The sequence below is a fragment of the Pseudomonas sp. HPB0071 genome, assembly GCF_000478505.2.
GTDB classification, from domain to species: domain Bacteria; phylum Pseudomonadota; class Gammaproteobacteria; order Pseudomonadales; family Pseudomonadaceae; genus Chryseomonas; species Chryseomonas luteola.
On record NZ_KI517367.1, the window covers coordinates 984,280 to 1,208,989 of the forward strand.

Genomic DNA, 224,710 nt, shown 5'->3' on the forward strand with positions numbered 1-224,710 from the left:
TCGGCCTTACCTACCGCTTACCTGATTGACTCAAAAAGCCCTTTCGCTTGGCTTAGACCTCTGTAGAATGCCGCCGCCCAAACCTTGGCTCTGTTCTTGCTAAACGGGGAAAAGCCTGACCGAGCGGACAGGTTTGGAGCGTTTATTACTATCTCTAGGAGCAGACAATGAGCCGCGCCCTTTCTTCCGTTGTATTAGCCAGCGGCCTGTTGTTAACAGGAAATGCTATGGCTGATGGCATGTTACATTGGCAGGACAATAGCCTTACCTACCTATACGGGCAAAATTACAAGGTTGATCCTGATACCCAGCAAACGATCACCTTTGAACATGCCAGTGACTGGTCATGGGGCGATATCTGGTTTTTTGTCGATAACAGCTGGTACAACGGTGTCGGGCGCGCCAACGCCAATGGCCATCACAGTTACTATGGCGAATTCAGCCCTCGCTTCTCGCTGGGTAAGCTGACGGGTACCAAATTAGAGCTTGGCCCGATCACTGATGTGCTGCTGGCCACTACCTATGAGTTTGGTGAAGGTGATGTCGATAGCTACCTGATCGGCCCTGGTTTCGATCTGAAGGTGCCCGGCTTCAATTTCTTTACTCTGAACTTCTACTATCGCAAGCCTGAAGGTAGCCGGGTTCGCTCAGGCGCCTGGCAGGTTACGCCCGCATGGTCCATTACTTTGCCGGCGGGGACTTCAGATATCCTGTTTGACGGCTACATCGACTGGGTCGTCAATAATAGAAACGATAACAAAACTCCTAGTCGCAGCTATCACGCCAATTTCCACTTCAACCCACAGATCAAATATGACCTTGGCAAGGCGATGGGCTACGAAGCCAAGCATATGTATGTAGGGGTGGAGTACGATTACTGGTCTGACAAATACGGCATCAAAGACAGCCACGCTTTTCGCACGGACCAGAATACTTTTAGCGTAATAGCCAAATATCATTTCTAAGAGCTTAGGCGCAGCGCCTATTTGATGCGCTGCGTCTGCTTATGCTACTCATTTTATCAAGCGCCGTTCTCGAAACACGGCACTCCTGAAGCCCTGACTGGCTTCGTTAATACCATTGCCCAGTGGGTTGGCTTGCTCAAGGCCAACGTACATTACTGCTTCACACGTTAGACTTCATATGGCTCTGCTGGCCAATATCCTTGAGCTCTGGCAGTACACTTAACACGCCTACGTTTGAAGAAGATCCTGCTGAAGCATTGGCTCGCTACATTCAAGCCAAAATGACGCTTTCTCGGCGTATCTTCTAGCCTCGTGTATTTTTGCCGTGGAAATTGTTGGTGACGGTACTTACCTGTATGAATATTTCGATCAGGACTACCGGTACTGGTTTAGGCAGCGGGCAGCTGTCTTTGAAGCATGGATCAAACACGGCAAAATGGATCCCGTTGACCCTGTACATCTTATTTTCGTGTTACGGGGCAGCACTTAGCACTATGCTGACTTTTCCAGCCGACTCTGCTATGTGACAGGACGCAACCAATTGACTGACCAGGATTTCGAGGCAGCGCCCCATACGTTGACTCTTATCATATTCAAGGGCTGTAGCCTTCAGCTGCCGGCTCGCATATGAGCGAAACACTATTAGTTGAAGCGGTCTTTCAGGAAGAGATCCGCAAGAGTCGCTTTCAGGCTTTTGCTGCGCCTATTTCAAGTGCTGCCGATGCGCAGACTTTTATTGACCGGGTCAGCGACCCTGGCGCTACTCACAATTGTTGGGCCTGGAAGCTTGGCCAACAATATCGCTTCAACGACGACGGCGAGCCTGGCGGGACTGCCGGCCGCCCCATCCTAACGGCCATCGAAGGACAGAACTGTGACCGTGTGGTTGTAGTGGTAACACGCTGGTTCGGTGGCATAAAGCTGGGGACAGGTGGATTAGTGCGCGCATATGGAGGCTGTGCTGCCAAATGCCTTCAACAGGCTGAGTGTGTGGAGTTGGTACCTCGAGTTCTGGTGGCCTGCCACTGCACTTATTCTGAGCTTCCCCTGCTCGAATCCAGACTACATGAGTTTGATGCTCTTCTAGACGACAAAGCATTCGGTGCCTCGGGTGTCGATATTCGCCTGGCTTTGCCGGAAGAGCGTCTTTCTCCTCTAGAGCGCTTTCTGGCAGATGTTAGCCGGGGCCGCATAGCGTTGCACCGTATCCAGGAATAAGACTACCCAAGCGAAGCGTATAGCTTCGCTCTTCACCGCTTCGAACGGCACAAGAATTGCTGCCTTATGGTGCGCAGGAGAGAGACCCTGCTCTGCAAGCGTGCAATTGAGGCTTGCGGGCTCGTCTTCTCTGCCATTTAACATCTGCACCTAACATCAAAGCATGTAAATCACGTCAGGCAAAATGCGCCATTTCAGTGCGCCGACCTTGAATACTGACTGCTTTTGGTGCCGTTATTCATTCTTGTGTAACTGCCAATCATGAACGAACTGCAAAGCGCCGTAAGCATTCTGATCCACGGATCCAACACATTATTCATTCTGGTAGGCGCTGTCATGGTTCTGGCCATGCATGCTGGTTTTGCCTTTTTAGAAGTAGGCACGGTTCGCCAGAAAAACCAGGTAAATGCGCTATCAAAAATACTGGCTGACTTCGCCATTTCTACCCTGGCTTATTTTTTTATCGGGTATTGGATTGCCTATGGCGTCAACTTCTTTGGCCCGGCTGAAGCGCTAATGGCCGATAACGGCTACGCCTTGGTGAAGTTTTTCTTTCTGCTGACATTTGCAGCCGCTATTCCGGCGATTATTTCTGGCGGTATTGCTGAGCGGGCACGGTTTGCACCACAGCTCTGCGCAACGGCTCTAATCGTGGCTTTTATCTATCCGTTTTTTGAGGGAATCGTCTGGAATAACAACCACGGCGTACAAGCATGGCTTGAAGCCTCTTTTGGCGCGAAGTTTCATGACTTTGCCGGATCGGTTGTGGTGCACGCCGTTGGGGGTTGGCTTGCATTGGGAGCCGTCCTGTTACTCGGCCGCCGTAACGGTCGTTATCGCGATGGGCGGCTGGTGGCGTTCCCTCCCTCCAATATTCCTTTCCTCGCACTTGGCTCATGGATTCTGATTATTGGCTGGTTTGGCTTTAATGTCATGAGCGCTCAGACACTGGACGGCGTGAGCGGTCTGGTTGCCGTAAATTCGTTGATGGCCATGGTAGGCGGTGTCGTGGCGTCGCTTATTTTTGGCCGAAACGATCCGGGCTTTCTACATAACGGCCCACTGGCTGGACTGGTCGCGGTTTGTGCCGGTTCGGATTTAATGCATCCTATTGGTGCATTGGCAACAGGTCTGGTTGCTGGGGGGCTCTTCGTATGGGCATTCACTGCCACCCAAGTGAAATGGAAAATCGATGACGTTCTGGGTGTCTGGCCTTTGCACGGCTTATGCGGCGTCTGGGGTGGTATCGCATGTGGCATCTTCGGGCAACCCATGCTGGAAGGCCGTGGAGGCGTAAGCCTTGTCAGCCAGCTGATTGGCACATGTATGGGCGTAGCGATTGCACTGGCAGGCGGACTAATCGTTTATGGCGTCATCAAGAAAGTGCTTGGTCTGCGTCTGACGCAAGAGGAAGAGTATTACGGAGCGGACTTATCCATCCACAGGATTTCTGCTACCAATCCAGAATAAGTGCTTGATTTCAAAGCGTGTATAGGATTAGCAGGCGCGTTGAGAGGCTCGACTTGCTCACACTTAACGTGGATGGGGCTGTGGATAAGCCAAGGATACATGTGCCAAACGCATACGTTGCGCGGCCTAGGGAAAATTGATCACTTTTTGATCACTCCATGACGGATTGCTCCTTTATCTTGCTCCCTTATAGATTTTCAGCCCTACCCTACTGCTAATGGCCTACAGGCCTTCCCTTGCCTAGCCGTTTATTAGGAGTCTAGTAATCCCAATTGTTACCAAGAATATGGCAGGCCGAAAATAAGGTGCATTGAATTTTCAAGTTGCCACTTTCTGAACGATGCATGGAGCGGGCAAGCATTACCAAGCCCGCCCTCAGGATCAGAGACCGATGATTGTCAGCATAATAAAGGTCAGGAACAGTACAAAGTGAGTCATGCCTTCAATTGCATTGGTCTCACCGTCATTGAGATTGATGGCAGCAATGATGAGGGTGACACCCATCATGACCGTCTGCACTGGGGTCATAGCCATTTGCATAGGCTGCCCAGTATAAAGTGCAATGGCCTCAACAACCGGCACCGTTAGAATAACGGTGGAAAGCGATGCTCCCAACGCGATGTTGATAACAGACTGCATGCGGTTGGCCATAGCTGCACGCAAGGCAGTAAGAATCTCTGGACTGGCCGAGATAACGGCAACCACCAAGGCAGACACCATAGGCGGAACCGGCAGCCCTTCAAGACCAGCGTCCAGTGATTTTGACATGACTTCGGCCAATGCGCCTGTCACTACCACGCCTACAATCAGCAGACCAACCGATAACCCTGTATTCGCTGGCGCTTCGTGCTCTACGACAGTTGAGTCACCAGCAGGCTTCTTTTTCTTCTTTTCTGGATAGTTGTAGCTGAAGAAGTAACTATGGGGACCAGTCTGCATCCGCAGAAACAGGGCATACATCAAGACCATTACGATAATGGTAAAGCCGGAGTAGACATGCCAGCGCTCGACCGGAATGAATTCCGGCACCAGCATGGAGATACTCACTGCGGTCAGGATCATTACCCCATAACTACGGCTGGAATCATCATTGTAGCGCTGCTCGCCATGCTTGAGCCCTCCAAGAAGAGCGGCCAAGCCGATCAGTCCATTGATATCGAGAATAACAGCTGCGTAGATCGTATCTCGCGCCAGGGTCGGCGAGTGATCGTGCCCCATCATAATGGCTAGGATGATCACTTCTACCAGCACCGCCGAAAGCGTCAGGATCATCGTACCGTAGGGATCACCCACTTTTTCAGCAAGCACCTCTGCATGGTGAGCAACACGCATGGCAGCGCAGATGATGGCTGCGATCAGGGCCACCGCCCCGACCAAGGCAATCGTCTGGCCGCTTCCTACCAATTGATGCTCGAAGACATAGGCCAGCACGCCGGCCGCAATGGCGATCAGCAGGAATGCTTCGCCCCTCAATGTTGAAACCATGTAAGTCGTATCCTTTGAAAGACTCGCCTCATGCGGCGAAAGGCCAGCCAATTGACGGCATAGGGTTACGACATGTTTCAGCGCGTGATTTCGCCATCGGCCTGCAAAAAATCATTGCACTCCGCTAAAACGCTCTCGTGCCACAGGGACTCTTTCAGAAAACGACTGGCAACCTGTAGGTGAGATCGAGCTGCTAGTTGAGGATTTCTATCTGAACGCTTTTCCTGCTCGCCTCTTTCCACAATAAACAACACAGAGGTAAGCCGGGAGGCTGCCAGACTGCAAGGCGTCGGCCTGACACTCTGCACGGGCATTGATAGCGCTTTGCCTGCTTCAATACTCCGCTCAGGCAGTAAAGACCTGCGCAGCGCCGGTGGGCATGACATAATTCCGGGCAAATCGCTGTTAATGAGTAATCCCACCATGTACGACTGGCTCAATGCCCTCCCCAAAGCCGAACTTCATCTTCATCTGGAGGGCACGCTCGAGCCCGAGCTCATGTTCAAGCTGGCTGAGCGCCATGGCATCCAGCTGCCTTTCGAGAATGTCGAGGCGCTGCGCAAAGCCTACTCCTTCAACAACCTTCAGGAATTCCTGGACCTGTATTACCAGGGCGCGAATGTTCTGCGCACTGAAGAAGACTTTTACGACCTGACGTGGACCTATCTGCTCAAGTGCAAGGAACAAAACGTCATTCATACCGAGCCGTTCTTCGACCCGCAAACGCATACAGACCGTGGTATTCCGTTCGAAGTAGTCCTGCGCGGTATCCAGCAGGCGCTCAAGGATGGCGAGCAGAAGCTGGGTGTAACCAGCGGCTTGATCCTGAGCTTCCTGCGTCACCTGTCTGAAGACGAAGCCCAGAAGACATTGGATCAGGCGCTTCCCTTCCGTGACGCCTTTATTGCGGTTGGCCTGGACAGCTCTGAGATGGGTCATCCGCCAAGCAAGTTCAAACGTGTTTTCGACCGCGCGCGCAGCGAAGGCTTTGTTGCTGTGGCACATGCTGGCGAGGAAGGCCCGCCCGAGTACATCTGGGAGGCTCTGGATCTGCTGAATGTGGTCCGTATCGACCATGGCGTCCGTGCAGCCGAAGATGAGCGCCTGCTGCACCGCCTGATTGACCAGCAGATTCCGCTGACGGTCTGCCCGCTGTCCAACACCAAGCTGTGCGTGTTTGATGACATGAGCCAGCACAACATTCTCAAACTACTTGAGCGTGGCCTGAAAGTGACCGTGAACTCTGACGATCCAGCCTATTTCGGCGGCTACGTGACCGAAAACTTCATGGCACTGTACGAAAGCCTGGGCATGACTCAGGATCAGGCCAAACGCCTGGCCCAGAACAGCCTGGACGCCCGCCTGGTCTGACAGGTACTACCGGTCGCTCTCGTGCGGCCGGTTTTCATTGTGCTATCCGTAATCGCCATCGAGAACTTCAATGCCTTTGAATGCCGCTGAAACGACCCAGTATCAACAGTTCGCCGAGCGCCTGGCCGATGCCGCCGCCGTGGCTATCAAGCCGTATTTCCGCTCGCAGCTTCAGGTAGATGACAAAGGCGGTCGCCTATTCGACCCCGTCACGCTGGCCGACAAGGCCGCCGAGCGCGCCATGCGTGAGTTGATCCTGAGCGAATTTCCAGAACACAACATTCTGGGTGAAGAAGAAGATGCTGTTACCGGAAGCAGTTCGCTGACTTGGGTGCTGGACCCTATCGATGGCACGCGCGCCTTCATTACCGGGCTACCGCTTTGGGGTACCTTGATCGCCCTGAACGATGGCTCTCGCCCCGTCATCGGCATAATGAATCAGCCGTTCACAGGCGAGCGCTTTGTCGGCACACCAGAAGGCGCCTGGCTCAATGGCGCCCCGCTAAAGACCCGCGCCTGTGCCAGCCTCTCCAAGGCCCGTGTGATGTGTACAAGCCCCCAGATCCTTGATACACCAGAGCGTCTGGCAGCGTTTGAACGCATTGCCGAACAGGCCCAGCTGGTTCGCTTCGGTGGTGACTGTTACGCCTATTGCATGCTGGCGTCGGGCTTTGTGGATGTCATTATCGAGGCGAGTCTACAACCCTATGATGTCCAGGCGCTGATTCCGATCATCGAAGGCGCTGGCGGTGTCATGACCAGTTGGAATGGTGGCGACGCGCAGAATGGCGGTGCAATCATCGCCTGTTGTGACAAGACGCTGCATGCCGAACTCATTCAGCAGCTTGCTCCCTACGCCTAATTTCTATCTATCGGCCTTGCCAGGGGGCTTTTTCCAGAAGCTTCTGGCAATGCAGCCGGATCAGATCCCTCAATTGCGTCACGGCGCTCGATAGTTGGGCGCGGTGTGGACAGAGCAGGTTAAGCGGCGTTACTTCGCCATGCCACTCCGGTAACGCTAGCTCCAGTAGCCCCGCTTCGACATCACTCGCGACATCCAGCCACGACTTATAAACAAGCCCCTGTCCGGCCACGGCCCAGCGTCGAATGACATCGGCATCATCACTTATGCGGTCTCCCTGAACGGTGACCGTTACCTGTCGCTTGCCATCATCGAATACCCATCGATCATGAGCTCTGGAGCCACGCATATAGCAGAGGCAATTATGCTGACGCAGTTCATCCGGCTGCTGAGGATGGCCTCGTCGTTGAAAGTATGCAGGCGACGCACACAATACACGTCGATTGAGCGGAGCGAGGGGCAAGGCCACCAGGGAAGAATCTTCAGGTGCGCCATACCGGATGGCAATGTCCACAGACTCACGAAACAAATCATTCAGGTGATCGGACAGGAGCAATCGAAAGCTTACCTCAGGATACAGCGCCTGAAATTCGTCCAGCCATTCTAGTAGATGATTGCGACCCAGATCCGAAGGTGCCGACAGATGCAGCACACCCCTGATCCCAGCCTTGCCGCTTTCCAGCAGGCGCTGCCCTTCCTCAAGGCTCTGCAAGGCTTGTCGGGCGTGCTCCAGATACATCTGCCCTTCAGAGGTTAGCCGAAGGCTTCGGGTCGAGCGCGCCAGAAGCCTGGTATCAAGCGCATCCTCTAGACGCTTCAGCGCCGCGCTCGCTACCGCTGCCGATAGACCTAATTCTCGCGCAGCGGCGGAAAGACTGGCGCATTCCACAGTCCTAACAAACAGTTGCAAGTCAGCCAGACGGATCATTTTCAAGATTTTATTGAAAGAGCCTTGCTTTATAACGGCTTTTATCATCCAACGAAAGAGAACACTATTACTGCATTTCACAGGAGAAATACGATGACTACTCCCCTGACACTGGTTGCTACCCTGGTTGCCAAAGAGGGTTCCGAAGCTGAACTGGAACAAGCCCTACGTGGCCTGCAGCCGCAGAGCCGCGCAGAAGATGCCTGCATCCAATATGACTTCCATCGTGATGCCGAGCAGCCACGCACGTTTCACATGATCGAACAATGGCGTGACGAAGCGTCCCTGGCCCAGCACGAGGCAACACCACACTTCCAGGCCGCATTACCGGTTATCGAGCGTACCGCTGAGAAATTCAGTGTGACCAAGATGTACCGTATTTCCTGAGGAAAACAGCATGAAAGTCGTTGCACATTACAAGTGCCTGCCTGTCGACAACCCGGATAGTCTGCAGGACATCGAACTTCCCGAGCCAACCCCAGGCCCGCGTGATCTGCTGGTTGAAGTCAAAGCTGTCTCGGTGAACCCGGTAGACACCAAGGTTCGCCAGGGTTACGTACCCCATGCCGATGAATCGCAACCGCGTATTCTGGGCTGGGACGCGACTGGCATCGTCAAATCGGTAGGCCGCGATGTTACCCTGTTCAAGCCGGGCGATAAGGTTTGGTATGCCGGATCACTGGTACGTCCGGGCAGCAATAGCGAGTTTCAGCTGGTTGACGAGCGCATCGTAGGCCGCATGCCTGAATCGCTGGCGTTTGCTCAGGCGGCTGCATTGCCGTTGACATCCATTACCGCGTGGGAACTGCTGTTTGACCGCCTGGGTGTCACACGTGACAAGGCCGATCGTGGCGAAACCCTGCTGATCGTAGGCGCTGCAGGCGGCGTGGGCTCGATCATGACGCAACTGGCTCGCCAGTTGACCGGGCTAACGGTCATCGGTACGGCTTCTCGTCCTGAAACGCAGGCCTGGGTAACCGAACTCGGCGCGCATCATGTGATCGATCACAGCAAACCGCTCAGCGAAGAGCTCAAACGCATCGGCATTCCGCAGGTTACCTATGTCGCGAGCCTGACCCAGACCGATCGTCATTATGAGCAGATCATCGAGTCTCTGATGCCTCAGGGCAAACTCGGCCTGATTGACGACCCCGAGTCGCTGGACGCCGTACCGCTCAAGCGCAAGAGCCTGTCTCTGCACTGGGAGCTGATGTATACCCGCTCGCTGTACGAGACGCCGGACATGCAGGAGCAGCATAACCTGCTCAACGAGGTGGCTCAGCTGATCGATAGCGGTGTATTACGCACGACGTTCGGTGAGCACTATGGAAAGATCAACGCCGAGAACCTGCGTCGCGCCCATGCCCTGCTGGAAAGCGGCAAGGCCAAGGGCAAGATCGTATTGGAAGGCTTCTGATCGCCAGCAGCTCGGTAGTGAAAAGCTGCCGGGCTGCTTTCAGAGAGCTATCAAGCGTCAGGCCAATGGCATGGCAGTGAACCTCGTCACACGCTACCCTGTCCACTGTGGATATCAGCTTTCGCTTCGTGCGAATGATGGGGACACGGATGCGGACATTTCATCCATTTCGCTTGGCTGGTCTGTATGCCCTGATCGGGATTGCGTGGGTAGGGATCACTGACTACCTTCTGGATCATGCGTCATTCAACGCCAGTACGCTTAGCGCCCTGCAAACGACCAAAGGCATTCTGTTTGTCTGTGGCATTGCCGTCCTGCTCTACTTCTATGTTCGTCGAGAACAGCACGCGCGCCAACAGCTGATTGATGAGTTACAGCGGTACGTAGAGCAACTGCAACAAACATTAAATACCACTGCTCAGGCTGCCGATGATCCCTCCCTGCCCCAGCCTGTTGCTCAGACGCACGCTGAAACACATCATTATCAGGACATAATTGATCATCTCCCGATTGTGGCCTTTCTGGTCGATATAGATGGGCATTGGCGCTTTCTCAGCTCTGCCTGGGAGCGGATGACCAACAAACCCATCGCTCAGACGATAGGCGTTTCGGTTTTCCAGTGTTTCCATAGCCAGGAAAGCCAGCCCATCCGCCAGATGCTCAATGAGTTTCGTGATGGTACGCGACAAGACTGCTCTGCCACGCTGCGCCTGTGTCAGGCAGATGGCTCGCATCGCTGGGTCTCGTTCAGGATTCACAAGGTCATCGATAATGGTCTTCAAGGAACCCTCACTGATATCCATCATCAATTCCAGGCCGACGCCTTACAGCGCGCCCGCAATGCCGTGCTCGACGAACTCCTGCTGGCGCATTCCAAACGCAGCATCCTCACGGGTATTGCTAAGCGTCTGGAGGATATATTCCCTGAAATGCGCGTTATCATTCAGCTAGCGGATTATTCTCAAAACAAACTCCGCGTCAGCGCAGCACCAAGCCTGCCGGATGCGTATATCAATGCAATGGAAGACTCGCCTATTGCTCCAGAATCAGGCACCTGTGGCGCAGCGGTCTATCGTAACGGACTGGTCATCAGCCAGGACATCGAGCACGACCCGAACTGGGAAGGTTTGCGCGAGGCTGCCCGACAGGCCGATATCCGCTCCGGCTGGTCCTTACCGATTCGTGATGAGACCGAAAGTGCTGTTGGGGTATTTGGCATCTATTACCACACGCTCACTTCACCCGAGCAGGCCACCATTGCGCTGGTCAACGAATTTACCCGCCTGGCCGCACTGGCCATCCGGCAACAGCGTCATACTCAAGAGCGGGACGAGATTGAACACCGCTTCCGCGCCACGTTCGAACATGCGGCCATCGAAATCGCTCTGGTAGGGCTTGATTACAAGTGGATGCGTGCCAATCGATACCTGTGCCAGATGGTGGGATATTCGCACGATGAATTAAGGAACCTGACGGTTCATGATGTTACCTATTCCGAGGATTTGCCTTCCGGTACCGAGCGGATTCGCGAACTGCTCGCCGGAACAATGGATAGCTATGAGCTTGAAAAACGCTATGTGCGTCGGGATGGCCAAGTCATCTGGGTCGATCTGAACGTTACCCTGATTCGAGGCACGCAGGGCGAGCCTCACTACTTCATTGCGGTCATCGAGGATATAACGCTGCGCAAGATTCAGGAAGAGTCGCTGCGTCAGGCGGCGGCTCTTTTCGAAAACAGCCGTGACAGTATTGTGGTGCTTGATCAGCGACGCCGTATCCTCATGGCTAACCCAACCTTTCAAGCCTTGTGCGCTCGCTCCATCATGGAGTTGCAGGGTCAGAAACTGCCGCTGCCGCTCAGTGGCCGCCAGGATCATCACTTCTATCGCACCCTATGGCGCACGTTACTGAAGGAAGGCCACTGGGAAGGCGAGGTCTTATGGCGCCGCCCCAACGGCATGAACTTCCCCGGCTGGCTCAACATCAGCCAGATTAGCCAGCGGGACCAGCGTCAGTTCGTCATGGTGCTGAGCGATACCAGCCAACTTAAGGAAAGCGAAGCACGGCTGGCCCATTTGGCCCATTTCGATCCACTAACTGATCTGCCCAACCGCCTGCTCGCCCGGACCCGACTGGATCATGCCTTGAAACGGCTGCAGGGAGAGGGTCAACTGGCCGTGCTGCTGCTTGATCTCGACCATTTTCGTACCGTTAACGAAAGTTATGGCCATCCCGCAGGGGATGATTTGATCAACGCAGTAGCCAATACCCTCAGATCCGGCCTGAGACCCGAGGATACGCTGGCCCGCATTGGAGGAGATGAGTTTCTGGTCATCCTTGAGCAATTCGAACGGCTCGATGAAGTGGCGACGCTGGCGCAAACGCTGCGCCAGCTGTTAGAAGCCCCGCTACGTCTGGAAGATGGCGAGGAGGTCTTTCTTAGCTTGAGCCTGGGTATCAGTGTCTACCCCAGCGATGGTAGCACTGCCGACGAGCTGATTCGCAATGCAGACGCGGCCATGCACTTGGCTAAGAACCAGGGCCGCGACACCTATCGCTTCTATACACAGGCGTTGACAGAGCAGGCTCGTCGGCGGTTAAGCTTGGAATCGCGCCTGCGCGTAGCGTTGCAACGCTGCGATTTTGTCTTGTATTACCAACCCCTGATTGATGTCGCAACGGGCCAACCCATTGGCGCAGAGGCGTTGGTGCGCTGGCGTGACCCGGAATTTGGAATGATCTCCCCAGCCGATTTTATTCCTCTGGCCGAGGAAACCGGGCTGATCGTCCCTCTGGGCTTCTGGATTCTAGAGCAAGCCTGCCACCAAATTCGAGAGTGGCTCGACAAGGGTATTGAACTCGACATCATCGCGGTCAATTTGTCTCCAAGGCAGTTTGCCCAAGCCGATCTGGCTGAGCGCATTACCAGAGCCCTGAATAGACAACATCTGCCTGCCAATAAGCTGGAGCTGGAAATCACAGAGGGAACGCTGATGGAAAATGTCGAGATGGCATTGACCAGCCTTGCGGCTCTAAAAACGCTTGGGGTGCGCATTGCAGTCGATGACTTTGGCACTGGCTACTCGTCGCTTGCCTACCTGCGCCGTTTCCCACTGGATAAACTCAAGATCGACCAGAGCTTCATGCGCGATATCCGTACCGATAATGGCGAACATGGCAATCAGGCCATTGCGTCCGCCATTATTGCCTTGGGGCACAGCCTGCACTTGGACGTTCTGGCAGAAGGTGTTGAAACCGACGAACAGCTTGAAGTGATCCGTAAACTCGGCTGTCAGCAATGCCAGGGGTATCTGTTCAGCCCTCCGCTTCCACCGGAAGCGTTCGAGAAATGGTATTACGATTACCACCGGTCACTAACTTGACCCACGTCACGCTTCTGTAACCTAAGTAATGTCTACACTAAGCGCCCACCGACAACCGAGGGAAGGGGGAATACGCAATGAAAATTGAAGTCCGCCCGTTGACGCGCTCGCCTCAAAGTAGTTGGCAAGTTCGTCTGGATGATCAAGCCATCACCTTTAGAACCGAGGACGAAGCGCGTACATACGTCGATAAGCTCAATGCTCGATTGAAAGCCCCTCATAAGCTGCCGGAAAGCCTTCCGGCCTGATCGGATCAGTGGGGTGCTGGCCTTGTACGTGTTGTCAGCCAGGCCAGCACCGCTGCTGCCACGCCACAGATCGCAATGATTGCCGCCATTGGCCGTGCCGTACCGTCATGCAGCATTCCTACCGCCGCGGACGATAAGGCCGCGATGGAAAACTGCAGGCATCCCAACAGTGCAGACGCACTGCCTGCGTTGCTCCCCTGACCAGCCATTGCGCATGCCGAAGCGTTGGGAATGATGCCGCCTAACGAGGCGATGCAGCAGAACAGCGGCACACAGATCCACCACAACATGGCGGGCTGAAAGGCCGCGATGGCGAGCAGCACAAGGCTTGCCGCACCGTAAAACCGCGTGACTCTTGTCAGCAGCCAGGATGGGCCGTGCCGGCTCAAAAGGCGCGCATTAATCTGACTAAATAAGATGAATCCTGCCGCATTGCTACCAAACACCCAGCCGAAATGCTCTGCCGGTACACCGTACAGGTTGATGAACACAAACGGAGAGCCTGCGATATACGCAAACATGCCTGCCATGGAGATGCCGCCGATAAGCGCAAACCCCATGAAGTTCCTGTCACTCAACATTTGCCAGTATTGCCGCAGCGCGTTGCGCAACAATGGACGCGGTGCCTCGGGCGGCAGGGTTTCTGGTAGCCAGCGCGCAACCGCGCTGCCACATAGCAGGGCAAAGACCACCAAACTGATGAAAATGGCTTGCCAGCCAACATGATTGAGGAGGAAGCCTCCGCCAATTGGCGCGAGGATCGGCGCAACCCCGGTCACCAGAACGATCTGGGAAAACGCCTTGGCAGCATGAATCGGATCGCACAAGTCACGCACTACGGCACGCGAAATCACCATGCCTGCGCAACCGCCTAATGCCTGAACAAAACGCGCTGCAATCAGCCATTCCAGCGTAGGCGCCATGGCACAAGCCAATGAGGCAAGGGTGAACAGAACGATACCCGTGAGTAGCGGTATACGCCGGCCGAACCGGTCTGCCAGCGGTCCGTAGAACAGTTGTCCAATGGACAAGCCTGCGAAATACGCCGAAAGGCTCAACTGGACGTGTTCCACATCCGTTGAAAAGGCTTTTGCCAGTGACGGGAAAGACGGCAGGTACATATCGATGGCAAACGGCGCAAATGCGCTGAGCGCACCCAGCATTAACAAAATGCGAAATGTCATTGAGGAGATCCGGAGGGGGCCAGCGGCCCAAAAGCGATGAACTGCCATGCTGTTACATACAACAATGTTTGTAAATACACGGCCAACCGTTAAACTATCGTTTTAATCCTTGATTTTCATACGAACCTTATGCGCAGAACCAAAGAAGAAGCCGAGCAGACCCGACGCGACATTATTGAGGCCGCTGAACAGCTCTTTCTCGCCAATGGCGTGGCGCATACTAGCCTTGAGATGATAGCTCGTGAATGCGGAGTCACACGTGGCGCTGTGTATTGGCACTTCCAGAACAAGGCACATCTGTTCCATGAGATGCTCAACGAGGTTCGTACCCCCATGGAAGTGCTTAATCAGCAACTCTGCGGTTGTCAGGGACGAGATCCGATTATTTCCTTGAAAGATGTCTGTGTGAACGGCATGCACCGGCTGACTCAGGATGAGCGCAGTCGCCGGGTCATGACCATTCTGCTGCATCGCTGTGAATTTACCGACGAGTTGCGGGAGGCCGAGGAGCGCAATAACGCCTTTATTTCACAGTTCATAGGTTTATGCGAGCAGCTATGGAAGCATCAGGAAAAGCGGCTGCAACCGGGCGTCACGCCTCGCATGGCTGCCTTTGCCGTGCATTCGATGTTCATTGGCCTGATCAGCGACTGGCTGCGCGACCCCGGCCTGTTTGACCCGGTCAAGGATTCGACCGCAATGTTCGATATCCTCTTCCGGGGCCTGGTGCGGGACTGGGATCAGGCGATTTCAGCGGAATAACCTTCTTCGCGAATCGCCTCCAGCAGCGGCTCGGGAGCTTCGCGACTGTCTACCGTGACTTTGCCGGTTGGCAGATCCACGTCGACCCTGGCCGATGCGTCCAATGCGGTGATCGCCTGGGTAACCGCCTTGACGCAGTGGCCACAGCTCATGCCTTGTACATTAAAGGTATGCATGGTGTATCTCCTGACGGGAAAATTTCATTCTCAACCTTCCCACGAGGTCAAGGTCAAGTTCGACAGCTTCTGTTAGCACGGTAAGTCACCTATTATTGCGAAAGGTCGCCTTGCCCTTTCGGAAGAACGGCCTATCACCACTACACCGTGCGGATAGGGACTCGCTCATGGCTACACTGCCGCGTTATTCGAATGCACAGATTCTTTTGCATTGGCTGACGGCCCCTCTGGTCATCCTCATCATTTCCCTTCCCTACTTCGAAGATTTTTTCAGTGGGCTACTGGGCAGCGGAGCCGATGTCTTCACCCTGCATAAATCGCTGGGCATTACCGTTCTGGCTCTGACCGTGATTCGTCTGATGATTCGCTTCAAACATGGCTCACCAGCCCTGTTGCCGCCGAATGCCGTGCTTCAGCAGAAACTGGCCAAGCTGGGGCATGCGGTGCTGTATGCGCTGCTTTTTCTCATGCCCATCACAGGGCTTATCTTCAGCGCTCGCCCTGTCAATTACTTCTGGTTGTTCAGCTTTGGCCCTCTGCCCTTGCCTGAAGCGCTTCGCAGTGCAGCCAAGCAGGTTCATGTCACCGTGCAGTATGCGTTTATCCTGTTGATCCTAGGACATGCCAGCATGGCGATCTGGCACTACGTGGCGCGTCGGGACCGGGTATTGCCCGGCATGTTGCCCCTGATCAAGGATTGATCGGCAGGGCTTGACCTTAACACGAGGTCAAGGTTGATCCTCTATCCTATGATGAGGAGATTAACCATGACCGAATTCGATCTACCCGTACACGGCATGACATGCGCGGCCTGCGCCGGCCGGGTGGAGCGTGCGCTCAGAAAAGTTGAAGGTGTGGAAAACGCCAGCGTCAATCTGGCCAATGAGCGTGTCCGGGTCCACGCACCAGAGGGATCGCTTCCTATCTTGCAGCAAGCCATTACGCGCGCAGGATATAGCGTTCCTACCGAGTCGCTCGAACTTGATATCACCGGCATGACCTGCGCCAGTTGCGTCAACCGGGTCGAGCGCGCGCTACGCAAGGTTCCGGGCGTCAATACCGTAAGCGTGAACCTGGCCTCCGAACAGGCCCATGTCGAGCTGATACCGGGAACAGATTCGAGCCTGCTCCTGGCCGCCATCGGCAAGGCGGGGTATGAGGCCCGACTTGCCACCACCCATGATGACAAAACGGCTGGGCAGCGTTTGGCCCGGGAACGCGGTGCCCTGATACTCGCTTTGTTATTGGCCCTTCCCCTCATTGTGCCGATGCTGCTGCAACCACTAGGTATCCACGCCATGCTGCCACCTTGGGTGCAGTTTACACTGGCAACACCCGTTCAGTTCCTGCTGGGTGCTCGCTTTTATGTGGCTGCATGGAAAGCTGTGCGGGCCCGCTCCGGCAATATGGATTTGTTGGTTGCCCTTGGCACCAGCGCAGCCTACGGCCTTAGCCTATACCAGTGGTGGAGCGTCCCGTCCAACAGCATGCCGCACCTGTATTTCGAGGCGGCTGCCGTAGTTATCGCCCTGGTCCGCCTGGGCAAATATCTGGAAAGCCGCGCCAAGCAGCAGACCGGTGATGCCATCCGTGCCTTGCAAGCCTTGCGACCGGAACGGGCTTTTAGGTTATCCAACGACGGACTGGAGCAGGAGGTCAGTCTGGCGGAGCTCAAGATAGACGATCGGGTACGTATCCGCCCCGGTGAACGGATACCCGTCGATGGTCTCGTGGAGTCTGGAGACAGCTACGCCGATGAAGCCTTGATCAGTGGAGAAAGCCGTCCAGTGGGCAAAGGACCAGGTGATCGTGTCACGGGAGGCTCCATCAATGGCGAGGGTGTGCTGACGGTTCGTGTGACCGCATTAGGCAATGAAAGCGTTCTGTCGCGTATCATTCGGCTGGTAGAGGACGCCCAGGCCGCCAAGGCGCCCATTCAACGCCTGGTCGATCGCGTCAGCGAGGTGTTCGTCCCCGTCGTGCTGGGTATCGCGTTGTTGACGCTGGTTGGCTGGCTGCTGACAGGCGCAGGTTGGGAAACATCGCTCATCAATGCCGTCGCCGTTCTGGTGATTGCCTGCCCCTGCGCCCTGGGGTTGGCCACGCCTACGGCCATTATGGCCGGAACAGGCGTCGCGGCACGCTACGGCATTTTGATCAAGGATGCGCAGACGCTGGAAATAGCCCACGCCGTGGATACCGTCGCATTTGACAAGACCGGTACATTGACCTCGGGGCAGCCTCGCCTGATTCATTTGGCGACAGATACCGTAAGTGAGAAAGAGGCACTTGCCCTGTCGGCCCGCCTGCAACGCGGTAGCGAACACCCTTTGGCTCAGGCCGTTCTCACTGCCTGCGAGCAGAACCTGCTGGACGCACCTGCTGCGCAGAATATCCGCGCCCTGCCGGGGCGCGGCATTCAGGGCCAGATCGACCACCGGCAGTTGGCGTTGGCTAACGGGCGATTGCTCCATGAGCTGGGGCTTGATAAAGGTCCGCTTATCGCTCAGGCCAACGCCTGGGAAGAAGAAGGTCGCACGCTTTCCTGGCTGATTGAGCAGCAGCCCGAACCAAAGGTACTGGCCCTTCTAGCCTTTGGAGATGAGCTCAAGCCGGGAGCGGGTCATGCGATTGCCACGCTTGAAAGGCATCATATCAGCAGCCATCTGATCACAGGTGATACCGAAGGCAGCGCAAGGGTTGTTGCACGGCAGACCGGTATTCGAGACGTTCATGCCCAAGTGCTGCCAGCCGATAAGGCCGCGGTCGTACAACAGCTCAGGTCGCAAGGTCGCTGTGTGGCGATGGTGGGTGACGGGATCAACGACGCACCCGCCCTGGCGGCCGCCGATGTGGGTATCGCCATGGGCAGCGGGACGGATGTGGCCATGCATGCCGCCGGGATTACCCTGTTGCGTGGCGACCCGGCATTGGTGCAGGGGGCGCTGGATATCTGCCGTCGTACGTATCGCAAGATTCGCCAGAACCTGTTCTGGGCCTTTATTTACAACGTCATTGGTATTCCGCTGGCGGCGTTTGGCCTGCTTGACCCGGTCTTCGCCGGGGCTGCTATGGCCTTTTCCAGCGTGAGCGTTGTCAGTAACGCTTTACTGCTCAAACGTTGGCAACCAGAGAAGATGAGTCAGTCATGAACATCAGCCAAGCCGCCCGTGCAAGCGGGCTTACCCCCAAGATGCTCCGGTACTACGAAAACATCGGGTTGCTGGACCCAGCCGGGCGCAGCGCCAGTGGTTATCGACAGTACCGCACCAGTGATCTGGAGACGCTGGCCTTTATCAAGCGCTCGAGAGACCTGGGATTTTCGCTTGAGGAAATCGGCAGGCTCCTGGGACTCTGGCGTGATCGACACCGCTCCAGCGCCGAGGTCAAGGCCCTGGCCAGCGCCCATGTGGATGAACTGAGCCGCAAGATCGCTGAACTGGCGAGCCTGCGTGACACTCTTCAACAGCTGGTGGATCAGTGCCCGGGCAACGAACATCCTGAATGCGCCATTCTGGACTCGCTGGGCAAAGCGTCCTGTCGACATTGCAGTTCTTGAGCGGTACCGGGACCAGCACTGAAGGCATGGCGCTCTTTTCGCTTCGTGCCGCCAATGTTCGTTGAGCCTCATCCTAAACACCGGCCTGCAAAAGGCCTGAGGCGGGCTCGATAGGGTATTGAGTGGAACTAACGAAATCTCCAGCGTTCAGGTCATTACGCCTAGTTACATTGGAGGAGCAACGCGAATGTACGGAAGATTCAGTGTATCGGACATTCCGATTCATGAACCTATTATCATGGGCGCCATCGGCTTCATTATTCTGGTGGCCCTCTCCTCTGTGGGTGCACTCACCTATTTTCGCAAGTGGCGCTGGCTGTGGTCGGAGTGGCTGACCTCGGTCGATCACAAGCGAATTGGCGTGATGTACATCATCGTCGCCATGGTAATGCTGCTTCGGGGGTTCTCGGATGCAATCATGATGCGCGCCCAGCAGGCCATTGCGGCGGGCGGCGCAGAGGGCTACCTGCCCCCGCATCACTATGACCAGATCTTTACCGCCCATGGCGTGATCATGATTTTTTTCGTAGCTATGCCATTGGTGGTCGGCCTGATGAACGTGGTAGTACCGCTGCAGATCGGCGCACGTGACGTGGCCTTCCCGTTCCTCAACTCGCTCAGCTTCTGGCTGTTCGTTGTCGGGGCAGTACTGGTCAACCTGTCGCTCGGCCTGGGCGAGTTCGCCAAGACGGGTTGGGTGGCCTACCCGCCGCTTTCCGGGATCAAGTACAGCCCTGGCGTTGGCGTGGACTATTACATCTGGAGCTTACAGATCTCAGGCCTCGGCACGCTCCTGACCGGTCTCAATTTCTTCGTCACGATCCTGAAGATGCGTACCACCGGCATGACGTTGATGAAAATGCCGATCTTTACCTGGACGGCCTTTTGTACCAGCGTGCTGATTCTGGCCGCCTTCCCGATCCTGACCGTAACCCTGGGGCTACTGAGTCTGGACCGCTACCTGGGAATGCACTTCTTCACCAATGAACTGGGCGGCAACGCCATGATGTACGTGAACCTCATCTGGGCCTGGGGCCATCCCGAGGTGTACATCCTGATCCTGCCGGCGTTCGGCGTGTTCTCCGAAGTGACCGCGACGTTTACCCGCAAGCGTCTGTTCAGCTACAACATGATGATCTGGGCTACGGTGGCAATCACAGTGCTCTCGTTCCTCGTGTGGCTGCACCACTTCTTCACGATGGGCTCAGGAGCTAACGTCAACGCATTCTTTGGCATTGCCACCAGCATCATTGCCATTCCAACCGGCGTAAAGATCTTTACCTGGCTCTTCACCATGTACAAGGGGCGGATTCAGTTCACTACCCCGATGCTGTGGACCGTTGCCTTCATCGTAACCTTTACCATCGGTGGCATGACCGGCGTGCTGCTGGCCGTCCCGGGGGCTGATTTCGTCCTGCACAACAGCCTGTTCCTGGTAGCGCACTTCCACAACGTAATAATTGGCGGCGCCTTGTTTGGCTACTTTGCCGGCATCACCTACTGGTTTCCCAAAATGTTTGGCTTCACCCTGAACGAAAGGCTTGGCCGCTATGCCTTGTTTTTCTGGGTGGTCGGCTTCTACCTGGCCTTCATGCCGCTTTATGTGCTGGGCTTCATGGGCATGACGCGCCGCCTCAACCATTATGCCAACCCAGACTGGCACCCCTGGCTGATCGTGGCAGCGATCGGTGCTCTGACCATCCTGTGTGGCATCATCTGCCAGATAGCGCAGCTGCTCGTCAGCATTCACCAGCGCGCCCACAATAAGGACCTGACCGGCGATCCGTGGGATGCCCGTACGCTCGAATGGTCCACAGCCTCGCCTCCAGCTCCGTATAACTTTGCCGAGCTGCCGGAAGTCCATGGCATTGATGCCTATCTGGACATGAAAGAGCATGGCGTCAGGGAAAAGCACCAGGCGGATTACAAGGATATCCACATGCCGAGCAACACCGGCGCCGGGCTGATCATCGCCGGATTCAGCTTTGTGCTGGGCTTTGGTCTGATCTGGTACATCTGGTGGATGGCCATTCTGGGATTTATCGGCATGATTGCCACTGCCATCCTGCATAGCTTCAAGGACGATCACGGCTATTACATCAAGGCTGCAGATGTGGCCCGCATGGAGGAAGCGCACAAGGCGCAGCGGGAGCAGTGTACGGGGGTGAGTCAGGAGGATGCGGCATCGCCCAAGGCGTATACGATGGTTTAAGCGGCCCGCCTGCTGAGTGGAAGTTCTCCGTTCAGCAGGCAGTCGGGCTCACTGGAGTCGGGACGCGAAGAAGCGCCTTACTCTTTCACGTTCATGTAGTCACGTGCCCAGACACGGTACTCATCAAGCGTGGAATACTTCGTCGAGAGTTCGGAAGCACTCAGGTCGGAAGCATGGATGCCGCGCTGTTCACGCAGGCAGTCGTAGGTGGCCTTGATAGCGGCGAAATAGGCCGCATGGCCATTTAGAACGATACGCACGCCCAGGCTGGCCAGACGCTCGAAATCACGCAGTTCAGGATTGCCATAGGCAACCAGCATCAGCGGCACGCTCAGGTGCTGCGAAATCTGCTCCAGATGATCGAAGTCCTTGATACCCACCATGCAGATACCATCGGCGCCTGCATCCTGATAAGCACGGGCGCGCTCGATAGTTTTCTCAACGCTCAAGACACCGGCATTGGTCCGGGCAAACACGCTTAGTGCCGGATCGATACGGGCCGCCAGTGCCGCCTGGATTTTACCGATAGCTTCGTCCAGCGGAATCAGGTCGGTGGACTTGCGACCATACTGGGCAGGCAGCAGGGTGTCTTCAATAGTCAAGGCTGCCACACCGGCGCGCTCAAGCTCGACGATGGTACGCATGACGTTCAGGGCATTACCGTAGCCATGATCGGCGTCGGCAATGATGGGCAGTGTCGCAACACGACCGATACGGGTCGCCTGCTCAACGAATTCGCTTAAGGTAATGAGGGAAAAGTCAGGTGCAGCCAGAACCTGGAGCGATGCGACAGATCCACCCAGGATACCCATTTCGAAGCCTAGATCGGCCGCGATGCGGGCAGACATCGGATCGAATACCGAACCAACGTCATAGCACTTATTGGATTCAAGCAATGCACGAAACTGCTTTCGCAACTCATGCTGCGAAGGTGTGGCCATAAGACCTCCATTGGACAGGGCTGATGGATTCGAAGCCGATGACACACGAGCGCACCATCTATGCTTCTATGACAGCTGTACGGGAGAAGATTGCTCCATGGCAGCTGTCACTCCTCGGGATGCACCATCATACACCCTACTAAGGTCTAATCGCCTATCGGCTTAACACCTGCACGCTGATGAGCACGCGTATAGGGGTTCGCACCGTTGGCCAGCTTGGTTGCGACATCTTCCATGAAATGCTGGGTTGGTGCATTGAGCCCATAGAGCACCAGCAAGGGGGCCAGCAGGCTGGCAATGACAGCCAGGTTTGATTTCACCACGACCGCTCGATCACGCATGAGCCAGAGAAAGACACCACTGGCTGCAAAGCCGATCGGCACCCCGGTAACCACTTCGGAAACCGAGTGAAACCCCAACTTGATTCGGGTGACCGCAATCGCGAGGGCGAAGAGCGCCCCGGCTCCGGCACAGACCCAGCGCACGACAGACCGGGCCTTGGCTGCCAACAGCCAGAACAGAACCGGTATGACACTGCAGGCCAGCATGGAGTGTCCACTAAAGCCGGTGAAGTCGTAGGCACGGATGCCAATACCCCAGCCAAAGAAAGCCATCTTGGAAATTGCTACCAGCAGGCATGCCCCACCAAATAACGACAGCCAGAGCAATGCCGTACGGCGTGAAGCGCCAAGCCACAGCCATAGAGCAATAATGAATGCGCACGGCAACATGACCGAGGAATCACCTAAATTGGTAATGGTTGTCAAAGCCTGCATCGCTCAATCCCTTAATTACAAAAACAATCCTCAGACACCTTAGGATAACGGCATGTCGGCGCAAGTAATCACCGGATTGCCAAGGTGTGTATTCCTGCAAATAACCGACAATGCGTTACGGTAAAGACGAGACCTGCATCAATTCGTAATGCAGCGAGCAGGTGTCTCAGTGGTTATTCGTGAGCGTACCAATGATCTTGTCGACAACACCTTCCTGCTGGAGCTGTCCGAAGGCGGTGCGGGTGCTTTCCACGACAGCATCATCCGTTGCCACGCTATAAGCCATGTACAGTTCCGCCTCAATGGTACCTAGCGCTGCAACCTGTTCCAGTTCGGTACAGTCAAAATGCTTTCGGGCGCACTCGTGGGCGGCGCTGCTTTCCGTCAGCGGTGCCAGCTGCACCTGTCCATTGATGAGCTTTTGAAAGTTCTCTTCAACCCCAGCCGATATCACCAACCGGGAAAACCCATGGTGCAGTAGATACTGATGCCGGAAATCATCACGCATCACACCTACGCTGTATTGCCGCGCATCCTCCAGGCTCTGCGGATCAATATCCGTACGGGACTTCAGCTTGTAAAAGTAATATTGCATGCTCGTTACATGCCCTACCCATTTGAATAAGGGTTCACGCTGCGGTGTCCGGGCAACCAGATAGATAAGAACGTTTGGCTGGTTAGTCGCGATATCGTAGGCCCTTGCCCAAGGGTAAAGACCAATCCTGTAGTCCGTCTGCCCGGCCCGACTCAGCGTGAGCTCAACGACCTCTGTTGCCGCTCCTCCAATACGCCCATTTTGGACTGTAATGAACTGGCTTTCTTCAGTAACCACCTGAATCGGCTCGGCCATGACATGAGTAACAACCATCCCCGCCAGCAGTGCTATCCATTTTCCAATTTTCATAACGTCTCCCTGAATGTGGCGCTCACCACCCGATTACGACCATCCCCTTTCGCCTGGTACAAGGATCGATCAGCCAGTTCGAGCAGCTCATGAAAGGTACTGGAAATGCCTGCTTCGAACGTGGCCAGGCCGATGCTCAGGGTGACGATGGGTGCGACAGACGATTCGTCATGAGGAATAGCCAAGTCACAGACAGCCTGACGCAATCGCTCTGCCAAGAGGTACGCCGCAGCCTTGTCTGTAGCCGGCAGCAGAACAGCGAACTCTTCCCCACCCAGGCGCGCGACCAGATCACCCGCCCGCGCAATGCTGGCCTTCATGGCCGCCGTCACCAGGCGCAGACACTCATCCCCCTGGGCATGGCCATAGGTGTCGTTGTAGCGCTTGAAGTAGTCGATATCGCACATCAGCACGGACAGGGGTTGGCCCGAACGCTGAGCACGGCTGAACTCAACGTCCTTGACCTCATCGAAATACCGCCGGTTGGGCAACCCCGTCAGCGGGTCGCTCCGCGAAAGTGCTTTCAACTGAGCATTGGCTTCCCGCAACGCCTCCTGGGTTTGCATGATGTCGCCCAGCTGCACGCGATGCCGGGTGCTGTGCAACAGCATTTGCGCCGTCATGGCCAACAAAGCGTGCTCATCGGGTTGCCAGACGTCGATAACCTGCTTGCGAATGAACACCAGAAAACCCAGCTGCTCATCGCCAGCGCCTACCGGGACAAATGCAGTGGCTTCGGCATTCAATAATTGGAAGGCGGCAGCACCATACGCTGACAGCACATCGGTAAGCGCCTTGCCGGAAGTGAACGTAACCGGCTCGCCCTGATCAAGAAGAACCTCCAGATGCGCCAGCTGCGCTGCGGTGATCTGGTTTTCCGGGACGGCGTGGGTTTCACAGCACCAATGCATGGCCAGACGAAAATAAGCACTCGACTCCTCACGGATATACCAAAGGGCATAACAGGCCCCCAGGCGCTGGGCCACTTCGCTCAGGCAGGACTGCTGATACAGCTCCAGCCGCTCATACGGCGCACGGATAAGCCGATTGGACAATAACAGCACCATGTGCTGCGCCTCGGTCAGGCGTTGCAACTCCGCCGTACGGGCCTGTACGCGCTCGGCCAACTGATCCCGGTGCGCGGCCAGCTCCTTTTCGTACACATGTTGCCGCCCCAGATACCCGGACAGGTTGTTCTGTAGCTGATTGATCCCCTGTACCAACAGGGTCAATTCGTCCTCGCGCCTGGCAGAACGAAAAAGCCGTAAGGGAAGGTGAAGCCGCTCGGGGCTCAACTCAGCCAAGTGAAGCGCAATACGCCGGATATGTACCGTGACCAGACGGCTGAACATAAGAATGATCAGGCCGGCCAGCAGCATGGATTGCAGGAGCTGGAACCCGACGATTGATACCACGACCGATTTCAGTTCAGACCAAAGCAGGTCTTCATTGCCATAGAGTCTCAGCTCCCCAACAGTCTCCCTGCTCCCGGCGTACGGTGAAAAGACCAGAGGAACCTGGCGCATCGGAGCCAGGTTTGACTCGATCCATCCGGTCCGGGAGCGCACCTGAACGATCGGCGTTTGCTGAGCGGAAAACACGGTCAGCTGCACGCGCGCCACCGACGCGATATGAACGGCGCTGTCCAGATGCGCCTCGACCGACTCCTGATCCATGTCCCAGATGGCCTTGGTCAGGGTGCGCTGGTAGACCTGCTCGATCAGCCCCAACTCAATGTCCATTTGATGAACATTCTCGTGCCACACCGCCCAGGTACGAACCCCAACGGTGATCAGCGTGAAAAAAAAAACAGAACCCCAGCGTGACAACTACCAGACGCCAGCCCAGCGAGTGTCGTCCCTGCTGCCAGTGCTCCGGCAGCTCTGCATGAGTATTATCGGCATCTACAGCCATTTCTTTTTCAATGCCTCATAGATACCGTTACGCTTGATCTGCTCGAACCCTTCTCGGGCTCGGGCGACCACTTCATCGGGCGTCCGGGCGCTGAAAGCCATATATAGCCCTTCGTTGCGTCCGATATCGGTCAGTGGATAAACCTGAGTCACGGTGTCATCAAACGGTTCACCTGCCTGCCGCGCCAGATACTTGGCCATAACGGCATTGGCGACCCACAGGTCCACCCGTCCACGCTTGAGCTTCTGGTAGTTTTGCGCGTAGGTATTGCTGGATTGCAGGTTCAGTCCCACGGAAAAGCCGCGGGACTGCAAATACTGTTCGCCTACATCACCATGTACCGTAGCGATCTGATAGCGCCTGGCATCCTCAAGTGCATTAAGAGAAATATTCCGCGTACGGTCACTGAATAGCCCCCATTGAGCTGGAGCAATGACGCCAACCCATTTGAATAGCCCATCCCGCTGGGGTGTACGGGCAATCGAATAAATCAGGACATTTTCATCGTGCAGCGCCGTCTCGTAGGCGCGGGCCCAGGGCATTGACTGAAAGGCCCCGTCGAGTCCGGCCTGGGCCAATACAGCCTCTACAACTTCTGTACTAAAGCCGGTCAGCTTGCCGGAAATGGTCATGTTGTAAGGCGGCAGCTCTTCCGTCACGACGCGCAGCGCTACCTCGCGGGCCTGAACAGGTTGCAGACCGCCCATGAGAAGCGTCAGAAAAAACAGTGCGGTCTTGATCTGGCTCATTGCCTGGTCCCAGAAGCCCAGAGGCTAGTTTCGTGTTAACTGTGAGAGGGTATCGCTCGAGTGATACAAATCTTTATTCGTCTCGGACGGAGCGTGCCTGTACGGATTTGAAAGCGTGAATCGGATTGCCCACCGCGGCCTGGAAGCCGACAATCATCCAAACCCTGACGAGATGAGATCCCCGCCATGCTCGACATCGACCTCTGCTGGAATGCCGTCTGTACCCGCGATACGGCCCATGACGGCCGATTCGTGTTTGCGGTCCAGACCACTGGCATCTATTGCCGCCCCTCCTGCCCTGCCCGTCGCCCTCGTCAGGAGCGTGTGACGTTCTACACAACGCCACGCGAGGCAGAAGCAGCCGGGTATCGCGCCTGTAAACGCTGTCAGCCGGACCGGGAAAGCCCCGTTAAGCAGCAGGACGCCTTGATTCAGGCAGCATGTGCCCTGCTCGACCAGGCCGAGCAGCCACTCTCCCTGGATCAACTGGCCTCGCGCATTGGGCTTTCACCCTCGCATCTGGCCCGGTTGTTCAAACAGCGTACCGGGCTTACACCCCGCGCCTGGGCTGAAGCCCGTCGCCAGCAACGCCTGCAGGCCAACCTGCCTCGGGCAGATACAGTTCTGGAAGCGGCCCTTGCAAGTGGGTATGGGAGCAGCCGCGCCGTTTATGAACAGCCCAACGCCCTGGCGCTGGCGCAACGTCGGCGCAAGGGTGCGGGAGAACACATCCGTTATGGCATTGCTGTCTGTTCACTTGGGCTGGTATTAGCCGCCAAGACCTCCCGTGGTCTCTGCGCCGTATTGTTTGGGGACGAGGCATCAGCGCTTGAACGGGAATTGGCCGAGCGCTTTGCCGCCGCCCATTGCGAGCATGACGACGCCGCCCTGGCCGATGAGCTTGCCCATGTCCATGCTCAGCTCGATAAGCCGACCCAGGTGCATGCCCTGCCGCTGGATATGCAGGGTAGTGCCTTTCAGCAACGGGTCTGGCAGGCCCTCATGCAGATCCCACCCGGCGAGACCCGGCGCTACGGGGAGCTTGCTGTAGAACTGGACAGTCATCCACGCGCCATTGCCCGCGCCTGTGCCAGTAACACCCTGGGCCTGCTGGTGCCCTGTCATCGCGTCATCGGCGCCAGCGGAGCGTTGACCGGTTATCGCTGGGGCGTTGCGCGCAAGGAGACGCTACTCAAGCGCGAAGCCGAAATGATTGAAACGAGTAAGGCGCCGCCGCGGTCCATCTAGGTACAGGTCCTTCAAGGAGATCGTTATGCATAACCTGCACCGTTACGCCATTCACTACCGCTTTAATGGCGAGCCGCTCGAAGAACAGATGGAGAGTTTTGAACCCATCACTCAGGAGCAGGCCATCATGCAGCTACTGATCAAGCATGTCCCCGAGCCCACCGGTGTGGTGGATGCCCCTTGGGAGCTGCATGCTCAGCCCAGCATCGAGCGACGTGCCGTTGAGGTTGGGCTAAGTGATGTCTGTATTCAGGAAGTGGCCTGAGGCGCTGTATTGCGCCTCATAACCAGGCGCGCTATACCGCCTCGGAAGGCTCGCCGGCCTTCATTTGGGATTGCAGGTAATTTTCCAGCCCCAGCTTGTCAATCAGGCGCAGCTGTTGCTCCAGCCAATAGGCGTGGTCTTCTTCGGTGTCTTCAAGCTGTGCCACCAGGATTTCACGACTGACGAAATCACCCACACTGTTACACAGCGCAACGCCTTGGGCCAGTGCCTCACGCACTTCGTATTCCAGCGCCAGATCGCTGCGCAGCATGTCCGGCACTGTATGGCCTACATTGATGTCCTTGGGGCGCATGTCCGGCTGCCCTTCCAAAAAGAGGATACGACGCAGCAGGGCATCTGCATGTTGGGTTTCCTCTTCCATTTCATGGTTGATGCGCTCGTAAAGGCGCAGATACCCCCAGTCTTCATACATACGGGAATGGATGAAGTACTGATCGCGTGCGGCCAGCTCACCACGGAGCAGGTCCTTTAGATAATCAATGACTTGCGTATGACCTTTCATGGTTACTACCTAATAAAATGATCGCACCGGGCCGAACATCAGGCTCAGCTCAGCCATGGCGGGGGTGGAGGCTCATCGCTGGACGACGGTGCCTCGGCCTCTTTACGAGCCGCTTGGCGACGTGCCTCTTCGCGACGGGCATCTTCGATTTCGCGCATGACGGATGAAACATCGGTCTGCCCCTCGGGTTCAGCATAGATGCCCGTAAGCGGGGTGTGCGGGTATAGCTCGCCCTTCTGATAAAGCGCCCACATTTCCGGTGCATACCGGGTCTGCTTCAGCTCAGGCGCAAAACGCCCAAAATACTGGGCCATGTTTTCCACATCACGGGCGAGCATACGGAAGGCATGGTTGTTGCCCGCCGCATCGATTGCCTGAGGGAGGTCAATGATCATCGGCCCATCGGTCGCCAATAACACGTTGAACTCGGACAAGTCGCCGTGTACCAGTCCGGCACACAGCATAAGCACCACTTGCCGGATCATCAGCTCATGATATTCACGGGCCTCGTCGGGCGTCAGGGTCACGTCATTCAAACGCGGAGCGGCATCCCCCCGCTCGTCCGTCACCAGATCCATCAGCAGGACGCCGTCCAGGAAGTCATGCGGTTTCGGTACGCGAACGCCGGCGCCAGCCAGCCGGTACAGGGCGGCAACCTCGGCATTCTGCCAGGCTTCCTCCCGTTCCTTTCTGCCGTATTTAGTGCTCTTGGCCATGGCGCGTGCCTGACGGCTATTACGCACCTTGCGACCCTCCTGATACTCGGACGCCTGACGAAAGCTGCGCTTGTTTGCTTCCTTGTAGACCTTGGCGCAACGGATCTCGTCGCCGCACCGAACTACATATACGGAGGCCTCCTTGCCGCTCATCAGCGGGCGCAGCACCTCATCAATCAGGCCGTCCTCGACCAGAGATTCCATGCGCTTGGGTGTTTTCATCTGTTTGTACGTTGATCACTTCTGGCCATACCTACATAACGTTATACGTCATGACGCACGGCTCAGCAAAAATCACTCGCACAAACGGCACCCTCTAGTCCGCACATAAGTTCATTTCATGGTGCTTGAAAAACCGATAGAACCGCTTGAGATCACCCTGGGCCTCCTCTAGCTCCATCGGCCTGAAGCGCACTTCATGGTGGGCGGGGCATTGCGCCAGCCGGCAGAGATCCAGCGGATGCACAAAGCCGAGGACCGGATATCCCCCCATGGTCTGACAGTCTGCCATGAGCACAATGGGCTGGCCTTCCGGCGGAACCTGCACCGCTCCGGCCAGAACCCCCAGAGACCACTGACGGACTGGCGCTGCAAGCGGTGCATCGCCCTGTAGACGAATCCCCATGCGATCGGCCTGAGGACTGATTCGCCAGGATGAACCAAAGAACCGATCCCGCTGCTCGACCGCAAAGGCTTCTCCATCGCCCCCGACGACCAGACGCAACACCGGAGACTCGCGGTAGTCGGGAATGAAGCGGCTCGCCGCACCCAGTGCCTTGTCGAAAGCCTCAAGCCCAGGGCTGCAAACCAGAATGTCATCAGCCTGCAACGCTTGACCATCGCCATTCAGGCCGCCCAGACCTTCGCGACAATGTGTGGCCACGCTACCCAGCACGGCCTTACCCCTGAAGCCACCCACTACGCCCAGGTAAGCGCGTTGCCCGGCCTGGGCAAATCCCAATTGCAGCCGCTGCCCGGCCTTCATGCAGAAGCGCGACCAGGCAGGAACCGTCTGTCCATCTACCGTCGCGCCCAGCGGCGCCCCGGTCAGTGCCAGCCAGGTATCGACCTGAGCTTCCAGCTCTACACCACCCAGGGCAATTTCCAGGACCGGACTGCCATAGGGATTCTCGAGTAGATGATTGGCCCAGGCCGCCGCCTGACGGTCCATCGGACCTGATGTGGATACGCCCAGATGACGCCACCCATAACGACCGACGTCCTGCAGCAGGCTCAGCGGCCCCGGTTTTATGACTTTCAACCCTTTCATACCTGACCTCCCGCGGCGCGATAGGCGGCCTCGTCAACCGCAACGAACCGAACCCGATCGCCCACAGCAAGCGGACATGGCAGCTCGGCCTGTGCGTCAAAGAGCGGCCAGGCACTTAGTCCAAGGATATGCCAGCCCGCGGGTGACGCCTGGGGATAGATGGCGGTCATGCGCTCGGCAATCGCCACGCTGCCAGCCTCCACCCGAGGCCGTGGTGAGGCCAGTCGAGGCAGGACAATTCGCTCATCCAACTCGCCCATATAGGCAAAACCGGGCGCAAAGCCGATGGCACCGACCAGATAATCGCGTCCGCTATGCAAAGCAATCAATTCCGCGACCGTCAGCGAGCAGGCCTTGGCCACCGGCTCCAGGTCCGGCCCGCAGTACCAGACGGGCACTTCATGCCGGCGTGAAGAGCTCTGCACGGCTTCCGGCTCCTTGCGCCAACGCTCGACGATCGCCGTGACGCGAGCCTGAATGTCCGTCAGGTCGTAGCGCAGCAAGTCATAGTGAATGAGCAACGTATTCCAGCCCGGCACCAAATCGATCACACCGTCGCCCAGTGTGTGTTCAATCAGATCGGCCAGACGGGCAATACGTCCGGGGAGATCGGGCGTGGGTGTATCCGCCAGGGTCAACATCAGCGCCTCGGCGCCGTAGGGCTCAATCCGGATCATGCCGCATCCAGAGCCGCCCGCAGGCGACGTAACACAGCGAGTGACTCGGCGTTGTCTCCATGGACACACAGGCTGTCTGCCGTCAGGCACATGGGTTGGCCATCGAAACCGGGAAAGGCATCCCCGCGGGAAATAGCGATCGCCTGGGACAGAATACGTTCAGGATCATGATGGACCGAGCCCGTTTCCCGGCGAGGCGCCAATTGCCCGTCGGGCATGTAGGCGCGGTCGGCGAAGGCCTCACGCAGCAAGGGTACGCCGACTTTCTCCGCCAGCTGCTGCTCACGGGTGTTGTCCGTCTTGGCGAGCACCATAAGCGGTAGCCCCTCACGAAACTGCAAACAGGCCTCGAGCACGGCATTGAGCAAGGTATCGTTACGCACCAGATCGTTATACAGGGCACCGTGAGGTTTCACATATTGCACGGTCGTTCCTGCTGCGCGGCAGAAGGCATCCAGTGCACCGATTTGATAGAGCACCAGCGCCTTCACCTCCTCCGGCGAGCACACCATATGCCGGCGGCCAAAGCCGACCAGATCCGGATAGGCCGGATGAGCACCGATTCGAGCACCATGTCTTACGGCCAGGGCCACGGTTTTCTGCATCGTCAGCGGGTCCGAAGCATGGAAGCCACACGCGAGATTGGCCTGGTCCACCAGTGGCATGGCATGAGCATCGTCGCCCATCGTCCAGACCCCGAAGCTTTCGCCCATATCGCAATTCAGAAGGATACGCGTGCTCATATCAGGATTCCCTTGATGCGGAAAAACCAGTCTTTGAGGAAATCATGCCGGCTGTCCAACAAAACTTTCCGGCCCCCGGCGATAAGGCTTTGTTGCTTCAGGCCGGTAATGCCTGTTCAGGTCCCACCTGCGCACAGAAGCCGCCGACCACCTGCTGGCTGAGCGCCACAATGGCCTCGTTCAACGTCAGTCCCACGCCCGTATGCCAACTGGCATACACGGCAAACGGCGGCGGTGCCTCGAAAGGCAGAAGCGCCAGGGCCCCGTGCTTCAGCGCCTCGCTAACGAGGGCCGGGGGCAATGCACCAATGCCAAATCCGTCCCTGATCAACTGGATGATGGCCGCCGCCGAGTTGACGCAGGAGACCCGGGGCGTTGAAATCCCGTGCTGATGCAGAAAGTTAAGCAGGTCCTGATGGGGACGCGAATTACGCGAGAAGGTAATCAACCGCTCGCGGGCCAGCTCATCCAGACTCGTGTACGCGCGGTTGAGCGGCGAGTCGGTTGCAACCACCCAGCGGATGGGATAACTGGCCAGCTTCAGGTTACGCACGCTTTCGGCGCGCAAGAGATCGGTCTGGAATACCAGATCAAGCTGTCCCTTGAGCAGCTGGTCGCTCAAGTTGAGCGCCGTATCGGCCAGCAGCTCGATTTCCACGTTTGGATGGGCGTCGGTTACACAGGTGAACAAGGCGCTCAGCCAGCTGTGAATAACCGTGTCCATGGCGCCGATGCGTATCCGTCCGCTCAGCCGGGTTTCCTGCCCAAGCACTTTGCGCAGGTCGTGCCAGGTATCGATCATCCGCTCGGCATAACCCAAGACCTTCTGGCCATCGGCTGTCAGCGTGACGCCTCGCGGATCGCGCAGGAACAGCTGGACACCCAGCTCGCCTTCAAGCACGGCGATACGGCTGGAAATTGCCGCCTGGGTGCTGGACAGTTTTTCGGCTGTCAACCGAAAGCTGCCCAGACGCGCCACCCAGACAAATGTTTCGAGAAAGCGAAGGTTCATGCTGGCTTACCATCCCCGTGGAGCATTTCACTCTACCCCCTTTGAACGACCTCTCACCACTGGCCGTCAGTCGCCTCGCCCCTGAAAGGCCACGCTTTTTATCAATCAGCGGTGAACACTTTTATTTGTTGGACGTTCTTCACTATCCATACAAAAAATGGGGACGCTTCGCCTTGAGCGAGCCACTGCAGGTTTCTGGTATCGCAGATCGATACCTTTGGCGCGATCGCGCCCGTTGCAGTCATAACAAGAACTGACGCCGGCTCGGGCGGCGTAAACATCAAAGGAGGCGCTCCCGATCGCCTCCACACAGCCGTCAAACCCACCTGCCTGGGCATAACCGGCGAGGGAGACTCCCTATGCAAACCACAGTCAACCTGTGGCCACTGATCGGTGTGCTGGTCATCGTCATCGGCTTTGTGCTGCGCTTCAATCCCATGCTGGTCGTGGCCCTGGCAGCCCTGGCGACCGGTTTTGCGGCATCCATGCCGTTCGAGACCATTCTTGCCACTATCGGCGCCGGGTTCGTCAAGACACGTGCCCTGCCCCTCATCATCCTCCTGCCGCTTGCCGTAATCGGTCTTCTCGAGCGACATGGCCTGCGTGAACATGCCCAGAACTGGATTGCCAAGATCCGCACCGCCACGGTGGGCCGGCTCCTGATCTTTTACCTGTTTGTACGGGAGCTGACGGCTGCGCTGGGTCTGACCAGCCTTGGAGGGCATCCGCAGATGGTGCGCCCTTTGCTCGCGCCCATGGCCGAAGGGGCTGCGGAAAACCGCTACGGCAAGCTGCCTGAGAAAATCCGCTACAAACTGCTCGCCTTGTGCGCTGCTACCGATAATGTCGGCCTGTTTTTTGGCGAGGACATCTTTGTCGCCTTTGGTGCCATCGCCCTGATGCATACCTTCCTGCTCGGCTCCAATATCGATGTTGAGCCGCTGCACATTGCGGTCTGGGGCATTCCTACCGCCATCTGTGCATTCATCATCCATGCCATTCGCCTCAAGCGCTTCAATAGCCAACTGGAGCGCGAGCTGGGCGGAAAACGTCCGGACGCCGACCATACGCCTATCGGCCGTCAGGAGTGATGCCATGATCCTCCCGATTCAATACCTTTACTGGCTGGCCGGCATCATCCTGGCAATCACGGCAATCATGACCTTTGCCGATCGCGCTCATCCCAAGCGCTGGACGACAGGTTTTTTCTGGGCGCTGTTCAGCCTTGTCTTTTTGGTAGGCGATCTATTGCCGCCCGCCTGGGTAGGCGTAGGCGTGCTGGTCATGGCCGTCATTGCAGGCACAGGTGGCGTCGGACTGGGCAAGCATGGGGAATTGCCTGCTGAAAAACGCCAAACCAGTGCGCTGCGCCTCAAGAACAAACTGTTCATTCCCGCCCTGGCCATTCCACTGGTCACCGTTATCGGCTCGGTAGTGGTCAAAGACGTGCAGATCGGTGGCCTTCCACTGCTGGACCCTAAAAATACGACCTTTGTCTCCCTGGGTGTCGGCTGTCTGGTTTCCCTGGCCCTCGCCTGCTGGCTGACGCGCGATACGCCCATGCAATCCATGCGCGAATCACGCCGCCTGACCGAGGCCCTGGGCTGGGCCCTGGTACTGCCGCAAATGCTCGCCATGCTGGGGCTCCTGTTCAACGATGCGGGCGTTGGCAAGGCTGTCGCCCACCTCACCACCTCCTATATCAATATGGATTTCCGCTTCGTGGCGGTGGCCGTGTATGTCGTGGGGATGGCGCTGTTTACCATCATTATGGGTAACGGCTTTGCGGCTTTCCCGGTGATGACAGGCGGTGTGGGCGTTCCGGTTCTGATCGGGCAGTACGATGCCAACCCGGCGGTGATGGCGGCCATAGGCATGTTCTCAGGCTACTGCGGCACGCTGATGACACCCATGGCAGCCAACTACAACATCGTGCCAGCCGCCCTGCTGAATCTGCCGGACAAGAATAGTGTCATCAAGGCACAAATCCCCACCGCCTTGAGTCTATTGGCAGTTAATATCATGCTGCTATATATCCTGATGTGAGGACCACCATGACTACCATCCTGTTGACCGGATTCGAACCGTTCGAGAACGAGCTCGTGAATCCTTCCTGGGAGGCCGTGCGCCAACTGGATGGTTTGAATCTGGGCGATGCCTACATCATCACGCGCCAGCTGCCGTGCGTCTTTGGTGCTGCCTTGGTCTCGCTGGATCACATGCTGGCAGCTCATCGGCCCGCCCTGGTGATTGGTGTAGGCCAGGCCGGGGGGCGTACGGACCTGACCCTCGAGCGCATAGCCATCAACGTGAACGATGCTCGTATTCCCGACAATAATGGTCAACAACCCATCGATACACCTGTAGTGCCAGGCGGTCCGGCGGCCTATTTCTCGACGCTACCTATTAAAGCCATTGTACGGGCACTCAGGGATGCCGGTATTCCTGCCTCGGTATCGCAGACGGCTGGCACATTTGTCTGCAACCATGTGTTTTATGGACTGATGCACCGGCTCGCCGGCACGAATGTGCGCGGCGGCTTCATCCATATCCCTTATCTGCCCGAACAAGCGGCCCGGCATCCAGGCCAGCCCTCCATGGCACTCGAGACCCTGGTAGCGGGCCTTGGAATAGCCGTGAAGGCGGCTATGATGACGCCCAACGACCTCAAGGAAACCGGCGGACAACTGAACTAGCTGTTTACCGTTACGCGGAACAACGGCTGTGCAGTGCAAGGCTCAAAAGGACAGTCCTTCACCGATCCCACGCAGGCCTCACCAGTTCCAGGCCGTGGTTTCCCTTGTAACCCGCCCGCTCCGGGGATGACCAGCCTGCCAGTAGGGTGTCATCCAGCGAATAAACCTCAACGCCCAGAGGGCGGCAGACGGACAGCGGGTCTTGCGCGTCCGGCCCCCACAGCGCAACGGACAGATCACCACCTGGGCAGGTCGACAGAGCGCACAGCACGTCGATCTCCGTGAAAAACTCCAGGTAGTCTCCTTGCTTCGCCGGGCAGGCCTTCATGAAGTACATGTCCTCATCGTTAAGCCCGGTCACCTGAAAAATGTTTAGCACATCATGTACGTCGAACTCGGTCAGCCCGTAGGGCAATACCGCGCGGGTCAGGTTCGAATGGCAGTGATGATGGAAATCTTCTCCGGTCAGGAGCTTGTTGACGTAAGGATCGCAGCGGGTACCCAGCAGGTCATGAATGCGTCCGCCATGTTCGTCGATGCCATAACTAGCCAGGGTGTCGTCCGTGATGGTGACCATTGGCCGCAGAAAGGGCAGGTTCGACCACAGTCGATCATAGATAGACACATGAGCGCCCTGTAGCTGACGGGTACGGGCTGCCCATAGCCGCTCCCGTGGATCATGGGCATTCCAGATATTGAAGTCGCCCACTTGCGGCCCTACAGGCGTCGTCACTCGAAAGACATGCCCGGCCGGCACCCGCCACGCACGACCGGTACGGATCGGAACGTCAAAGGACTCAATAAGCGTCCGCTTGTCCTTGCCCTCCCGAATACGGTCATAGAAGGCCGTATCCACCGACAGGGCCGAACCATGACTTGCTTGATAGGCAGCAGGGTAATGCTTGTACATGTCAGCTCCTTTCCCAAAGAAAAATCACTACACAGGTAATGCCATGCCGATGGCGCACCCTCAACACTAGCCCTACCGCCCCTGCCCGGCCAGTACTGTTTTCTCAGCCATGAAACATGATGATCGGTAAGCCTTTACACTAGGGGTTCTGCTGACTGGAGCCCTTATGTCCACCCTGCTTGCCGATTGGCGCTACCGTCCAATGCATCGTCGTGTCTGGCTGCTGGCCGGCCCGATGATTCTGTCCAACCTGACCGTACCCCTCGTGACCCTGCTAGATAGCGCCATCGCCGGTCATCTGCCGGATGTACATGATCTGGGCGCCGTGGCGGTGGGGGGAAGCCTCTACACTACAATGGTCGCGGTGCTGGGCTTCCTACGCATGGGAACGACCGGCTTCGCTGCGCAAGCCAGCGGCCGTAAGGATGGCAGTGCGCTTCGGCAAATTCTGTTGCAAGGTCTGTTGCTGGCCTGTGTGCTGGCGCTGGGGTTGATCGGCCTTTCACTGCTAGGCCTTCCTCTGCTGCTGAACAGCATGACCTCCTCGGCAGCGTTGAGCGAAGCCACCGAGCGCTTTTTCCAGATTCGCCTGTTGGGTCTGCCTGCCGCCCTGTCGAGCTATGCCCTGATCGGCTGGCTGCTGGGCACCCAGAATGCGCGTGCGCCGCTGGCGATGCTGCTGACCACCAACATCGTCAATCTGCTGCTCGACGTATTGTTCGTGTTCGGCTTTGGCTGGGGCATTCGCGGTATTGCAGCAGCAACCGCCCTGGCTGAGTGGTTCGGCGTGGGGCTTGGCCTATGGCTGGCGCGCCAGACACTGCATCACATGGCAGGCGCGGTTCGCATCGCGCGACTCAAGCGCTGGTCCACCTGGCGCCCCCTGCTGGCGGTTAACCGCGATATCTTTATCCGCTCGCTGGCCTTGCAAGGCGTCTTCTTTCTGATCACATTTCAGGGCGCACGTCTAGGTAATGCCACGGTGGCCGCTAACGCCCTTCTCTTCAATGGCCTGATGGTGACCGCATTCGCCCTGGATGGACTTGCCCATGCGGTGGAAGCGTTGGCAGGGCACGCCATTGGGGCTCGTGATCGCAAGGCCCTCCGGCAAACCTTGGTCATTGCCGCCGGCTGGTCGCTGCTGGCCAGTCTCTTATTTGCCCTGGGGTTTGCCTTGTTCGGTGCACGCTTCATCGACTTGCAAAGCGATCTTCCCGCGGTACGTGAAGCGGCTTATACATACCTTCCGTATCTGGCCGCACTGCCAGTCATTGCCATGAGCAGTTACCTGCTGGATGGGCTGTTCATCGGAGCAACCCGAGCCCGGGAAATGCGCAATGCGATGGTCATTGCCGTCCTGCTCGCCATTCCGCTAGGCATTGCGCTCAAAGACCTGGGCAACCATGGGCTGTGGTTGTCGTTTCTGGGCTTCATGGCCTTGAGAGGTATCGTCCAGAGCTTTCAGGCCTGGCAGATGACCAGACGCAACGCCTGGATACCTGATCAGCACTATCAAGACCCTTCTTGATGCCTAGCAAAGGTTGGCACAGGTAGCCCGGCGGAGAGACGACAGCCGGGCTTCGCCCCTCGCCTCCTATACGCCGCCTATCTCCCTTGGCAACACCGCGCGTTTCCAAGGGTCATATCAAGCGGAACGCCTTCTAAAACAATGTTATCGCACCTACCTGTCACAGGATTCACCATGCACGCTGCGCCTGCACACCCTCGTGAAGCCGAGCGCCAAAAAGCGCTGGAGTCGCTTGAAATACTGGATACTCCGGCGGATGCCTATATGAATGCCCTGGTGCGGATCGCGCGGGACCTGTTCAAGGTCGACCGAGTGCTGATCAGCTTGATCGACCGTGAACAACAATGCATCAAGGCCCAGTGCGGATCACCCTTCAGCGCTACAGCACGCAGTGTTGCCTTTTGTGCCCATGCCCTGCTCGATACCCATCGCCCGCTGATCGTACCGGACGCCTTGAGCGATGAGCGTTTTGCATCCAACCCACTAGTGATCGAGCCCCCGTACATACGGTTTTATGCCGGGCATCCCCTCGTAGCGCCATCAGGTCTGCCCATTGGCACCTTGTGCCTGATGCATTCCGAGCCCAAGCAGCTGACGGCTCAGGAGCGTGACCGCCTGAGGGACCTTGCCCAAATGGCTGACGGCTACTTGAAACTACGCAGCCTTTCAGAGCAGACCCGCTACCTGCGCACCGTTATCTCACGCGAACGCCGCAGGGCGATGCTCGATCCGCTGACACAATTATGGAATCGTGCGGCGCTGGAGCACTTCTATCCGGTCGAGCAAGCTGCCGCACGGCGCAACAACGAGCGAATCGGCGCATTGTTCATCGACCTGGATCACTTCAAGGCAGTCAACGATCAGCATGGCCATGCCGCAGGTGATCAGGTGCTTGTCGAAACCGCCCACCGGATCGCCACCACGCTTCGCCCCCATGACCTGTTACTCAGACTGGGAGGTGAAGAGTTTGCCGTGATTACCCGCATCGACAAGGCGGAGCAGCTGGATGGCATCGCGGAACGCATACGCTTTGCCATTGCCGATACTCCCTTTTTGACCGTCAACGGCCCTGTTACGGTTACTACCAGTATTGGCGGTACAGATGGGGATGCGGATGAGCCTGCCGAGTCACTGTTGAAACGCGCTGATGCAGCTCTTTATCAGGCCAAGCACGAGGGCCGTAATCGAGTCGTGATGGCGTCTGAATCAGGTTCCCAAGGAACCTGACGGGCATTTATCGGCCCAAACAAGAGACCCCGTATCCACTGGAGGACGCCTGTATGCCTGAAGCTGATGACTATCCCAAGGACGATACCCAGCCTGAAACCCTGGATGACACGACGCCGGAACACAGCAAGAAAGAGAACGTCGACAAGATCAAATATGACTCTGACGACATCATTCCTCCTGGCGTCTGGTAATTCACCTCTGAACGGGTAAGCCTGGGCTCCCCTCTCGGCTTACCCGGCGAATGCACCACTTCTTTCAACATCGCTGACATGAGGTATGATGCGCGTCATCATCATTCACCCTTACGTCGGAATGTCATGTAATGCGCAAGTCAGGGTATCTGCTAGGCGTTATCGCTTCGCTGCATGCAGGCCTTTCCCAAGCCGTAGACGGCTATAAGGATTTGCACTTTGGTGATAGCAAGCAAACGGTACTGGAAAGCAAGATCTGCACCCTGACACCGCGTACTGCACCTATCGAGGGGCTGGAGTATTACAGCTGCCCCGATCTTAAGCTGGGCAAGGATAGCCTTGAGGCTGGGCTGTTCTTTATCGACAACCGCTTCTTGCGCCTTTCGATTGTCACGCCAGTTGAAAAGAGCTTTCTCATTGCTCAAGGCCTGACCGAGAAATATGGGCCACCCTCCTCGCAATCGCCGTCCGATCACTTCATCAAACTGGAAAGTCAGCCCAACAGTCATGCGTTCATGGCGTTCGATAACAATACGGTGTTCTACAGGTTTTCCACCAACGCAGACATGAAGCGGCAGGCACTTCTGATCTACACCTCACCCGATTACGAGAAAATCCTCGTCAAACAGCAGCTCAAGGGCATCAATCCAGACCTCTAGATTGCCAGTGAGCACTCCAGCGTGCAGATGTCCAGCCTCAAATGCTGATTTGGCGATCTGCCAGACAGAACAGCGAAATCTTTTCAAAGCGCCACGGAACAATAGCACATCGCCATTGTCAGACCTCGTCGCTGGAGTGGTGATTGTTCCATAAACACGTTTTTATCTTGTTATAAAACCCGTTCTTTATTCAGGGTTTTATTGGCGTATTTAATTTTGCCAATAACAATAAGCGTGTGCAGGTCTGGCCAGACTTTAAAGCAAATCCCGATTGTCGGAATTATTTTTTTAGACTTTTCACTATACGTTTCACATTCTAATTTATGATGGCTTTACGATCTCGCGTTGTTATTAAAGCGGCCAAGCCTGACCAAGGAAGCGGAACTCCTCAGGCACAGGGACGAGCAGTTGGATCCCAACTTACCACCTCTAAAAAATCGTCTTAGTTTCAACCTTTGAATCAAGGATAGTTCAATGAATAACCGAAATGTGTGGGTCGATTATGCCAAAGCCATTGGCATAATCCTGGTTGTCTATGGCCATGTGCTCCGCGGGCTTTTAAATGCCGGCATCATCAAGACCGATGTCGAGACGCACATGCTTGTGGACAGCATCATCTATAGCTTTCACATGCCGTTGTTCTTCTTCCTGTCTGGCCTGTTTTTCTTCAAATCGCTAACGAGTCGCGGCGGCAAGGGTGTATTCGTCAACAAGCTGGACACGGTTGTCTACCCTTTCCTTATCTGGTCAATCCTGCAGGGCGTGATTGAAGCCTTTCTCTCTCGCTATACCAATGGCGATGTGACGCTGGGTGAGGTGTTCTCCCTCTTGTGGCGGCCCAGAGCGCAGTTCTGGTTCCTGTATGCGCTGTTCTTTGTATTTGTTTTGTCCATCGTGCTGTACGGCAGCAAATCGAAGAAGGTTTTCCTACCCATTTTCCTGCTGTCCGCCGTGGCCTACGGGCTCCAGCAATACGCGCCGCGCCAGATGCTGGTCGACTTTCTGATCCAGAACTTCGTGTTTTTCGCCTTTGGCGTCTGGTTTACCAATATTGCTGCTGCCATCGAAGCGCAGCCAGGTCGCATAGCAGCCTTTACGCTTCTGGTTACAGCGGGACTGGAGTATCAGTTCCATATCATCTCGCATCACACTTATACCGACCGCGGATGGATGTCGCTGATGGTGGCGCTATCGGCCATTCTGCTGGTTACGAGCCTGTCCATGCTGCTGGCCCGCAAACCTGTTCAGTGGTTCATTACCATCGGCACGCTGTCCATGCCGATCTATCTCATGCACATCCTGGCCGGGAGCGGCGTACGCGTTATCCTGAGCAAGTTCCTGCATGTCGATAACGTCTATCTGCATATTTTTGCAGCATGCCTTGTTGGCATTGTCGTACCGATTATTGCTGCCAAAATCATGCTGAAACTGCACATGGACTATATGTTCCAGGCACCAAAGTTAAACTTCCTAAAAAAGCACCCAAAGCAGCCGAGTAACGATACACCCCCGGTTGCTTCTTAAAGCGTTAACTAAAAGCCCCGCCAACTATATTGGCGGGGCTTTTTTATTATCCAAACACTTACCATTATCCAGCAGTATTAATTCCCTAAAACAAAAACAGTGAGTGGATACTTAATGCCTTCAGATCTGGATACTTTATTAAAAGAACTGGAAACCTTTGGGGAAATTAACGATAGCCGTACACATGAGCGGCCAAGTCGCATGCTGAACATCACACGTGATACGGGTGAGTTTCTTTATGTCATGGTTCAGGCTACTAATGCCAAGCGTGTCTTGGAAATCGGGACCTCCAATGGCTACTCCACTTTATGGCTGGCAAAAGCAGCTCATACAGTGGGCGGAACCATTCGCACCGTGGAGCTTTCCGAAGCCAAAATCGAGCTGGCACGGCAGAACTTCAAGCGCTCCGGGCTCGAGGCGCTGATAACACAGCTTCACAGTGACGGCGGTGCCATCCTGGCTGCACAGGACAAGTACTCACTGGACCTTGTATTTCTTGATTCCGAGCGCTGCCAGTATTGTGGCTGGTGGCCTGACCTCAGAAGAGTCCTGCGCCCGGGCGGCCTTCTGATCGTGGACAATGCCTTGTCCCATGCCGATGAAATGGCGGCCTTCAAGGCTCTGGTTGAGAGCGATCCGGACTTTTCGACTTGCCTTGTGCCGGTAGGCAAAGGTGAGTTTCTGGCAACCCGTCGGCCTTGAACCTGCCCTGCCGGGAGCACTGCGCTCCCGTGCAGAGGTTACGCCGTCAGATTGTCCCTTTGCCAGATGAGTACGGTGTCGACTGGTGAGCGGAGGTACTTTGCTCAAGGGACAGAACCTCGAAAGTTACAGTACCCGGCGGGTTTGTGGCCGAGACACCAGAGTAATGCCCGGAGAGGTTATGCGGCTCAATAGCCTTACCGTTGAAGCGTTGGGTTGCGATTGTATAGCGCTGACCGGAGCGCCCAAGGCGCTGACTCCAGTGTGGATTTTGGGAAACCCCATCTCCGGTATCGGATTCTTTGGCTGTCTGCAGTAAGTCACGGGTATCCATCACATCACCGCTCGTAGAGCCGACCGGGGTTTCAACAGAAGCATCGCGATCTGCTGCCAGGGCGGTGTAGCTTACGGTATTGATTACTGCAAACGCTGCCATTTTCTGAAAGAGATTCATAATGCTGTCCTCGCTGGCCATGAATGAGCAAGCAGGGGTCAGAGTAGAAAAAGAGCCCTTAACAGCGTCTGAATTGCGGCTTAATACAGGCTGAACAAAGCCTGCATTAGCGAGAGAAGAGAACTGGCCAACGGTAAATGACCATTGGCCAGTCGGTCATCAGGCGTCCTGATGGTAACGGGTAACGCGCTCGACTTCTTCTTTGGAGCCGAGGAAGACGGCTACACGCTGATGCAGGCCTTCCGGTTGCACTTCCAGAATACGCTGGTAACCATTGGTGGCCGCACCGCCTGCCTGCTCGACCAGCATGGCCATCGGGTTGGCTTCGTACATCAGACGCAGCTTGCCGGGCTTTTCCGGTTCGCGAGCATCACGTGGGTACATGAAGATACCGCCACGGGTGAGAATACGATGCACATCGGCCACCATAGAGGCGATCCAGCGCATATTGTAGTTCTTCTCCAGCGGGCCTTCCTTGCCAGCCAGCAGCTCGCTTACGTAACGCTGTACCGGCGGCTCCCAGTGACGCTGGTTGGACATGTTGATAGCGAACTCGGCAGTTGTCTCAGGAATGGAGATGTTTTCGTGTGTCAATACGAAGCTGCCCAGCTCACGGTCCAGGGTAAAGCCTTTGACGCCATCACCCAGGGTCAGAATGAACATGGTCTGGGGGCCATAGATGGCATAGCCTGCAGCGACCTGCTCAGTGCCCTTTTGCATGAAGGCTTCTTCAGTGGTATCACCGTAGGTGGCACCTCCATGATCCTTACGCAGAACGGAGAAGATAGTGCCAACCGACACGTTCACGTCAATGTTGGAGGAGCCGTCTAGCGGATCGAACATCAGCAGATAAGCACCCTTGGGGTACTCACCGGGGATCTGGTGAACCTGGTCCATCTCTTCGGACGCCATGCCCGCCAGGGTGCCGCCCCACTCGTTGGCTTCAAGCAGGATTTCGTTGGACAGGACGTCCAGCTTCTTCTGAACTTCGCCCTGAACGTTTTCAGTGCCCATGCTGCCCAGTACGCCACCTAGCGCACCCTTGGATACCTCATAGCTGATTCGCTTGCAGGCACGGCCTACGACTTCGATCAGAAAACGCAGATCGGCTGGGGTTTTATGACTACGGGTCTGTTCGATCAGATAGCGGCTCAGCGTAATACGGGACATGTGAGGCTCCGGTAGAAAAGGTTCGCGCAGTGTAGCGCGGATGCTCAAGCTCCGTCTCAAGCGAAGCGGCCTACAAGCCCCACCCAACGTTCTGATTGTTCGAGAGACAAGGTCTGCACGCCGCTAGGGACGCAGCAACTCCACGGCTATGCTAACACCGCGGCCGAGCGCTAGGCTTTCGGCGCTGGAGTAGACTGCATGACCGGCTTCCAGTTCAGGTCGTGCACTATCTAGAATGAGCGACCAGTGATGGCCGTCACGAGATAGCGCTAACCGACACGTCTGAGGATGGTTAAGCGGCTGGAAACAGAGCCATAACCGCTCTGCCCTGAGGTGCCCGGCACCGTTCATGGGCGAGAGCACCAGTGCCAATGGTGCAGATTCGGGCCTATTCCAACCCGCCTCGTCCAGGGGTTCACCCTCTGCATCGAGCCATTGCACGCTAACCCAGTCACCGTGAGCGGGACGCCCGATGAAGTGCTCGGCTTGCAACGCCTTGTATTGACGACGCAGCGCAGCCAGCCGGGCGACAAAATCGATCTGGCGTTTGCCGGTTGGGCTGCTGGCAAGTGCCCAGTCCAACCATGACAGCGGATTATCCTGAACATAGGCATTGTTGTTGCCATGCTGAGTGCGACCGAATTCGTCGCCAGCCGTCAACATCGGCGTGCCACCTGCCAGCAGCAGCGTTGCCAGCAGGGCACGCTGATCAGCTGCACGCTGCTCATTGATGTGGGGATCGTCGGTCGGGCCCTCGGCACCGTTGTTCCAGCTGTGATTGTCTTGAGTCCCGTCGCGATTTTCTTCGCCATTGGCTTCATTATGCTTATGTGCATAAGTCACAAGGTCTGCCAGCGTGAGCCCATCATGAGCCGTCACAAAGTTGATGCTGGCGTCGATGTTCCGGCCGTGCCGGTCATACAGATCGGCGCTTCCTGACAATCGGGTCGCCAGTGCGCCACGCATGCCGTCGTCGCCCCGCCAGAACTTGCGAACATCGTCGCGAAAATCATCATTCCATTCAGCCCAAGGGCTGCGGAACTGCCCGACCTGATAGCCGCCCGGGCCAATATCCCAAGGCTCGGCGATCAGCTTGACCTGTTTTAGGATCGGATCTTGGGCAATGGCCAACATGAGTGGCGCGTCGACGCTAAAGCCGGTCTCAAGCCGCCCAAGTGCGGGCGCCAGATCGAAACGGAAACCGTCTATACCTGCCGCCTGCACCCAATAGCGCAGCGAGTCCATCGTCAGCCTCAGCCCTGGCTCGCGTTGCAATGCCAGGCAATTACCGCAACCTGCATCATTGATGTAAACCGAAGGATCGTCCGGATGCAGCCGGTAATAGCCTCGGTTATCCAGTCCTCGCATACAAAAGGTCGGACCCAGCTCGTCACCTTCACCGGTGTGGTTGAACACCACATCAAGGATGACCTCGAACCCTGCCGCATGCAGCGCTGCCACGGTTTCACGTAACTCAATAATGGCGTCACGTCCTGCCAGACGGGGGTCGACAGCCATCATGGTGACGGGGTTATAGCCCCAGTAATTGCCAAGCCCAAGCTTGGGCAGATGACGATCATCCGCCCAGGCCGCAATAGGGAGCAGCTCCAGCGTAGTCACGCCAAGCTTTTGCAGATACTCGATCACGGCAGGCTGCCGAAGCCCGGCCAGTTTGCCACGCATGGTTTTAGGAACTTTGGGATGCTGCATGGTCATGCCACGCACATGCAGCTCATAGATGAGGCTTTGGCTACCCTTGTAACGCGGGCCTTCCAGCTCAAGCGGTGTTAGCGGTGCCTGAACAATGGCCTTGGGAACATGAGCCGCGCTGTCGCGATGGTCCGGGCGATCATGGTGGTCTGGATCGAAGCCATAGACACTGGGATGCAGCACGAACGGGCGGTCCACTGCTTTGGCGTAAGGATCGACCAGTAGCTTATGAGGGTTGAAGTAAAGTCCTTGAGAAGGCTGATAGGCACCGTAAGCCCGCAGCCCATAACGCTGCCCCGCCTTACCTCCCGGAAAATGCCCGTGCCAGACACTGCCTGTCTTTTCGTGGAAGACGAGTCGATGGGTTTCATGCTCGCCCTTGGCATCGTACAGGCAGAGCTCTACCCGCTCGGCCTCTGGCGCCCACACGGCAAAGTTGATGCCATCGCCGACCAGTGTCGCGCCCAGTTCAGCAGGGTTTCCGGTTTCGAGATGAGTCACGTGGCGGGGCACAGAAAATCTCCGTAAAACAGAAAAAAGCCGGCACGCGAAAGGTGCCGGCTATTGAGACTTACAAGACTTGCCAGATATCCGTGGCGTATTCACGAATGGTTCGATCGGAGGAGAACCAACCCATACTGGCCGTGTTGAGTACCGCTGAGCGCCACCACTCGTCCGGCTGATTCCAACGCTCCTCGACGGCCACCTGAGCATCCCAATAGGCATCAAAATCAGCACAGACCAAGAAGCGGTCGTGCCAGGTCAGCACGTCCAGCAGCCCGTTATAGCGAGAGGGATCATCCGGTGAAAACTGCCCGCTGCGAATGGCCGAAAGCACGGCCGACAGCCGTGGCGAGCTGTTGATGATGTCCGAAGAGTTGCCCCCCATACGCTGGCGCTCTTCAACCTCGGCCGCCTTTAGGCCAAAGATGAACATATGTTCCTGACCGACAAACTCGCTCATTTCAACGTTAGCGCCGTCGAGCGTGCCAATGGTAAGTGCGCCGTTCAGGCCAAATTTCATATTGCTGGTGCCTGACGCCTCGAGACCCGCTGTGGAAATCTGCTCGGAAAGGTCGGCCGCCGGGATAATGACTTCAGCCAGGCTCACATTGTAGTTAGGCAGGAACACCACTTTGAGCAGGTCACGAATGGACGGGTCATTATTAACTACCTTGGCCACGTCGTTGGCCAGCTTGATGATGAGCTTGGCCTGGTGATAGCTGGCAGCTGCCTTGCCCGCGAAAATCTTTACACGAGGCGTCCATTGCCCGTTGGGGTTGTCCTTGATGGCCTGATACAGCGCAATGGTCTGTAGCAGGTTCATCAGCTGCCGCTTGTATTCATGGATGCGCTTGATCTGCACATCAAAGATGGCGTCGGTACTGAGGGAGACGTCCAGCGTCTTTTTCACCAGTTCGGCAAAACTGTTCTTGTTATGCAACCGCTGGTGGGCAAAACGCTCTCGAAAATTGGCATCGTTGGCATAGGGCTTGAGCCGGGGGAGCGCTTTTTCAGGATCGTGCTGGACATCCTCGCCCAATACATCCACCAGAAGATCGGTCAACGCAGGGTTGGCCTGATAGAGCCAGCGGCGGAAGGTAATGCCGTTGGTCTTGTTGTTGATTCGATCCGGGAAGAGCCGGTGCATGGAGCGGAAGACGGTCTTGCGCATCAGCTCGGTATGCAATCCGGACACGCCGTTGACCTTGTGCGAACCGATAAAGGCCAGGTTGCCCATACGTACCCGACGGCCGTGGCTTTCATCGATCAGGGACACGTAAGACAGCATGGAGCCATCTGTCTCGCCCCGCGCACGGAGCGAGTCGAGGAACTGGGCATTGATCATGTAGATGATCTGCATGTGGCGCGGCAGGAGGCGCTCCATCAGATAGACCGACCAGGTTTCCAATGCTTCTGGCAGAAGGGTGTGGTTGGTATAGGACAGCGTGTTGACGGTGGTGCTCCAGGCAGCGTCCCATGGCAGACCGTACACATCCACCAGCAAGCGCATCAACTCGGCTACGGCAATGGCTGGGTGAGTATCATTGAGCTGGATGGCCGCGTATTCGGGCAGGCTCATGATGTCGCCGTGCTGCTTGATATGGCGCCGGGTCAGATCTGCCAGCGAGGCGGCCACGAAGAAATACTCCTGCCGCAGGCGCAGCTCCTGCCCCGCCTCGGTGCTGTCGGCCGGATACAGAACCCGAGAGATGCTTTCAGCCCGGGCCTGATCGGCTACGGCTCCGACATGGTCACCTGCGTTGAAGGTGTCCAGCTTGATGTTTTCCAGCGGGCGGGAGCGCCACAGGCGCAGCGTATTGGCCCCTTCCCCACCCCACCCCATGATGGGCGTGTCATAGGCAACCGCACGAACTTTCTCACCCGGCGTCCAGACCTGGCGCAAGGAGTTGCCTTCATAGGGCGTGACATGACCGCCGAACCCGATCTCGTACACGACCTCGGCACGCTCGAATTCCCACGGATTACCAAAATCAAGCCAGTTCTCCGGCTGCTCGTGCTGGAAGCCATCAGCGATGACCTGACGGAACAGGCCGTGCTCGTAGCGAATACCATACCCATGAGAAGGAATACCCAGCGTCGCCATGCTTTCCATGAAGCATGCTGCCAGACGGCCCAGACCACCATTACCCAAGGCAGCGTCCGGCTCCAGTCCGCGGATACGCTCAAGGTCGACACCCAGGTCTGCCAGTGCGCGACGGGTTTCCTCCAGTATGCCCAGATTGGACAGGCTGTCGATCAGCAGGCGGCCAATGAGAAACTCCAGGGACAAGTAATAGACGCGCTTCTGGTTGGCCCGGTAAGCCTCACGCGTCCGACTCATCCAGCGATCGACGATATAGTCACGCGTCGCCAGGGCAGTCGCCATGAACCAGTCATGATCCAGGGCGTGCTCGGGGTCCTTGCCTACGTCATAGGTCAGCTTGGAAAGAATGTTTGAACGCAGAGCAGCAACTTCGTTGGGCGAGATAAAACGGGCTCTCGTCATCTAGTAACAACCTCGGCATAACGAACACTGATAGGCTGACCGGCAGGCGTGTCTGAAAGGCATTGGCGACACACATCGACCGGCCCATGATTAAGGGTGCATACCTATCTTTGTAGGTCGAAACGGCAAATAGGTCCAAGGAATCGACGACTTTTTTATGCGCCGACTCCCATTTCAGACCTCTTTATTACCACTGCCACGACACGCTGAGGCCTACAGACTGCTGGGCATCGTCTTCCCGGCTCTTGCGATAGGAATAGCTCGCACGCACTGCCACATCGTCGGTCAGCTGTTGGCTAACCCCTAGCGAAGCACGGTCCAACCGATCCGATGGCGTATAGCCCTGCAACGTATAGCTGAGTCCTGGCAGGTCAACCTGAGACATCGTAAGGTCCTGCGTACTGTCCTCGAATTCCTTTTCCCGAGCTACTTCTGCGAAAACCTGCGTTCTGGTGGTCAGCTCGAACTGCCCCTGCAGACCAGCGCCCAGGCGCCGCGAGCGGCGCTTTTGCTCGTCGATGTTCAGCGCCGTTGCTCGATCACTGTTTTCCGAATAACTGTCCACGGTAATTCGCGCGTAGTCGGCACTGATGAACGGCGACAGGTGCCAGGCGCTTTGTGGCTGGGCCAGATCAAAGCCCAGCCGTCCGCTTGCCGCCCACAGATGACCGTTGGTATCGCCTTTTTCGCTACGCTCAGTCGGCCCCAGGGCGAAGGTACGCTTGAGATCATGGTAATCCAGGTGTCCCCCGGTCAAGGCCAGGTCGGCCCACCAGTGATTCTGCTGATATTGCGCGAAGGCGGTAGCGAAATAACTGCGCAGGTCATAGCGAGAATCAGCAGCACCCACGTTTAGATCCTGCTTGTAAAACCCGGCGGCCACGCCCACACGCCAATAGTCATTCAGGCGGAAACTGCCTCCCAAGTCCAGGCTGTAGCCGTCGCCATCACCGCTCACGCTGCTGGACTGTCCATCAAAGTTCTGACGCAACCCGCCCGGCGATACGAAGGAATTCCATGTGCCTACTGGCTGCCAGTGATTGCGGTCACTCAGCCATTGCGAATACAGCTGCCCCTGATGGGCAGTCAGCGAACCGTAGGCCATTTCCGGCAGCAAGGTCAGCTCCCAGGGGGCCGCCAGAATTGAATAGGCATAGTCGGCGATCAGGCGCTGACCAGTAATCGTAGGGTGCACACGGTCGTTGTAGAGCAACCGGGTCGGATCAGGGTTGGCGCTGTCGAGGCCGTAAACAGCGTTCTGCTGCGTGCAGTCATCGAAACAGGTAGCCGTCAGGTTCTGGTCGGCCGCCAGGCCGTAACGGGCAGGATCGGCCAACACCTCACTTAGAAGTCGTGGCACATTCAATGGAATGATTTGCGCATCAATGGTGGAAAGCTGTGATACCAGCTGGTTGTTGAACACAGCACTGAGCTGGGACGCAGCCGCTTGCTGCGGGGTTCCGCTCAAGGCAGGCGTAAGGCCGATATCAGGCAGCAGCCAGACCATGATGTAGCGGGCACCGGCCTGCTGCAATGCGCTGGCACTGGCAGCCAGTTGATTGGCCGCTGTCTGGGCGGTTGCAGGCGATGTGACCACACCCTGCAGGAAGTCATTTCCCCCTCCCGTCAGGTAATACAATGCGTTGGAATCAAGGCCTTGGCCCTGATCCGCCAGATCGACCAGATAGCCATCCCGGCGGCGAAGCGTCAGGCCATTGGTGGCTACAACAGAGCCATTCTCCTCGGTAATCGACGCGAGAATCTGGTCGGTTCGATAACCGCCTACCGCCCAGTTGTTGCCGTCGGGAAGTCCCAACACGGAATTGATAAGCGATGTGGATGGCCCAAGCTCTTGGCTGGAAAAGCCTAGTCGGCCGCCCAGCAGCATGACGCTGGTAGGCCCGACTGGCTCACCACTCCCCGGTTGGTACGTGGGCCCTACCCGATTGGTAAAGCGCAGCGAGGAGCCTAACGGGCCATTCAAGTCGGGAAACTGTCCCGAGTCGCTCAGGCTATCGCCAAAGACGACCAGATGACTGTAAGGGTTGGGAGCGGCATGGGCGGCGCTGGCGAAGGAAATCGCAGCGCAGAGGGAGGCAAGAGCGAGACGACGGACTGACATGGCTTATCCTTGATCTTGTGGGTCAGTTCTGCTGTTTGGCAAGCGACCACAGCCTAGACCAGGATTCCGCCCTATGCAGCCCGTACGTTAACCGGCTGACTTACAAAAAGAGAAATAGCTCACGCACGTTCACTTATCGCTGGCATTTGCCGCAATAGACACTGGCGCGTTGCCCCAGCCGTATCTCACGTAGCCCTGAGCCGCAGTTCTTGCAAAACTCACCTGCCCGGCCATAGACAAACAGCTCCTGCTTGAAATAGCCCGGCTTGCCGTCGCCACCCACAAAATCCCGAAGGGTCGTGCCCCCGGACTCGATAGCCAGTGCCAGGATGCGTTTGATCTCCTGGGCTAACCGGTCGTAGCGCGCTCGGGAAATGCTGCCCGCCGCCCGACGCGGATCGATACCGGCCGCAAACAGGGCCTCCGTCGCGTAAATATTGCCAACGCCCACCACAACGGCGTTATCCATGATGAAGGGTTTTACCGCCATGGAGCGACCACGCGACATTTCGTAGAGACGCCGCCCGTCAAACGCCTCGGTCAGAGGCTCCGGCCCCAGCGACTTGAGCAGCACATGCTCCAGAGGCTCATGGGACCACAGCATGGCGCCAAAGCGGCGAGGGTCGGTATAGCGCAGCGACAATCCTGACTCGAGTTCGATATCCACATGCTCGTGCTTAACCGGCGGCGTCCCGACCGGCACCATTCGCAGGCTGCCGGACATGCCCAAATGAGCAATCAGCGTACCTGCCTCGGCACGAATCAACAGGTACTTGGCGCGCCGCTCGACCGCCTCGATCCTCTGGCCGGACAGGCGAACATCCAGGTCTTCCGGAATGGGCCAGCGCAGCCGGGCATCACGAATAATGACGCGGGATACACGCTGCCCCACCAGGTGTGGCGCTATTCCACGCCGGGTCGTTTCGACTTCAGGTAATTCAGGCATTCAGCCCTCGACAGAGAAACAATATGCTCTTAAAAATGGATGTGCCCAAGCCCCATTTCAAGGATGTTGTTCTTGAGCATATCGAAGTCATACTCGGAAAGACCGATGTAATCCAAAACCTGATTACTGACCAGATTCCACTCGGCGTCCTGAGCCTGATTGCCCAGCACGCGATAACAGCCACAGATATGCTCGGCCATTTTCAGAATGGCCAATAGGTTTTTCATCGGCACACTGCTGGCGTCACCGTCGACAAAAATCCGGTGGGCATTGTGATGATTGGAAATGGCCTCAGCGACATGGGCCGGCAAACGCCATGAGCGGGCCGTGTAATAACCGACGACCGCATGGTTGGTGTTGAAGTAATGGTTTTCCGTATCCACGACACGCCTTTCAGGCCCAACCCGCCCATAGGCCTCCTCCAGCACTTCCATATAATGAGGAAACCGCCCTAGCATCAGCGGTATGCCGCAGTTGTGAAAGAGCCCAAGAGCGTATGCCTCATCCGGAGCCTGATAGCCTGTCCGCTTGGCCAGTGTCAGGCAGGTTTCCGCCACATCCTGGGCGGTGTCCCAGAAGCGGTTGAGCGTCACGATCGTCTCATCACTCATCTCGCTCTTTATGGACTGCGCATTGATGAGATTGACGACGGAATTGATCCCCAGGAGGTTGACGGCCCGCTGGATAGACGTAATCCGGTTGGCCAGCCCGAAACAGGGTGCATTGACAAGCTTGAGCAGCGCACCTGCCAAGCCGGGGTCCTGGCTGATCAGCTGCGCAATCACCTTGAGACTAGGATCCGGGGCAAGCTGCTCAAGTTGTAGATCAACCATGACCTGCGGTTGAGGCGGGATGGTGATTCCCTGAAGCGCCTGGCGAATCTGCTCGGGTTGAAGCTCTAGCGACATGGATCAGATACCTGTGAATGACCTCACATTTTAGCCCACCCTACGCTCAGCAACCACTGATCACTGGAGGAACTTGCCTGCTTTCCCGGGTTCGACTCATACAGAAGCCGTGGAAACGCATCTCCACTTAATCCTAGATCACATAGCTTACGGAGGTTCCATGATGGCATCGTTAGAAGGCAAAAAAGTAGCAATCCTGGTAACTGACGGTTTCGAGCAGGCCGAGCTGACCGGTCCCAAGGAGGCCCTCGAGAAGGTAGGCGCCAAGACTCATATCATTTCTGCCAAGTCTGGCACCGTCCAGGGTTGGAACCACACCGACCCGGCGGACACATTCAATGTCGACCTGACGTTCGATGCTGCCAACATCGGCGACTATGACGCGGTGGTTTTACCAGGCGGCGTCGTCAACTCAGACACCATTCGCACCGATGAGCGTGCGCAGACTTTGGTCAAAGAGGCCAGCAGCAGCGGCAAGCCGATCGCCGTGATCTGCCATGGTGCCTGGCTGCTGATTTCCGCCGGTCTGGTGGATGGCAAGACCATGACTAGCTGGCCTTCGCTGACCGATGACCTGAAAAATGCCGGTGCCCAGTGGGTGGATAAGGAAGTCGTCGTGGACGGAAAACTGGTCAGCAGCCGCAAGCCTGATGACATTCCCGCGTTCAATCGCGAGCTGATCAACATGATCGCTGCCTGATCTCCAACCTGCCTGATCCATGGCCCGCGCTGTATCAGCCGGGCCATTTTTCATCCGTACGTCGTGTTTCTCTCTATCTTTGAGACTGATCTTCAAGCGCGAAGGCGCCGTGCCGCCCGGGCAGGTATACTTCGCCCCTTTTTCTTGGAGTCCCTCAAATGTCCTTGCCCAGCCTGCGACTGAAAGCCAATGCCGAGCGCCGTCTGCGCGCCGGGCACCTTTGGGTCTACAGTAACGAAATTGACGTGGCAGCCACTCCGCTGACCGCTTTCCAGGCCGGCGAACAAGCCGTTCTCGAAGCCGCTGGCGGCAAGCCGATCGGTATCGTTGCCCTGTCCCCACACAATCTGATCTGCGCGCGTCTGATCTCCCGCGATACCAAGCATGTACTGGACAAGTCCCTGCTTGTCCATCGCCTGAAAGTCGCCCTGAGCCTGCGTGAGCGCCTGTTCGATAAACCGTTCTATCGCCTCGTCTACGGCGACTCGGACCTGCTGCCTGGCCTGGTGGTGGATCGCTTTGGCGATGTTATCGTGGCTCAACTGGCATCGGCCACCATGGAGCGTCACAAGGATGATGTGCTGGCTGCACTGCTTCAGGTGCTCAAGCCAGCGGCCGTATTGTGGAAAAATGACTCTAGTGCTCGAGAAGCCGAGGGCCTGCCCCGCTATGTCGAGTCCGCCTACGGTGACGTACCGGAATGGGCTGCCCTGGAAGAAAACGGCGTGAAATTCGAAGCGCCTATCGTTGAGGGCCAGAAGACCGGCTGGTTCTATGACCATCGCATGAACCGTGCCCGCCTGGCACCTTATGTACAAGGCAAGCGCGTTCTGGACCTGTTCAGCTACATTGGTGGCTGGGGCGTGCAGGCCGCTGTATTCGGTGCCAGCGAAGTGATGTGCGTGGATGCCTCCGGCTTTGCCCTGGATGGTGTAGAGCGCAATGCGGCCTTGAACGGCGTTGCCGAAAAGATGGCCTGTGTAGAAGGCGACGTGTTCGAGGCCCTGAAGGAGCTGAAGGCTGCTGACGAGCGCTTCGACGTGATCGTGGCCGACCCGCCCGCCTTCATCAAGCGCAAGAAGGACGTGAAAAACGGCGAGGCCGCCTATCGTCGTCTCAACGAGCAGGCCATGCGCCTCTTGAACAAGGACGGCATTCTGGTCAGCGCCTCCTGCTCGATGCATCTTGTTGAAGAGAACCTGCAGGAAATCCTGCTCAGCAGTGCACGTCACCTGGATCGTCATATCCAGCTGATCGAGCGTGGTGCCCAGGGCCCTGATCATCCGGTCCACCTTGCCATCCCCGAGACCCGCTACATCAAGAGTCTGACCTGCCGTATCCTGCCCAGCTGATCCCACGCTCTGGCCGTCCGATTTTTACCGGACGGCCAGTCACCGATTCAGTCCGACCAGTGCCATCCACAACGGCACGGTTACGACAGCCAGAACGGTTGAAAGAAACACCGTTGAGCTGACGACACGGTTTTCCTCAAGCGTCCGGGCAAATGCCAATACGTTTACCCCGCTCGGGCAGGCGGCCATCAGCATCAGCACACTTCGTGCTGCACCGCTCAAGCCCGGCAGCCACAGGCATACCGTCCAGACCACGAAGGGAAAGACCAGCAGCTTTATTGCCGTCAACCCGACAACGGAAAGGCTCGGCCTTAGCCGGTAGCGTGAAAGGTTCACGCCCAGCACAATCAAGGCGCAAGGCAGACCGGCTTGTGCCAGCCAGGTCGCGATTTGCCATATCGGGCCCGGCAAAGTTAGCCCCGATACATTCACGGCAGCCCCCAGCAAAAGTCCGACGATCAACGGGTTTGCCAGACTCATCAGCAGCTCTGGGATGCTAACCTTTTCCGTGCCGCCAAAGGCCGTATAAAAGCTCTGCATGGCAAACAACGTCAGGCTATGCAACGCCAGAATAGCGAACACATAGACGAGATTTTCCTCCCCCATCAAATTGACGACCAGAGGAATACCGATCAGGACATTGTTCGAATAACTGGCCGTCAACCCGAACGCCGTAGGCTCACGCCAGCGCCAATGCACAAACAGATTGACCAGTAGAAACACCAGCAGGACCGGGCCGAAATATCCGAGCAGCAGTAAAGGTGACAAACCATGGCGCAAGTCTGCCTTGGCAATTCCCGTGAACAGCACAGCCGGCATGAACACCTTGAACGCCAGTTGGGTCAGCCCACCCATAGACTCTGGCGTCAACCACTGCCGCCACCCTAATACATAACCCAGCACAATCAGTCCGAATACGGGCATGATTGCGAGGACAACCACCATGTACGTCTACTCCTTGCCTTAACCATCGGGACGCCGGACTGAGGATTCAGACGCCATGAACATGCCTACCGATGCAAGCTAGGACAATCGCAGCGGATAGCTGGGCAGCAGAACATGCAGCACATTGACAGCCAAATGCAAGGCCACGGCCATACTCAGTCGCCGTCCACTCCGCTCGAATATCGCACCGTACCCCAGAGCCGCCACGGCAGCGACCAAGGCAAAACCGGCACTGAATGGCCAGTGCGCCACGCCAAACAAGACTGCCGTTACCAACAGACCTGCCCAGAGCCCAAACCGATCAATCAACCCGCGCTGCAGCAGGGCTCGAAACAGCAGCTCCTCCGCCAGTACCGCAACGCCCAGATTAAGAGAAAACCAGGTCCAGAACAGTGCTGGCCATTTGGGCTGGAAGGCCACTAATCTCATTCCTAACGCTAGGGGAGGCACTACGGCAAGGGTACCGACAGCAATCAGCACGCATGGCCTGACCTGCAGCATACGCCGCGTATCGTACGGAACCGCCTTGCCAAGCCACCAGGCCAGTAGCGTCACTCCCACCAGTGCCTTATCCCAGCTTAACCTTAGCCACACTGGCCCGGCGTCCGGGCTGTATTGCAGCGGCCCGCCGAGCACATGAGGAGAGAATCCCGGCGCGACATGAATGGCGAGCGCAACACTGGACGCCAATGCCCCAAACCATCATAGCCAGGACGGCAACCGCTCCTCGCTCAGCACCCAGCCGACATAAAGTGCTCCGGTCAACAACCCCGCTTCGTCAATATCGCCCAGCCCATAGCCCAGCGCCAGCAAAAGTCCGGGAAGCAACATTTGTAGATGAAACGGCATGGCTACTCCCAAACAGAAGATGACAACGTAACATCGTGCAGCATGCTAACCGAGCCTTTTGCCTGACCGAGCGGACAGGTCCGGCAAGTCGCGATAAACTGTGCGGCTGCTTCTGGATGGACCAGCACCATGACTATCGCTTTACCCGCACGTGCCTGCGGTATCGACTTTGGCACGTCGAACTCCACTGTCGGCTGGCTGCGCCCCGACTCGGATATCCTCATACCTTTAGAAGACGGCAAGGTGACGCTTCCCTCAGTCATTTTCTTCAATGTGGAAGAGCGCCGTCCCGTCTACGGCCGTCTGGCGCTTCATGAATACTTGGAAGGCTATGAAGGCCGCCTCATGCGCTCGCTCAAGAGCCTGCTCGGCTCCAAGCTGCTCAAGAGCGAAACCAGCATTCTAGGCAGTGCCCTACCTTTCAAGGACCTGCTTGGCCTGTTTCTCGGTACGCTGAAAAGCCGCGCCGAAGCCACGGCCGGACGTGAGTTCGACAGTGTCGTGTTGGGCCGCCCTGTTTACTTTGTGGACGATGATGAAACCGCCGACCGCGAAGCTCAGGACACATTGGTTGCCGTAGCGCAAAAGCTAGGCTTTAAGGACATTTCCTTTCAATTCGAGCCTATCGCGGCAGCATTCGACTACGAGCGAACACTGAATCAGGAAGAGCTGGTGCTGATCGTCGACATTGGCGGCGGTACGTCCGACTTTTCCCTGGTACGTCTGTCACCCGAGCGCCGGCAGCTGGCGGATCGCCAATCGGATATTCTCGCCACCGGCGGGGTACACATCGGTGGTACCGACTTTGACAAGCAGCTTAGCCTGCAGGGCGTCATGCCGCTTTTCGGCTATGGCAGCCTGATGAAAAGCCAGGCACTGATGCCTACCAGCCACTTCATCAACTTGGCGACCTGGCACACCATCAATACCGTATACAGTCAGAAGGCACAGCTTGCCCTCAAGGACATGCGCTACGACGCTCAGGACACGGCCGGGATGGATCGGCTGTTCAAGCTGATCGAGCAGCGCGCCGGGCATTGGCTCGCAATTCAGGTGGAAAACAGCAAGATAGAGCTGACCCATGCCGATCGGTTGAACCTGAACCTGTCGCATATCGAGAAGGACTTGTCTGCTGAACTGACCCGCCCATTGTTCGAGGAGTCGATCGCTCAGCTATTGGCGCGTATTCAGGCAAGCGTCAATCAACTGCTGGCCTCGGCAGGCGTTTCCCATGAGCAGATCAATACGGTCTTTTATACCGGCGGCTCGAGTGGTATTCCGGCGCTGCGCCACAGCATTGACCAATTGCTGCCCCAGGCACGCAAGGCAGAAGGCGATCAGTTCGGCAGCATCGGTAGCGGTCTTGCCATCGAGGCCTTCAAGCGCTACGGCTAGGCTATACAGCAACCTGACCTATCAAGGCAGTTGAACTCGACCCATCGAAACAGGCTCAACTGGAAATATTCCTCATGGGCCTGTCCGGGCGAGACGCCTCTATCTACAAGGAGACCACCATGCCGCTCAGTATCACCGAGCTTCCAGCGTTTACCGTCATGGGCCTGGAGTACACGGGCGATGGGCAGGGCGGCAGCATTGCACAGCTCTGGCATGACGTTACGCATCGGCTAGCCGAGCTGCAATTGCCTAGCGCCCCGCAACAGTGGTTCGGTCTGACACTCGGTCCGCCCCCGGGTGCGCTGCGCTATCTGGCCGGTATAAAGGTCGACGAGAACACACCCGTACCGGAAGGCATGCTCCGTTACACGGTGCCTGCGCAGAAATATCTGCAGTTCACCCACATCGGAACGACAGACACGCTCCCAGATACCTACGAGTATCTGTATGCCCGCGTCCTGCCTGAGCGTGGTCTGGAACCCAAGAAAGCCGTCAGCTTCGAGCGGTACGACGAGCACTTCAAGGGGCCGGATAACCCAGCCTCTGAAGTGAACCTGTACATCCCGATCTACTAGGCCTTCCAATCAGCCTGTCAGAACATCACCGGAGCCTGTGATGATCACGCCACCATGGGCGGTTGCGCTGCCCAGGTAAGCCAGCGGCTGGCCATTGACGAATACGGTAGCACTTCCTACCGCCACGGTATCACCGCAAGCGCTGGAGTCACCGACACGCAAGGCAGGTAGGGAGTTGATCAGAACGTCGGGGGAGCCAGTCACGGTCGGGTTGGGGCCGTGGCCCGTCATGGGGCAGGCGTTGACGTCGGAGAGACGAGCAGCGGGGTTGGCCATGTGCGCTTTCCTTGTGGACATGAAAGCGCACACTTTACCGCGGATCAAGAAAAAATACCGTGCCCGTGCACAGAAACCCAAGCGTCTTTTTTCTTAGCCGGTGGCCTGTTCCTTGATACTGGACAGGTAGGTTCCTGTCGGTGGACGCTCACTGAAATAATGATGGATACCGCCAAAAATGGATTGGGCTAACGCCTTCTGATGACGTGGATTCAGAAGCTTCTGGCTGTCCCGATCATTCGACATGAAGCCGGTTTCCACTAGAATCGACGGTATATCCGGCGACTTGAGCACGGCAAAACCGGCTTGCTCGACGCGTTTCAGATGCAGACCTGTGACATTGGATAGGCTGTTCAGGACACGGTCTCCCAGATCGAGACTCGACGAGATCGTGGCATTCATGGACATATCCAGCAGTACGCCCGCCAGGACCGGATCCTTGTTTTTCAGGATCTCATTGGCACCAATCAGGTCGACATCGTTTTCCTTGTTGGCCAGCCAGCGTGCCGTTGTCGAGGTCGCCCCATGTTCGGACAGGGCATATACCGAAGCTCCTGAAGCCGTGCGGCGCGGCGCAGCATCGGCATGCACGGAGATGAACATGTCTGCGTTGTACTTGCGCGCAACATCCACACGCTTGCGCAGCGGAACGAAGAAATCATCGTTACGTACCAGCTTGGCCTTGTAGCCCTTCTGCTGATTGATCATGCGCGCAAGATTTTGCGCAATGATCAAGGCGACATCCTTCTCGCGGTCCCCGCGTTGGCTCAGCGCGCCTGGGTCTTTGCCACCGTGACCGGCATCGACGACCACAATAATGTCGCGGCCTTTGCCAGCCCTTGTCACAACGGGGGCTGATGCGAGCATTGCCTCAGGCTCCGGTACAGGGATGCTCGGTACCTGGGCAGGCTTGAGATCCAGCACCAGACGATGCCCTGCATTCTCGGCAGGCCCGAGCAGGAAGCTATCCAGGGTAACCGGCTGGGAAAGTTCGAGGACGACACGGGTATCGGATGAGCCGAACGGGGCACTTCGAATGGAGCGCACCGGGGTATTCTTGAGCGGCACATTGTTGAGTGCGGCTACCTGTTGCGTATTGGCTAGATCCAGGATGATCCGGTCAGGCGCACTAAGTCTGAACGTCTTGAATCGGACAGGGCCGCTCAGATCGAAAACCAGGCGAAATTTATCCGAATCCAACCAGGCGCGTGCGCTGGTCAGACGCTGAGGAAGCGCCAGCACTGGAAAAGCAGCGGGTAGTGTCAGGCTGGCCAGGAGCAGGTTGAGCAAGCGGCGGCGATTCATGCGACCCTCTGACGTAGCAAGTAATATTTTGAAATATTATAACGATACCAATACGGCGCATGTTTAGATAGCGCGCACGACGTCCAAATCAGTATTTCTTCCTTTTAAATCGGAAGGATAGGCACTTTTTTTAATGTCATCTATAGATAGACCAACAAGCCGACAAGGGGTCATTTCAGCGCGTAAACGGCAGACAGGACTCTTCTTGAGCAGTAGGAGGAATCAGTGTGCTGACCAACCGGCATTTCGAGTGCCAGCTTGAATAACGAGCTCAGATCGGCAAGCTGTTGAGTCTGCTCGACATTTGGCCGTGCGCTGTCAAAGTCCGTCGGCTTTCAGCCGAAGCGCATGGTCGGTGTAGAGCACTACCGGATTGATGCCATGCCCTATCGCACCGGCCAGTTGATTGATGATATCGAGGTGATCAAGCGGATAATCGGAGCGGATGACTTTCCCCAAATGTGAACTGAATCGCCCAACGAATCCATCGTTTTGATCTGCTTCCAGCTCGAAGCAGCGAGACAGGCGCACACACATGCTATGGGTAGGGTCGAGCCGATTGGCACCTCGGTCCGTCAGCTCCGGCACCAGAATGCCGGACCAGGAGTAATAATGGACGTCATTGACGACAGGAGCACCTTCACCGCCCCAGGTAGCGGGAAGTCCTTGCGGGTATTTATCGTTGAATGCTGCCACGCCTTCGGTAGTAAGTGACTCATGACTGGCAATCGCGCTCTGGGGATAACCATTACTGCGATCCAGAAAGGCCATGAACTTGGCCATGCATTGAACATACTCGGAGGCCAGATGCGCCTTCAGGCTACTGGTACGCATGGAGAGCTGGAGCATATCGGCCAGCTCCGACCCATGATTGGGACCTGCTACAGAGGTGACTGACGCAACCCGCTCAGGACGAATGGCGGCTGCGTAGCGCGCGGTCAGGGCTCCTTGACTGTGACCGATCAGATTGACCCGCTCGGCCTTGCTGTCGCGCACGATATCCTCGATAAGCGCAAGCAGCTGTTCCCCCCGCACTTCGTTGCTATGAGCACCGGAAAGCCGTACCGGATAGACCTTGACCCCCATGGACTCCAACGCCGAAACGATGCCATACCAGTATGGATAGCCTGCAATTTCCACAAACCCCAGCAGACCATGGACCAACACTAGCGGATAGCGGGTCAGGTTTTGATGCTCGCTCATGCCACTCCCAGAATTACCCTCTGACCAGTCAACCGTTGGATCTCAATCATCACGGTTGTTTCTTCCTAGGGTACGCCTCTTTATTTGAGACCGTTTCGTTGAACATCACGAATTCAGTGAATTTCTGGGCAACGGCACGCTCAAAGAAGTGACCGGTCATCAACGACCTTATAGGAGAATCATATGTACAAGAAGACACTCGCCGTTGTTGCTCTCGCTGCCGTGGCCGCTGGTTGTAGCTCCGTCAAGGAAAACGTCGATACGGCCAAGGATCGTATTGAATACCGTGAACAACCACTGGTTCGCGACGTGAAGACAGGCATGACCAAAGAGCAGGTGCTGCAGATTGGTGGTACCCCATCCACCCAATACACACGCAAGGTCAAACCAGGCTCCTGCAATAACTACGTACTCAACAGAGACGGCAAGGAGCAGGTGTTTTCGGTAGGCTTTGACAGCGCGGGTCGCGTCGATAGCAAAGGTTTCGAAACATGCGAATCGGCCGATCATTACTGATTAGCCGCTCTACGCTTTCGGTAACGACCGCTTCCGGTCGTGTCATGTCTGATACGACCGGATGGCGCGTATGAACAACGCGACATTTCGTTTCTACGCACGCCTCAATAACTTTTTACCTCCGGCTCGCCGCCAGCGCAGCTTTACGCTCAGCTGCAACCCGAATTCCACCGTCAAGCACATGATCGAGGCTCTGGGCGTTCCGCATCCAGAAGTCGAATTCATTCTGGTGAATGGTAAATCCGTAGGGTTTGACTATCTGATACAACAGGATGATCGGATAGCAGTCTACCCGCCCTTTTATCGGCTGGAAGTAGAAGATGCTGTCCCCTTGCGCGATCGGCTAACGGCGTTTCGCTTCATTGCCGATGCCCATATGGGCGCGCTAGCGCGGCTGTTACGACTGGCTGGATTCGATACGCTGTATTATCCGGCCATTCATGACAATGAAATTGCCAATTACTGTGCGCGAGAACCTTATATTGTCCTGACCCGGGACCGCGAACTGCTCAAGCGAAGCCAGATTGTCTACGGCTGCTACGTCCGCTCAAACAAGCCTGAGGCACAGCTGCGCGAAGTATTCGAGCGCTACAACCTGGCTGACCATGCTGCGCCCTTCAGCCGGTGCCTGGTCTGTAACGATACCCTTCATTCCGTCGATAAGAGTGTCGTCCTCGATAGCCTGCCGCCACTCGTGCGGGAGCGTCATGATTATTTTTTGAAATGCTCGGGCTGTGATCGTGTCTATTGGGAAGGCACCCACTGGGAGAACCTGCAAGCCCAGCTGAAAAGCCTGCTTAAACCAACGTCCGATACCTGATCAAGGAATCCTCATGCGCCTGTTAACCCTTCTGGCTGCCGGCCTGTTTGCACTCGCGTCCAAGCCCGGACATGCCGATGATTGGAAAACAGCCTGGACAGCCCCCGTGCAGGCAGCCTACCCCAACGGTTCGCCCATCGCCCAGCCAAAGCTGGAAGGTATTATTTCGGCTAGTGGGGCTCAGGATCAAAGTATCCGGCAGATCATTCGACCTAGTGTATGGGGAAGCCAGGCACGCCTGCGATTCTCGAATACCTTTGGCAACAGGCCCATTACCTTGCGCAGTGTCTATATCGGGCAACCTTTAGGGGGCGCAGCTCTGGTACCGGGCAGTAATCGCCCGGTCAGCTTTGACGGCCAGAGCGAAATTCAGCTTCAACCTGGTGAGACTCGCTGGACGGATCCGGTCCCGCTACCCAAAGCACCTTCCCACACCCTGGCGGTAAGCTTTCATCTCGCTGGGAACAGCGGCCCGCTGAGCTGGCATGCTGCAGCGCTCGCAACCTCCTATTTCAGTGTTCGCGGCACCGACCACGCCGCCGAGGAGCAGGAAAGCGCCTGGCCCTTTACTACGACCTCGACGTTCTTGCTCGACGCGGTTGATATCCAGGCACCAGACGTTGCGCGAGTCATCGTAGCCTTGGGCGATTCCATTACCGACGGTACCGGCTCAACACCCAATGGATATGACAGCTGGCCAGACATCCTGAATCGTCGCCTCGCCCAGTTGGCACCGGGACAGTACTCGGTAGTGAATGCTGGCATTTCTGGCAACGAGGTCGCAGGCCCTCTGAATGAAAGCACCCGGCAAGGCTACGGTGGCGGTCCATCTATCATGGATCGTCTGGAACGGGATGTATTAAGCCTTTCTGGTGTAACAGACGTTATCTGGATGGAAGGTATCAATGATTTTTCACCGGGTACTGGTGCGTCCGTCGAGGTCGTCGAGACAGCCATGCGCAATGCGATTGAACGTATGCGCAAAGCGTTGCCCGGTGTACGCCTTCACGGCGCGACCCTGACCAGCAGCCTGGCGGCCAATCCTGCAGACCCGGCCTTTCAGGAGCAGGATCAGAAACGTATGGCACTTAATCGCTTCATAAAGGAAAGCGGTCTGTTTGACTCGATCATTGACTTTGATGCGGCCACGCTCGATCCCACTACGGGCGGCCTGCGTGCAGAGTTCATTCCCAGCAGCGCAGGCGGCCCTGGCGATGGACTGCATCCCAACCGGGCAGGTTATGTGGCGATGGCAAATGCTATTGATCCAAAGATATTTGGCCTGCACGCAAACAAATGACGCCTTCTTGACCCGTGAAAGCGCAAGCCAAGACATACCCCTTGTCGTGCGCTTTCCTCTTTGAACAAATGCGGAGTAGAATCGGGAGATTCCCTCGCCATTATCCCCGGCGGGTCTGTGAGCCCAAGCCAGTCACGCGGAGATCCCGCGCTATCCGACCGGCCCAGAGCACGGCACTCGGTCCACTTCCGTTTGCTTTGCGCTCCATCCGCGCTCACGATAGCCCTGAGCCTATTCAATGCTCGCGTGCCCTAAGCCTCCACTGCTACCTTTACAGCTATACGGTGGATACGCCGCAGTGTTTGAACAGATTACCGTGATAAGCAAAGCCGCCCCGGAGAGCAGCCTCCATGCCTGATTACCGCTCGAAAACCTCCACCCACGGCCGCAATATGGCTGGTGCCCGCGCACTTTGGCGTGCCACCGGCATGAAGGACGAAGACTTCAAGAAGCCGATCATTGCGATAGCCAACTCCTTTACCCAGTTCGTGCCAGGTCATGTTCACCTAAAGGACCTGGGCCAGCTGGTCGCCCGCGAGATAGAAAAAGCCGGTGGTGTTGCAAAGGAATTCAACACTATCGCTGTGGATGACGGCATCGCCATGGGTCACGATGGCATGCTCTATTCCCTGCCGTCCCGTGAGATCATCGCTGATGCCGTGGAGTACATGGTCAATGCTCACTGCGCCGACGCGCTGGTATGCATTTCCAACTGCGACAAGATCACCCCCGGCATGCTGATGGCGGCCCTGCGCCTGAACATTCCGGTCGTATTCGTCTCCGGCGGCCCAATGGAAGCCGGCAAGACCAAGCTGGCCAGCCACGGCCTGGATTTGGTCGACGCTATGGTCATCGCCGCGGATAGCACCGCCTCTGATGAAAAAGTAGCCGAGTATGAGCGCAGCGCTTGCCCAACCTGCGGCTCTTGCTCCGGCATGTTTACGGCCAACTCCATGAACTGTCTGACCGAGGCCCTGGGCCTGGCACTGCCGGGTAATGGCTCGCTGCTGGCAACCCATGCCGACCGCAAGGAGCTATTCCTGCAAGCTGGCCGTACGGCGGTCGAGCTGTGCAAGCGCTACTATCAGGAGAACGATGCCTCTGTACTGCCACGTAACATTGCGTCCTATCAGGCATTTGAAAACGCAATGACGCTGGATATCGCGATGGGTGGCTCCACCAATACCATCCTGCACCTTCTGGCAGCGGCTCAGGAAGCCGAGGTCGACTTCGACCTGCGCGCCATTGACGCCCTGTCCCGTAAAGTACCCCAGCTGTGCAAGGTGGCGCCGAACATCCAGAAATACCATATGGAAGATGTTCACCGTGCCGGCGGGATCATGAGCATTTTGGGTGCACTGGCTCGCGGCGGTTTGCTCAATACGGATCTGCCAACCGTGCACAGCAGAACCCTGGGCGAAGCCATCGAGAAGTGGGACATCACGCTTACTCAGGACGAAGCGGTCAAGACCTTTTTCCGCGCAGGTCCGGCCGGTATCCCCACGCAGGAAGCCTTCAGTCAGGCGACTCGCTGGGACACCCTGGATGACGACCGCGCCGAAGGCTGCATCCGTAGCGTCGAGCATGCCTACTCTCAGGAAGGCGGTCTTGCCGTGCTGTATGGCAATATCGCGCTGGACGGTTGCGTGGTGAAAACGGCGGGCGTGGATGAATCCATCCATGTTTTCGAAGGCTCGGCAAAGATTTTCGAAAGTCAGGATGCCGCGGTGAAGGGCATCCTGAACGACGAAGTGAAAGCCGGCGATATCGTTATCATCCGCTACGAAGGTCCCAAGGGCGGCCCGGGCATGCAGGAAATGCTCTACCCCACCAGCTACCTGAAGTCCAAGGGACTGGGCAAGCAGTGCGCCCTGCTCACCGACGGCCGTTTCTCGGGCGGCACGTCAGGACTTTCCATCGGCCATGCTTCGCCAGAAGCGGCGGCTGGTGGTGCGATCGGCTTGGTGAAAGATGGCGACAAGGTACTGATCGATATCCCCAATCGCAGCATCAACCTACTGGTTAACGATGAGGAGTTGTCTCACCGCCGCATTGAACAGGACAAAAAAGGTTGGAAGCCTGCCACGCCACGTGCGCGCCGCGTGAGCACGGCGCTCAAGGCGTATGCCCTCTTGGCCACCAGTGCCGACAAGGGTGCCGTCCGTAACAAGGCGATGCTGGAAGACTGATCTGGGATCGTGTTGAGCACGCCGCCTTCGGGCGGCGTTTTTGTGTCTGTTCCGCAAAAAGCGCAGCCTCTCCACTGGTCTGGTTGGGACTCTCTTACTCTTGGCAAAAAGCCTGTTTCAGGCAAGATGGCGTCGCCTGTAGAACGTCTCCCTTTCTGCTCGATGATAGCCCTCCGACAGCATGGTAAATCGTTACCTTCGTATCTCATGGATGATTATGAATTGAGCCATTGCCCAGAACGACTACGCTTTCTATAGAGTCCTGTTTTAGACGCACCGCTGCTGTGCCGCGCCCGCAAGACGTGGCAGATCAATCGATAGTTGGAAACTTCGAGTGAACGATATGCCGGACACCAATGCCGAGCTCAGGGTAAAAAAGGATGTCAACACCGCCCCCTCGCCTTCCTCCTCCGCTGCTGAACTTGAGGCACGCCTGCAGTTCGCGCTCGATGTAGCGGATCTGGGTGAATGGGAACTGGACGTCGCTAGCGGAACGCTGACCTGTCTGCTGAGAAACGGGCCGGATTTCGGTACGTCCATACAGCCGGACACATGGGCGCTCGAGGAGTTTTTCGAGCGTATCCACACGGATGACCAAAGGCGTGTACGCCGCGTCATCGAAACGGCAGCGAAACGTGCCGAGCATTGGCATTTCGACTGCAGGTTACTGCTGTCAGACGGCCGCACTCGCTGGATCAGCGTCAAAGGCAAGGTGCTAAGCGACGCTGACAGCCTCCGGCTACGGGGCATTGCGTCAGACATCAGTGATCTGAAACGCACCGAGGCCCTGGCCAACGGTCAGCAGCAGGCACTGGCACAGGCCGTCGCGGGAGCCCCGCTCAAGCAGATTCTCGATACCCTGACCCGCTCTGCGGAAGAGCAGGCAGGTGGCAACATCTGGGCATCGGTCATGCTCATGGACACCGATGGCCTGCACCTGCGCTTTGGCTCGGCCCCCTCGCTCCCCCAATCGTTCAATCAGGCCGTAGAACGCATACCCATTGGCCCCCTTGCCGGCTCCTGTGGAGCGGCCGCGTATACCGGCGCCTCGACTATCGTCAGCGATATAGAGAACGATCCGCGCTGGGTTGAAGCCAAGTCTGTGGTGCTCGGTTATGGTTTCCGCGCCTGTTGGTCTCACCCGATCCTGTCATCCTCTGGAAGAGTATTGGGAACCTTGGCCTATTATTGCAGAGACGCGCGCGAGCCGAGCGATTCGGAGCAGGAGTCCATGCGCCTGCTGGTCAATACTGCGGCGCTGGTTATCGAGCGCGACCGGGAAACCACGGAACGCAAAGCGGCAGAGTTGGCGCTTCAAGCCAGCGAGCAGCGCTTTCGCTCACTGGTAAATGCTACAGGTGCCATCGTGTGGACGGCTTCGCCTACCCTGGAAATTGTTTCTCCTCAGCCGGACTGGTGTGCCTTTACCGGCCAGACTCAGGAGGAAATGCAGGGGTTTGGCTGGATGAACGTGGTTCACCCGGACGATCAGGAGCCCACCGCTGCGCTGGGAGCCAAAATGCTGCAGGACCGCCAGCCGGTATATGCCCAGTACCGGCTGCGCCGGGCCGATGGTCAATATCGCCATGTCAGTGGTTATGCCGTTCCCATTCTTGATACGGAAGGTCAGCTTATCGAATGGGCAGGCAGCTATACGGATGTCACCGAGCAGAAGCTGGCCGAAAGTCGCCTGCACCAGCTGGCCAACCATGACATGCTGACAGGGCTGCCCAACCGGGCGTACCTGAACGAGCATTTGCAGGCTCTGATCAATTTCACGCCGCTTAACAACTGCCTTGCCATCATGCTGATCGACCTGGACCGCTTCAAGCAGGTCAACGACTCGATGGGACATGATGCCGGCGACACAATGCTGCGCGAAGTGGCGCAGCGATTGAGGGCAGCGGTACCTCAGGGTGATCTGGTGGCGCGCCTGGGTGGCGATGAGTTTGTCGTGGTGGCTCACGCCCCGGAAGGTGAAACCTCCGTTCAAGCGGTGGCTGACGCCATCATCCGAGCGGTTGCGGCTCCGATCGAAATCAATGGCAGCCGTGTTTTTTCCGGTGCGTCGGTAGGGATAGGACTCTACCCTGAGCACGGCCATACCAAGGAACAACTGGTCCAGCATGCAGATATTGCGATGTATCGTGCCAAGGCGGCAGGAGGCCATTGTTGCCGTATCTTCTCAGAAGAAATGAGTATCGAAGCCAAAAACCGCATGGTGCTGGAAACGGCGTTGTACCACGCCCTGGAGCAGAATCAGTTTTCGCTTTACTACCAGCCGCGTATTCGACTGCCTGAGGGCACTCCCCAGGGCGTTGAGGTCTTGATTCGCTGGCATCACCCGGAGCGGGGATGGATTTCTCCTGTGGATTTCATTCCGATTGCCGAAGAGATTGGCATGATAGACGAGCTGGGACTGTGGGTTCTGCAAAAGGCCTGTCAGGAAATTCACGATCTGTCCAGTCGACTTGGGCAGTCGCTGGAACTGTCCGTGAACCTTTCACCCCTCCAGCTCAAGTCACCACATTTGAAGGGCAGGATAGAAGCGATTCTGCACACAACCAAACTGAGACCCTGTCACCTGGAACTCGAGTTGACCGAGGGGGCTTTCATTGAAGACATGGACGCCTCCAATCAGGCGCTCAGAGCGCTGAAAGCTTTGGGTGTCAAACTGGCAGTAGACGACCTGGGAACCCGCTACTCCGGCCTGTCCTATCTTAGGCGTTTTCCTATTGATACCGTCAAACTCGACCGCACGCTTATTACCCATCCCGCCGAAGGGTTGGACCGCTACGTGTTCATCAAGGCCATTACCGACATGGCCCATGCCTTAAACCTTGTTGTCGTGGCGGAAGGTGTGGAAGACGAAGAGACGCTCGAACTGCTCAAGCGCGCGAGTTGCGACGAGGCGCAGGGGTATTTTCTGGCCGAGCCACTGCCTCTGGAAGGCTTGTTCGATTTTCTGTCAGCAGCGCAGCACTCCCTGGCCTAACCTTCACGGTTTTCTTCAGTAACCGTTTAGATGACCCGACCTGCAAAGTGCTAGAGTGGCATGCAGGTACGTTAGAGGGGATTGCTATGAAGTGGGCAATTCTGGCGGTTGCGGTCTCAAGCCTGGGCGGCGTCACCCATGCCCAGGCAGACACCATACTCAAATGCGTCGACAAGGCAGGCCAGATCACGTTTACACAAGGCCATTGCCCATCTGATCAATCCCTGGCCGACCGTATCGAAGTTGATAACCCTCCACCAAGAGGCAGTGGCCCGGTCACCCGTATGGCCGACCCGACGCCACTAGTAGTGGAAAAGCCCAACACTAAGCCTCGAGACGAGACGTCTCGGCCAAGCACTCGCACACCGTCAGATGCTGATCGTTATTACGATCTCGACGATGATGACTATGATGTCCCGCCACCGATCCGGCAGGACCGCTACTATCCCTATCCAGAGCCCTATTACGATTATGGTGGACACCGTCCGCCCTGGCATCATTATCCCAGGCCAACCCCACCAACGCCCCAGCCAGCCCCCGAGCCCGCACCGCGCCCCAGCGTAACAGAGCGTGGACGCGCCGCGATCGAGCAGAAAAAGGCGCAGGTAGAAGCACAGAAAGCCGAGCGCAGGCGTCTGCTGGATCAGCGCTAGGACTCATCCCTGGCGCTATTCCAACCCGTCTAGCCTTCCCGGCAGTCTTCCCGGCTGTTGGTTTTAAGCAGGCGATACAGGTAAACAAGCACAATCACTGCCAGAACTATTTTGGAGGCCGGATCCAAAAGCGTCGCAACACGCTCGTATTCGGCATTCAGCAGGTAACCCGCCAGTGTCAGCACCGTTGTCCAGATCAGAGAACCCGCCAGGGTATATCCGGCGAAGCGACGAAACGGCATATGGGCAATACCGGCCGGTACAGAAATCAGGGTACGGATTGCCGGTACCAGGCGGCCAAAGAAGACAGCCTTACTGCCATGCGACCTGAACCAGAGAGAGGCCTCACTGACGTCCTTGGCCGAAAGAGTCAGCCAGCGCCCGTAACGCTGCGCCAGCTTGCGCATGCGCGCCTCTCCCCATACCGCACCAGCGTAATACCACGGTAGCGCGCCCAGAAAGGACCCCAGCGTTCCCGCCAGCACCACGCCGATGAAATTCAGCTCCCCTCTCGCCGCTAGAAACCCTGCCAGCGGCATAATGACCTCCGATGGAATAGGCGGAAACACGTTTTCCAGAAACATGAGCAAAAGAATGCCCAGGTAACCCCCCTGTTGAATTAACCCTGTGATCGCGTCAAACACGCAAAAGCCCTCGGTAAAAGAAGAAGGTATGGGCAACCTGGCTGCTGGATCTGCATGGCATGACTGCTGAAGTGCTTGCCATGAAGCCCGGCGGGATTGGAGTAGTGAATGCCAAGCGCCTGTCATCAGAACAAGGCCTAAGACCCTGGATACTGGTAAAGTTAGGCCGTGGGACTTTCGTCTTTATTACTGAACGTTAACGCCATGCCCAAGGCGCATGGCAGCAACCTGCCCTATCGCCCGTCTTTTTTATGAGATGAAGACTGTGCGGCGCATCACCGGAACAGTACACTTGCCGCCTTTTGCGGAACCGCTACATGAGCCAGCCGGACGCCTCTCCCTCCCGCCATGAACTGGTCTACGGTCTCGACGATCGGCCTCGCCTGCCTATCGCCCTGCTCGCTGCGTTGCAGCATCTGCTGGCGATCATCGTGCCTATCGTCACTCCAGGCCTTCTAATTTGCCAGGCACTGGGTGTCTCACCACGGGATACCAACCTGATCGTGTCCATGTCCCTGGTGATTTCAGGCATTGCCACGTTCATCCAGTGTCGCCGTTTCGGCCCGTTCGGAGCAGGGCTACTAATCGTTCAGGGTACCAGCTTCAACTTTGTCGGCCCCTTGATCGCTGGCGGCGCGCTGATGGTTAAGCAAGGCACGCCGGTCGAAGCCGTAATGGCTGCCATTTTTGGCGTGGTCATGGCAGGCTCTTTCGTCGAGATGGGTATCTCCCGGATATTGCCTTTCGTGAAGCGCCTGATTACTCCGCTAGTAACCGGCATCGTGGTGCTGATGATTGGTCTTACCTTGATCAAGGTCGGACTCATCAGTATGGGCGGCGGCTTCTCAGCCATGAGCCAGGGCACCTTTGCCAACGGCGAGAATCTGCTGCTGTCCGGTGTGGTGCTGGCAATCATCGTCGTGCTCAACCGCGTTCGCGTGGTATGGGTGCGTAGCGCGGCCATCGTCATTGCGCTCCTGGTCGGCTACGGCCTGGCGGCCTATCTGGGACGTCTGGACTTTACCGGCATGCATGAAGCGCCTCTGTTCCAGGTGCCGGTTCCCCTGCATTTTGGGCTGGGTTTTTCCTGGGCACTGTTCGTTCCCATGCTGGTGATCTATCTCGTCACCTCCCTGGAAGCCATCGGTGACGTGACCGCAACCAGTAAAGTGTCCCGCCAGCCGGTAGAGGGTCCGGTCTGGATGGCTCGGATCAAGGGCGGTGTACTGGTCAATGGAGCCAATTCCTTGTTGGCCGGACTGTTCAACAGCTTTCCCAGCTCAATCTTTGCGCAAAACAACGGCGTGATCCAACTGACGGGTATCGCCAGCCGCCACGTCGGGCTGTGGATTGCCGTCTTTCTCGTTCTGCTCGGCCTGTTTCCAGCCGTTGCTGGCATTATTCAGGCCGTACCAGAGCCAGTATTGGGTGGCGCCGCACTGGTGATGTTTGGCGCCGTTGCAGCTTCGGGGATCAACATTCTGGCCGGCATTCAGTTGGACCGCCGTGCCCTGTTGATTATTGCCGTTTCCCTGGCACTGGGTCTGGGTGTGTCCCAGGTCCCTGAGTTTCTCGCCCACATGCCAGCAGCGCTACGTGATGTGCTGAATTCAGGTGTGGCCACAGGAGGGCTTTGCGCTCTGATCATGAACTGGTTCCTGCCAGACAGCACCACAGACATAGCACAGGAATAAAGGGCGCTTGTGATCGACGCCTGCACTGGGCGTCGATCACACTCATTCAACCCTTACACACTTTATCGGTCAAAGGTTATACAGACCCAGCCTGTGTACGGGAGAACCATGCCTGCCTCCAACCATCCGATTTTTCGCATTGGCGTTATCGCCGATACGCACAACCTCCTGCGTCCCGGCGCATTGAGTGCACTTGAAGGGAGCGACCATATCATCCATGCCGGTGATATCGGCAAGCCCGAAATCCTTGAGCGACTTCGGGAAATAGCTCCCCTTACCGTCGTCCGCGGCAATAACGACACGGACGACTGGGCCCAGACCCTACCTGAAACAGCTACGCTTCGTTTTGGCGAGGTCGATCTCTACGTGATCCACATCCTCCAGGATCTGGTGATTGATCCGGCGGCCGAAGGTATTCGCGTTGTAATCTGCGGGCATTCACATAAGCCAAAACGGGAGGAGCGCGAGGGCGTGCTCTACTTCAACCCAGGCAGCCCTGGCCCTCGCCGCTTCAAGCTGCCTGTCTCTCTGGGACGCCTGACCATACAGGGTACTGAGGTCAACGCCGAACTCATTACCCTGGAAGTCTAGTCAGGGCCTTCACAGCGAAGGCCTGGCCAGCGGCACCGGGCTGCGATGACGCTGCCCGGCACAGGCAAAGTAGATCACCCCACCAAGTGCCGAACCGGTAAACCAGCCGTAATCGTAAAACCAGGTCATGACACCCGTTGTCAACGCCATGAGCGTCAGCACGACAGGAATACCGAACGCAACGAAACCCGCCACGTTGTAGGCTGGGTAATAGTCGTCACAGTATAACCCGGCCAGATCAAGCTGCTGCTTTTTCACGATGAAGTAGTCCACCACCATGATGCCGGCGATGGGTCCCAGAAGACTGGAGTACCCCAGCAGCCAGTTCGAGTACACGCTCTCCAAGCTGACATCCGAGACAATCCAGCCTAGTTTCTTGAGCAGTTCATGGGCCATCAGCGCCAAGCCCACCAACCCAGTTATCAATACGGCTCGGGTCCGATTGATGAGCCGGGGCGCAAGATTCTGGAAATCATTCGTGGGCGAAACGATATTGGCAGCTGTATTGGTCGACAGCGTCGCAACTACGATCAAGGCCATGGCCAAGGCGACCCAAACAGGGCTCTGGATATGACCGATAAGCGAAACCGGATCAGACACCGTCTCGCCCACCAGGGCCGCCGAAGCGGCCGTCATTACCACGCCCAGGGAGGCAAACAGGAACATGGTGACCGGCAGGCCAATTACCTGCCCTATGATCTGATCCTTCTGGCTTCTGGCATAGCGACTGAAGTCTGGAATGTTCAGCGAGAGAGTCGCCCAGAAACCCACCATGGCAGTCAGGCCTGCCAGAAAATACTTGGTCACCCCCTCGCCTTCCGGTCGTTTGGCTGGCTGGGACAGGAGCTCCGTCATCGACACATGGGGCATCGCCCACATCAGAAGACCGACCCCGACAAGTAACAGGAGCGGCGCAGACAAGGTCTCCAGCCACTTGATTGACTCGGCGCCTCGAATGACCACCCATAGATTGGCCGTCCAGAACACCATGAAGCCAATGACCTCACCCGTACTGCCCAAGGCCTTCCAGCCCTCGAAAAGTGACCCGAGAAACAGGTGAATCGCCAAACCGCCAAACATTGTCTGGATGCCAAACCAGCCGCAGGCCACGACTGCTCGAATCAGGCAGGGCACGTTCGAGCCCAGAATACCAAAGGAGCTGCGCAGGAGGACCGGAAAAGGAATCCCGTACTTGGTGCCTGGAAATGCATTCAATGTCAGGGGAATCAGCACGATCAGGTTGGCCAGCAGAATGGTAACCAGCGCCTCGCCCACTGATAATCCAAAATAAGCCGTCAGTACGCCACCCAGGGTGTACGTGGGTACGCAGATGGCCATGCCCACCCACAGCGCTGCGATATGCCACTTATTCCAGGAACGCTCCGCTACCTGAGTAGGCGCCATGTCGTGGTTATAACGTGGGCTGTCCAGAACATCCGGGCCGGCATGAAGCTCATGAAGACCATCGCGCACAATCACTTCGGATCTGTTGTATGGCATGGCATGCTCTCCCTGTTTTCTCTCATAGGGGTGAGTAGGTCCTGCTAGCAGGCTGATCGCCCTTTCTCTCAATAAGCGTGCCGGAACCGTGATCGAAAACAGTCAGGGGAGCGGGCCTTGCGCTAAGTCCTTGATATCACACCTGGAATATTGGTTTGCCTAGCAAGGCAATGGCAGCTGATCACCGAAGCGAAGCGTCCTAACAGCGTTGTCAGGAATCAAACTGGTGCAGAAAAAAGGCAGTGTGATCGCTTGCAAGCGTTGCAAAAGCAACCAACTCATTGATTAAGTTCAGAAAAGCCAAGCCATAGCCTGTGCAACAATTTGGTGAGCGACGATCACCAAGGCAGCGCCGGATACCCTTTATTCCTGACAGCTACGTTAGGAATGCTCAAGGCTCCAGACCAATTCCTCGCAGGATAACCGCCGTCACCGTCTGTACAGCCTGCTCGAATTGCCGATCGCTCAAGGGCATATGGCCGTTGATTAAGTCGATCTGATAATTGAAATCTGCATAGTGCTGGGTCGAGGCCCAGAGCAGATAAGCCGGCTCTACCGGCAGGATACGTTTGTCATCCACCCACTGCTTGATCTTGGCCTGCTTGAGTCTGGCCCACTCCATCAGGTGTTCATCCAGAGCGGCCCCAGCAGCGGTGCACCATGCATGATTTCGTTGGCCCAGATCTTTGAGCCATAAGGGCGAGTACGGGAGTGGTTCATCTTGGCGCGGATATAGCTCGTCAGCACTACCCGGGGATCATCGAACTGCTCGAAACAGATGGCATCCTGTTTCCAGAGTTCCAGTAATCCGAGCACCACCTCACGGTACAGGTCATCCTTGGTCGAGAAGTAATAATGCAGGTTCGACCGCGGCAGCTCTGCTTCCTGGGCAATATCGCCCATGGAAGCAGCACCAAACCCTTTCTCGGCAAACACCTTTTCGGCAGCCAGCAATATCTTCTGCGTATTCCTGCGGCGGATCTCGATCTTGTGATTAGCCATGGCATTTCCGATACGAGCAGTAAACGCCAAGGCTACCCCAAGGTCTGTCGCGAACCTAGAGCGACTCAGGCGCCCTTTTCTTCATCCTTGAACTGATCTTCGATGTACGTGATCTTCGTCTTGCCATGGGGAGTCGGATTACCCTCCTCGTCCAGGTTGACAAAGACGATCTTGTCGATGGTCAGAATGCTCTTGCGGGTAATCTTGTTGCGGACTTCACAGCGCAGGGTAATGGAGCTGCGGCCAAATTCAGTAGCCGTGATCCCTAGCTCGATGATGTCACCGATACGCGATGCGCTGACAAAATTGATCTCGGAAATATATTTGGTGACGACCCGCTGGTTGCCCAACTGAACGATGGCATAAATCGCAGCCTCTTCGTCTATCCACTTCAGCAGGCTGCCGCCAAACAGAGTGTTGTTGGCGTTCAGATCCTCGGGCTTTACCCACTTGCGTGTATGGAAATTCATGTCGTCTCCTTGAGTAATAGCGGTCCACAAGCTTAACCCCTTCCGCCGGTTAGAGAAGCCACCAAAGCGGTCGTTCCTCTCTATGCAGTCAATTACTGATCATCATGAATCCGGTACACCTACAAAGCCTGGGGATTGCCCGCTATACTTCGAGCCCATGGCGATTTTCAAATCGCCACCCGCCATCCTACCGAGGGGCGCTGCAGCAGGGTTTCCCTGTCAGGCTCGGGGGAGCGTAGCCGCAGGCCTAGCCTGCACACGCATCAACGGCGCCCATTCGCATTTACAGCTGTCCTGCAGCGGCACGTTATCGCCGGGGCAGCCAACAACTTCGAACGAATGGAGAGCTTAATGAGCGCTGTTATCACGCCTGCCGGTTTCAACGACTACAAGGTTGCCGACATTTCCCTGGCTGACTGGGGCCGCCGCGAAATCATCATCGCCGAGTCCGAAATGCCAGCCCTGATGGCCCTGCGTCGCAAGTACGCCGGCGAGCAACCGCTCAAGGGTGCCAAGATCCTGGGCTGCATCCACATGACCATCCAGACTGCCGTGCTGATCGAAACACTGGTCGCGCTGGGCGCTGAAGTGCGTTGGTCCTCCTGCAACATCTTCTCTACCCAGGATCAGGCCGCAGCCGCCATTGCCGCTGCCGGTATTCCTGTCTTTGCCTGGAAAGGTGAAACCGAAGAAGAATACGAGTGGTGCATCGAGCAGACCATCCTGAAAGATGGCCAGCCTTGGGATGCCAACATGGTCCTGGACGATGGTGGCGACCTGACCCAGATCCTGCATGACAAGTACCCGCAGGCCCTGGAAAAAATTCACGGCGTTACTGAAGAAACCACTACTGGTGTACATCGCCTGCAGGACATGCTGAAGAAAGGCACCCTGAAGATCCCGGCGATCAACGTCAATGACTCCGTTACCAAGAGCAAGAACGACAACAAGTACGGCTGCCGTCACAGCCTGAACGACGCCATCAAGCGCGCTACCGACCACCTGCTCTCCGGCAAGCAGGCGCTGGTTGTCGGCTATGGCGACGTAGGCAAGGGTTCTGCTGCCTCCCTGCGCCAGGAAGGCATGATCGTAAAGGTGTCCGAGGTCGACCCGATCTGTGCCATGCAGGCCTGCATGGACGGCTATGAAGTCGTTTCGCCCTACAAGAATGGTCAGAACGATGGCACCGAAGCCTGCGTTGATGCCGACCTGCTGGGCAAGATCGACCTGATCGTCACCACAACCGGCAACGCCAACGTCTGCGACGCCAACATGCTGAAAAAGCTGAAGAAGCGCGCCGTGGTGTGCAACATCGGCCATTTCGACAATGAAATCGATACAGCCTTCATGCGCAAGAACTGGGGCTGGGAAGAAGTGAAGCCGCAGGTTCACAAGATTCACCGCACCGGTAAGGACATCGATCCGGCCAACGATGATTATTTGATCCTGCTGGCCGAAGGTCGCCTGGTCAACCTGGGCAACGCAACCGGCCACCCAAGCCGCATCATGGACGGCTCCTTTGCCAACCAGGTTCTGGCGCAGATGCACTTGTTCAACGAGAAGTTTGCCGACCTTCCTGTAGTCGAAAAGACCAAGAACGTCACGGTCATGGTTCTGCCCAAGAAGCTGGACGAAGAAGTGGCGCTGGAAATGGTCAAGGGCTTCGGCGGTGTCGTGACACGTCTGACCAAAGAACAGGCGGACTACATCGGCGTTGAGCAGGACGGCCCGTTCAAGCCGGAAACCTATCGCTACTAAGCGGTAGGCATCAATCGACACGGAGAAGGTCTTCCCCTTCTCCTCGGCAGTTCAGGACAACACCGCCCAAGCGGCGGTGTTTCTTGAGGAAGCGCCAATGCGCTCCAGGGATTACCCATGACTCGTACCACACCCAACGTCAGTTTCGAGTTCTTCCCGACGAAGACCGAAGCCGGCCACGAAAAATTGCTCAATACTGCTCGCCAGCTGGCCGGCTACTCCCCAGAATTCTTCTCCTGCACTTATGGTGCTGGCGGCTCGACCCGGGACCGTACCCTCAATACCGTTCTTCAGCTCGACAGCGAGATTCGGATTCCTACAGCGCCCCACCTCTCCTGCGTAGGCGACTCCAAGGCCGAATTACGGGACCTGCTGATTCGCTACCGTGAAGCGGGCATCACGCGTATTGTGGCACTGCGCGGTGATCTTCCTTCCGGCATGGGGATTTCCGGCGGCGAACTGCGTTACGCCAACGAGTTGGTCAGCTTTATCCGCGAAGAAACCGGCGATCATTTCCACATTGAAGTTGCCGCTTATCCGGAAGTTCATCCCCAGGCACGCAACTTCGAAGCCGATCTCGCCAATTTTGTTCGCAAAATCAAGGCTGGAGCCAACGGCGCGATCACACAATACTTTTTTAATGCCGACAGCTACTTTCATTTTGTCGACAGAGCGTGCAAGCTAGGCGCAGACGTACCCATCATTCCTGGCATCATGCCGATTACCAACTACAGCAGCCTGGCTCGCTTTTCCGAAGCCTGTGGCGCCGAAATCCCACGCTGGATTCGCAAGCAGTTGGAAGCGTATGCTGACGATGTCAAAAGCATTCAGGCGTTTGGCCAGGAAATCGTGACAGACATGTGTGAACGCTTGCTGGCCGGCGGAGCGCCTGCCCTGCACTTCTACACATTGAATCAGGCTGAACCCAGCCTGGCCATTTGGAATAACCTTGGCTTTAAAAGCTGAACATCATCGCCTGGAGCCATTTTCCAGCCTTCCACCCAGCGCAGGGCGGTAGCGTGTGGAGAAGACGAACACATTATTGTCGTCCGTTTCAGGCGAAACCGCGCCCCAACGTCGGCGGGACGCCGACTTAGTAGACAGGAACCCCGCATGTCCTTCACTTCCCTCGGTCTCTCCGAGGCCCTATCCCGCGCAGTAAACGACGCGGGTTATGTCAACCCGACTCCCGTTCAACAACGGGCCATTCCCGCTGTACTGCAAGGCCGTGACCTGATGGTTGCCGCCCAGACCGGTACTGGCAAGACGGGTGGATTCGCCCTCCCCGTTCTCGAGCGGCTCTTTCCGAACGGACAACCTGACGGCAAAAAAGCCGGTCCGCGCCAAGCCCGTGTGTTGGTATTGACGCCTACCCGGGAGCTGGCCGCCCAAGTGCATGATAGTTTCAAGATCTATGCACGCGACCTTCCCATGCGTAGCACCTGCATCTTTGGTGGTGTTGGCATGAAGCCCCAGGTCACTGCGCTCTCCAAGGGCCTTGACGTCCTGGTAGCGTGCCCTGGTCGTCTTCTGGACCTTGCCGGTCAGAATAACGTCGATCTGTCAGCCATCGAGATTCTCGTGCTGGACGAAGCTGACCGCATGCTCGACATGGGCTTCATTCACGACGTGAAGAAGGTTCTCGCCCTGCTTCCCAAAGAACGGCAGAACCTGCTGTTTTCGGCAACGTTCTCCAAAGACATTACCGATTTGGCCGACAAGCTCCTGCGTAATCCCGAGCGCATCCAGGTCACGCCGCCAAACACCACGGTCGAACGTATCGAGCAGCGTGTCTTCCGTATTGCCGCTGCCCAGAAACGCGCCTTGCTGGCTCATCTGATTACTCTTGGCGCCTGGGAACAAGTGCTGGTCTTCACACGGACCAAGCACGGTGCCAACCGCCTGGCCGAATACCTGAACAAGAACGGCCTTCCGGCTGCGCCTATCCATGGAAACAAGAGCCAGAACGCACGTACCAAAGCGCTGGCCGACTTCAAGGACAATTCCATTCGCGTGCTCGTAGCAACCGATATTGCCGCTCGCGGTCTGGACATCGACCAGCTTCCCCATGTCGTCAACTTCGAGTTGCCGAACGTGGAGGAAGATTACGTACACCGCATCGGCCGTACAGGTCGTGCCGGTCGTAGCGGCGAAGCCATATCCCTTGTGTCTCCCGACGAGGAGAAACTGCTGCGCGCCATCGAGCGCCTGACCAAGCAGAACATCCCTGACGGTGACATGCAGGGCTTTGACCCTGCCAGCGCACCGGTTGAGAAAGTGGAAGCGCGTGAGCCACGCGAGCCCCGCCGCCAGGCACGACAGCCACGTGCACCCCGCAAAGAGCAGCCTGCAAGAGCAGCGGAAGGTGAAGTTTCTGCTGAACACGCAGCACCACAGCACGAGGAGCGGCAGGCACGCCAGCCACGGCGTGGCCGCCAGCAGAACCAGAGTCAGGGTCAGGACCAGGCACGCGCCGGTAGAAACAAGCCACGCCAGGAGCGCAGCGGCGAGCGCCAGCCCCAGCAGACAACTCAGAGCCCCCAGAACCGCGATCCGGAAGAGTTTCTGGATGACGATTTCGATAACTTTGGTAACCGGGTCGATTATGTCAGCCCTTATCAAGGCAAGAATCGCCGTAATGGTGGTCCGCGTCGTCCAGGTCAAGGGCAACCGCCGCGTACCCATAGCCAAGGCGCAGCGACTTCAGGCGCTACGGCTCAAGCACGCCCGCCTCGTCCTAGACAAGGTGCGGCCAATGCCAGCAACGCGCCTGCAACCGATAGTCGTGGCCCAGCTCAGAACAAGCGTCGCAACAAGCCGGCCGGACAACGTCCCCGTCAGGAGAATCGTCCTTACCAGCCACGCGAACCCCGTGAGCCGCGTCCCGCTATGACAGAGGAGCGTGCACCCAACAAGCCGCAACCTCGCATTCTGCACAAGCCTTCTCGTGCAGACCGCATGCTGACGCCTGAGCAGCTGGATTCGCTCCAGGTTCGTCCAAAGGCTGAAAAGCCTGCCTTGCTGACACGTAATCGCTCGGCTGACTCTGACGCTTGATGCGTTTTCCCTCCAGCGCAGGCTGGAGGGAAAAATAGGCATAAAAAAAGCCGACTCAATCGAGTCGGCTTTTTCATGTCTGCCTTACTAGCGCTTTGATGTGATTGCGGGCGTCGCACTGACGTTGTTATCCGTCGTACGCTCCAACCAGCCACCGCCTAACGCCTTGTACAGCGTCACACTGCTGCTGAGCTGATTAAGGCGGTCTGCGAGCAGCTGCTCCTGAGCCGAATATAAGGATCGCTGCGCATCAAGCACAGTCAGGTAGTTATCGATGCCCTGACGGTAACGCTTCTCAGCCAGATCGTAATACTCCTGACTTGCCGTCACCAGATCACGCTGGGCCTGAAGCTGGTCATCATAGGTTCCCTGTGCAGCTAGAGAATCAGACACTTCCCGGAAGGCTGTCTGGATGGCTTTCTCATACGCAGCGATATTGATGTCCTTCTGGATCTTGGCCGCATCGAGGCTTGCCTTCAGACTACCGGCGGTAAAGATCGGGATATTGATGCTGGGTGCGAATGTCCAGTATCCCGAATGGGCATCAAACAAGCCAGAAAGCTCCCGGCTACCCGTTCCACCCTGGGCGGTCAGGCTGATGCTTGGGAAGAACGCTGCCCTGGCGGCTCCAATATTGGCATTGGCTGCCTTGAGGTTAAGCTCGGCCTGCAAAACATCCGGACGGCGCTGTAACAGCTGCGACGGCAAGCCAGCTGGCAGCTTGGCCAGCAGGTCATTGTCATCCAGGCTCTTGCCGGCCGGTAGATCGGTCGGCAAGGGCGCGCCCAACAGCAACCCCAGCGCATTGCGATCCTGCGCCTCCTGACGAGTGTACTGCGCAAGACTCGCCCGAGCGCCCTCCAGCGCCGTACGGGACTGACGTAGATCCAGACCGCTACCCACCCCATTATCCAGCAGACGCTTGGTCAGATCGAATGAGCGCTGATAAGCGTCCAATGTATCGCGGGTAAGCTGGAGCAATTTCTGATCGGTTTTCCAGGTGAAGTAGGCGTTGGCCACTTCGGAAATCAGGCTGATCTGGGTACTGCGCCGCGCCTCAACGGTTGCAAAATAACTTTGTAAGGCCTGCTCATTCAGACTGCGCAGCCGACCGAACAGATCCAGCTCATAGGCCGACATGCCAAGCGTTACCGTGTATTGGCTGTTGATCGAGCCGCTACGAGAGCTTCCCGCGCCAGCCTGACCAGTGTTTTGCAGCAACTCCTGGATCGCCGCTGCCGAGCTCATGTCTGCCGGCGTACGCGTCCGCGAACCATTGGCATTGACGCCAATGGTCGGGAACAGCTCTGCACGCTGGATACGATACTGCGCCTGATACAGGCGAACATTCAGAGCCGCCTGCCGCAGATCACGGTTGTTATCCAGAGCGACTTGAATTAGACGCTGCAATTGCGGATCGCTATAGAACTCACGCCAGCCAATATCGGCCGTGTATTCCGAACCACTGCTGGTTGGATTGCCTTTGTACGCCTCGCCTTGCGGCCAAGCGTTTTCCACAGGCGATGCAGGCCGCTCGTAGTCGGGAATCAGGGTGCAGCCCGAAAGCAGCACTGCACCTATTGCGATGGATAAAAGAGACTTCTTCATACTCAATGTCTTCCCTCGGCGCCTGATTCCTGATCACGTGAAGCCTTGTCCTTGAACAAACTGCTGACCACGACGTAGAACATGGGAATCCAGAAGATCGCCAAAACGGTTGCGGTTACCATCCCGCCAATCACGCCCGTACCAACCGCATGCTGACTACCGGAGCTGGCACCATTGGAGATGGCCAGCGGAACCACGCCCAAGATAAAGGCCATGGACGTCATGATAATCGGGCGTAGACGCATCCGTGCGGCTTCTACGGCGGCATCGACGATGTTCTTGCCGCCCTCGTGCAACTCCTTGGCAAACTCCACGATCAGAATCGCGTTCTTGGCTGACAAACCAATGGTGGTTAGCAGGCCCACCTGGAAGAACACGTCGTTTGCCAAACCTCGGAAGTAGGTAGCCAGGAGCGCACCGATCACGCCCAGCGGTACTACCAGAATGACCGCAATCGGGATCGACCAGCTCTCATATAGTGCTGCCAGGCAGAGGAAGACCACTACCAGGGACAAGGCATACAAGGCAGGTGCCTGCGAACCTGAAAGTCGCTCTTCGTACGACATGCCGGTCCAGGCAATACCAACGCCCTGCGGTAGCTCCTTGGCCATGTTCTCGATTTCGGTCATGGCATCGCCCGTACTGTAACCAGGCGCAGGAGAGCCCTGGATCTCGACAGACGAGATACCGTTATAACGCTCAAGCTTGGGTGAACCGTAGACCCACTCGCCATGGGCAAAGGCCGATACCGGCACCATCTCGCCATTGCTGTTACGTACGTACCACTTGCTCAGATCTTCCGGGTTCATCCGTGAATCGGCTTCGCCCTGTACATACACACGCTTTACGCGGCCTCTGTCGATGAAGTCATTGACGTAACTGGAGGCCCAGGCAATTGACAAGGTCTGGTTGATATCGGTCTGGGACAGACCTAGCGCACGGGCCTTTTCATCGTCGATGATCAGCTTGTACTGCGCTTCGTCATTCAAACCATTGGGGCGAGTCTGAGTCAGCTTCGGATTCTGTGCCGCCATGCCCAGCAATTGATTCCGCGCCTCCATCAACTTCTCATGGCCAAGGCCGGAGTTGTCCTGAAGATAGAAGTCGAAACCGGTAGCGTTACCCAGCTCAAGTACCGCTGGCGGAACGATGGCAAAGATCATGGCATCCTTGATCTGCGACAGATAACCCATGGCGCGTCCGGCTACAGCACTGGCGCGGTCCTTGGCATCCGGACGATCTTCCCAAGGCTTGAGCTGAACGAATGCAAGGCCGGAGCTCTGACCACGGCCGGCAAAGCTGAAGCCGTTGACCGTAAACATGGAGCTGACTGCCGACGGCTCGTTCTTCATCATCATTTCGCGCATCTGATCCAGCGCAACCTGGGTACGTGCCGCAGACGATCCGGTTGGTGTGGTTACCTGCACGAAAATTACGCCCTGGTCTTCCTCAGGCAGGAAGGATGATGCAATGCGGGTAAACATGAACGCCATGCCAGCCAGAATGACGACATATACCAGCAGGAACGGTACCTTGTGACGGATAACAGTAGCGACGCTGCGCTCATAACGGTTGACGCCACTGTCGAACTTGCGGTTGAACCAGCCAAAGAAGCCGCGCTTCTCGTGATGGTTCTTGTCGACCGGCTTGAGGATCGTGGCACACAGCGCTGGCGTCAGGATCAAAGCAACCAGCACCGATAGGGCCATAGCGGAAACAATGGTAATCGAGAACTGCCGGTAGATCACCCCGGTCGAGCCGCCAAAGAAGGCCATCGGCACGAATACCGCTGACAGCACCAGAGCGATACCCACCAGCGCGCCCTGGATCTGGTCCATGGACTTGCGGGTCGCTTCCTTGGGACTTAGCCCCTCTTCCGCCATGACCCGTTCGACGTTTTCCACCACAACGATGGCATCGTCCACGAGCAGACCAATCGCCAGCACCATCCCGAACATGGTCAGGATATTGATGGTAAAGCCTGACGCGAACAGGATACCGAACGTACCCAGTAAGACGACCGGAACTGCAATAGTCGGGATCAAAGTGGCTCGGAAGTTCTGCAGGAACAGATACATCACGAGGAATACCAGCAGAATCGCCTCGCCCAGTGTCTTGACCACCTCATGAATGGAGGCAGTTACTACAGGTGTAGTGTCGTACGGGTACACCACTTCCATGCCTTCAGGCATGAACGGCTTGAGTCGTTCAATGGTCGCACGAACGGCCTTGGACGTATCCAAAAGGTTAGCCCCAGTTGCCAGACGCAGCGCCATACCCGACGCAGGCTTGCCGTTGAACTGGGCGTCGATCGAATAATTTTCACCGCCCAGCTCGATACGTGCGACGTCACGCAGCCGCACCTGGGAACCATCGGGATTGACCTTCAGGAAAATGTTACCGAACTGCTCTGGGGTTTCCAGACGGGTACGGCCAATGATCGTAGCGGTGAGCTGCTGGTTTTCAACGGCAGGCAAACCGCCCAGCGAGCCCGAAGCCAACTGGACGTTCTGGCTCTGAATGGCATTGGAAACATCTCCGGGAATTAACTGATATTTATTCAGTTTGGCCGGATCCAGCCAAATACGCATGGCGTACTGCGAGCCGAAGACCTGGAAATCACCTACACCCGGGGTCCGCGCGATGGGGTCACGCATGTTGGATACGATGTAGTTGGACAGATCCTCACGAGTCAGGGAGTCGTTGTTTGACACCAGACCCACCACCAGCATGAAGTTACGCTGATACTTGGCCACCCGAAGGCCCTGCTGCTGCACCTCCTGAGGCAGAAGCGGTGTCGCCAGCTGCAGCTTGTTCTGTACCTGAACCTGCGCAATGTCCGGGTCCGTGCCTTGGTTAAAGGTCACGATAATGGTCATGCTGCCATCGGAGTTGGACTCCGAGGAGAGATAACGCAGGTTGTCGATCCCGTTCATCTGCTGCTCGATGACCTGGACGACTGTATCCTGAACGGTCTGTGCCGACGCGCCGGGATAGCTCACCTGGATCGAAACAGCCGGTGCCGCGATGTTTGGGTACTGGTTGATCGGTAGGTTAAGAATGGCGAGACCGCCCGCCAGCATGATCACCAGGGCAAGTACCCAGGCGAAAATGGGGCGGTCAATAAAGAATCTTGACATCGACAGCGGCTCCCTTATTGCTGCTTGTCGGCACTACCCTGCTGAGCAGGTTGTGCCGAATCGCCAGGCCCAGCCACATTGGTGGCCGGCTTGGTCGTAACCGAAGCACCCGGGCGAATACGCTGCAGGTTTTCCGTAATCAATTGGTCGCCCGCCTTCAGGCCATCGGAGATCAGCCAGTTGGTGCCGATCGTACGCTCGGTCTTCACGGTACGCTGCTCGACCTTGTTGTCCGGCGTAACAACCATCGCTACGGCGTTACCTCTCAGGTCGCGCGAGATGCCCTGCTGTGGCGCCAGGATAGCCGTCTGACGGACTCCTTCCTGCAGTTGCGCACGCACGAACATGCCTGGCAGCAACAAACGGTCAGGGTTGGGAAACTCTGCACGAATGGTAACCGAGCCGGTTCCCTGATCCACTGACACCTCAGAGAACTGCAGCTTGCCCAGATGCTTGTATTCGGAACCGTCTTCCAGCATCAGCTTCACCTGGGCGGCATCCTCACCCGCCCGCTTGATCAGACCGCTGTCCAGCTCACGTCGCAGACGCAGCATCTCGGTACTGGACTGCGTCACGTCCACATAAATGGGATCAAGCTGGTTGATGATGGCCAAGGCAGTCGCCTGATCAGCAGTAACCAGAGCACCTTCTGTCACCAGTGAACGACTGATCTGTCCCGAAATCGGCGCCGTCACCTTGGTATAGGCTAAATTAATCTCTGCAGTACGCAGATCAGCCTTGGCAGTCTCTACCTGGGCTTCGTTCTGCTTGAGAGTCGCCTGGGCGTCATCCGCTTCCTGGCGGCTAATCGCTTCGTCTTTTACCAAGGCAGCATAGCGCTGGGCCTTGAGCCGGTTGGACGCCATAGTCGCCTGCGCCTGTGCCAAAGTGGCCTTGGCTGCATTCAGGTTGGCCTGATAGGTGCGAGGATCGATCTGATAGAGCTGCTGGCCAGCCTTGACCTCAGAACCTTCCTTGAAGTAACGCTTCTGGAGAATACCACCGACCTGAGGTCTGACTTCCGCTACACGGAATGCCGAGGTCCGGCCAGGTAATTCAGTCGTCAGGGTAACCGGCTGTTCCTTGAGCGTAACCACACCCACTTCAACCGCTTGTGGCTGCTGTTGCTGAGCCTGCTGATCCTGATCCTGCTTACCGCATCCATTGAGCGTCAGCGTCGCCAGTAATAAAACCGGGACAAAATAAGCATGCGCCGACTTGATGTGCATATCGGAGTCCTTGAACAAAACCTTTGAATAGGGTGCTAGGCAACGCGACGCTATGCGGCCGCATCATTCTTGGCAGATTCTTGTGATCGCCCAATATACTTACGTACATGGTTGTTTGTAAACAGGAACAAGTCGCCTGCGGGGACTTATCCAAGCGATTGAAAAAACCATTTGGCATCTTGCTCCTGAGCTTTCAACAGACCCGCATTCGATGTGATGCGTTTCATGGTTAACAGGCTAGAGCACTGCTGAACTTGGTTATTTAGCCTAGACAGTGTGCAGAAGTTATGAAGATTTAAAGGCTATTATCACGTTTGTCAGACTAGGCCCATAAAAAAAGCGCAGCCCTTGCGGAACTGCGCTTTGTGTATCGAAATATTTAGTTACTGGCGTACACCTTCCAGTGACAGGGTCAACTCAACCTCTTGCGAAGCCGGACCCAGGTCACGTTGGATGTTGAAATCCTTGAGCTTGAGCTTGGTCGAGCCTTCAAATCCGGCGCGGTAGCCACCCCACGGGTCATTGCCCTGCCCCATCAGCTTGGCCTTGATCACGACAGGCTTGGTCACGCCGTTGAGCGTCAGATTGCCTTCGATGTCAGCTGCATTATCACCTGTCGGCGTCACCTTGGTGGACTCGAAGGTTGCCGTCGGATGCGCTGATACGTTCAGGAAGTCGGCGCTGCGTAAATGCTTGTCACGTTCGGCATGGTTGGTGTCGACGCTATCGGTCTTGATCGTAACCTTCACCTTGTCTGCAGACGGATTTTTTTCGTCATAGGTGAAATTGCCATCAAAATCCTTGAATGTCCCATAGAGCCAGCTATAACCCAGGTGCTGAATACGGAACTGGATAAAGGCATGCTGCCCTTCCTTGTCGATCTTGTAATCGGCGGCCATGGCGTGGCCGGCGGTCAACAGTGCAGTTCCCAATGCCAGAGCAGCGAAGCTTTTCTTCAACATCATGATGTCTCCCTTCTGAAATAGGTCACGTCATGCCCGGCGTCGGCCGAACATGCGTAACAATGTGGCATCGCGGTCGATAAAGTGGTGCTTGAGCGCGGCAAGTACATGCAGCCCGCTCAGAATGATCAACGTCCAGGCCAACCAGAGATGAATCGCCCCAGCCCAATCAGCCTGATCACGCAACCCACTGACGGTAGCCGGCACATTGAACCAGCCAAATACGTTGATCGGTTGGCCTTCAGCCGTCGAGATGAAATAACCGGCGACCATAACGCCCAGCATGAGTGCATACAGCGCCAGATGGCCAAACGTGGCAGCCAATTGAGTCGTTCGGCTTCCTTCGATGGCAGGCGGCCGGCTGACGAAACGCCAGACGATACGCATGAGCAGAGCAATCAGCAGAATGATGCCGATGCCCTTGTGAATCTCGGGTGCTCGGTGATACCAGGGACTGTAGTAATCAAGCCCCCGCATCCACAGTCCAAGCCAAAAGAGGGCAACGATGGCGATCGCCATCACCCAATGCAGGGTTACGCTGACAAGCCCATAGCGATGCGGATCGTTACGCCAATTCATCATGAATCTCCTTGTTCATGCTGCTAGCAAGCCTAGCGATAAACGTATCGAAATGAAGCGGAAAAAGTTGCTTTAATCGATCGTTTTATTAGATAGAACAAGATGATAACTCTGGCTGAACGGAAAACGTAGGTGCTAGAGGGGTAAGGCTAGAAGACCGCCCGGCAGGACGCCAGGCGGTGAAACATGTCGTAAATCAATGCATCCAGGAGAACATGCGAGAAAAGAAGCCCTTTTTCTCGTCAGTAGCTTTAGGTGCTGCGTCAGGCGCAAGGCTGGCAGGCTTGGCATCGGTAGGCTTGGTCTCAGGCGCAGCGGATTTGCCTGCTGCGAGATCTTCGACCTGTCGAGCGGCCCGCTGACCGCTGGCCAAGGCGCCTTCCAATGTCCCCGGATGCAGCGCATCGGTATGCTCGCCAGCAAAGACGACGCGCCCCTGAGGCTGCTCCCATACACGCCAGTAACGGCTGACCTGCCCCGGGCCATAGGCCAGATAGGAACCACCTACACCTGGGTCGGTGCTGTAGCGACGCACTTCGTAGCCGGAAAATGCACCGCGAGCCTTGGGATAAAAAGCGTTCAGACGGATCAGGACTTGATCTGCCAACTGGCGATCTCCGAACGCCTGCATCACGCGGGCATTATCACCGGACAGATTGATCAGCACGTTGGCGCCACCTTTCACGGCCGGCTCGATCCACAGCATGCCCAGCCCCTGATCACTATAGATTTCGCCAGACAGACGAGATTTGCTGTCCCAGACCGGCGTCTTGAACTTCAGAAGAATCTGGTCTCTCCATCCATAGTTCGTGCCTTTGAGCGCAGCCCGCTGTGCCTCGGCCAGTTCCGGCGTCATTTGGATCGAGCTTAAGGCACGCAGGGGCACTGCCATGACCACATAATCGGCATGGTACCCCGTAGGCCCTACCTTGACGGTCACGCCATCCTTGTCCTGCGAGATAGCCGACACCTTGGAGTTGGGCTTGAGCGTCTTGATCTGCTTGACAAATGCCTGGGCCAGCACGGTACTACCACCCGGCAGACGGGCCGCACGCAGATCGGCGTCACTGATATCCCGGTAGGCGCGGGTCTGCTGAGCCAGATACAACAGCGACAGGCGCGATGGCTCATCATAGCGGCTACGGATACGCTGATTGATCAGTTTGCGCGCCAATGGCGGTAGGTTCTGCTTATCCAGCCAGCTGGCCACGTTCGTCTGATCCAGTGCGAACAGGCCTTTTCCAGCGGTCGGCTTGAGCGGATCGCTGATTGATGCCGCAAGCTCATCCAGCGCCTTGTCGACGCGCTTGAGTGCAGCGCTCACGTCCGGCATTTTTTGAGCAAGATCTTCTGGCGAATAATACTGCCCATCGATTAGATAACCCGGCGTGCGCACATAGCTAGGTGCATCGACCGTCTTGATCTTGAAGGTATCCAGATAGCTATTGAGGGCCGGCTGAGCCTTGGCATTACCGATCCACTCACTGGTCGCCAGCGCTGAACGTCCGCCAACACTGGGCTTGGCTTCAAGTAGCGTCACCTGCCAACCGGCTTTTTGCAGCTCATAGGCCGAGGCCAGACCGGCCATGCCGGCGCCGATTACGATGGCCGACCGACCATTACCTTTGGCAACAGGCTGCTCCGATTCCTTTGCGGTCGGTTTTTCCGCATGCTTTTCAACATGCTTTTCCACCTTGCCTGCAGCCAGCGCAGATACGCTGAACAACCCATAAACAGCAAGCGCTCCGAGACGCGCTACACGTACCGACATCTTTCAGACTCCTCAGCCCCAACGGCGGTGCGCAGCATACGCCAGCGAAGCGGCATCCACTAGACGCGCCTTGCTACCGTTCGGAGCATTGCATAGGCTTGCCAGCCAAATGTGTTTGGAGGATGACCTTTATGGGCCTGAATGCCGAGTGGATGCAGCGTGACCTGGATGTGTTGTGGCATCCCTGCACCCAGATGAAAGACCATGAGCGCTTGCCAGTCATCCCGATCAAATCTGGTCGTGGTGTATGGCTGGAAGACTTTGAGGGCAACCGCTATCTTGATGCGGTCAGCTCGTGGTGGGTCAATGTATTTGGTCATGCCAACCCACGTATCAACCAGCGGATCAAGGATCAGGTCGACCAACTGGAGCATGTGATTCTGGCCGGCTTCAGCCACCAGCCTGTGATTGAGTTGTCCGAACGGCTGGTGCAGCTGACCCCAGCGGGCCTTGATCGCGTCTTCTATGCCGATAACGGATCGTCCTGCATCGAAGTTGCGTTGAAAATGAGCTATCACTACTGGCTCAACAGTGGAAAGCCAGAAAAGAACAAGTTTGTCACCTTGACCAACAGCTACCATGGCGAAACGGTAGCGGCCATGTCGGTAGGCGATGTTGCGCTTTTCACCGAAACCTATAAATCGCTCTTGCTGAATACCTTCAAGGTTCCCAGCCCCGACTGTTACCTGCGCCCGGAAGGCATGGATTGGGAAACGCATTCCCGCGCCATGTTTGCCCATATGGAGCAGACCCTGGCGGAGCATCATCAGGAAGTAGCCGCTGTCATCGTCGAGCCGCTGATTCAGGGTGCCGGTGGTATGCGCATGTACCATCCGGTTTACCTGAAGCTACTGCGTGAGGCCTGTGACCGCTATGGCGTGCATCTTATCCACGACGAGATCGCCGTCGGCTTTGGCCGTACCGGAACGATGTTTGCGTGCGAGCAGGCCGGTATCCGCCCGGATTTTCTGTGCCTGTCCAAGGCTCTTACAGGCGGCTATCTGCCTCTTGCAGCCTGCCTCACTACAGATGACATCTACCAGGCGTTCTATGATGAATACGATACCCTGCGTGCGTTCCTGCATTCCCACAGCTACACAGGCAACCCGCTGGCCTGCGCTGCAGCCCTGGCAACGTTGGATATCTTTGCAGAAGACAAGGTAATAGAGGCCAATCAGGCACTGGCTGCAAGGATGCAACAGGCCACCCGGCATCTGGTGGATCATCCCAATGTCGCCGAAGTGCGCCAGACCGGAATGGCGCTCGCCATCGAGATGGTTCAGGACAAAGCCACCAAGACACCATTCCCCTGGCAGGAACGACGTGGCCTCAAGGTATTCCAGCATGGACTTACCCGGGGAGCCCTGCTTCGTCCGCTGGGTAACGTGGTCTACTTCTTGCCGCCCTACATCATCACGCCAGAAGAGATTGATTTCCTGGCCGAGGTCGCCAGTGAAGGAATCGACATAGCCACCCGTGAAACCGTACAGGCTCCAGTGAGCGGCTTTCATCCGAATCATCGCGACCCGGGTTGATTCAGCCAAACAAAAAAGCCCCGCACAAGCGGGGCTTTCTCATGAAACCACAGGGTTTACCAGAGACTGGCTTACCAGAGGTTATCGCCCAGGCCATCCAGGTAGCGCTCGACATCCAGCGCAGCCATGCAGCCAGCGCCTGCCGAGGTAATCGCTTGGCGGTAGGTGTGGTCGGCGATATCACCAGCAGCAAACACACCCTCGATGCTGGTTGCCGTAGCATTGGACTCACGGCCGCCCTTGACCACTACATAGCCATCCTTCAGCTCAAGCTGACCTTCGAACAGCGAGGAGTTTGGCGTGTGGCCAATCGCAACGAACAGGCCGGCAACCTGGATTTCATCCATGCTGCCATCGTTGTTCTTCAGGCGAACACCAGTAACGCCCATATTGTCGCCCAGCACTTCGTCTACAGCTGCGTTGAGCTTCAGCTCGATCTTGCCTTCGGCCACACGGGACTTCAGCTTGTCCTGCAGAATCTTTTCAGCGCGGAACGTATCGCGGCGGTGGATCAGCGTGACTTTGCTGGCAATGTTGGCCAGGTAAAGCGCTTCTTCCACAGCAGTGTTACCACCGCCCACTACAGCCACTTCACGATTACGGTAGAAGAAACCGTCACAGGTAGCGCAGGCCGATACGCCCTTGCCCATGAAGCTCTCTTCGCTGGTCAGGCCCAGGTAACGGGCACTGGCGCCGGTTGCGATGATCAGTGCATCACAGGTATAGGTGCCACTGTCACCCGTGAGGGTGAAAGGCTTGTTGGCCAGATCCACACCGTTGATATGGTCGAACACGATCTCGGTTTCAAAGCGCTGGGCATGCTCACGCATCCGCTCCATCAGCGCAGGCCCTGTTAGATCGTGAGGGTCGCCCGGCCAGTTGTCTACCTCGGTCGTGGTAGTCAGCTGTCCGCCCATCTGCATGCCAGTAATCAGTAACGGCTTGAGGTTGGCGCGTGCAGCATAGACTGCCGCGGTGTAACCGGCAGGGCCGGAACCGAGAATGATGACTCGAGCATGACGAACTTCAGACATGTTTGTCTCCATGCCGCGCATAGGGCGTCGGCACACGTGCTAATAATAAAAAGGGCTGTCGAAGCACCAGGGGAAGGCTTACAAAGTCGACAGCCCGCGAACCGTGCGGGATTTCCCGCTTATTGTCCAGAACCTTGTCTGGATGACAGGCCCGTATAGGACCTGCCTGCCCAATAGTTACAGATTATGAGCGTTTTCAGCCAAGTAGTTAGCAACGCCCTCTGCGTCGGCCTTCATACCTTTCTGCCCCTTGCGCCAGCCAGCCGGGCAGACTTCGCCATGCTCTTCGGTGAACTGCAGTGCCTCAACCAGACGCACCATCTCATCCACTTCCCGGCCCAGCGGCAGGTTGTTGACCACCTGGTGTTGCACGACGCCTTCCTTGTCAATCAGGAAAGACGCTCGCAACGCCACGCCATCCGAATGCTCGATGCCATAGGCGCGAACTACTTCGTGCTTGACGTCAGCCACCATGGTGAACTCGACCGGGCCAATGCCGCCTTTCTCTACTGGCGTATTACGCCAGGCGTAGTGCGTGTAGGTAGAGTCAATGGACACACCAACGACCTCTACGCCCAGCTCACGGAATTTAGCGATGCGGTTATTGTGGGCAATGATTTCCGACGGGCAAACAAAGGTGAAATCCAGCGGCCAGAAGAACAGCACAACGTATTTGCCACGCAAAGTGGACAGCTGGAAGTTCTCGACGATAGTACCGTTAGCTAAAACAGCTGGAGCTGTAAAATCCGGGGCCTGCTTGTTTACCAGAACGCTCATTAGCCTCTCCTTAACGCGATAAGGCAGCAGCCTACGCGGCTTGCCGCTTTGGATAAAATGGCGAGTTTTAATCCAAATCATAGGCATAACCTATGCGGACCCGCCTGATGTCGGACACTATGGTACGCCACAACGCACAACCCTAGAATCACGTCACGGCTGTTTACAGGTCACTATTGGCATTCGACCGTAATAAGGCTTCATTATTGCGCTCTTACTCGCTACCGGAGTTTTGAATGAGCAAGCCTTTATCCGGCCCTTTGTATTTCAGTGAAGGCCTGAAACTGATCCTGCGGCCTGGCCTGCGTCGCTTTGTCGTACTGCCCCTGTCGATCAATCTTATCCTGTTCATCGCAACGATCAGCTTTGCGCTAAGCAAGTTCAATGGCTGGGTGCATCATCTGATGCCTTCCATTCCTTCATACTTAAGCTTTCTGGATTATGTACTGGTACCGTTGCTGTACGTTTTTTTCTTCGTACTCGTCCTGTTCATGATCTATTTCACGTTCACCATGGTGGCTAACATCATTGCGGCACCTTTCAACGGCTTTCTCTCTGAGAAGGTTGAGGTCGTGGTACGCGGCCAGGACGACTTCCCGCCGTTCAGCACGGGAGAGTTAGTTGCCATGATTCCCAGAACCATGGCGCGGGAATTCAAAAAACTGCGGTACTACCTACCCCGTGCACTGGGGTTATTGGTGCTCTCGTTCATTCCAGGGCTTAATCTGATTGCTCCACCGCTTTGGCTGCTGTTTGGCGTCTGGATGATGGCGGTGCAGTACATCGACTATCCAGCGGACAACCACAAGCTGGGCTTTACCGAAATGCTGGCCTGGTTACGTAGCAAGCGGACACGCTGCCTGGGATTTGGCGGAATTACGTACCTGGCCCTTCTGGTCCCGGTCGTGAACGTTCTGTTCATGCCTGCAGCAGTGGCCGGCGCGACGCTGTTCTGGGTCAGAGAGGGTGGCGCAAAGGCATTGCCTGCAGCGGGGGAGCCTCGGTAACTGCGCGGCTCGCCCCGCCGCCTTTGCGCTAGGGAAGCGCTTTCTCGATGGCCTGAACCAGATTGGGATCATCTGGCGCAGTTCGTGGGCTGAAACGAGCCAGAACCCGGCCATCGGGACCTACCAGGAATTTCTCGAAATTCCAGGTGATCTCTCCGGGAAACTCCGCACCTTCACCAGCCAACTGCCGGTACAGGGTATGACGTGTCGGGCCGTTTACCTCGATCTTGCTCGACAGGGGAAACGAAACGCCATAGTTCGTGCTACAGAATTGTTGAATATCCGCATCGCTTCCAGGCTCCTGGCCTGCGAATTGATTGCATGGAATGCCCAGGATGACCAACCCGCGGTCGCGGTAGGTCTGATACAGCGATTCCAGGCCCGCATATTGCGGGGTCAATCCGCATTTGGATGCCACATTAACCACCAACACCACCTTGCCTTTGTAAGGTGCCAGGGGGAGATCCTTCCCATCCAGCCCTTGCAAGGTGAGATCGTGGAACGCACTCATGATGTGCTCCTTGTGAATACAGTAGGCGTAAAAAAAGCGTCCGACCGGGCTGTTCCCTTTCGGACGCTCTCGCTTGGACATTCTAGTGTGGGTTCGTTCCCGCCACACCAGGATTTCCGTCGCGTTTTAGTGCTGATGACCACCTTCACCGTGTACGTGACCGTGAGCGACTTCTTCAGAAGAGGCATCACGCACGTTCACAACCTTGACCTTGAAGTTCAGGCGCTGGCCAGCCAGCGGGTGGTTGCCGTCAACGGTCACGTCATCGCCATCGATGTCGCGCACGGTAACGATCTGCATGCCGCCGTCTGGACCGGAAGCGTGGAATTGCATGCCCACTTCCAGCTCGTCCACACCTTCGAACATGCTGCGGTTCAGGGTAGCGACCAGCTCAGGGCTGTACTCGCCATACGCATCTTCAGGCTCGACGGCAACGTTGAGTTCATCGCCAGCCTGCTTGCCTTCGAGCGAACGCTCAAGGCCCGGAATGATGTTGCCTGCACCGTGCAGGTATACCAGCGGGGCGCCGCCAGCGGAACTGTCGATAACCTCACCGGCGTCGTTGGTCAGGGTATAGTCGATGGAGACCGCTTTGTTGGCCGCAATCTGCATGGTAAAAACCTTTGAATAAGATGAATGAAAGGTCAAGTGTACGCGGCAATCGCCCCGATTGCGACCCACCGCCATCAAAGCAGACGAGTGTCATTCTGGATTTTTATCAGGATGAAGAGGGTCATTGGGTAGTTTTATTGAGTTGTGGACACAGCCAGCACCTCCGCCACGACCCGCCCTGGCAAACCCGTGCCTGGGTAAACGACGAGGCGCAGCGCTTGAAGCATATCGGACAATCATTTCCATGCGGCTGGTGCGCCAAAAGCTGAATGGCATGAGGTCAATCCGGTTTAATCCTGCCGTGAGCGCTTATGAAGCATGTTTCCCGACGCTGGCTTGTTTTATGATTTGCCGCCTTTTTGCTGTTGGGAACGCTTGATGCTTCATTATCTACCTAGCCTGGTCCGTGGTCTTGTGGGCGGCCTGCTCCTAGCGGCCAACACCCTGTTCTGGTGCTGGCCACTGTTTGCCGTAACGCTACTCAAGCTGTGCCTGCCCTTCCCGACTGCACAACGGCTGTCCAGACGCCTCATGAATGCCATCCACGAGGCCTGGATCAGTGGCAATCATCTCTGGATTCGCCTGACGGGTCGCATCCACTGGGACGTCCGCGGGCTCGCCAGCCTCGATTACAAACACTCCTATCTGGTGACCAGTAACCATCAGAGCTGGGTTGATATCTTTGCGCTCCAGTACCTGATGAATCGCCATATCCGTCCGCTCAAGTTCTTCCTCAAACAAGAGCTTATCTGGGTGCCTGTCATTGGATTGTGCTGGTGGGCACTCGACTTTCCCTTCATGAAGCGCTACTCGAAAGCGTATCTGGCCCGCCATCCTGAAAAGCGTGGCAAGGACCTTGAGACTACACGTCGGGCCTGCGCGCGCTTTCGCGATACGGCGGTGGGAATCTTCAATTTTCTGGAAGGAACCCGTTTCACCCAAGCCAAACATGACGCCCAGCGCGCGCCGTATCGTCACTTGTTGAGCCCGCGTGCGGGCGGTATCGCCTTTGTGCTGGATGCGATGGGAGAGCAGCTGCATTCGCTGGTCAACGTTACCATCCACTATCCCAACGGAACGCCGAGCCTTTGGGATCTGCTCTCCGGCCGGATTGCAGCCATTGTCGTGCGTGTCGAAGAGATTGCCATCCCCGCAGCTTTTCTGGGCAAGAGCTACGACCTGGACAGCGAATACCGCGCAGCCTTCCAGGCCTGGGTTAACCAGCTTTGGACAGCCAAGGATGAACTGCTGGAGCGGCTACATCAGGAGTATCCGCCCAAGCATTACCTTCATGCAGGCAAGCGATAGTCTTCCTGCGTCATTAGGTCGATCCCGCATTCCAGGGTTTCGATCCAGTCCAGAAACGCCTTGATCACGGGCGGCGACGCAAAGGGCCGCCCGTGCTGAGGCACAATCATGGCAACATTCATTTCCCTGACCATGCCTGCCCATAGCCGGCAGGCCTTGTTGCAGGCCATGTAGCGTCGATGAAAGCACTCCATGCTGGGCATGTGAGCCTCGAAATTCTCGACCGGTGCCGCGTCATCCACGAGTGAGGCGCCCATATCGCCCGAAAAGAGAATTCGACTGACAGAATCGTATAGCTGGAAATTACCGACTGAATGCAGAAAGTGGGCGGGAACGGCCATGAGGGTGCATTGGCCCAGCCGGAAAGATTGGCCCCGATCAGGCAAGGGTATGATTCGCTCAAAGACCGACAGGTTGTGACTAATGGACAGATAACCGGCCGTCAAATGCGGCAGAAAGCGTGCCCACAGCTTCGAGCAGATGACCTGAGCCCGCGTATGCAGCAGCCATTTGTCCAGCGCCGCGATAATGTCGGGGTCCTGGTGCGATGCAAAGATATAGGTCAGATCCTGCAGCGGAATATGCCTGGACAGCTCCAGCGACAGCGGCGTATAGGTCAGATCACCGCCGGGATCCAATAGTAGATATTCATCATGATCGATGATGAGAAACTGGTTGGATTGCACTCCGTCTCCTGTAACCAGGCTATCGAAGCACAAACATTTATGGGAGCCGTTATCAAACAGCACAGTGGGATCGCGGCGCATAGGGACCTCGCGTAATAGCGCGGTGACTCTATGCGCACAAGCCGTTGCGCATGTTGACCTGAATCAATAGCGATCCCGCTGCGCCTGACGAACGAACGCCAGCAGTTCGGGATAAAAGTCAAAGAAGTCCTGCTCAAGCAACGCATAACGCGCTTCTACTTCCGCAAAGGCGCCCTCAAAGAGTACAGGCCGGGACAGTCGACTCGCCATACCATTGATGACCTGTTCGATGATCCTGAATTCCTGATAACTGCCTAGCCAGTCCTGAGCTGCCATACGCGGCGCGATCCTCGCCAGCCTTGGCGGCAAATCAGGCTCCGACAGCAGAATACGATAGAACCGCGCAATAAAAGCCTCTAATGGCTGGTCGGCGTAAGCAGTCCAATGCCGGCTGAGGCAGTGATCGAAAAAGACATCGACCAGGATACCGCTGACGCGCCGGCGCGCCTCGGGAAAGCGTGCACGGGCACGATCGATCAAGGGATGGCTGTCGGTAAAGGCATCAATACGGCGATGCAGGCGGATAGCCTGTTCGATAGCCAAGGGCCAGCGATTATCGAGAGGACCTTTGACGAAGTCACCGTAAAGACTTCCCAGCAGCTGTTCACGATCTGAACCGCCAAGATGAAGATGAGCGAGATAATTCATACCTGTCAGCTTACTACCTTGCCCCTGCGCCAGGGGCTTCTGCTAGGCTGGCAGTTCCGGCCAATAATCATAAGGACACCCCATGAGCCTAGCCCGTCGTGCCGCCTTTCTGGATTATGCCTCATTGGACCTGGGAGATCTGGATCCAGCTCCGTTGAAGGCAGTCTTCAGCGAATTCCACGTCTATCCGGCCACCGCGCCTGACGAGATTATCGAGCGCCTGCAGACGGTGGAGGTGGCTATCGTGAACAAGGTCAGCCTGACCGCTGACTGCCTTTCTGCATGCCCATCGCTCAAGCTGGTACTGGTCAGCGCCACCGGCACCAATAATGTGGATCTGGACGCAGCACGCCAATATGGGATAACCGTCTGCAATTGTCAGGGGTACGGCACGCCTTCCGTTGCACAACACACACTCGCGCTCCTGCTGGCCCTGGCCACGCGACTGTCGGATTATCAGCGCGATGTTCAGGCTGGACGTTGGCAGGAAGCCAAGCAGTTCTGCCTGCTCGACTATCCCATCATGGAGTTGGAAGGCAAGACGCTTGGCATCCTGGGTCACGGTGAGCTTGGCGGTGCAGTTGCTCGCCTGGCGGAAGCATTTGGCATGCGTATCCTGCTGGGTCAGTTGCCTGGACGGCCAGTGCGCGAAGGCTATATACCGCTGGAAGCGCTACTGCCCCAGGTAGACGCGTTGAGCCTGCATTGCCCCCTTACCGACGCCACGCGCAACCTGATCGATGCTCCGCAACTGGCTGCCATGAAGTCCACCGCTTTTCTGATCAATACGGCTCGAGGCGGTATCGTGAACGAACAGGCATTGGCCGACTGCCTGCGGAGCGGTCATCTGGGAGGCGCCGCCACGGACGTCCTCACCCAGGAGCCGCCAAAAGACGGAAATCCCCTGCTCGCCCACGACATTCCCAGGCTTATCGTGACGCCTCATAATGCATGGGGAAGCCGGGAGGCTCGCCAGCGGATCATCGGTCAGCTGACTGATAACGCAACCGCCTTTTTTGCGGGCGCGCCGACTCGCACGGTCTGCTAAGCTTCGCGCTTTTTTACCGAGGACGCCCATGGATCCACGCAGCGAAGTCCTGCTCCGTCAGCCCGAGCATTTTCAAGGCCGAACCTTGCTGGCAGGATTACCTGCAGATGATCTATTGAGCCACCTCCCGGAGGCACATGGCTGGACCTGGCATGCAGGCGATGAGGCCTATTTCCAGGCTCGCTTTCCCGGGAGAGTCGACTTCGGAACCTCTACACCTGCTCAGCCATACGATACCGCCGTACTATTCCTGCCCAAGTCCAGAGAGCTGACGGATTACCTGCTCAGCGTCTTGGCGGCCATGGTCCCTCAAGGGGCACTGTATGTGGTAGGCGAAAAGCGGGGTGGAATCGAGCGGGCTGCCAAACAGCTGGCTCTGCTGGGCGCCGCCAGCAAGCTGGACAATGCTCGGCACTGTCAGTTGTGGAAGGTCTCACATCCCGAGGCAGCCCCCGTCATGCTGCATGAGCGGGCCGAGCGCTTCGAGCTGGATGTTGCCGGTTCAATGCTTCATGTAGTCAGCCTGCCAGGTGTGTTCAGCCACGGGCGGCTCGACAAGGGGAGCGCCCTTCTGCTCGAACATCTCGATAATCTACCTGCTGGTGCGCTGCTGGATTTCGGATGCGGCGCAGGTGTAGTAGGTGCATCGCTCAAACAGCGCTATCCCCACAATGACCTTCATATGCTCGACGTGGATGCGTTTGCGGTAGAGAGTAGCCGCCTGACCTTGGCTGCCAACAGGCTGAACGGCACCGTATTGGCTGGCGACGGTATCGCTGCGGCGCCCATTGGGCTGGCCGCCATTATCAGCAACCCGCCGTTTCACCAGGGCGTACATACTCATTATCAAGCCAGCGAGACCCTGCTACGCGAAGCCGTCCATCACCTGCGCCCAGGCGGCGAGCTGCGTATTGTGGCCAACAGCTTTCTCAGGTATCCCCCACTGATCGAGCAACATCTGGGGCCCTGCAAGGTGTTGGCAGAGCGTGACGGCTTTCGTATCTACCAGGCCTTCCGCTGCTGATAGAGACAGCGTATCGCTCTTTTGAATTGCACCTGCCTGGATGTTTGGGCAGAATGCGCGCCGTCCTAGGGGAGTAGTCTCTGGCCATCAGCGCCAGGCGTCCGTCAACATACTTGGTCCTCGACCATGGCGTTCGCGACCTGCGGGTTTGACAAGACCTATGACATGCAGCCTTTACCCGGGGTGGGAAGGCATGCATGTCATTTGTCTAATTAATGCCCGCCCCTTTTGGAAACCTGATGGAATCCCTGTTAGTCCCTACGCTGGTCGTCGCCCTTGCAGAAATAGGTGACAAGACTCAGCTGCTTGCTCTGCTGCTGGCTGCCCGATTTCGTAAGCCCTGGCCTATCATCATGGGAATGGTGGCTTCGACGCTGGCCAACCACTTTGTTGCTGGCGCCGTTGGCAGCTGGGTCAGCCGCTTCTTCAGCGAGACGGCCCTGAGTTGGATTCTGGCGATTTCATTTGTAGCCGTCGCCCTCTGGACGCTGATCCCGGACAAGCTGGACGAAGATGAGGCATCAGGCCTTAAAAAGAGCTATGGACCTTTCCTGACAACGCTGGTGGCGTTCTTCCTGGCGGAAATGGGAGACAAGACACAAGTCGCCACGGTGATGCTGGCGGCCCAATACCCTCATTTCATTCTGGTCGTCATGGGCACGACACTGGGCATGCTTGTGGCCAACGTACCCGTTGTACTCGCAGGAAACTTTGCCGCTGACCGATTGCCATTGGTGTTGATCCGCCGACTTGCCGCTACAGCATTCGGCATTCTGGCTCTCGCGGCGGCTTATCACGCGCTTCAGCTAAGCGGTATGTTCTAATTATTCCTTTCTGAGCATAAAAAAGCCCCGGCTATCAGCAGCCGGGGCTTCTGGTTCTCGATAGCCGACCTGTCACGACTTACGGCTGGCCTCATAGAACGGCATGACCTTGGGAATGGCAGCCTCCAGATTGCTCATCCGCTTGTCATCGGACGGGTGGGTGCTGAGTATCTCTGGTGACTGGTTACCATTACTCAGCTTGGCCATCTTCTGCCAGAGCGTCACGGCGGCATTGGGGTTATAGCCCGAGCGCGCGGCCAGTTCGAGCCCGATGAGATCTGCCTCGTTCTCGTTGGAACGGCTGAACGGCAAAGTCAGACTAACCTGGGTAACCTGATCCGCCACCTGCATACCACCCTGACCAATACCCAGCAGCGCCCCGCCGATATTCTGACCCATCTCGATGGCATAGGCGCGGGACATCTGCTCGCGGCTGTGTTCACGCAGTGCATGGGCAATCTCATGCCCGATCACAGCGGCCAGCTCATCGTCCGTAGGCTTCAGTTGATCAAGCAGGCCGGTATAAACAAAGATTTTTCCACCCGGGCCGCAGTTGGCATTCACTTCATCATTCTGGAGCACGTTGACCTGCCAATCCCAGTTAGCTGCATCCGCCCGCAGCGCAGACGTATGAGCAATCAACTGCTTGGCTATTGCCTGTACTCGCTTGCCCTGAGCCGTATCGTTGGCCAGCTTGCCGGCGTTTTTCGCCTCGGTAACCGTCTTCTGGTACGACTGCGAGTACATCTGGTTGACCTGATCAGCCGACAACATGCTGAACATATACTGCTTACGCTCAACCCCAACAGCATTTCCGCTAGTGGTATTCACCGCCTGACATGCGCTGAGCAGTACTGAAAGCGAAAGACCGACGATGGGTAAAACACGACGCATGACACTCTCCTGATTGCGCGACTGCGCAGATGGTAGGTCGCGCCGCCAGTCTCGACAACTCCTACCGACCAAGCGACGAGTGACACGGCTAGCAGTTCGGCATTGCCAGCCCAACGCCTAAAGCGGCGTCAGGCATTCCGGCCCGTCTACCGAGGGATCATTCACAATACCGGCAAGCACTCTCTCACGTAGCGGCATTGAGGGCTTCAGCAGGATCTCATTCAGGACGCGCGGCTCTGTTGTGGGCGACAGCCAGGCGTCCCGTTCGGCCTCGGCCAGCACCAGCGGGCGACGGAGTCCTCCGGCGGGCTGAGTCAGCATGGCCACACTCAAATAGACCTGCCCCATGACCGGATAGGCCTCCCAGATGCCTGCAAAGAAAGCCAACGGCTCGCCATTGATCATCCAGAAGGCCCGCTTGCGCGAAGTCCCTCGCCATTCATAAAACCCATTGGCCAGCAACAGGCAGCGGCGCTGGGCAAATGCTTCACGAAACATAGGCTGATCCGCTACCGTTTCCGCCCGGGCATGGGTGGGCGTGCGTGAGAGATCCGTGAGCCAGGCGGGCGTCAGGCCCCAACGGCCACTGTCGACACGACACTCGCCCTCATGGTGCCGCATGAATAGCACCTGGGCATGGGGAGAGATGTTCCAGCGCGGCTGATAGCCCGCTGGAAAACCGGTCATCCGAGTTACCTCGGGAGGCCAGCGAAACAAGGCGTAGCGTCCAGACATACACAACCAGGCAAGAAAACAAACAGGTCGATTCGGTTCGCCTTTTCAGGCAAAGCCGACTACCGCTTCAGCACAATAACACGGCCGGCCCGCTGTCCGGGTCCTCATAAGGCAATGGCTGAGCAGCGTTGTAATCGGCAATCAGCTCGCGGGCGCGCGGAGCATCTGCGTCATGCACGGCAATTCCCAGAAGCCCAATAGCAGGCAACTCGCCAATGGCGCCTATCAAATGGCGCCCTGCCAAATGCGCGTCAATACCCTCACTGTCCAGCATGGCCAGCAGCATTTCTGCCTCCAGGAGATCTCGCGGCTCATAGATCCGGAGCATCATTCATCCTCTCGCCGACTTTCGAGAGACCATGTCATACCCTCTGTGTGTAAGATAAAAAAGATAGGTCTGCAACAGACGGGGCAATCCTCATAGTACGACTGATCGCCACCCGACAGGTCTACCACCGCCTCGGCAGGTTCTCCGCAGTAAGGACACTCATACGGTTGGCTTTCCAGCATAATGGGCTCCTAATAGGCTCCGGCACCGTGTTTTTGCGATGATTGGAATCGCCAGGGGCGACATTAACGCCGTATTCGGCTTGCATCTCTCGCTGCGCGCTCTACTATGGCCGCCACTTTGCGACACGTGTCGCCACTTGTTATTAAAAAGAGAACGATATGGGCGAGTTCGAAGCCATTCGACCCTTCAACGATACAGAAGTCCCTGCCGTCTTGGCCCGACTCATCAATGATGAGCAGTTTATCGACATCCTGACCCGCTACCGCTTCCCCAAACTGTCCAGCCCGTTTGGATGGCTGTTAAAGCCTATGCTGCGCCATCGGCTGCGTCAGGAAGTGTCCGGTATCACCAGCGTCAGCATGCTTCAGGACAAACTGGAGCCTTATGTCGATCGTACGATCGAGAAAGCCACCGATGGTGTGACTTATTCGGGCCTGGATAATCTACGTAGCGGCTGTGCCTACTTGTTCATGGCTAACCACCGTGACATCGTCATGGACCCGGCTTTTGTAAATTACGCCGTGTATCATGCCGGGCTGCCAACCCCGCGCATCGCCATTGGCGATAACCTCTTGCAGAAGCCCTTCGTCAGCGACCTCATGCGCTTGAACAAGAGCTTTATCGTCCACCGCTCCATCACCGGACGGCGTGAAAAGCTTGCGGCGTATCAGACGCTTTCGGCTTATATCAATTACTCCATTCGCCAGGATGGCCAGTCCGTCTGGATCGCCCAGGCCGAAGGCCGGGCCAAGGATGGAGACGACCGCACCGATTCAGCCATCCTCAAGATGTTTCACATGGGCTGCAAGGACGACTCCTTTGCCGATATGGTAAAGGCGTTGCACATCGTGCCTGTGTCGATCAGCTATGAGTACGATCCCTGCGATCTGGCCAAGGCCCGTGAACTCTATATTCGTGAAACCACCGGCACCTATGCCAAGGCGCCTGGCGAGGATGACGTCAGCATCGCCTTGGGCATCACGGGCTACAAGGGACGCGTGCATGTGGAGTTTGGCGAGATGCTGACCGGCGAATTCAGCGATGCCAAGCAGCTGGCAACCGAAATGGACCGCCGCATCCTGACCAATTATCGACTTTTCCCTGCCAACCACCTGGCCTATGAGCGCTGGGACGGCCGTGACGAATCGCTGACCGTACCCTCGGCAGAAAGCCTGTTCCCAGCAGACGAGCTGGCTGAAGCTCGGCAGAAGTGGCAGGAGCGACTCAATAACTGCCCTGCCGAATACCGCCTGCAGATGATCCGCCAATATGCCCAGCCTGTACTGAACAAGTATCGGCTCCTGGCAGGGCGACCACTGGATTAAGTTGGTTGAATCAAAAAAGCCCCGTTGCCGGGGCTTTTTCAGATAACAGGCTTACTGCCCGTTAAGAACCTGGGCGATGGTCTGGTCCTTGAAGACGCGGGTCAACGCATCGCTCAGCACATCGCTTACCAGCTTGGTATTGGTTGCCGTATTGGGTGCCATACCGAAACGCTGCTCCAGCGAGGCGCCATAGCGACCGCTGTAGCCACGCATGCTGTTACGTACATCTACCTTGAAGGTTGCGCCAATATTGGCCGAGGTAACGTACAGCTCCTTGGGCGACTGATACTTCAGCTCTGCCAAGGTCAGCGTCAGCTGGGGAGCATTGTAGGCGTTGGGCGTTGGCGTGAAGCCCAGCAAACGAACCGCTGATTCCGCTTCAGCCTGAAGCTTTGGAATGACATCGTTGCTCTGGACCGACACGGTACTGGTTTCAGGATACAAACCGCCCCGGGTTCCCAGCGAGAATGACGAGCGACCGTCCACGACACGTACCGAAACAGGCTGCCCGTGCCCGACCGCAGCGATTGGGGCTGTCAGTTTGGGTTGCGGACTCAATTGCTGTGGACTGCTGGCACAGCCGGCAATAGCCAGTCCGGCAACAGCGATCAGACCAAGCAACAAGCGATTGCGCATGCTCTACTCCATCTTCATGTGGGTCGTTGATGGCAGGCAGTATACCCAGCCCGTGAATGCCTGACAGCACTGTATGAGCCGCCGCAAGCGAAACGCTGCAAACAGCAGGGCGACGTGTTCAAATAAATCCATCACGCACACACAAGGCATACCATGTCCATAAGACGCGCAACGCCTACAGACATTCCCTTGCTGGTCGAGATTTGGGAACAGGCCGTCAGGGCAACCCATCACTTTCTACCTGAAGAGGACATCGACCTTTTCCGTCCGCTGGTCCGTGACAGTTACCTGCCCAGTCTGGAAACGTGGGTCAGCTTGTCCGATGACGATCAACCTGCAGGATTCATCGGTCTTACCCAAGCCAGCGTAGACATGCTTTTTGTTGATCCAGCCCGACATGGTCAAGGACATGGGAGGCGACTCTTGCGCCATGCGGCCGGGCTACACGGCCGACTAACGGTAGACGTCAACGAGCAGAACGATGAGGCCAAAGGCTTTTACCTGGCACAAGGGTTCACCGTGACAGGCCGCTCTGCCGTAGATAGCCTCGGCAAGCCTTACCCTATTCTGCATCTCAAGCAAAAGGCATGAAAAAGCCCGCGCCCTTATCAAGGAGGCGGGCTTTTCAGAACAGGTGATCAGGCGTGAGCGCCACGCACCGCATCCACGTACGGCTCAGCCTTGCGATGGGCACGGATCAGATCGATGAAGTCCTGACCCTCTGCATCACGAGCGTCCAGGTCATAACCTGCTTCAACGAAGAAACCAACGAAACGTTCAAAGTCGTCAGCTCTCAATCCACGGTATGCCTTTACCAGTTTATGCAGGGAAGGCGGCGTATCATCGGCCGGTTCGACTGCGAGAAACAGCTTGATCTTATCGTCGCTGATTTCCTCGCCGATTACCTGCTTTTTGTCCTTACGCATCGCAAAGTACCTGTGCGGAAAACGAGAGGGCCGCATATTACTCCGCCCCACCCCGTCACTCAACGCCCAAAATCATGCTCAGCCGAGCGGTCAGGACTCGAAGCGGGCCGCCATCCAGTCTCGATAGGCCTGGGTTCCCGGCTCGCCCTCACGCGGCGCCCAGGGACCATACTCGTTATCCTGCAAGGCGCGGAAAGGGCCTGCCTTGCATTCGAAGATAACAGTATCAGTCTCAAGCACTACCAGCGAATGATAGAGGCCTGGAGGAAAATCGACCCCCACACAATCACCACCCGCTTCAAGCAGACGCTGTCCGGTCAGCGCTCCCTCTTCATCAAAGAACAGGACACCAATACGTCCCTTGAGCACCAGCAGCGTTTCGGCCTTGGTCAGGTCCAGATGCCGGTGAGGCGCAATGTAGGTGTCTGGCTGCATGCCGATTGACAGGCGATGACAGGGCTCATCCATGGTATGAAAACCATGGTGGTAGCGCAGGCGAGGACTGTCTGCCGCCTGTTGGGTAAGCCCGGCGAACAGTACCTGATCGATGAACGCCGGACCCCGCATATCAGAGACCTTTTACCGCGTAGATACCGGGTGCGTTGCGCCAATAGCCCTTGTAGTCCATACCGTAGCCAAAAATGTAACGATCGATACAGGACAGCCCGGAATAAGTAGCTTTCAGGCCAGGAACGGCCTTGCGATCATGATCCTTATCGATCAGTACGGCCGTATGCACCGCCTTGGCACCGGCATGCTTGCAGAATTCGATGATGGCATTGAGCGTATGCCCTTCGTCGAGAATGTCATCGACGATCAATACATCACGGTCAATAAAGGAAATTTCCGGCTTGGCCTTCCAGAACAATTCACCGCCAGTTGTCTGATTGCGATAGCGGGTCGCATGCAGATAGGACATCTCCAGCGGGAAATTGAGCTTGGTTGCCAGCTTGCCGGCAAAGATCAAACCGCCATTCATCACGCAGAACATGACAGGATTACGGTCAGCCAGATCAGCCGTAATTGCCTCGGCCACCTTGCCAATGGCTGCCTCTACCTGGCTTTCATCGAACAGGCAGTCGGCCTCCGCCATGACATTACGGATATGATCGAGATCGGCGGACATAGGGGACTCTCCAGACATGGTACACACCTGCCTGCGGGGCAGGCTTGGGTAAAAGGCGGCAAAGTTACCGGGCTAACCGTCGGCGAGCAAGCCAATCGCGACAAAACATCTGCCCGAAAGGGACCCTAATGATTTAATCTAGCGTAATTTTGCCAGTACGCCGGAGACCATTCCCATGCCCATCCATGAAATTCGACATCCGCTGATCCGCCACAAGCTTGGATTAATGCGGCGGGCCGATATTAGCACCAAAAATTTTCGGGAATTGGCACAAGAAGTCAGCGCCCTGCTCACCTATGAAGCTACAAAGGATCTTCCTGTCGAAAATGTCGATATCGAAGGCTGGTGTGGCACCGTAGCGGTTGAGAAGATTTCTGGCAAGAAGGTAACAGTCGTACCGATCCTGCGCGCCGGCATCGGCATGCTTGACGGCGTCCTCAGCCTCATTCCCAGCGCCAAGGTCAGCGTGATCGGCCTGGCGCGCAATGAAGAAACGCTCGAAGCCCATACGTATCTGGAAAAGCTTGTCGGCGAACTCGATCGCCGTCTGGCCATGATCATCGATCCGATGCTGGCGACGGGCGGCTCCATGATTGCCACCATCGATATGCTCAAGAAAGCAGGCGCCAAAGAAATTCGTGCACTGGTCCTTGTAGCTGCGCCGGAAGGCATTGCTGCGGTCGAAAAGGCTCACCCCGATGTCAGCATCTATACCGCCTCCGTAGATCAGCGTCTGGATGAGCATGGCTACATCCTCCCTGGACTTGGTGATGCCGGTGACAAGATCTTCGGCACCAAGCAAAAGGACACCTGATAGTGCAGTCTCATAACGATCCGCTATGGCGACAGATTTTGTCTGGCGCACAAATGCTGTTTGTCGCCTTTGGCGCATTGGTCCTGATGCCGCTCATTACCGGCATGGATCCAAACGTTGCGCTCTTTACTGCCGGATTGGGCACGCTCTTGTTCCACCTCGTGACAGGCCGTCAAGTGCCGGTCTTCCTGGCGTCAAGCTTTGCGTTCATCGCTCCGATCATTGCGGCCAAGGCCGAGTTCGGTCTGCCTTCCGTGCTGGGTGGCGTGGTCGCGGCCGGTTTCGTTTATACCTTCCTGGGCCTGGCCGTTAAGCTCAAGGGGATTGGCTTCATCGACCGGCTCCTGCCCCCGGTCGTGATTGCACCAGTCATCATTTCCATTGGTCTTGGCATGTCCCCGGTGGCAGCCAATATGGCCATGGGCAAGGCTGGCGATGGCAGTGCGCAGCTGGTCCCCTATGCCACCGCCATGCTGGTCTCCATGCCTGCACTGATAACCACGCTGATTGTGGCTATCTACGGCCGTGGCATTTTCAAGCTGGTACCGATCCTGGCAGGCATCATCGTGGGTTACACCCTTGCGTTCCTGTTTGGCCTGGTGCATACCGATGCGATTGCTTCAGCCCCCTGGCTGGCCGTTCCCCATTTTGTCGCCCCCGAATTCCACTGGGGAGCGATCCTGTTCATGGTGCCGGTCGCCTTGGCGCCAGCCATCGAACATGTGGGCGGCGTTATTGCCGTGGGTGGCGTCACTGGCAACAACTACCTGAAAAAACCTGGCCTGCACCGTACCTTGCTGGGTGATGGTATCGCCACTTCATCGGCCGGCCTGTTTGGCGGACCGCCCAATACGACCTACGCCGAAGTAACCGGCGCGGTCATGCTGACCAAGAATTACAACCCCAAGATCATGCTGTGGGCGGCCGGCTTTGCCATTGCCCTCGCCTTCGTCGGTAAATTCGGTGCCGCCTTGCAGAGCATTCCGGTGCCGGTCATGGGCGGCATCCTATGCCTGCTGTTCGGTTCGATTGCCGTGGTCGGCCTCAATACCCTGATTCGTCATCAGGTCGATCTGTCCGAGGCACGCAACCTTGTAATCGTATCGGTGACCCTGGTCTTTGGGATCGGCGGCATCGTGATCGGTAATGGCGAGGTTGGTCTGAAGGGCATTTCGCTTTGCGGCATTGTAGCCATTGGGCTCAACCTGCTGCTACCGGGACACAATCACTGGCGTAAGGACGCACCGCCGCCGGATAGTCTTCTGTAAAAAAAAGCCCCGCTAGAGCGGGGCTTTTTATATTCAGATTCTAGACTCACACCGCACGGGGAACCCGCTCACACAGGGTGGTGAGCGCATCAACCCACGCGGGATGATCATTTAGACACGGCACCAGTACCAGCTCCTGACCACCGGCTTCTTCAAACTGCTCCTTGCCGCGCATGCCGATTTCTTCCAGCGTCTCGATACAGTCCGCGACAAACGCAGGACACATTACCAGAAGACGCTTCACTCCCTGGGCAGCCAGCTCATCGAGGCGTGCCTCGGTGTAAGGCTCGATCCACTTGGCGCGACCAAGGCGCGACTGGAACGAGAAGGACCACTGATCCGGCCTCAGGCCTGCCTCGCGGGCAAACCCTTCCGCTGTGCGGATACATTGCGCACGGTAGCAACTTTCCAACACCGTACCCTTGGCGTTCTGGCAGCAGTCAGCGCCCTTCAGGCAATGTGTACCGCTTGGGTCGGACTTGTGCAGATGCCGCTCAGGCAGACCATGAAAACTCATCAATATATGATCGAACGGCTGCTGGAGATAGGATTCGGTGCTCTTAACCAGCGCCTCCAGGTACTCAGGCTGGTCATAAAACGGCGGAAGCACATGCATCTTCAATTTCAGCCGCTGCTCCAGAATGACCTTGCGAGCCAGCTCCACAGCGGTAGTGACCGTGCTGTCGGCAAATTGAGGATAAAGCGGCGCAAAAGTAACTTCGGAAACGCCCTGCTTCGCCAACCGGGTCAATACCGACTCAATGGAGGGTTCGCCGTACCGCATCGCCAACTCCACCGGGCCATGGGTCCATTTGGCGCGCATGGCATCCTGCAGGCGACGGCTGAGCACAACCAGCGGAGAACCCTCTTCCCACCAGATGGACGAATAAGCATGGGCCGAGGCCGCCGGCCGCTTGGCCAGGATCAGGGAGACCAACAGGCGACGCGCGGGCCATGGCAGATCTACTACGTAGGGGTCCATCAGGAACTGGTTGAGATAGCGCCGTACATCAGGTACCGACGTCGACGCCGGGGAGCCCAGGTTGACGAGCAATAATGCGTGATCAGTCATGAATAGTCCTTAGCGCGCAGCAGGTCATTCAGTGCCGCGTCCAAATCGGTAAAGCGAAAGGTATAACCTGCATCCAGCAATCGCTGAGGCAAGGCTCTCTGCCCACCCAGCAGCAGACTCGACATCTCTCCCATCAGGCGCAAGGCAAAGGCGGGAACAGGTATTCGTGCGGGACGATGCAGTGCACGTCCTAGAGCCTGTGCAAAATCGGCATTACGTACCGGTTGTGGTGAACACAGATTATAAGGGCCACTGGCCGACTCCTGGTTCAGAAGAAAATCGATGGCCCCGATTTGATCTTTCAAATGAATCCAGGGCATCCATTGACGTCCGCTGCCCAGGCGCCCGCCCAGGCCCAGGCGAAACATAGGCAAAAGACGCTGCATAAAGCCATCATCCGCGGCCAGCACCAACCCTGTCCGAAGGGTGACGACACGAACCCCCAGAGCCTCTGCCTCATTAGCGACCTGCTCCCAGGCTACACATAGCTCGCTGGCAAAGTCATGACCAGGGACCGCATTATCCTCCTTGAGCGGCTTCTCTCCCCCATCGCCGTAATAGCCGACAGCAGATCCGGAAAGCAGCACCCTGGGCGGCTTTGGCTGCGCCCTCATCCAGTCCGCCAGGGATTCGGTCAGCGCAATCCGGCTTCGCCAGAGTTCAGCCTTGCGCGATGACGTCCAAGGCTTATCCGCTATAGGCGCGCCGGCCAGGTTGATAACCGCATCGACCGGCTCGCCGTTTATTTCGTCCAGACGGGCAATGGCACGCACCGAGGCGCCGCACTCACGGGCCACTTTGTCGGGCGAACGGCTCAACACGGTCAGGCTATGCCCTTTCGTCAGCCAGTCATGACACAACGCCCGGCCGATCAAGCCTGTACCGCCGGTCAGCACTATATGCATGTCGTCGTTCCTTCTTCATTTGGGGCCACATTAACGCGTCGCGCTGAAGACCTCTTCAGGTTTGTTTGTTAAGGTCATAGTGCAACTGGATCAGCTTTGTCACAGTCGTACTCGTAGAGCCTGCTTAATTGCAAAACGTTCGTCGACAGGTTCTGCCAAGACAAGCGAGGCCTTTCATGACAGCACCCATCGCCATCATCGGCGCCGGCATTGCCGGGCTTTCCGCCGCCCATGTCCTCAACGCGGCAGGACATGAGGTTCATCTGTTCGAAAAAAGCCGTGGAAGTGGAGGCCGTATGGCCAGCAAGCGGAGCGATTTCGGCTCGCTTGATCTGGGAGCCCAATACTTCACTGCCCGTGACCGCCGCTTCATCGATGCGGTCAGCCAATGGCGCATCCAAGGCTGCGTAGCGGAGTGGGACCCAGCTCTGTACCAGTACCGTTCGGGCGCGCTTACACCCTCTCAGGATGAACAGCCGCGCTGGGTCGGCATACCCCGTATGAGCGCCATTACCCGAGCCATGGTCGGGGATCTGCCGGTGTCCTTTGGCTGCCGGATTACCGAAGCATTCCGCGGCCCCCAACATTGGTCCCTGCAGGACGCCGACGGTCACAACCACGGCCCGTTCAGCCACGTTATCATCGCAACACCTGCACCCCAGGCAACACCACTCTTGGCTACTGCGCCAAAGCTTGCCGCAGTGGCGGCCGGTGTGGTGATGGATCCAACCTGGTCGGTTGCACTGGCCTTCAAGACGCCGCTTGATACGCCTGTTGAAGCCTGCTTCGTTCAGGAAGGTGAGCTGGACTGGTTTGCTCGCAACCGCTGCAAGCCAGGCCGAGAAACCGACTACGACACCTGGGTTCTCCATGGAACCAGCGCCTGGAGTCGGGAACACCTGGATGCATCCAAGGAACAGGTTATCGAACAGCTTCATGGTGCCTTTGCCGAACTCATCGGTTGCGCAGTACCCGAACCGGCCTTCACGCTGGCTCATCGCTGGCTTTACGCACGTCCGGCGCAAGGCCATCAATGGGGCGCGCTGGCTGACGCGGACCTGGGTATTTATGCGTGTGGAGACTGGTGTGGTACAGGCCGTGTAGAAGGTGCCTGGCTGAGCGGTTTTGATGCCGCCAGCCGTTTGCTTGATCATCTGGAATGACCTCATCCAGCGCCGCGCGAGGCTCGCGGCGCTCCGCAGCACACCTACCTTGCGTCTGATTTGTCGAATTATCACCGTCACCCCTGGTCAATAACGATATTGAACTTGTACAAGAATAATAGTTTGTATAAGTTTTGTACGTTCAATTTTGGAGGTGGCGCATGCCTTTTCGCCAATCGACGTCATTACCTCGTCCCAAGCTAGGAATCAGCGCCTGCCTGTTGGGCGAGCCGGTCCGCTACAACGGCGGACACAAGGAATCCCGCTTGTGCAGCCACACGTTTGCCGAGCATTTCGATTTTGTACAGGTATGCCCGGAAATGGCGATTGGCCTGGGTACGCCCCGTGAACCGATCCGTCTGGTTGGCACACCTGAACAAACGCGAGCCGTAGGTACAGTCAACCGAGAACTCGACGTAACGGATGCGCTGGCTAACTATGGCAAGAAAATGGCGACCGAGCTGGATGATCTATCCGGATTCATCTTCATGCAAAAATCGCCCTCCTGTGGAATGGAGCGCGTAAAGATCTATTCAGAACACGGCATGCCCAATCAGCCTGAAGGCCAGGGTGTATTTGCTCGTGTCTTCTGTGAGCTTCGCCCAGAGTTACCGGTTGAGGAAGCAGGTCGGCTGAATGACCCTGTGCTCCGGGAAAACTTCGTGACACGTGTGTTCGCCTATGCACAGTGGCAACAGCTGTTGCGCGAAGGCCTGACACGCAAAGCGATCCTCGGCTTTCATTCCCGCTATAAGTACCAGCTGATGGCCAATGCCCCCGAGCAGTTCAGAACACTGGGACGCATGCTGGGTGAAATCGGGCTACACGATCCACAGGAGCTGGGCCCTCACTACTTCAAGGGTGTAATGAGCGCACTCAAGCGTTGCGCTACCCGGGGAACCCACTGCAACGTCCTGTATCACCTGTTTGGTTATTTGAAGAATGCGCTGAGCCCGGCGGATAAAGAAGAAATGCAGCGCCTGATCGAGCAGTATCACAGCGGTATTGTTCCACTGGTGGTGCCCCTGACACTGCTCAAGCATCACTTCCGCCGCCATCCCCATGACTACGTGATCGAGCAATCCTACCTGCAACCGCACCCGGAAGATTTGAGCTTGAGAAATGCCATCTGACATGCAGTCCATACCCAGCAAGTCCCCAACAGAAATCGAAGGGGACGGTGACTATCAGGCCGCCTTGAATGAAGGCTGGCTTCCCATACGTGAAGTTGCCCGACGCACGGGGGTCAATGCCGTCACACTTCGAGCCTGGGAGCGACGCTACGGGCTGATCATTCCCAAGCGAACACCTAAAGGGCACCGCCTTTATGGTGAAAGCCATATCGAGCGCATCAAAAACATTCTGGCCTGGATCAACCGTGGCGTTGCTGTCGGCCAGGTCAAGGCACTGCTCAGTCAGCGCCCGCTTTCATCGCCCAATGACACCCCCTGGGTCGCGCTGCGCCAGGAAATGCTGGACGCTGTGCGTGAGCTGGCTGGGCGACGTCTGGATGAAGCTTATAACCGAACGGCAGCCCTTTACCCGCCCCGGGTGCTGTGCGAACAATTGCTGATGCCGCTGGTCGAGCATCTTGAACAGCACCGCAAGGCGCCTCTGATTGGCTCCCTGGAGCAATCCTTTTTTCTGTCCTGGCTGCGTAGCAAGCTTGGGGCACGGATTTACCACAATAATTATCAACTCAAAGGGCAGTCCGTTCTGCTGGTCAGTCTGGCTGAAACGCCAATGAATGCCGGACTCTGGCTCAGCGCCTGGCTATTGAGCAACGCCGACTTTCCAATTGAAACATTGGAATGGCCGCTTGCGCTGGATGCCTACGCACTGGCCGCCGAACGCATGTCGCCGCGCTGCCTTGTACTGTATTTAAATGCTCCGCTGGAATCACAGCAGATACAACAGCTGCGCAGGTTGGCTGAGACATGCCCTGCCCCCGTCATCATTGCCGGTCCGGCCGCCAAATTACTGGATGACGTCAGCAAAACCGCATTGAATGTGGCCTATGACCCTCTGGATGTCTTTAGCCGTCTTCAGGCATTGGGGTTGATGGCAGAACACGTATGACCCAACTCGTCTGGTTCCGTACCGATCTTCGAGTACGGGACAATACGGCATTGGCTGCAGCCTGCGCGGCCGGACCAGTGCTGGCCCTTTATCTGATTACACCTGAACAATGGCAGGAACACGACGACTCTCCTGCCAAGGTCGACTTCTGGCGCCGGAACCTGAAAGTCTTGGCCGAGACGCTGCATACGCTCAACATCCCCCTGTTGATTCGGCAAGTGGCTCGCTGGGCTGATGCGGCCGCTATTGTCGCCAAGCTAAGCCAACAACATGGCATTCAGACCGTCCATGCCAATGCAGAATATGGTGTCAACGAACAACGTCGTGATGAGGCAGTAAAGGCAGCGCTGAACCGTAATCGAATAGGCTTTCAGCGTCATCTGGATCAGCTGTTTTTCGAGCCTGGCTCAGTGCTTACGAAGAGTGGGGGCTACTTCAAAGTCTTTGGCCAGTTTCGTAAAACCTGCATCAATCTCCTACAACATAGCCTTCCACCGCTTATCCCGCCGCCCCGTATTCAGACTGTACGCTCTATCGAATCGGATCCCGTACCCAACCAGATCCCCTCCTATGCGGCAGTCTCGAGCGTGATACAGCAGCAATGGCCTGCGGGCGAAAATGAAGCGCATGCCAGACTGCGTCGCTTTGTCGATGAGCGCATGGAGGTATATCACGACGACCGGGACTTTCCTTCTCGCCCTGGTACCAGTGAGTTATCCGCTTATCTTGCAGCAGGCGTGCTCTCCCCTCGCCAATGTCTGCACGCGGTGTTGAGCGCCAACCGGGGCGAGCTGACGACCGGAGCGCCAGGCGCATCGACCTGGATCGACGAGCTACTATGGCGAGAGTTCTACAAGCACATTCTGGTAGGTTATCCCCATGTTTCGATGAGCAGAGCGTTTCACAGGCATACCGAGGCGCTACCCTGGCGGCGGGATACAGACGATCTTGACGCATGGAAATACGGCAAAACCGGTATTCCGATCATTGATGCAGCCATGCGTCAGATGCGTGAAACAGGCTGGATGCACAACCGGCTGCGCATGATCACTGCCATGTTTCTGAGCAAGAATCTGTTAATTGACTGGCGCGAAGGTGAACGCTGGTTCATGCAAAACCTGATCGATGGCGATCTGGCTGCCAATAATGGTGGATGGCAGTGGAGCGCCTCGACTGGCACTGACTCCGTGCCCTATTTCCGAATATTCAATACCTATTCGCAATCGGAGCGGTTTGATCCCAACGGACGCTTCATTCGTACCTGGGTTCCAGAGCTGGCCTCGCTCGATGACAAAGCTATTCATAACCCGTTCAAGCGGTGGCAGCGTGCCATCAAGGACTACCCAGCGCCTATCGTCGAAGTCAAGGAGAGCCGTGAACGCGCCTTGATGGCGTTCAGAAACCTGCCCAAGCCTGCCAAACGCCAGGCATGAAAAAGCCGGACTTTCAAGGTCCGGCTCTGGCGAAACGACTATGAATCAGATCGTGTGGCTGTAGAACAGCGCGTACGATTCGATACCGTCGTTAGGCTCCTTGATACCTGCGTTGGAGTAATGCGTCGCGCGAATGCCTACTCGCTGGGTTTCGCCGATCTTCACACCTGCGCCAATGCGGTCTTCAAAGTTGAAGGCTGAGCCCAGTTCCTTTTCACCGACACGAGTGCTTGAAAAGACAGACACACCGATACCGGCTTCGATAAAGGGTTTAACAGAACCGTTACCGAACTCGTATACGAATACCGGAGCAAAGGACAGAGAATGCTTGGCGGAAGAGTAATGGTCAGCGCCTTCCCAGTAGGTATAGCCAGCATCCCAGTAACCTGTCAGGCGTCCCGTGGATGTCTCCCACCAGCTCTTGTTCCAGTCGAAGCCCATTCCCAGACGATACGTCATATCGCCTTGGCCCGTTACACCTACTGCGCCGGACACCTCAGCCGCTTGAGCGGAAAGAATGGATCCGGCAGAAAGCGCGGCCACAATGGCCAGTGGAAGCAATTTTTTCATCTGAAAGTCCTTGTATTATTTTGTAACACGTACAAAGTTACATTATGGGAGACACTTCTCATCCTGAAAAGGTAGCAAACTAACTGATTTCAGAAAGGCAGCGTTTCCACTGACGCAACTTTGCCCCATAGGCTAGGCAACACCGTCGAAAACTGCTCGACATCCCCACTTGTCCAGAAACGGCATTCCAAAGGAGTGTCCGTTGCCATCTGGTCTTTTTCATGGATCAACGAGCTCAGTCGACGTGCAACCGCCGAGCCGGTGTCGATGAGAGTAATTTCAGCAGGCAGCAGTTCCCTTAGTAAAGGCTTCAGGAAGGGATAATGCGTACACCCCAGAATGATCGTGTCACAGCCAGCTGCCAGCAGTGGTGCTACATACTCTTTCAGCAACGCCCGGGTCACGGGGCCAGTCAGGTCTCCGATCTCTACCCGCTCCACTAGCCCCGGACAAGGCTGAGTGACGACCCTGACCGTACTGGCGAAGCGATCCAACAAGGCGGCAAATCGTGCGCTTTGAAGCGTCCCAGTGGTTGCCAGAACCCCCACCACACCCGACTTTGTCGCTGCAGCCGCCGGCTTCACCGCAGGCTCCATACCCACGATAGGCCACTGTGCATGACATTCGCGCAAGTCGTTTACAGCCGCTACGGTAGCTGTATTGCACGCCAACACCATTGCCTTGGCGCCTTTCTCGAGAAAGAACTCAGCTACCTGCTGGCAACGCTCACGAATGAAAGCCGGATCTTTTTCCCCGTAAGGAATATGAGCACAATCCGCTGCATATAACAGCGACTCACCCGGTAGAAGCCCATGAATTTCACGCAGGACGGACAATCCGCCTACGCCAGAATCAAAAACACCAATAGGTGCATTACTCGGCATGGCGTTTTCCACATACCTCACAAGCAGGGTCACGGCGCACTTTCAGCTCTCTGAAGCGTGACGTGAGCGCATCAATCAACAGCAGGCGCCCCACCAGAGGAGAGCCGAACGCTGCAAGCAGTTTCAAGGCTTCCAACGCCTGAAGGCTTCCTACCAGCCCTACCAAGGGCCCTACGACCCCAGCTTCACTACAGGTTAGCTCCGTCTCGCTACCATGACCGTAGAGGCAGTGATAACACGGACTGTCTTCACGTCTTGGGTCGAATACGCTGAGCTGCCCTTCAAGTCGAATGGCGGCACCACTTACCAAAGGCCGAGCCGCGGATACACATGCGGCATTCACGGCCTCTCGAGTGGAAAAATTATCGGAGCAGTCCAGCACGACGTCTACGCGTTCGACCGCTGCAGCCAGGGAGTCGGCATCCAAGGCAGTTCGGTAAGCGTTATAGGTAATTTCAGGATTGATCGCCTGCAGCCGATCCAGCGCCGAATCGACTTTGCTACGCCCTACCTGGGCCGTGTCATGGATGACCTGCCGCTGCAGATTGGTCATGTCGACCGTGTCGAAATCGGCAAGATGCAACTCACCCACACCCGCGGCGGCCAGATACAGCGCAACCGGGGAGCCCAGGCCACCAAGGCCTATGATCAGCGCCCTGCCCTGCTTGAGACGCAGCTGCCCTTCTATATCGATCTGAGGCAATAAAATCTGCCGGCTGTAGCGCAACAGCTCCGCATCGCTCAGCACGGCCGCTGCCCCAGTGTCACGCGCTCATGCCCACCCAGATCGCGACGGCTTTCAACCGATATGAAGCCCTGCTCAGTCAGTAGCGACCTGACCGCTGGAGCCTGATCGAACCCATGTTCCAGAAGCAGCCATCCACTGGGTAACAAATGTTCCGGGGCCTGCTGAACGATAAGGCGAATATCATCCAGACCATCGTCACCCGCAACCAATGCAGAGGCAGGCTCGTAGCGAACATCCCCTTTATCAAGGTGCGGATCATTGTGTGGAATATAGGGAGGATTGCTGACAATGACGTCAAACCGCTCTGCGGAAAGCGCAGCGAACCAATGACTTTGCTGAAAAGAGGCATTCGAAATGCCCAGTCGTGCCCGATTTCGCTCAGCGAGCACTACCGCGCCGTCTACACGATCCACCCCCATTACCTGCCACTGCGCACGCTCATGGGCCAGCGCCAGGGCGATGGCACCAGTACCTGTTCCCAGGTCAAGCACGCGTCTGCGTTCGGCATCTGTCAGAGCCAGCGCAGTTTCAACCAGAAGCTCCGTGTCAGGGCGCGGTATCAGGGTATCAGGCGAGACCTCGAGATCGAGCGACCAGAACCCTTGATGGCCCAGGATATAAGCTATCGGTTCCCCATCTCGACGACGCTCGATAAAGGTGCTGTAAAGATCCTTCGCTTCACGCGTCACAATACGTTCAGGCCAGGTACGCAGGAAGCTACGCGGCTTTCCCAGCGCAGCCGCCAACAGCAATTCGGCATCCAGGCGCTCGCTGGGTGAATCCGGCAGGCGCGCTTCCTTGAGCAATGCCCCGATAGTGGCCATATCAGTCCCCCAAGGCCGCCAGTTGGTCGGCCTGATATTCCTGCAGGAGAGGCTCGATGACCTGCTGCACCGCGCCCTCCATGACTTCACCCAGAGAGTACAAGGTCAGGTTGATACGGTGATCGGTCACACGGCCCTGTGGAAAATTATAGGTCCGGATACGCTCGGAACGATCCCCTGAGCCTACCAGCAATTTACGGGTGCTGGCGATAGACTGCTGATGTGCCGCCTGTTGCTGGTCATTGAGCTTGGCCGCCAACCACGCCATAGCCTTGGCGCGGTTCTTGTGCTGTGAACGCTCTTCCTGGCACTCAACGACAATACCGCTGGGAAGGTGCGTAATACGAATGGCCGACTCGGTTTTGTTGACGTGCTGACCACCGGCGCCGGAGGAGCGATAGGTATCAATACGCAAATCCGCCGGATTGATCTCTACAGCTGCCTGCTCATCAGGTTCCGGCAGCACAGCCACCGTACAGGCCGATGTATGGATTCGCCCTTGAGACTCGGTCTCGGGAACCCGTTGGACACGATGGGCGCCAGACTCGAATTTGAGCTTGGCGTAGACGTTGTCGCCCTCTACACGGGCAATCACTTCCTTGTAGCCACCATGCTCGCCCAGGTTCTCGGACATGACCTCTATGCGCCAACCTTGACGCTCGGCATAGCGCGAATACATGCGGAACAGATCCCCGGCAAAAATGGCGGCCTCATCTCCACCGGTTCCGGCACGAATCTCAAGGAAAACGTTGCGACTGTCATTAGGATCGCGAGGCAGTAGCATTCGCTGTAGCTGATTTTCCAAGTCGATCAGCGCGGCTTCTGCCTGCTCGGCCTCTTCTTCGGCCATGGCCCGCATTTCCGGGTCGTTGTCCTTTAGCAGGGCACGAGCGCCTTCCAGATCGGCCTGCACCTTGCGAAATTCCCGAAGCGCCATGATGACCGGCTCGATTTCCGCATATTCCTTCGAATAAGCACGAAACTGGGTCTGGTCACTGATTACGTCGGCATCACCGAGCAGCGCTGTCAGCTCCTCGAAACGATCATTTAATCCATCGAGTTTTTGCAGCAGAGAGGCTTTCATTTTTTATCCACGCCCTCGTCGAGAGCGAACAGTTCCTGAGCCAAAGCCAGCGCATCGATGCGCCCTTCAGCAGACAATTTCTTGAGTTGCACACTAGGCGCGTGCAACAACTTGTTGGTCAGGCTCCGTGCCAGCGCGGCCAGCACCTGATCAGGCGCAACACCATTGGCGAGCTGCCGCTGAGCACGAGCCAGTTCGTCATCACGCATCTGCTCGGCCTGTTGCCGGTAGGCTCGCAATACATCCACCGCTGCCAGCTCACGCAGACGATGCATAAACTCATCGACCCCAGCCAGCACCAGTTTTTCAGCCGCCTGGGCAGCGCCCTGCCGGCTCTTAAGGTTCTCAGTGATGACCTCATGCAGATCGTCGACGGTGTACAGGTACACATCGTCCAGCTCGCTGACCTCCGGCTCGATATCGCGCGGCACTGCAATATCCACCATGAACATCGGCTTGTGCTTGCGCTGCTTGAGCGCACGCTCAACGGCACCTTTACCCAGGATGGGCAACTGGCTTGCCGTCGAGCTGATCACGATGTCGCTATTGGGCAGCTCTTCCGGAATATCGGCAAGCAGAATCGTATGCGCCCCGAACTGCTCTGCCAGGTGACTGGCGCGCTCGAGTGTCCGGTTGGCGACCACAATCCGCTTGACGCCCTGCTCGTAGAGGTGCCTTGCCACCAGCGTAATGGTTTCTCCTGCGCCAATCAAAAGCGCCTGGCTGCGATTGAGATCACTGAATATCTGCTTGGCCAGGCTTACCGCAGCAAAGGCAACCGAAACCGGGTTTTCGCCAATGGCGGTATCGGTACGGACACTTTTCGCCGTGTTGAACGTTGCCTGAAAAAGACGCCCTAACAAGGGGCCTACGGTGCCCGCTTCGCGTGCTACCGCGTAGGCTGATTTCATCTGGCCCAGAATCTGCGGTTCGCCCAGGATCATGGAGTCCAGACCGGACGCTACACGCATCATGTGCTGGACCGCCTCGTCATCCTCATGAATGTACGCGCAGGCACGCAGCTCATCCAGCGAGAGATGATGATAGTGGGCGAGCCATGCCAGAACGTTGTCCGGAAGGGGCTGCTCCATTTCCAGATAGAGCTCACTACGGTTACAGGTCGACAGAATGGCCGCCTCGCGACTCAAGGTCTCCCGGCACAGTTGCCGTAATGCCTCTACCATTTGCTCAGGGGTGAACGCTACGCGTTCGCGTACATCCACTGAGGCGGTCTTGTGATTGATGCCAAGCGCGAGGAAAGCCATGCAGAATCGCTAAGTTTTTTGGAAAGCCGGTAATTGTCCTACGTCGTCGATTGAACGACAACTATCAGGCCCATGTGCTTGCCTAATACCTTGTGGCATGATGGGCTGAATGCAGAGAGGCCGTTTCGATCTCATGACTAAATATCTCGCGCTGCTGACCACTGCGCTGCTATTGGGTGGCTGCCAAAACCTGGCCAGCCACACGAATTCTGAACAAACCAAACCTGAACAGGCTGCACCTGCTGCTGCGCCAGCCCAGCCGGAAAAGTACGGCTCCTTCAGGGAAGACACCTTATATGACCTGCTGGTTGCAGAACTGGCCGGGCAACGCAATCGATTCGATATTGCATTGGCCAATTATGTCGAACAGGCCCAGAGCACTCAGGATCCCGGCGTAGCCGAACGCGCGTTTCGCATCGCAGAATACCTGGGTGCAGACAGTTCCGCCTTGGATACCTCTGTTATATGGGCGAAGAACGCGCCAGACAACCTTGATGCCCAACGCGCTGCTGCCATCATGTTGGCACGTGCCGGCCAATACGACGAATCCATGACCTACATGGAGAAAGTTCTGCAGGGCCAGGGCGACACCCATTTCGATTTTCTTGCCCTGTCGGCAGCCGAGACGGACGCAGACACCCGCGCGGGCCTGCTCAAAAGCTTTGACCGCCTTCAGGCCAAGTACCCCGAGAACGGCCAACTGCTGTTCGGTAAGGCATTGCTGCTTCAACAGGACGGACGAGTCGACGAGGCGCTGACGTTACTGGAAGATCACCCTGCCGCCAGACATGAAGTGGCACCGCTGCTGCTCAGAGCCCGCATGCTTCAGAGTCTTGGTCGTAGCAAGGAAGCCCTTCCGCTGCTGGAAAATGGAATCAAGGAGCATCCGGACGATAAACGTCTGCGCCTCGCTCATGCCCGCCTGCTGGTTGAGCTAAACAAGCTTGATCAGGCCAAGCAGGAGTTTGCGGACCTGGTCGCACAGTTTCCCGACGATGACGACCTTCGCTTTTCCCTGGCATTGGTATGCCTGGAAGCCGAGGCCTGGACTGACGCACGCACCTATCTGGAAGAACTGGTCCAGCGTGGTAGCCACGTGGACGCGGCCCACTTCAACCTGGGGCGTGTCGCCGAGGAATTGAATGATCCCGAACAGGCGCTGACCCAATACGCATTGGTCGGCCCGGGTAGCGACTACCTACCCGCCCAGCAGCGTCAGGCTGAAATCCTGATGGGTCAGGGGCGATTCGAAGAAGCCAAATCGCTTCTTGCAGCCTCTCGCCAACGCCAGCCTGACTATGCGGTCCAGCTCTACCTGCTCGAGGCCGAAAGCCTGACCAACAACAATCAGTCGGAGGCGGCCTGGAATACCATTCAGCAGGGCCTCAAGCTGTATCCAAACGACCTCAATTTACTCTATACCCGTGCCATGGTATCGGAGAAGCGCGGAGACCTTGGTCAATTGGAAAGGGATCTACGCCTTATTCTCAAGCAGGATCCCGACAATGCCATGGCGCTCAATGCGCTCGGCTACACCCTGGCCGACCGTACGACCCGCTACGCCGAAGCACGCACGCTGATCGAGAAAGCTCATCAGATCAATCCTGATGATCCCGCTATCCTCGATAGCATGGGATGGATCAATTACCGCCAGGGCAAGCTTGATCTTGCAGAGCAGTATCTACGCCAAGCCCTTCAGCGCTTCCCTGATACCGAGATCGGCGCACATCTGGGCGAAGTTCTCTGGGCGCGAGGCAAGAAGCAGGAAGCACGCAAGGTATGGGCGGCGGCGGCTGAACAGTCCCCTGATAACGCTGTGCTACGTAGCACGCTTAAACGATTGACAGGCTCAGAAACACTGTGAAACTCAATATCCGCTTTATCCTCATAATGGCATTTCTGGCACTCCTGGCCGGGTGCGCGGGTCAAGTGCCCCATGAAACGGTCGAAGGGCATGGCAACAGCGCGGCCTGGAAGGCTCACAAGGCACGCATTACGACGCTGGACGGTTGGCAGATCAACGGCAAGGTGGGTATCCGTGCTCCCAATGATTCCGGCAGTGGCACCCTATTCTGGCTTCAGCGGCAAGGGTATTTCGATATACGCCTGTCAGGACCTCTAGGCCGTGGCGCAGCCCGTCTGACGGGACGCCCAGACGACGTTACGCTGGAGGTAGCCAATCAGGGGCGTTACCACGCAGACTCCCCCGAGGCGCTTCTTGAGCAGCAGCTCGGCTGGCGCTTACCCGTTTCCCATTTGCTCTGGTGGGTGCGTGGACTTCCAGCTCCAGACAGCCGCAGCCAACTTACACTGGACGGCGACAGTCACCTGTCCCGCCTCTTCCAGGACGGCTGGACCGTGGAGTACACCCGCTACACCGAACAGAATGGCTATAGCCTGCCCGAGCGCTTGAAGATCAAAGGTCAGGACCTCGATGTGACACTGGTTATCAAGGACTGGCAGCCACGCCAGCTAGGCCAATGAAAGACGTGTTGACCTTACCGGCCCCAGCCAAGCTGAACCTTTTCCTTCATATCCTGGGTCGGCGCGACGACGGCTACCACGAGTTGCAGACACTGTTTCAGTTCGTGGACTATGCCGATGAGCTCAAGTTTGCGCTGCGTGATGACGGTCAGATCCGGTTGCATACCGTCCTTCCCGGTGTTGAACATGATTCCAACCTGATCGTTCGTGCCGCTCGGCTTCTCCAACAGACAACTCATTGCTCTCTCGGCGCGGATATCTGGCTGGATAAGCGGCTGCCCATGGGCGGTGGTATCGGAGGCGGCAGCTCGAATGCAGCGACTACCCTGCTCGGGCTGAATTACCTCTGGAAGCTCAACGTCAGCGAAGAGGCACTGGCAGAGCTTGGCCTTACCCTTGGCGCGGACGTTCCGGTATTCGTGCGAGGCAAGGCAGCCTGGGCGGAAGGGATTGGTGAGCGACTGACGCCGGTAGAGATAGAAGAGCCCTGGTATCTGGTGGCTGTTCCGCAAGTGTCTGTAAGTACAGCAGAAATTTTTAACGATCCCCTGTTGACACGTGACACGCCTCCCAGTAAAGTTCGCCTCGTTCTCGAGTGGGGCGGTCGAAACGATTGCCAGAGCGTGGTAGAAAAGCGTTATCCAGAAATACGTAACGCTTTGATCTTGCTAAACAAATTTGTTTCAGCTAGATTAACCGGCACTGGTAGTTGTATATTTGGGGGGTTCCCAAATCAGACCGAAGCTGTTAAAGTTGCGGACCAACTTCCAGCTACCCTGCCAAGCTTCGTAGCTAAAGGAAGCAACACTTCAATGTTGCACCGTAAACTGGGAAGTTTGTTCTGAGAAACAGATACAACTGTATCTGAAACGTCACAGGGGCGTCGCCAAGCGGTAAGGCAGCAGGTTTTGATCCTGCCATGCGTTGGTTCGAATCCAGCCGCCCCTGCCATTTCCTTTTCATCAGGTCCACCCTCAGCCGGCAGGTACTGCAGCGTGTCCAAGATGATGGTCTTTACGGGGAACGCTAACCCCGATCTGGCACGGCGCATTGTGCGTCAGCTGCACATTCCTCTAGGTGATGTTTCCGTCGGTAAATTCTCCGATGGCGAAATCAGCGTCGAGATCAACGAAAACGTTCGTGGTAAGGACGTCTTCCTGATTCAGCCGACCTGTGCACCTACGAACGATAATCTGATGGAACTGGTCGTGATGGCTGATGCCTTCCGTCGTTCCTCAGCTACCCGAATCACTGCTGTTATCCCCTACTTCGGCTATGCACGTCAGGATCGCCGCCCGCGCTCCGCACGCGTTGCTATTAGCGCTAAAGTAGTGGCTGACATGCTTACCGTTGTCGGTGTCAACCGAGTTCTGACTGTCGATCTTCATGCCGACCAGATTCAGGGTTTCTTTGACATTCCCGTTGATAACATCTATGGCTCCCCCGCTCTGGTTGACGATATCGAAGACCAGCGTTTCGAGAACCTGATGATTGTTTCTCCCGACATTGGTGGTGTTGTTCGCGCACGCGCCGTGGCTAAAAGCCTGGGCGTAGATCTTGCGATCATCGACAAACGCCGTCCGAAAGCCAACCAGTCCGAAGTGATGCATATCATTGGCGACATCGAAGGCCGCACCTGCGTGCTAGTCGACGACATGGTTGATACAGCCGGTACACTTTGCCATGCCGCCAAGGCTCTGAAAGAGCATGGTGCATCCAAGGTATTGGCGTATTGCACGCACCCCGTGCTTTCCGGACGCGCAATCGAGAACATCAACACTTCCGTTCTTGATGAGCTTGTCGTTACCAACACCATTCCGCTTTCTGCTGCTGCGCAAGCCTGCACTCGTATCCGCCAGTTGGACATTGCTCCAGTGGTAGCCGAAGCTGTGCGTCGTATCAGCAATGAGGAATCCATCAGCGCCATGTTCCGTTAAGAACTGGTGTTGGTATAACGGCCCCGCATCATGCGGGGCTTTTTAGTCAATGGTCTGATCGCTGGTCGCAAGTGACTCAGGCAATTGTCTTTTTTAGGAGACTACAAATGGTCGACTTTACTCTGAATGCCCAAGCGCGTTCCGACCTGGGGAAAGGTGCGAGCCGCCGCCTGCGTCGTAATGCCGAACAAGTTCCTGCCGTAATTTACGGCGGTGAAAAAGCGCCTGTATCCGTTACGCTGGAAGGCAAGGATCTGGCCAAGCTGTTGAACAACGAGGCTGCTTTCAGCCACGTAATCAACCTGAACGTTGACGGCCAGAACGAAAGCGTTCTGATCAAGGCACTGCAGCGTCACCCTGCCAAGGGCTACGTTATGCATGCTGACTTCCTGCGTGTAGTGGCTGGCCAAAAGCTGACCGCAACCGTTCCGCTGCACTTCATCAATCAGGAAGCTGCCATTGGCGTTAAGCAAGGCGGCGGTGAAGTTTCGCACAACGTGAACGAAGTAGAAGTCTCTTGCCTGCCAAAAGACCTGCCTGAGTTCATCGAAGTCGACATGTCCAAGGTCGAGCTGAACCAGATTGTTCACATGAGCGACCTGAAGCTGCCGGCTGGCGTTGAGCTGGTATCCCTGGCTCATGGCAGCGACCTACCAGTAGCAAGCATCCACCTGTCCCGCGTCCAGGCTCCGGCTGAGGGCGAAGGCGAAGGTTCTGCTGAGTAAGGCATTGCCTAAGGCTTGTTGAGGAGAAGGTAACGCCTCTACAGCAGACTATTATGAGCGCATCGCCCTGATGCGCTTCTCGATAGGGTTACTCTGTCTGTATAGTCGCTGCCTTAACCTCATAGACAAACTTAGGAAGAAGGGCTCCCGTTATGACTGCCGTACAACTGATCGTTGGCTTGGGTAATCCAGGCGCTGAATACGAACAGACGCGGCATAATGCGGGGGCCCTTTTTGTTGAACGTCTTGCTGCTCAACATCATGTCAATCTGGTCGCTGATCGCAAGTATCATGGCCTGACGGGCCGATTTACACATGACGGCCATGATGTTCGCCTCTTGATTCCTACGACCTACATGAACCGTAGCGGCCAAGCTGTTGCGGCGCTTGCAGGTTTTTACCGTATTCCTGTGGAATCCATTCTGGTCGCCCACGATGAGTTGGATATGCCGCCAGGTGTTGCCAAGTTGAAAAAAGGTGGCGGGCACGGTGGTCATAACGGCTTGCGCGATATCATTGCCCAATTGGGCAACCAAAACGGTTTTCATCGCCTACGGCTTGGCATTGGCCATCCGGGGCATAGCAGTCTAGTCTCCGGCTACGTATTGGGCCGCGCGCCACGTGCCGAACAGGAGCTGCTGGATACCAGTATCGATTTTGCCCTCGGCGTGCTGCCGGACATTCTGGCCGGGGATTGGACCCGTGCCATGCAGCGCTTGCATAGCCAGAAGGCCTAACCTACTCCGCGAGGGACAATTTCATGGGATTTAACTGTGGCATCGTCGGCTTGCCCAACGTTGGCAAGTCCACTCTATTCAACGCCCTCACCAAGTCCGGCATTGCTGCAGAAAACTTTCCGTTCTGCACCATCGAGCCGAACAGCGGCATAGTGCCAATGCCTGATGCTCGACTCAATGCACTGGCCGAGATCGTCAAGCCCGAGCGCGTAATCCCTACAACCATGGAGTTCGTGGATATCGCCGGTCTGGTAGAAGGCGCATCCAAAGGCGAAGGCCTTGGAAACAAGTTCCTGGCCAACATCCGCGAAACTGATGCCATTGCTCATGTGGTTCGCTGCTTTGAAGACGAAAACGTTATTCACGTAGCCAACTCCGTTGACCCCAAGCGAGACATTGAGGTCATTGACCTTGAGCTGATCTTTGCGGACCTGGAAAGCTGTGAGAAGCAATTGCAGCGAGTGGTTCGCAACGCCAAGGGCGGCGATAAGGAGGCAGTAGCTCAAAAAGCACTTCTTGAAAAGCTGATTCCTCATTTCGAAGCAGGAAAGCCTGCGCGCAGCCTGTTGAAGGACATGGATGACGAACAGAAGCGCATGGTACGCGGCTTTCATCTGCTGACCAGCAAGCCGGTCATGTATATCGCCAACGTGGCTGAAGACGGATTCGAAAACAATCCTCATCTGGATATCGTCAAAGGCATTGCTGCCGAAGAAGGCGCAATTGTTGTTCCGGTATGCAACAAAATCGAAGCTGAAATTGCCGAGCTGGATGATGGTGAGGAAAAGGATATGTTCCTTGAGTCGCTAGGCTTGGAAGAGCCCGGTCTGAACCGCGTAATCCGCGCTGGCTATGAACTGCTGAATTTACAGACCTATTTCACTGCCGGAGTGAAGGAAGTTCGTGCCTGGACGGTCAAGGTAGGTGCTACCGCGCCACAGGCAGCTGCCGTGATTCACACTGACTTTGAGAAAGGCTTCATCCGCGCCGAAGTGGTCGCCTATGACGACTTTATTCAGTACAAGGGTGAAAATGGCGCAAAGGAAGCAGGCAAATGGCGCTTGGAAGGTAAGGACTATATCGTCAAGGATGGCGACGTCATGCACTTCCGCTTCAACGTCTGATCCGCTCAGCGGACCTGCGACGCAGGTCCGCTCCCCTTCCCTTCTACCTGCACACGCTCAAGACAGCAGCAACTTACGTCTACTGGTTGACTGGCAAAGCCGCATGCAGCTGAGTCAGGTCGTTGACCTTGTCGTATAGCTGGTCGGTACTGGTAACCATGGCAGTAGGCACGGACTGGTTAGGCTGGGAAAAACCAGCAGCCATGGTGATAAATTTCCACTGTGCCTTAACCTTGCATAAGGCAACAGCAGTCACTTGATTTGGCGTTCCTGCTTGCCAAATACTGCTTTAAAGTCTCTTACCAATGCCTCGAATGCTCTTTCCAGATCAGGCACAGTTGCCCATAACGACTCCATCACGACAAGCTCACTTCAGCTCTTTTACAGAAGTGCTGCGTTAATCTTTCAGGAAGAAATAAAGGTAGCGTGAGCAAAATGGAGGACGAAGCAATAAGGACCATTTTGCCGATACGACAGAATAGCCCTCAGCATAGGTATCGGTCAGTTGCCGGCAGAGAGCCCCGCGTACAGCCGTGTCAGCTCGTTCATCTGCTTGAACAGCGTATCGGCACTGGAGGCCATTGCTGTGGGGACATAGTTGTCGGGAGTGGTAAGGTCTACCGCTGTGCGGGTGAATTTCCACTGAGCTTCGGCTTTACGCAGCGAAGTGGCAATTTCAGGGTTAGGCGTGCCCGCAGTATTGAGTTCTGTCATGACGGTATCGAACTCACCGACGGACTTGTCAAACGCCTCATCCAGCCCGGGCGCCTGCACTCCCCAGTTCTTGGCCATGTACAGCATGGCGATCCGCTGGCTTAGCACTCGGTTCCAACCACTACGGTTCACCAGACGGGAAGACTCACCGCCATTGTTCTTTGCCACGAGATCCGTCAGCTTTTGGCACTGATCCAGGAGCTGATCACTGACGCCCAGCATGGCGACGGCCTGATCCTTATCAGGATTAGCCTGAACCAGCTGCTTGTACTCCTGCCAAGTCTTCTCTATCTCGCTGAGTTTGCTGCGAATTTCAGTATTCGGTGCGAACTCGACAAGCAATTTGTGATGGTTGTCGAACAGTGTAACGGTGTCCTTGAGCTGCTTGGCTGCAACGTCTACGCGAACACCGGACCCCATCATCAGGTAATCCTTGGCCATGCGTTGGCCCAGCGTGCGCTGAAGGCCAGCCATGTTCATCGCTTCTTCAGGGGTAATGGCCGCCCAGCAAGAGGCACTAACAAGACTGACGCCCAAAACGGCTACACGCAAAAAATCCTTTAGCATTTACTTCTCCAAAAGGGCCATTCGCTGGCCAGGCAAAGCGGGGCCTTTTTTAGAAACAGCAAGGCGCCGCGAATAGTTAAGCTCCGCGGTTATCGATTTAATTAGTGCGGGATTTGGTATGAAGGCGAATTGTCATGACAGCTGATGTCATAACGCCATCGAATCATGAGGTCGCTATTGTAGCGTGTTGAAAAGTCAATAGGACGTTTTTACTAGGACATAATGTCGCCCCTGCCCAGAAGCGTGACAGCAACAGCACCTCCGCTGGAACAAGGGCACATTGGAAGCAGGCCGCTTACATGATCAACCGCTAACCCGCAAAGGACCGCCAACCGGAACGTACTCAACAGGTGTCTCACCTGGGAGGTCTTGGACAGGATCGTCCTGATAGCCGAACCCTTCCTCCTTCAGGTTGATGGAATGCGTGCCGTGTTCTCGGGCACTCGTATTGCTCAGTTTGGTAAACAGGCGATCATCATCCTGCAAGGTGAAGCGGTCTCCTGGGCAAAGCTGTGCGAAAGTAATCGTGGCGGCGGTACTCATCAAGCAGTCTCCTTATAACCGTTGAGGTCTCTTATGAATGGAGAGTTTCCGGTCGATCAAGGTTCCGAACAGCGACCGGAACTGACTTGCAGAGCACACATTGCAGAATAAAAAAGGCTCGCCTGGAAACGACGAGCCAAGACGTGGAAAGCCGTTTAGCGCTTGGCCTTGCGCTTATTTCGGTACTGGTCGATGACAACGGCCAACACAATGATGATGCCCTTGATGATGTCCTGGATGTAGGCATCGACTCCGAGGAAGGTAAAGCCGCTGGCCATGACGCCCAGAATCAGGGCGCCGATGACCGTTCCGGTAATACGTCCTACGCCGCCCGCCAGGCTGGTACCGCCAATCACGGCGGCAGCAATCGCATCCAGCTCGTAGGACATCCCCATCCCCGCCTGACCTGTAGCGGCTCGGGCCGAGGCAACGACACCAGCGAGGCCTGCTAGAAGGCCAGCGATGCTATAGACGATGATCAGATGGCGCTTGACATTGATGCCCGAGATGCGAGCCGCCTGCATGTTGCCGCCAATGGCATAGGTGTACTTGCCGTATTTGGTATACCGCAGGGCGATATGAAAGATGACAGCCACGACCAGAAAGATGATGACCGGCATGGCACCGCTGCCAATGGCGGTGTACGAGTCGGACAGCATGCTGATGGGCTGACCTTCGGTGTAATAACGCGCCAGACCGCGGGCCGACACCATCATGCCCAGCGTGGCGATGAAAGGAGGAATGCCGGTAGCGGCAATAATGCTTCCGTTAATGACGCCGGCCAGCAGTCCCACGCCTAATCCGGCCATGATCGGCACCCAAACCGGCATGTCAGTCAATGAGGGGAAGACCGTTCGGCCAAAATCGGACGTTTGCGCCAGACTGGCTGCAACCATTGCAGAAAGCGCGAGCACGGAGCCTGAAGACAGATCGATTCCTGTCGTGATAATGACCTGGGTAACGCCAATGGCCAGAAGACCAATGATGGAAACCTGGAGAATCATCAGCACCAGGCGCTGGGAGTTCATGAGAAAGCTCTGATCACGCATGACCCAGCCGAAAAGCTCGAACACCAGGCCAATACCCAATAGTACGAGCAGAATACCCACTTCAGTAGGAATACGCCGCTTGGTCTTCCTGGGTACCTCAGCTGTTTTATTTTCAGTGATAGCATTCATAGTGATTTCCTCTTCTCCTGCTTTCGCCCAGGCGAACGTGCCCGCTGACTACTGCCAGGCCGCTATGCGTATCGATATGCGGAGAAAACCTCCGCCCCTACTCAGTGAATCGCTCTGATTCCGGATGCGTGATGCATGATTCGTTCTTGCGTGGCCTCGTCGCGGTCGAGCACGCCAGTCACCTCCCCTTCATGCATGACCAGGATGCGATCGCTCATGCCAAGCACTTCAGGCAGTTCGGACGAGATCATGATGACGGCCATGCCTTCACTGGCCAGCAGAGAGATCAGCCGGTAGATCTCAGCCTTGGCACCTACGTCGACCCCTCGCGTCGGCTCATCCAGAATGAGGACACGCGGGTTGGTCATCAGCCACCGTGCCAGCAACGCTTTTTGCTGATTACCGCCGGACAGGTTGGCAATGCACTGCTCCAGCGAAGGCGTCTTGACGCGCAGCTTCCTGCACATATCTTCGCAGAGGTCGCGCAGTGGTTTTTGCTGGACGAAACCGCTACCGCTGTAATTGGGCAGGACCGCGACCTCCATATTCTCCAGAACCGACAGGCATGGAAAAATGCCGGTGTCCTTCCGGTCCTCGGTCAGGAGCGCCAGTCCTTTCTGAATGGCCAGACAGGGGTCGCTCATGGTGATTTTTTCACCGTCCAGGTAGATTTCCCCGCTGGTGGCTGGCGTGACACCAAACAGGGTTTCGGCTACGTTGGTGCGCCCCGACCCCATAAGGCCGGCGATGCCAAGGATTTCACCCGCACGCAGGTCGAACGATACGTCTTTGAAGAGACCGTCCAGGGACAGGTTGCGTACCGAGAGCATGACCTTGTCGGTCGGAGCGGTACGTTCGGGAAACAGCTGAGTCAGCTCACGGCCTACCATCATAGAGATCAGGCTGTCGCCATCCATGCTTTCCGCACGCTGCAGGCCGATGTAGGAACCATCCCGGAAGACCGCGACCTCATCGGCAATCTGGAAAACTTCATCCATCTTGTGCGTGATATAGATGATGCCCTTTCCCTGCGCCTTAAGGTCAGCAATGATCGAGAACAGGTGAGCCACTTCTTTTTCGGTGATGGCTGAGGTGGGTTCGTCCATGATGAGGATATCGGAGTCGTAGGAGACCGCCTTGGCAATCTCGACCATTTGCCGGCCAGCAATGCTGAGATTGCCGACCGGCTCTTCAGGATCGAGATCAATCCGCAGGCGCGCCAGCAGCGCTTCGGTATTACGGTGCATGGCACCATGATCGACCATGTGCAGGGCATTGAGCGGTTCACGGCCCAACCAGATGTTTTCGGCAATGGTCATGTGGGGCATCAGGTTGAGCTCCTGATGGATCATGGCGATGCCTGACTGCAGGGCGGCCAGCGGCGTTTCGAACGTCACGGGCTTGCCACGCAAGCGAATCTCGCCACTGTCGGGCTGATGAATTCCTGCAATGATCTTCATGAGGGTGGATTTACCCGCCCCGTTTTCTCCCATCAGCGCCAACACAGTGCCTGGACGAACACGGAGCTGCACATCGGATAGAGCCACAACGCCTGGAAAGCCTTTGCTGACGTTCAGGATTTCCAGCAGGTACTCCGTACCCATGTGGTCGGCTTCGTAATGGATCTGTTTGTAGGTTGAGGGCGTTACAGCAGTAGTTGAGCCGAGCATCTTATTCTTCTCCTCGGAACGTTCGTGAGCGCCAGCTGAAGCAGGGCGCTGGCGTCTGATCGTTATTTACTCTGGAATTGCTGATAGTTCTCGGGGGTAACCAGCTGCACCGGAACCCAGATGTCGCCTTGCAGGTTTTCCTTGTTGACGAGGCGGACAGCGGCATCTACCGAGCCGGCCCCGATACCGACGGTATCGCGGTACACCGTTACACTCAGCAGTCCGCGCTTGATGGCAGCCAGGCCGTCAGCCGTGCCGTCGACACCGCCTACCATGACGTCCTTGCGACCGGCCTGACGCAGCGCCATGGCTGCACCGATACCCATCTCATCGTTATTGGCCGCAACAGCATCGATCGCCTTGCCGGACAGGAGCCAATTGCTCATCAGATCCATGCCTTTGTCACGTTCCCAGTTGGCGGATTGCTCTTCTACCACTTTGATATCGGGATATTTAGCCAGAACATCCTTCACCCCAGTCGTGCGCTTGCGCGTATCGTCATGGGCCAGTCGGCCAAGGATGATGGCGAGGTTTCCCTTGCCGCCCATCTTTTCAGCGAGATACTCCATTTGCATCTGGCCGATGCGACGCTCATCCGTGCCTACAAACACGACACCTGCCGGGAAACTGTCTACTTCAGGGCGGCTGTTGAGATAAACCAGCGGGATACCCGCCTGGGTAACGCGCTCAGTGATCTTGCGGGTCGCGGCCGTATCAGCCGGGTTGACGATGATGGCATCAACTTTCTGGCTGATGAAGTTTTCAACCTGCCCTAGCTGACGCACTACATCACCACCCGCCTCCTCAAGTTGCAGGGAGGCGCCACCGGGTATCTCTTTGGCACGCGCCTGCATGGCCTGTACAAGGTAGGCGATGTAGTTATCGTACTGTGCGACCGCGACACCGATTTTCATATCGGACCAAGCCAGCGGAGAGATAAGCAGGCAGAACAGCAAACCCAGACAGCGCTTCATGGTGACTCCTTAAGCCCTGTGCGCCAGCATCATGCCGCCATCGAAAAAGGCAAACCCCGACGCGGCAGAGCACCGAGCCGGAACGGTTCTGTTCGGAGTGCGACGTGAGCAGGACGAAGGACCATGCTGGTTGCACGGCGGGACATGTGTTCTGAGCAAGCTGAGGCTCGAAGCGAGTACGCGACGGTCTACGGCTGGTAGGCCGCTCGGAGTCGTCCTGTAAGAAAGAGAGGGTTTCATCGACAGTACCTGTTTGTTCTTGTTGGTGTGCACGCCTCCTGTGGAGGAGGTGCATTACAGTCGTCAACCTTGGATCAGAATCTACTAGAATAAATTTTCCATTACAATGTAATTTCCGAATTTATTTTTCATTGTATAAATAACCCGCTCTACCATAAGCGTTCCAGCTGAACACCTATATGAGCGCTGTGCCGGTCAGCGCCAAAGACACCTGTGGTCGATAATGCCGAGCCGGGTGCCAGAGGATCAGCAGCCCGTTGCGCACCACGGCTTCAGACGGCATAGGTCACGTAGAAATGCACCTCAGGACGGACCTTCGAAAGGTGGGGCCATTAGGCGATTAGATAGGCGCAACGGTCAGCTTGGTCAGCGTACGGGGGTCGTCATCAACATTGATCCGGTCATGGTCGATCTCCATGGCGAACTCCCATTGCCCGGTCAGTCCATACACGGTGCGCCTGCCAATGGAATACCATTGCTATGTGCCATCGAAACGGCGTTTGTCACACGGATATATCATCTGGAACTGGCTGCCAAAGCGCCGGGTTGCCTGCCAGTCGAAAAACTCAACCACCCGGAAACTGGCGCTGCCCTTGTCATAATCCGTCGGTCCTATAGGCCCTAGCGCCACACCCGGCTCCGTACTGGACTGCCAAGGTGTTGCCGCCGCCCCACCCTATGCACAGCAGCAAAAGCGAGTCCATGGTGCGTACTGGAATCAATGAGGGAGTAGCGCCGCAGAACGCGGCGCAAAAGACAGTGTTGCGTTAGTGCTTGATGCGGCTCTGGAACGAATCCACATTCTCGGGCGTGATCAGCTCATAGGGAATCCAAACGTTTTGCTCAACCGGCTCCTTTTTTGCCAGCTTTACGGCTGCTTCCACAGCGCCATCAGCCTGCCCTTTGGCATCCTGGAAGACAGAGGCTGCCAGCATGCCGCGCTTGACCGCGGCCAGACCATCCGGCGTGCCGTCAACGCCTCCGATCAATACCGAGCCCTTTGCCTTGCCGGCCTGCTGTAGCGCCATGGCCGCGCCAATTGCCATTTCATCGTTGTTGGACGAAACCGCATCGAACTCCTTACCTGACAGGAGCCAGTTGCTCATCAGGTCCATGCCCTTGTCACGCATGTAATTGGCCGTCTGCTCTTCTACTACTTTGATCTCGGGATACTTGGCCAGAACCTCCTTTACCCCCTTGGTGCGGTTATGCGTGGAGTTGTTGGCCAGATCGCCCAGCATGATGACCAGATTCCCCTTACCGCCCATTTTATCGGCCAGGTACTGCATCTGCAGGCGTCCGGCTTCCAGGTCGTTGGATGTCACTGTAACCATGCCTTTTGGCAGGTTTTCCTCATCAGGGCGGCGATTGACATACACCAGCGGAATCCCGGCTTTCGTCGCCGCCTCGGTGATATTACGGGTAGCTGCAGTATCGACCGGGTTGACGATAATGGCGTCGACCTTCTGGCTTACAAAGCTTTGTACCTGGTTGAGCTGCTTGACCACATCGCTGCGGGCATCCTCGAATTGCAACTGAACGCCTTCATCCTTGGCTTTCCTGGCCATCGACTCGCGCAGGTACGTCAGCCAGTTGTCGTCAAACTGCGCCATGCTGACCCCGACCTTGATATCGGCTGCCATAGTGGTTGTAGCCATGAACAGCGACAGGGCTACGGCGGCGATTCGTTTGCTCATCTGCATGATGAATGACTCCAGATATTGTGAGTGTTATGGGTGGAAGTGCATCACGATCAAGCAGAGCCCCTGGGCGGGACTCCCCTTTCTTACGAACAGGAACGCGTCATTCTTGGCGATTACCCAGGCAAGCCAGAAGGCAGCAGGAACCAGTCAGGTAAAAGACCGGGTAGGAAAAGCGAGGCGGCGCGGCCAGAAAGGCCGCTTGAGCGCAGAGAGGATTATCGTTCATCGACGGCACCTTTTTGTTTTTATCGGCCTGCCCGTACAAGCCCTGTATGGGTCGTGAAATCGTCAATCTGATTCAAACTGTATTGGAATTTAATTTCCAAAGCAACAGCATATAGAATTATCTTTGTTTATCGTAACAGTGGCAGAAAATGGCAGTTTGCAGGCGTTGTAAAGCCGGGAAGCAATTCTCGGCTCCAGGCTTCTATAAGGATGAGAACGAGATGATCAGCCCAGCGTAATAACCTGACCCTGCTGAGCACTGCGGCGGGCGGCATCAAGGATGCGTGTGGTTTCCAGGGCGTCTTCCAACGAAACAGGCAGTTCGCCTTTTCCGCTCAGGGCAGCTGCCAGGTGCTCATAGAAGAGGTCCCAGCGGCCCCGCTCGGAGGGCACCAGCTCACGCTCTTCGCCATGCTGCATCCAGCCCCAGCGCAGGTGGTCCTCAACGCCCCAGCGGTCCCGCTCGGTCTTGGGTGAACGTCCCGCCAGGAGTGCCTGATCCTGCCCATCCAGGCACTCGATCCGATAGCAGCCTTCGGTGCCGTTAACCTTGAGTCGAGGCCCTGGATTGTGCTGAATCGTACTGCCCCAGAGACGTGAGATGACACCGTTTTGATGGGTAAGCGACAGGAAGAAGTCCTCATCGAGTTGCTGCTGCTCATCCATGAAACGGACCTCGGCATAGACCGAGCGTACCGATCCGAACAGCCAGAGCGCCTGATCGACCAGATGACTGCCCAGATCCCGCAATAAACCTCCACCACTGGCGTTACCCCGAGTGCCGGATACAAAGGTTTCCACACGCGATTCGAATGTAAGGACTTCTCCCAACTTGCCTGACGTAATCATCCGGCGAGCGGTACGGATGTCCGAGTCCCAACGGCGGTTCATGTAAACCGTGAGTGGTACGCCAGCTTCGCGGGCGGCTGAGATCAGTAGTTGAGCACGCGATTCGCCCAGGGCAAACGGCTTGTCGCTGACGACGGGAACGCCTCTGGAGACAGCCTCCAGAATCATGCCTTCCCGGATTTCGGGCGGCGTGGAAATTACCACAGCATCAACACCGGCATCGATCAGCTCGGCTAGCGTTTCGTAGGCGGGTACGCCGGGATAATCCTGTTGCAATTCGGCGCGGCGCTCAGATGAACGTATCACGACACCCACCAGGGCGATAGGTGACACTGACGTGATCAGGGGCGCATGGAAAAACCGTCCGCCCTTACCATAACCCACCAAACCAACACGCATAAAACCTCCAAGCAATAACAGGCCTACCCTGTGTCCGACAACGAAGCGCGTCAGGGTCCTTTTTTAGTAGGGGAAATAGCCGTCTTGCATGACGGCTGCGCAAGCCGGGAGCCCGTAAACAGCTCCCGGTCGAAAGAGATGGATTAGCCAAGCTCCCGCTTGACCCGCTCCAGCATGAAGCGGCTCGATTCATCAGCTCGATCTTCGAAGCCAAACACCGCCACGGTGGCGATACCGTCGAACTTCATCTCTCGCAGCGTGGAGAAGAATGCCTCCCAGTCCACCTCGCCCTGACCGATATCCAGATGCTGGTGAACCGTAGCGTTTACGCCCGGCGGATTGACGATATAACGAAGGCCCGACGAAGCTCGATGGTTCCAGGTGTCGGCAATGATCACATGGGTCAGCTTATCGCCCGCGTAGTGCAGCATCGAGGCAATATCGCCCTTGCCGTCATCGTAGAAAAAAGTGTGTGGCGCAGCGTACAGGTAGTTCACGAAGTCTTTGTCGAGGCCACGGATCAGGTCGACCGACTCGTTGTTGCGCTCGCTGAAGTCATAGGGATGCGCCTGGATGTCGAGCTTGATGCCTTCGCGTTCGAAGATTGGCAGGAGTTCTTCCATGGACTTCATGAACTGGTTTTCGCACACCAGCGGCTGGTCCGACTGACCACTGAATTCGGTGTTCATGAGATCGCAGTCCATTTCCACGGAGATCTCGATAGCGCGCTTCCAGTTACGAACCGCTGCCTTGCGCAGCTCCTCATCCGGTGCGGCCCAATGATAGACCGGTAGCAGCGAGGACAGCTTTACACCGGTATCGCTCAGTGCCTTTCTGAATTCACGGATCCGAGCCTTGTCGACGCGTGGGTACTTGTAGAACGGCAGGAAATCGTCCCGCGGGGACAGCTCGATGTATTCGTAACCCAGCTCCGCTACTTTATCTACCATCTTGGGAATAGGCAGAAAGCGATACATGTTTGGGTCCAGACAAATACGCATGATCTGTGCTCCTCTGGCGGCCTCTCCCTCAGGAAGAGGCCTGTTTATTGGTTATAGTGACGGCTTATTCATAGAACGCAGGACGCTGTGGCAGGCGGATCGGCTCAATGGCGCCGCTGCGCTGGGCAGCCACGCAGGCATCGGCGGTCACGGCGGCGGTGTAACCATCCCATGAGGATGGACCGGTGATCTTGCCCGCCTTGATACCGTCAATGAACGCCTGCAGCTCCACGTCGTAGGCATCGATGAAACGCTGTTTCCAATCCATGAGGATTTCAGTGGACAACTTGGCACCGCTGCGCAACTGAACGGAAGCAGGCTCCGGCAGCTTGGCAATGCCACGCTCGCCGACGACTTCGCACTGGATGTCGTAGCCGTACTGGCAATTGACAAAGACTTCCACGTCGATACGGGTGCCCTTGGCAGTTTCCAGCAGGACAATCTGTGGGTCCTTCAGATGAGCAAATGCCTGGGACGTCTTGCGGGGATAAATGACCTGGGCTGACACATACTGATCGTCCAGCAGCCAGCTCAAGACATTAATCTCGTGGATCAGCGTGTCGACGATGGCCATCTCGGTGGTATAGGACTCGCCTACCGTCGGGTTGCGGTGCGCCGCGTGAATCATCAGCGGCTCACCGATCTTGTCGCTGTCGATCACGGCCTTGAGCGCGCGATAACCTTGATCGTAAGGACGCATGAAACCGACCTGCACCAGCCGCTTGCCATGCTCCATCTCAGCCTCGACGATTTTCTTGCAGCCCTCTGCCGTGACGGCCAGCGGTTTTTCGCAGAAGACCGGCTTGCCGGCCGAGATGGCCGACAGCACGAACTCTTCATGACTTGGCCCCCAGGAGGTAACCAGAATGGCGTCCACTTCCGGTGCATTGATCAGGTCGTGGCCGCTGGCATAAACCTCGGCTTCAATGCCCTGCTGCTGGACGACCTTGGCGGCCTGCTCCTGATTGATGTCGTTGACCGCCACGACTGTACTGCCCACCAGTGCATGACTGCACCGACGAATGTGATCCTGTCCAATAGCCCCTGTTCCGATTACGCCGATACGCAGTGTCATGGTCATTCTCCGTTTGGAATTCTTGTTCGAAAACGTTGGGGTAATACCGGGCGTGATAGGCATCGCTGAACTCAGCCCATCACCGCTCTGCAAATCAATACTGTCGTGCTTTGGCAGTGTTCTCCTTGAGCATGCGTGACACTGCCTGGACCTTCTCGCTGGTGGAGACTTCGGCACCACCGACGCGCCACCAGGAGAGGTATTTGTGAATCATGGTCTTGGGCAGGACCTTGATATCGATCAGCGTGGAGACCGTCTGCCGACGCGCGTCTTCCAGCGCGGCATGCAGTTCGTCCAGCGTTTTTACACGATAAGTCTTGCAGCCATAGGCGGCGGCGCTCATAGCGAAATCCACGGGGACAAAACCACCATCGAGCTTGCCGGTTTCTGGGTTGCGATAGCGGAACTCGGTACCAAAGCTGTCCATGCCGTGCTCCATCTGCAGGTTGTTGATGCAGCCGAACGTCATGTTGTCCAACAGGATCACGTTGATCTTCTGGCGTTCCTGAATGGACGTTGCCAGTTCGGAGTGCAGCATCATGTAGGAGCCATCGCCGACCAGGGCATAGACTTCGCGTTCGGGCTCGGCCATCTTCACGCCTAGGGCTGCGTTGATTTCATAGCCCATGCAGGAGTAGCCATACTCCAGGTGATAGGTGTTGGTGCCTTTGCTGCGCCAGGCCCGCTGTAGATCGCCCGGCAGGCTGCCGGCAGCGGCAACAATGATGTCTTCGTTGGCCAGGGTTTCGTTCAGCGCACCCAGCACACGGCTCTGGGTCAGGCTGGAGCCGGTCAGCTCGACAAACTCTTCGAGCACGGCACGTGGCAGGTGATCGTCGATCTCCGGCACAAAGTTTTCAGTGCCGTATTCAACGCTATAGACACGGTCGATTTCCTCCTTGAGCTTAGCGCGGGCCTGCTGCGGTGCATCGTCCCATTGCGCCTTGTAGCCGGTACGACCCAAGGCTTCGCCTAGCGCTTCCAGCCCTACCTTCGCATCCGCAACGACCTGCACGGCATCGAGTTTGTAAGCATCGAAGGCACTGGCGTTGAGGTTGATAAACTGGACGTCCGGGTTCTGGAAAATCCACTTGGACGAGGTGGTGAAATCGGTGTAACGCGTGCCGACGCCAATGACCAGGTCGGCTTCCTTGGCCAGCATATTCGCTGCCAGGCAACCCGTCTCGCCGATTCCCCCCACGTTCAATTCATGGGCCGAGACGATGGCGCTCTTGCCCGCCTGGGTCTCGGCGAACGGAATTTCGAAGCGCTCGGCAAAGCGCTGTAGGGCTTCGGCTGCGCCGGAGTACTTGACCCCACCGCCACAAATCAGCAGCGGCTTGCGCTTGCTCTTGAGCAGCGCCACGGCATCGTCCAGCATGGCCTCAGTGGCTGGGCGGCGGTCGATACGGTGCACGCGCTTCTGGAAAAAGTAATCCGGGTAATCGTAGGCCTCGCCTTGTACGTCCTGCGGCAGGGCCAGGGTAACAGCCCCGGTTTCGGCCGGGTCGGTCAGCACGCGCATGGCATTGATGGCAGCAGTCATCAATTGCTCGGGACGGGTGATGCGATCCCAGTACTTACTGACGGCCCGGAACGCATCGTTTGTGCTGATGGAGAGATCGTGGGACTGTTCGATCTGCTGTAGCACCGGATCAGGCTGACGGCTGGCGTAGACGTCCCCCGGCAGGAGCAGTACTGGAATCCGGTTGGCTGTTGCAGTGGCTGCCGCGGTGATCATGTTGGCCGCCCCTGGGCCGACCGATGAGGTGCAGGCATAAATCTGGCGACGCAGCTTCTGCTTGGCAAAGCCCACGGCGGCATGAACCATTCCTTGCTCATTGCGGCCCTGATGGACGATGAGCTCACCCGGGTCCTGTTCCAGTGCTTGTCCAAGCCCCAGCACGTTGCCGTGCCCAAAGATGGTAAAGATGCCTTTGACGAACTTGGTTTCAACCCCATCGACGCTCACGTACTGGTTATCGAGAAACTTCACCAGCGCCTGGGCCATGGTCAGTCGTGTTGTACTCATGTTGTCACCCTTTCAATTCCACGCCTGGGGTCGAGTACAGGGCGACATGTGCCGCCCTGCCTTGCCCTTTGTTATAAGTACTGTCTCTGCTTAGGCCGCCTGCCCTTTGGCAGCGTCTACACGTGCTTTCAGATGCTGCATGCTGGCTAGCAATGACGGCTGGATATCCGTCAGCGCATGGACGCTTTCGGCGAACGGCTCGAACGACAGGTGGCCGTTATAGCCCAGCTTGAGCAGCTCACGGACCTGTGCGGCATTGCCCAGGATGTCGGCCTCGCCCACCAGTACGCGGTGGCCATCGCGGATGGTATTCAAGGGCAACGCACCGTCTTCCACACCCGAGATGTGTACCAGACCGGTCATTTCAGGGAAGAACTCCTGCTCGCCTGCCAGATGGTGATGGAAGGTGTCATGCACGATACGGAACACGTCACGCCCACCAACCGCATTGATAGCGTCTACGGCATCGCGCTTGCGGCGCAGCGAGCATTCCTCAAAGCCCAGCGGCTCCACAAAGCCCAGGATGCCGTGCTCACGCAGGATAGGCGCCAGTTCGGTCAGCGCCGTACGCAGATCACGAGCGCGTTCGGCTTCGCTGCGTGGATCCTTGGGATCATTGAGCGGACACATCACCAGACCCTCGGCACCACAGTCGCGGGCGTAGGCTGCCAGCTTTAACGTCTGGGCACGACGCTCGTCATTCCACACATCGAAGGGATACAGCGCATTGATCGACAGCACACGGATGCCCTTCTCCTGGCACAGCTGACGTACGCGTGAAGCGGGAGTGCCATCCTCTATTTCGATGCCTTTAAGGTCGTTGCGGATCTCAATGGCATCCGCGTTAAGCGTGATAGCAAGCGAGATGAACTCTTCCAGCGGCAGGCGTGGGGCAACCATGCGGTTAAGGGCAAAACGTAAGGGCTGGCTCATCTTGTTGTTCTCCAGGATTCGATAAACGCAGTGCTGGTTTAGGGTATGGGTTATTTAGCGGTCGGCATGCTGAACTCGGCACCCTTGGCGATGCTGTCGGGCCAGCGCTGCATGACGCTCTTGTAACGGGTATAGAAGCGGATACCTTCCTCGCCATAGGCGTGGTGGTCGCCAAACAGAGAGCGCTTCCAGCCACCAAAGGAATGCCAGGCCATGGGAACAGGAATCGGTACGTTGATACCGACCATACCCACCTGGATGGAGCGGGCAAACGCGCGGGCCACGCCACCGTCGGTGGTAAAGCAGGACACGCCATTGCCAAACTCATGGGCGTTGATCAACTCCACGGCCGAGGCAAAGTCCGGCACGCGCACGATGCCCAACACCGGGCCGAAGATTTCGTCCTTGTAGATGGTCATCTCGGGCTTGACCTGATCGAACAGCGTTGCACCAACGAAGAAGCCATTCTCGGCACTCGGCACCTTGAAGTTGCGACCGTCAACGATCAGTTGCGCGCCCTCTTCAACGCCTTTGGTGATGTAGCCCTCGACCTTGGCCTTGTGCTGAGCGGTCACCAGCGGGCCCATGTCGGCGTCGCCTTCCATGCCGTTGCGGACACGTAGGTTGTCGATGCGGGGCAAAAGCTTTTCGATCAGCTTGTCGCCCACATCGCCTACGGCCACGGCGATGGAAATCGCCATGCAGCGCTCACCGGCGGAGCCATAACCGGCACCGATCAAGGCATCGGCCGCCTGATCCAGATCAGCATCCGGCATGACGATCATGTGATTCTTCGCGCCACCCAGGGCCTGAACGCGCTTACCGCGGCGGGTCCCTTCCTGGTAGATGTATTCGGCGATGGGTGTAGAACCCACGAAGGAGATGGCTTCGACATCCGGGTGTTGCAGCAAGGCGTCTACGGCTTCCTTGTCACCCTGTACCACATTGAACACACCATCGGGCAAACCGGCCTGCTTGAGCAGATCCGCCATGAGCAGGCTGGCGGAAGGATCGCGCTCGGAAGGCTTGAGAATAAAGGTATTGCCGGTGGCCAGTGCCATAGGGATCATCCACAGCGGCACCATGACCGGGAAGTTGAACGGCGTGATCCCGGCACAAACGCCTAGCGCCTGACGCATGTTGTAGTTGTCGATGCCACCACCGATGTTGTCGGTGAACGCTGTCTTCATCAGATGGGGCGCACCGCAGGCAAACTCGACAACCTCGATGCCACGGGTGACTTCCCCCATGGCATCGGACAGGACCTTGCCATGTTCAGACGTAATGAGCTGCGCCAGCTCCTTGTGGTGCTTGTCCAACAGCTCCTTGAACTTGAACAGGATGCGCGAACGGCGCAGAGCCGATTGTTCGGACCAGGCCGGAAACGCGGCCTTGGCGGCTGCGACAGCTTCATTCACCGTTTGGGTGGTCGCCAGGGCCACACGGGCCTTCACTTGCCCCAACGCCGGATTGAACACATCGCTGTAACGCTCGGTGCCCGCTTCCTGGACCTGACCATTAATGTAATGGCCGATGACTGTTTCTTGACTCATGTCGAACTCCTTAGGGGCCGCTCGAAGCACGGCGTAGCTAACAAAACCAATGGATCCTTACCGCGATCCGCTCTTATCAAATGGGCTTGGATGACAAGGCCCGACCGGTTTTCCGAGTACTGGCCGACATGGGCTGGCGACGAATCTTGGCCAGCATCACGCCTTCCATTTTTTCCAGCGATACACCACGGGTTTCAGGGACGAAACGGATGACGAACCAGTAACTGAACACGCCAAAGCCTGCGAACAGCCACATTGGGAAGGCACCATTGAATGCGCTCATCAGGTAGGGATGGTCATTGATCATCGGGAACGTCTGGGTCACCAGGAAGTTGGCAATCCACATGCTGCACACGGCCACACTCATGCCCAGCGAGCGCAGACGGTTCGGAAAAATCTCAGAGATCAGCACCCAGGTGCCGATCCCCCAGGACAGCGCATACAGCAGCATGAACAGGAGCATCCCAAACAGCGTCAGGTAGCCGTCCTGATGGGTGTACATGGCGTAAGAGGTGATCAGGAGCCCGCTGACCGAGCCGATGGTGCCGTACTTCATCAGCGGAATCCGGCCGACGCGGTCGATCAGCCAGGCGCCGATCAGCGTGCCCACCAGCTGCATCACACCAATCCAGATGGTCTGGAACAACGCGGACTCGGTACTGGCGGTGACGCCTTTGAGTACCATCGGCGCGTAATACATCATCACATTCACGCCGCTGACCTGCTGAAGCATGGCCAGCATGCACCCGACGAACAGGATCATCCCCAAGCCGGACCTGCACAGCTCCACCTTTTGCGAGCAGCCCTGGCGGTCCTGCTTCAATGAGTCCTTGATCTCCGCCAGGAGATGCCCGGCATGCTCGGCGTTGGAAATACGTGTCAGCGTCTTTAGGGCCTTATCGTCCTGACCGACCATCACCTGCCAGCGGGGCGACTCCGGAATGGTGAATACCATGATGCAGAAGAGAATGCAGGGCACGACTTCGGAGCCGATCATCCAGCGCCAGCCGTAGTCGACCAGCCACTCGGCCGCCACGTCCCGGGCAATCAGGTAATTCACGGTAAAGACGATCACCTGGCCGGCAACGATGGCAATCGACTGCATGCCAAGCGCACGGCCCCGCATGTTCTTGGGCGAGACCTCAGACATGTACATGGGCGAGACCGTAGCCGCCAGCCCCACGGCCAACCCGCCAATCATGCGGTAGATGACAAACCAGACGAAGCTGTCGACCACCGCAGCCCCTACCGCCGACACGGTAAACAGCACAGCGGCTAGAACGAGCGCTTTCTTGCGACCCAGACAACCGGCTACCCAGCCTGCACTCAAGGCACCGACGACGCAGCCGATGACCACATTGGAAACCGCCCAGCCGGTCTCGGCCGCAGACAAGGAAAAATACGCACGCAGCGAGTCCACGGCGCCGGAAATGACGGCAGTGTCATACCCGAACAGAATGCCGCCTAACGCCGCCACGGCGCAGATTCTCAGCACATAACCGATGTCATGGCGATGTGCATGGGTGGAAGTAAGGATCGTCATATCGCTCGCTCTGGTTCTTGTTCTTGGGTTTCCAGAAGTCAGCTACTACGAAGTTGCTTCTGAACGTGTATTCGGCTCGTGCTCTCCTTGAAGCGCGTTGTCGTGGCTCCCGCCAACCATGGCGGGAGTTCGGTGTTGAAGCGGATCAGCCCTGAAGCAACCACTCGTGGGCCGGGTCGTTATGGAATTTCCAGACACGCTTGGGCCCGGCCATTACGTTGAGGTAGTAGGAGGTGTATCCCCAGGGCACAGAAACCGGGTGGTAACCCTTGGGAACGAGTACCACATCGTTGTTTTCCACGGTCATGGCCTGGTCGATGCTGCGGTCGTCGGTGTAGACCCGCTGGAAGGCAAAGCCCTGGGGCGGATTCAGACGGTGGTAGTAGGATTCCTCCAGAAAGCTCTGCGCCGGCAGGTCATCCGTGTCGTGCTTGTGGGGCGGATAGCTGGAGGAATGACCAGACGGAGTGATCACCTCTACGACCAGCAGCGAATGCGCCTCGGCCGTGTCCGGCAGGATGTCGCAGACGTAACGGGTGTTGGCGTCCTTGCCTCGGGTTGAACGCTTCATGGTTGCTGGCTCGATCAGCCGGGGCGGCAACGTTTCTTCTGGATTGCCCGGCGCCAGACATACAGCAATTTCCACATCACCGTGGGCTATCACCAGGGCTTCAGTAGCGGGCGGCAGGTAAGCGGCATAGGGTGACTTGTCCTCGAACACGCTTTGGCGATCGCCAATGTGTTCCCAGGCAAACGCACCCTTCTGCGGGTGATTCGCCTTGATGGTCGCCTTGCCGGCCAGCAGTACGATGCACACTTCCCTGTCCTGTCCGTTCACAGGCAGCTCATCGCCATCCTTGAGCTTATGGGCCGAAAAGCCCACGTATTCGAGTGCATTGTCGGGTACCTGGACCAGCGTGCGGCGTTCAGCGGAGCCTTTGACAAGCAAATCCATACAACCTCCTCTTAATAAAGGGTGAGTCGAGCGTTGGCGCGGGATACCAGTGCACGCAGCGTTTCATACCCTTTCTGGGCGTAGAGATAACTGGGCGCTACGGCCGGATCCTGTTCGGCCTCCACTACCAGCCAGCCGCGGTAGTTGGCGGCATACAAGGTGTCGAGCAGTGGCCCAAATTCGATGTCGCCATCGCCGGGCACCGTAAAGGTGCCGTTGACGATACAATCCGGGAAACTCCATTGGTTGTTACGGGCCAGCTGCACAACATTCTTGCGAACGTCCTTGAAGTGCACATGGCAAACGCGGTCGATATGTTTCTTTAATACGGCCAGCGGATCGCCACCGCCCATGTAGCAGTGGCCTGCGTCGAACAGGAGGCCGACCTCCTCGCCAGTCACCTCCATCAGCCGATCAATGTCCTCGGGGGACTCCACATAGGCCCCCATATGGTGGTGGTAGGCCAGACGCACCCCCTGGGACTGGGTGAAGCGTGCCAGAGCCGTCAGCTTGTCGCCGTAAACCTTCCACTGCTCGTCTGTATAAAAGCGTGGACGCTCAACCAGAGGGACCCGCTTGCTCTGAATGGAACCGGCCACTTCGCCATATACCAGGACCTTGGCGTTATTTTCGGCCAACAGGCGGCAATGCTCGGCAATGCCCTTGATTTCATCTTCTGCGCTGCGATGCGCCATGAGGCTTGAGTACCAGCCGGACACCAGCTCCAGCCCGTACTCGCCCAGCACGTCACGCACACCTTCCGGCGTCTTGGGAAACTTGCCGTTGAGCTCAAACCCCTGGTAACCGATCTCCTTACCCTCGCGCAATGCTGTGCTCAGCGGGGTTTCGCCGCCCAGCGAAGGGAGGTCGTCATTGCTCCAGGAGATCGGATTGATCCCGATCTTGACCGGTGAATTCGTCATGGTTGCCACACCTAATCTTGTTGTTGTCTGGTAGTGCGAAAAGTCGAGACGTATCAGCCCAGGCGGCGAGCCTCACGCCAGGACTTGATCAGAAACTCGAAAGTCGATTGCACCCGGCTGATCAACGCTTCGTCATCGATCTCACCAGCCAGCCAGGCGCGGCTCGGCTCCTGAAAGATCGTCCGGCCAACGGCAAACCCGCGACAGGTCTTGCTGGCACTGGCATGACGGAACCCTTCAGCCAGCTCTTCGGCCGGTGCATTGAGTCCCAGCAGCACAACCCCATGGCAATACGGATCGCGCTCGGTGATAAGTTCATCCAGCTTTTCCCACACTGCCTCAGGCTGGGACTCGATCTTCCACCAGTTGGGGTAAATTCCGATGTTGTAGAGCCGCTTGATGGCGCGGTAGAGCACATCCGGCTGATCGGAGGTGTGGTTCTTCGGCGGAATCACCTCCAGCAGCAGCTCATGCCCGCTGACCTGAGCCGCTTCGTATAACCCCTTGAGCTGAGCTTCCTGCTCAAGGCGAAGCTCAGGCTCATCGTCCGGGTGAAACTGCACCAGACATTTGATGATCTGCTCCTGAGGCCACTTGATGAGATTGCTGCCAATGGAACGGCCATGCTCGAACGCCAGGGGACGCGAGCCCTGCAACTCCACCGGGCGGGCAATCCACCAGCCACGCCCCGTTGCCGTATTGAGGGCATCCTGGCCGAAACGCTCATCGGCCAGCAAACCAACATCGCCCTGCACGCCGTTCTCCCTCAGATCCGCCTCCACCCGCTCGATGGCACGGATGAACAGCTGCTTCAGCTCGGGAATGGCCTTGAGGTCGCGCCCGGCCTGCTGCGCCAGCTCCACCAGCTGACCGCGGTGATCGAAGGCAAAGATGTACAGCGGTTGCCATGTCTTGCGCGGCACGCTTACCTGGTGCAGGCGGTTGAGCGCAGGGTCCAGATCCGGTCGGGTAATCGGTATCGGGCTGTTGAAGAAATAATCGAGCTCCGCCAGGGTAGGCATGGCCGGTGCACAGGCATGACGGGAGACGACCAGACCACCACAGGCATTGGCCAGCTGGCAGCAGCGCTCATCATCACCGCCGGTAAGCCACCCGCGCAGGAAACCGGACATGAACGCGTCACCTGCGCCCAGCACGTTGAGCACTTCCACACGGATGCCCTGGTAAATGCTACCGTCTTCCAGGCGCTCGGGAATCTCGCCATGAATCACGGTGCAGCCCAGCGCGCCCAGCTTGACCACCAGTGTCGCCTCGCTGACTTCACGCACCTTGCGAAGGGCAGTCAGCAGATCATCCGAGCCGCCGGCAATCATGAACTCTTCTTCAGTTCCGACGACCAGATCGAAACGCGGCAGGATACGCTGAACGTGGGCGCTTACCTGTGCATTGGCAATAAAACGGGTCTCACCATCCGCCTTACCGGTGAGACCCCAAAGTACCGGACGATAGTCAATGTCCAGTACACGCTTGACGTTGTGCTTCTCGGCATATTCCAGCGCACGGCTGCTCGCCTTGTAGACGCCCTCGGTGGAGAAGTGCGTACCGGTGATGAGCAAGGCCTTGCTTGAAGCGATGAAGGATTCGTCGATGTCTTCCTCGCGCAGCGCCATGTCGGCGCAGTTTTCGCGATAGAACACCAGAGGAAAGGTTTCACGGTCCTTGATTCCCAGCAGGACCATGGCGGTGAGCCGCTCAGGATCGACCTTGATGGCCCGGGTATCACAGCCTTCCTTGTTCAGAGATTCCACCAGGAAGCGGCCCATATGGTCATCGCCGACGCGGGTCAGCATGGCGGACTTCAACCCCAACCGGGCGGTGCCAAAGGCGATGTTGGCGGACGAGCCGCCCAGGTACTTGGCAAAACTGCTCACATCTTCGAGCCGTGCCCCGATCTGCTGTGCATACAGATCGACGCCGAGGCGCCCAAGACAGATGACATCCAGCTGACGTCCATTGGCAAAGGTTGTGTCGCCCATGGTGGCTCCTATTTATTTTTATCGGCCTGCGGTCTTTCGCACCGGGGTGCTGAACGAGTTGAAATCAGCCTAAAACGTCTTCACGCATTAATCAAACTTTTTTCCATGTTTTATATTTTGGAATTTTATTTCCACAAGCGAAGCGAAAAAGTCCTTTTGGCTTGAAGGTAGAAAAATCAGGATCCTGAGCGTTATTCAGATAATCACAGGGGTCAGCCAAACCGTAACCAAATGTGGCAGAACCAGGGATATACCATTGAAATAAGATAACATTACAGATCGCACTATCTGCTGATGTGTCTCATGGAACGACCTTAAATGACCTCAACGTCCCACCGCCTCAAAAGCATCGACGCCCTGCGCGGGCTCGTGATTGTATTCATGCTGCTCGATCATGTTCGCGAAACGTTCTTCCTGCATCGGCAGGTCATCGACCCCATGGATGTCGCCTCGACCTCACCTGACCTGTTCTTCAGCCGGATTGCCAGTCACCTATGCGCACCGGTCTTCGTCTTCCTGACAGGCCTGGGTGCCTTTCTTTATGGCGCAAAGCACAATGATCGGGCTGCGGTTTCCAGCTTCCTGTTCAAGCGCGGGCTATTTCTGGTCATTCTGGAATTTACGCTGGTCAGCCTGGCTTGGTCGTTCCAGTTCCCACCCAAGGTGATCTATCTGCAAGTAATCTGGGCCATTGGCCTGAGCATGATCATGCTGTCGGCACTGGTCTGGTTGCCCCGCGCAGCGCTGATCGCCATCGGCCTCGTGCTGGTAGCCGGGCACAATCTGTTGGACGGGGTGCATTTTCCGGCAGGCTCGCCCTTCCATGTCCCATGGGCGATATTGCATGACCGCGGCTGGATCGAATTGGGCGAAAGCCTGCGGCTGCGGACGTCCTATCCGCTTCTGCCCTGGATTGGCGTGATTGCGCTGGGCTATGCCGTGGGTCCGTGGTTTACCCAGCTGAACCCGTCCGAGCGCCAGAAGCGTCTGTTAGGCTGGGGGATTGGCGCCCTGTTGCTCTTCCTGGTATTGCGGATGATCAATGGCTATGGTCAGGCGCAGCAGTGGGTCACCGGAGAAACACCCCTGCTGACGGTGATGAGCTTTCTGAACATCACCAAGTACCCCCCCTCCCTGCTATTCCTCTCGCTCACACTGGGCCTGGGCCTGTTATTACTCGTGCTGTTCGAGCGCAAGCCGGAAAGCCATCTGCTGCACTGGTTTACCGTGTTTGGCGCGGCACCGATGTTCTTCTACATCCTGCATCTGTACGTGTTGGGCGTGCTGTACCGGATTGCCGTTGCCCTGTTCGGCCTCAATCAGGGAACGTACTTCGGCTTTGATCATGTCTGGGCCTTGTGGATCAGCGCCATCGTGCTGGCCTTTGCGCTCTACTGGCCGGTTCGCTGGTTTGCCCACCTCAAGGCGCGCCGCCGCGATATCACCTGGTTGAAGTATTTCTAGAACGAAACGGGGCGCCTGATAGGCGCCCCGTTTAACAGGTAATCAACATGAGCAGCGCTTAGCGCTTGCGTTCCCACACTTCCAGCGCATATGCCGGACGGCCATCCTCGGACGGGTGCTCGTCACGCGATACCCGCTGCCACTGCTGCTCATCCCATTCGGGGAAATACACATCCCCTTCCGGCTCCAGTGCTACACGGGTGAGGTAGAAGCGATCCGCATCAGGCAGCGCCTCGATGAAGAGCTGCGCCCCGCCGATCAGCATAACCTCACTGGCACCCTGCTCCCTGGCCCAGGACTCGGCTCGCGTCACCGCATCATCCAGCGATGTAAAGGTTTCGGCACCTTCGAGCGTCAGATCGGTCTGACGGCTGACGACCAGATTCAAACGCCCTGGCAATGGACGACCCAGCGAATCCCAGGTCTTTCGACCCATGATCACCGGCTTGCCCAAGGTCACGGCCTTGAAGTATTTGAGTTCTGCCGGCAAGTGCCAGGGCAGACGATTTTCGTGGCCGATCACGCCATTGTCGGCGACCGCCACGATCAAGCTGAGAGGAAGTGTCTTGTTCATAGCCGCGCAGCATAGCAGAGCACAACCGCCTTGCCAGTGGCTTGCCAGTTAACACGCCGGATGCCGACCCGTTATTCTCCGCGCATCCCCAGGACGAGTTTGACGAGTGACCGAACCCACTACTGCCCCTTCCGATTCCACCCTTGATGCACTCTGGCTGACCGAAGCCGTCCGCCTGACCGAGGAAGAAGCCGGTCCGCTGGAAGACAGCGAGGCCAACCGCCGCGCGCGCGCCGCCGGCGGCAGCTTCATGCAGCGCCTGAACCTGCGCGCCCATCTGTTAGGCCAGCGTGACGGCCTGATCGAAGCCCGTCGCCACTGGCGTCAGGGTGCCACCCTCGCATTCTGGCTGCTCGCCTTTCTGGCTGTATTGTCCGGTGCCGGCCTCGGCTTTGGCGCTCTGGGCGATGGCATGCGCCCGGTCAATGTCTTCTGGGCCCTGGGCAGTCTGTTGGGCCTGCACCTGTTGACCCTGCTGTTATGGCTGATCGGCTTTTTCGGCGGTGGACGCAGCGCCAGTGTGTTGGGCCGCCTCTGGCTGTGGCTGGCCGGCAAGCTGGCCCGGGATGCTCGCGCAGCCCAGCTCGGCCCGGCACTGCTTATTCTCCTCGGTCGTCAACGGCTGGTGCGCTGGGGGCTGGGCACACTGGTGCATGGGCTCTGGCTGCTGGCCTTGAGTGCAGCGCTGGGCATCCTACTTGCCCTGCTGGCGACCCGCAGCTACAGCTTTATCTGGGAAACCACCATTCTGAGCAGCGATACCTTTGTCACCATGACTCACGCGCTGGGTGCGCTGCCTGCATTGCTGGGTTTTCCCATGCCGGATATCGAGACCATTCGTGCCAGTGGCAACGCGGCACAGGGGCTTGAGGCGGCACGTCATGCCTGGGCCGGTTGGCTGGTAGGCGTGCTGATTGTCTATGGTCTCATTCCCCGCGCGCTTCTCTTTGCCCTCTGCCTCTGGCAATGGCAACGCCGCCGCCAGCAACTGACGCTGGATATCGAGCAGCCCGGCTATGTGCTGCTACGTGAAAAGCTGATGCCTACCACCGAGCGTCTGGGCGTCAATGACGCTGCGCCTGAGCAGCTACCGGAGCCGTCTGCCGGTAACTTGGAAATTGCCGGTGAAAGTGCTGTGCTGGTCGCGATTGAGCTGGACGACACACAGGCCTGGCCACCCGCGCTGCCGGACACCGTGCGCAACGCCGGTGTACTGGACGACGGACAGCAGCGCCGCCGCTTGCTGGAGCAACTCACCCGTTATCCGCCCGTACGCCTGGTGATTGCCTGCGATCCCCGTCGTTCACCGGACCGGGGCACCCTGTCCCTGATCGGCGAACTGGCCCGCTGCGCAGGTACTACCCGCGTTTGGCTGCTACCCGCGCCTGCAGGCGCCCAACTGGATGCCGACCGCCTCGATGACTGGCGCCAGGGGCTGGATCGAATGGCACTTCCCCACGGAGAACGGTCTCCGTTGGAATGGTTGGAGACTGGATATGAATAAGTGGCGTTTGAGCGCGGTTGGAGTAAGCAAGGCGATGCTCAACAACGCCTGCTGCGCCTCAGGAGAACGTTCATGACCCAACCGCTCGTTCTGGCTGTTGTGGGCCATACCAATGTTGGCAAGACGTCCCTGCTGCGAACACTGACCCGCGACATCGGATTTGGCGAGGTCTCTCATCGCGCCAGTACCACGCGTCATGTAGAGGGTGTCCGGCTTTCCGTGGACGGCGAAGCCCTGATCGAACTCTACGATACGCCGGGTCTGGAAGATGCCATCGCTCTACGGGACTACCTTGACCAGCTCGAACGCCCCGGCGAGCGATTGGATGGCCCCGCTCGCGTGGAGCGTTTCCTCGATACCGCCGAGGCCCACAACCGCTTCGAGCAGGAGGCCAAGGTACTGCGCCAGCTGCGCAGCTCGGATGCCGGGCTCTATGTCGTCGATGCCCGCGAGCCGGTACTTGCCAAATACAAGGATGAACTGGCCGTGTTGGCCGGGTGCGGCAAGCCGCTGCTGCCCGTCTTGAACTTTGTGACAGCCGAGCAGCATCGCGAGGAAGAATGGCGCACCGCACTGGCACGCCTCGGGCTGCATGCCCTGGTGCGCTTCGACAGTGTTGCTCCGCCTGAGGACGGCGAGCGCCGCCTGTATGAAAGCCTGGCCTTACTCATCGAGCCGGCGCGTTCACGCCTGGAGCGCCTGATTGCCGATCACGAAGCCCAGGCAGTGGCACGTCAGCACAGCGCGGCACAGCTCATCGCCGAACTGCTGATCGATGCCGCCGCCTGCCGCTATGTAGTGCCGCCAGAGGACGATGCGGTAAAGGCCGCGACTCAACGCCTGCGGGACGATCTGCGTAAGCGTGAGCAGCGCTGCGTGGAGGACTTACTCAAGCTGTACGGCTTTCGCTCGGGCGATGCACGCGCCGCTGACCTTCCATTACTGGATGGCCGCTGGGGCGATGATTTATTCAACCCCGAAACCCTGCGCATTCTGGGTATCCGTCTGACCGGGGGTGTTGCTGCCGGTGCTGCGGCAGGGGCCGGTATCGACCTATTGGCGGGTGGCTTGATGCTGGGTGCTGCAACAGCGTTGGGCGCCCTGGCAGGCGGGCTGCTGCAAACCGGCGGTCATTATGGTCAACGCCTGCTTGGCAAGCTACGCGGCCAGCGTGAGCTGACCGTGGACGATGCCGTGCTGCGCCTGCTCGCCCTACGCCAGCGTCAACTGGTCAAGGCACTCGATGCCCGCGGTCACGCAGCCATGAAGGCCATCGAAGTGGAAACACCTGAGGATCAGCGCTGGCGTGAGGGCAAGCTTCCTGCCGCCCTGAATCACGCCCGCGCCCATCCGGAGTGGTCTTCGCTCAACGCTTCTCACAAGCTACGAGACGCCAACCGCCGCGAGCAGATCAAAGACCTGGCCGAGCAATTGGCGCAGCAGCCTGACTAATCATCAGGCGCTGACCGGGCCTTCTTCATACAGCCGCTTCACAGCCTGCTCGTCGGCCTTTAGAAGCCCCGGCAAGGTATCGCGCAGGAAGTCCACCAGCGTCCGGATCTTTGCATCCAGGTACTGGCGAGAGGGATACAACGCATAGACGTTAAGCGGGTACAGGCTGTGGTGTGGCAGGACCTGCTGCAGCGTCCCGTCCTTGAGCCCCTTGACGGCGGCATAGATCGGCAGCGCCCCGATGCCCATGCCAGAAGCAATGGCCTCCATCAAGGCATCCGCCGTGTTGACCTGAAACAGGGTCTGGTCAATTGTTACCAGCTCCTCGCCTTTTGGGCCTTGGAACAACCATTTATCCAGTGACATAGCCTTGTTCACCAAGCGCAGACAACGGTGTTGACGCAAGGCAGCCGTCGTCTGGGGGGTGCCGTATTTTTCCAGGTAAGCCGGCGATGCGCACAGAATGCTATGAGTACTGCCCAGTCGCTTGGAAAAGTAACCTGAATCCTTGAGCTGGGAGGCCAGGATTACAGAGACGTCGTAGCCGTCCTCCAGGATATCGGTAAACGTGTTGGTCAGCCGCAGGTCGAAGTTCACCTCAGGGTATTGCTCGCAGTAACGGGCAATCGTCTTGATCAGGTAATGCTGGCCCAAGCCGGTCATGGTATGAACCTTGAGTTTGCCCACCGGATGCGCATGGGCATGGCTGGCTTCGGCTTCCGCCTCCTGAATGTAGGCAAAGATCTGTTGGCAACGCTGTAGGTAACGTTCCCCCGCCTCGGTCAGCGCGATCCGACGGGTAGTGCGGTGAAGTAAACGGGTTTGAAGGTGTGTTTCCAGATTGGTGACCGCCTTGGAAACGTAGGCGGTGGTAAGCTCAAGGCGTTGGGCCGCCGCAGTAAAGCTGCCGGCTTCCACAACACACATGAAAGCACGCATGTTAAAGAGATTGTCCATCGTACTCCTCTCAGAGCGGCAAATTCTGGCACAACTCCCTACCCTTTTATTACTCGCTTTACAGTTAATAATCCTTCACGATTTTCCTGCTTATTCCCGCCACCCTGCTCTACATAGAATGGATAGCGCTCGTCTGAGCTAGTGACTGTTTGAGTAGGCCACCGTGCTGCAACTGTTTCGGAAAACGCTTCCGCTTCCCGCTCCGCCTTATCTGATCGTAACGCCCCTGTCAGCCAGTCTGTTCAGGCCGCTGTCTCGTCTGTTCAAGAAGATCTTGCCGCCGCTTCACGGTCAGTGCGCTATCGCCCTGCGCTGACTGCAACGCTGTTCTTCACCCTGACCGATTCACTCCGTGCGCCCTTTGAGCGTCGAGGTTACCGTTGCGCGCTATTTCTCTTGCCAGTCGATTACCGAGCCGCTCGGCCTGGCACCGTGCCCTGCTGGAATGGGCCCGTACCGATGGCATTACCTGGGCCTTCATTTTCAAGGCGCTGCTGACAGCACTGATTGCACTCTGGCTGGCCTACCGGTTGCAGCTACCCCAACCCAGTACGGTACTGGTCACCGTCTTTATCGTCATGCAGCCCCAAAGCGGACAGGTGCTGGCCAAGAGTTTCTATCGCATCATCGGAACGCTGGTCGGCCTGAGCGTAATGGTGCTGTTCATTGCCCTCTTCGCCCAGGAACGGATCCTGCTGCTCGGCTCGCTGGCCATGTGGGTAGGCCTATGTACGGCGGGCGCTGCACGTTATCGCGACTTTCGCGGTTATGCCTTTCTACTGGCCGGGTACACCGCCAGCCTGATCGGCTTGCCAGCCACGAGCCATCCGGAAAATGCCTTTATGCAGGCCCTGTGGCGTGTACTGGAGATTGGCCTGGGCATCTGCTGCACCGGTGCAGTCAGCGCTATCGTCCTGCCGCAGACGACCCGCACCGTGCTACGTAATACGCTTTCCCTGCGTTTTCGTGATTTTGCCCGCATGGCTCATGAGGGTCTGAGCGGCGCATTGACGCGCGAACAGTTCGAAACCCTGGCGGCACGCTTTGCGGCCGAGTCCGTAGGCTTTGAAAGCCTGCGCAGCGCCAGTGCGTTCGAAGACCCACACCTGCGTCAGCGCAGCGGTCGGCTGGCCAACCTGGGCAGCCAGTTCATGCAGCTCAACACCCGCTTCCATGCCTTGAACCAACTGCTGACCCGGATCCGCCAGCGCCCGCTCCTGCTGGACGCCTTCTCGCCTTGCCTTTCGGAGATCACCACATTGCTTGCACCGTTCGGGGAGCGGCTGACCACCGAGACTGACGCGGCCCGTCTGGCAGAAAAGCTCGCGCTGCACCGTGAGCCACTGATGCAGTCTATTCGCGAGGGCCGAACGCAGCTTCAGGATCAACAAGTTGGAGACGGCGACCTGCTGGACTTCAACACGGCCGCCGAACTGCTCTACCGCTTTGCCGAAGACCTCTACAGCTACTGCCTGGCCTATGCCACCCTGAACGGTCCCAAGCCACCCAAGACGCCGCCCCCGGAAAGCTTCACCCCCGTGGCCAACCCCATGGCAGCGGCCATTTCCGGTATACGCAGCGCCCTCGTGGTTCTCGTGCTGGGGCTGTTCTGGATCGAAACGTCCTGGCCCAGCGGTGATACCTGTGCGCTGGCAGCCGTCCTGATCTCGGCGCTTTCATCTACCTCGCCCAACCCACGCCGTTACTGCCTGCAATTGGCCGTCGGGACATTGGCCGGCTCGTTGGCCGGCTTTTTTCTGGTGTTCTGGGTGCTGCCCCAACTGGATGGCTTTCCCCTGTTGTTCTACGCGCTGTCGCCGGTGTTTGCCATTGGCGCATTTTTCATCACCCGTCCCCAGTGGGCGGGTTACGGCACAGGGCTGATGGTGTGGTTCTGCTCGGCGGCCTTGCCGGCCAACGTCACGCTGTATGACGCCAATATCTTCTTCAACCAGTACCTGTCCTATCTGCTCGCCGCCTTTATTGCCGCGGTCGCCGCTGCGGTGCTCATGCCGCCCAATCGCCCATGGCTATGGGGACGTCTCGAGCAGGATTTACGCATGCGGGTCGTCTATGCCATCAGCGGCAAGCTCAAGGGGTTGGCATCAGGCTTCGATAGCAGTACCCGCGACCTGCTCAACCAGGCCTATGTACTTTCCACCGGTCATACCGCCGTGCAGCGCCAGCTTCTGCGCTGGATGTTCCTGTCATTGGAAATTGGTCATGCCATCATCGAGTTGCGCTACGAACAGGAAAACCTGCCCCTGCACCCCTGCTATCAGGAATCGCGCCCCTGGCGACAGGCTATCCGCATCATGGGACGCGCCCTGATCCGCCTGTTCGTGCAACCCAGCCCCAAGCATATGGAGCGGGCCTTGTCGGCAGTAGACCATGCCATCGAGACGGCTCAGGCCGCCCAGATCCATCAGGAGCCCAACCCGGGGCAGTTCGAACGTTCGCCGCTACGCCGTGTGTGCAGTTACCTGCACTTCATCCGAACCTCGCTGCTGGACCCTAACTCGCCATTGAGCAAGCACAATAGAGGCTTCATGCAGACACGCTCTACCAGACTGGATGAACTATAGGTGTGCTATACGGCAGCGCTACGTAACCGCGTTGCCCAGATAGCAGTCGCTACAATCAGAAAACCACCGATCCAGCCTTGAACCGACAGGCTTTCCTGCAGCCACAAAACCGCGAACAGGGCACCAAACACCGGTTCGGTTCCCATCAGAAGTGAAATACGGGTTGGGCTGGAATAGCGGATGGCCTGGATCTGGACCACAAAGGCAAACAGGGTGCAAAAGACAACCAGGTATCCCGTGGCTAGCCAGAATGTGTACGTGACTGGCAAGGCAGGTAATCCCGCCGGCAGCAGGCAGGCCATTACAAGGCAGCCCAAGCCAGCCACCGCAGCCTGCACAGCAGTAAGCGCAAGGGCAGGAATAGCCTGTGTGCTGAAGTAGCGCTTCGTCACGCACATCATGAGCGCGCGAAGAGCAGCTGCTGCCACCATGAGTGCATCACCCAGATTGAACTGTAGCTCGCCTGCGCCCTCTCCCGTCAGCAGCAGAATACCCAGCAGAGAGACGGCCGCAGCTAAAAAGGCTCCTCGCGCAGGGCGCTGACCTAAAAGCACCCACTCCAATAGTGGTGTAAAAATCACAAACAAGCTGATTAGGAATGCTGCCTTGCTCGCTGTAGTCTGTGCCACTCCAAAGGTCTCGCACAAAAAGATCGCTAGCAACATCAGGCCCAGCGGTAGCCCTGGCCGGATTGCTTTTCGCCCCTCGCCCCGTAATTGAGGCAATAGCAGCAGCGCCGTCAGGCAAAACCGGATAGCCAGAAAACCAAGCACGGGATAAAGCAGTAAGGCTGTTTTGGCAACGCTGTAACTGGAACCCCAGACCACTGCCACCAATAAAAGACTAATGTCGGCTAGCCAGGCGGGGCGCTGGGCAAGATGCCAACCATGCGACAACATGAGAAGCATGCTCCAGGAGATAAGGCCGCTTAGTATGACGGCATGACCGAAATGACATAAGCCAGCGAGCCTGCACAGGAATTGTTCCCTGGACGCACGAATCGTCAGCGCTGACGATTACTGGGAACAAGATCAACCTGCCTGGACGCTGCGCATGAGCACAGCATCCAGGCAAAGCATCAAACAGCGACGGGTGCCTTGATGTGGGGGTGGGATTCGTAGCCGACCAGCTCGAAGTCATCGAACGTGAACTCGAACAGGTCTTTGACCGCTGGGTTGAGCTTCATGGTAGGCAGGGGCAGCGGCTCGCGGGTCAGTTGCAGGTCCGTCTGCTCCAGATGGTTGGCGTACAGGTGGCTGTCACCGCCCGTCCAGATAAACTCGCCCGGCTCGTAACCCGTGACCTGTGCCACCATCATGGTCAGCAGCGCGTAGCTGGCAATATTGAAAGGCACACCCAGGAAAATGTCCGCCGAGCGCTGGTAGAGCTGGCAGGAGAGCTTGCCATCTGCCACATAGAACTGGAACAGCGCATGGCACGGCGGCAGGGCCATCTCATCCACCAGGGCAGGGTTCCAGGCGGAGACGATCAACCGGCGCGAGTCGGGATTCTTCTTGATCATCTCGATAACGTTGGCGATCTGGTCGATATGACGGCCATCCGGCGCGGGCCAGCTCCGCCATTGATAACCGTAGACCGGGCCAAGGTCACCGTTCTCATCGGCCCACTCATCCCAGATGGAAACGCCGTTTTCCTTGAGGTAGGCGATATTGGTCGAGCCTTTGAGAAACCACAGCAGCTCATGAATGATGGAACGCAGGTGCAGCTTCTTGGTGGTGACCATGGGAAAACCATCGGCCAGGTTGAAGCGCATCTGATAGCCGAACACGCTGTAGGTGCCGGTGCCGGTGCGGTCGCTTTTGAAGGTGCCGTGCTCACGCACGTGTCGCATCAGGTCTAGGTACTGTTTCATGCTGGGCTCGGTGCGGCGCCCCGAAGGGCGCAGGAGAAAAGTCAGCGCCTATGATAACGAAGCTGGCTGTTTGGATCACGTGCCCGGTCGTCGCGTGTCGGCCTGATACCTTTAAAGACCTTCAACGCACTCTCTCGCAAAATGAGAGGAACAAACGCCCGCCTGAAAGCTCACACCTCCTAGTACTGTTCCGTCGCATGCGAATCAGCTGTCGAGAAGTAGCTTAACGCCAGCCTATCGGCCGGATCGCCAGCCCAGGCCCTGCGCCTGGATAACCCGCATGCCCGGTCAGCCGAGCTGCTGTCCTTGCCTATCGCCTGCACCATGACGAGCCGCGAGACGGCATCCCGGCCATTCGCTTCCACGCTCCAATCGAGGAATCCGCAATGTGCTCTGCCAACACCACTTTTTCCAACGACCCCAACATCGAGCGTGACCAGCTGTGCGTGAACACCATACGCACCCTTTCCATGGACGCCGTGCAGAAGGCCAACTCAGGCCACCCAGGCACGCCCATGGCCCTGGCACCTGTGGCGTATACCTTGTGGAGCAAGTACCTGCGCTACCACCCTGAGCATCCGGACTGGCCCAACCGCGACCGCTTTGTGCTGTCTGTAGGTCATGCGTCAATGCTGTTGTATTCGCTGCTGCATCTGGCCGGTGTGACCGAGATCGACGAGCATGGCCAGCCCTCCGGCAACCCGGCCGTCAGCCTGGATGACATCAAGCAGTTCCGTCAGATGGATTCGAAGACGCCCGGCCACCCTGAATACCGCATGACTACCGGCGTGGAAACCACTACCGGCCCGCTGGGCCAGGGGTGTGCTAACAGCGTTGGCATGGCGATGGCCCAACGCTGGCTCGGACAGCGCTTCAACCGTGACGGCGCTACCCTCTTCGATTACAACGTTTACGTGCTGTGTGGCGATGGCGACATGATGGAAGGTGTCAGTGGTGAAGCGGCTTCGGTAGCCGGGCACCTGAAGCTGTCCAACCTGTGCTGGATTTACGACAACAACACCATAAGCATCGAGGGCCACACGGACCTGACATTCAGCGAAGACGTTGGCGCACGTTTCAAGGGTTATGGTTGGAACGTGGTCCATGTCAAGGACGCCAACGACGCCCTGACCTTTGGCCAGGCCATCGAGTTTTTCCAGGCCCATGACGATGCACCAACCCTGATCATCGTCGACAGCATCATTGGTTATGGTGCACCCAACAAGCACAACACCGCCGCCGCCCATGGCGAACCACTGGGCGCTGATGAAATCCGCCTCGCCAAGAAATCCTATGACTGGCCTGAAGACGCTGACTTCCTGGTGCCGGACGATGCACGAACCTGGCTGCGCGACCAGATGGTTGAGCGCGGGCAAAGCCAATACGAGCAATGGCAGGCAGCGCTGAAAACGCTTGAGCAGCAGGAGCCTACCCTTGTAGACGAGCTCAACCGCATGCGCGCCGGTCAGATGCCTGAAGGCTGGATGGATGCACTTCCAGAGTTCGAAGCCAACGCCAAGGGCGTGGCAACTCGTGAATCCGGTGGCAAGGCACTCAACGCCTTCGCCAGCAAGATCCCGTGGCTGATCGGCGGTTCGGCGGACCTGGCGCCCTCTACCAAGACCAAGCTGACCTTTGACGGCGCTGGAAGCTTCTCAGCGCAGACACCCGCCGGTCGCAACCTCCACTATGGCGTACGTGAACACGCGATGGGCGCTATCGCCAACGGCCTTGCCCTCTGTTACCTGCGCTCCTTTACGGCGACGTTCCTGGTGTTCAGCGACTACATGAAGCCGCCGATTCGCCTGGCCTCGATCATGGAGCTGCCTGTGGTGTTCGTCTTTACCCACGACTCCATTGGTGTTGGCGAAGATGGGCCTACGCACCAGCCCATCGAGCAGCTGGCTCAGCTCCGGGCAACTCCTGGTCTTCTGACCCTGCGTCCCGGTGATGCCAACGAAGCCGTCCAGGCTTGGAAGGTTGCGCTCGAGCAGACCAACCGCCCCTCCTGCATCGTCCTCTCCCGCCAGCCCATGCCGACGCTTGACCGCACCCGCTACGCCTCGGCGGAAGGTACGGCGCGTGGTGCGTATGTCGTGGCGGATGCCGAAAACGGCAAGCCGGATGTCATTATCATGGGTACCGGCAGTGAGGTCGGCCTGTGTGTCGAGGCTTATGAGCAGCTCAAAGCAAACGGTATAGCGGCGCGTGTCGTCTCCATGCCGTGTTGGGAACTGTTCGAGCAGCAGGACGAAGCCTACAAAGAAAGCGTGCTGCCTGATGACGTAACCGGTCGGGTTGCCGTCGAGCAGGCTGGCCCGATGGGGTGGGAGCGTTACGTAGGCCGCAAGGGCGCCATGGTCGTCATGAACAGCTTTGGTGCCTCTGCACCAATCGGCAAGCTGCAGGCGAAATACGGCTTTACGGTTGAAAACGTTGTCAAACTGGCCACTGAACAGGCGAACGCCGGGAGGTCATGATGAGCAGCCTCTTGCGAGAGTTGGGTATGGCCGGTCAGGCCGTCTGGCTGGATTTCGTCAGTCGGGAATTTTTGCGCAAGGGTGAGCTGCAGACGCTCATTGAGCGGGATGGCCTGACCGGCGTTACCTCCAACCCATCCATCTTCGAAAAGGCCATGGGACACGGTACGGATTACGATGAATCGCTAGAGCGCTTCCTCAACCGTGCCGATGCCTCACCGGTCGATGTATATGAATATCTGGCGGTTGAAGACATTCAACAGGCCGCCGACATCCTGCGGCCTGTCTATGACCGTTTAAACGGCAAGGACGGCTACGTCAGCCTGGAGGTATCGCCTTATCTGGCCATGGATACCGAGTCCACCCTGATAGAGGCACGTCGACTCTGGAAAGCTGTCGATCGACCGAACCTGATGGTCAAGGTGCCTGGTACCGAAGCGGGCGCAGCAGCCATCCAGCAACTGATTGCCGAAGGGATTAGCGTCAACGTGACACTGCTGTTTTCCCGGGAATCCTATCGCGCTGTTGCCGAGGCCTACATGGCTGGGCTGGAGACGCGTATTCAGGCTGGAGAAGACATCAGCCGCATAGCCAGTGTTGCCAGCTTTTTCATCAGCCGGATCGATTCGGAAATCGAGAAAAAGATCGATGAACAGCTGAAAGCCGGGAATGACGACGCAACGCTCAAGTCCCTCAAGGGTCGGGTTGCCATTGCCAACGCCAAACTGGCCTATGCTGATTATCAGGCCATGATAGCCAGCGAACGTTGGCAAGCCCTGGCCGCCAAGGACGCTCAACCTCAGCGACTGCTATGGGCCTCTACCGGCACCAAGAATCCCGACCATCCCGATACGCTGTATGTCGATGAGCTGATCGGACCGGACACCGTCAATACCATGCCGCCCAAGACCATGGATGCGTTTCGTGATCATGGCACGGTGAAGGAAACCCTCACTACAGGGTTGGATGAAGCCCGCGCCACACTCGAAGCCACCGAGCGGTTCGGGCTGGATCTGCCGGGCATAACGACAGACCTGGTAAAGGCAGGCGCCAAACTTTTCTCCGATGCAGCTGACGATCTGCTCGGTGCTGTGGGTGCCAAGCGCGTCAAACTGCTGGCCGGTAAACTCAACCAGGCTAAGTTCAGCCTGCCAGAAGACCTGTCCCAAGCCGTCGAGCAGCAGCTTGAGCAGGCCCGCCGCGAAGGCTGGTCACGTCGGCTATGGCACATGGATGCTTCCCTCTGGACCGGTCAGGACGAAGCGAAATGGGGTGGCTGGTTGAAAGCCGCTACTGAGCCACATATCAACACCTCTGCTCTGGTCATACTGGAGCAATCGCTCAAAGCCGAAGGCTATACCACTGCCGTTCTACTGGGCATGGGTGGCTCCAGCCTTGGGCCGGAAGTGCTGGCGAAAACCTTGGGCAACACACCTGAAGGCCTGCGCCTGCTGGTGTTGGACTCTACCGATCCGGCTCAAATTGCCGCCACGGAGCAGTCTATTGACTATGCCTGCACGGTGTTTCTGGTATCGAGCAAATCCGGCTCGACCCTGGAACCTGAAATTCTCAACGCCTACTTTTTCGACGCTGCCTGCAAAGCGCTCGGTGAGGATCAGGCCAGCCATCATTTCATTGCTATTACCGATCCCGGCTCCAAGCTCGAGGTCAGCGCCAAGGCGCAGGGCTATCGCACCCTCTTCTATGGCGACCCGACCATCGGCGGGCGTTACTCGGTGCTCTCGGCCTTTGGGCTCGTACCGCTGAGCCTGCTTGGACACGATGTAGACAGCCTGTTCGAGATTACCCGCCCAATGGTGCTGGCGTGCGATCCCAGTGCACCGCCTGCGATCAATCCGGGCGTTTATCTGGGTGTGGTCATGGGTGAGGCCGTCAAGGCCGGGCGAGACAAGCTGACCCTGTTCGCCTCGCCCCAGATCGCCAGTATCGGTGCCTGGCTTGAGCAACTGCTGGCGGAGTCCACAGGCAAACAAGGCAAAGGCATCATTCCGGTCGACCTGGAGCCCCCGGCTGCCCCCACCCATTACGGTGATGATCGCTTGTTCGTCTATCTGCGTGCAGATAACGACGGCAGCGAACTGGATGCCCAGGTCGAGGCATTGGAAAAGGCCGGCCAGCCCGTAATCCGCATAAGCCTGATGCGGCCTGACCTTATCGGTCAGGAATTTTTCCGCTGGGAAGTGGCTACCGCCATTGCAGGCGCCGTGATAGGCATCAATCCTTTCGATCAGCCTGACGTCGAGGCCAGCAAGGTCAAAACGCGCGCGTTAACCGATGAGTATGAAAAAACCGGACAGCTTTCCAGCGGAAATCCCTTCTTCACCGATGGCGAGCTGGCGTTCTACAGCGATTCCCCCCTGAGCGGCGATTCGGCCGAGCAGGTACTTCGGGAGCATTTTGCTCGCCTCAATCCGGGCGATTACGCTGCCGTGCTTGCCTATATCGAGCGTAACGGCGCCCACGAAACCCTGATGACGCGGCTGCGGACCCTGTTACGGGATCGTTACCGTGTCGCCACCGTTGGCGGCTTCGGCCCCCGTTTTCTACACTCCACAGGCCAAGCCTACAAAGGAGGGCCAAATAGCGGGGTTTTCCTGCAGATTACCGCCGAACCCCAGCAGGATCTGGCCATTCCCGGACGCAAGGTAAGCTTCGGCATCGTCGAAGCCGCTCAGGCACAAGGGGACCTTTCCGTGCTCGCCGAGCGAGATCGTCGACATTTACGTATTCACATTCAGCACGGCAATAGCGAAGCAGGGCTGCAACGTATCGTACAATTAGTCGAGGCGGCTATCGCCTGACGTAAAAGCTCGTGGAGGCAACAACATGCAACTTGGCATTATCGGACTGGGCCGGATGGGCGGAAACATTGCCCGCAGGCTGATGAAAAACGGGCACGAGGTCTTCGCATACGACCGCAGCGCCGACTCCATCGAGACGCTGGCCAAAGAAGGCGCCAAAGCAACAACCGGTCTTGAGGACATGATCCAGCAGATGGCTAAGCCACGCGCGCTATGGGTCATGCTTCCGGCGGGTGACCCGACCGAACAGACCATCAACACCCTGGGCCAGATGCTGGAGCCGGGCGACACCATCATTGATGGTGGCAATACTTACTACAAGGACGACCTGCGCCGCGCCAAGGCGCTGGCCGAGAAAGGTATCCACTACCTCGACGTAGGCACCTCTGGAGGCGTCTGGGGCCTTGAGCGCGGCTACTGCATGATGATTGGCGGCGACAAGGAAACCGTGGACCGCCTGGATCCCATCTTCGACACCCTGGCCCCTGGCTACGGCGACATCGAGCGCACCCGTGGCCGCAACGCCCCGGACGAGCGTGCCGAACGTGGCTATATCCATGCAGGCCCGGCTGGTTCCGGTCACTTTGTGAAGATGATTCACAACGGTATCGAATACGGCATGATGCAGGCGTACGCCGAAGGCTTTGACATTCTCAAGATGCGCGGCTCCGAAAATGTACCGGAAGAAGAACGCCTGCAATTGGATTTGGCAGACATCGCCGAAGTATGGCGCCGTGGCAGTGTCGTTTCCTCCTGGCTTCTGGACCTGACCGCTCAGGCACTGGCTCAGGACGTGGAACTGGAAAAATTCAGCGGATTCGTGTCCGACAGTGGTGAAGGTCGCTGGACCATCGAGGCCGCTATTGAGGAAGCCGTACCTGCCCCGGTACTGACGTCCGCACTGTATGCCCGTTTCCGCTCACGCCAGAAGGCGACCTATGGCGACAAGCTCCTGTCGGCCATGCGCTTCGGCTTTGGTGGGCACGTAGAAATCCCGCAGTAACGCTTTCCGAGCAGGCTTGGAGGTAGCGCATCGAGGCGCACCTCCAGGCAGCCTGTCGCTCTTTTCTACTATGGCTCGACAGGAACGATAATGACGAACCACCCGTATCAACTTATGCTGTCGGATGTCGATGGCACCCTTTTGCGTACCGACAAGCAATTAAACCAAGCCACGATCGAGGCCGTACAGCGCCTGCGTGAGGCTGGAATCGACTTTACGCTGGTCAGCAGTCGCCCGCCACGGGCCATGCATTGGCTGATCGAAGCGCTTGATCTTACCCTCCCCGTCGGCGCCTTCAACGGCGGCACCCTGCTCAAGCCGGATGGCACGCTCTTGCAGGCACACCGTATACTCCGGAATGCCGTGGACAGCGTGTTTGAGCAGCTTGAGGACGAAGACCTGGATATCTGGCTATTCGCCGATAATGAATGGATCATTGCCAATCCAGACAACCACTACATCGGCCATGAGAAAAGAGCCCTGGGCTATGATCCGCTGATCGTCGACCGCTTTGACGACTACCTTGACCGGGTCGACAAGCTGGTAGCTGTCAGTAAGAACCATGATCGCCTCGCCAGCCTGCAACCCGAGCTGGATCAGAAGCTGGGGCAATACGCCCACACCGTACGCTCCCAACCCTACTATCTGGATATTACAGCCGCCCAGGCCAGCAAAGGCCATGCGCTAGTGGCACTGGCGGAGCATCTGAGCATTCCGCTCACGCGTACCGTCGCCATTGGAGACGGTGAAAACGATATTTCAATGTTCAAGAAAGCCGGGCTCTCCATTGCCATGGGACAAGCCGAGGAAGACGTCAAGGCTCATGCCATGCAGATCACCGCCGAAACCGACAGGAACGGTCTGGCCGAGGCCATACACCGATTCATTCTGGCAACAGGCTGATCCACCCCAGGCATAAAAAAAGCCACCTTTCGGTGGCTTTCTTGTATCAGCTATTGGTAGGCGGCGCGGTGAAACGCTCAACGTCCCGCTCATTGGCAGTTTCCGTCACCGTCGACTCCATGGCCTCCTTCAACCCCTGCAGCCGCTTCTTCTCAGCCCGACGCGTGAAATACCACGCGAGGAAGGTAAACAGCGAGACCGCCAGCAGAATCAGGCTGGCAATGGCATTGATCTCCGGCTTCACACCCAGGCGCACAGCGGAGAACACCTCCATTGGCAAGGTGGTTGAGCCAGGGCCGGACACGAAGCTTGCAAGCACCAGATCATCCAGCGATAGCGCAAAGGACATCATTCCACCCGCTGCCAGAGAAGGCGCAATCATCGGGATGGTGATCAGCATGAACACCTTCCAGGGACGCGCACCCAGGTCCATGGCAGCTTCCTCGATAGACAGGTCCAACTCGCGCAGACGCGCCGACACGACTACCGCTACGTAAGACGCGCAAAAGCTGGTATGGGCGATCCAGATCGTGACGACACCCCGATCCTGCGGCCAGCCGATGAACTGTGCCATGGAAACGAACAGGAGCAGCAGCGACAGACCGGTAATCACCTCAGGCATGACCAGCGGTGCAGTGACCAGACCGCCAAACACCGTACGCCCGCGAAAGCGAGGAATACGCGTCAGCACGAACGCCGCCAGCGTTCCCAGGATGACCGAGGAAATCGCCGTGTAGAACGCGATTTCCAGGGAGCGCCCTACGGCGCCCATGAGCTGGTTGTTGTCCAGAAGCCCTGCATACCAGTGCACCGACCAGCCGCCCCAGACAGTCACCAGACGCGAGGCGTTGAACGAATAGATCACCAGGATGACCATCGGCAGGTAGATGAACAACAGGCCCAACACCAACATCAGGTTTGTGAACTTCAGGCTTCTCATAGCTTGCCCTCCAGTTCCTTCGCCTGGTTCCTGTTGAACAGGACAATAGGCACGATGAGGATGATCAGCATGACCACCGCCAAAGCCGAAGCCACCGGCCAGTCGCGGTTATTGAAGAATTCCTGCCACAACACACGGCCAATCATGAGCGTTTCCGGCCCGCCCAGCAGTTCCGGAATCACGAACTCGCCTACTGCGGGAATGAAGACCAGCATGCAGCCCGCGATAATGCCGTTCTTGGACAACGGCACCGTGATACGCCAGAAGCTGGTAAAACGACTCGCTCCCAGGTCGGATGCCGCCTCCAGCAGTGTCAGATCGTGCTTCACCAGATTGGCGAACAGCGGCAGGATCATGAACGGCAGGTAGGAATACACAATCCCCAGATATACCGCAAAGTTGGTGTTGAGCAGACGCAGCGGCTCGTGAATCACACCGATAAACATCAGGAATTCGTTGATCAGGCCGTTGGTGGACAGAAGCCCCATCCAGGCATAGACCCGGATCAGAATGGCCGTCCAGGTCGGCATCATGATCAGGAGAAGCAATACCGTCTGCACATCCTTGCGCGCCCGAGCGATGGCATAAGCCATCGGATATCCGATCAGAAGACAGATCAGCGTACTGATGCCAGCGATCTTGAGCGAACCAAGGTACGCGTCCAGGTATAGCGGATCGTCCGTGAACATCAGGTAATTCCCGAAATTCAGGGCAATATCCAGCTGCTGGTCGGCATAGGTCAGCAGTTCGGTATAGGGTGGAATCGCGACGTCCGCAATGGCGAAACTGATCTTCAGCACAATGGCGAACGGCAGCAGGAAGAACAGGAACAGCCACACGAACGGGACGCCAATAACCAGGCGGCGGCCGTCGAACAGTTTCTTCAGACTCATGATTGCAGTACCACGCCGCTGTCATCTTCCCAGTACACCACTACCGGATCGTCCCACGTCGGGCGTTTGCCCAGGCGCACGGCGTTGGCGATGAAGCACTGGACCAGTTGCCCGGACTCCAGCTTGATGTAATACACCGAATGCCCGCCCAGATAGGCGATGTCATGCACGGTCCCGCTTAGCCAGTTGTAGTTGGGGTGTTCATGGTCTTCCGGTAGGCGGCTGGCCATCAAGAGCTTTTCCGGGCGAATCGCATAGGTCACGCGCTTGTCTTCAGCGCGGGTGCTAATCCCGTGGCCCACGTAGATGTACCGCTCGAGCTGCGGCGAGGCAATGATGGCGTGATCCGCATCGTCCTCGATCAGTTCACCGTCGAACAGGTTCACGTTGCCGATGAACTCACAGACCAGGCGGCTGGCTGGCGTTTCATAGATGTCCATCGGGCTGCCTACCTGAGCGATCCAGCCCAGGTGCATGATCGCGATGCGCTGAGCCATGGTCATGGCTTCTTCCTGGTCGTGCGTCACCATCACACAGGTCACGCCCACACGCTCGATGATCTCCACCAGTTCCAGCTGCATCTGCGAACGCAGCTTCTTGTCGAGCGCCCCCATCGGCTCGTCGAGCAACAGAAGCTTGGGCCGCTTGGCCAGTGAGCGCGCCAGGGCCACCCGCTGACGCTGCCCACCAGAGAGCTGATGCGGTTTACGCTTGGCATACTGTGTCATGTGCACCAGCTTGAGCATTTCGGCCACGCGCTGGTTGATCTCTTCTCTGGGCAGCCTGTCCTGCTTCAAGCCGAACGCAATGTTCTGCTCGACCGTCATGTGCGGGAACAAGGCATAGGACTGGAACATCATGTTGATCGGCCGGTCATACGGCGGAATATTAGTGATGTCCTGCCCGTCCAGGAAGATCCTTCCCTCGGTGGGTTGCTCAAACCCCGCCAGCATGCGCAGCAGCGTGGATTTACCAGAACCGGAGCCACCAAGCAGCGCAAAGATCTCGCCTTTGTTGATGGTCAGTGAAACATCATCAACTGCCACCGTTTCATCGAATTTCTTGGTTACCCGATCGATCTTCACCAGCACTTCTTTGGTCTGCTGAACACCGGTCACGGCTTTTTTAAAGGCACCGGAGGCTATCGCCATTATTTACTCCCCAGGGGTCTTGAAATCCTGCCTGACAGCTACGGCATGAGGTTCTAGAGTCGGTGCGGAAAACCCCTCCGCCCTTCTTGCCCTAGCGCCGACCGTGCCTCTTTTCGCCTTGCTGTCAGCCAGGCATTCAGCCTGACTCAACGGTCAGGCTATCGAATATGGAACGCTATTTACCGGATTTGATCCGGGTCCAACTGCGTGTACTGATCCGCAATATCTGCGGAGGCAGTTCCGCCATCACATACAGCTTGTCCATCACCTCTTGGGGTGGATAGACCGTTTCATCCTGGCGCACCTTCTGGTCCATCAACTCGCCTGACTTGGGGTTGGGGTTAGCGTAACCAACGGAGTCGCTTACCTTGGCAATCACCTCAGGCCGCAACAGGTAGTTGATGAACGCATGTGCCTCTTTCGCATTGGACGCATCCTTGGGGATGGCCAATAGATCAAACCACAGGTTCGCTCCCTCCTTGGGAATGGCATAAGCGATCTTGACGCCCTTTCCCGCCTCCTCGGCACGTGACGCTGCCTGGAAAACATCACCCGAATAGCCAAAGGCCACACAGATATTGCCGTTGGCCAGATCGGAGATGTATTTCGAGGAGTGGAAATAAGTCACGTACGGGCGAACCTGCAGGAGCTTCGCCTCGGCTTTCTTGTAATCGTCAGGATTTGTGCTGTTGGGGTTGAGCCCCAGGTAGTTCAGCATGGCCGGAATGACTTCATCCGGCGAGTCCATGAAGGAAACACCGCACTTGGTCAGCTTCTTGATGTTTTCCGGCTCGAACAGCACTGCCCAGGAGTCGATCTTGTCGGTGCCAAGCACCTCCTTGACCTTGTCGACATTGTAACCGATACCGTTGGTTCCCCATAGGTAAGGCACGCTGTGCTCGTTACCCGGATCGTTGGTCTGAAGCTGCTTGAGCAAAGCAGGGTCCAGGTTCTGCCAGTTGGGCAGCTGGCTGCGGTCCAGCTTCATGAACGCGCCAGCCTTGATCTGCTTGCCCAGGAAATGGTTGGACGGCACTACCACGTCATAGCCGGTCCGGCCGGCCAGAAGCTTGCCCTCGAGGGTTTCATTGGAGTCGAACACGTCATAGACCGGCTTGATTCCGGTTTCCTTCTGGAAATCTTCCAGCGTGGTCTCACCGATGTAATCGCTCCAGTTATAGATGTGCACGACTTTCTCGGCATGGGCCAATGGTGTAAAGGCCAGCGCAGCGGCAGTGGCAAGCAGCGTCTTACGAAGGGAAAGAAACACTCGGTCGTCCTCTTGGTTAGTGGCCAGTCCATACCTGACTGTGCGGCCGATTTCCTTGTGAAGAATCTATGAATGAATACAGGTTTAACGCGACGGCCCTACCATAGGGCTCTTACCTAACCCTGGAACGCATCCGGCAACGGCTAATATGGCCCGCACATGCACGGTTGCAGACATGCGAATTCCCGGCGGCTACCGCCAGTGGCAATAGTGCCTTCACCTGCTTACCGTACGGCCTGCCTGATAACGGGCCGCGTTGATACAGGATGAGCGTGGAAATGTCACGGATAAACTGATTTTTCGTATCGGTACAGCTCACCGAAGCTGCAATCAGATTCGAGCGTGGGTCGGATAATCGCTGCGTTGTATACATGCCCTATCCTTCCAGAAAGCCCCTCCAACAGCTGCCGGAGGGGCCTGCATCACTTATTTGCCGGACTTGATCGTTGTCCAGGCACGGGTCATCGCACGCTGCACCTTGGCCGGCAGGTCCGGGAAGGCGTACAGCTTGCCCATCGTCTCCTGAGTCGGGTAGATGCCCGGGTCGTTGCGAATCTCGTCGCTGACCAGCGGTGTCGCTTCCTTGTTGCCGTTCGGGTACTGCACGTAGTCGCTGATCTCGGCAATGATCTCCGGCTTCATGATGAAGTCGATGAACTTGTAGGCGCCCTCGGTATTGGTAGCGTCCTTTGGAATGGCCATGGTATCGAAGAACGTACCGGCACCTTCCTTGGGAATGTTGTACTTCACCGTCACGCCATTCTTGGCATCAGCGGCACGGGCCTTGGCCTGGGCAATGTCGCCGGAATAGCCGACCGCCACGCAGACGTTGCCGTTGGCCAAATCAGAGATGTACTTGGATGAGTGGAAGTAGGTGATCGACGGACGAATCTGCATGAACAGGTCCTGCGCCGCCTTTAGCTCTTTAGTGTCCTGGCTGTCAGGCTTGTAGCCCAGGTAATGCAGACCGGCAGGAATGATCTCGGTTGGCGAGTCCAGCAGTGCGACACCACAGCTCTTGAGCTTGGAAATATTTTCCGGCTTGAAAATCAGGTCCCAGGAGTCCACCGGGGCGTTGTCGCCCAGTGCAGCCTTTACCTTGTCAGGGTTGTAGCCAATACCGATGGTACCCCACAGGTAAGGAATGGCGTACAGGTTACCCGGATCGCTGACCTCCAGGGTCTTCATCAGCTGGGGATCCAGGTTTTTCCAGTTGGGCAGCTTGTTCCTGTCCAGCGTCTGGTAGACACCGGCCTTGATCTGCTTGGCCAGGAAAGAGTTGGAGGGGACAACCACATCATAGCCCGACTTGCCCGCCAGCAACTTGGCTTCGAGTACCTCGTTGCTGTCATACACGTCATAGACCACCTTGATGCCCGTTTCCTTTTCAAACTTGGCAATGGTGTCTTCAGCGATGTAGTCGTTCCAGTTGTAAACGTGCAGAACCTTGTCGTCTGCCATCGCGTGACCGGCGAAGGCGCCAGCCAGACTGAGTGCGAGCAGTGTCTTGCCAAAAGCTTTCATGCGGAAATGCTCCTAAACAGGGTCGTATAAGTATTCCGGAGGAGGCTTTTCAATCCTCCCCTGGTGCGTCTGGCCAACGCACCGGCGCAGTCTGGCAAGGTCCGGCGCGCGGCTCAAGAGTGCGCCACCATTCCTTTTGATTTTTGCCATCATCCAAGGGTGCTGTTATGTCAGACAAACACCCCTGGACGCTCGTTCTGCTCGCGACTCGTCTTCACTACCGATGCAGGTCAGCAGCCGTCAGGTCCAGGCACTTGCGCACCAGCACCATCAGCTCATCGATCTGCGCGGGCGTGATGACCAGCGGTGGCGAAATGATCATGGTATCGCCCACAGCCCGCATAATCAGGCCATTGCGGAAGCAATGTTCCCGACAGATCATGCCTGCCTCGCGTCCCGTAAAGCGCGCCCTTGTCCGCTTGTCCTGTACCAGCTCCAACGCGGCCACCAGGCCCACACCCCTCGCCTCGCCTACCAGTGGATGATCGGCCAGCGTCTGCCAGCACTTCTGCAAGTAAGGTGCCGTTTCGCTTTTGACTCGCTCGATAATGCCCTCGTCGCGCAGGATACGGATATTCTCCAACGCCACAGCGGCCGCAACCGGATGCCCCGAGTAGGTGAAACCGTGGTAGAACTCGCCGCCCTGGTTGAGCACCTCGACGATCTCGTCCCGCACGATCACACCTCCCATGGGGATATAACCGGAGGTCAGCCCCTTGGCGATGGGCATGAGGTCTGGCGTCATGCCGTAGTGCTGACTGCCGAACCATTCTCCGGTACGCCCGAACCCACAGATAACTTCATCGGAGATGAACAGAATGTCGTATTTCGCCAGTATTTCGCGAATCCGCGGCCAATAGGTATCCGGCGGAACGATTACACCTCCAGCCCCCTGGATCGGCTCGGCAATAAAGGCCGCCACCTTGTCCTCGCCGAGCTCAAGAATCTTTTGCTCCAGCTGATCGGCCACTTGAATCCCGAACTCATCCGGACTCATATCGCCGCCCTCGCCATACCAGTAAGGCTGGTCGATGTGCTCGATTCCCGGAATGGGCAGATCGCCCTGCTCGTGCAAGGCCTTCATGCCGCCCAGGCTCACGCCGGCTACGGTTGACCCGTGATAACCATTCCAGCGGCCGATGATAATCTTCTTCTGTGGCTGCCCCTTGGTCGCCCAGTAATGACGAACCATGCGCAGGACAGTATCGTTGGACTCCGAGCCCGAGCCGGTAAAGAACACGTGGTTCATGCCGTCGGGTGCGATATCTGCAATCGCCTTGGCCAACTCGATAGCTGGCGGGTGCGCAGTCTGGAAGAACAGGTTGTAGTAAGGCAGTTCGCGCATCTGCCGGGTAGCAGCCTGAACCAGCTCTTCACGGCCATAGCCGACATTCACACACCACAGCCCGGCCATCCCATCGAGGATGCGATTGTCATCGCTGTCCCAAAGATAGATGCCCTCGGCACGCGTGATGATGCGCGAGCCCTTTGCATTGAGCTGCTTGTAATCCGTAAAGGGCGGCAGGTGATGGTTCCGGCTGAGTGCCTGCCAGTGCGCGGTACGCTCGCTGACGGTCCTGTCGTTCATAACACCTCCTGGGTTGGAATGCGCCAGCTGTGCTGGCGCGATCAGGTCATACGCTCATCAACAGGAACTCGCGCTCCCAGGAACTGATGACCCGTTTGAAGTTTTCATGCTCGGCGCGCTTGACGGCCACATAGCCCCGCGTGAAGCGTGTGCCCAGGTATTGCTCAATGGTCACAGACTGCTCCATGCGCTCCAGGGCTGCTTCCAGTGTCAGCGGCAAGCGCAGGTTACGACGCTCATAGCCTCGTCCCTTGACAGGAGCGCTGGGTTCGATGCCTTCGATCATGCCCAGATACCCACACAGAAGGCTGGCGGCCAGCGCCAGATAGGGATTGGCATCCGCACCGGCCAAACGGTTTTCCACACGGCGATTCTGCGGGTCGGAATCCGGCACCCGAAGGCCTACAGTGCGGTTCTCTTCGCCCCACTCCACGTTTACCGGAGCAGAGGTGTCCGGCAGGAAGCGACGAAACGAGTTCACATTGGGCGCAAACAGGGGCAAGGCTTCGGGGATGTATTTCTGCAACCCACCGATGTGATGACGGAACAGCTCGCTCATCGTGCCGTCGTCTTCCGAGAACACCGTCTTGCCTGTCTTCAGGTCCACGACGCTCTGGTGCAGGTGCATCGCGCTGCCGGGCTCACCGGTCATGGGCTTGGCCATGAAGGTAGCCGTGACGTTGTGCTTCAGAGCGGCCTCGCGCATGGTTCGCTTGAATACAATGATCTGGTCCGCCAGATGCAGGGCATCGCCATGACGGAAATTGATTTCCATCTGGGCCGTGCCTTCCTCATGAATCAGCGTATCCAGATCCAGCTTCTGAAGCTCGCACCAGTCGTACATGTCTTCAAAGAGCGGATCGAACTCGTTGGCGGCATCGATCGAGAATGACTGGCGGCCCGTCTCCTGGCGACCGGAGCGGCCTACCGGGGGCTGCAGGGGATAATCCGGGTCATCGCTACGCTTGGTGAGATAGAACTCCATCTCGGGCGCGACGATCGGCTTCCAGCCTTTGTCGGCATACAGCTTGAGCACCTTCTTCAGGATATTGCGTGGAGACAGTTCGATCGGGCGACCCTGCTTGTCGTAGGTATCGTGAATGACTTGCGCCGTGGGCTCGATGGCCCAGGGCACGAGGAAGACAGCGTTCTCGTCAGGCCGGCAAAGCATGTCAATATCGGCCGGATCGAGAAGCTCGTAATAGATATCATCCTCGACATAGTCTCCCGTCACACTCTGCAACAGAACGCTCTCCGGCAGGCGCATGCCTTTTTCATTGATGAATTTCGAGGTGGGCGAGATCTTGCCGCGGGCGATGCCGGTCAAATCGGAAATCAGGCATTCGACTTCGGTGATCTTGTGTTCTTTCAACCACTGGGTGAGCTGGTCAAGCTGGTTAGCCATAAAGACCTCAAGGTTTTGAAAAACCTGCCCGGAAGGCATATGGACTTACCGTCCAGGCAGGATGATACGGCGGTCAAGGACCGCCGTCAGCGCTGCCCGGCCCGCTGTCGGCAGGCATCGCCAAAGGCGTTGAAAATCGCCAGATAATTCGAATTGGAGCGTACCTGCCATTCAGGGTGCCACTGCACCCCAACGGCAAAGACAGAGGCGCCCTCTACGGAAAACGCTTCCACCAAGCCATCCGGCGCCAGAGCCTCGGCCCGAAGACCTGGTGCGAGACGCTCGACGCCCTGCCCATGCAGGGAATTGACCTGGAACTGCTCGGGCAACCCCAGGCGCTCGAATACACCGCCCGGCTGAACATGAACGGCATGACTGGGCGCATACTGCACGTCAAGCGGATCATCCGGTCGCTCGCGGTGGTCGGCAAACGGGCCGGCCTCATGCACCTTCTGATACAGGCTGCCGCCCATTGCCACGTTCATCTCCTGAAATCCGCGGCAGATACCGAGCACAGGAACACCTGCATCCACGGCCGCCCGAATCAGCGGCAGAGTAGTACGGTCGCGATCAGGATCATGGGCGGTGCCCGGCGCACTGGGAGGCCCTTGGTAGTGATGCGGCTCCACGTTGGAAGGCGAGCCGGTAAACATCAATCCATCGAGACGTGCAAGCAAGGTGGGCTGGTCAAGCAGGTCAGCCAGCGCGGGAATGACGAGTGGCAGACCACCCGCTCCGGTCACGACGGCACGCAGATACTTGTCGCCGGCGATGTGGAAGGTATGCAAACCGATCTGCTTGGTGCAGGCGGTCACGCCGATCAACGGCAGGCACGACATGGGACACCCGTTACGTTTGCCATGGTTGGATGAATTGGAGAGTAGTCTTGTTCATTTTTTTCCACAACCGTTCTTTCAAGACCGCTCATGCGGTTCGCACATTCTCTTTCAGCCGGCGTGTTACGGGGTCTCAAGCGAAGCCCTGTGCCCCAATGAAAGGCCTTGATGAGGCCTTCGAGCACCAATAACGAGCAAAGTTGACTTTAGGTCCCCTTTCGGATTGACTCCTAGGTGAAGTCCCCGCTGATTGATATTTTTAACAACTATAGGTGTTGCATCATGTCGGTACCCCCGCGTGCCGTTCACTTGAATGAAGCGACCGACTTCCTCCAGGCACATCCTGAAGTGCAGTTCGTCGACCTTCTGATCTCGGACATGAACGGCGTGGTGCGTGGTAAACGCATCGACCGAAACAGTCTGCCCAAAGTCTTCGAAAGAGGAATCAATCTACCCGCCTCACTCTTCGCCCTCGATATCACCGGCTCCACCGTAGAAAGCACAGGCCTCGGCCTTGATATCGGTGACGCCGACCGCGTCTGCTACCCCATCGCCGGTACGCTCTCCATGGAGCCCTGGCAGAAACGCCCCACCGCACAACTCCTGATGACCATGCACGAAATGGAAGGCGCGCCATTCTTCGCCGATCCTCGCGAAGTGCTGCGTCAGGTCGTTGAACGCTTTACCGAGATGGAACTGACGGTCGTCGCGGCCTTCGAGCTTGAGTTCTATCTGATCGATCAGGAAAACATCAACGGCCGGCCCCAGCCGCCCCGCTCGCCTATTTCCGGCAAGCGCCCGCAGTCCGTTCAGGTTTACTCCATCGATGATCTCGACGAGTACGCCGATTGCCTGCAGGACATCATCGACGGTGCCCGCGCCCAAAATATCCCTGCCGATGCCGTCGTGGCCGAGTCGGCTCCCGCGCAGTTCGAGGTCAACCTCAATCACGTGGCCGACCCGATCAAGGCATGTGATTACGCAGTGCTGCTCAAGCGGCTGATCAAGAACATCGCCTACGACCATGAAATGGACACCACCTTCATGGCCAAGCCCTATCCGGGACAGGCAGGTAATGGTCTGCATGTGCACATTTCGCTGCTGGACAAGAATGGCAACAATATTTTTACGAGCGAGGATCCCGAGCAGAACGCCGCGTTACGTCATGCCGTCGGCGGTGTGCTCGAGACCCTGCCCGCCTCGATGGCCTTTCTATGCCCCAACGTGAATTCCTATCGTCGCTTCGGCTCGCAGTTCTACGTACCCAATGCACCGAGCTGGGGGCTGGATAACCGCACTACGGCACTGCGTATTCCCACCGGCACACCTGATGCCGTACGCATCGAGCACCGTGTAGCGGGTGCTGACGCAAACCCCTATCTGCTCCTGGCAGGCGTGCTTGCGGGTATCCATCATGGCCTGATCAATAAGGTCGAGCCTCCGCCAGTAACTGAAGGCAACTCCTACGAGCAGCACGAGCAAAGTCTGCCGAACAACCTGCGTGATGCCTTGCGGCAACTGGATGACAGCGAAATCATGGCGCGATACATCGATTCGAAGTACATCGATATCTTCGTGGCTTGTAAGGAGCATGAACTGGAAGAATTCGAGCACTCCATCTCGGATCTCGAATACAACTGGTACCTGCACACCGTCTAGCACGTCGGTTGTAGACAACGTCCGTTCGTCCTCGCCGGGCGGCCGTTGTCTGTTTACGAGAACGACGTCACACTTTGCAGCTTTTCGTACCGTCCTGGCCTTAGTTCCACGGAAGGTCCCATGATGGAACACAAGGAGTTTCCATGCGAAAGCTGCTCATGGCACTGGCCATTCTGCCCCTGCTCGCACAGGCCGAAGAGGTTGTGCACGTCTATAACTGGGAGGATTACATTGACCCTCAGGTCATCAGTGATTTCCAGAAGGACACCGGCATCCGTGTCGACTATCACACCTTCAGCACTTCTGAGGAGGCGAATGCCCTCTTGGATGGCGACACGCCGATCGATGTGTATGCGCCTTCCCATGACGAGCTCAAGCAACTCATCCGGGAAAACAAGCTGCAAAAACTCAACACCCAACAGCTGCCCAATACCAGCAAGCTCGATCCCTATATTTCGGGCATTCTGAATTCCGTGGATCCGGGCAACCATTATGCAGTCCCCTACCTATGGGGCGCAGTAGGTCTGGCAATCAACGTTCCCAAGGCGCAGGAAGCCTTTGGCGGTCCGCTGCCGGAGAGCTGGAGCGTGCTGTTCGATCCCGAGCAGATCAAGCGCCTTTCCAAGTGCGGCGTCAATCTGCTCGACGACCCCATCTATGTCTCATCAATCATGATGAACTATCAGGGCAACATTCCCGAGCGCAGCTCTCCCGCGCAGATGGAAAAAATTGCCAAGGACCTGATGAGCATTCGTCCCTACATTCGCTCCATAGACAACGATGCCGCCATCGATGGTTTCAGGAATGGCCAACTGTGTGTCGCCATGGTGTACAGCGTAGGCGATGCCATTAATGCACGTAAGGCAGGCCAGCCGGTCAGCTATGTCGTACCGCAAGAAGGCACGTATGTCTTTGTGGATACGCTGGCTATCCCCAGCAAGTCGCGCAATGCGGAACTGGCGCATCGCTTCATCAACTATGTGATGAGTGCTCGTTCCCTGGCCCGCATTACCGAAGAGACGTCTTATCCAAATGCCAACCCTGACTCGATGAAGTTGCTTTCGCCTGAACTTCAGAAGGAAAATGCACTTTACCCCAACGGGGCGTTGCGCCGTCGCCTGTTTGCTCTGGTTCCGCCACCTGCCGAGACTCGTCAGACATTCGAAGGTCTCTGGCAGACATTCAAGCAGGCCCACTAAGTCTTAGAGGGAATCAACAGGCAGGCTACCCCCTGGATGGGCCGTATCAGGTTCTGGCAAGGCGCGGTAATACGGCGTGTCCGTACAGGCATTGTCAGAACCTCATCACCTTTGCGACCCAGGATACCGGTAGAGTCATGGCCCGAACCCCCAGCCCACGCAAGGCGCGCAGCAGCAGCCGCCAGCGAATCGAGCAGATTCTGACAGCGGCTCGGCACATGCTGATAGATCAAGGGCCTGCACGCCTGAGTATCTATGGCATCGCCGAAAGGGCAGACCTTCCGCCTTCCTCGGTCTATCACTTCTTTCCCAGCGTTACCGCACTGCTCGAGGCTCTTACCCAAGAGGCTCATGCAGCGTTTCGCGCCTGTCTTCAGGCTTCCGTCGACCATGACAGCCTTAACGACTGGCGTGATCTGTCGCGGATCGTCGAAGCACGCATGCTGGAAGTATATGAACAGGATGCCGCGGCCAGGCAATTGATCCTGGCCAATCACGGCCTGACCGAAGTAGTCCAGGCCGACCGACAGCATGACACCCGGCTGGGCGAGCAGCTTCAGGCCCTGTTCGCAACCCATTTTCATCTGCCGCCTCTGCCAGACGATATCGACGTCTTTACTCTTGCCATGGAGTTGGGTGATCGCATCTACGCAAGATCCGTACAACAGCACGGCGGTATTACGCCTCGCTGGGCTGCAGAAGGCCACCGGGTTTTCGATGCCTACCTCAGCCTTTACCTTCCTCCCTATCTGCCCAAGCGAAACACGCCCCTGCCAAACGACTTAACAGTTGCCCAATAAGCCGATAGTTATCCGTCCAGTTATCGCATGCCGTAATGGTATTGCTTAAATTCATTTTTAAGTCGGATATTTATCCGTTATAAAGCACGCCTTTGCCTGTCGGCATAACGGCCAGCCAGTAATGGCACTCGAATCTGCTACCGTTAACGGGATATCCCGCTCATTCGCGACCGTTGCCTGAACCTGTACGACCTACCCCTTCGATGGAGAATCACAATCATGAGTCTGCTCGCCTCGACACCCCGTGCTGAAGGCTTCCGTATGCCCGCGGAGTGGGAGCCCCAAAAGCAGGTCTGGATGATCTGGCCCGAGCGTACCGATAACTGGCGCCTGGGTGCCAAGCCAGCCCAACTGGCCTTTACCGAAGTCGCACGAGCCATTGCACGCTTCGAGCCGGTCACCGTTGGTGTTTCTGCTGCTCAGTTCGACAATGCCTGTGCACGACTCAACCACCCGGCCATTCGTGTCGTCGAGATCAGCAACGATGATGCCTGGGCGCGTGATACCGGCCCGACTTTCGTCATCAACGATCAGGGGGAAGTGCGCGGTGTGGACTGGACCTTCAACGCCTGGGGCGGGCTGGTTGGCGGGCTGTATTTCCCCTGGAAGCGGGATGATCAGGTCGCCAGTAAAATCCTGATGATGGAAAGCTGCCCCCGCTACCGCACTGAGGATTTCGTACTGGAAGGCGGCTCTATCCACGTCGATGGCGAAGGCACGCTCATCACCACCGGCGAGTGCCTGCTCAACCGCAACCGCAATCCGCATCTGTCCCAGCGTGAGATCGAGGCGATCCTGAGTGATTATCTGGCTGTGGATAAGGTTATCTGGCTGCCGGACGGTTTGTATAACGACGAAACCGACGGTCATGTGGATAACTTCTGCTGCTACGTGCGTCCTGCCGAAGTGCTGTTGAGCTGGTGCGACGACGAAAACGACCCGAACTATGCGCGGTGTCGCGCGGCGCTTGAGGTATTGGAAACCAACACGGATGCCAAAGGCCGCAAGTTCACCGTCCACAAAATTCCAACGCCCGGCCCGCTGTACGCGTCGGATGAAGAATACGAAACCGTAGATGCCTCGGTGGGCAGTCAGCCACGCAAGTCAGGCGAGCGTCTGGCGGCCTCGTACGTCAACTTCCTGATCGTCAACGGTGCCATCATCGCACCAACGTTCGATGTCCCGGAGGATGCCGAAGCGCTGGACGTTCTTCAGCGCTGCTTCCCCGAGCGCGAGATCGTCCAGGTCCCAGGCCGCGAGATTTTGCTGGGCGGTGGCAATATCCACTGCATTACCCAGCAGCAGCCTGCCCCCAGAGCGCGAAACTAAGCACCACGCGTACTGTGGAATAAAACCGGAGCCTCCCGCCAGGCTTCGGTTTTTTGTGAACATGTCAGGCGGTTCATATACAAACCGCCATCACGCATGTGATAACCCTGAATTGTCCTCTCGGATGTGCTGTCCATACCCCTACCGCGCTCCATAAGGAGCTTATCGGCAACTGGATCGGTGGACCCATCACATGAATATCCTTCTCGTACTGACGTCCCATGACCAACTAGGCAATACCGGTAAAAAGACCGGCTTTTGGCTGGAAGAGTTTGCGGCACCTTATTATGTATTCAAGGACTCAGGCGCTACGCTGACCCTGGCGTCACCCAAAGGGGGCCAGCCGCCTCTGGACCCCAAGAGTGATGAGCCAGAGGCGCGCACCGAGGCGACAGAACGCTTCCGTAATGATCCCGACGCACAGGCGGCTCTCGCCAATACCGTGCCGCTCGCGAGCGTCAAGGCGGATGATTACGACGCTGTTTTCTATCCCGGAGGCCATGGGCCGCTCTGGGATCTGTCTGAAGATCAGGACTCCATTGCGCTGCTGGAAGCCTTTTATGCGATGGGCAAACCCACCGCCCTGGTTTGCCATGCACCCGGCGTGCTGGCCAAGGTCAAGACTGCTGACGGTGAGCCTCTGGTCAAGGGCAAGCAGGTAACCGGTTTCACCAATACCGAAGAGGAAGCGGTTCAACTCACCGACGTCGTACCCTTCCTCGTGGAAGATATGCTCAAGGCCAACGGCGGCCTGTACAGCAAAGGGGCTGACTGGGCGCCTTACGTGCTGACTGAAGGTAATCTGATAACAGGCCAAAACCCCGCCTCTTCGGAGCCTGCGGCCAAGGCCGTGCTGGAACAGCTCTCTCGCTAAACCCGTAGAGCCTTCTGCAAAAAGAAAATGCCGCCTTCCCAAAAGGGAGGCGGCTTTTCCAGTCTACGTACCATCATAAAGGATGGTCTTATTCACGTCTTAGAGCAGCGGAATCGAATAGCTCAGCATCAGACGGTTTTCATCCTGATCGCGGGTGTTGGCGACATCGTTACGCCATACCGCGTTACGCCACTGAATGCCCAGCCCTTTCAAGGTTCCGGTAGGCACGGTATAACCCAGGGTAAAGTCCCGCTCCCACTCGCTCGGATTGCTGCCAGCCGCCTCGATATGGTCTCCCTTCAGATAGACCACACCTGCCGTCAACCCCGGCACGCCCACTTGGGAAAAGTCATACGCGTAGCGCACCAGCCAGGTCCGCTCACCGGCACGCGTAAAGTTCTGATTCTGCGAGAAGGTGATCAGGTATGGCGTAGCACCATCTCCCTGGTTCAGGAAGGGAAAGTTACTGTCCCCGTTGATGACCTGATAGCCACCGCCAAAGGTATGGCCGGCCACGCTGTACAGGAACTGACCGCTGTACAAATCGTTATCGACCTTGCCCTTGGTTACGCCGCTGCCGTAGTAGCCATTGGAGTAGTAGTCCGGATTATGTCCATTGGCACCATCGTCGGTACTGTGGAAATAACGCAGGTCACTCTTAAGCACACCCGGACCGATCTGCCAGTCATGCACCAGACCCAGGAAATGCTGCTTGTAGTAATCTTCAAGGTTGGCGTAGTAGTAGCTGACCGTCAGGTCCTTGGTCAGCTTGTAGTCACCCCCCGCAAAGTAGAACGTGTTGCTGCGCTCGGTGCCGCCGAGAATGCGCAGGCTGTCCATGTTTGAAGAGTTACGCGCCTTGGAATGCTCCAGGCGACCGGCATTCAAGGTCAGGCCTTCGATTTCCCTGGAGGTGATCATGCCGCCTTCAAAGGTCTGTGGCAGCATGCGGCTGTCATTGTAGGTCACCACCGGCAGCGTTGGCATAAGTGTGCCGTAACGCAGCTCGGTCTTGGAGATACGAACCTTGGCGGTCAGTCCCAGCGTTGAAAAGTTATCAACGCCAGTGCCGTGCCCGTTATCCGGGAACACACTGTTGGCATCAGTCCCATGCGTACCCTTGCCCGAGTCGAGCTTGAGACCCAGCATGCCCAAGGCATCGACGCCAAAGCCGACCGTACCCTCGGTGAAACCGGATTGATAGTTGAGCATGAACGCCTGCCCCCACTCCTCTGCCTTGGAAGCAGACTTGGGCGCAGCCGAGTCACGGTTATCCTGATTGAAATAGAAGTTACGTAACGTAAGGGTAGCCTTGCTGTCTTCCAGAAAGCCCGCGGCATGGGCAGCGCTGTTCAGGGTCAGGCCAAGGCAGCCGGCAGCAATGGCTGCGGCGAGAGGTTTTACGTTCAAAAGATGCTCCACAACTAACAACAACAAGAGCGGCTGTTAAGGCACACGTACGGCCGCACGGCTAGGCCGGCAAGAGAGCGGGTAGATCGAGGTTGGCTTTATAACGCCTTGTGTTTCCACTCCCTGGAAGATAAGGCCGTTCACTGACGCGTCCCTTGTCGGCGGCGCAAAACTAAATGTAAAAAAGTGTTTCGTCCATAACAAAGTGCCATCATTTCAGGCAAAACACTTTTTCACCGGAAGACTTGAATATTCAGAAAAATTCTTTTCTGCCAGGTCCAGGCTTGATAAGGCTTGCCGTGTAACGACAAGCCTCTCAACCTCATCAGAGCAGTGGAATGGAGTAGTTGATAATAACGCGCGTTTCATCCTGATCACGCTGCCCGGGAAAGCCCGGCCGGTACATGGCATTTCTCACCGTAAGACCCACACCCTTCAAGACTCCTCTGGGCACCGTATACGACACGGTAAGATCACGCTCCCATTCGCTTCTGTCACCTGTTTGATAACGGGCATTATCACCATGCCAGTAAGCAACACCGGCATTGAGCCCTTGTACACCTACGTTTCCAAAGTTGTACGCGTAACGGACATGCCAGGTATCCTCACCCGCATGGATAAACTTGCCAATCTGGGCATTGGTGATGGTGTACAGGGTCTTGCCGTTACCTTGCTCAAGGTAGGGGAAGTCACTGTTACCTTCCAAGCCCTGATACCCCGCACCCAGCGTATGCCCCGCTACGCTATAGCTGAACATGGCACTGTACAGGCGGTTGTCGATTTTGCCCTTCACAGCACTTCCGCCATCGTAATACCCGTTGGCATAGTACGCAGGCTCATGCCCATTGGCGCCGTCGCTACGGCTGTCGAAATACCGTAGATCCGTTTTGAGCACACCAGAGCCTAGCGGCTGGCTATGTAGCGCGCCCAGGAAGTGCTGTTTGTAGAAGTCTTCCAAACTGCCATAGTAATACTGGAGCGTCAGGTTTTTGGTGAGCTGGTAATCAGCCCCCGCATAGCGAAACTGGTTGCTGTCCGCTTTGGATCCGGCAATGGAAATCGACTCATAGTTGCTGGAGTTACGGTCTTTGACGTGTTCGATCTGGCCTGCAATCAATGTGAGGTTATCGAACTCTTTCGAGGTGATTTGCCCGCCCTCGTAGGTTTGCGGCAACAGGCGCCCATCGTTGTAGTTGACCACAGGGAGCTTGGGCATCAGCGTGCCATAGCGCAGCTCAGTCCTAGACATACGAACCTTGGCGGTCAATCCCAGGCTACTGAAATCATCCGTGGAAGCGCCATCGCTTTCGCGGGGAAACATGGTTCCTGGCTGGCGGCTGCCTTTGCCGATATGACTGCCGGAGTCCAGTTTCAGACCCAACATACCTATCGCGTCTACTCCAAAACCTACCGGCCCCTGTGTGAACCCGGACTGATAGTTGAGTATGAACGCCTGTCCCCACTCCTCGACCTTGGAAGGGTCCGTTGCCTTGCCGCCGCTTCGGTAGTCGGAGTTGATGTAGAAGTTACGCATGGACAGCGTAGCCTTGCTGTCTTCAATAAAGCCGCCTGCTTGTGCGGCCGTATGCAAGGAAAGCAGCCCGATGGCAGTCACCAGGGCAAAAGGGGAGGTATTCAAGGTGTGCTCCAACGCAATAACGACTTCTTGCAGCGCCGGAGCGCTACAACGCTTAGAGCAAGAGGTTGGTATTGGATGGGCTGCCTTACCTCCTGCCGGAGGCGGCAAAACTAAAGTCAAACGTCTGGAGCGTCTACCTTTCAATGCACTCTTTTGGGGCAAAACACTTTTAGCCAAGTAGCGCTTTTTAGGCCGCTCACCTGTCGATACAGTATCCGCCGTGAGCACGTACAAAAAAGCCCGCCATAAAGGCGGGCTTTTTTCCGAACCGCTCTATTAGAGCAGCGGCAACGAGTAGCTGACGATCAGACGGTTTTCGTCTTGGTCGCGCTGGTTAAGGAACTCAGAGCGATACATGGCGTTTTTCCATGTTAGACCCAAGCCCTTGAATGTCCCTTGGGGAATAACATAAGCAACGGAGATATCACGCTCCCACTCGCTCTTGTCACCCGTAGAGTGTCTGGCATTGTCAGCGTTCAGGTAGGTAACACCTGCCGTCAGGCCTGGTACACCAACAGTTGCGAAGTCATAGGCATAGCGAACCTGCCAAGTGTCTTCGCCAGCCCGGTTAAACTTAGCAATCTGGGAGTCCGTGTTGATATATGCAGAAGCGCCCTCACCCGTATTGATGAAGGGGAAGTCGCTGTCACCATTGGTGATCTGGTAGCCAGCAGCTACTGTGTGACCGGAAATGGTGTATGCAAACAATGCGCTATAGAGTTGGTTATCTACTTTGCCGCGGGTACGGCCGCTGCCGTAGTAGCCAGTAGAGCCGTAAAGAGCTGTTTGTGTATCAGCATCTTTATTGTTGCCGTTACCTTTGCTGTTGAAGTAGCGCAGGTCAGTCTTGAAGGTACCATCACCTAGCTTAACGCTGTGGCCCAGACCTAGGAAGTGCTGGTTGTAGAAATCTTCCAGCTGACCAAAATAGTATTGCAGCGTCAGGTCTTTGGTAACAGCGTAATCAGCACCTGCGAAACGGAACTGATTGGAATCGCGAGCGGTAACGCCACTGTTGGAACCAGCAATCGAAAACTCTTCATTGCTGCTGGAGCCACGAGTCTTGGTATGTTCAAGCTGACCAGCAATGAACGTTACGCCATCAATTTCCTTGGACGTAATTTGACCACCCTGGAAGGTTTGCGGCAGCAAGCGACCATCGTTAATAGTTACAACCGGAAGCTTTGGAGAAAGCGTGCCATAACGCAGTTCAGTCTTGGAAAACTTAGCTTTGGCAGTCAGGCCCAAGCTGCTAAATTCATTTTCATAGCTACCGTCTGTATCCAGAGGGAAGCTACCGCTAGCACTGGGCTGACGCTCTGCCGTGGACTTACCGACACGACCGCCGCCATCCAGGCGCAAACCCAACATACCAACAGCATCGACACCAAAACCAACGGTGCCTTCAGTAAAGCCGGATTGATAGTTAAGCATGAAACCCTGGCCCCACTCTTCCACCTTGGAAGGATTATTGGCGCCATTGCGGTTATCTGTGTTGATGTAAAAGTTCCGCATCGAAAGCGTTGCCTTGCTGTCTTCTACGAACCCAGCAGCTTGAGCGGAGGAAAAGGCATACAGAGACAAGCAAGCGCTGGCGACAGCCAGAGCCAAAGGCTTCTTACCCATGAAAATAGATGCTCCAAACTATTTTTGTGTTGCTACTGAACTTATCGGTCGATAAGTTCAGAACTTAAGCGTAGACCACTAGCAACACCGTTTTAACGCTATTTGAAATAAGGTTTCCCCGTCTTATTTCATGTAGCTATTAAAACCGTCATTAGTGACCGGTTCCCTTGCAGGGGAGCAAACTAAATGTAAAAAGGGTTTTCGTCTAGCCCTGGACGATCTGATCTTTACCCTGCCGCTTGGCCTTGTACATGGCCTCGTCAGCACGAGCGTAGAGGGCATCGAGCCCTTTGTCGTCTTCCTTGAGAACGGCCAATCCCTGACTGATCGTGACCCGCAAGGAGCCCTGGGGAGTAGGCACCATCAATTGGCGTACCGCTCGTTGCAAGCGTACCCCGATTTGCTCCGCCAGCTCTCGATCACAGCCCGGTAGCAGCAGCGCAAACTCTTCTCCACCGATGCGGCCAAACAGATCGCCCCGACGGATCATTTGGGCTCCACATTCAGCCACACGCTGAAGCACCAGGTCGCCCATCTGGTGACCGAAACGGTCGTTGATCTTCTTGAAGTCGTCGATATCGAAAAGCAGAAAAGCCAGCGGCTCAGCGGTCGTTTTAGCCAACTCAAAGGCACGCTGTGCGCTCTCGAAAAAGTGACGTCGGTTACTGCTGCGCGTAAGCACGTCAGTTGTCGCCAGGCGCTGGAGTTCTTCCTCCATGCGCTTTTTCTCGGTGATGTCCTCGGCGATACCGACGACCAGCAGCGGCATACCGGCTTCGCTGCGCTGGCTGACAAAGCACTTGTCGCTTAGCCAGCGAATTTCTCCATCCCCTCGAATAATGCGGTATTCACGGGATTCCATGGCGCCCTGCTGAAGCACCTGGTTAAGCGTTTCCTGAACATATTCGACGTCATCGGGGTAGACGTTATTTATCCAGACGTCGTAGCTGGTCATGGCCAGGGCGATCGGCCGACCAAATACCTGCTCATAGGCAGGGCTTACGTAGATGATTTCACCAGTCTGCCAGTTGAGTGCCCACAGAACCGAATTAACGCTTTCCAGCAGAGCGCTAAAGAGTCTTTCACGTTCCCGCAGACGCTCAGCCTCAGCACGCGAATGCAGTAACGCGAGCATTGTTTCATCCGCAGAAAGCGGACCTAGCAGCTGTTCGTCCATAATGTCGCCGTTATATCAATCCAGCAGCATAAGAACATCATTCGGGTTTCCAGTTCCGCTGCCGAAAAGACAAAAGCCCGCCATTTGGCGGGCTTTTGTTCAAGTTTATTTAAGAAAGCGCTGAAGCCGTTCCTGGTCGCAGTGAGTACGTCTTCAGATGCTCTGCAAATTCCTTCAAGGATTGGATGCCACTTGTCTCCGCCTCGACAATCCACTCCTTCATGGCCGATAGCATGTCATGTCCGTTGGCACTGGTCTTGACCCAGATATGCTGTAATGCCAAACGTTTCTCATAGATCAGTTTGAGCGACTGACTTTGCTCGAGCAGTGATTGAATTGTAGCGTGTTGGCGCTCTTTGAGCAGACTGGTTTCACGAGACAGCAACCGCTTTGCGCTGCGGATCAGCGGCCGCTTGGCTGGATCGGCCGTGCGCCACTCCTGCTTGACCAGGGGAGCAATGACCTGCTTTCGATATTGCGCCATGATCTGGAAGCGATTGTTGAGAATCGCCATGGCCGTATCCATATCGAGCAGCCCTTTCCCCTCCACGCGATGCGCGATGGGTGCCACGCGATTGACCTTTGCCAGCTTGAGCCAGGAAAAGAGCTTGATCCAGGCCCAGCCCATGTCGAACTCCCACTTCTTAACTGACAGCTTGGCCGAGTTCGGATAGGTATGATGGTTGTTGTGCAGCTCTTCGCCACCAATGATGATGCCCCAAGGGATCAGGTTGGTAGCCGCGTCGCGGCACTCGAAATTGCGATAGCCCACAGCATGACCCAGGCCATTGACCACACCGGCTGCCCAGAAAGGAATCCAGGCCATTTGGATAGCCCAGACGCTTAGTCCGAGCGTACCGAACAAGGCGATGTCGATAAGGAACATGAGCAGAATGCCGCCGTTGGGATAACGGCTGTATACGTTACGCTCGAGCCAGTCGTCCGGGCAGTTCTTGCCGTAGATGCGCAAGGTTTCTTCGTTCTTGGCTTCCTCTTTATAGAGTTCGGCGCCTTTACGAACGACTGTACTGAGTCCCTTGAAAACCGGGCTGTGAGGATCGTCTTCGGTTTCGCATTTGGCGTGGTGCTTACGATGAATGGCAGTCCATTCACGGGTGTTCATGGCCGTGGTCAACCACAACCAGAAACGGAAAAAGTGCTTGAGCGCGGGATGAAGATCCAGCGAGCGATGAGCGGAATAACGGTGCAGATACACCGTGACGCTTACGATGGTAATGTGCGTGAGCACCAGCGTAACCGCAATCAGTTGCCACACTGAAAGATCGAGCAAGCCGTTGTACCACATAGTGCTGGCATTACCTCAGAGGGGGTAAGAATGAATACGCTCAGTGAACAGGCGTTCGCCCATTATTACTGAGTATTTACAGATGTCCACTCATGCTTTTGCTACGAATAATGTCACCGCTCGGCTTCTTAAAATCTTAAAGCATAAGAAAATCACTAAATAGTATTTTAAGAAATAAGCCATTTCCATCACTATGCGCTCACGCCGTTAACACGACATGACGATCAGGAAGACTCCATGAGCGCAACGCCCTTTCGTAGTCTGGATAACCACAACGACACCATTCTTCACGATATTCAAAACGCTCTGCAGGGCCTGCGCTTCGGCTCGGTCGAGATCACCGTGCATAACGGGCAGGTTGTGCAGATTGAACGCAAGGAAAAGTTTCGCCCACAGCTACCTTCCAATAATAAGGCTTGAACGTCTATGCGACGTTCGTGCCATGCCACCGTCTATCCTAGTAGCCAACTCTAAATAAAAAGTCACAAGGAGCCGTTTCATGTTCATCCGCCGTTTCGCTTTGGCCGCGCTGGCCAGCGTATTGATTGCAGGGCCGGCCGCAGCCGCAACGGAACTGTTGAATGTGTCTTACGACCCGACACGTGAGCTGTACCAGGAGTACAACGCGGCGTTCGCCAAGCACTGGAAAAGCGAAACGGGTGAAGGCGTTACCGTCAAAAATTCGCACGGCGGTTCAGGCAAACAGGGGCGCTCGGTGATTGATGGGCTACGGGCGGATGTAGTCACGCTGGCCCTTGCAGGCGATATTGACCAGATCAGCAGCATCGGCAAGCTGCTGCCAGATAATTGGCAGACTCGTCTTCCCGATAACAGCACGCCCTATACTTCGACTATTGTTTTCTTGGTGCGCAAGGGTAACCCGAAAGGTATTCATGACTGGGCCGACCTGACCAAAGAAGGTGTAGAAGTCATTACACCCAATCCGAAAACGTCTGGCGGGGCTCGGTGGAATTTTTTGGCAGCCTGGGCCTGGGCCAAGAAACAGTACGGCACTGACGAGAAGGCACAGGCTTACGTGCAAGACCTCTACAAGCACGTCCCTGTATTGGACACCGGGGCACGTGGCTCGACCATCACATTCGTGAACAACCAGTTGGGCGATGTGCTCATTGCCTGGGAGAACGAAGCCTTTCTGGCCAAGAAGGAACAAGGCGGCGATCAGTTCGAGATCATCGTACCGTCACTGTCCATCCTGGCTGAGCCGCCAGTAGCCGTAGTGGACAAGGTGGTCGATCGCAAGGGGACACGCAAGGTTGCCGAGGCTTACCTGCAGTATCTGTATAGCGAAGAAGGTCAGCGCATTGCCGCGAAGAACTTCTACCGTCCGCGTAACGAGAAGGTGGTTGCCGAGTTTGCCCGGCAGTTTCCGAAGCTTGAACTGGTAACCATCGATGGTGCCTTTGGCGGCTGGAAATCGGCGCAGCCCAAATTCTTTAACGATGGTGGAATTTTCGACCAGATCTACCAAGGCCACTGATGCCAGGATAGCTCTACAGAATGGCCCCGGCTAACCGGGGCCTTTGCCAGGTCTGCGGGCCTGACTAAGGACACACTATGTCGCGTCGTACTTCCCCAGTCATACCCGGCTTCGGATTGACCCTGGGCTACACCATTGTCTACCTCAGCCTTCTTGTGCTGATTCCGTTGGGGGCCATGTTTGTCCATGCCGCCCAGCTTACGTGGGACCAGTTCTGGGCCATTATTACCGCACCGCGCGTCCTGGCCGCCTTACGCCTGAGCTTTGGCACTGCGTTTGCGTCCGCTGTTATCAACAGTGTTATCGGGATACTGCTGGCCTGGGTACTGGTCCGCTACACCTTCCCCGGACGCAAGATCATCGATGCCATGATCGATCTGCCCTTTGCGTTGCCAACGGCCGTTGCCGGCATTGCTTTAACGGCGCTGTATGCTCCGGCCGGACTTATTGGCAGCCTGCTCCAACCGCTGGGCATCAAGATTGCGTTCACCCCGCTGGGTATCACCCTGGCGCTGGTGTTCGTCACGCTGCCTTTCGTAGTCCGTACCGTGCAGCCTGTGCTGGCGGACATTCCCAAGGAAATTGAAGAAGCGGCAGCCTGCCTCGGCGCCAAGCCGTTGCAGGTGTTTCGTCATGTTCTGTTACCGGCGATTCTTCCAGCGTGGCTGACCGGCTTCGCCCTGGCCTTCGCCCGCGGGGTGGGTGAGTACGGCTCGGTTATCTTCATTGCCGGCAATATGCCGATGAAGACTGAAATCCTGCCCCTGCTGATCATGGTCAAGCTCGATCAATACGACTATACCGGCGCCACGGCCATTGGCGTGATGATGCTAGTGGTGTCGTTCATCCTGCTGCTGGGCATCAACCTGCTGCAGCGCCGCATCGAGCATCCTTGAGGGAACACCATGAATACATCGAATCCATCCTCCCTCAGTGCCGCTCGGCGTGGCAGCCCCTGGGGGCGACGTATCCTGATCACAGCTACCTGGATCGTATTTACACTGTTCCTGTTGCTGCCCTTGTATATCGTCCTGTCGGGAGCTCTGAAAGAGGGGTTCGGCACGTTCTTTAGTGCCATCATCGAGCCGGATGCCTTGTCGGCTCTGAAACTGACGCTCATTGCGACCGGTATATCGCTACCACTGAACGTGGTATTTGGCGTGGCGGCGGCCTGGTGCGTGAGCAAGTACGAGTTTCGTGGCAAGAGCATCCTGGTTACGTTGATCGATCTGCCCTTCTCTGTTTCGCCGGTCATCGCCGGTCTGGTGTATGTGCTGCTCTTCGGCGCGCAAGGACTGCTGGGTCCGTGGCTGCAGGATCATGATATTCAGATCATCTTTGCCGTACCCGGAATCGTGCTGGCGACCCTGTTTGTGACCTTTCCTTTCGTGGCCCGCGAACTGATCCCGTTGATGCAGGAGCAAGGCACGCAGGAAGAGGAAGCCGCGCGGCTGCTGGGTGCCAACGGCTGGCAGATGTTCTGGCATGTCACCCTGCCCAACATCAAATGGGGCCTGATCTATGGCGTGCTGCTGTGTAACGCACGTGCCATGGGTGAGTTTGGTGCGGTATCGGTCGTATCCGGCCATATTCGTGGCGTAACCAACACCCTGCCGCTGCATGTCGAGATTCTTTATAACGAATACAACCATGTGGCCGCGTTCAGCGTGGCCTCGCTGCTGCTGGCCCTGGCCCTGCTGACCCTGCTGCTCAAGCAGTGGAGCGAAAGCCGCCTCGCCAACCAGAACAGCACTCAGGAGACGCATTGATGAGCATCGAAATCCGTAACGTTAGCAAGCGCTTCGGTGCTTTCCAGGCCTTGAATGACATCAACCTTGATATCCAGAGCGGTGAACTGGTCGCACTGCTAGGCCCTTCCGGTTGCGGCAAGACTACCCTGCTCCGGATCATCGCCGGCCTGGAAACACCGGACAACGGCAACATTGTCTTTCATGGCGAAGATGTCTCCGACCGTGACGTGCGGGATCGGAACGTAGGATTTGTGTTCCAGCACTACGCCCTGTTCCGCCACATGACCGTGTTCGACAACGTGGCGTTTGGCCTGCGCATGAAGCCCAAGCGCGAACGGCCCAGCGAGAAAGTGATCGCCGAAAAGGTCCATGAACTTCTAAACATGGTTCAGCTGGACTGGCTGGCCGACCGCTACCCTGAGCAGCTGTCCGGCGGCCAACGTCAGCGGATCGCCCTGGCGCGTGCGCTGGCGGTAGAGCCGAAGATTCTGCTGCTCGACGAGCCCTTCGGCGCGCTGGACGCCAAGGTACGCAAAGAGCTGCGCCGCTGGCTGGCCCGTCTGCATGAAGAAATCAACCTGACATCCGTTTTCGTCACCCATGACCAGGAAGAAGCCATGGAAGTAGCGGATCGTATCGTGGTCATGAACAAGGGCGTGATTCAGCAGATCGGCTCGCCGGGCGAGGTGTATGAGCAACCTGCCAGTGACTTTGTCTACCATTTCCTGGGCGACTCGAACCGCTTGCAGGTTAATGGCTCGGAGATCATGTTCCGCCCCCACGAAGTCTCCATCAGCCGGGAGGCACTCACAGGGCATCAGCCTGCCGAAGTCCGTGATGTTCGCCCGCTGGGCGCGACCACACGGGTGACGCTACGCGTGAATGGTCAGGATGAGCTGATCGAGGCGGAGGTCATCAAGGATCACGATAGCCTCATTGGCCTGCATAAAGGCGATGCCTTGTATTTCCGCCCCACCGTCAGCTGATCCTTACTATGAAAGCAGTCAGCCGTTGCCCGGCTGGCTGCTTTTTTATCGCCTGCTATAAATAGATCGCACCGCGCGTATTCACATACAGCGAATAAAGCGAGTGGCTGCTCGCCATGAAGAGGCGGTTACCGTTCAAGCCACCGAAGCATAGATTCGGGCAGCGCTCCGGCAAACGGATATGACCGATCGCCTTGCCGGCCGGATTGAAGACCATCACGCCGTCCAGCTCCTCCGGCTTAGCCTCCGGGACACCTGGGCTTCCCCAGCCACACCAGAGATTACCGTCTTCGTCACACTTGATACCGTCCAGTGCCCCGTAATTTACACCTTCAATATGCTTGCGCCGCTCACCTAACGTACCGTCATCGTTGACCACATAGGCCCAGACCAGCCGGTTCGGCTTGGCACGCCCCTCGACCACATACAGGGTCTTTTCATCTGGCGAGAAGCACAGGCCATTGGGCCCTGCCAGATTATCGATCACCCGCGTGACCGCTCCCGTCTTGCCATCGATGCGGTAAACCCCATGCGGCAGCTCGGTCTGGACCTTATGCCCTTCATAGTTACTGTCGGCCTGGAACGGTGGATCGGTAAACCAGATGGAGTCGTCACGCTTCACAGCAATATCGTTCGGCGAGTTGAAGCGCTTGCCTTCGAACTGATCCGCCAGAACAGTGATGCGACCGTCGTATTCCATCCGCGTGATGCGGCGGCCTTCATGGGTAGTGGTTGACCCTTCGCAGATCAACAGGCGGCCCTGACGATCCCGGCACAAGCCATTGGAGTAATTGGAAGAATCACGGAAAACGCTCAGGCTACCGGTAACCTCGTCCCACCGCATGATGCGGTTATTGGGAATATCACTAACCAGCAGATACCGACCGTCACCAAACCAGACCGGCCCTTCGAGCCAGCGCATGCCGGTGCCGAGCTTTTCAATGCTCGCGTTGAAAATGCGGTATTTAAGAAAGCTTTCATCCAGCACCTGGACCAGCGGATCCGGGTAACGCTCACTGAGCGGTTCGGGGCTTGCGGCTTCTGCAAGACTGAAGCGGCCCAGGGTTACAGATGCAGCCGAAAGGACGAGCGATGTTTTGAGAAAGCGCCTACGGGTATCGTCAGCCGTAGCGCCATGCTGCTGTTGATCAGCCATGGGGGCATAACTCCTTGTTCTTATTATGGATAGCCTGCCGAAACGTGGCGACGGGCCTGTCATCCTCCCGACAGCAACGCCCACATTGGCCGCTCGTGCTGCATACAGCACAGGAGCATTCGAAGAGGAAAGACAGACTCTAGACAAGTCATCGTATGACTTGCAAGGAAAAGGCTGCAGAATGCCTCACAAAGCGGCCTAAAGGCTCTAAATCAGCGCCTTAAATCGTCAGACAACTTTTTTTCCAGACAATAAAAAACCGCCGCGAAAGCGGCGGTTCTTGTCATGCTGCAGATCAGGCCAGTTCGTCGAAGCATTCGCCGATAATGCTAATACCACGCTGCAGGTCTTCATCGCTGACAGTCAGCGGAACCAGGATGCGCAGTACGTTCCCGTAGGTGCCGCAGCTGAGCATGATCAGGTTCTTTTCACGGGCACGAACCACTATCTGGCTGGCCAGTGCACCGTTGGGCTTGTGGACGTCACCGTCCTCACCCAGCTCGACCGCAATCATGGCACCCAGGCCACGCACATCGACAATTGCCTTGTGCTTGGCAGCAATGGCCTTGAGGCCTGCTGTCAGCTGCTCGCCCACAGCCTTGGAACGGTCCAGCAGTTTTTCTTCCTCGAAGGCCTCGATGACGGCCAGTGCCGCCGCACACGCCAGCGGATTACCGGCATAGGTACCGCCCAGGCCGCCAGCGCCAACAGAGTCCATTACGGTTGCACGGCCCGTAACCCCCGATAGCGGGAAGCCACCCGCGATAGACTTGGCAAAGGTGACCAGATCAGCATCAACGCCCATCTGCTCCATCGCGAAGAAAGTACCGGTACGGCCAGCACCCGATTGAACCTCATCGGCAATCAGCAGAATGCCATGGTCGTCGCACAGCTTACGCAAGCGAACCATGAATTCTTTCGGTGCTGCATAGAAACCACCCTCGCCCTGCACCGGCTCAAGAATGATCGCTGCGATATCACCCGGCTGTGCGTCGTTCTTGAATACACGCTCCACGCTGGCGATGGCGTCGTCCACGGTGATGCCATGCAGCTCACAAGGGTACAGGGCACGGAATACACCGCCCGGCATCAGCCCCATGCCAGCCGAGTAAGGAGCGACCTTGCCGGTAAGCGACAGAGTCATCATGGTACGGCCGTGGTAGGCGCTGGTAAACGCGATGACACCGGCGCGTTGAGTGGCTGCACGGGCGATCTTCACCGCATTTTCAACGGCTTCAGAGCCTGAGTTGAACAGTGCAGTCTTTTTGGGGAAGTTGCCTGGCACCAGCTGGTTGAGCTTTTCGCAAAGGGCGACATAGGGCTCATACGCTAGTACCTGGAAGCAGGTATGGGACACCTTCTTCAGCTGCTCCTGTACGGCCGCTACAACTTTGGGATGCAGGTGGCCGGTGTTCAGCACAGCGATACCGCCAGCAAAATCCAGGTATTCGTTACCTTCGACGTCCCACACCTTGGCATTCTCGGCGCGGTCGACAAAGATCGGGTGAGTCTGCCCAACGCCACGGGGTACAGCGGCGTTACGGCGATGCATCAGGGAAGCGTTTGTATCAGTCATGGTGTCCTCTTGAGCTGCTCATCGTCAGCCAGATAGGGAGTAAAAGCGAGCACCGGTCGCAGGGCAGCATACGATGATCGACTGCCAACAACGCCAGCCACTCGCCGGAGGTAGTGCGTTACCAACGGCTCGCTCAAGGCGATGACACCCTGAGCGAGGGAACCACAAGACGGCTACCAAAACTGGTCTGGCCTTGGGCCAAACGGGGTCCGATAGCCATCAACGTCTGTTAACCAGACGCCGTGGCGATCAAACACCCAGGCAGAGGTATTTGATTTCCAGATAGTCTTCCATACCGTACTTGGAGCCTTCACGGCCCAGGCCGGACGACTTCACGCCACCGAACGGTGCCACTTCGGTAGAGATCAGGCCGGTGTTGATACCTACCATGCCAGACTCCAGCGCCTCAGCCACACGGAAGACGCGGGACAGGTCGCGGGCATAGAAGTACGCGGCCAGACCGAACTCGGTATCGTTCGCGCGGGCAATGGCTTCTTCTTCCGTCTTGAAGCGGAACAGCGGAGCCAGCGGGCCGAAGGTTTCTTCCTTCGAGACTTTGGCGTCTGCCGGTACGTTAATCATGATGGTCGGCTCAAAGTAGCTGCCGCCCAGCTGGTGAGCCTTGCCGCCTGTGATCACCTGGGCACCGTGGGACACAGCGTCCTCGATGTGCTCCTTAACCTTGGCAGCCGCCTTGTCGTCGATGAGCGGGCCAATGGCTACGCCCTCTTCCAAGCCATTGCCCACTTTGAGCTTCTCGACCGCTGCCTTGAATTTCTCGGCAAACGCGTCGTACACGCCATCCTGTACATAAATACGGTTGACGCAGACACACGTCTGGCCGGCGTTGCGGTACTTGGAGATGAGCGCGCCCTGAACGGCGGCATCCAAATCGGCATCATCAAACACGATGAACGGTGCGTTGCCACCCAGCTCCAGAGACACCTTCTTAATGCCTGGGGAGCATTGCTCCATCAGCTTGGCTCCAATCTCGGTAGAGCCAGTGAAGGACAGCTTGCGAACAGTCGGGTTGCTGGTCAGCTCGGCGCCGATTTCGGACGCGCTGCCTGTGACCACGCTCAGCACCCCTTTCGGAATACCGGCACGCTCGGCCAGCTCGGCCATGGCCAGCGCGGTGAATGGCGTCTGGCTGGCAGGTTTGATGACCATGGTGCAACCGGCTGCCAGGGCAGGGCCGGCTTTACGGGTGATCATGGCTGCCGGGAAGTTCCAGGGCGTGATCGCTGCTGTTACACCAATCGGCTGCTTGATAACAATAATACGCTTGTCCGCCTGATGGCCGGGGATGGTATCGCCATAAACACGCTTGGCTTCTTCAGCAAACCACTCAATAAAGGATGCGGCATAAGTGATCTCGCCCTTGGCCTCGGCCAGTGGCTTGCCCTGCTCCAATGTCATCAGGCGACCCAGGTCGTCCTGGTTCTCGATCATCAGCTCAAACCAGCGACGCAGCTTCTGCGAACGCTCCTTGGCCGTCAGATCACGCCAGGCCGGCAGGGCGCGCTCGGCTGCCTCGATGGCGCGCTTGGTTTCCGCGCGGCCCATCTTTGGTACTGTTCCCAGGGTTTCGCCCGTGGCCGGGTTGCCTACGTTGATCGTCTGGCCGCCGTCGGCATCCATCCAGGCTCCATCAATGTAAGCCTGCTGTCGGAACAGTGAAGCATCTTTCAATTGCATGAAGGTCTCCTCGAAGAGATTTCAGGTCGACGGGGCCACTTTATTAAGCCCCGCTGACAATATTCTGAATGGGAAAGGCAACAGCGCTTTCCGTTCAACTCTTTTATCGCGAATCGATAACCATCCCTCACCCTGAATTCAAAGGGTTATGGAAAGGCAATGATTGGCGGTATACAGCGGAACACGGCCCATCGCCGGACGGGCCGATGGATGACACAGCGAACGTCTGCCAAAGCGAAGCGGCAAGCGTTCAAAATCTCAAACGCATGCTAGGCTTCCGCTAACATAAGCGCAATATGTGTTCGATAAAAACAACGCATGCTGCGTTATAGAAGAAATAAACCGTTAGAGAAGCTACGAAGCCAACCCGCTGATTTTGCTTGGAAACACGAACGCGAAACAGGGCATGGACGTCTCGCCTAGAGATGCGTATCATGTCGCCCTCGTAACGCATCCGTAGCTCAGCTGGATAGAGTACTGCCCTCCGAAGGCAGGGGTCGTGGGTTCGAATCCCGCCGGATGCGCCAGATACTAGTTTCCACATGTTCCTACATGCAGCGAAACACCCCAAGAAGCCCGCCCTGTGCGGGTTTTCTTATTTCTGGATGCTTACATATATTCCCGTATAGCCTTCCCCGCCGTGTATGCCTGCTTGTATGCTTGGATAAAATTCGAACCAGCGGCATACAAGCGCATGAAACGTAGTGAAATCAAGCGAAGGCCCATGGCAGACACGACCCTTGCCAGTCTGGAGCCTGAAACGGTTGCATACCGTGAACTGGATGGCAAAGGCTTGTATTTCCGCGTAAAGCAGAACGGGCAAAAGTCCTGGGAGCTTCGCTACAAGAAGCCAGATGGCAAATGGTCATGGCTTGGCCTGGGTGGTTATCCAGAAGTAAGCGGCTCACTAGCCCGCCAGAAATCCGCCGAACTGCAAGCCGATGCAGCGGCAGGGAATAATCCTTTTATCAGTAAGCAGGCCCGGAAAGCGTCTGAACTCCAGGCCGCTACCAATACCTTTGAATCACTCATGCGTGAGTGGGTAGATATTCGCAAGGCTGGCTGGGCACCTAACACAGCAGCAAGAACAATCGGCGCCCTTGAGCTTCATGTCCTGCCTGTCTTTGGCAAACGTCCCTATGTAGAGATCCTGCCGGTTGAGTGGATGGAATTTTTCCGGGTTATGGAGCGTAAAGGCATCATCGAACAGGTAAAGCGTGTACGCCGCTCCTGTAAGGAGATCTATGACTTGGCCCGCGTGACTGGCCGCGCTGTGCATAACCCGCTGGAAGGCTTGAGCCGATTCCTGCAGACCAAGACCGCAGAAAACTATGCTCACGTCTCCCCTGCCGAGCTTCCAGCTCTATTGAGAGCCGTCTTTACCTATCCCCATGCCACCGATGTTCGCTTAGGGCTGCGCCTGCTGTGCCTTACGGCTGTGCGCCCAAGTGAGTTAAGGGAAGCCCGCTGGGATGAGTTCGATCTCTCCGCCAAGCTCTGGACGATTCCTGCCGATCGGATGAAGAAACGGCGCCCTCATACCGTCCCGCTCTCTCGCCAAGCCATTGAGGCATTACAGGAACTGCACGTCTATACCGGGCGCTATCCCCTGCTCTTTCCTGGCAGAAATGATCGTACACAGCCTAGAAGCAATATGGTTTTCAATATGGCGCTGCGCCGGATGGGCTATGAGGGACGACAAACAGGCCATGGCTTTCGCCATATCGCCAGCACTGCGCTAAGGGAGCATGGCTTCCCTAAAGATCACGTCGAGATGCAGCTATCGCATGTAGAGGATGGCGTATCAGGCGTTTACAACAAGGCTCAGTACCTGGAGCAGCGTGCCGTCATGATGCAATGGTATGCCGACCACCTAGACAAGCTGGCAGCCGGTAATGTGGTGGAGCTGCGAGCATGAAGAAGATTGCACCGCAATATACAGGCGGAGCGGTAGACGAAAGCTTAACAGCTGAGGCCGAACGGCTCATCCGGTCATTGCCTGGCGATACTGCAGATCTTGAAGAGAAAATCAGACGCCTACTGGGCAGATATCGAAACTTCCGTAAATTTTACGATACCGAACCTCAAGTTTCGGTAACTATTGCTCATCTTAATGAGCTGGCCAAACAAGCCCGAAACCTAAGAGAAGGGTTGAATTTGATTCCTGCTAATGCAGAAGCCGTTATTTCCACATCCATGTGGAAAGCATGGGATGTTAGTTATTTTGAGTACGAGCGAAGCTTGAAACGAGACCTAACTCGCTTAGAGGTCATCCTTCAGCATGCAGCTAAAGAATTTGAGCCTGCAAAAGGCCGGCCTGGCGACAAAGCTAACAGTCTTGAGCATGCTCTCTTATCCGATGTGGCTGGTCTTCTTGAAAATCAGACTGGAGGCTCGCTAGGAAAATTAAAGCTTGCTGGCTTAGCAGCAGAGATACTTATAAGCGCGAAAGTCCATGGTGTACCGGGAACCCAAAAGCGTGCTCGTGATGCAATAAACGCTTGGCTCAAACGTAGCACCACCTAGATTGGACAAAATGAGGGCCTATCCCGGGCCTTCCAATGGCACTTTCTGTGTGAATAATGGGGTGTACCGCAAATCAAGCAGGTACATCACAATGCAAGCCACCACTCTTCAAGATATTCATCGCCAAGCTGCTCAACTCTCCCAACTGCTCACTTTTACAGAGGTCTGTGGACTACTGCGTAAGTCGCGTTCAGGAGTCTACAAACTCATGGCAAGTGACCCATCTTTTCCTCGCACGGTAAAGGATGGCGAAGCCCGTTCAGCCAGAGCATTTTTTGTGGCATCGGAAATTGCCGCTTGGCAGCAATCGAAGCTAGCGGCGAGGGATGCAGCATGAAAAAGCCGCTCGCCCCCGGAGAGAAGCAAAGCGGCCTTGAAAACATGCAGGACGATTATAGCCTCTGCAGTATCGAAACTCACGAGCCGTTCATTCTTAACACTCTGCTGCCGCTTATCACAGCCCAATCGCAAAAGACAGATAACCCAGCTTCGGTAGTAGTACTTGCCTGCTTTATGAGTCTGGCGACGATCCTACAGGCCAAAGGGCTAAGCCGTAACACGCTCATCGCCCTGATTGATGGCTCTCGTCTGGAAATGCACGACGCGCCGGAGGGTTTGCATTGATGACTATTGCATCCGTACGTTTCCAGATGTATTGTCGGCCTGTCGCTGCAAATTCAGCGAACGGGCGTAGGAACCCGGGAAAAGACAAAGGCGCAACAGCGCCCAGATCACGATTGCGAGCGCTTTTTTTCTGTTCGCAGTCCCGTGTTATGGCAGCTGTGTGCGGGCAGGCTTCGGCCTGGCTGGGTTCCTTTGTCCCCAGTATTCCTACCCCGTGCACAGCTGCCACCATATCCCGTAGGAAGGACGGTGGCAGCTCCATCGACAAAGGAGCTACACCCATGCGTTATACCCTTACCCTAAATCCGTCCAAAGCACGTGCCGCTGCTTATAAAGCAATGGCTTTTGCCGCCCTGCACGCTAACTCCAGCTTATCCGTACGCCTGAAACGTTATAACTCTCATATGGCTAAAGCCCGCAGCCTGGAAGTGGGAGGTGTGCAATGAGCTATTCCGACATTGCTATAGATAAAGCCCTACTTACCCTGACAGACGACCAGCGCAAGGCACTAGCCGTTTTAATTGAGGCCGAGCGTGAACATTCGTCTCGCTGGTGGACTTTTCTTCATGAGATGCGGATTAGAGGCGAGCTTCCCCAGTGGGCTATGGAGCAGGAAGTAGGCCGTCATTCCGATTACGAACGCTATGAGGCTGACCGCGTAGCCTTTAACAGCGCCCTATTCGGCAAGAAGCATCACATACGCTCGAAAGGTGAACCCGAGTTCGTATTCATCTCTTTGCTAGATGACAGCTCAAACCTCGATCTGACGAGGGCTTAACCATGAAAGCTTCCCTACTTCTAAACACCCTCCAGCAAGGCACCTTGCTTGGCTACTTCGAGACAGCGCAGAACGCCGAGCGCCCCTATACAGAGCGGTACATCGCCGTGTTGCTGGGGAGTGGCTATCTGTCCTGCCTGATGGATCAGAACCTTATCCAGCCTGAGCACTATCTGGCGCTGGGTCACGAACTGCGCCAGCTAACGCAAGAGGGCTAAACCATGAACGTTTCAAAAACCTGCCAACTGGCGGGAACGGCCACACTTTGCCTGGAGAAAGTAGAAATAGTTTTTCGGGATGCGCTGCAAAACGTCTATGGAGCGCTTGACTGGCTACCCATTGCCGATGGAGCCATTCACCGATTCCGCGTGCCCAGTGACAAGCCCGGCGCTTTGAATGGCTGGTACGTCCTGTATCTGGACGGTATTGCGTCTGGCGCGTTTGGTTCGTGGAAAGTGGGTGAGGTGCACCGCTGGAGCATTCGCAAGCCTGCTGATCCGCTGGAAACCCAACTGATTGCCCAGCGTATCGAGCAAGCCAAGCGCCAGCGCGAAGCCGAACTACAGAAACGTTGGCTAGAGGCTGAGGACTGGGCTAACCGCTGGTGGCATGAATCACGGGCGGCTGATCCTGAGCACCCCTACCTGATGCGTAAGCAGGTTAAGCCCCACGGCCTGCGCCAGCGCGGCAATGAACTGTTAGTACCGCTCTATCACTGCCTCCAGTTGGTAAACCTCCAGCGCATTGCTCCTGACGGCTCTAAGCGGTTTTTAGCAGGCGGACGGGTAAAGGGTAGCTACTCACCCCTTGGAGGTATGGAGGCGGAACAGCCTCTTTATATCTGTGAGGGCTGGGCCACTGGCGCAACGCTTCGAGAGGCTACGGGTAGCGCCGTGGCCTGCGCCATGAATGCAGGCAACCTCCTGGAGGTCGCGCTACAGCTCAAGCACCGCTACCCCGCTGCCCGTCTCGTTATTGCGGGTGACGATGACCGCCAGACACCCGGCAACCCTGGACGTACCGCTGCTAATGCCGCGGCATTGGCTGTTGCCGCTGAGGTGGTTTTCCCCAACTGGCCAGAAGACGCACCGCTAGCGCTGAGTGACTTTAACGACCTCTCCTGCTGGAGTGCTCGCCATGAATAAGGTGATTCGCTTGGAACCCAAAAGCCCTATCCAGAACGCGCTCCAGCGGCTACCAGACGACCCCGGCGCAATCTATGAGCCTGCCATTCTGGAAGCCTTGCGCCAGATGAAGGAATCAAACCCCGCTGACTTTGCCAGGGTTCGCCAGCAAGTAAAGGATAGCAAGGCACTCAGCATGGCCGAGTTCGACCGACTGACTGCGCCAAGCCTGGAACTCAAGCAGACTTCACATGACGGCATCTTTGATGAAGTGGAAGCATGGCCTGATTCGGTCAATGGTGTTGAGCTGCTAGACGAGATAGTCGAGGCGCTGGGCCGTCACGTCATTGCCGATAAGGAGACGCTTCGAGCGGCTGCGCTGTGGGTAGTGTTTACATGGCTGATTGACTCGGTACAGGTTGCCCCAATCGCCAATATCACCGCACCAGAGAAGCGCTGTGGTAAGACCGTCATGCTTTCCGCCCTGGGCAAGCTGGCCTACCGACCTATGCAGGTCTCTGACATCGCTACAGCGGCTCTCTTTCGCTCGATTGAGCTATGGAACCCTACCCTGCTGATTGATGAGGTAGATGCTTTCCTGCGCGACAACGAAGAAGCACGCGGCATCTTGAATGCTGGCTTTACCAAGGACAGCGCCTTCGTGATCCGCTGCGTAGGTGACGATCACATGCCTACCAAGTTCAAAGTATGGGGAGCTAAAGCCTTATGCGGTATTGGCAAGATCGCTGACACCCTGGCCGACCGTAGCATTCCGCTACGTCTGCGCCGCAAAAAGCCTGGAGAACAAGCCGAGCGCCTACGTCATTCTGACCCTGCCTTATGGGAGCGTTTACGTAGTCGCATCGCTCGCTTTGCCGAGGATAATGCTAAGGCCATTAGCGCCTCCCGGCCTGTCATTATCGAAGGGTTAAACGATCGTGCAAATGATTGCTGGGAGCCGCTTCTTGCCATTGCCGAAGCTGCAGGTGGCGATTGGCCAAGAATGGCACGCCAGGCTGCTGCGTCCCTGCATGGCATTGAAGATGAGGCGCCAAGTGTAGGTGTTGAGCTACTGGCGGACATCAAAGCGATTTTTGATACCAAGCAAGCCAGCAAGATCTTTAGTGTTCATCTGCTCGAAGATCTTATTCAGGATGACGAAGCACCTTGGGCCACCTGGAACCGAGGTAAGCCCATGTCACCGCGCCAGCTATCCGCCAAGCTGGGAGAGTTTGGTATCAAGTCCGGTACAGTCCGGGCAGGCTTCGACACGAAGAAAGGTTACTCCAAAGAGCAATTTGTGGAGGCATGGGACAGATACCTTTCCTCCAGCCCTCCCGTTACAAGCGTCACACCGTCACAACCCAGTAATCACGCGGCCTCCAGCGATTTTCAAAGCGTCACACAACCTACTAATGTGACGGATAAAAAATCGCTACAACCCAACAATGGCGCGGGTTGTGACGGTGTGACGGATAGAGCACCCCTCCTACCGGATGACGAAGACGGGGAGGAAATCTAATGGCCGCTATCGACTACCTAAAGCAGTTAGGTCTACGTGCCCAGCGCAAGGGAAGCCGCGTTTACGTATCGCCTAAAGCCAGGATTACCGATGACGTTCGCCGGTATGTGAAATCGCATCGCCTGGAGCTACTGGCTGAGCTATCTGCCAATGATGGTATAGCCAGAAAGATGCACTGGCAGATCACCCTAAGCGGTAAGACTCTCTGCACGATGATTGGTGAGCCTATGACCCATACCGAGGCGCTGGAAGCTGCCCGCTTCCGGTGGCCTGATGCAGAGGTGCAGTGATGACTGAAACCTTTGATCAGCGTGTTGAGGCAACGATGCAGTTACTCATCAACTCATGCAGGGAGTGGAATATCACCATAGCTGGCGACATGAGCGTGACCGAGGGAGATACGGAGCGCCTGCTTGGCTACAGTCCTGGCGCGCTTCGAGCACAACGGCAGGAAGGAAAATGCCGTATGCCCCGCCGCCTGATTGGCAATCGATGGCGTTATCGTCTTAGCGATATTGCAGCAGAGTTCGAAAAAGGCTACGAAAACGCATGATTTAGCGGGAAATGTTGGCATGGAACGCACGACCCTCCCGCTTAACACTGTGTGCATTCTCCAATGACTGGATTCGCACATATGAACCTACCCGCCAATACCCTTATCCGATTCCTTCAAGCCAAAGCCGTAGGCGCTGGCGATCCAATGAATGCGCTTGGCTATGCCAAATCACAGTTTGGTCCTGCAAGCACAGTGGTTGACCTACTGCAGAAGGAAGTAATGGGTACCACCGACCTAGGCTCTGATCCTGACTTTCTAGCGGCAGGCCGAGGGTTTGTAGAGCTGGTACGCAGTCGCTCACTGATCGGCAAGATTGCGGCTGCTTCTGCCTTTCGCAAGATCCCATTCGAAACTCGCATCCTTCGGCAACTCAGTAACCCGGTAGCCTCCTGGACAGCTGAGGGTCAACTGATCCCTGTCACAGGGACAGATTTTGAAAGCACTAATCTGCTATCGGCTGATAAGGTCGCTGGCATCATCCCAATAACCAACGAGCTTTTGAAAGGCGCCGGCGCCAACTTCGAAGCCGCTATCAGTCGTGATCTTTCCCGAGCTGTTGCAGATCTGGAAAGTACCTCCTTTATTGACCCAGCCAATGCAGGCCAAGCAGGCGTTTCTCCCGCTGCCATTACCTATGGCATCACCCCGGTTGATGTTGTAGGCAGTGACTCAAAGACCTTTATTCAAGCCCTGATTAATGCATTCCAAGGTGACCTGGAAACAGCGGTGTTCGTGACCACACCTTTAAATGGAATGAGGTTCTACAACGATGGCTACCTTGGTGCCGGTGCCCTAGGCGGTGAAGTAGCAGGCCTGCCCCTGGTAACCAGCACTGCGGTACCGGATGGATTCCTTGGCCTGATAGATCCTAGCGGCATCATCCTGGCTGATGATGGTGTTCTGCTCGATCTTTCCGACCAGACCACACTGACCTTGGAAGACGGCAATGTCGTAAGCCTCTGGCAGCTCAACCTCTCTGCCATCAAGGCTACCCGCCTACTCAACTGGCTAGCCGTTCGAGCTGGATCAGTGGCCTACATCGCTGATACCAACCAGTGAGGCAAGCATGAAGACTCAAGAGCTAGAGGCGTTAGCGAAAGGCCTTGCAGCAGGAATGAAGCCCAGGCTTAAAGAGATAGCCAAGGAACAGGATGACTTGCTTGAGCTGATCCAGGATCTGCAGGACCGAGTTGCAAGGTTGGAACAGGAGCAAAAGCCATGAGCGCACTGGAACGTATCAAGGAGCAGATAGCCAGCTTCACCGAATTGCATCCTGGCTACGACATGACCATTACAAAGCTGGAGCTGGAAGGGACAAGCGTCTTTGCCCATACAGCCAGCGGCATTGGATTCGAAGAACAGATCCAGCCAGGCGACCGAATAGCCGAGGCGCTAGGCCACACGATTAACTGATGTAAGGGACAAGTCGTGAGTGTCCTTAACAACCTCGACAGCCTGCGCGTGATGCCCTCCTTTGGAACATTTCTCCAGATCACGGCGGCAGGCACATCTCTCAAAAGAAGCAGCAATGATGAAAGAGAAAACCCTTCTCGATTACCTACGTATCTACAAGGCCCGCACGTTGCCCAAGCCTGAGCCAAAACCGTACTACTATCAGGCGTCTACAAAGGCTCTAGATGAACTGCAGCGCTGGCCTAAGTCATGGTAGGGGGGCAATTGAAAACTTATCACCTTTCGCCAAGGACACCGTCCCCGCCCCTCTTTTTACGTCTCTCCCAAATGGAAGTTTTGAAATGGCCAGACCTAGAACCCCAACCAATGTACTCGACGCCCGAGGCTCATTCAGAAAGCACCCCGAGCGCAAACGGACAGATCCTGCTACCTCTGGCCCATTAACCGAACCGCCTTCCCACCTGAGTGAACAGGCGCTGGCGTGCTGGAAAGAGATTGCAGGAGCAGCCCCGCTTGAGGTTCTGACCAACTCTGATCGTATCGCGCTGGAGATGGCCGCCATGCTCCTAGCGCAGTTCCGCGCGGATCCGGTGGAGTTTCCAGCAATGAAGCTGACCCGACTGGAGGTACTGCTGGGCAAGTTTGGTATGACGCCTGCCGACCGAGCCAGAGTAAGCACAGGAAAAGCCAAGAAGCCCAGCTCGAACCCTTTTGCAGATCTGTGAAGGTGGGGGCATATCGAAAGTTGGAAGACTCTTATTAGCTAGACCGCCCCCGACCTCATTCAGAGATTAAATTCCCTATTACAGGATCGGCCAACATGCGCCACTTCACCCACCAGCAACGCATCTTCATAGCGGCCTACGCCAGAACAGGAAATGGCAACCAATCGGCTATTGAGGCGGGCTATGCACCAGCTGATGCACGCTCTAGAGCATCCAAGCTACTCAGCAGGCCGGATATACAAGCAGAGGTCGAAAGGCAGCGCCAAGTAGGCAGCACTGGCCAGCCCTCGGCACTCGACCAAAAGTACGATGGTCCTTTGGAATTCCTGTGTGCAGTAATGGGTGATCCTGGAGCAGATCCGCGCCTGCGTATTGAAGCCGCTAAGGCTCTATTGCCTTACGTCCATGCTAAGAAAGGTGAAATGGGCAAGAAAGACGCTGCTAAAGAGGCTGCAAAGGCTGCTGCTCAAGGTAGATACAGGCTCAGGCACTCACCAACGCTAAAGTCAGTGAAATAGTCTGCTGGAGTAAATACCACCTAATCGGGTGGTTTTTTCACTCACATCTGAGGGATTATCCGGAAAGCCTAATTGTGTCCCAGAGACACTTTTAAACTGGCCTTGCATATTTCTCAATTTGAGGAGTGAAGGAGGTGCTGGGCCAGCGTGCGTGGTACTGGCCCAGCTACATACCAGTCATCTTCTGGAAAACCGATATGCCAGTGAAGTCTAGCAGGCCGTCTACGCTAAAAACTACTCACCTTAGCGGAGCTGCATAAGATGAATGAGAAAGAGCACCTTATAGCCCACTTGATTGATGACGAGCACAACACCCTATTAGCCATGCCTTTACGGCTGGCTTTCTGGGATGACGATCTGAACTCACTGCGTAAGATTGGCCGCGAGATAGGTGCTAGCCGTCTCGTGATTTCCCTGTGAATTGCCTATCCCAATACAGGGTGATGCTTACCCAACCGGATGCAATGTCGGTGCGAATGGGAGTTTGTTCGTGAGATTTCTCCACGTCCCGAGCAATCGCTAACTGTGTCACTGGGACACTTTTAGAGGTCCGATTTTCGGATAGTACGTCTGTTTACGTTCATCACGGCCAATAAAAAAAGCTAGTGCTGACTAAAGCTTTCTCCCTTCCGGTCGATACCCCTATTGTAACCAGGCAGTAGCATCCCCTCCCGCTACTGTCGGTTTTCGCTGTTGAGCCTCACTTCGGTGGGGCTTTTTTTTGCCTCACGAAATCCAAAAACAAGCCCAGCAGCGACCTTCGCGTATGCCTATGTGTATGCCTTTGTTTTTATTACTTATAAATACCCTTATAAAACAATTACTTGAGTTACAAGTTAGAAGCCCGCCGGAGCGCCAGATATCGTTTCCACATGCGCTGCATGTAGCGAAACACCAAAAGCCCGCCTTGTGCGGGCTTTTTTGTTTCTTATCCCCTTTCGGCTTTGAGCAACGTTTCGTAATGCGGGCTGATTTCGGTCAGGATGACCAGGGCGGCAGCACCGAGGGCAACGGTGTCCGGGCCCGCAGCGCCGAGTTGGATGCGGGGGTATTCACGGTCCGGCCGGCGGCTGACCGAGACGGGTAGCGGCGCTAGCCGGTTTACCAGTTGCTTGAGAATTGGCTCAGGCAGAAAACCGCTGATGAGGATGGTTTGCGGGTCCAGGAGGGATTCGAGGATGTTGATGGCCTGTCGCAGGGCGGGTACGGCCTCATTCAGCCAGGCATCGACGCCTTGCCTGAAGGCGGCGGTGTTACAGTTCCAGGTGGCAATATCCTGATCAGCGGTTTGTCCCAGGTGTTCAAGCAGCGAGGCGATGGACACATACCGTTCCAGACAACCCGTGTTTCCGCAGTAGCAGACCTTGCCGTCAGGAATGACGGACATGTGGCCAATCTCCCCGGCGTTATGCCAGTGCCCGGGATACAGGCGATTTTCCAGATACAGCCCTGCTCCCAGGCCGCTGCCAATGAAGAGATGCACAAAGTTTTGCAGATCGCTGGCAACGCCATGTAGTCGCTCGCCCATGGTGGCGGCAGTGGCATCGTTCTCGATAAGCACAGGCAGTTCCAAGGCTTCTTCGAGGCGTGAAGGAATGGCAGGGTCATCCCAGCCGGATAGGGCCGTTGGGCCAACGGCAGTGATGCCTTCCACGTCGAACGGCCCGGGTAAGGCAATACCGACGCCGATGAAGCGATGCGAGGGAAACTGTGCCCGGAAGCGGCCAACAGTTTCAGTGAGCAGGGGCAGCGCTTCGTCAAAGGCGGGGTAATCGACCGGCAGGCTGGCCTGCGCCTGACACTCTCCGAGTAGATCAAGCAGCACGGCAATGATGCGATGCTGCTCGACATGAAAGCCGATGGCATAGCCGCCTTGAGGGTTGATCGACAGGGGAACCGGGGGCTGGCCCCGGCCAACCTTTTCCGGCGCATGGGCGAGCAGCACGCCCTCCTCCTGCAGCTCCGTCACGATGTTCGAGACGGTTTGAGCGGTAAGGGAGGTCAGCCTTGTCAGGTCGGCACGAGTCAGCCGTCCACCCAGGCGGATGGCTTCCAGAATGACCCGGCGATTATGCAGGCGGGCGTGTTCGGCATTGGTGCCGGTAGTCACGATGCGTTTGGTAGATGCCTTTCTCATGTTTACATCATCAGGAGCGCACATTAATTAAATCAAGTTGAATTAATATAAAGCCTATGGTCTTCTAAGGGTGGTTCGCTGTTTGGCATGTACTCACCTGACCAAAGCGATCCCTTCACTACAACAACAATGCCGAATCGGTAGAGCCGATCGATGGCACGAAGAATCTTTCATCTGCCCATCCTTTACCTTTCGAGCGAAGAGATCGTCCTATGCCGTCATCACCCGTAACCGGCCAGCCTTCCTCCGGCCTCAAGAAAAAACTTGGTCTGTTTCCCGCCACTACGCTCAACATGAGCCAGATGTGTGGTGTAGGGCCTTTCATTACCATTCCAACCATGATTGTCATCATGGGCGGCCCGCAAGCTTATCTCGGCTGGATACTGGGCGCCCTGCTGGCCCTGTGTGATGGTCTGGTATGGGCGGAGCTGGGTGCGGCATTGCCAGGTGCGGGAGGCACCTATGTGTACCTGCGCGAGGCCTTTGGCAAACGCACGGGAAAGCTGATGCCCTTTCTGTTTATCTGGACGGCGATGCTGTTCATTCCGCTGATCATGTCCACGGGAATCATCGGGTTCGTTCAGTACCTCACCTGGTTCTGGCCGGACATGAGCCAGACGGCAGGCAATGTGATTGGCCTGGGCCTTATCTGGCTGATCATCGGGCTGTTGTGGCGCAAAATCGAGTCGGTCGCCAAGCTGGGCATCGTGCTGTGGGTAATCATGCTGATCAGCATTGGCAGTCTCATTACTGCAGCCCTCTCCCACTTTCACCCTGAGCTGGCCTTCAGCTTTCCCGAGGGAGCGTTTGATCTTTCCGACAGTGGCTTCTGGCTTGGCATGGCTGGAGGGCTAACAATCGGCATTTATGACTACCTGGGCTACAACACCTCGGCCTACCTTGCTGGTGAGGTTGACCAGCCGGGCCGCGTGATTCCCAGGTCCATCATCTTTTCGATTCTCGGCATTCTCGCCATTTACCTGTTGATGCAGGTAGGCGTGCTGGGCGTCGTGGATTGGCATCGCATGCTTGATCCCAATTCGGCAGCTTATAAATCCGTGGCCTCGGTGGTACTGAGCGAAACATGGGGCGCTACAGCGGCCAATGCCGTGACGGTTCTGATTCTGATCACTGCGTTGGCTTCGGTGTTCGCAGGGCTTCTGGGAGGCTCGCGGGTGCCGTATGAAGCGGCGAGGGACAAGGTGTTCTTCCAGGCGTTTGCCAAGGTGCATGCCCGCCATGAGTTCCCAACGTATGGGCTGCTGAGTATGGGTGTGCTGACGTCGATCGGCTTCATGATCGGCCGGTTGAGCGACCTGACCACGCTGATCCAGCTTCTGACAACCGTCATGATTCTGGTGCAGTCTGTTGCCCAGATCATTGCACTTTTCGTGCTGCGCAAGAACCAACCGCACCTGAAACGACCTTATGCGATGTGGCTTTACCCGGTGCCGGCCGTTATTGCGCTGGTGGGCTGGGTCTATATCTACATGGCCTCCAACCATAACGCACCCGGTGCCTACCCGATCCAGTGGTCATTGGTCTGGCTGCTGGTGGGTGGCGGCGCCTATCTCCTGTGGGCGCGTACACACCGGCTCTCCTGACTGTAGCGCCATAACACAAGCACTTGAAAGAGAGAGTCTTACCATGCCTGATCAGGGCGTACTGCTGGCCATCGATGTTGGCGGTACCAAAACCCACATTGCCTGCTATGACCCCGCCAGCGAACAGCTGGCGACTCGGGTCCTGGCGACCCATGCCGAGGGCCTGCTTGGCGGGCCGGCCCTGATGCGCCTGCTTGAGGCCGCACGGGAATGTGCACAGCAACTCGGCGCAACGACCATTCGCAGCGTGGCAGGCGTGTTCCCGGGCGTTGTACGTGGCCATACCTTACTGATGGCGCCCAATACACCCGGCTTTGAAGGGCTCGACCTGCACGGCTTGATTGCTCAAGGGTTGGGTACGCCTGGGGTCATGCTGGACAACGACGTCAAGGCCGGTGCACTGGCCGAGGCACGCTGGGGCAGCCTGCAAGGTATCGATCATGCGCTCTACCTGAATCTGGGCACGGGGCTCTCTGCCGCAGCCATTGCCAATGGGCAGCTGATCCGTGGGCATAACGGCGCCGCCATGGAAATTGGCTATATGTTGTCACCTTTTCTGGACCCTGAGCGCGTGTCGGACTGGTACAGCCACGAGCAAGGCGGTGCCCCGCTGGAGGAGCTGTTTTCCGGAACGGCCCTGAATCAGCTGGCCGTTGAGCTGCTCGGGCCGGGCCACCAGGCGCTCGACCTGTTCACCAGCCAGGAGCCTCGCGCTCAGCAGGCGCTGCATGTGCGGATTGCTGCCTGCACCGCTCAGGTGGCCAATCTGGCGATCGCCCTGGATGTTGGCCGCATTGCCATTGGTGGAGGGCTTTATCGGCAAGCGGCAACGCTGGCCCCGCTCATCAAGCACATGATTAACCGTACCGTTCCCTTTGCGCCTGAGATCGTCACGGCGCATTTCACGCACGACGCGCCTCTATGGGGCGCGCTGAGTATGGCCATGGATGCCGCCGGGCTTGCTTTTATCCCCGAGCAGATTCTGAGCCAAACCGAGCTTCTTTCCACACCGGACGCTACAGCGTCCGAAGGTTGACGTCCCGAAGGTAACTGCAATGTCCCTGATGTTGAATGAAACCCAGTCCATTCCTGCCGTCCTGCAACGCATGCTGGACGACGACAGTGCTGTTATGGCACTGGCAGACCGTCTGGCGCGTAATCTGCCTGACCTCATGATGACCGTGGCGCGGGGCAGTTCGGATCACGCGGCTGCCTATTTCGCTCACCTGATGATGTGCCGGATCGGCATTCCCAGCCTTTCCATGCCACTTTCGCTGGTCAGCCTCAATCAGCCGCCCCTGCGCTTCAACAATGCCTGGGTGGCGGCGCTTTCCCAATCTGGCAAGAGTCCGGACCTGATTGCCAGCGTTCGTTATTTGAAATCCCGCGGCGCTAGGGCCACTGCCCTGGTGAACACCCCCGATTCGCCTCTGGCGGCAATTGCTGATGGTGAGGTCCTGCTGCCTGCCGGACTTGAGCAAAGTGTGGCTGCCACCAAGAGCTATGTTGCCATGCTTATGGCAGCCGCCCAGACGGTAGGTTATCTGGAGCGCAACCTGGGTATAAAGTCGGACCTGCTACAAGCGCTCCAGACATTGCCTCGGCAGATGGAACGTGCCGTGGAAGCGGACTGGTCCAGGGCCATCGAGGTGCTGACACCGGTCGACAAGATGCTGGTCATCGGCAGAGGCCCAGCCCTACCAATCGCCATGGAAGCAGCCCTGAAGCTGAAGGAAACCTGCGGCATACAGGCCGAAGCCTTTTCCAGTGCAGAGGTTAAGCACGGCCCGATGGAGATCATCACCGAAGGGTATCCGGTTCTGATCTTTGCACCTGCCGGCCCTGAGCAGGCCGGCACGCTGGCGTTCGCCCAAGAAATGCGTACCCGCGGGGCCAGGGTATTGCTGGCTGCAACCGAGGATAATGACGGCGTCGATTTACCCAGCGCCCGGACCGACCATGCCATGCTGGAGCCTTTCACTCTGATCCAGAGCTTTTATGTTCTTGCCGAGACACTGGCCAAGGCGCGCGGCTGCAATCCTGATCAGCCGCGTTACCTGAAAAAGGTGACCGAGACGCATTAATGAGCGCCTGCACGCTCTCGCCATGAATGCCGCCTCTCCCATTCATCGGTGACAAAACAAAGCCCCGATACGCCACTGGTCGGGGCTTATTGCCTTCGACTTAAGCTTGAATGTCCTTTGCCGATAGCCCTCGCATATCAGGCGCACTGTGCGCCGCGCATCAGCCAAATGGATAGAGTCATGGGACGCATGCCGCTTACGCAAAAGGCATTCACTGGATCAGTGCTTTTTCTTCTACCTTACCTGACATGGGCTGGGGATGCGGCTGCTGGGGCACTTTCCGTCAGCGATGCCGCGATCATGCTGGGTATTGTTGGCGTACTGGTAGCCTGGAGCGTCTATGAAGGGTTGCGCAGCAGTCGAGTACCTCAAAAACCCGCGCCGCACCATTCGATCATTGCTGCCAATGCACCTTTGGTTACACCCTGGCAGGCCAACGCGGAGAATTGCCCGTTCTGCTCGGCGCCCATGAGCCTGCGCACGGCCAAGGCTGGCAAGAGCTTTTATGGTTGCAGCCGCGCCCCTGTCTGCCGGGGAACAAAGCTCATCAGCCACTCTGCGAGAACGCATGGCTCTCGTCTATCGAATCTCTAATCATGTTGTTCCAGTCTGAGGGCACATCCACCCCTTGCCTTCAGGGCACACAGTACGAATAAGCCAGCCGCTGCGGCCAATACCAGTGGCAGACCATTTGGCCCTGCGGACATGGCTGCGCCACTCAGGATGGGACCAGCAAGACTTCCCACGCCCCACAGAAACCCTGCACTGGCATTGGCGGTAATCAGGTCCTGCCCTTGAAAATGCTGCCCGATAAGCGTGATAGCCAAGGTATAGACGCCACCGGCTACCGCACCCAGTATGACCAGCACTGGCCAAAGCAACGCTTGCATCTGGATCAACCAGGGCAGCGCGAGGCCGATCAGCAAGGCAATCAGGCCGCAGCCGAGGTAAAGGTGGTTGCGGTTGAAGCGATCAGACAGGCAACCCAGCGGGTATTGCAGGCAGGTGTCACCCAGCAGAATGACGGTCGCCATCAGTGCGGCCAGTGCAACCTCGTAACCGTGGCTCAAGGCAAACACGGGAAACATGGACAGCACGACGCTATCAAAAAAGGAGAAGAACACGACGCCTGCGCAGATCGCAGGGGCGACCTTCAGAAAGCCCAACACGGTAAAGGTCTTTTGCTCAACGGTAGTCTTACCGACGATGGGGTTGGGCAGAAACCGCGCAGTAGCCAGCAAACACACAGCAAAGATCGCCAGAACGATGCCTGTCACCCAGGCACTGCTGGGTCCCAAGGCGGAAACCATGGCAGGCCCAAGCAGCTGAAAACCGGTGAAGAATGTGGCGTACAGGGAGACAACACGACCACGGTTGGATTCATCAGCAATCTCGTTAACCCAGGCCTCCCCCAGAATGACGATCAGCCCTGCCCCTACCCCCATCAGAAAGCGGAACAGCCCCAGCGGGATGAGTTCGGTTCTGAAGACTTCCAGCATGGCGATACTGATCATGGAGAGGAAAAAGCACAGCAGGTAGATGTGCTTGCGACCAAGCCGTGCGGTGAGCCATTCGACGATAAAGGCCGTCACGAGCATACCGGCGGCCGGCAAGGCCGAAAGAATGCCAATGGTCAGGTTGGGAGTATCCGCTTCGTGCAGGCGTAGCGCTACGACAGGAATGGTGGCGCCGATACTGAGGCCGACGACAGAAATGCCGACAATCAGCACGGCAAGGATCAGTTTGTTGGGCAGCACACATCAACTCCACGCAAGCCATTCGGGCTGCGTCTCGATACTCATCAGGTAATGGGTGTCCGGCGTTATGGGGTGCCGGTTCAATAGGCTTATTCATACTCAGGGATAAGCGCGTCTTATTAGCTAGCTTACTGTAAGCCCCGTACCCTTACTAATTGTTGGGTCCTGTGCTCTGCCGTTTATCAAGCGGCTTATTTTTCAAACTGCTCTCGCTCAAGACTTGCCAGGTCCAGCCGATGCGCTGTAACAACTTTCACGGGCTGAAACGTGCAGCGCCATGCATGTGTAAGTCGGGTCGGACTTAATGAATAGTGATCTTTCGGCGTCTGATCGCGCCCAGATTTTGGAAACAGCAACGGATCGCTTCTGGAGCAGGGGTGTGCTTGGCATCAGGGCGGTGCTGGGTATTCACATCATTTTTCTGTTGACGTTCATTGCGCTGGACGTCAAAGCCCTCTGGCTGACCAATATTGGCAGCGTGGCCATCCACTTCTATTGCCTACAGCTACTGAAGGCCAAGCGCTATCGACTGACAAGCACGCTGTTGATGTCGGAAATCGTCGTGCATGCCGTGGTCGCAACCGTGGTCATAGGATGGCATACCGGGTTTTACTACTACTTGCTCTGCATCGTTCCGATTGCCTTGTTCAATTACACCGTTGCCCCCTTCTGGCGCTGGGTAACCTGCATACTGATTTGTACTTGCCTACTGATAGGCAAGGTTACGGATCTGTTTTTCGCCGTTGAACCCCTGCTCATGTTGAGCCCCAAGGTTACAGAGCTGTTCAGCCTGTTCAATCTGAGCTCGGCCATCGTGATGCTGGTCTATATTTCGGCCCTGACGGCTTCCAGCTCGATTGCCATGCAGGCAGACCTGTTTACCCTGGCCAACAAGGACAGCCTGACCAATCTATATACCCGCGGACGTCTGCACAGCGAGGCGCAGCGGCTGTACCGCAGCCCTCAAACGTTCAAGCCGATCTCACTGATCATGCTGGATGTAGATCATTTCAAGAACATCAACGATACCTTTGGCCACGACGTGGGCGACACGGTCCTGCAGCAGGTGTCATCGGTCATTGCCGCGTCGGTGAGAGGCACGGACGTGGCCTCACGCTGGGGTGGTGAGGAATTTTTGATCCTGATGCGTAATACCGACCTCAAAAATGCCGACAAGATTGCCGAGCGGATCTTGAATGAAATTCGCGCAATACGTTTAGAGGTAGAGGGTGCCACCATCATGGTGACGGCCACGCTGGCGACCTGCGTGATTGGCGAGTGCGAGTGTCTGAAGGATGCAATCAAGCGCACCGACAAGGCGCTTTACCAGGGTAAACAGCAAGGCCGCAACCGAATCATGCGAGCCGCTCAAGCTGTCGCAGCCTGAGCGGCATCAACGGGTGCCCTACCCTGTCAGCGGGCCTCTAGCGGAAACCGCAGCAGCAACCAGTGCAGGAAGACGCGGTTGACCTCATCGGGCCGCTCCTGCTGGGTCCAGTGACCGGAGGACTGGATGGCGCCTCGCTGAAGGTCATGCACGTACGTTTCCATACCTTCCGACATGGAAGGCGGCAGGAAGGCATCCTGATCTGCAGTGACCATGAGCGAAGGCACGTTTATTTCCGTCGGCAGATTGGCCGAACGCTCCCAGTTACGTGTGATGTTGCGATACCAATTAATGCCACCGGTAAAGCCGGTCCGGCTGAAGGTTTCAACAAAGACGTTGAACTCCTCCTCGGTCAGAAAAGTTTCCCGAGTATCCTGTTCGGGCTGATAGGCCTCCAGCCAGCGCACCAGTGCAAAGGCTGAGCCCTGCTCGGATGCCTTGGCCTTTGCGATACCCGCCCCGTCGACCTCGTCTTCTCCAGGCTTTTTCATCAGGAAACTGAACACTTTACGGGCATCTCGGTTGAAAACGCTGTCTGCCTCGCCGGGCTTCTGGAAGTGCACCTGATACATCTCGTCGCCCATGCGCTTGCGCATCGCCTCGATCGGTTCGACGGGCGGACGTGGCAAATACGGCGTGTTAAGGCCGATCACACCGGCGGTACGGTCAGGATGCAAAAGCGGCATCTGCCAGACCAGCAGACCGCCCCAGTCATGACCACAGAAAATGGCTTTTTCCACGCCCAGATGGTCCAGCAGACCGACGAGATCACCGGTCAGGTGCTCCATGTCGTAGGCCTCAACAGCCTCGGGCCGATCGGTCAGCCCATAGCCGCGCTGATCAGGCGCGATGACCCAATACCCCGCTTCACTCAGCGCCTTGATCTGATGACGCCAGGAAAAGGCCAGCTCGGGAAAACCGTGGCAGAGCACAATGGGAATGGCTGGTTTGGAGCCGGTCATTCGAGGGCCGGCCTCGTAATAGGCCATCTGGATACCGTTGACCTGGGCTATACGAGCCGGCGGCATCATGGGAAGTGCTGGGGCAGACATGGAGTTCTCCTCTAATAGAACGTTCTTTAACGGACTGCGGCCAGCGGGAAGGGTTTTGCTTCATAGCGTTTTGTTGCGTTTAAGCGGAATGTGCAGCGGAAAAGATTCGATTCGCTCCAAACGAGACGGTAAGGCCAGGGTTTTGTATACAAAATGCTATCTATTTGTCATTCATCAACGCCTTTCATGAACAGTCGATAGCAGGGCTTGTCCAGAATCAGTAAGGCTTGTGGCCAGTACACGCGCCATAACAACGATGCCACATAACGCACCCTGATGAGCTGAGGACTTACTGTGTCAACTACCCTTCCCATTCGCCCATTACCGTATGATCCATCGTTTGAACAGATCCCGGAGGACGAGGCCGAAACCACCCGCGAGCTGGTCGAAACAATGCGCAAGATCATCGAGACGACCTCCGAGGATTATGGGCACGCCGTACGCAGTGTGCATGCCAAGAGCCATGGCTTGTTGCAGGGACGTCTGAAGGTACTGGAAGGCCTGCCAACAGAGCTTGCTCAGGGTGTATTTGCCAAAGCGGGTGACTACCCTGTCGTGCTGCGCTTTTCAACCAACCCCGGAGATCTGCTGGACGATAGCGTCTCCTCGCCGCGGGGGCTTGCGATCAAGGTCATTGGTGTGGAGGGAGATCGTCTGCCGGGTAGCGAGGGCCAGCTGACTCAGGATTTCGTAATGGTGAATGCCCCGGCCTTTTCGGCAGCAACACCAAAGGCCTTTCTGAAAAGCCTGAAGCTCCTGGCCGCGACCACAGACAAGGCACCGGGCCTCAAGAAAGCGCTGTCGGCCGCTCTGCGTGGTGCTGAAAAGGTAATCGAAGCCGTTGGCGGTGAAAGTGCAACGCTCAAATCCCTGGGCGGCCATCCGGAGACCCATATCCTGGGCGAAACCTTCTACACCAGCGTGCCCCTGCTGTATGGGCCTTATTACGCCAAACTCAGCGTGGCGCCTGCTTCTCCCGAGCTGATGGCCCTGACCGACGCACCGCTGAATGTAAACGGCAAGCCCAATGGGCTACGCGAGGCGGTAAGCGAATTCTTTGCCAGGCAGGGTGGCGTATGGGAGATACGGGTTCAGCTGGCTACCGATTCGAAGAAGATGCCCGTCGAGGATGCTTCAGCACAGTGGCCGGAGGAAGAAAGCCCTTATATCACCGTAGCCCGGATCGAAGTCGATCCGCAGCCCACCTGGACGGAGGCCCGCGCCAGGGAAGTAGACGACAGCATGGCGTTCTCACCCTGGCATGGCCTGGCAGCGCATCGTCCCATTGGGGGTGTGATGCGTTCTCGCAAGCCGGCCTACGAGATGTCATCCGGGTTCAGGGGGCAGTTCAACGGTTGCCCCATTCATGAGCCACGCTCACTGGATAGACTACCTCAGTGAGCGTGCCCTGCCGGTGTCATCAGAAAGTGACGCCAGCAATCAATGCAATATTGGTATAGGGCTGGCATTCGCCGGTGCGGACCTGAACGCGCGCCTTTTTGCATAGCGCCTTGAGGTCCTCATGGCTTACCAGCTGGCGCTTGCCCAATTCGCCCGCGGCGCTTAACCGCTGGATTTCAGCCAAGGCAGGCGGATGCTGGACAACGGTCTCCTCGGCGAGGACATGGGCCTCGACCTGCATTTCACTCACGATGACGCGTAGCGTAGTGGCGAAGTCGGGCACGCCATGAGTCACAGCCAGATCGATACATTCCACGCCGGGAGGTACGGGCATGCCAGCATCACCGATCACGATCACATCACCATGACCAAGGCTGGCGATCACGCGGGATAGCGCACTGTTAAGCAAAGGAGTCTTTTTCATGGGCGCTCTCAGATGTTCAATTCGCGGCGATAGGGAATGGAGGGTTGCGCTCCGGCACGGGTGACGGACAACGCAGCCGCCTGCTGGCCCAAACGAACGGCCTCTTCCAATGGAAGACCTTCACCCAGGGCAGCGGCAAATCCGCCAACAAAGGTGTCTCCTGCCGCCGTGGTATCCACCGCCTGGACAACCTGCGCCGGGAAGTGCTGCTGCCGTTCGGTATCCTTATACAGCACGCCCTGTGAGCCCATCGTCAGCAGGATACGCTTGGCGCCTGCATCAAGCAGTTGCTGGGCAGCCTGGGCGGCTGTTTCCAGCGAGTTAACCTCAATACCGGTCAGAAGGCCGGCCTCGCTCTCGTTTGGAACTAGGTAATCCACATGACCATACCAATGAGCAGGCAACGGGCCTACGGCTGGTGCTGGGTTGAGAATGACCGTCTTTCCCAGTTCACGAGCGCGGGTCAACGTCTTTTCGACCGTAGCGACCGACACTTCCAGCTGGGCGATGACCACATCGGCAGCCTGCAATGCGGCGTCGTGGCGGGTCAGGTGCTCGGGCGACAGCTCGCCATTGCTCCCCGCCACGATCACGATGCAATTCTGCCCATTGTCATCGACCAGGATGGAGGCGATACCGGTCGGTACACCCTCTACGGATGCGACCGTGGAGCACTCGATGCCTTCGGCTTCCAAGCCACTGCGCAGCTGCTCGCCGTAGGCGTCACGGCCTACGCAGCCGATCATGGTGACCTGCGCGCCCAGACGGGCACACGCCACTGCCTGATTGGCACCCTTGCCGCCAGGCGCCGTCACGAAACTGCGGCCTGCCAGGGTCTCACCGCCTACCGGCACGCGTGGGGTCCGTACGACCAAGTCCATATTCAGACTCCCCACGATCACTATTTTTGCTTGCATCTTATGGACTCTCGTTCAATTCGATAGACGTGGTGGACTCGCGTACCACCAGGGTAGGCGCCACCACGGTATGTTCAGGTGTGGGCCGGTGCCGCTGCGCGAGCCGGGCCAGCAGCTGTCCGGCGGCGCGCTCGCCTAACTGCAGGATGGACTGCCCCACCGTGGTCAATGCCGGATAAAGGTAGCGGCTCACGGCAATATCGTCGAAACCCACGATGGACAGATCCTGCGGAACGCGCAGGCCGCGCTCGGCGGCGGCACGCAGGATACCGATTCCGATCATATCGTTCCCGGCAAAAATGGCCGTGGGTGCACTCTTTTCCAACAAGTGTGCGGCAGCGGTATAACCGGCGGCGCTAGTAAACTCGGTATTGAGCAGCCACGCAGGCTGTATCGTCTGCCCAGCTTCCTTCATCGCACGGCAATAACCAGCCAGGCGTTCCTGAGCGACCAGCGTTTCGGCAGGCCCACCCAGGCAAGCGATACGCCGATGACCCAACGCCAACAAGTGCCTCGTTGCCAGATAGCCGCCCTCTTCATGGTCGATCTGCACCAGATCGGCTTCCACACCTTCCAGCGGGCGGTCGACCAGCACCATCGGCACCTTGACTGCGGCCAAGGCCTGGGCGAACTCACCGTCGCCGCCCACGGTGGCCACGATCAAGCCGTCGATACGACGCTCCAGCAGCACACGCAGGTAACGGCGCTGCTTGTCGTTATTGTCATCGGAGTTGCAGAGGATGACGCTGTAGCCGTTACGCTCGCAGTGATCCTCGATACCCCGCGCCAGCTCCGCAAAGTACGGGTTGCTGCCATTGGGCACGAGCAGCCCAATGGTACTGGTGGCCTTGGCCTTGAGCGAGCGGGCCACGCCGCTGGGAACGTAGCCCAGCTGGTCAATGGCCGCCTCGACCTTGGTGCGTACTTCGGGGCTAACCGGGCGAGTACCATTGAGCACGTGCGATACGGTGGTATAGGAGATACCGGCCAGTGCCGCAACGTCCTTGATGGTCGCCATGGTTAGGCTCGGCGCTTGGCGCGATGGCTGCGGTAGGTGTCCAGCACCACGGCTACCACGATCACCGCACCGGTAATGATGCGTTTGGTCGGCTCGCTGGCGCCAATCTGTGCAAGCCCGGCGGCCAGCACGGAAATGATCAGCACACCAAAGAACGTGCTGATGACCGAACCGCGTCCACCCATGAGGCTCGTTCCGCCGATCACTACCGCCGCGATGACCTGCAATTCAAGCCCGGCGCCGGCGTTGGGGTCAGCCGCTTCCAGACGGGACACCTGAAACAACGCGGCCAACCCTGCCAACAGACCCATCAGGGCAAAAACCAGGAGTTTGTAAGGCTTGGGGTTGATACCCGCCAGGCGCACTGCTTCTTCGTTGGTGCCGATGGCGACGAGATAGCGGCCAAACACGCTGCGCGTCAGCAAGGCATGGGCAACGGCAATCACCAGCAGCGCGATGATAAAGGAAGGCGAAATCCCAAAGACGAACGGCGTGGACAGCCAACCATAGGCGTCACCGATGTAGGCCGTGCGCGAATCCGTTAATTGGTAGGCCAGTCCCCGCGCCATTTCCAGCACACCCAGGGAGACGATAAATGAAGGAATCCGCCATGCCACGGTTACGCTGCCCGTCACGGTGCCTGCCAAGGCTGCGCAAACCATACCCAGGGCCGCGGCTGGGAAAATGCCCCACCCCCAGTTGAGCGTAGCCACGCTAACGACCGAGGCCGCCAGTGCCAGCACCGAGCCTACGGACAAGTCGATCCCACCGATGATGAGGATCAGCGTCATGCCCACCGACAGCACCATCAGGTCCGGAATCTGGTTGGCCAGGGTGGTGAAGGTGTTATAGGACAGGAAATGGCTGCTCATGGCGGAGAACAGCACGATCATGGCCAGCAAGGCACCGGCCAGTCCCAGGTAGGTGCCCAGGCCGGACACACTGCTGCTGCGCTTGGGCGCGGCCGGAGTTACGGTAGTGTTCATACGGAGAGTTCCTGTATGGGAGAAACCGCTTCGCCCAGCATCGCTTCACGGCTGCTGTATCCGGCAAAGGCGGCGGCCAGAAGGCGATCCTGGCTCCAATCGTTACGGTCAAAGGTTTCCATGAGACGGCCGGCGGACAACACGGCGATCCGGTCGCAGATCAACATCAGCTCACGCAGGTCACTGGACACGACAACGAGCCCCTTGCCCTGCCGGGTCAGCTCGCCCAGCAAGCCGTAGATATCGAACTTGGCGCCGATGTCGATGCCGCGGGTAGGCTCATCGAACAACAGCACCTGACAATCACGCTCCAGCCAGCGACCGATCACGACCTTCTGCTGATTACCGCCGGAAAGCTCACCCACCGGCTGATGAGGGCTGGAGCTGCGAATGCGCATGGCCTTGATCTGCCGCTCAGCTAAGGCAAGTTCGGACGCGGACTGAACCACGCCGCGCTTGGCAACGGCAGGCATATTGCCCAGCGCCAGATTCGCGCAGATGGACTGAGTGAGTAACAGCCCCTCCCCCTTGCGATCTTCGGTGATCAGGGCGATGCCATTGCGTACCGCCTCGGCTGGCGAGCTGATGTTGACTTCACGCAGCGGATTACCCACAAAAACACGCCCGCTGTCGGCCCGGTCGGCGCCGTAGATGAGCCGCAGCAATTCGGTACGACCCGCGCCGATCAAGCCGGAAATACCGAGAATCTCTCCAGCGCGAACCTCGAACGATACATCGCAGACCTTGCCGGCACGGCTCAGCTTGCCCACTTTCAGTATCGGCGCGCCAATGTGGCGCTCGCCCAGGTCAATATGCTCACCCAGCTCACGTCCCACCATCAGCGCTACCAGCTGATCGGTGTTGTAACGGCTAATGGACTCGGCGGCGACCAACCGGCCATCGCGTAGAACCGCGATCCGCTGGGAGATGCGCTTGAGTTCTTCCAGGCGGTGGGAGATGTAGACGATGGCGACACCACGGGCCTGCAGGCGCTCGATCTGCTCGAACAACAGGTCGACCTCGCGCGCCGTCAGCATGGCGGTAGGCTCGTCGAGAATCAGGATGCGGCAGTCACCGATCAGATTACGGGCGATCTCGACCATCTGCTGGTGGCCGACCCCCAGGTCAGAGACCAGGGTATCCGGATCAATAGCATCCAGCCCGACCTGCGCCATGGCCAGCCGTGCCTGCTCACGCAGCCTCCCGCGGGAAATCCATCCGCCCCGGCTGGGCAGGTTATCGAGAAACAGGTTTTCGGCAACGGTCAGGGTCGGCAGCAGGTTGAGCTCCTGCATGACCATGCGCACGCCCAGGCGCTCGGCCTCGGTACGGCTACTGGGTGTATAGGGCTGATCAAGAAAGGTCATCTGCCCGGTCGTAGGCGGAGTCAGCCCCGCGATGATCTTGGACAACGTGCTCTTGCCGGCGCCGTTCTCACCTGTCAGCGCCAACACCTCGCCGGGATACAGCTCAAGGCTGACCTCTCCCAGAACGGGTTGCGCATAGGTCTTGCCGATGCCGGTAATGGAAAGGACTGGCCTGCCCGACATGACGGTCTCCTTTAAAACTCAGGTGCCCCGCAAGACTCCGGTGCAGAGGCGAATACGATCGACTCCGCGCCAAAGCCCGGCGGGTAAAGATGGATTACGGCTTGGTTACCAGCTCGACAGGCGTTTCGATCACACCGTCGACAGCACCGGTGGACTCACCCTTGACCAGCTTGAGCGCAGCGTCGATACCAAAGACCGCCTGCCTGCTGGCGTACTGGTCAGCCGTAGCCAGAACGCGGCCGTCCTTGAGCATGGGCTTGATGGCATTGATGTTGTCATAACCTACCACCAGCACTTCACCCTTCTTGCCCGCAGCGCGAACGGCAGAGACGGCGCCCAGGGCCATGCTGTCATTACCAGCCAGCAGCGCCTTCAGGTTGGGATGTTCATTCATCATGGCAGAGGCCACGGCGTTGCCCTTGTCGATCTCCCAGGAGCCGGACTG

The 224,710-nt window shown here is 57.0% G+C and carries 211 protein-coding genes, 2 tRNA genes, 4 pseudogenes and 2 riboswitches (1 of these 219 cut by a window edge); of the genes and pseudogenes, 107 read left to right on the plus strand and 110 right to left on the minus strand.

What is annotated here, in order from left to right; genetic code table 11:
- Window positions 1–167 precede the first annotated feature (167 nt).
- The 4 genes and pseudogenes from HMPREF1487_RS04960 to HMPREF1487_RS04970 all read left to right on the plus strand — a co-directional run bounded on the left by HMPREF1487_RS04960 (window position 168) and on the right by HMPREF1487_RS04970 (window position 3,653).
- Window positions 168–965, plus strand: coding sequence for an outer membrane protein OmpK (locus HMPREF1487_RS04960; protein ID WP_010795500.1), 798 nt, complete (start codon window positions 168–170; stop codon window positions 963–965).
- 66 nt (window positions 966–1,031) lie between these two features.
- Window positions 1,032–1,596, plus strand: a pseudogene (locus HMPREF1487_RS26685) (TetR family transcriptional regulator C-terminal domain-containing protein); the annotation flags it as partial.
- Entirely contained in the window at window positions 1,593–2,183 is a 591-nt protein-coding gene (locus tag HMPREF1487_RS04965; RefSeq protein WP_010795501.1) for an IMPACT family protein, read from the plus strand. The pseudogene HMPREF1487_RS26685 and the gene HMPREF1487_RS04965, both read left to right, overlap by 4 nt.
- Before the next feature lie 261 nt (window positions 2,184–2,444).
- Window positions 2,445–3,653: an ammonium transporter gene (locus HMPREF1487_RS04970; RefSeq protein ID WP_010795503.1), complete on the plus strand. Its 1,209-nt coding sequence runs from the start codon at window positions 2,445–2,447 to the stop codon at window positions 3,651–3,653.
- Window positions 3,654–4,034: 381 nt separating this feature from the next.
- On the opposite strand, the gene HMPREF1487_RS04975 is transcribed toward HMPREF1487_RS04970, so the two are convergent.
- A complete protein-coding gene (locus HMPREF1487_RS04975) occupies window positions 4,035–5,138 on the minus strand; it encodes a calcium:cation antiporter (RefSeq protein ID WP_010795504.1) in 1,104 nt (367 codons plus the stop codon).
- A gap of 423 nt (window positions 5,139–5,561) precedes the next feature.
- Between HMPREF1487_RS04975 and HMPREF1487_RS04985 the strand changes: the two genes are divergently transcribed.
- Together HMPREF1487_RS04985 and hisN are read left to right on the plus strand one after the other, a co-directional pair.
- Window positions 5,562–6,509: an adenosine deaminase gene (locus tag HMPREF1487_RS04985; protein ID WP_010795505.1), complete on the plus strand. Its 948-nt coding sequence runs from the start codon at window positions 5,562–5,564 to the stop codon at window positions 6,507–6,509.
- Window positions 6,510–6,579: 70 nt separating this feature from the next.
- Complete coding sequence (gene hisN / locus HMPREF1487_RS04990; RefSeq protein WP_010795506.1) at window positions 6,580–7,371, plus strand: histidinol-phosphatase; 792 nt, start codon at window positions 6,580–6,582, stop codon at window positions 7,369–7,371.
- 7 nt (window positions 7,372–7,378) lie between these two features.
- Here hisN and HMPREF1487_RS04995 read toward each other — a convergent pair whose 3' ends face one another.
- A complete protein-coding gene (locus HMPREF1487_RS04995) occupies window positions 7,379–8,299 on the minus strand; it encodes a LysR family transcriptional regulator (RefSeq protein ID WP_037029754.1) in 921 nt (306 codons plus the stop codon).
- A 93-nt stretch (window positions 8,300–8,392) separates the two neighbouring features.
- Here HMPREF1487_RS04995 and HMPREF1487_RS05000 point away from each other — a divergent pair, with 93 nt between their 5' ends.
- The 4 genes from HMPREF1487_RS05000 to HMPREF1487_RS27675 all read left to right on the plus strand — a co-directional run bounded on the left by HMPREF1487_RS05000 (window position 8,393) and on the right by HMPREF1487_RS27675 (window position 13,347).
- Entirely contained in the window at window positions 8,393–8,686 is a 294-nt protein-coding gene (locus HMPREF1487_RS05000) for a putative quinol monooxygenase (protein WP_010795508.1), read from the plus strand.
- 10 nt (window positions 8,687–8,696) lie between these two features.
- Window positions 8,697–9,716, plus strand: a complete 1,020-nt coding sequence (locus tag HMPREF1487_RS05005; RefSeq protein ID WP_010795509.1) for a zinc-binding alcohol dehydrogenase family protein — start codon at window positions 8,697–8,699, stop codon at window positions 9,714–9,716.
- Window positions 9,717–9,865: 149 nt separating this feature from the next.
- The gene (locus HMPREF1487_RS05010; protein ID WP_010795510.1) at window positions 9,866–13,099 is read left to right on the plus strand and encodes a bifunctional diguanylate cyclase/phosphodiesterase; all 3,234 of its coding nucleotides are present in this window, start codon (window positions 9,866–9,868) and stop codon (window positions 13,097–13,099) included.
- 77 nt (window positions 13,100–13,176) lie between these two features.
- A complete protein-coding gene (locus HMPREF1487_RS27675; RefSeq protein WP_010795511.1) occupies window positions 13,177–13,347 on the plus strand; it encodes a hypothetical protein in 171 nt (56 codons plus the stop codon).
- Window positions 13,348–13,352: 5 nt separating this feature from the next.
- Here HMPREF1487_RS27675 and HMPREF1487_RS05015 read toward each other — a convergent pair whose 3' ends face one another.
- On the minus strand, window positions 13,353–14,531 hold the full coding sequence (locus tag HMPREF1487_RS05015) for a Bcr/CflA family multidrug efflux MFS transporter (RefSeq protein WP_010795512.1): 1,179 nt from the start codon (window positions 14,529–14,531) through the stop codon (window positions 13,353–13,355).
- Between the two features lie 129 nt (window positions 14,532–14,660).
- Here HMPREF1487_RS05015 and HMPREF1487_RS05020 point away from each other — a divergent pair, with 129 nt between their 5' ends.
- Entirely contained in the window at window positions 14,661–15,293 is a 633-nt protein-coding gene (locus HMPREF1487_RS05020) for a TetR family transcriptional regulator (protein ID WP_010795513.1), read from the plus strand.
- Here HMPREF1487_RS05020 and HMPREF1487_RS05025 read toward each other — a convergent pair.
- Complete coding sequence (locus HMPREF1487_RS05025; protein WP_010795514.1) at window positions 15,272–15,469, minus strand: heavy-metal-associated domain-containing protein; 198 nt, start codon at window positions 15,467–15,469, stop codon at window positions 15,272–15,274. The two genes, HMPREF1487_RS05020 and HMPREF1487_RS05025, sit on opposite strands and share 22 nt — an antisense overlap.
- A 167-nt stretch (window positions 15,470–15,636) precedes the next feature.
- Here HMPREF1487_RS05025 and HMPREF1487_RS05030 point away from each other — a divergent pair, with 167 nt between their 5' ends.
- The 4 genes from HMPREF1487_RS05030 (at window position 15,637) to cyoB (ending at window position 21,240) form a co-directional block, all read left to right on the plus strand.
- Complete coding sequence (locus HMPREF1487_RS05030) at window positions 15,637–16,170, plus strand: cytochrome b (RefSeq protein ID WP_010795515.1); 534 nt, start codon at window positions 15,637–15,639, stop codon at window positions 16,168–16,170.
- Between the two features lie 51 nt (window positions 16,171–16,221).
- Entirely contained in the window at window positions 16,222–18,621 is a 2,400-nt protein-coding gene (locus tag HMPREF1487_RS05035; protein ID WP_037030469.1) for a heavy metal translocating P-type ATPase, read from the plus strand.
- Window positions 18,618–19,028 (plus strand): Cu(I)-responsive transcriptional regulator, encoded by a 411-nt coding sequence (cueR, locus tag HMPREF1487_RS05040; protein WP_010795517.1) that lies wholly within the window; start codon window positions 18,618–18,620, stop codon window positions 19,026–19,028. The genes HMPREF1487_RS05035 and cueR overlap by 4 nt, the downstream gene beginning before the upstream one ends.
- Window positions 19,029–19,215: 187 nt before the next feature.
- Window positions 19,216–21,240: a cytochrome o ubiquinol oxidase subunit I gene (gene cyoB, locus HMPREF1487_RS05045; protein WP_010795518.1), complete on the plus strand. Its 2,025-nt coding sequence runs from the start codon at window positions 19,216–19,218 to the stop codon at window positions 21,238–21,240.
- A 77-nt stretch (window positions 21,241–21,317) separates the two neighbouring features.
- Here cyoB and HMPREF1487_RS05050 read toward each other — a convergent pair whose 3' ends face one another.
- From HMPREF1487_RS05050 to HMPREF1487_RS05075, 5 genes are all read right to left on the minus strand, one after another.
- A complete protein-coding gene (locus tag HMPREF1487_RS05050; protein ID WP_010795519.1) occupies window positions 21,318–22,181 on the minus strand; it encodes an isocitrate lyase/PEP mutase family protein in 864 nt (287 codons plus the stop codon).
- 146 nt (window positions 22,182–22,327) lie between these two features.
- Window positions 22,328–22,957 (minus strand): phosphatase PAP2 family protein, encoded by a 630-nt coding sequence (locus HMPREF1487_RS05055; protein WP_010795520.1) that lies wholly within the window; start codon window positions 22,955–22,957, stop codon window positions 22,328–22,330.
- A 166-nt stretch (window positions 22,958–23,123) separates the two neighbouring features.
- Window positions 23,124–23,861: a substrate-binding periplasmic protein gene (locus HMPREF1487_RS05060; protein ID WP_010795521.1), complete on the minus strand. Its 738-nt coding sequence runs from the start codon at window positions 23,859–23,861 to the stop codon at window positions 23,124–23,126.
- Window positions 23,858–25,603, minus strand: coding sequence for a GGDEF domain-containing protein (locus HMPREF1487_RS26250; protein ID WP_010795522.1), 1,746 nt, complete (start codon window positions 25,601–25,603; stop codon window positions 23,858–23,860). The genes HMPREF1487_RS05060 and HMPREF1487_RS26250 overlap by 4 nt, the downstream gene beginning before the upstream one ends.
- 162 nt (window positions 25,604–25,765) lie before the next feature.
- Entirely contained in the window at window positions 25,766–26,524 is a 759-nt protein-coding gene (locus HMPREF1487_RS05075; protein ID WP_010795523.1) for a substrate-binding periplasmic protein, read from the minus strand.
- Between the two features lie 186 nt (window positions 26,525–26,710).
- Here HMPREF1487_RS05075 and ada point away from each other — a divergent pair, with 186 nt between their 5' ends.
- Complete coding sequence (ada, locus tag HMPREF1487_RS05080) at window positions 26,711–27,772, plus strand: bifunctional DNA-binding transcriptional regulator/O6-methylguanine-DNA methyltransferase Ada (protein ID WP_010795524.1); 1,062 nt, start codon at window positions 26,711–26,713, stop codon at window positions 27,770–27,772.
- 25 nt (window positions 27,773–27,797) lie between these two features.
- Window positions 27,798–28,037, plus strand: a complete 240-nt coding sequence (locus HMPREF1487_RS05085; RefSeq protein WP_010795525.1) for a hypothetical protein — start codon at window positions 27,798–27,800, stop codon at window positions 28,035–28,037.
- 31 nt (window positions 28,038–28,068) lie between these two features.
- Here the strand turns inward: HMPREF1487_RS05085 and bfr are convergent, their stop codons facing one another.
- The 6 genes from bfr to HMPREF1487_RS05115 all read right to left on the minus strand — a co-directional run bounded on the left by bfr (window position 28,069) and on the right by HMPREF1487_RS05115 (window position 32,978).
- Window positions 28,069–28,560 carry a bacterioferritin gene (gene bfr / locus HMPREF1487_RS05090; protein ID WP_010795526.1) on the minus strand — a complete coding sequence of 164 codons (492 nt, stop codon included), beginning with the start codon at window positions 28,558–28,560 and terminating at the stop codon, window positions 28,069–28,071.
- A gap of 44 nt (window positions 28,561–28,604) precedes the next feature.
- Window positions 28,605–29,498, minus strand: coding sequence for a PA4780 family RIO1-like protein kinase (locus tag HMPREF1487_RS05095; RefSeq protein WP_010795527.1), 894 nt, complete (start codon window positions 29,496–29,498; stop codon window positions 28,605–28,607).
- 94 nt (window positions 29,499–29,592) lie between these two features.
- Window positions 29,593–30,546: a 5-oxoprolinase subunit C family protein gene (locus HMPREF1487_RS05100; protein WP_010795528.1), complete on the minus strand. Its 954-nt coding sequence runs from the start codon at window positions 30,544–30,546 to the stop codon at window positions 29,593–29,595.
- Window positions 30,543–31,223 (minus strand): 5-oxoprolinase subunit B family protein, encoded by a 681-nt coding sequence (locus HMPREF1487_RS05105; protein WP_010795529.1) that lies wholly within the window; start codon window positions 31,221–31,223, stop codon window positions 30,543–30,545. The genes HMPREF1487_RS05100 and HMPREF1487_RS05105 overlap by 4 nt, the downstream gene beginning before the upstream one ends.
- Window positions 31,220–31,966 (minus strand): 5-oxoprolinase subunit PxpA, encoded by a 747-nt coding sequence (locus HMPREF1487_RS05110; RefSeq protein WP_010795530.1) that lies wholly within the window; start codon window positions 31,964–31,966, stop codon window positions 31,220–31,222. Before HMPREF1487_RS05110 ends, HMPREF1487_RS05105 begins: the two co-directional genes overlap by 4 nt.
- A 97-nt stretch (window positions 31,967–32,063) precedes the next feature.
- The gene (locus HMPREF1487_RS05115) at window positions 32,064–32,978 is read right to left on the minus strand and encodes a LysR family transcriptional regulator (protein WP_010795531.1); all 915 of its coding nucleotides are present in this window, start codon (window positions 32,976–32,978) and stop codon (window positions 32,064–32,066) included.
- A gap of 359 nt (window positions 32,979–33,337) precedes the next feature.
- On the opposite strand from HMPREF1487_RS05115, the gene HMPREF1487_RS05125 reads away from it, so the two are divergent.
- The 3 genes from HMPREF1487_RS05125 to pcp are packed head-to-tail and all read left to right on the plus strand — an operon-like array spanning window position 33,338 to window position 35,674.
- Entirely contained in the window at window positions 33,338–34,069 is a 732-nt protein-coding gene (locus HMPREF1487_RS05125) for a DUF969 domain-containing protein (protein WP_010795532.1), read from the plus strand.
- 4 nt (window positions 34,070–34,073) lie between these two features.
- Entirely contained in the window at window positions 34,074–35,024 is a 951-nt protein-coding gene (locus HMPREF1487_RS05130) for a DUF979 domain-containing protein (protein WP_010795533.1), read from the plus strand.
- An 8-nt stretch (window positions 35,025–35,032) separates the two neighbouring features.
- On the plus strand, window positions 35,033–35,674 hold the full coding sequence (gene pcp / locus HMPREF1487_RS05135; protein WP_010795534.1) for a pyroglutamyl-peptidase I: 642 nt from the start codon (window positions 35,033–35,035) through the stop codon (window positions 35,672–35,674).
- Window positions 35,675–35,732: 58 nt separating this feature from the next.
- Here pcp and HMPREF1487_RS05140 read toward each other — a convergent pair whose 3' ends face one another.
- Window positions 35,733–36,584, minus strand: a complete 852-nt coding sequence (locus tag HMPREF1487_RS05140; RefSeq protein WP_010795535.1) for an urea carboxylase-associated family protein — start codon at window positions 36,582–36,584, stop codon at window positions 35,733–35,735.
- A gap of 166 nt (window positions 36,585–36,750) precedes the next feature.
- Between HMPREF1487_RS05140 and HMPREF1487_RS05145 the strand changes: the two genes are divergently transcribed.
- The 6 genes from HMPREF1487_RS05145 (at window position 36,751) to HMPREF1487_RS05165 (ending at window position 42,418) form a co-directional block, all read left to right on the plus strand.
- Window positions 36,751–38,112: an MATE family efflux transporter gene (locus HMPREF1487_RS05145; protein ID WP_010795536.1), complete on the plus strand. Its 1,362-nt coding sequence runs from the start codon at window positions 36,751–36,753 to the stop codon at window positions 38,110–38,112.
- A 174-nt stretch (window positions 38,113–38,286) separates the two neighbouring features.
- Window positions 38,287–39,339 (plus strand): GGDEF domain-containing protein, encoded by a 1,053-nt coding sequence (locus tag HMPREF1487_RS05150; RefSeq protein WP_010795537.1) that lies wholly within the window; start codon window positions 38,287–38,289, stop codon window positions 39,337–39,339.
- A gap of 53 nt (window positions 39,340–39,392) precedes the next feature.
- Entirely contained in the window at window positions 39,393–39,533 is a 141-nt protein-coding gene (locus HMPREF1487_RS27235) for a hypothetical protein (protein ID WP_010795538.1), read from the plus strand.
- Between the two features lie 131 nt (window positions 39,534–39,664).
- Window positions 39,665–40,192 carry a hypothetical protein gene (locus HMPREF1487_RS05155; protein ID WP_010795539.1) on the plus strand — a complete coding sequence of 176 codons (528 nt, stop codon included), beginning with the start codon at window positions 39,665–39,667 and terminating at the stop codon, window positions 40,190–40,192.
- Window positions 40,193–40,666: 474 nt separating this feature from the next.
- Window positions 40,667–41,716, plus strand: a complete 1,050-nt coding sequence (locus tag HMPREF1487_RS05160; protein WP_010795540.1) for an acyltransferase family protein — start codon at window positions 40,667–40,669, stop codon at window positions 41,714–41,716.
- 114 nt (window positions 41,717–41,830) lie between these two features.
- The gene (locus HMPREF1487_RS05165) at window positions 41,831–42,418 is read left to right on the plus strand and encodes an O-methyltransferase (protein WP_010795541.1); all 588 of its coding nucleotides are present in this window, start codon (window positions 41,831–41,833) and stop codon (window positions 42,416–42,418) included.
- A 46-nt stretch (window positions 42,419–42,464) separates the two neighbouring features.
- Here the strand turns inward: HMPREF1487_RS05165 and HMPREF1487_RS05170 are convergent, their stop codons facing one another.
- The 7 genes from HMPREF1487_RS05170 to HMPREF1487_RS05200 form a co-directional block, all read right to left on the minus strand.
- Window positions 42,465–42,872: a hypothetical protein gene (locus HMPREF1487_RS05170; RefSeq protein WP_010795542.1), complete on the minus strand. Its 408-nt coding sequence runs from the start codon at window positions 42,870–42,872 to the stop codon at window positions 42,465–42,467.
- A gap of 159 nt (window positions 42,873–43,031) precedes the next feature.
- Window positions 43,032–44,042 carry a class 1 fructose-bisphosphatase gene (locus tag HMPREF1487_RS05175; protein WP_010795543.1) on the minus strand — a complete coding sequence of 337 codons (1,011 nt, stop codon included), beginning with the start codon at window positions 44,040–44,042 and terminating at the stop codon, window positions 43,032–43,034.
- Between the two features lie 123 nt (window positions 44,043–44,165).
- Window positions 44,166–46,265 carry a glycogen debranching protein GlgX gene (gene glgX, locus HMPREF1487_RS05180; protein WP_010795544.1) on the minus strand — a complete coding sequence of 700 codons (2,100 nt, stop codon included), beginning with the start codon at window positions 46,263–46,265 and terminating at the stop codon, window positions 44,166–44,168.
- Between the two features lie 58 nt (window positions 46,266–46,323).
- Window positions 46,324–48,762, minus strand: coding sequence for a glycogen/starch/alpha-glucan phosphorylase (locus tag HMPREF1487_RS05185; protein ID WP_010795545.1), 2,439 nt, complete (start codon window positions 48,760–48,762; stop codon window positions 46,324–46,326).
- Between the two features lie 187 nt (window positions 48,763–48,949).
- Entirely contained in the window at window positions 48,950–50,884 is a 1,935-nt protein-coding gene (gene estP, locus HMPREF1487_RS05190; RefSeq protein WP_010795546.1) for an esterase EstP, read from the minus strand.
- A gap of 133 nt (window positions 50,885–51,017) precedes the next feature.
- Window positions 51,018–51,830, minus strand: a complete 813-nt coding sequence (gene mutM, locus HMPREF1487_RS05195; protein ID WP_010795547.1) for a bifunctional DNA-formamidopyrimidine glycosylase/DNA-(apurinic or apyrimidinic site) lyase — start codon at window positions 51,828–51,830, stop codon at window positions 51,018–51,020.
- 29 nt (window positions 51,831–51,859) lie between these two features.
- Window positions 51,860–52,684 (minus strand): HDOD domain-containing protein, encoded by an 825-nt coding sequence (locus HMPREF1487_RS05200; RefSeq protein ID WP_371106371.1) that lies wholly within the window; start codon window positions 52,682–52,684, stop codon window positions 51,860–51,862.
- A 214-nt stretch (window positions 52,685–52,898) separates the two neighbouring features.
- Here HMPREF1487_RS05200 and HMPREF1487_RS05205 point away from each other — a divergent pair, with 214 nt between their 5' ends.
- Window positions 52,899–53,438 carry a type 1 glutamine amidotransferase domain-containing protein gene (locus tag HMPREF1487_RS05205; protein WP_010795549.1) on the plus strand — a complete coding sequence of 180 codons (540 nt, stop codon included), beginning with the start codon at window positions 52,899–52,901 and terminating at the stop codon, window positions 53,436–53,438.
- A 158-nt stretch (window positions 53,439–53,596) separates the two neighbouring features.
- On the plus strand, window positions 53,597–54,790 hold the full coding sequence (locus HMPREF1487_RS05210) for a class I SAM-dependent rRNA methyltransferase (protein ID WP_010795550.1): 1,194 nt from the start codon (window positions 53,597–53,599) through the stop codon (window positions 54,788–54,790).
- Between the two features lie 39 nt (window positions 54,791–54,829).
- Here the strand turns inward: HMPREF1487_RS05210 and HMPREF1487_RS05215 are convergent, their stop codons facing one another.
- From HMPREF1487_RS05215 to HMPREF1487_RS28315, 3 genes are all read right to left on the minus strand, one after another.
- Window positions 54,830–55,735, minus strand: coding sequence for an AEC family transporter (locus HMPREF1487_RS05215; RefSeq protein WP_010795551.1), 906 nt, complete (start codon window positions 55,733–55,735; stop codon window positions 54,830–54,832).
- A gap of 78 nt (window positions 55,736–55,813) precedes the next feature.
- On the minus strand, window positions 55,814–56,425 hold the full coding sequence (locus HMPREF1487_RS05220) for a CPBP family intramembrane glutamic endopeptidase (protein WP_312483163.1): 612 nt from the start codon (window positions 56,423–56,425) through the stop codon (window positions 55,814–55,816).
- Between the two features lie 12 nt (window positions 56,426–56,437).
- A complete protein-coding gene (locus HMPREF1487_RS28315) occupies window positions 56,438–56,584 on the minus strand; it encodes a hypothetical protein (protein ID WP_010795553.1) in 147 nt (48 codons plus the stop codon).
- A 129-nt stretch (window positions 56,585–56,713) separates the two neighbouring features.
- Between HMPREF1487_RS28315 and HMPREF1487_RS05225 the strand changes: the two genes are divergently transcribed.
- Entirely contained in the window at window positions 56,714–57,979 is a 1,266-nt protein-coding gene (locus HMPREF1487_RS05225) for an Hsp70 family protein (protein ID WP_010795554.1), read from the plus strand.
- Window positions 57,980–58,098: 119 nt separating this feature from the next.
- Window positions 58,099–58,554: a GyrI-like domain-containing protein gene (locus tag HMPREF1487_RS05230; protein ID WP_037030473.1), complete on the plus strand. Its 456-nt coding sequence runs from the start codon at window positions 58,099–58,101 to the stop codon at window positions 58,552–58,554.
- A gap of 9 nt (window positions 58,555–58,563) precedes the next feature.
- Here HMPREF1487_RS05230 and HMPREF1487_RS05235 read toward each other — a convergent pair whose 3' ends face one another.
- The 3 genes from HMPREF1487_RS05235 to HMPREF1487_RS05245 all read right to left on the minus strand — a co-directional run bounded on the left by HMPREF1487_RS05235 (window position 58,564) and on the right by HMPREF1487_RS05245 (window position 61,338).
- Window positions 58,564–58,851, minus strand: a complete 288-nt coding sequence (locus HMPREF1487_RS05235; protein ID WP_328296304.1) for a PAAR domain-containing protein — start codon at window positions 58,849–58,851, stop codon at window positions 58,564–58,566.
- A gap of 72 nt (window positions 58,852–58,923) precedes the next feature.
- The gene (locus HMPREF1487_RS05240) at window positions 58,924–60,135 is read right to left on the minus strand and encodes an N-acetylmuramoyl-L-alanine amidase (RefSeq protein ID WP_010795557.1); all 1,212 of its coding nucleotides are present in this window, start codon (window positions 60,133–60,135) and stop codon (window positions 58,924–58,926) included.
- A 318-nt stretch (window positions 60,136–60,453) separates the two neighbouring features.
- Window positions 60,454–61,338 (minus strand): lipase family alpha/beta hydrolase, encoded by an 885-nt coding sequence (locus tag HMPREF1487_RS05245; RefSeq protein ID WP_010795558.1) that lies wholly within the window; start codon window positions 61,336–61,338, stop codon window positions 60,454–60,456.
- Between the two features lie 183 nt (window positions 61,339–61,521).
- Here HMPREF1487_RS05245 and osmE point away from each other — a divergent pair, with 183 nt between their 5' ends.
- The 6 genes from osmE to HMPREF1487_RS05275 all read left to right on the plus strand — a co-directional run bounded on the left by osmE (window position 61,522) and on the right by HMPREF1487_RS05275 (window position 69,811).
- Window positions 61,522–61,854, plus strand: a complete 333-nt coding sequence (gene osmE / locus HMPREF1487_RS05250; protein ID WP_010795560.1) for an osmotically-inducible lipoprotein OsmE — start codon at window positions 61,522–61,524, stop codon at window positions 61,852–61,854.
- A gap of 70 nt (window positions 61,855–61,924) precedes the next feature.
- Window positions 61,925–62,674 (plus strand): Mut7-C RNAse domain-containing protein, encoded by a 750-nt coding sequence (locus HMPREF1487_RS05255; protein WP_010795561.1) that lies wholly within the window; start codon window positions 61,925–61,927, stop codon window positions 62,672–62,674.
- Between the two features lie 13 nt (window positions 62,675–62,687).
- On the plus strand, window positions 62,688–63,974 hold the full coding sequence (locus HMPREF1487_RS05260; protein ID WP_010795562.1) for a GDSL-type esterase/lipase family protein: 1,287 nt from the start codon (window positions 62,688–62,690) through the stop codon (window positions 63,972–63,974).
- A 350-nt stretch (window positions 63,975–64,324) separates the two neighbouring features.
- A complete protein-coding gene (gene ilvD, locus HMPREF1487_RS05265; protein ID WP_010795563.1) occupies window positions 64,325–66,163 on the plus strand; it encodes a dihydroxy-acid dehydratase in 1,839 nt (612 codons plus the stop codon).
- Window positions 66,164–66,506: 343 nt separating this feature from the next.
- Window positions 66,507–69,158 carry a bifunctional diguanylate cyclase/phosphodiesterase gene (locus HMPREF1487_RS05270; RefSeq protein WP_010795564.1) on the plus strand — a complete coding sequence of 884 codons (2,652 nt, stop codon included), beginning with the start codon at window positions 66,507–66,509 and terminating at the stop codon, window positions 69,156–69,158.
- An 86-nt stretch (window positions 69,159–69,244) separates the two neighbouring features.
- Complete coding sequence (locus HMPREF1487_RS05275) at window positions 69,245–69,811, plus strand: DUF4124 domain-containing protein (protein WP_010795565.1); 567 nt, start codon at window positions 69,245–69,247, stop codon at window positions 69,809–69,811.
- 29 nt (window positions 69,812–69,840) lie between these two features.
- Here HMPREF1487_RS05275 and HMPREF1487_RS05280 read toward each other — a convergent pair whose 3' ends face one another.
- On the minus strand, window positions 69,841–70,455 hold the full coding sequence (locus HMPREF1487_RS05280) for a DedA family protein (RefSeq protein ID WP_010795566.1): 615 nt from the start codon (window positions 70,453–70,455) through the stop codon (window positions 69,841–69,843).
- A gap of 317 nt (window positions 70,456–70,772) precedes the next feature.
- On the opposite strand from HMPREF1487_RS05280, the gene HMPREF1487_RS05285 reads away from it, so the two are divergent.
- Together HMPREF1487_RS05285 and HMPREF1487_RS05290 are read left to right on the plus strand one after the other, a co-directional pair.
- On the plus strand, window positions 70,773–72,149 hold the full coding sequence (locus HMPREF1487_RS05285) for a nucleobase:cation symporter-2 family protein (RefSeq protein ID WP_010795568.1): 1,377 nt from the start codon (window positions 70,773–70,775) through the stop codon (window positions 72,147–72,149).
- Between the two features lie 108 nt (window positions 72,150–72,257).
- A complete protein-coding gene (locus HMPREF1487_RS05290) occupies window positions 72,258–72,740 on the plus strand; it encodes a metallophosphoesterase family protein (RefSeq protein ID WP_010795569.1) in 483 nt (160 codons plus the stop codon).
- A 9-nt stretch (window positions 72,741–72,749) separates the two neighbouring features.
- On the opposite strand, the gene HMPREF1487_RS05295 is transcribed toward HMPREF1487_RS05290, so the two are convergent.
- The 3 genes and pseudogenes from HMPREF1487_RS05295 to HMPREF1487_RS05305 all read right to left on the minus strand — a co-directional run bounded on the left by HMPREF1487_RS05295 (window position 72,750) and on the right by HMPREF1487_RS05305 (window position 75,712).
- On the minus strand, window positions 72,750–74,240 hold the full coding sequence (locus HMPREF1487_RS05295) for an NCS1 family nucleobase:cation symporter-1 (protein ID WP_010795570.1): 1,491 nt from the start codon (window positions 74,238–74,240) through the stop codon (window positions 72,750–72,752).
- A 391-nt stretch (window positions 74,241–74,631) separates the two neighbouring features.
- A pseudogene (locus HMPREF1487_RS05300) lies at window positions 74,632–75,242 on the minus strand (TetR/AcrR family transcriptional regulator).
- 65 nt (window positions 75,243–75,307) lie between these two features.
- Window positions 75,308–75,712 (minus strand): acyl-CoA thioesterase, encoded by a 405-nt coding sequence (locus HMPREF1487_RS05305; protein WP_010795573.1) that lies wholly within the window; start codon window positions 75,710–75,712, stop codon window positions 75,308–75,310.
- Between the two features lie 186 nt (window positions 75,713–75,898).
- Window positions 75,899–75,994, plus strand: a riboswitch (S-adenosyl-L-homocysteine riboswitch).
- A 69-nt stretch (window positions 75,995–76,063) separates the two neighbouring features.
- Between HMPREF1487_RS05305 and ahcY the strand changes: the two genes are divergently transcribed.
- From ahcY to HMPREF1487_RS05320, 3 genes are all read left to right on the plus strand, one after another.
- Window positions 76,064–77,470, plus strand: a complete 1,407-nt coding sequence (gene ahcY / locus HMPREF1487_RS05310; RefSeq protein WP_010795574.1) for an adenosylhomocysteinase — start codon at window positions 76,064–76,066, stop codon at window positions 77,468–77,470.
- 117 nt (window positions 77,471–77,587) lie between these two features.
- Window positions 77,588–78,436 carry a methylenetetrahydrofolate reductase [NAD(P)H] gene (gene metF / locus HMPREF1487_RS05315; protein WP_010795575.1) on the plus strand — a complete coding sequence of 283 codons (849 nt, stop codon included), beginning with the start codon at window positions 77,588–77,590 and terminating at the stop codon, window positions 78,434–78,436.
- Between the two features lie 147 nt (window positions 78,437–78,583).
- A complete protein-coding gene (locus HMPREF1487_RS05320; protein WP_010795576.1) occupies window positions 78,584–80,527 on the plus strand; it encodes an RNA helicase RhlE2 in 1,944 nt (647 codons plus the stop codon).
- An 87-nt stretch (window positions 80,528–80,614) separates the two neighbouring features.
- Here HMPREF1487_RS05320 and adeC read toward each other — a convergent pair whose 3' ends face one another.
- The 6 genes from adeC to HMPREF1487_RS05350 all read right to left on the minus strand — a co-directional run bounded on the left by adeC (window position 80,615) and on the right by HMPREF1487_RS05350 (window position 89,816).
- Window positions 80,615–82,135, minus strand: a complete 1,521-nt coding sequence (gene adeC / locus HMPREF1487_RS05325) for an AdeC/AdeK/OprM family multidrug efflux complex outer membrane factor (RefSeq protein WP_010795577.1) — start codon at window positions 82,133–82,135, stop codon at window positions 80,615–80,617.
- A 2-nt stretch (window positions 82,136–82,137) separates the two neighbouring features.
- A complete protein-coding gene (locus HMPREF1487_RS05330) occupies window positions 82,138–85,275 on the minus strand; it encodes an efflux RND transporter permease subunit (RefSeq protein WP_010795578.1) in 3,138 nt (1,045 codons plus the stop codon).
- A gap of 14 nt (window positions 85,276–85,289) precedes the next feature.
- Complete coding sequence (locus tag HMPREF1487_RS05335; RefSeq protein WP_010795579.1) at window positions 85,290–86,504, minus strand: efflux RND transporter periplasmic adaptor subunit; 1,215 nt, start codon at window positions 86,502–86,504, stop codon at window positions 85,290–85,292.
- Window positions 86,505–86,887: 383 nt separating this feature from the next.
- Window positions 86,888–87,466, minus strand: coding sequence for a YceI family protein (locus HMPREF1487_RS05340; RefSeq protein ID WP_026003820.1), 579 nt, complete (start codon window positions 87,464–87,466; stop codon window positions 86,888–86,890).
- A gap of 30 nt (window positions 87,467–87,496) precedes the next feature.
- Window positions 87,497–88,045: a cytochrome b gene (locus HMPREF1487_RS05345; RefSeq protein WP_010795581.1), complete on the minus strand. Its 549-nt coding sequence runs from the start codon at window positions 88,043–88,045 to the stop codon at window positions 87,497–87,499.
- 196 nt (window positions 88,046–88,241) lie between these two features.
- Complete coding sequence (locus HMPREF1487_RS05350; RefSeq protein WP_010795582.1) at window positions 88,242–89,816, minus strand: flavin monoamine oxidase family protein; 1,575 nt, start codon at window positions 89,814–89,816, stop codon at window positions 88,242–88,244.
- A 131-nt stretch (window positions 89,817–89,947) separates the two neighbouring features.
- On the opposite strand from HMPREF1487_RS05350, the gene HMPREF1487_RS05355 reads away from it, so the two are divergent.
- The gene (locus HMPREF1487_RS05355; RefSeq protein ID WP_010795583.1) at window positions 89,948–91,351 is read left to right on the plus strand and encodes an adenosylmethionine--8-amino-7-oxononanoate transaminase; all 1,404 of its coding nucleotides are present in this window, start codon (window positions 89,948–89,950) and stop codon (window positions 91,349–91,351) included.
- Between the two features lie 71 nt (window positions 91,352–91,422).
- Here HMPREF1487_RS05355 and trxB read toward each other — a convergent pair whose 3' ends face one another.
- Complete coding sequence (gene trxB / locus HMPREF1487_RS05360; RefSeq protein ID WP_010795584.1) at window positions 91,423–92,385, minus strand: thioredoxin-disulfide reductase; 963 nt, start codon at window positions 92,383–92,385, stop codon at window positions 91,423–91,425.
- Between the two features lie 177 nt (window positions 92,386–92,562).
- Window positions 92,563–93,162, minus strand: a complete 600-nt coding sequence (locus HMPREF1487_RS05365) for a peroxiredoxin (protein WP_010795585.1) — start codon at window positions 93,160–93,162, stop codon at window positions 92,563–92,565.
- 236 nt (window positions 93,163–93,398) lie between these two features.
- Between HMPREF1487_RS05365 and cysZ the strand changes: the two genes are divergently transcribed.
- Window positions 93,399–94,169 carry a sulfate transporter CysZ gene (gene cysZ, locus HMPREF1487_RS05370; RefSeq protein WP_010795586.1) on the plus strand — a complete coding sequence of 257 codons (771 nt, stop codon included), beginning with the start codon at window positions 93,399–93,401 and terminating at the stop codon, window positions 94,167–94,169.
- A 28-nt stretch (window positions 94,170–94,197) separates the two neighbouring features.
- Here cysZ and HMPREF1487_RS05375 read toward each other — a convergent pair whose 3' ends face one another.
- Both HMPREF1487_RS05375 and HMPREF1487_RS05380 read right to left on the minus strand, forming a co-directional pair.
- Entirely contained in the window at window positions 94,198–94,680 is a 483-nt protein-coding gene (locus HMPREF1487_RS05375; RefSeq protein WP_010795587.1) for a glutathione peroxidase, read from the minus strand.
- Window positions 94,681–94,806: 126 nt separating this feature from the next.
- Complete coding sequence (locus tag HMPREF1487_RS05380; protein ID WP_010795588.1) at window positions 94,807–95,292, minus strand: FKBP-type peptidyl-prolyl cis-trans isomerase; 486 nt, start codon at window positions 95,290–95,292, stop codon at window positions 94,807–94,809.
- Between HMPREF1487_RS05380 and HMPREF1487_RS26690 the strand changes: the two are divergent.
- Both HMPREF1487_RS26690 and HMPREF1487_RS05385 read left to right on the plus strand, forming a co-directional pair.
- Window positions 95,261–95,561: pseudogene (locus HMPREF1487_RS26690) on the plus strand (DUF3565 domain-containing protein). The gene HMPREF1487_RS05380 and the pseudogene HMPREF1487_RS26690 overlap by 32 nt on opposite strands.
- Before the next feature lie 109 nt (window positions 95,562–95,670).
- Window positions 95,671–96,600 carry an acyltransferase gene (locus HMPREF1487_RS05385; RefSeq protein WP_010795589.1) on the plus strand — a complete coding sequence of 310 codons (930 nt, stop codon included), beginning with the start codon at window positions 95,671–95,673 and terminating at the stop codon, window positions 96,598–96,600.
- Here the strand turns inward: HMPREF1487_RS05385 and HMPREF1487_RS05390 are convergent.
- Entirely contained in the window at window positions 96,582–97,367 is a 786-nt protein-coding gene (locus tag HMPREF1487_RS05390; RefSeq protein ID WP_010795590.1) for an oxygen-binding di-iron domain-containing protein, read from the minus strand. The two genes, HMPREF1487_RS05385 and HMPREF1487_RS05390, sit on opposite strands and share 19 nt — an antisense overlap.
- Window positions 97,368–97,430: 63 nt before the next feature.
- Window positions 97,431–98,015 (minus strand): acyl carrier protein phosphodiesterase, encoded by a 585-nt coding sequence (locus tag HMPREF1487_RS05395; protein WP_010795591.1) that lies wholly within the window; start codon window positions 98,013–98,015, stop codon window positions 97,431–97,433.
- Between the two features lie 82 nt (window positions 98,016–98,097).
- On the opposite strand from HMPREF1487_RS05395, the gene HMPREF1487_RS05400 reads away from it, so the two are divergent.
- The 3 genes from HMPREF1487_RS05400 (at window position 98,098) to HMPREF1487_RS05410 (ending at window position 100,911) form a co-directional block, all read left to right on the plus strand.
- Window positions 98,098–99,063 carry a 2-hydroxyacid dehydrogenase gene (locus HMPREF1487_RS05400; protein WP_010795592.1) on the plus strand — a complete coding sequence of 322 codons (966 nt, stop codon included), beginning with the start codon at window positions 98,098–98,100 and terminating at the stop codon, window positions 99,061–99,063.
- 28 nt (window positions 99,064–99,091) lie between these two features.
- Window positions 99,092–100,087 (plus strand): class I SAM-dependent methyltransferase, encoded by a 996-nt coding sequence (locus HMPREF1487_RS05405; RefSeq protein WP_010795593.1) that lies wholly within the window; start codon window positions 99,092–99,094, stop codon window positions 100,085–100,087.
- 56 nt (window positions 100,088–100,143) lie between these two features.
- Window positions 100,144–100,289, plus strand: a riboswitch (yybP-ykoY riboswitch).
- A 37-nt stretch (window positions 100,290–100,326) separates the two neighbouring features.
- The gene (locus HMPREF1487_RS05410; RefSeq protein WP_010795594.1) at window positions 100,327–100,911 is read left to right on the plus strand and encodes a TMEM165/GDT1 family protein; all 585 of its coding nucleotides are present in this window, start codon (window positions 100,327–100,329) and stop codon (window positions 100,909–100,911) included.
- A gap of 72 nt (window positions 100,912–100,983) precedes the next feature.
- On the opposite strand, the gene HMPREF1487_RS05415 is transcribed toward HMPREF1487_RS05410, so the two are convergent.
- The 4 genes from HMPREF1487_RS05415 to HMPREF1487_RS26695 form a co-directional block, all read right to left on the minus strand.
- Window positions 100,984–101,805 carry a M48 family metallopeptidase gene (locus tag HMPREF1487_RS05415; protein ID WP_010795595.1) on the minus strand — a complete coding sequence of 274 codons (822 nt, stop codon included), beginning with the start codon at window positions 101,803–101,805 and terminating at the stop codon, window positions 100,984–100,986.
- A 117-nt stretch (window positions 101,806–101,922) separates the two neighbouring features.
- A complete protein-coding gene (locus tag HMPREF1487_RS05420; protein ID WP_037029769.1) occupies window positions 101,923–102,540 on the minus strand; it encodes an SOS response-associated peptidase in 618 nt (205 codons plus the stop codon).
- 67 nt (window positions 102,541–102,607) lie between these two features.
- Complete coding sequence (locus tag HMPREF1487_RS05425) at window positions 102,608–102,868, minus strand: putative signal transducing protein (RefSeq protein WP_010795597.1); 261 nt, start codon at window positions 102,866–102,868, stop codon at window positions 102,608–102,610.
- Window positions 102,868–103,050: a CPXCG motif-containing cysteine-rich protein gene (locus tag HMPREF1487_RS26695; RefSeq protein WP_010795598.1), complete on the minus strand. Its 183-nt coding sequence runs from the start codon at window positions 103,048–103,050 to the stop codon at window positions 102,868–102,870. The genes HMPREF1487_RS05425 and HMPREF1487_RS26695 overlap by 1 nt, the downstream gene beginning before the upstream one ends.
- 159 nt (window positions 103,051–103,209) lie before the next feature.
- Here HMPREF1487_RS26695 and HMPREF1487_RS05430 point away from each other — a divergent pair, with 159 nt between their 5' ends.
- Window positions 103,210–104,376 (plus strand): 1-acyl-sn-glycerol-3-phosphate acyltransferase, encoded by a 1,167-nt coding sequence (locus HMPREF1487_RS05430; RefSeq protein WP_010795599.1) that lies wholly within the window; start codon window positions 103,210–103,212, stop codon window positions 104,374–104,376.
- Between the two features lie 51 nt (window positions 104,377–104,427).
- Here HMPREF1487_RS05430 and HMPREF1487_RS05435 read toward each other — a convergent pair whose 3' ends face one another.
- Window positions 104,428–105,012 carry a YajG family lipoprotein gene (locus HMPREF1487_RS05435; protein WP_010795600.1) on the minus strand — a complete coding sequence of 195 codons (585 nt, stop codon included), beginning with the start codon at window positions 105,010–105,012 and terminating at the stop codon, window positions 104,428–104,430.
- A 153-nt stretch (window positions 105,013–105,165) separates the two neighbouring features.
- On the opposite strand from HMPREF1487_RS05435, the gene HMPREF1487_RS05440 reads away from it, so the two are divergent.
- Complete coding sequence (locus HMPREF1487_RS05440) at window positions 105,166–105,603, plus strand: acetyltransferase (RefSeq protein ID WP_010795601.1); 438 nt, start codon at window positions 105,166–105,168, stop codon at window positions 105,601–105,603.
- A 47-nt stretch (window positions 105,604–105,650) separates the two neighbouring features.
- Here HMPREF1487_RS05440 and HMPREF1487_RS05445 read toward each other — a convergent pair whose 3' ends face one another.
- From HMPREF1487_RS05445 to HMPREF1487_RS05455, 3 genes are all read right to left on the minus strand, one after another.
- Window positions 105,651–105,938, minus strand: coding sequence for a PA4642 family protein (locus HMPREF1487_RS05445; RefSeq protein ID WP_010795602.1), 288 nt, complete (start codon window positions 105,936–105,938; stop codon window positions 105,651–105,653).
- A gap of 90 nt (window positions 105,939–106,028) precedes the next feature.
- Window positions 106,029–106,505 carry a WbuC family cupin fold metalloprotein gene (locus tag HMPREF1487_RS05450; RefSeq protein WP_010795603.1) on the minus strand — a complete coding sequence of 159 codons (477 nt, stop codon included), beginning with the start codon at window positions 106,503–106,505 and terminating at the stop codon, window positions 106,029–106,031.
- Window position 106,506: 1 nt separating this feature from the next.
- Window positions 106,507–107,064, minus strand: a complete 558-nt coding sequence (locus tag HMPREF1487_RS05455) for a hypoxanthine-guanine phosphoribosyltransferase (protein ID WP_010795604.1) — start codon at window positions 107,062–107,064, stop codon at window positions 106,507–106,509.
- A gap of 175 nt (window positions 107,065–107,239) precedes the next feature.
- Here HMPREF1487_RS05455 and upp point away from each other — a divergent pair, with 175 nt between their 5' ends.
- Entirely contained in the window at window positions 107,240–107,878 is a 639-nt protein-coding gene (gene upp, locus HMPREF1487_RS05460; RefSeq protein WP_010795605.1) for a uracil phosphoribosyltransferase, read from the plus strand.
- A gap of 2 nt (window positions 107,879–107,880) precedes the next feature.
- Complete coding sequence (locus tag HMPREF1487_RS05465; RefSeq protein WP_010795606.1) at window positions 107,881–109,146, plus strand: uracil-xanthine permease family protein; 1,266 nt, start codon at window positions 107,881–107,883, stop codon at window positions 109,144–109,146.
- A gap of 46 nt (window positions 109,147–109,192) precedes the next feature.
- Here HMPREF1487_RS05465 and hemH read toward each other — a convergent pair whose 3' ends face one another.
- Complete coding sequence (hemH, locus tag HMPREF1487_RS05470; RefSeq protein ID WP_010795607.1) at window positions 109,193–110,218, minus strand: ferrochelatase; 1,026 nt, start codon at window positions 110,216–110,218, stop codon at window positions 109,193–109,195.
- Window positions 110,215–111,123 carry a TIGR01777 family oxidoreductase gene (locus HMPREF1487_RS05475; protein ID WP_010795608.1) on the minus strand — a complete coding sequence of 303 codons (909 nt, stop codon included), beginning with the start codon at window positions 111,121–111,123 and terminating at the stop codon, window positions 110,215–110,217. The genes hemH and HMPREF1487_RS05475 overlap by 4 nt, the downstream gene beginning before the upstream one ends.
- A gap of 176 nt (window positions 111,124–111,299) precedes the next feature.
- Between HMPREF1487_RS05475 and HMPREF1487_RS05480 the strand changes: the two genes are divergently transcribed.
- From HMPREF1487_RS05480 to phrB, 4 genes are all read left to right on the plus strand, one after another.
- Complete coding sequence (locus tag HMPREF1487_RS05480) at window positions 111,300–112,286, plus strand: NAD(P)/FAD-dependent oxidoreductase (RefSeq protein ID WP_010795609.1); 987 nt, start codon at window positions 111,300–111,302, stop codon at window positions 112,284–112,286.
- Window positions 112,287–112,447: 161 nt separating this feature from the next.
- The gene (locus tag HMPREF1487_RS05485; RefSeq protein WP_010795610.1) at window positions 112,448–113,419 is read left to right on the plus strand and encodes a YbgA family protein; all 972 of its coding nucleotides are present in this window, start codon (window positions 112,448–112,450) and stop codon (window positions 113,417–113,419) included.
- Between the two features lies 1 nt (window position 113,420).
- The gene (locus tag HMPREF1487_RS05490) at window positions 113,421–114,365 is read left to right on the plus strand and encodes a MerR family transcriptional regulator (RefSeq protein ID WP_230382220.1); all 945 of its coding nucleotides are present in this window, start codon (window positions 113,421–113,423) and stop codon (window positions 114,363–114,365) included.
- Window positions 114,362–115,798: a deoxyribodipyrimidine photo-lyase gene (gene phrB / locus HMPREF1487_RS05495; RefSeq protein WP_010795612.1), complete on the plus strand. Its 1,437-nt coding sequence runs from the start codon at window positions 114,362–114,364 to the stop codon at window positions 115,796–115,798. Before HMPREF1487_RS05490 ends, phrB begins: the two co-directional genes overlap by 4 nt.
- A gap of 45 nt (window positions 115,799–115,843) precedes the next feature.
- Here phrB and HMPREF1487_RS05500 read toward each other — a convergent pair whose 3' ends face one another.
- From HMPREF1487_RS05500 to hemA, 6 genes are all read right to left on the minus strand, one after another.
- The gene (locus HMPREF1487_RS05500) at window positions 115,844–116,368 is read right to left on the minus strand and encodes an acyloxyacyl hydrolase (RefSeq protein WP_010795613.1); all 525 of its coding nucleotides are present in this window, start codon (window positions 116,366–116,368) and stop codon (window positions 115,844–115,846) included.
- Between the two features lie 89 nt (window positions 116,369–116,457).
- Window positions 116,458–117,252 (minus strand): glutamate racemase, encoded by a 795-nt coding sequence (gene murI, locus HMPREF1487_RS05505; protein WP_010795614.1) that lies wholly within the window; start codon window positions 117,250–117,252, stop codon window positions 116,458–116,460.
- Window positions 117,242–118,000: a molybdopterin-synthase adenylyltransferase MoeB gene (locus HMPREF1487_RS05510; RefSeq protein ID WP_010795615.1), complete on the minus strand. Its 759-nt coding sequence runs from the start codon at window positions 117,998–118,000 to the stop codon at window positions 117,242–117,244. Before HMPREF1487_RS05510 ends, murI begins: the two co-directional genes overlap by 11 nt.
- Window positions 117,994–118,824, minus strand: coding sequence for a peptide chain release factor N(5)-glutamine methyltransferase (prmC, locus tag HMPREF1487_RS05515; protein WP_010795616.1), 831 nt, complete (start codon window positions 118,822–118,824; stop codon window positions 117,994–117,996). Before prmC ends, HMPREF1487_RS05510 begins: the two co-directional genes overlap by 7 nt.
- A gap of 1 nt (window position 118,825) precedes the next feature.
- Window positions 118,826–119,908, minus strand: coding sequence for a peptide chain release factor 1 (gene prfA, locus HMPREF1487_RS05520; protein WP_010795617.1), 1,083 nt, complete (start codon window positions 119,906–119,908; stop codon window positions 118,826–118,828).
- The gene (hemA, locus tag HMPREF1487_RS05525) at window positions 119,905–121,173 is read right to left on the minus strand and encodes a glutamyl-tRNA reductase (RefSeq protein WP_010795618.1); all 1,269 of its coding nucleotides are present in this window, start codon (window positions 121,171–121,173) and stop codon (window positions 119,905–119,907) included. The genes prfA and hemA overlap by 4 nt, the downstream gene beginning before the upstream one ends.
- 133 nt (window positions 121,174–121,306) lie before the next feature.
- On the opposite strand from hemA, the gene HMPREF1487_RS05530 reads away from it, so the two are divergent.
- From HMPREF1487_RS05530 to ychF, 8 genes are all read left to right on the plus strand, one after another.
- Window positions 121,307–123,037, plus strand: a complete 1,731-nt coding sequence (locus HMPREF1487_RS05530) for a tetratricopeptide repeat protein (RefSeq protein ID WP_037030477.1) — start codon at window positions 121,307–121,309, stop codon at window positions 123,035–123,037.
- Window positions 123,034–123,657: a lipoprotein insertase outer membrane protein LolB gene (gene lolB / locus HMPREF1487_RS05535; RefSeq protein WP_010795620.1), complete on the plus strand. Its 624-nt coding sequence runs from the start codon at window positions 123,034–123,036 to the stop codon at window positions 123,655–123,657. Before HMPREF1487_RS05530 ends, lolB begins: the two co-directional genes overlap by 4 nt.
- The gene (ispE, locus tag HMPREF1487_RS05540) at window positions 123,654–124,502 is read left to right on the plus strand and encodes a 4-(cytidine 5'-diphospho)-2-C-methyl-D-erythritol kinase (RefSeq protein WP_010795621.1); all 849 of its coding nucleotides are present in this window, start codon (window positions 123,654–123,656) and stop codon (window positions 124,500–124,502) included. The genes lolB and ispE overlap by 4 nt, the downstream gene beginning before the upstream one ends.
- Before the next feature lie 31 nt (window positions 124,503–124,533).
- Window positions 124,534–124,608, plus strand: a tRNA-Gln gene (locus HMPREF1487_RS05545).
- A 44-nt stretch (window positions 124,609–124,652) separates the two neighbouring features.
- Entirely contained in the window at window positions 124,653–125,594 is a 942-nt protein-coding gene (locus HMPREF1487_RS05550; RefSeq protein WP_019364854.1) for a ribose-phosphate pyrophosphokinase, read from the plus strand.
- Between the two features lie 107 nt (window positions 125,595–125,701).
- On the plus strand, window positions 125,702–126,319 hold the full coding sequence (locus tag HMPREF1487_RS05555; RefSeq protein ID WP_010795623.1) for a 50S ribosomal protein L25/general stress protein Ctc: 618 nt from the start codon (window positions 125,702–125,704) through the stop codon (window positions 126,317–126,319).
- 152 nt (window positions 126,320–126,471) lie between these two features.
- Window positions 126,472–127,056, plus strand: coding sequence for an aminoacyl-tRNA hydrolase (gene pth, locus HMPREF1487_RS05560; RefSeq protein WP_010795624.1), 585 nt, complete (start codon window positions 126,472–126,474; stop codon window positions 127,054–127,056).
- Window positions 127,057–127,079: 23 nt separating this feature from the next.
- Entirely contained in the window at window positions 127,080–128,180 is a 1,101-nt protein-coding gene (gene ychF, locus HMPREF1487_RS05565; RefSeq protein ID WP_010795625.1) for a redox-regulated ATPase YchF, read from the plus strand.
- Between the two features lie 79 nt (window positions 128,181–128,259).
- Here ychF and HMPREF1487_RS27875 read toward each other — a convergent pair whose 3' ends face one another.
- The 19 genes from HMPREF1487_RS27875 to iolC form a co-directional block, all read right to left on the minus strand.
- Window positions 128,260–128,385, minus strand: a complete 126-nt coding sequence (locus HMPREF1487_RS27875; RefSeq protein ID WP_256205461.1) for a hypothetical protein — start codon at window positions 128,383–128,385, stop codon at window positions 128,260–128,262.
- 296 nt (window positions 128,386–128,681) lie between these two features.
- Window positions 128,682–129,461 (minus strand): type IV pili methyl-accepting chemotaxis transducer N-terminal domain-containing protein, encoded by a 780-nt coding sequence (locus tag HMPREF1487_RS05570; protein ID WP_010795628.1) that lies wholly within the window; start codon window positions 129,459–129,461, stop codon window positions 128,682–128,684.
- A gap of 303 nt (window positions 129,462–129,764) precedes the next feature.
- Window positions 129,765–130,004: a hypothetical protein gene (locus HMPREF1487_RS05575; RefSeq protein ID WP_010795629.1), complete on the minus strand. Its 240-nt coding sequence runs from the start codon at window positions 130,002–130,004 to the stop codon at window positions 129,765–129,767.
- 155 nt (window positions 130,005–130,159) lie between these two features.
- Complete coding sequence (locus HMPREF1487_RS05580) at window positions 130,160–131,182, minus strand: ABC transporter permease (protein WP_010795630.1); 1,023 nt, start codon at window positions 131,180–131,182, stop codon at window positions 130,160–130,162.
- Window positions 131,183–131,283: 101 nt separating this feature from the next.
- Window positions 131,284–132,786, minus strand: a complete 1,503-nt coding sequence (locus tag HMPREF1487_RS05585; RefSeq protein WP_051370209.1) for a sugar ABC transporter ATP-binding protein — start codon at window positions 132,784–132,786, stop codon at window positions 131,284–131,286.
- A 128-nt stretch (window positions 132,787–132,914) separates the two neighbouring features.
- Window positions 132,915–133,826: a sugar ABC transporter substrate-binding protein gene (locus HMPREF1487_RS05590; RefSeq protein ID WP_010795632.1), complete on the minus strand. Its 912-nt coding sequence runs from the start codon at window positions 133,824–133,826 to the stop codon at window positions 132,915–132,917.
- A 580-nt stretch (window positions 133,827–134,406) separates the two neighbouring features.
- Window positions 134,407–134,517, minus strand: a complete 111-nt coding sequence (locus HMPREF1487_RS28240; RefSeq protein ID WP_139272275.1) for a carbohydrate porin — start codon at window positions 134,515–134,517, stop codon at window positions 134,407–134,409.
- Between the two features lie 316 nt (window positions 134,518–134,833).
- The gene (locus tag HMPREF1487_RS05600) at window positions 134,834–135,769 is read right to left on the minus strand and encodes a sugar ABC transporter substrate-binding protein (RefSeq protein ID WP_010795633.1); all 936 of its coding nucleotides are present in this window, start codon (window positions 135,767–135,769) and stop codon (window positions 134,834–134,836) included.
- Between the two features lie 100 nt (window positions 135,770–135,869).
- On the minus strand, window positions 135,870–135,995 hold the full coding sequence (locus tag HMPREF1487_RS27880) for a hypothetical protein (RefSeq protein ID WP_019364843.1): 126 nt from the start codon (window positions 135,993–135,995) through the stop codon (window positions 135,870–135,872).
- Window positions 135,996–136,219: 224 nt separating this feature from the next.
- On the minus strand, window positions 136,220–137,242 hold the full coding sequence (locus HMPREF1487_RS05605; protein ID WP_010795634.1) for a Gfo/Idh/MocA family protein: 1,023 nt from the start codon (window positions 137,240–137,242) through the stop codon (window positions 136,220–136,222).
- Window positions 137,243–137,385: 143 nt separating this feature from the next.
- Window positions 137,386–138,243, minus strand: coding sequence for a sugar phosphate isomerase/epimerase family protein (locus HMPREF1487_RS05610; RefSeq protein WP_010795635.1), 858 nt, complete (start codon window positions 138,241–138,243; stop codon window positions 137,386–137,388).
- 64 nt (window positions 138,244–138,307) lie between these two features.
- Entirely contained in the window at window positions 138,308–139,318 is a 1,011-nt protein-coding gene (locus tag HMPREF1487_RS05615; protein WP_010795636.1) for a bifunctional inositol 2-dehydrogenase/D-chiro-inositol 1-dehydrogenase, read from the minus strand.
- Window positions 139,319–139,412: 94 nt separating this feature from the next.
- The gene (gene iolD, locus HMPREF1487_RS05620; RefSeq protein WP_010795637.1) at window positions 139,413–141,350 is read right to left on the minus strand and encodes a 3D-(3,5/4)-trihydroxycyclohexane-1,2-dione acylhydrolase (decyclizing); all 1,938 of its coding nucleotides are present in this window, start codon (window positions 141,348–141,350) and stop codon (window positions 139,413–139,415) included.
- A gap of 90 nt (window positions 141,351–141,440) precedes the next feature.
- The gene (locus HMPREF1487_RS05625; protein WP_010795638.1) at window positions 141,441–142,283 is read right to left on the minus strand and encodes a TIM barrel protein; all 843 of its coding nucleotides are present in this window, start codon (window positions 142,281–142,283) and stop codon (window positions 141,441–141,443) included.
- A gap of 50 nt (window positions 142,284–142,333) precedes the next feature.
- Window positions 142,334–143,836: a CoA-acylating methylmalonate-semialdehyde dehydrogenase gene (locus HMPREF1487_RS05630; protein ID WP_010795639.1), complete on the minus strand. Its 1,503-nt coding sequence runs from the start codon at window positions 143,834–143,836 to the stop codon at window positions 142,334–142,336.
- A 76-nt stretch (window positions 143,837–143,912) separates the two neighbouring features.
- Window positions 143,913–145,379, minus strand: coding sequence for a sugar porter family MFS transporter (locus tag HMPREF1487_RS05635; RefSeq protein WP_010795640.1), 1,467 nt, complete (start codon window positions 145,377–145,379; stop codon window positions 143,913–143,915).
- Window positions 145,380–145,524: 145 nt separating this feature from the next.
- Window positions 145,525–146,334, minus strand: coding sequence for a 5-deoxy-glucuronate isomerase (gene iolB, locus HMPREF1487_RS05640; protein ID WP_010795641.1), 810 nt, complete (start codon window positions 146,332–146,334; stop codon window positions 145,525–145,527).
- An 11-nt stretch (window positions 146,335–146,345) separates the two neighbouring features.
- Entirely contained in the window at window positions 146,346–147,257 is a 912-nt protein-coding gene (gene iolE / locus HMPREF1487_RS05645; protein ID WP_010795642.1) for a myo-inosose-2 dehydratase, read from the minus strand.
- Between the two features lie 53 nt (window positions 147,258–147,310).
- A complete protein-coding gene (gene iolC, locus HMPREF1487_RS05650) occupies window positions 147,311–149,254 on the minus strand; it encodes a bifunctional 5-dehydro-2-deoxygluconokinase/5-dehydro-2-deoxyphosphogluconate aldolase (RefSeq protein WP_010795643.1) in 1,944 nt (647 codons plus the stop codon).
- 318 nt (window positions 149,255–149,572) lie between these two features.
- Here iolC and HMPREF1487_RS05655 point away from each other — a divergent pair, with 318 nt between their 5' ends.
- On the plus strand, window positions 149,573–150,718 hold the full coding sequence (locus HMPREF1487_RS05655; RefSeq protein WP_010795644.1) for an acetyltransferase domain-containing protein: 1,146 nt from the start codon (window positions 149,573–149,575) through the stop codon (window positions 150,716–150,718).
- Between the two features lie 58 nt (window positions 150,719–150,776).
- On the opposite strand, the gene HMPREF1487_RS05660 is transcribed toward HMPREF1487_RS05655, so the two are convergent.
- Window positions 150,777–151,292, minus strand: coding sequence for a dihydrofolate reductase (locus HMPREF1487_RS05660; protein ID WP_010795645.1), 516 nt, complete (start codon window positions 151,290–151,292; stop codon window positions 150,777–150,779).
- A gap of 106 nt (window positions 151,293–151,398) precedes the next feature.
- Here HMPREF1487_RS05660 and HMPREF1487_RS05665 point away from each other — a divergent pair, with 106 nt between their 5' ends.
- Together HMPREF1487_RS05665 and HMPREF1487_RS05670 are read left to right on the plus strand one after the other, a co-directional pair.
- Window positions 151,399–152,796 carry a DUF2868 domain-containing protein gene (locus HMPREF1487_RS05665; protein ID WP_010795646.1) on the plus strand — a complete coding sequence of 466 codons (1,398 nt, stop codon included), beginning with the start codon at window positions 151,399–151,401 and terminating at the stop codon, window positions 152,794–152,796.
- 72 nt (window positions 152,797–152,868) lie between these two features.
- Window positions 152,869–154,248, plus strand: coding sequence for a DUF3482 domain-containing protein (locus HMPREF1487_RS05670; protein ID WP_010795647.1), 1,380 nt, complete (start codon window positions 152,869–152,871; stop codon window positions 154,246–154,248).
- Window positions 154,249–154,251: 3 nt separating this feature from the next.
- On the opposite strand, the gene HMPREF1487_RS05675 is transcribed toward HMPREF1487_RS05670, so the two are convergent.
- The gene (locus HMPREF1487_RS05675) at window positions 154,252–155,205 is read right to left on the minus strand and encodes a LysR family transcriptional regulator (RefSeq protein ID WP_010795648.1); all 954 of its coding nucleotides are present in this window, start codon (window positions 155,203–155,205) and stop codon (window positions 154,252–154,254) included.
- Window positions 155,206–155,368: 163 nt separating this feature from the next.
- Here HMPREF1487_RS05675 and HMPREF1487_RS27240 point away from each other — a divergent pair, with 163 nt between their 5' ends.
- The gene (locus HMPREF1487_RS27240; RefSeq protein ID WP_156913089.1) at window positions 155,369–155,521 is read left to right on the plus strand and encodes a hypothetical protein; all 153 of its coding nucleotides are present in this window, start codon (window positions 155,369–155,371) and stop codon (window positions 155,519–155,521) included.
- A gap of 64 nt (window positions 155,522–155,585) precedes the next feature.
- Entirely contained in the window at window positions 155,586–157,790 is a 2,205-nt protein-coding gene (locus HMPREF1487_RS05680; protein WP_010795649.1) for an FUSC family protein, read from the plus strand.
- Window positions 157,791–157,795: 5 nt separating this feature from the next.
- Here HMPREF1487_RS05680 and HMPREF1487_RS05685 read toward each other — a convergent pair whose 3' ends face one another.
- Both HMPREF1487_RS05685 and HMPREF1487_RS05690 read right to left on the minus strand, forming a co-directional pair.
- Window positions 157,796–158,689, minus strand: coding sequence for a DMT family transporter (locus HMPREF1487_RS05685; RefSeq protein WP_010795650.1), 894 nt, complete (start codon window positions 158,687–158,689; stop codon window positions 157,796–157,798).
- A gap of 179 nt (window positions 158,690–158,868) precedes the next feature.
- Entirely contained in the window at window positions 158,869–159,663 is a 795-nt protein-coding gene (locus HMPREF1487_RS05690) for a thymidylate synthase (protein ID WP_010795651.1), read from the minus strand.
- Window positions 159,664–160,049: 386 nt separating this feature from the next.
- On the opposite strand from HMPREF1487_RS05690, the gene tkt reads away from it, so the two are divergent.
- The 4 genes from tkt (at window position 160,050) to HMPREF1487_RS05710 (ending at window position 166,871) form a co-directional block, all read left to right on the plus strand.
- On the plus strand, window positions 160,050–162,143 hold the full coding sequence (gene tkt, locus HMPREF1487_RS05695; RefSeq protein ID WP_010795652.1) for a transketolase: 2,094 nt from the start codon (window positions 160,050–160,052) through the stop codon (window positions 162,141–162,143).
- Entirely contained in the window at window positions 162,143–164,965 is a 2,823-nt protein-coding gene (locus tag HMPREF1487_RS05700; protein ID WP_010795653.1) for a bifunctional transaldolase/phosoglucose isomerase, read from the plus strand. The genes tkt and HMPREF1487_RS05700 overlap by 1 nt, the downstream gene beginning before the upstream one ends.
- Before the next feature lie 25 nt (window positions 164,966–164,990).
- The gene (gnd, locus tag HMPREF1487_RS05705) at window positions 164,991–165,968 is read left to right on the plus strand and encodes a phosphogluconate dehydrogenase (NAD(+)-dependent, decarboxylating) (RefSeq protein WP_010795654.1); all 978 of its coding nucleotides are present in this window, start codon (window positions 164,991–164,993) and stop codon (window positions 165,966–165,968) included.
- A 90-nt stretch (window positions 165,969–166,058) separates the two neighbouring features.
- On the plus strand, window positions 166,059–166,871 hold the full coding sequence (locus tag HMPREF1487_RS05710) for a Cof-type HAD-IIB family hydrolase (protein WP_010795655.1): 813 nt from the start codon (window positions 166,059–166,061) through the stop codon (window positions 166,869–166,871).
- A gap of 46 nt (window positions 166,872–166,917) precedes the next feature.
- Here HMPREF1487_RS05710 and HMPREF1487_RS05715 read toward each other — a convergent pair whose 3' ends face one another.
- From HMPREF1487_RS05715 to HMPREF1487_RS05750, 8 genes are all read right to left on the minus strand, one after another.
- Window positions 166,918–167,811 carry an ABC transporter permease subunit gene (locus HMPREF1487_RS05715; protein ID WP_010795656.1) on the minus strand — a complete coding sequence of 298 codons (894 nt, stop codon included), beginning with the start codon at window positions 167,809–167,811 and terminating at the stop codon, window positions 166,918–166,920.
- Window positions 167,808–168,704 (minus strand): ABC transporter permease subunit, encoded by an 897-nt coding sequence (locus tag HMPREF1487_RS05720; protein WP_010795657.1) that lies wholly within the window; start codon window positions 168,702–168,704, stop codon window positions 167,808–167,810. The genes HMPREF1487_RS05715 and HMPREF1487_RS05720 overlap by 4 nt, the downstream gene beginning before the upstream one ends.
- Window positions 168,701–169,855 (minus strand): polyamine ABC transporter ATP-binding protein, encoded by a 1,155-nt coding sequence (gene potA, locus HMPREF1487_RS05725; protein WP_010795658.1) that lies wholly within the window; start codon window positions 169,853–169,855, stop codon window positions 168,701–168,703. Before potA ends, HMPREF1487_RS05720 begins: the two co-directional genes overlap by 4 nt.
- A gap of 175 nt (window positions 169,856–170,030) precedes the next feature.
- Window positions 170,031–171,101, minus strand: coding sequence for a polyamine ABC transporter substrate-binding protein (locus tag HMPREF1487_RS05730; RefSeq protein ID WP_051370210.1), 1,071 nt, complete (start codon window positions 171,099–171,101; stop codon window positions 170,031–170,033).
- Between the two features lie 450 nt (window positions 171,102–171,551).
- Entirely contained in the window at window positions 171,552–172,649 is a 1,098-nt protein-coding gene (locus HMPREF1487_RS05735) for a polyamine ABC transporter substrate-binding protein (protein ID WP_010795661.1), read from the minus strand.
- A 217-nt stretch (window positions 172,650–172,866) separates the two neighbouring features.
- Window positions 172,867–174,237, minus strand: coding sequence for an aspartate aminotransferase family protein (locus HMPREF1487_RS05740; protein WP_010795662.1), 1,371 nt, complete (start codon window positions 174,235–174,237; stop codon window positions 172,867–172,869).
- A 46-nt stretch (window positions 174,238–174,283) separates the two neighbouring features.
- Complete coding sequence (locus HMPREF1487_RS05745) at window positions 174,284–175,642, minus strand: glutamine synthetase family protein (protein WP_010795663.1); 1,359 nt, start codon at window positions 175,640–175,642, stop codon at window positions 174,284–174,286.
- 86 nt (window positions 175,643–175,728) lie between these two features.
- On the minus strand, window positions 175,729–176,481 hold the full coding sequence (locus tag HMPREF1487_RS05750) for a gamma-glutamyl-gamma-aminobutyrate hydrolase family protein (protein WP_010795664.1): 753 nt from the start codon (window positions 176,479–176,481) through the stop codon (window positions 175,729–175,731).
- A 279-nt stretch (window positions 176,482–176,760) separates the two neighbouring features.
- On the opposite strand from HMPREF1487_RS05750, the gene HMPREF1487_RS05755 reads away from it, so the two are divergent.
- The 5 genes from HMPREF1487_RS05755 (at window position 176,761) to HMPREF1487_RS05775 (ending at window position 182,339) form a co-directional block, all read left to right on the plus strand.
- Entirely contained in the window at window positions 176,761–178,137 is a 1,377-nt protein-coding gene (locus HMPREF1487_RS05755) for a glutamine synthetase family protein (protein WP_010795665.1), read from the plus strand.
- A gap of 143 nt (window positions 178,138–178,280) precedes the next feature.
- Window positions 178,281–179,336 (plus strand): extracellular solute-binding protein, encoded by a 1,056-nt coding sequence (locus HMPREF1487_RS05760; protein WP_010795666.1) that lies wholly within the window; start codon window positions 178,281–178,283, stop codon window positions 179,334–179,336.
- A 137-nt stretch (window positions 179,337–179,473) separates the two neighbouring features.
- Window positions 179,474–180,136 (plus strand): TetR/AcrR family transcriptional regulator, encoded by a 663-nt coding sequence (locus HMPREF1487_RS05765; RefSeq protein ID WP_010795667.1) that lies wholly within the window; start codon window positions 179,474–179,476, stop codon window positions 180,134–180,136.
- 219 nt (window positions 180,137–180,355) lie between these two features.
- Window positions 180,356–181,465: an agmatine deiminase gene (gene aguA, locus HMPREF1487_RS05770; RefSeq protein ID WP_010795668.1), complete on the plus strand. Its 1,110-nt coding sequence runs from the start codon at window positions 180,356–180,358 to the stop codon at window positions 181,463–181,465.
- Between the two features lie 193 nt (window positions 181,466–181,658).
- Complete coding sequence (locus HMPREF1487_RS05775) at window positions 181,659–182,339, plus strand: type 1 glutamine amidotransferase domain-containing protein (protein ID WP_010795670.1); 681 nt, start codon at window positions 181,659–181,661, stop codon at window positions 182,337–182,339.
- A 99-nt stretch (window positions 182,340–182,438) separates the two neighbouring features.
- On the opposite strand, the gene HMPREF1487_RS05780 is transcribed toward HMPREF1487_RS05775, so the two are convergent.
- From HMPREF1487_RS05780 to desA, 5 genes are all read right to left on the minus strand, one after another.
- Entirely contained in the window at window positions 182,439–183,749 is a 1,311-nt protein-coding gene (locus HMPREF1487_RS05780) for an OprD family porin (RefSeq protein ID WP_010795671.1), read from the minus strand.
- 325 nt (window positions 183,750–184,074) lie between these two features.
- The gene (locus HMPREF1487_RS05785; protein ID WP_010795672.1) at window positions 184,075–185,388 is read right to left on the minus strand and encodes an OprD family porin; all 1,314 of its coding nucleotides are present in this window, start codon (window positions 185,386–185,388) and stop codon (window positions 184,075–184,077) included.
- Between the two features lie 276 nt (window positions 185,389–185,664).
- Entirely contained in the window at window positions 185,665–187,014 is a 1,350-nt protein-coding gene (locus HMPREF1487_RS05790; RefSeq protein WP_010795673.1) for an OprD family porin, read from the minus strand.
- A 205-nt stretch (window positions 187,015–187,219) separates the two neighbouring features.
- Window positions 187,220–188,191 carry a sensor domain-containing diguanylate cyclase gene (locus tag HMPREF1487_RS05795; protein WP_010795674.1) on the minus strand — a complete coding sequence of 324 codons (972 nt, stop codon included), beginning with the start codon at window positions 188,189–188,191 and terminating at the stop codon, window positions 187,220–187,222.
- 109 nt (window positions 188,192–188,300) lie between these two features.
- A complete protein-coding gene (gene desA / locus HMPREF1487_RS05800; protein WP_010795675.1) occupies window positions 188,301–189,497 on the minus strand; it encodes a delta-9 fatty acid desaturase DesA in 1,197 nt (398 codons plus the stop codon).
- 237 nt (window positions 189,498–189,734) lie between these two features.
- On the opposite strand from desA, the gene oscA reads away from it, so the two are divergent.
- The 5 genes from oscA (at window position 189,735) to HMPREF1487_RS05825 (ending at window position 193,732) form a co-directional block, all read left to right on the plus strand.
- Window positions 189,735–189,917 (plus strand): sulfur starvation response protein OscA, encoded by a 183-nt coding sequence (gene oscA, locus HMPREF1487_RS05805; RefSeq protein WP_010795676.1) that lies wholly within the window; start codon window positions 189,735–189,737, stop codon window positions 189,915–189,917.
- Between the two features lie 79 nt (window positions 189,918–189,996).
- Window positions 189,997–190,995, plus strand: coding sequence for a sulfate ABC transporter substrate-binding protein (locus HMPREF1487_RS05810; protein ID WP_010795677.1), 999 nt, complete (start codon window positions 189,997–189,999; stop codon window positions 190,993–190,995).
- Between the two features lie 77 nt (window positions 190,996–191,072).
- Window positions 191,073–191,891: a sulfate ABC transporter permease subunit CysT gene (gene cysT / locus HMPREF1487_RS05815; protein WP_010795678.1), complete on the plus strand. Its 819-nt coding sequence runs from the start codon at window positions 191,073–191,075 to the stop codon at window positions 191,889–191,891.
- Between the two features lie 9 nt (window positions 191,892–191,900).
- Window positions 191,901–192,764 (plus strand): sulfate ABC transporter permease subunit CysW, encoded by an 864-nt coding sequence (cysW, locus tag HMPREF1487_RS05820; RefSeq protein ID WP_010795679.1) that lies wholly within the window; start codon window positions 191,901–191,903, stop codon window positions 192,762–192,764.
- Window positions 192,764–193,732, plus strand: coding sequence for a sulfate/molybdate ABC transporter ATP-binding protein (locus HMPREF1487_RS05825; protein WP_010795680.1), 969 nt, complete (start codon window positions 192,764–192,766; stop codon window positions 193,730–193,732). The genes cysW and HMPREF1487_RS05825 overlap by 1 nt, the downstream gene beginning before the upstream one ends.
- A 55-nt stretch (window positions 193,733–193,787) precedes the next feature.
- On the opposite strand, the gene HMPREF1487_RS05830 is transcribed toward HMPREF1487_RS05825, so the two are convergent.
- From HMPREF1487_RS05830 to gabD, 3 genes are all read right to left on the minus strand, one after another.
- Complete coding sequence (locus HMPREF1487_RS05830) at window positions 193,788–194,888, minus strand: SMP-30/gluconolactonase/LRE family protein (RefSeq protein WP_010795681.1); 1,101 nt, start codon at window positions 194,886–194,888, stop codon at window positions 193,788–193,790.
- Window positions 194,889–195,183: 295 nt separating this feature from the next.
- On the minus strand, window positions 195,184–196,464 hold the full coding sequence (gene gabT, locus HMPREF1487_RS05835) for a 4-aminobutyrate--2-oxoglutarate transaminase (RefSeq protein ID WP_010795682.1): 1,281 nt from the start codon (window positions 196,462–196,464) through the stop codon (window positions 195,184–195,186).
- A gap of 249 nt (window positions 196,465–196,713) precedes the next feature.
- Complete coding sequence (gene gabD, locus HMPREF1487_RS05840) at window positions 196,714–198,162, minus strand: NADP-dependent succinate-semialdehyde dehydrogenase (RefSeq protein WP_010795683.1); 1,449 nt, start codon at window positions 198,160–198,162, stop codon at window positions 196,714–196,716.
- A 450-nt stretch (window positions 198,163–198,612) separates the two neighbouring features.
- On the opposite strand from gabD, the gene HMPREF1487_RS05845 reads away from it, so the two are divergent.
- The 18 genes from HMPREF1487_RS05845 (at window position 198,613) to HMPREF1487_RS27250 (ending at window position 208,368) form a co-directional block, all read left to right on the plus strand.
- Window positions 198,613–198,689 (plus strand) — tRNA-Arg (locus HMPREF1487_RS05845).
- 167 nt (window positions 198,690–198,856) lie between these two features.
- Entirely contained in the window at window positions 198,857–200,080 is a 1,224-nt protein-coding gene (locus HMPREF1487_RS05850; protein WP_037029776.1) for a tyrosine-type recombinase/integrase, read from the plus strand.
- Complete coding sequence (locus HMPREF1487_RS05855) at window positions 200,077–200,688, plus strand: hypothetical protein (RefSeq protein WP_010795686.1); 612 nt, start codon at window positions 200,077–200,079, stop codon at window positions 200,686–200,688. The genes HMPREF1487_RS05850 and HMPREF1487_RS05855 overlap by 4 nt, the downstream gene beginning before the upstream one ends.
- 91 nt (window positions 200,689–200,779) lie before the next feature.
- The gene (locus HMPREF1487_RS05860) at window positions 200,780–201,025 is read left to right on the plus strand and encodes a helix-turn-helix transcriptional regulator (protein WP_112297905.1); all 246 of its coding nucleotides are present in this window, start codon (window positions 200,780–200,782) and stop codon (window positions 201,023–201,025) included.
- Complete coding sequence (locus HMPREF1487_RS05865) at window positions 201,022–201,312, plus strand: hypothetical protein (protein WP_010795687.1); 291 nt, start codon at window positions 201,022–201,024, stop codon at window positions 201,310–201,312. The genes HMPREF1487_RS05860 and HMPREF1487_RS05865 overlap by 4 nt, the downstream gene beginning before the upstream one ends.
- A gap of 281 nt (window positions 201,313–201,593) precedes the next feature.
- Window positions 201,594–201,758, plus strand: a complete 165-nt coding sequence (locus HMPREF1487_RS27885) for a hypothetical protein (RefSeq protein ID WP_010795688.1) — start codon at window positions 201,594–201,596, stop codon at window positions 201,756–201,758.
- On the plus strand, window positions 201,755–202,090 hold the full coding sequence (locus HMPREF1487_RS05870; RefSeq protein WP_010795689.1) for a hypothetical protein: 336 nt from the start codon (window positions 201,755–201,757) through the stop codon (window positions 202,088–202,090). The genes HMPREF1487_RS27885 and HMPREF1487_RS05870 overlap by 4 nt, the downstream gene beginning before the upstream one ends.
- A 2-nt stretch (window positions 202,091–202,092) precedes the next feature.
- Entirely contained in the window at window positions 202,093–202,308 is a 216-nt protein-coding gene (locus tag HMPREF1487_RS05875) for a hypothetical protein (protein ID WP_010795690.1), read from the plus strand.
- Window positions 202,309–202,311: 3 nt separating this feature from the next.
- Window positions 202,312–203,235, plus strand: a complete 924-nt coding sequence (locus HMPREF1487_RS05880; protein ID WP_010795691.1) for a toprim domain-containing protein — start codon at window positions 202,312–202,314, stop codon at window positions 203,233–203,235.
- Entirely contained in the window at window positions 203,228–204,736 is a 1,509-nt protein-coding gene (locus tag HMPREF1487_RS05885) for a DUF3631 domain-containing protein (protein ID WP_010795692.1), read from the plus strand. Before HMPREF1487_RS05880 ends, HMPREF1487_RS05885 begins: the two co-directional genes overlap by 8 nt.
- A complete protein-coding gene (locus HMPREF1487_RS05890) occupies window positions 204,736–205,026 on the plus strand; it encodes a hypothetical protein (RefSeq protein ID WP_010795693.1) in 291 nt (96 codons plus the stop codon). Before HMPREF1487_RS05885 ends, HMPREF1487_RS05890 begins: the two co-directional genes overlap by 1 nt.
- A complete protein-coding gene (locus HMPREF1487_RS05895) occupies window positions 205,026–205,289 on the plus strand; it encodes a hypothetical protein (RefSeq protein WP_010795694.1) in 264 nt (87 codons plus the stop codon). The genes HMPREF1487_RS05890 and HMPREF1487_RS05895 overlap by 1 nt, the downstream gene beginning before the upstream one ends.
- Window positions 205,290–205,370: 81 nt before the next feature.
- Window positions 205,371–206,351 (plus strand): phage major capsid protein, encoded by a 981-nt coding sequence (locus HMPREF1487_RS05900; RefSeq protein WP_010795695.1) that lies wholly within the window; start codon window positions 205,371–205,373, stop codon window positions 206,349–206,351.
- Window positions 206,352–206,358: 7 nt separating this feature from the next.
- A complete protein-coding gene (locus HMPREF1487_RS27245) occupies window positions 206,359–206,514 on the plus strand; it encodes a hypothetical protein (RefSeq protein ID WP_010795696.1) in 156 nt (51 codons plus the stop codon).
- Window positions 206,511–206,705: a hypothetical protein gene (locus tag HMPREF1487_RS05905; RefSeq protein ID WP_010795697.1), complete on the plus strand. Its 195-nt coding sequence runs from the start codon at window positions 206,511–206,513 to the stop codon at window positions 206,703–206,705. Before HMPREF1487_RS27245 ends, HMPREF1487_RS05905 begins: the two co-directional genes overlap by 4 nt.
- 341 nt (window positions 206,706–207,046) lie before the next feature.
- Window positions 207,047–207,430, plus strand: a complete 384-nt coding sequence (locus HMPREF1487_RS05910) for a phage terminase small subunit (RefSeq protein ID WP_010795698.1) — start codon at window positions 207,047–207,049, stop codon at window positions 207,428–207,430.
- Window positions 207,431–207,525: 95 nt separating this feature from the next.
- Entirely contained in the window at window positions 207,526–207,948 is a 423-nt protein-coding gene (locus tag HMPREF1487_RS05915; RefSeq protein ID WP_010795699.1) for a terminase small subunit, read from the plus strand.
- Between the two features lie 261 nt (window positions 207,949–208,209).
- Entirely contained in the window at window positions 208,210–208,368 is a 159-nt protein-coding gene (locus tag HMPREF1487_RS27250) for a hypothetical protein (RefSeq protein ID WP_010795700.1), read from the plus strand.
- Window positions 208,369–208,876: 508 nt separating this feature from the next.
- Here the strand turns inward: HMPREF1487_RS27250 and HMPREF1487_RS05920 are convergent.
- On the minus strand, window positions 208,877–210,085 hold the full coding sequence (locus tag HMPREF1487_RS05920; RefSeq protein ID WP_037030486.1) for an ROK family transcriptional regulator: 1,209 nt from the start codon (window positions 210,083–210,085) through the stop codon (window positions 208,877–208,879).
- Between the two features lie 212 nt (window positions 210,086–210,297).
- Between HMPREF1487_RS05920 and HMPREF1487_RS05925 the strand changes: the two genes are divergently transcribed.
- Both HMPREF1487_RS05925 and HMPREF1487_RS05930 read left to right on the plus strand, forming a co-directional pair.
- Window positions 210,298–211,689, plus strand: a complete 1,392-nt coding sequence (locus tag HMPREF1487_RS05925; RefSeq protein WP_010795703.1) for an APC family permease — start codon at window positions 210,298–210,300, stop codon at window positions 211,687–211,689.
- Between the two features lie 43 nt (window positions 211,690–211,732).
- Window positions 211,733–212,725 (plus strand): ROK family protein, encoded by a 993-nt coding sequence (locus HMPREF1487_RS05930; RefSeq protein WP_010795704.1) that lies wholly within the window; start codon window positions 211,733–211,735, stop codon window positions 212,723–212,725.
- Here the strand turns inward: HMPREF1487_RS05930 and HMPREF1487_RS28320 are convergent.
- Window positions 212,639–212,839, minus strand: a pseudogene (locus HMPREF1487_RS28320) (hypothetical protein); the annotation flags it as partial. The gene HMPREF1487_RS05930 and the pseudogene HMPREF1487_RS28320 overlap by 87 nt on opposite strands.
- Between HMPREF1487_RS28320 and HMPREF1487_RS05935 the strand changes: the two are divergent.
- Window positions 212,745–213,773: an SIS domain-containing protein gene (locus HMPREF1487_RS05935; RefSeq protein ID WP_010795705.1), complete on the plus strand. Its 1,029-nt coding sequence runs from the start codon at window positions 212,745–212,747 to the stop codon at window positions 213,771–213,773. The pseudogene HMPREF1487_RS28320 and the gene HMPREF1487_RS05935 overlap by 95 nt on opposite strands.
- A 180-nt stretch (window positions 213,774–213,953) precedes the next feature.
- Window positions 213,954–214,367 (plus strand): topoisomerase DNA-binding C4 zinc finger domain-containing protein, encoded by a 414-nt coding sequence (locus HMPREF1487_RS05940; RefSeq protein WP_010795706.1) that lies wholly within the window; start codon window positions 213,954–213,956, stop codon window positions 214,365–214,367.
- Here the strand turns inward: HMPREF1487_RS05940 and HMPREF1487_RS05945 are convergent.
- Window positions 214,364–215,530 carry an MFS transporter gene (locus tag HMPREF1487_RS05945; RefSeq protein ID WP_010795707.1) on the minus strand — a complete coding sequence of 389 codons (1,167 nt, stop codon included), beginning with the start codon at window positions 215,528–215,530 and terminating at the stop codon, window positions 214,364–214,366. The genes HMPREF1487_RS05940 and HMPREF1487_RS05945 overlap by 4 nt on opposite strands.
- Before the next feature lie 304 nt (window positions 215,531–215,834).
- On the opposite strand from HMPREF1487_RS05945, the gene HMPREF1487_RS05950 reads away from it, so the two are divergent.
- Window positions 215,835–216,917: a GGDEF domain-containing protein gene (locus tag HMPREF1487_RS05950; RefSeq protein WP_037029778.1), complete on the plus strand. Its 1,083-nt coding sequence runs from the start codon at window positions 215,835–215,837 to the stop codon at window positions 216,915–216,917.
- 26 nt (window positions 216,918–216,943) lie between these two features.
- Here the strand turns inward: HMPREF1487_RS05950 and HMPREF1487_RS05955 are convergent, their stop codons facing one another.
- Window positions 216,944–217,969, minus strand: a complete 1,026-nt coding sequence (locus tag HMPREF1487_RS05955) for an alpha/beta fold hydrolase (protein WP_010795709.1) — start codon at window positions 217,967–217,969, stop codon at window positions 216,944–216,946.
- Between the two features lie 294 nt (window positions 217,970–218,263).
- Between HMPREF1487_RS05955 and HMPREF1487_RS05960 the strand changes: the two genes are divergently transcribed.
- Window positions 218,264–219,370 carry a catalase family protein gene (locus HMPREF1487_RS05960; protein ID WP_010795710.1) on the plus strand — a complete coding sequence of 369 codons (1,107 nt, stop codon included), beginning with the start codon at window positions 218,264–218,266 and terminating at the stop codon, window positions 219,368–219,370.
- Window positions 219,371–219,389: 19 nt separating this feature from the next.
- Here HMPREF1487_RS05960 and rbsD read toward each other — a convergent pair whose 3' ends face one another.
- From rbsD to HMPREF1487_RS05990, 6 genes are all read right to left on the minus strand, one after another.
- The gene (rbsD, locus tag HMPREF1487_RS05965) at window positions 219,390–219,794 is read right to left on the minus strand and encodes a D-ribose pyranase (protein ID WP_010795711.1); all 405 of its coding nucleotides are present in this window, start codon (window positions 219,792–219,794) and stop codon (window positions 219,390–219,392) included.
- Between the two features lie 8 nt (window positions 219,795–219,802).
- Complete coding sequence (gene rbsK, locus HMPREF1487_RS05970; protein ID WP_010795712.1) at window positions 219,803–220,711, minus strand: ribokinase; 909 nt, start codon at window positions 220,709–220,711, stop codon at window positions 219,803–219,805.
- 1 nt (window position 220,712) lies between these two features.
- Complete coding sequence (locus HMPREF1487_RS05975; protein WP_010795713.1) at window positions 220,713–221,729, minus strand: LacI family DNA-binding transcriptional regulator; 1,017 nt, start codon at window positions 221,727–221,729, stop codon at window positions 220,713–220,715.
- A 2-nt stretch (window positions 221,730–221,731) separates the two neighbouring features.
- On the minus strand, window positions 221,732–222,715 hold the full coding sequence (locus tag HMPREF1487_RS05980; protein ID WP_010795714.1) for an ABC transporter permease: 984 nt from the start codon (window positions 222,713–222,715) through the stop codon (window positions 221,732–221,734).
- Window positions 222,712–224,265 (minus strand): sugar ABC transporter ATP-binding protein, encoded by a 1,554-nt coding sequence (locus HMPREF1487_RS05985; protein WP_010795715.1) that lies wholly within the window; start codon window positions 224,263–224,265, stop codon window positions 222,712–222,714. Before HMPREF1487_RS05985 ends, HMPREF1487_RS05980 begins: the two co-directional genes overlap by 4 nt.
- Before the next feature lie 94 nt (window positions 224,266–224,359).
- Window positions 224,360–224,710: the 3' end of a sugar ABC transporter substrate-binding protein gene (locus HMPREF1487_RS05990; RefSeq protein WP_010795716.1), read on the minus strand. 609 nt of this gene lie beyond the right edge of the window; 351 of the gene's 960 nt are visible here — the last part of the coding sequence; its start codon lies off the right edge, out of view — the gene reads right to left on this strand; its stop codon occupies window positions 224,360–224,362.

What these genes read in the sequence shown, in the direction of transcription:
- HMPREF1487_RS04960 (WP_010795500.1), top strand. Translation starts at nt 168, where the DNA reads ATGAGCCGCGCCCTTTCTTCCGTTGTATTAGCCAGCGGCCTGTTGTTA.
- HMPREF1487_RS04965 (WP_010795501.1), top strand. Translation starts at nt 1,593, where the DNA reads ATGAGCGAAACACTATTAGTTGAAGCGGTCTTTCAGGAAGAGATCCGC.
- HMPREF1487_RS04970 (WP_010795503.1), top strand. Translation starts at nt 2,445, where the DNA reads ATGAACGAACTGCAAAGCGCCGTAAGCATTCTGATCCACGGATCCAAC.
- HMPREF1487_RS04975 (WP_010795504.1), bottom strand. Translation starts at nt 5,138, where the DNA reads ATGGTTTCAACATTGAGGGGCGAAGCATTCCTGCTGATCGCCATTGCG.
- HMPREF1487_RS04985 (WP_010795505.1), top strand. Translation starts at nt 5,562, where the DNA reads ATGTACGACTGGCTCAATGCCCTCCCCAAAGCCGAACTTCATCTTCAT.
- hisN (WP_010795506.1), top strand. Translation starts at nt 6,580, where the DNA reads ATGCCTTTGAATGCCGCTGAAACGACCCAGTATCAACAGTTCGCCGAG.
- HMPREF1487_RS04995 (WP_037029754.1), bottom strand. Translation starts at nt 8,299, where the DNA reads ATGATCCGTCTGGCTGACTTGCAACTGTTTGTTAGGACTGTGGAATGC.
- HMPREF1487_RS05000 (WP_010795508.1), top strand. Translation starts at nt 8,393, where the DNA reads ATGACTACTCCCCTGACACTGGTTGCTACCCTGGTTGCCAAAGAGGGT.
- HMPREF1487_RS05005 (WP_010795509.1), top strand. Translation starts at nt 8,697, where the DNA reads ATGAAAGTCGTTGCACATTACAAGTGCCTGCCTGTCGACAACCCGGAT.
- HMPREF1487_RS05010 (WP_010795510.1), top strand. Translation starts at nt 9,866, where the DNA reads ATGCGGACATTTCATCCATTTCGCTTGGCTGGTCTGTATGCCCTGATC.
- HMPREF1487_RS27675 (WP_010795511.1), top strand. Translation starts at nt 13,177, where the DNA reads ATGAAAATTGAAGTCCGCCCGTTGACGCGCTCGCCTCAAAGTAGTTGG.
- HMPREF1487_RS05015 (WP_010795512.1), bottom strand. Translation starts at nt 14,531, where the DNA reads ATGACATTTCGCATTTTGTTAATGCTGGGTGCGCTCAGCGCATTTGCG.
- HMPREF1487_RS05020 (WP_010795513.1), top strand. Translation starts at nt 14,661, where the DNA reads ATGCGCAGAACCAAAGAAGAAGCCGAGCAGACCCGACGCGACATTATT.
- HMPREF1487_RS05025 (WP_010795514.1), bottom strand. Translation starts at nt 15,469, where the DNA reads ATGCATACCTTTAATGTACAAGGCATGAGCTGTGGCCACTGCGTCAAG.
- HMPREF1487_RS05030 (WP_010795515.1), top strand. Translation starts at nt 15,637, where the DNA reads ATGGCTACACTGCCGCGTTATTCGAATGCACAGATTCTTTTGCATTGG.
- HMPREF1487_RS05035 (WP_037030469.1), top strand. Translation starts at nt 16,222, where the DNA reads ATGAGGAGATTAACCATGACCGAATTCGATCTACCCGTACACGGCATG.
- cueR (WP_010795517.1), top strand. Translation starts at nt 18,618, where the DNA reads ATGAACATCAGCCAAGCCGCCCGTGCAAGCGGGCTTACCCCCAAGATG.
- cyoB (WP_010795518.1), top strand. Translation starts at nt 19,216, where the DNA reads ATGTACGGAAGATTCAGTGTATCGGACATTCCGATTCATGAACCTATT.
- HMPREF1487_RS05050 (WP_010795519.1), bottom strand. Translation starts at nt 22,181, where the DNA reads ATGGCCACACCTTCGCAGCATGAGTTGCGAAAGCAGTTTCGTGCATTG.
- HMPREF1487_RS05055 (WP_010795520.1), bottom strand. Translation starts at nt 22,957, where the DNA reads ATGCAGGCTTTGACAACCATTACCAATTTAGGTGATTCCTCGGTCATG.
- HMPREF1487_RS05060 (WP_010795521.1), bottom strand. Translation starts at nt 23,861, where the DNA reads ATGAAAATTGGAAAATGGATAGCACTGCTGGCGGGGATGGTTGTTACT.
- HMPREF1487_RS26250 (WP_010795522.1), bottom strand. Translation starts at nt 25,603, where the DNA reads ATGGACATTGAGTTGGGGCTGATCGAGCAGGTCTACCAGCGCACCCTG.
- HMPREF1487_RS05075 (WP_010795523.1), bottom strand. Translation starts at nt 26,524, where the DNA reads ATGAGCCAGATCAAGACCGCACTGTTTTTTCTGACGCTTCTCATGGGC.
- ada (WP_010795524.1), top strand. Translation starts at nt 26,711, where the DNA reads ATGCTCGACATCGACCTCTGCTGGAATGCCGTCTGTACCCGCGATACG.
- HMPREF1487_RS05085 (WP_010795525.1), top strand. Translation starts at nt 27,798, where the DNA reads ATGCATAACCTGCACCGTTACGCCATTCACTACCGCTTTAATGGCGAG.
- bfr (WP_010795526.1), bottom strand. Translation starts at nt 28,560, where the DNA reads ATGAAAGGTCATACGCAAGTCATTGATTATCTAAAGGACCTGCTCCGT.
- HMPREF1487_RS05095 (WP_010795527.1), bottom strand. Translation starts at nt 29,498, where the DNA reads ATGAAAACACCCAAGCGCATGGAATCTCTGGTCGAGGACGGCCTGATT.
- HMPREF1487_RS05100 (WP_010795528.1), bottom strand. Translation starts at nt 30,546, where the DNA reads ATGAAAGGGTTGAAAGTCATAAAACCGGGGCCGCTGAGCCTGCTGCAG.
- HMPREF1487_RS05105 (WP_010795529.1), bottom strand. Translation starts at nt 31,223, where the DNA reads ATGATCCGGATTGAGCCCTACGGCGCCGAGGCGCTGATGTTGACCCTG.
- HMPREF1487_RS05110 (WP_010795530.1), bottom strand. Translation starts at nt 31,966, where the DNA reads ATGAGCACGCGTATCCTTCTGAATTGCGATATGGGCGAAAGCTTCGGG.
- HMPREF1487_RS05115 (WP_010795531.1), bottom strand. Translation starts at nt 32,978, where the DNA reads ATGAACCTTCGCTTTCTCGAAACATTTGTCTGGGTGGCGCGTCTGGGC.
- HMPREF1487_RS05125 (WP_010795532.1), top strand. Translation starts at nt 33,338, where the DNA reads ATGCAAACCACAGTCAACCTGTGGCCACTGATCGGTGTGCTGGTCATC.
- HMPREF1487_RS05130 (WP_010795533.1), top strand. Translation starts at nt 34,074, where the DNA reads ATGATCCTCCCGATTCAATACCTTTACTGGCTGGCCGGCATCATCCTG.
- pcp (WP_010795534.1), top strand. Translation starts at nt 35,033, where the DNA reads ATGACTACCATCCTGTTGACCGGATTCGAACCGTTCGAGAACGAGCTC.
- HMPREF1487_RS05140 (WP_010795535.1), bottom strand. Translation starts at nt 36,584, where the DNA reads ATGTACAAGCATTACCCTGCTGCCTATCAAGCAAGTCATGGTTCGGCC.
- HMPREF1487_RS05145 (WP_010795536.1), top strand. Translation starts at nt 36,751, where the DNA reads ATGTCCACCCTGCTTGCCGATTGGCGCTACCGTCCAATGCATCGTCGT.
- HMPREF1487_RS05150 (WP_010795537.1), top strand. Translation starts at nt 38,287, where the DNA reads ATGCACGCTGCGCCTGCACACCCTCGTGAAGCCGAGCGCCAAAAAGCG.
- HMPREF1487_RS27235 (WP_010795538.1), top strand. Translation starts at nt 39,393, where the DNA reads ATGCCTGAAGCTGATGACTATCCCAAGGACGATACCCAGCCTGAAACC.
- HMPREF1487_RS05155 (WP_010795539.1), top strand. Translation starts at nt 39,665, where the DNA reads ATGCGCAAGTCAGGGTATCTGCTAGGCGTTATCGCTTCGCTGCATGCA.
- HMPREF1487_RS05160 (WP_010795540.1), top strand. Translation starts at nt 40,667, where the DNA reads ATGAATAACCGAAATGTGTGGGTCGATTATGCCAAAGCCATTGGCATA.
- HMPREF1487_RS05165 (WP_010795541.1), top strand. Translation starts at nt 41,831, where the DNA reads ATGCCTTCAGATCTGGATACTTTATTAAAAGAACTGGAAACCTTTGGG.
- HMPREF1487_RS05170 (WP_010795542.1), bottom strand. Translation starts at nt 42,872, where the DNA reads ATGAATCTCTTTCAGAAAATGGCAGCGTTTGCAGTAATCAATACCGTA.
- HMPREF1487_RS05175 (WP_010795543.1), bottom strand. Translation starts at nt 44,042, where the DNA reads ATGTCCCGTATTACGCTGAGCCGCTATCTGATCGAACAGACCCGTAGT.
- HMPREF1487_RS05185 (WP_010795545.1), bottom strand. Translation starts at nt 48,762, where the DNA reads ATGACGAGAGCCCGTTTTATCTCGCCCAACGAAGTTGCTGCTCTGCGT.
- estP (WP_010795546.1), bottom strand. Translation starts at nt 50,884, where the DNA reads ATGTCAGTCCGTCGTCTCGCTCTTGCCTCCCTCTGCGCTGCGATTTCC.
- mutM (WP_010795547.1), bottom strand. Translation starts at nt 51,830, where the DNA reads ATGCCTGAATTACCTGAAGTCGAAACGACCCGGCGTGGAATAGCGCCA.
- HMPREF1487_RS05205 (WP_010795549.1), top strand. Translation starts at nt 52,899, where the DNA reads ATGATGGCATCGTTAGAAGGCAAAAAAGTAGCAATCCTGGTAACTGAC.
- HMPREF1487_RS05210 (WP_010795550.1), top strand. Translation starts at nt 53,597, where the DNA reads ATGTCCTTGCCCAGCCTGCGACTGAAAGCCAATGCCGAGCGCCGTCTG.
- HMPREF1487_RS05215 (WP_010795551.1), bottom strand. Translation starts at nt 55,735, where the DNA reads ATGGTGGTTGTCCTCGCAATCATGCCCGTATTCGGACTGATTGTGCTG.
- HMPREF1487_RS28315 (WP_010795553.1), bottom strand. Translation starts at nt 56,584, where the DNA reads ATGCCGTTTCATCTACAAATGTTGCTTCCCGGACTTTTGCTGGCGCTG.
- HMPREF1487_RS05225 (WP_010795554.1), top strand. Translation starts at nt 56,714, where the DNA reads ATGACTATCGCTTTACCCGCACGTGCCTGCGGTATCGACTTTGGCACG.
- HMPREF1487_RS05230 (WP_037030473.1), top strand. Translation starts at nt 58,099, where the DNA reads ATGCCGCTCAGTATCACCGAGCTTCCAGCGTTTACCGTCATGGGCCTG.
- HMPREF1487_RS05235 (WP_328296304.1), bottom strand. Translation starts at nt 58,851, where the DNA reads ATGTCCACAAGGAAAGCGCACATGGCCAACCCCGCTGCTCGTCTCTCC.
- HMPREF1487_RS05240 (WP_010795557.1), bottom strand. Translation starts at nt 60,135, where the DNA reads ATGAATCGCCGCCGCTTGCTCAACCTGCTCCTGGCCAGCCTGACACTA.
- HMPREF1487_RS05245 (WP_010795558.1), bottom strand. Translation starts at nt 61,338, where the DNA reads ATGAGCGAGCATCAAAACCTGACCCGCTATCCGCTAGTGTTGGTCCAT.
- osmE (WP_010795560.1), top strand. Translation starts at nt 61,522, where the DNA reads ATGTACAAGAAGACACTCGCCGTTGTTGCTCTCGCTGCCGTGGCCGCT.
- HMPREF1487_RS05255 (WP_010795561.1), top strand. Translation starts at nt 61,925, where the DNA reads ATGAACAACGCGACATTTCGTTTCTACGCACGCCTCAATAACTTTTTA.
- HMPREF1487_RS05260 (WP_010795562.1), top strand. Translation starts at nt 62,688, where the DNA reads ATGCGCCTGTTAACCCTTCTGGCTGCCGGCCTGTTTGCACTCGCGTCC.
- ilvD (WP_010795563.1), top strand. Translation starts at nt 64,325, where the DNA reads ATGCCTGATTACCGCTCGAAAACCTCCACCCACGGCCGCAATATGGCT.
- HMPREF1487_RS05270 (WP_010795564.1), top strand. Translation starts at nt 66,507, where the DNA reads ATGCCGGACACCAATGCCGAGCTCAGGGTAAAAAAGGATGTCAACACC.
- HMPREF1487_RS05275 (WP_010795565.1), top strand. Translation starts at nt 69,245, where the DNA reads ATGAAGTGGGCAATTCTGGCGGTTGCGGTCTCAAGCCTGGGCGGCGTC.
- HMPREF1487_RS05285 (WP_010795568.1), top strand. Translation starts at nt 70,773, where the DNA reads ATGAGCCAGCCGGACGCCTCTCCCTCCCGCCATGAACTGGTCTACGGT.
- HMPREF1487_RS05290 (WP_010795569.1), top strand. Translation starts at nt 72,258, where the DNA reads ATGCCTGCCTCCAACCATCCGATTTTTCGCATTGGCGTTATCGCCGAT.
- HMPREF1487_RS05295 (WP_010795570.1), bottom strand. Translation starts at nt 74,240, where the DNA reads ATGCCATACAACAGATCCGAAGTGATTGTGCGCGATGGTCTTCATGAG.
- HMPREF1487_RS05305 (WP_010795573.1), bottom strand. Translation starts at nt 75,712, where the DNA reads ATGAATTTCCATACACGCAAGTGGGTAAAGCCCGAGGATCTGAACGCC.
- ahcY (WP_010795574.1), top strand. Translation starts at nt 76,064, where the DNA reads ATGAGCGCTGTTATCACGCCTGCCGGTTTCAACGACTACAAGGTTGCC.
- metF (WP_010795575.1), top strand. Translation starts at nt 77,588, where the DNA reads ATGACTCGTACCACACCCAACGTCAGTTTCGAGTTCTTCCCGACGAAG.
- HMPREF1487_RS05320 (WP_010795576.1), top strand. Translation starts at nt 78,584, where the DNA reads ATGTCCTTCACTTCCCTCGGTCTCTCCGAGGCCCTATCCCGCGCAGTA.
- adeC (WP_010795577.1), bottom strand. Translation starts at nt 82,135, where the DNA reads ATGAAGAAGTCTCTTTTATCCATCGCAATAGGTGCAGTGCTGCTTTCG.
- HMPREF1487_RS05330 (WP_010795578.1), bottom strand. Translation starts at nt 85,275, where the DNA reads ATGTCAAGATTCTTTATTGACCGCCCCATTTTCGCCTGGGTACTTGCC.
- HMPREF1487_RS05335 (WP_010795579.1), bottom strand. Translation starts at nt 86,504, where the DNA reads ATGCACATCAAGTCGGCGCATGCTTATTTTGTCCCGGTTTTATTACTG.
- HMPREF1487_RS05340 (WP_026003820.1), bottom strand. Translation starts at nt 87,466, where the DNA reads ATGTTGAAGAAAAGCTTCGCTGCTCTGGCATTGGGAACTGCACTGTTG.
- HMPREF1487_RS05345 (WP_010795581.1), bottom strand. Translation starts at nt 88,045, where the DNA reads ATGAATTGGCGTAACGATCCGCATCGCTATGGGCTTGTCAGCGTAACC.
- HMPREF1487_RS05350 (WP_010795582.1), bottom strand. Translation starts at nt 89,816, where the DNA reads ATGTCGGTACGTGTAGCGCGTCTCGGAGCGCTTGCTGTTTATGGGTTG.
- HMPREF1487_RS05355 (WP_010795583.1), top strand. Translation starts at nt 89,948, where the DNA reads ATGGGCCTGAATGCCGAGTGGATGCAGCGTGACCTGGATGTGTTGTGG.
- trxB (WP_010795584.1), bottom strand. Translation starts at nt 92,385, where the DNA reads ATGTCTGAAGTTCGTCATGCTCGAGTCATCATTCTCGGTTCCGGCCCT.
- HMPREF1487_RS05365 (WP_010795585.1), bottom strand. Translation starts at nt 93,162, where the DNA reads ATGAGCGTTCTGGTAAACAAGCAGGCCCCGGATTTTACAGCTCCAGCT.
- cysZ (WP_010795586.1), top strand. Translation starts at nt 93,399, where the DNA reads ATGAGCAAGCCTTTATCCGGCCCTTTGTATTTCAGTGAAGGCCTGAAA.
- HMPREF1487_RS05375 (WP_010795587.1), bottom strand. Translation starts at nt 94,680, where the DNA reads ATGAGTGCGTTCCACGATCTCACCTTGCAAGGGCTGGATGGGAAGGAT.
- HMPREF1487_RS05380 (WP_010795588.1), bottom strand. Translation starts at nt 95,292, where the DNA reads ATGCAGATTGCGGCCAACAAAGCGGTCTCCATCGACTATACCCTGACC.
- HMPREF1487_RS05385 (WP_010795589.1), top strand. Translation starts at nt 95,671, where the DNA reads ATGCTTCATTATCTACCTAGCCTGGTCCGTGGTCTTGTGGGCGGCCTG.
- HMPREF1487_RS05390 (WP_010795590.1), bottom strand. Translation starts at nt 97,367, where the DNA reads ATGCGCCGCGATCCCACTGTGCTGTTTGATAACGGCTCCCATAAATGT.
- HMPREF1487_RS05395 (WP_010795591.1), bottom strand. Translation starts at nt 98,015, where the DNA reads ATGAATTATCTCGCTCATCTTCATCTTGGCGGTTCAGATCGTGAACAG.
- HMPREF1487_RS05400 (WP_010795592.1), top strand. Translation starts at nt 98,098, where the DNA reads ATGAGCCTAGCCCGTCGTGCCGCCTTTCTGGATTATGCCTCATTGGAC.
- HMPREF1487_RS05405 (WP_010795593.1), top strand. Translation starts at nt 99,092, where the DNA reads ATGGATCCACGCAGCGAAGTCCTGCTCCGTCAGCCCGAGCATTTTCAA.
- HMPREF1487_RS05410 (WP_010795594.1), top strand. Translation starts at nt 100,327, where the DNA reads ATGGAATCCCTGTTAGTCCCTACGCTGGTCGTCGCCCTTGCAGAAATA.
- HMPREF1487_RS05415 (WP_010795595.1), bottom strand. Translation starts at nt 101,805, where the DNA reads ATGCGTCGTGTTTTACCCATCGTCGGTCTTTCGCTTTCAGTACTGCTC.
- HMPREF1487_RS05420 (WP_037029769.1), bottom strand. Translation starts at nt 102,540, where the DNA reads ATGTCTGGACGCTACGCCTTGTTTCGCTGGCCTCCCGAGGTAACTCGG.
- HMPREF1487_RS05425 (WP_010795597.1), bottom strand. Translation starts at nt 102,868, where the DNA reads ATGCTCCGGATCTATGAGCCGCGAGATCTCCTGGAGGCAGAAATGCTG.
- HMPREF1487_RS26695 (WP_010795598.1), bottom strand. Translation starts at nt 103,050, where the DNA reads ATGCTGGAAAGCCAACCGTATGAGTGTCCTTACTGCGGAGAACCTGCC.
- HMPREF1487_RS05430 (WP_010795599.1), top strand. Translation starts at nt 103,210, where the DNA reads ATGGGCGAGTTCGAAGCCATTCGACCCTTCAACGATACAGAAGTCCCT.
- HMPREF1487_RS05435 (WP_010795600.1), bottom strand. Translation starts at nt 105,012, where the DNA reads ATGCGCAATCGCTTGTTGCTTGGTCTGATCGCTGTTGCCGGACTGGCT.
- HMPREF1487_RS05440 (WP_010795601.1), top strand. Translation starts at nt 105,166, where the DNA reads ATGTCCATAAGACGCGCAACGCCTACAGACATTCCCTTGCTGGTCGAG.
- HMPREF1487_RS05445 (WP_010795602.1), bottom strand. Translation starts at nt 105,938, where the DNA reads ATGCGTAAGGACAAAAAGCAGGTAATCGGCGAGGAAATCAGCGACGAT.
- HMPREF1487_RS05450 (WP_010795603.1), bottom strand. Translation starts at nt 106,505, where the DNA reads ATGCGGGGTCCGGCGTTCATCGATCAGGTACTGTTCGCCGGGCTTACC.
- HMPREF1487_RS05455 (WP_010795604.1), bottom strand. Translation starts at nt 107,064, where the DNA reads ATGTCCGCCGATCTCGATCATATCCGTAATGTCATGGCGGAGGCCGAC.
- upp (WP_010795605.1), top strand. Translation starts at nt 107,240, where the DNA reads ATGCCCATCCATGAAATTCGACATCCGCTGATCCGCCACAAGCTTGGA.
- hemH (WP_010795607.1), bottom strand. Translation starts at nt 110,218, where the DNA reads ATGACTGATCACGCATTATTGCTCGTCAACCTGGGCTCCCCGGCGTCG.
- HMPREF1487_RS05475 (WP_010795608.1), bottom strand. Translation starts at nt 111,123, where the DNA reads ATGCATATAGTGCTGACCGGCGGTACAGGCTTGATCGGCCGGGCGTTG.
- HMPREF1487_RS05480 (WP_010795609.1), top strand. Translation starts at nt 111,300, where the DNA reads ATGACAGCACCCATCGCCATCATCGGCGCCGGCATTGCCGGGCTTTCC.
- HMPREF1487_RS05485 (WP_010795610.1), top strand. Translation starts at nt 112,448, where the DNA reads ATGCCTTTTCGCCAATCGACGTCATTACCTCGTCCCAAGCTAGGAATC.
- HMPREF1487_RS05490 (WP_230382220.1), top strand. Translation starts at nt 113,421, where the DNA reads ATGCAGTCCATACCCAGCAAGTCCCCAACAGAAATCGAAGGGGACGGT.
- phrB (WP_010795612.1), top strand. Translation starts at nt 114,362, where the DNA reads ATGACCCAACTCGTCTGGTTCCGTACCGATCTTCGAGTACGGGACAAT.
- HMPREF1487_RS05500 (WP_010795613.1), bottom strand. Translation starts at nt 116,368, where the DNA reads ATGAAAAAATTGCTTCCACTGGCCATTGTGGCCGCGCTTTCTGCCGGA.
- murI (WP_010795614.1), bottom strand. Translation starts at nt 117,252, where the DNA reads ATGCCGAGTAATGCACCTATTGGTGTTTTTGATTCTGGCGTAGGCGGA.
- prmC (WP_010795616.1), bottom strand. Translation starts at nt 118,824, where the DNA reads ATGGCCACTATCGGGGCATTGCTCAAGGAAGCGCGCCTGCCGGATTCA.
- prfA (WP_010795617.1), bottom strand. Translation starts at nt 119,908, where the DNA reads ATGAAAGCCTCTCTGCTGCAAAAACTCGATGGATTAAATGATCGTTTC.
- hemA (WP_010795618.1), bottom strand. Translation starts at nt 121,173, where the DNA reads ATGGCTTTCCTCGCGCTTGGCATCAATCACAAGACCGCCTCAGTGGAT.
- HMPREF1487_RS05530 (WP_037030477.1), top strand. Translation starts at nt 121,307, where the DNA reads ATGACTAAATATCTCGCGCTGCTGACCACTGCGCTGCTATTGGGTGGC.
- ispE (WP_010795621.1), top strand. Translation starts at nt 123,654, where the DNA reads ATGAAAGACGTGTTGACCTTACCGGCCCCAGCCAAGCTGAACCTTTTC.
- HMPREF1487_RS05555 (WP_010795623.1), top strand. Translation starts at nt 125,702, where the DNA reads ATGGTCGACTTTACTCTGAATGCCCAAGCGCGTTCCGACCTGGGGAAA.
- pth (WP_010795624.1), top strand. Translation starts at nt 126,472, where the DNA reads ATGACTGCCGTACAACTGATCGTTGGCTTGGGTAATCCAGGCGCTGAA.
- ychF (WP_010795625.1), top strand. Translation starts at nt 127,080, where the DNA reads ATGGGATTTAACTGTGGCATCGTCGGCTTGCCCAACGTTGGCAAGTCC.
- HMPREF1487_RS27875 (WP_256205461.1), bottom strand. Translation starts at nt 128,385, where the DNA reads ATGGCTGCTGGTTTTTCCCAGCCTAACCAGTCCGTGCCTACTGCCATG.
- HMPREF1487_RS05570 (WP_010795628.1), bottom strand. Translation starts at nt 129,461, where the DNA reads ATGCTAAAGGATTTTTTGCGTGTAGCCGTTTTGGGCGTCAGTCTTGTT.
- HMPREF1487_RS05575 (WP_010795629.1), bottom strand. Translation starts at nt 130,004, where the DNA reads ATGAGTACCGCCGCCACGATTACTTTCGCACAGCTTTGCCCAGGAGAC.
- HMPREF1487_RS05580 (WP_010795630.1), bottom strand. Translation starts at nt 131,182, where the DNA reads ATGAATGCTATCACTGAAAATAAAACAGCTGAGGTACCCAGGAAGACC.
- HMPREF1487_RS05585 (WP_051370209.1), bottom strand. Translation starts at nt 132,786, where the DNA reads ATGGGTACGGAGTACCTGCTGGAAATCCTGAACGTCAGCAAAGGCTTT.
- HMPREF1487_RS05590 (WP_010795632.1), bottom strand. Translation starts at nt 133,826, where the DNA reads ATGAAGCGCTGTCTGGGTTTGCTGTTCTGCCTGCTTATCTCTCCGCTG.
- HMPREF1487_RS05600 (WP_010795633.1), bottom strand. Translation starts at nt 135,769, where the DNA reads ATGCAGATGAGCAAACGAATCGCCGCCGTAGCCCTGTCGCTGTTCATG.
- HMPREF1487_RS27880 (WP_019364843.1), bottom strand. Translation starts at nt 135,995, where the DNA reads ATGAACGATAATCCTCTCTGCGCTCAAGCGGCCTTTCTGGCCGCGCCG.
- HMPREF1487_RS05605 (WP_010795634.1), bottom strand. Translation starts at nt 137,242, where the DNA reads ATGCGTGTTGGTTTGGTGGGTTATGGTAAGGGCGGACGGTTTTTCCAT.
- HMPREF1487_RS05610 (WP_010795635.1), bottom strand. Translation starts at nt 138,243, where the DNA reads ATGCGTATTTGTCTGGACCCAAACATGTATCGCTTTCTGCCTATTCCC.
- HMPREF1487_RS05615 (WP_010795636.1), bottom strand. Translation starts at nt 139,318, where the DNA reads ATGACACTGCGTATCGGCGTAATCGGAACAGGGGCTATTGGACAGGAT.
- iolD (WP_010795637.1), bottom strand. Translation starts at nt 141,350, where the DNA reads ATGAGTACAACACGACTGACCATGGCCCAGGCGCTGGTGAAGTTTCTC.
- HMPREF1487_RS05625 (WP_010795638.1), bottom strand. Translation starts at nt 142,283, where the DNA reads ATGAGCCAGCCCTTACGTTTTGCCCTTAACCGCATGGTTGCCCCACGC.
- HMPREF1487_RS05630 (WP_010795639.1), bottom strand. Translation starts at nt 143,836, where the DNA reads ATGAGTCAAGAAACAGTCATCGGCCATTACATTAATGGTCAGGTCCAG.
- HMPREF1487_RS05635 (WP_010795640.1), bottom strand. Translation starts at nt 145,379, where the DNA reads ATGACGATCCTTACTTCCACCCATGCACATCGCCATGACATCGGTTAT.
- iolB (WP_010795641.1), bottom strand. Translation starts at nt 146,334, where the DNA reads ATGGATTTGCTTGTCAAAGGCTCCGCTGAACGCCGCACGCTGGTCCAG.
- iolE (WP_010795642.1), bottom strand. Translation starts at nt 147,257, where the DNA reads ATGACGAATTCACCGGTCAAGATCGGGATCAATCCGATCTCCTGGAGC.
- iolC (WP_010795643.1), bottom strand. Translation starts at nt 149,254, where the DNA reads ATGGGCGACACAACCTTTGCCAATGGACGTCAGCTGGATGTCATCTGT.
- HMPREF1487_RS05655 (WP_010795644.1), top strand. Translation starts at nt 149,573, where the DNA reads ATGACCTCAACGTCCCACCGCCTCAAAAGCATCGACGCCCTGCGCGGG.
- HMPREF1487_RS05660 (WP_010795645.1), bottom strand. Translation starts at nt 151,292, where the DNA reads ATGAACAAGACACTTCCTCTCAGCTTGATCGTGGCGGTCGCCGACAAT.
- HMPREF1487_RS05670 (WP_010795647.1), top strand. Translation starts at nt 152,869, where the DNA reads ATGACCCAACCGCTCGTTCTGGCTGTTGTGGGCCATACCAATGTTGGC.
- HMPREF1487_RS05675 (WP_010795648.1), bottom strand. Translation starts at nt 155,205, where the DNA reads ATGGACAATCTCTTTAACATGCGTGCTTTCATGTGTGTTGTGGAAGCC.
- HMPREF1487_RS05685 (WP_010795650.1), bottom strand. Translation starts at nt 158,689, where the DNA reads ATGTTGTCGCATGGTTGGCATCTTGCCCAGCGCCCCGCCTGGCTAGCC.
- HMPREF1487_RS05690 (WP_010795651.1), bottom strand. Translation starts at nt 159,663, where the DNA reads ATGAAACAGTACCTAGACCTGATGCGACACGTGCGTGAGCACGGCACC.
- tkt (WP_010795652.1), top strand. Translation starts at nt 160,050, where the DNA reads ATGTGCTCTGCCAACACCACTTTTTCCAACGACCCCAACATCGAGCGT.
- HMPREF1487_RS05700 (WP_010795653.1), top strand. Translation starts at nt 162,143, where the DNA reads ATGAGCAGCCTCTTGCGAGAGTTGGGTATGGCCGGTCAGGCCGTCTGG.
- gnd (WP_010795654.1), top strand. Translation starts at nt 164,991, where the DNA reads ATGCAACTTGGCATTATCGGACTGGGCCGGATGGGCGGAAACATTGCC.
- HMPREF1487_RS05710 (WP_010795655.1), top strand. Translation starts at nt 166,059, where the DNA reads ATGACGAACCACCCGTATCAACTTATGCTGTCGGATGTCGATGGCACC.
- HMPREF1487_RS05715 (WP_010795656.1), bottom strand. Translation starts at nt 167,811, where the DNA reads ATGAGAAGCCTGAAGTTCACAAACCTGATGTTGGTGTTGGGCCTGTTG.
- HMPREF1487_RS05720 (WP_010795657.1), bottom strand. Translation starts at nt 168,704, where the DNA reads ATGAGTCTGAAGAAACTGTTCGACGGCCGCCGCCTGGTTATTGGCGTC.
- potA (WP_010795658.1), bottom strand. Translation starts at nt 169,855, where the DNA reads ATGGCGATAGCCTCCGGTGCCTTTAAAAAAGCCGTGACCGGTGTTCAG.
- HMPREF1487_RS05735 (WP_010795661.1), bottom strand. Translation starts at nt 172,649, where the DNA reads ATGAAAGCTTTTGGCAAGACACTGCTCGCACTCAGTCTGGCTGGCGCC.
- HMPREF1487_RS05740 (WP_010795662.1), bottom strand. Translation starts at nt 174,237, where the DNA reads ATGAACGACAGGACCGTCAGCGAGCGTACCGCGCACTGGCAGGCACTC.
- HMPREF1487_RS05745 (WP_010795663.1), bottom strand. Translation starts at nt 175,642, where the DNA reads ATGGCTAACCAGCTTGACCAGCTCACCCAGTGGTTGAAAGAACACAAG.
- HMPREF1487_RS05750 (WP_010795664.1), bottom strand. Translation starts at nt 176,481, where the DNA reads ATGTCGTGCCTGCCGTTGATCGGCGTGACCGCCTGCACCAAGCAGATC.
- HMPREF1487_RS05755 (WP_010795665.1), top strand. Translation starts at nt 176,761, where the DNA reads ATGTCGGTACCCCCGCGTGCCGTTCACTTGAATGAAGCGACCGACTTC.
- HMPREF1487_RS05760 (WP_010795666.1), top strand. Translation starts at nt 178,281, where the DNA reads ATGCGAAAGCTGCTCATGGCACTGGCCATTCTGCCCCTGCTCGCACAG.
- HMPREF1487_RS05765 (WP_010795667.1), top strand. Translation starts at nt 179,474, where the DNA reads ATGGCCCGAACCCCCAGCCCACGCAAGGCGCGCAGCAGCAGCCGCCAG.
- aguA (WP_010795668.1), top strand. Translation starts at nt 180,356, where the DNA reads ATGAGTCTGCTCGCCTCGACACCCCGTGCTGAAGGCTTCCGTATGCCC.
- HMPREF1487_RS05775 (WP_010795670.1), top strand. Translation starts at nt 181,659, where the DNA reads ATGAATATCCTTCTCGTACTGACGTCCCATGACCAACTAGGCAATACC.
- HMPREF1487_RS05790 (WP_010795673.1), bottom strand. Translation starts at nt 187,014, where the DNA reads ATGGGTAAGAAGCCTTTGGCTCTGGCTGTCGCCAGCGCTTGCTTGTCT.
- HMPREF1487_RS05795 (WP_010795674.1), bottom strand. Translation starts at nt 188,191, where the DNA reads ATGGACGAACAGCTGCTAGGTCCGCTTTCTGCGGATGAAACAATGCTC.
- desA (WP_010795675.1), bottom strand. Translation starts at nt 189,497, where the DNA reads ATGTGGTACAACGGCTTGCTCGATCTTTCAGTGTGGCAACTGATTGCG.
- oscA (WP_010795676.1), top strand. Translation starts at nt 189,735, where the DNA reads ATGAGCGCAACGCCCTTTCGTAGTCTGGATAACCACAACGACACCATT.
- HMPREF1487_RS05810 (WP_010795677.1), top strand. Translation starts at nt 189,997, where the DNA reads ATGTTCATCCGCCGTTTCGCTTTGGCCGCGCTGGCCAGCGTATTGATT.
- cysT (WP_010795678.1), top strand. Translation starts at nt 191,073, where the DNA reads ATGTCGCGTCGTACTTCCCCAGTCATACCCGGCTTCGGATTGACCCTG.
- cysW (WP_010795679.1), top strand. Translation starts at nt 191,901, where the DNA reads ATGAATACATCGAATCCATCCTCCCTCAGTGCCGCTCGGCGTGGCAGC.
- HMPREF1487_RS05825 (WP_010795680.1), top strand. Translation starts at nt 192,764, where the DNA reads ATGAGCATCGAAATCCGTAACGTTAGCAAGCGCTTCGGTGCTTTCCAG.
- HMPREF1487_RS05830 (WP_010795681.1), bottom strand. Translation starts at nt 194,888, where the DNA reads ATGGCTGATCAACAGCAGCATGGCGCTACGGCTGACGATACCCGTAGG.
- gabT (WP_010795682.1), bottom strand. Translation starts at nt 196,464, where the DNA reads ATGACTGATACAAACGCTTCCCTGATGCATCGCCGTAACGCCGCTGTA.
- gabD (WP_010795683.1), bottom strand. Translation starts at nt 198,162, where the DNA reads ATGCAATTGAAAGATGCTTCACTGTTCCGACAGCAGGCTTACATTGAT.
- HMPREF1487_RS05850 (WP_037029776.1), top strand. Translation starts at nt 198,857, where the DNA reads ATGAAACGTAGTGAAATCAAGCGAAGGCCCATGGCAGACACGACCCTT.
- HMPREF1487_RS05855 (WP_010795686.1), top strand. Translation starts at nt 200,077, where the DNA reads ATGAAGAAGATTGCACCGCAATATACAGGCGGAGCGGTAGACGAAAGC.
- HMPREF1487_RS05860 (WP_112297905.1), top strand. Translation starts at nt 200,780, where the DNA reads ATGCAAGCCACCACTCTTCAAGATATTCATCGCCAAGCTGCTCAACTC.
- HMPREF1487_RS05865 (WP_010795687.1), top strand. Translation starts at nt 201,022, where the DNA reads ATGAAAAAGCCGCTCGCCCCCGGAGAGAAGCAAAGCGGCCTTGAAAAC.
- HMPREF1487_RS27885 (WP_010795688.1), top strand. Translation starts at nt 201,594, where the DNA reads ATGCGTTATACCCTTACCCTAAATCCGTCCAAAGCACGTGCCGCTGCT.
- HMPREF1487_RS05870 (WP_010795689.1), top strand. Translation starts at nt 201,755, where the DNA reads ATGAGCTATTCCGACATTGCTATAGATAAAGCCCTACTTACCCTGACA.
- HMPREF1487_RS05875 (WP_010795690.1), top strand. Translation starts at nt 202,093, where the DNA reads ATGAAAGCTTCCCTACTTCTAAACACCCTCCAGCAAGGCACCTTGCTT.
- HMPREF1487_RS05880 (WP_010795691.1), top strand. Translation starts at nt 202,312, where the DNA reads ATGAACGTTTCAAAAACCTGCCAACTGGCGGGAACGGCCACACTTTGC.
- HMPREF1487_RS05885 (WP_010795692.1), top strand. Translation starts at nt 203,228, where the DNA reads ATGAATAAGGTGATTCGCTTGGAACCCAAAAGCCCTATCCAGAACGCG.
- HMPREF1487_RS05890 (WP_010795693.1), top strand. Translation starts at nt 204,736, where the DNA reads ATGGCCGCTATCGACTACCTAAAGCAGTTAGGTCTACGTGCCCAGCGC.
- HMPREF1487_RS05895 (WP_010795694.1), top strand. Translation starts at nt 205,026, where the DNA reads ATGACTGAAACCTTTGATCAGCGTGTTGAGGCAACGATGCAGTTACTC.
- HMPREF1487_RS05900 (WP_010795695.1), top strand. Translation starts at nt 205,371, where the DNA reads ATGAACCTACCCGCCAATACCCTTATCCGATTCCTTCAAGCCAAAGCC.
- HMPREF1487_RS27245 (WP_010795696.1), top strand. Translation starts at nt 206,359, where the DNA reads ATGAAGACTCAAGAGCTAGAGGCGTTAGCGAAAGGCCTTGCAGCAGGA.
- HMPREF1487_RS05905 (WP_010795697.1), top strand. Translation starts at nt 206,511, where the DNA reads ATGAGCGCACTGGAACGTATCAAGGAGCAGATAGCCAGCTTCACCGAA.
- HMPREF1487_RS05910 (WP_010795698.1), top strand. Translation starts at nt 207,047, where the DNA reads ATGGCCAGACCTAGAACCCCAACCAATGTACTCGACGCCCGAGGCTCA.
- HMPREF1487_RS05915 (WP_010795699.1), top strand. Translation starts at nt 207,526, where the DNA reads ATGCGCCACTTCACCCACCAGCAACGCATCTTCATAGCGGCCTACGCC.
- HMPREF1487_RS27250 (WP_010795700.1), top strand. Translation starts at nt 208,210, where the DNA reads ATGAATGAGAAAGAGCACCTTATAGCCCACTTGATTGATGACGAGCAC.
- HMPREF1487_RS05920 (WP_037030486.1), bottom strand. Translation starts at nt 210,085, where the DNA reads ATGAGAAAGGCATCTACCAAACGCATCGTGACTACCGGCACCAATGCC.
- HMPREF1487_RS05925 (WP_010795703.1), top strand. Translation starts at nt 210,298, where the DNA reads ATGCCGTCATCACCCGTAACCGGCCAGCCTTCCTCCGGCCTCAAGAAA.
- HMPREF1487_RS05930 (WP_010795704.1), top strand. Translation starts at nt 211,733, where the DNA reads ATGCCTGATCAGGGCGTACTGCTGGCCATCGATGTTGGCGGTACCAAA.
- HMPREF1487_RS05935 (WP_010795705.1), top strand. Translation starts at nt 212,745, where the DNA reads ATGTCCCTGATGTTGAATGAAACCCAGTCCATTCCTGCCGTCCTGCAA.
- HMPREF1487_RS05940 (WP_010795706.1), top strand. Translation starts at nt 213,954, where the DNA reads ATGGGACGCATGCCGCTTACGCAAAAGGCATTCACTGGATCAGTGCTT.
- HMPREF1487_RS05950 (WP_037029778.1), top strand. Translation starts at nt 215,835, where the DNA reads ATGAATAGTGATCTTTCGGCGTCTGATCGCGCCCAGATTTTGGAAACA.
- HMPREF1487_RS05955 (WP_010795709.1), bottom strand. Translation starts at nt 217,969, where the DNA reads ATGTCTGCCCCAGCACTTCCCATGATGCCGCCGGCTCGTATAGCCCAG.
- rbsD (WP_010795711.1), bottom strand. Translation starts at nt 219,794, where the DNA reads ATGAAAAAGACTCCTTTGCTTAACAGTGCGCTATCCCGCGTGATCGCC.
- rbsK (WP_010795712.1), bottom strand. Translation starts at nt 220,711, where the DNA reads ATGCAAGCAAAAATAGTGATCGTGGGGAGTCTGAATATGGACTTGGTC.
- HMPREF1487_RS05975 (WP_010795713.1), bottom strand. Translation starts at nt 221,729, where the DNA reads ATGGCGACCATCAAGGACGTTGCGGCACTGGCCGGTATCTCCTATACC.
- HMPREF1487_RS05980 (WP_010795714.1), bottom strand. Translation starts at nt 222,715, where the DNA reads ATGAACACTACCGTAACTCCGGCCGCGCCCAAGCGCAGCAGCAGTGTG.
- HMPREF1487_RS05985 (WP_010795715.1), bottom strand. Translation starts at nt 224,265, where the DNA reads ATGTCGGGCAGGCCAGTCCTTTCCATTACCGGCATCGGCAAGACCTAT.